132 protein-coding genes, 1 tRNA gene and 2 pseudogenes are annotated in these 192,384 nt (G+C 47.1%); 89 read left to right on the forward strand and 46 right to left on the reverse strand.

The annotated features are described in order from the left end of the window. The first annotated feature begins 37 nt into the window (after positions 1-37). Positions 38-1,219 (forward strand): multidrug efflux MFS transporter EmrD, encoded by a 1,182-nt coding sequence (gene emrD, locus L4D79_RS20555; RefSeq protein WP_428654099.1) that lies wholly within the window; start codon positions 38-40, stop codon positions 1,217-1,219. A 72-nt stretch (positions 1,220-1,291) separates the two neighbouring features. Here emrD and L4D79_RS20560 read toward each other — a convergent pair whose 3' ends face one another. The 3 genes from L4D79_RS20560 to L4D79_RS20570 all read right to left on the reverse strand — a co-directional run bounded on the left by L4D79_RS20560 (position 1,292) and on the right by L4D79_RS20570 (position 3,937). Then, entirely contained in the window at positions 1,292-1,618 is a 327-nt protein-coding gene (locus L4D79_RS20560) for an HI1450 family dsDNA-mimic protein (RefSeq protein ID WP_255042716.1), read from the reverse strand. Between the two features lie 132 nt (positions 1,619-1,750). Further along, positions 1,751-2,320, reverse strand: coding sequence for an elongation factor P-like protein EfpL (gene efpL / locus L4D79_RS20565; RefSeq protein WP_428653834.1), 570 nt, complete (start codon positions 2,318-2,320; stop codon positions 1,751-1,753). Between the two features lie 42 nt (positions 2,321-2,362). Further along, positions 2,363-3,937 (reverse strand): EAL domain-containing protein, encoded by a 1,575-nt coding sequence (locus L4D79_RS20570; protein WP_428653836.1) that lies wholly within the window; start codon positions 3,935-3,937, stop codon positions 2,363-2,365. Positions 3,938-4,178: 241 nt separating this feature from the next. Between L4D79_RS20570 and L4D79_RS20575 the strand changes: the two genes are divergently transcribed. The 3 genes from L4D79_RS20575 to cobT are packed head-to-tail and all read left to right on the forward strand — an operon-like array spanning position 4,179 to position 8,400. Continuing rightward, complete coding sequence (locus L4D79_RS20575) at positions 4,179-4,949, forward strand: nucleotidyltransferase domain-containing protein (protein ID WP_428653837.1); 771 nt, start codon at positions 4,179-4,181, stop codon at positions 4,947-4,949. 21 nt (positions 4,950-4,970) lie between these two features. Further along, complete coding sequence (locus L4D79_RS20580) at positions 4,971-7,349, forward strand: DNA polymerase II (protein WP_428653838.1); 2,379 nt, start codon at positions 4,971-4,973, stop codon at positions 7,347-7,349. Between the two features lie 22 nt (positions 7,350-7,371). Then, positions 7,372-8,400 (forward strand): nicotinate-nucleotide--dimethylbenzimidazole phosphoribosyltransferase, encoded by a 1,029-nt coding sequence (gene cobT / locus L4D79_RS20585; protein ID WP_428653840.1) that lies wholly within the window; start codon positions 7,372-7,374, stop codon positions 8,398-8,400. 67 nt (positions 8,401-8,467) lie between these two features. Here the strand turns inward: cobT and L4D79_RS20590 are convergent, their stop codons facing one another. Then, complete coding sequence (locus L4D79_RS20590; RefSeq protein WP_428653843.1) at positions 8,468-8,779, reverse strand: hypothetical protein; 312 nt, start codon at positions 8,777-8,779, stop codon at positions 8,468-8,470. Between the two features lie 258 nt (positions 8,780-9,037). On the opposite strand from L4D79_RS20590, the gene L4D79_RS20595 reads away from it, so the two are divergent. The 4 genes from L4D79_RS20595 (at position 9,038) to L4D79_RS20610 (ending at position 12,757) form a co-directional block, all read left to right on the forward strand. Then, positions 9,038-9,292 carry a DUF1289 domain-containing protein gene (locus L4D79_RS20595; protein ID WP_428653845.1) on the forward strand — a complete coding sequence of 85 codons (255 nt, stop codon included), beginning with the start codon at positions 9,038-9,040 and terminating at the stop codon, positions 9,290-9,292. Positions 9,293-9,426: 134 nt separating this feature from the next. Then, entirely contained in the window at positions 9,427-10,833 is a 1,407-nt protein-coding gene (locus tag L4D79_RS20600; protein ID WP_428653848.1) for an efflux RND transporter periplasmic adaptor subunit, read from the forward strand. Then, on the forward strand, positions 10,833-11,534 hold the full coding sequence (locus L4D79_RS20605; protein ID WP_428653850.1) for an ABC transporter ATP-binding protein: 702 nt from the start codon (positions 10,833-10,835) through the stop codon (positions 11,532-11,534). The genes L4D79_RS20600 and L4D79_RS20605 overlap by 1 nt, the downstream gene beginning before the upstream one ends. Further along, positions 11,531-12,757 carry an ABC transporter permease gene (locus tag L4D79_RS20610; protein ID WP_428653852.1) on the forward strand — a complete coding sequence of 409 codons (1,227 nt, stop codon included), beginning with the start codon at positions 11,531-11,533 and terminating at the stop codon, positions 12,755-12,757. The genes L4D79_RS20605 and L4D79_RS20610 overlap by 4 nt, the downstream gene beginning before the upstream one ends. 66 nt (positions 12,758-12,823) lie before the next feature. Here L4D79_RS20610 and rplY read toward each other — a convergent pair whose 3' ends face one another. Next, the gene (gene rplY, locus L4D79_RS20615; RefSeq protein WP_428653854.1) at positions 12,824-13,102 is read right to left on the reverse strand and encodes a 50S ribosomal protein L25; all 279 of its coding nucleotides are present in this window, start codon (positions 13,100-13,102) and stop codon (positions 12,824-12,826) included. 362 nt (positions 13,103-13,464) lie between these two features. Between rplY and L4D79_RS20620 the strand changes: the two genes are divergently transcribed. Continuing rightward, a complete protein-coding gene (locus L4D79_RS20620) occupies positions 13,465-15,612 on the forward strand; it encodes a TonB-dependent hemoglobin/transferrin/lactoferrin family receptor (RefSeq protein WP_428653856.1) in 2,148 nt (715 codons plus the stop codon). Positions 15,613-15,693: 81 nt separating this feature from the next. Here the strand turns inward: L4D79_RS20620 and radD are convergent, their stop codons facing one another. Beyond that, positions 15,694-17,439, reverse strand: a complete 1,746-nt coding sequence (gene radD / locus L4D79_RS20625) for a DNA repair helicase RadD (protein WP_428653858.1) — start codon at positions 17,437-17,439, stop codon at positions 15,694-15,696. Positions 17,440-17,553: 114 nt separating this feature from the next. Continuing rightward, positions 17,554-18,048, reverse strand: a complete 495-nt coding sequence (locus L4D79_RS20630; RefSeq protein ID WP_428653860.1) for a GNAT family N-acetyltransferase — start codon at positions 18,046-18,048, stop codon at positions 17,554-17,556. Positions 18,049-18,348: 300 nt separating this feature from the next. Between L4D79_RS20630 and rsuA the strand changes: the two genes are divergently transcribed. The 3 genes from rsuA to L4D79_RS20645 all read left to right on the forward strand — a co-directional run bounded on the left by rsuA (position 18,349) and on the right by L4D79_RS20645 (position 21,090). Then, positions 18,349-19,044 carry a 16S rRNA pseudouridine(516) synthase RsuA gene (gene rsuA / locus L4D79_RS20635; RefSeq protein ID WP_428653862.1) on the forward strand — a complete coding sequence of 232 codons (696 nt, stop codon included), beginning with the start codon at positions 18,349-18,351 and terminating at the stop codon, positions 19,042-19,044. 195 nt (positions 19,045-19,239) lie between these two features. After that, positions 19,240-20,430: a Bcr/CflA family multidrug efflux MFS transporter gene (locus tag L4D79_RS20640; protein WP_428653864.1), complete on the forward strand. Its 1,191-nt coding sequence runs from the start codon at positions 19,240-19,242 to the stop codon at positions 20,428-20,430. 9 nt (positions 20,431-20,439) lie between these two features. Next, on the forward strand, positions 20,440-21,090 hold the full coding sequence (locus tag L4D79_RS20645) for a DUF2913 family protein (protein WP_428653866.1): 651 nt from the start codon (positions 20,440-20,442) through the stop codon (positions 21,088-21,090). 51 nt (positions 21,091-21,141) lie between these two features. On the opposite strand, the gene L4D79_RS20650 is transcribed toward L4D79_RS20645, so the two are convergent. Continuing rightward, positions 21,142-22,605: a DUF2867 domain-containing protein gene (locus tag L4D79_RS20650; protein WP_428653868.1), complete on the reverse strand. Its 1,464-nt coding sequence runs from the start codon at positions 22,603-22,605 to the stop codon at positions 21,142-21,144. A 285-nt stretch (positions 22,606-22,890) separates the two neighbouring features. Here L4D79_RS20650 and L4D79_RS20655 point away from each other — a divergent pair, with 285 nt between their 5' ends. The 13 genes from L4D79_RS20655 (at position 22,891) to L4D79_RS20715 (ending at position 39,738) form a co-directional block, all read left to right on the forward strand. Then, positions 22,891-23,562, forward strand: coding sequence for an ABC transporter ATP-binding protein (locus L4D79_RS20655; protein ID WP_428653870.1), 672 nt, complete (start codon positions 22,891-22,893; stop codon positions 23,560-23,562). After that, on the forward strand, positions 23,543-26,008 hold the full coding sequence (locus tag L4D79_RS20660; protein WP_428653872.1) for an ABC transporter permease: 2,466 nt from the start codon (positions 23,543-23,545) through the stop codon (positions 26,006-26,008). Before L4D79_RS20655 ends, L4D79_RS20660 begins: the two co-directional genes overlap by 20 nt. After that, on the forward strand, positions 26,008-27,111 hold the full coding sequence (locus L4D79_RS20665) for a lipocalin-like domain-containing protein (protein WP_428653874.1): 1,104 nt from the start codon (positions 26,008-26,010) through the stop codon (positions 27,109-27,111). The genes L4D79_RS20660 and L4D79_RS20665 overlap by 1 nt, the downstream gene beginning before the upstream one ends. A gap of 35 nt (positions 27,112-27,146) precedes the next feature. After that, complete coding sequence (locus L4D79_RS20670) at positions 27,147-28,484, forward strand: amidohydrolase (RefSeq protein ID WP_428653876.1); 1,338 nt, start codon at positions 27,147-27,149, stop codon at positions 28,482-28,484. 334 nt (positions 28,485-28,818) lie between these two features. Next, the gene (locus L4D79_RS20675; protein ID WP_428654101.1) at positions 28,819-31,005 is read left to right on the forward strand and encodes an FUSC family protein; all 2,187 of its coding nucleotides are present in this window, start codon (positions 28,819-28,821) and stop codon (positions 31,003-31,005) included. 13 nt (positions 31,006-31,018) lie between these two features. Next, a complete protein-coding gene (locus tag L4D79_RS20680; protein WP_428653878.1) occupies positions 31,019-32,665 on the forward strand; it encodes a TolC family protein in 1,647 nt (548 codons plus the stop codon). A gap of 5 nt (positions 32,666-32,670) precedes the next feature. Then, positions 32,671-32,874 carry a DUF1656 domain-containing protein gene (locus tag L4D79_RS20685; protein WP_428654103.1) on the forward strand — a complete coding sequence of 68 codons (204 nt, stop codon included), beginning with the start codon at positions 32,671-32,673 and terminating at the stop codon, positions 32,872-32,874. Between the two features lie 17 nt (positions 32,875-32,891). Next, a complete protein-coding gene (locus L4D79_RS20690; protein ID WP_428654106.1) occupies positions 32,892-33,791 on the forward strand; it encodes an HlyD family secretion protein in 900 nt (299 codons plus the stop codon). Between the two features lie 17 nt (positions 33,792-33,808). Continuing rightward, entirely contained in the window at positions 33,809-34,480 is a 672-nt protein-coding gene (locus L4D79_RS20695; protein ID WP_428653880.1) for a potassium channel family protein, read from the forward strand. Then, positions 34,473-35,603: an AI-2E family transporter gene (locus L4D79_RS20700; protein WP_428653882.1), complete on the forward strand. Its 1,131-nt coding sequence runs from the start codon at positions 34,473-34,475 to the stop codon at positions 35,601-35,603. The genes L4D79_RS20695 and L4D79_RS20700 overlap by 8 nt, the downstream gene beginning before the upstream one ends. A gap of 250 nt (positions 35,604-35,853) precedes the next feature. Next, the gene (locus tag L4D79_RS20705; RefSeq protein ID WP_428653884.1) at positions 35,854-36,804 is read left to right on the forward strand and encodes an SDR family oxidoreductase; all 951 of its coding nucleotides are present in this window, start codon (positions 35,854-35,856) and stop codon (positions 36,802-36,804) included. 287 nt (positions 36,805-37,091) lie between these two features. Further along, the gene (locus L4D79_RS20710) at positions 37,092-38,225 is read left to right on the forward strand and encodes a YcjF family protein (protein ID WP_428653886.1); all 1,134 of its coding nucleotides are present in this window, start codon (positions 37,092-37,094) and stop codon (positions 38,223-38,225) included. Continuing rightward, entirely contained in the window at positions 38,206-39,738 is a 1,533-nt protein-coding gene (locus L4D79_RS20715) for a GTPase family protein (protein ID WP_428653888.1), read from the forward strand. The genes L4D79_RS20710 and L4D79_RS20715 overlap by 20 nt, the downstream gene beginning before the upstream one ends. A 43-nt stretch (positions 39,739-39,781) precedes the next feature. Here L4D79_RS20715 and L4D79_RS20720 read toward each other — a convergent pair whose 3' ends face one another. The 3 genes from L4D79_RS20720 to cra form a co-directional block, all read right to left on the reverse strand. Beyond that, complete coding sequence (locus tag L4D79_RS20720) at positions 39,782-41,155, reverse strand: MATE family efflux transporter (RefSeq protein WP_428653890.1); 1,374 nt, start codon at positions 41,153-41,155, stop codon at positions 39,782-39,784. A gap of 42 nt (positions 41,156-41,197) precedes the next feature. Continuing rightward, positions 41,198-41,482, reverse strand: coding sequence for a hypothetical protein (locus L4D79_RS20725; RefSeq protein ID WP_428653893.1), 285 nt, complete (start codon positions 41,480-41,482; stop codon positions 41,198-41,200). A gap of 172 nt (positions 41,483-41,654) precedes the next feature. Further along, positions 41,655-42,653, reverse strand: a complete 999-nt coding sequence (cra, locus tag L4D79_RS20730; protein WP_428653895.1) for a catabolite repressor/activator — start codon at positions 42,651-42,653, stop codon at positions 41,655-41,657. A gap of 362 nt (positions 42,654-43,015) precedes the next feature. On the opposite strand from cra, the gene fruB reads away from it, so the two are divergent. The 3 genes from fruB to fruA are packed head-to-tail and all read left to right on the forward strand — an operon-like array spanning position 43,016 to position 46,866. After that, entirely contained in the window at positions 43,016-44,134 is a 1,119-nt protein-coding gene (gene fruB / locus L4D79_RS20735) for a fused PTS fructose transporter subunit IIA/HPr protein (protein ID WP_428653897.1), read from the forward strand. A 2-nt stretch (positions 44,135-44,136) separates the two neighbouring features. Beyond that, on the forward strand, positions 44,137-45,102 hold the full coding sequence (pfkB, locus tag L4D79_RS20740) for a 1-phosphofructokinase (RefSeq protein WP_428653899.1): 966 nt from the start codon (positions 44,137-44,139) through the stop codon (positions 45,100-45,102). A 21-nt stretch (positions 45,103-45,123) separates the two neighbouring features. After that, on the forward strand, positions 45,124-46,866 hold the full coding sequence (gene fruA / locus L4D79_RS20745; protein WP_428653901.1) for a PTS fructose transporter subunit IIBC: 1,743 nt from the start codon (positions 45,124-45,126) through the stop codon (positions 46,864-46,866). A gap of 257 nt (positions 46,867-47,123) precedes the next feature. On the opposite strand, the gene L4D79_RS20750 is transcribed toward fruA, so the two are convergent. Both L4D79_RS20750 and ppsR read right to left on the reverse strand, forming a co-directional pair. After that, positions 47,124-47,804 carry a hypothetical protein gene (locus L4D79_RS20750; protein ID WP_428653903.1) on the reverse strand — a complete coding sequence of 227 codons (681 nt, stop codon included), beginning with the start codon at positions 47,802-47,804 and terminating at the stop codon, positions 47,124-47,126. 244 nt (positions 47,805-48,048) lie between these two features. Next, on the reverse strand, positions 48,049-48,882 hold the full coding sequence (gene ppsR, locus L4D79_RS20755) for a posphoenolpyruvate synthetase regulatory kinase/phosphorylase PpsR (protein WP_428653905.1): 834 nt from the start codon (positions 48,880-48,882) through the stop codon (positions 48,049-48,051). Positions 48,883-49,637: 755 nt separating this feature from the next. On the opposite strand from ppsR, the gene ppsA reads away from it, so the two are divergent. Further along, entirely contained in the window at positions 49,638-52,004 is a 2,367-nt protein-coding gene (gene ppsA / locus L4D79_RS20760; RefSeq protein WP_428653907.1) for a phosphoenolpyruvate synthase, read from the forward strand. Positions 52,005-52,071: 67 nt separating this feature from the next. Here ppsA and L4D79_RS20765 read toward each other — a convergent pair whose 3' ends face one another. Beyond that, a complete protein-coding gene (locus tag L4D79_RS20765) occupies positions 52,072-52,947 on the reverse strand; it encodes a DUF723 domain-containing protein (RefSeq protein WP_428653909.1) in 876 nt (291 codons plus the stop codon). A 554-nt stretch (positions 52,948-53,501) separates the two neighbouring features. On the opposite strand from L4D79_RS20765, the gene L4D79_RS20770 reads away from it, so the two are divergent. The 9 genes from L4D79_RS20770 to L4D79_RS20810 are packed head-to-tail and all read left to right on the forward strand — an operon-like array spanning position 53,502 to position 60,389. Next, positions 53,502-53,900: an ATP synthase subunit I gene (locus L4D79_RS20770; RefSeq protein ID WP_428653911.1), complete on the forward strand. Its 399-nt coding sequence runs from the start codon at positions 53,502-53,504 to the stop codon at positions 53,898-53,900. Between the two features lies 1 nt (position 53,901). Further along, entirely contained in the window at positions 53,902-54,672 is a 771-nt protein-coding gene (gene atpB / locus L4D79_RS20775) for a F0F1 ATP synthase subunit A (RefSeq protein WP_428653913.1), read from the forward strand. A 48-nt stretch (positions 54,673-54,720) separates the two neighbouring features. Continuing rightward, a complete protein-coding gene (gene atpE, locus L4D79_RS20780) occupies positions 54,721-54,957 on the forward strand; it encodes a F0F1 ATP synthase subunit C (protein ID WP_004730405.1) in 237 nt (78 codons plus the stop codon). A 52-nt stretch (positions 54,958-55,009) separates the two neighbouring features. Continuing rightward, positions 55,010-55,480 (forward strand): F0F1 ATP synthase subunit B, encoded by a 471-nt coding sequence (gene atpF / locus L4D79_RS20785; RefSeq protein WP_428653916.1) that lies wholly within the window; start codon positions 55,010-55,012, stop codon positions 55,478-55,480. A 14-nt stretch (positions 55,481-55,494) separates the two neighbouring features. Then, positions 55,495-56,043, forward strand: a complete 549-nt coding sequence (locus L4D79_RS20790; protein WP_428653918.1) for a F0F1 ATP synthase subunit delta — start codon at positions 55,495-55,497, stop codon at positions 56,041-56,043. A 13-nt stretch (positions 56,044-56,056) separates the two neighbouring features. Beyond that, on the forward strand, positions 56,057-57,598 hold the full coding sequence (atpA, locus tag L4D79_RS20795; RefSeq protein ID WP_428653920.1) for a F0F1 ATP synthase subunit alpha: 1,542 nt from the start codon (positions 56,057-56,059) through the stop codon (positions 57,596-57,598). A gap of 53 nt (positions 57,599-57,651) precedes the next feature. After that, positions 57,652-58,527 carry a F0F1 ATP synthase subunit gamma gene (atpG, locus tag L4D79_RS20800; RefSeq protein ID WP_428653922.1) on the forward strand — a complete coding sequence of 292 codons (876 nt, stop codon included), beginning with the start codon at positions 57,652-57,654 and terminating at the stop codon, positions 58,525-58,527. A 21-nt stretch (positions 58,528-58,548) separates the two neighbouring features. Then, positions 58,549-59,934 carry a F0F1 ATP synthase subunit beta gene (gene atpD / locus L4D79_RS20805; protein ID WP_428653924.1) on the forward strand — a complete coding sequence of 462 codons (1,386 nt, stop codon included), beginning with the start codon at positions 58,549-58,551 and terminating at the stop codon, positions 59,932-59,934. An 11-nt stretch (positions 59,935-59,945) separates the two neighbouring features. Then, on the forward strand, positions 59,946-60,389 hold the full coding sequence (locus L4D79_RS20810) for a F0F1 ATP synthase subunit epsilon (RefSeq protein ID WP_428653926.1): 444 nt from the start codon (positions 59,946-59,948) through the stop codon (positions 60,387-60,389). Positions 60,390-60,840: 451 nt separating this feature from the next. Here the strand turns inward: L4D79_RS20810 and L4D79_RS20815 are convergent, their stop codons facing one another. Both L4D79_RS20815 and L4D79_RS20820 read right to left on the reverse strand, forming a co-directional pair. After that, positions 60,841-63,936 (reverse strand): efflux RND transporter permease subunit, encoded by a 3,096-nt coding sequence (locus L4D79_RS20815; protein ID WP_428653928.1) that lies wholly within the window; start codon positions 63,934-63,936, stop codon positions 60,841-60,843. Then, positions 63,933-64,997: an efflux RND transporter periplasmic adaptor subunit gene (locus L4D79_RS20820; protein ID WP_428653930.1), complete on the reverse strand. Its 1,065-nt coding sequence runs from the start codon at positions 64,995-64,997 to the stop codon at positions 63,933-63,935. The genes L4D79_RS20815 and L4D79_RS20820 overlap by 4 nt, the downstream gene beginning before the upstream one ends. A 92-nt stretch (positions 64,998-65,089) precedes the next feature. On the opposite strand from L4D79_RS20820, the gene L4D79_RS20825 reads away from it, so the two are divergent. Then, on the forward strand, positions 65,090-65,278 hold the full coding sequence (locus L4D79_RS20825) for a hypothetical protein (protein WP_428653932.1): 189 nt from the start codon (positions 65,090-65,092) through the stop codon (positions 65,276-65,278). A gap of 261 nt (positions 65,279-65,539) precedes the next feature. Here L4D79_RS20825 and L4D79_RS20830 read toward each other — a convergent pair whose 3' ends face one another. From L4D79_RS20830 to L4D79_RS20840, 3 genes are all read right to left on the reverse strand, one after another. Continuing rightward, on the reverse strand, positions 65,540-66,175 hold the full coding sequence (locus tag L4D79_RS20830; RefSeq protein ID WP_428653934.1) for a response regulator: 636 nt from the start codon (positions 66,173-66,175) through the stop codon (positions 65,540-65,542). A 1-nt stretch (position 66,176) separates the two neighbouring features. Then, a complete protein-coding gene (locus L4D79_RS20835; protein ID WP_428653936.1) occupies positions 66,177-67,574 on the reverse strand; it encodes an ATP-binding protein in 1,398 nt (465 codons plus the stop codon). A gap of 207 nt (positions 67,575-67,781) precedes the next feature. Then, a complete protein-coding gene (locus L4D79_RS20840; RefSeq protein WP_428653938.1) occupies positions 67,782-69,221 on the reverse strand; it encodes a glyceraldehyde-3-phosphate dehydrogenase in 1,440 nt (479 codons plus the stop codon). Positions 69,222-69,630: 409 nt separating this feature from the next. Between L4D79_RS20840 and L4D79_RS20845 the strand changes: the two genes are divergently transcribed. Next, positions 69,631-70,482, forward strand: a complete 852-nt coding sequence (locus L4D79_RS20845) for a sulfurtransferase (RefSeq protein ID WP_428653940.1) — start codon at positions 69,631-69,633, stop codon at positions 70,480-70,482. 1 nt (position 70,483) lies between these two features. Next, positions 70,484-72,391 (forward strand): ATP-binding protein, encoded by a 1,908-nt coding sequence (locus L4D79_RS20850; protein WP_428653943.1) that lies wholly within the window; start codon positions 70,484-70,486, stop codon positions 72,389-72,391. 69 nt (positions 72,392-72,460) lie between these two features. On the opposite strand, the gene malZ is transcribed toward L4D79_RS20850, so the two are convergent. The 3 genes from malZ to L4D79_RS20865 all read right to left on the reverse strand — a co-directional run bounded on the left by malZ (position 72,461) and on the right by L4D79_RS20865 (position 75,997). Beyond that, positions 72,461-74,314 carry a maltodextrin glucosidase gene (malZ, locus tag L4D79_RS20855; protein WP_428654108.1) on the reverse strand — a complete coding sequence of 618 codons (1,854 nt, stop codon included), beginning with the start codon at positions 74,312-74,314 and terminating at the stop codon, positions 72,461-72,463. A 157-nt stretch (positions 74,315-74,471) separates the two neighbouring features. Further along, positions 74,472-74,921: a DUF4174 domain-containing protein gene (locus L4D79_RS20860; protein WP_428653945.1), complete on the reverse strand. Its 450-nt coding sequence runs from the start codon at positions 74,919-74,921 to the stop codon at positions 74,472-74,474. Between the two features lie 152 nt (positions 74,922-75,073). Further along, entirely contained in the window at positions 75,074-75,997 is a 924-nt protein-coding gene (locus L4D79_RS20865; RefSeq protein ID WP_428653948.1) for a LysR family transcriptional regulator, read from the reverse strand. A gap of 215 nt (positions 75,998-76,212) precedes the next feature. On the opposite strand from L4D79_RS20865, the gene L4D79_RS20870 reads away from it, so the two are divergent. Both L4D79_RS20870 and tdh read left to right on the forward strand, forming a co-directional pair. Further along, on the forward strand, positions 76,213-77,406 hold the full coding sequence (locus L4D79_RS20870) for a glycine C-acetyltransferase (RefSeq protein ID WP_428653951.1): 1,194 nt from the start codon (positions 76,213-76,215) through the stop codon (positions 77,404-77,406). An 80-nt stretch (positions 77,407-77,486) separates the two neighbouring features. After that, positions 77,487-78,518 carry an L-threonine 3-dehydrogenase gene (gene tdh / locus L4D79_RS20875; RefSeq protein WP_428653953.1) on the forward strand — a complete coding sequence of 344 codons (1,032 nt, stop codon included), beginning with the start codon at positions 77,487-77,489 and terminating at the stop codon, positions 78,516-78,518. A gap of 133 nt (positions 78,519-78,651) precedes the next feature. Here the strand turns inward: tdh and L4D79_RS20880 are convergent, their stop codons facing one another. The 3 genes from L4D79_RS20880 to dcuC form a co-directional block, all read right to left on the reverse strand. Continuing rightward, complete coding sequence (locus L4D79_RS20880; RefSeq protein ID WP_428653955.1) at positions 78,652-79,077, reverse strand: universal stress protein; 426 nt, start codon at positions 79,075-79,077, stop codon at positions 78,652-78,654. 127 nt (positions 79,078-79,204) lie between these two features. Next, a complete protein-coding gene (locus L4D79_RS20885; RefSeq protein ID WP_428653957.1) occupies positions 79,205-79,357 on the reverse strand; it encodes a hypothetical protein in 153 nt (50 codons plus the stop codon). Positions 79,358-79,538: 181 nt separating this feature from the next. After that, on the reverse strand, positions 79,539-80,903 hold the full coding sequence (gene dcuC / locus L4D79_RS20890) for a C4-dicarboxylate transporter DcuC (protein WP_428653959.1): 1,365 nt from the start codon (positions 80,901-80,903) through the stop codon (positions 79,539-79,541). Between the two features lie 785 nt (positions 80,904-81,688). On the opposite strand from dcuC, the gene L4D79_RS20895 reads away from it, so the two are divergent. Both L4D79_RS20895 and L4D79_RS20900 read left to right on the forward strand, forming a co-directional pair. Continuing rightward, entirely contained in the window at positions 81,689-83,284 is a 1,596-nt protein-coding gene (locus L4D79_RS20895) for an ABC-F family ATPase (protein ID WP_428654110.1), read from the forward strand. A gap of 130 nt (positions 83,285-83,414) precedes the next feature. Beyond that, on the forward strand, positions 83,415-83,867 hold the full coding sequence (locus tag L4D79_RS20900; RefSeq protein WP_428653961.1) for a YaiI/YqxD family protein: 453 nt from the start codon (positions 83,415-83,417) through the stop codon (positions 83,865-83,867). 52 nt (positions 83,868-83,919) lie between these two features. Here L4D79_RS20900 and L4D79_RS20905 read toward each other — a convergent pair whose 3' ends face one another. From L4D79_RS20905 to L4D79_RS20915, 3 genes are all read right to left on the reverse strand, one after another. After that, positions 83,920-85,056 (reverse strand): ParB/Srx family N-terminal domain-containing protein, encoded by a 1,137-nt coding sequence (locus L4D79_RS20905; protein ID WP_428653963.1) that lies wholly within the window; start codon positions 85,054-85,056, stop codon positions 83,920-83,922. 133 nt (positions 85,057-85,189) lie between these two features. Further along, a complete protein-coding gene (locus tag L4D79_RS20910) occupies positions 85,190-85,870 on the reverse strand; it encodes a DUF3334 family protein (protein ID WP_428653965.1) in 681 nt (226 codons plus the stop codon). 143 nt (positions 85,871-86,013) lie between these two features. Further along, positions 86,014-86,373: a glutathione S-transferase N-terminal domain-containing protein gene (locus tag L4D79_RS20915; RefSeq protein WP_428653967.1), complete on the reverse strand. Its 360-nt coding sequence runs from the start codon at positions 86,371-86,373 to the stop codon at positions 86,014-86,016. A 253-nt stretch (positions 86,374-86,626) separates the two neighbouring features. On the opposite strand from L4D79_RS20915, the gene L4D79_RS20920 reads away from it, so the two are divergent. The 8 genes from L4D79_RS20920 to L4D79_RS20955 all read left to right on the forward strand — a co-directional run bounded on the left by L4D79_RS20920 (position 86,627) and on the right by L4D79_RS20955 (position 96,285). Next, complete coding sequence (locus L4D79_RS20920) at positions 86,627-87,625, forward strand: response regulator (RefSeq protein WP_428653969.1); 999 nt, start codon at positions 86,627-86,629, stop codon at positions 87,623-87,625. Next, on the forward strand, positions 87,625-88,617 hold the full coding sequence (locus L4D79_RS20925) for a GGDEF domain-containing protein (RefSeq protein ID WP_428653971.1): 993 nt from the start codon (positions 87,625-87,627) through the stop codon (positions 88,615-88,617). Before L4D79_RS20920 ends, L4D79_RS20925 begins: the two co-directional genes overlap by 1 nt. A gap of 161 nt (positions 88,618-88,778) precedes the next feature. Further along, positions 88,779-89,117: a DUF3802 family protein gene (locus L4D79_RS20930; RefSeq protein ID WP_428653973.1), complete on the forward strand. Its 339-nt coding sequence runs from the start codon at positions 88,779-88,781 to the stop codon at positions 89,115-89,117. A 279-nt stretch (positions 89,118-89,396) separates the two neighbouring features. Beyond that, a complete protein-coding gene (locus tag L4D79_RS20935) occupies positions 89,397-91,436 on the forward strand; it encodes a methyl-accepting chemotaxis protein (RefSeq protein ID WP_428653975.1) in 2,040 nt (679 codons plus the stop codon). A gap of 76 nt (positions 91,437-91,512) precedes the next feature. Beyond that, positions 91,513-92,235, forward strand: coding sequence for a tRNA-uridine aminocarboxypropyltransferase (locus tag L4D79_RS20940; protein WP_428653977.1), 723 nt, complete (start codon positions 91,513-91,515; stop codon positions 92,233-92,235). A 188-nt stretch (positions 92,236-92,423) separates the two neighbouring features. Beyond that, positions 92,424-93,332, forward strand: coding sequence for an N-acetylglucosamine kinase (gene nagK / locus L4D79_RS20945; protein WP_428653979.1), 909 nt, complete (start codon positions 92,424-92,426; stop codon positions 93,330-93,332). Between the two features lie 145 nt (positions 93,333-93,477). Beyond that, positions 93,478-94,725, forward strand: a complete 1,248-nt coding sequence (locus L4D79_RS20950; RefSeq protein ID WP_428653981.1) for a DEAD/DEAH box helicase — start codon at positions 93,478-93,480, stop codon at positions 94,723-94,725. Positions 94,726-95,112: 387 nt separating this feature from the next. Beyond that, a complete protein-coding gene (locus L4D79_RS20955) occupies positions 95,113-96,285 on the forward strand; it encodes a GGDEF domain-containing protein (protein ID WP_428653983.1) in 1,173 nt (390 codons plus the stop codon). A gap of 325 nt (positions 96,286-96,610) precedes the next feature. Here L4D79_RS20955 and L4D79_RS20960 read toward each other — a convergent pair whose 3' ends face one another. Then, positions 96,611-97,681 carry a ketoacyl-ACP synthase III gene (locus L4D79_RS20960; protein WP_428653985.1) on the reverse strand — a complete coding sequence of 357 codons (1,071 nt, stop codon included), beginning with the start codon at positions 97,679-97,681 and terminating at the stop codon, positions 96,611-96,613. 156 nt (positions 97,682-97,837) lie between these two features. On the opposite strand from L4D79_RS20960, the gene L4D79_RS20965 reads away from it, so the two are divergent. Next, positions 97,838-98,818, forward strand: a complete 981-nt coding sequence (locus L4D79_RS20965; RefSeq protein WP_428653987.1) for a Gfo/Idh/MocA family protein — start codon at positions 97,838-97,840, stop codon at positions 98,816-98,818. Positions 98,819-98,873: 55 nt separating this feature from the next. Here the strand turns inward: L4D79_RS20965 and L4D79_RS20970 are convergent, their stop codons facing one another. The 3 genes from L4D79_RS20970 to L4D79_RS20980 all read right to left on the reverse strand — a co-directional run bounded on the left by L4D79_RS20970 (position 98,874) and on the right by L4D79_RS20980 (position 101,932). Next, the gene (locus L4D79_RS20970) at positions 98,874-100,244 is read right to left on the reverse strand and encodes an SLC13 family permease (protein ID WP_428653989.1); all 1,371 of its coding nucleotides are present in this window, start codon (positions 100,242-100,244) and stop codon (positions 98,874-98,876) included. A 598-nt stretch (positions 100,245-100,842) separates the two neighbouring features. Continuing rightward, complete coding sequence (locus L4D79_RS20975; RefSeq protein ID WP_428653991.1) at positions 100,843-101,520, reverse strand: SanA/YdcF family protein; 678 nt, start codon at positions 101,518-101,520, stop codon at positions 100,843-100,845. A 335-nt stretch (positions 101,521-101,855) separates the two neighbouring features. Next, positions 101,856-101,932, reverse strand: a tRNA-Pro gene (locus L4D79_RS20980). Positions 101,933-102,481: 549 nt separating this feature from the next. Here L4D79_RS20980 and L4D79_RS20985 point away from each other — a divergent pair. From L4D79_RS20985 to L4D79_RS20995, 3 genes are all read left to right on the forward strand, one after another. After that, entirely contained in the window at positions 102,482-102,811 is a 330-nt protein-coding gene (locus tag L4D79_RS20985; protein ID WP_428653993.1) for a hypothetical protein, read from the forward strand. A gap of 328 nt (positions 102,812-103,139) precedes the next feature. Continuing rightward, positions 103,140-103,994 carry an ABC transporter ATP-binding protein gene (locus tag L4D79_RS20990; RefSeq protein WP_428653995.1) on the forward strand — a complete coding sequence of 285 codons (855 nt, stop codon included), beginning with the start codon at positions 103,140-103,142 and terminating at the stop codon, positions 103,992-103,994. Next, positions 103,991-104,836 carry an ABC transporter gene (locus L4D79_RS20995; protein WP_428653997.1) on the forward strand — a complete coding sequence of 282 codons (846 nt, stop codon included), beginning with the start codon at positions 103,991-103,993 and terminating at the stop codon, positions 104,834-104,836. The genes L4D79_RS20990 and L4D79_RS20995 overlap by 4 nt, the downstream gene beginning before the upstream one ends. Before the next feature lie 85 nt (positions 104,837-104,921). On the opposite strand, the gene L4D79_RS21000 is transcribed toward L4D79_RS20995, so the two are convergent. The 4 genes from L4D79_RS21000 to L4D79_RS21015 all read right to left on the reverse strand — a co-directional run bounded on the left by L4D79_RS21000 (position 104,922) and on the right by L4D79_RS21015 (position 110,745). Continuing rightward, positions 104,922-105,125: a helix-turn-helix domain-containing protein gene (locus L4D79_RS21000; RefSeq protein ID WP_428654000.1), complete on the reverse strand. Its 204-nt coding sequence runs from the start codon at positions 105,123-105,125 to the stop codon at positions 104,922-104,924. Between the two features lie 109 nt (positions 105,126-105,234). Beyond that, entirely contained in the window at positions 105,235-108,069 is a 2,835-nt protein-coding gene (locus L4D79_RS21005) for an Hsp70 family protein (protein ID WP_428654002.1), read from the reverse strand. A 184-nt stretch (positions 108,070-108,253) separates the two neighbouring features. Continuing rightward, on the reverse strand, positions 108,254-110,086 hold the full coding sequence (locus tag L4D79_RS21010) for an Hsp70 family protein (protein WP_428654005.1): 1,833 nt from the start codon (positions 110,084-110,086) through the stop codon (positions 108,254-108,256). Beyond that, positions 110,086-110,745: a DUF2760 domain-containing protein gene (locus L4D79_RS21015; RefSeq protein ID WP_428654006.1), complete on the reverse strand. Its 660-nt coding sequence runs from the start codon at positions 110,743-110,745 to the stop codon at positions 110,086-110,088. Before L4D79_RS21015 ends, L4D79_RS21010 begins: the two co-directional genes overlap by 1 nt. Positions 110,746-111,093: 348 nt before the next feature. Between L4D79_RS21015 and L4D79_RS21020 the strand changes: the two genes are divergently transcribed. Next, on the forward strand, positions 111,094-111,447 hold the full coding sequence (locus tag L4D79_RS21020; protein ID WP_428654008.1) for a YajD family HNH nuclease: 354 nt from the start codon (positions 111,094-111,096) through the stop codon (positions 111,445-111,447). A gap of 20 nt (positions 111,448-111,467) precedes the next feature. Here L4D79_RS21020 and L4D79_RS21025 read toward each other — a convergent pair whose 3' ends face one another. Next, positions 111,468-111,761: a winged helix-turn-helix domain-containing protein gene (locus L4D79_RS21025; protein WP_428654010.1), complete on the reverse strand. Its 294-nt coding sequence runs from the start codon at positions 111,759-111,761 to the stop codon at positions 111,468-111,470. Between the two features lie 185 nt (positions 111,762-111,946). Here L4D79_RS21025 and L4D79_RS21030 point away from each other — a divergent pair, with 185 nt between their 5' ends. The 5 genes from L4D79_RS21030 (at position 111,947) to lpxL (L4D79_RS21050) (ending at position 116,972) form a co-directional block, all read left to right on the forward strand. Continuing rightward, positions 111,947-112,084 carry a periplasmic nitrate reductase, NapE protein gene (locus L4D79_RS21030; protein ID WP_428654013.1) on the forward strand — a complete coding sequence of 46 codons (138 nt, stop codon included), beginning with the start codon at positions 111,947-111,949 and terminating at the stop codon, positions 112,082-112,084. 68 nt (positions 112,085-112,152) lie between these two features. After that, positions 112,153-114,645, forward strand: coding sequence for a nitrate reductase catalytic subunit NapA (napA, locus tag L4D79_RS21035; RefSeq protein WP_428654015.1), 2,493 nt, complete (start codon positions 112,153-112,155; stop codon positions 114,643-114,645). 10 nt (positions 114,646-114,655) lie between these two features. After that, on the forward strand, positions 114,656-115,111 hold the full coding sequence (locus L4D79_RS21040) for a nitrate reductase cytochrome c-type subunit (protein ID WP_428654017.1): 456 nt from the start codon (positions 114,656-114,658) through the stop codon (positions 115,109-115,111). A gap of 12 nt (positions 115,112-115,123) precedes the next feature. Next, complete coding sequence (locus L4D79_RS21045; RefSeq protein ID WP_428654019.1) at positions 115,124-115,705, forward strand: NapC/NirT family cytochrome c; 582 nt, start codon at positions 115,124-115,126, stop codon at positions 115,703-115,705. A gap of 304 nt (positions 115,706-116,009) precedes the next feature. After that, entirely contained in the window at positions 116,010-116,972 is a 963-nt protein-coding gene (gene lpxL / locus L4D79_RS21050; RefSeq protein WP_428654021.1) for an LpxL/LpxP family Kdo(2)-lipid IV(A) lauroyl/palmitoleoyl acyltransferase, read from the forward strand. Positions 116,973-117,057: 85 nt separating this feature from the next. Here the strand turns inward: lpxL (L4D79_RS21050) and L4D79_RS21055 are convergent, their stop codons facing one another. Further along, a complete protein-coding gene (locus L4D79_RS21055) occupies positions 117,058-117,186 on the reverse strand; it encodes a hypothetical protein (RefSeq protein WP_428654023.1) in 129 nt (42 codons plus the stop codon). A gap of 126 nt (positions 117,187-117,312) precedes the next feature. Between L4D79_RS21055 and lpxL (L4D79_RS21060) the strand changes: the two genes are divergently transcribed. Together lpxL (L4D79_RS21060) and L4D79_RS21065 are read left to right on the forward strand one after the other, a co-directional pair. Continuing rightward, entirely contained in the window at positions 117,313-118,242 is a 930-nt protein-coding gene (gene lpxL, locus L4D79_RS21060; protein WP_428654025.1) for an LpxL/LpxP family Kdo(2)-lipid IV(A) lauroyl/palmitoleoyl acyltransferase, read from the forward strand. A gap of 205 nt (positions 118,243-118,447) precedes the next feature. Next, complete coding sequence (locus tag L4D79_RS21065; protein ID WP_428654027.1) at positions 118,448-119,830, forward strand: alanine/glycine:cation symporter family protein; 1,383 nt, start codon at positions 118,448-118,450, stop codon at positions 119,828-119,830. Between the two features lie 89 nt (positions 119,831-119,919). Here the strand turns inward: L4D79_RS21065 and L4D79_RS21070 are convergent. Together L4D79_RS21070 and L4D79_RS21075 are read right to left on the reverse strand one after the other, a co-directional pair. Then, positions 119,920-120,003 (reverse strand): annotated as a pseudogene (locus L4D79_RS21070) (pirin-like C-terminal cupin domain-containing protein); the annotation flags it as partial. A gap of 30 nt (positions 120,004-120,033) precedes the next feature. Next, a pseudogene (locus L4D79_RS21075) lies at positions 120,034-120,502 on the reverse strand (IS3 family transposase); the annotation flags it as partial. Positions 120,503-121,231: 729 nt separating this feature from the next. Here L4D79_RS21075 and L4D79_RS21080 point away from each other — a divergent pair. From L4D79_RS21080 to L4D79_RS21135, 12 genes are all read left to right on the forward strand, one after another. After that, positions 121,232-121,948, forward strand: coding sequence for an ABC transporter ATP-binding protein (locus L4D79_RS21080; protein WP_428654029.1), 717 nt, complete (start codon positions 121,232-121,234; stop codon positions 121,946-121,948). Between the two features lie 18 nt (positions 121,949-121,966). Further along, positions 121,967-123,223 carry an ABC transporter permease gene (locus tag L4D79_RS21085; protein WP_428654031.1) on the forward strand — a complete coding sequence of 419 codons (1,257 nt, stop codon included), beginning with the start codon at positions 121,967-121,969 and terminating at the stop codon, positions 123,221-123,223. Beyond that, positions 123,216-124,031 carry an outer membrane lipoprotein-sorting protein gene (locus L4D79_RS21090; protein ID WP_428654033.1) on the forward strand — a complete coding sequence of 272 codons (816 nt, stop codon included), beginning with the start codon at positions 123,216-123,218 and terminating at the stop codon, positions 124,029-124,031. The genes L4D79_RS21085 and L4D79_RS21090 overlap by 8 nt, the downstream gene beginning before the upstream one ends. A 7-nt stretch (positions 124,032-124,038) precedes the next feature. After that, on the forward strand, positions 124,039-125,295 hold the full coding sequence (locus tag L4D79_RS21095; RefSeq protein WP_428654035.1) for a hypothetical protein: 1,257 nt from the start codon (positions 124,039-124,041) through the stop codon (positions 125,293-125,295). A 112-nt stretch (positions 125,296-125,407) separates the two neighbouring features. Next, positions 125,408-135,298 (forward strand): amino acid adenylation domain-containing protein, encoded by a 9,891-nt coding sequence (locus L4D79_RS21100; RefSeq protein ID WP_428654037.1) that lies wholly within the window; start codon positions 125,408-125,410, stop codon positions 135,296-135,298. Then, positions 135,291-139,463 carry an amino acid adenylation domain-containing protein gene (locus L4D79_RS21105; protein WP_428654039.1) on the forward strand — a complete coding sequence of 1,391 codons (4,173 nt, stop codon included), beginning with the start codon at positions 135,291-135,293 and terminating at the stop codon, positions 139,461-139,463. Before L4D79_RS21100 ends, L4D79_RS21105 begins: the two co-directional genes overlap by 8 nt. Beyond that, positions 139,460-146,131, forward strand: coding sequence for a type I polyketide synthase (locus L4D79_RS21110; protein ID WP_428654042.1), 6,672 nt, complete (start codon positions 139,460-139,462; stop codon positions 146,129-146,131). The genes L4D79_RS21105 and L4D79_RS21110 overlap by 4 nt, the downstream gene beginning before the upstream one ends. Then, positions 146,128-158,490, forward strand: coding sequence for an amino acid adenylation domain-containing protein (locus L4D79_RS21115; protein ID WP_428654045.1), 12,363 nt, complete (start codon positions 146,128-146,130; stop codon positions 158,488-158,490). Before L4D79_RS21110 ends, L4D79_RS21115 begins: the two co-directional genes overlap by 4 nt. Beyond that, positions 158,480-162,355 (forward strand): type I polyketide synthase, encoded by a 3,876-nt coding sequence (locus L4D79_RS21120; RefSeq protein ID WP_428654047.1) that lies wholly within the window; start codon positions 158,480-158,482, stop codon positions 162,353-162,355. Before L4D79_RS21115 ends, L4D79_RS21120 begins: the two co-directional genes overlap by 11 nt. A 12-nt stretch (positions 162,356-162,367) precedes the next feature. After that, positions 162,368-163,408 (forward strand): linear amide C-N hydrolase, encoded by a 1,041-nt coding sequence (locus tag L4D79_RS21125; RefSeq protein ID WP_428654050.1) that lies wholly within the window; start codon positions 162,368-162,370, stop codon positions 163,406-163,408. A gap of 28 nt (positions 163,409-163,436) precedes the next feature. Further along, positions 163,437-164,231 (forward strand): thioesterase II family protein, encoded by a 795-nt coding sequence (locus L4D79_RS21130; protein WP_428654053.1) that lies wholly within the window; start codon positions 163,437-163,439, stop codon positions 164,229-164,231. After that, entirely contained in the window at positions 164,224-164,928 is a 705-nt protein-coding gene (locus L4D79_RS21135; RefSeq protein WP_428654055.1) for a 4'-phosphopantetheinyl transferase family protein, read from the forward strand. Before L4D79_RS21130 ends, L4D79_RS21135 begins: the two co-directional genes overlap by 8 nt. Positions 164,929-165,777: 849 nt before the next feature. Here L4D79_RS21135 and L4D79_RS21140 read toward each other — a convergent pair. Both L4D79_RS21140 and L4D79_RS21145 read right to left on the reverse strand, forming a co-directional pair. Continuing rightward, positions 165,778-166,620, reverse strand: a complete 843-nt coding sequence (locus L4D79_RS21140) for a pirin family protein (protein WP_428654112.1) — start codon at positions 166,618-166,620, stop codon at positions 165,778-165,780. Between the two features lie 162 nt (positions 166,621-166,782). Continuing rightward, on the reverse strand, positions 166,783-168,075 hold the full coding sequence (locus L4D79_RS21145) for a serine/threonine transporter (RefSeq protein WP_428654057.1): 1,293 nt from the start codon (positions 168,073-168,075) through the stop codon (positions 166,783-166,785). A gap of 798 nt (positions 168,076-168,873) precedes the next feature. Here L4D79_RS21145 and L4D79_RS21150 point away from each other — a divergent pair. Beyond that, positions 168,874-169,389, forward strand: coding sequence for a type II secretion system protein (locus L4D79_RS21150; protein ID WP_428654059.1), 516 nt, complete (start codon positions 168,874-168,876; stop codon positions 169,387-169,389). A 43-nt stretch (positions 169,390-169,432) separates the two neighbouring features. On the opposite strand, the gene L4D79_RS21155 is transcribed toward L4D79_RS21150, so the two are convergent. Both L4D79_RS21155 and L4D79_RS21160 read right to left on the reverse strand, forming a co-directional pair. Next, complete coding sequence (locus L4D79_RS21155; RefSeq protein ID WP_428654061.1) at positions 169,433-169,915, reverse strand: YajQ family cyclic di-GMP-binding protein; 483 nt, start codon at positions 169,913-169,915, stop codon at positions 169,433-169,435. Between the two features lie 79 nt (positions 169,916-169,994). Then, positions 169,995-171,050, reverse strand: coding sequence for a 3-deoxy-7-phosphoheptulonate synthase (locus L4D79_RS21160; protein WP_428654064.1), 1,056 nt, complete (start codon positions 171,048-171,050; stop codon positions 169,995-169,997). 439 nt (positions 171,051-171,489) lie between these two features. Here L4D79_RS21160 and L4D79_RS21165 point away from each other — a divergent pair, with 439 nt between their 5' ends. Beyond that, entirely contained in the window at positions 171,490-172,371 is an 882-nt protein-coding gene (locus L4D79_RS21165; RefSeq protein WP_428654066.1) for a putative PEP-binding protein, read from the forward strand. A gap of 129 nt (positions 172,372-172,500) precedes the next feature. On the opposite strand, the gene L4D79_RS21170 is transcribed toward L4D79_RS21165, so the two are convergent. After that, the gene (locus L4D79_RS21170) at positions 172,501-173,523 is read right to left on the reverse strand and encodes an acyltransferase (protein WP_428654068.1); all 1,023 of its coding nucleotides are present in this window, start codon (positions 173,521-173,523) and stop codon (positions 172,501-172,503) included. Positions 173,524-173,864: 341 nt separating this feature from the next. Between L4D79_RS21170 and L4D79_RS21175 the strand changes: the two genes are divergently transcribed. The 9 genes from L4D79_RS21175 to L4D79_RS21215 all read left to right on the forward strand — a co-directional run bounded on the left by L4D79_RS21175 (position 173,865) and on the right by L4D79_RS21215 (position 189,934). Beyond that, entirely contained in the window at positions 173,865-177,920 is a 4,056-nt protein-coding gene (locus tag L4D79_RS21175) for a TOMM system kinase/cyclase fusion protein (protein WP_428654070.1), read from the forward strand. 20 nt (positions 177,921-177,940) lie between these two features. After that, on the forward strand, positions 177,941-179,266 hold the full coding sequence (locus L4D79_RS21180) for a hypothetical protein (protein ID WP_428654072.1): 1,326 nt from the start codon (positions 177,941-177,943) through the stop codon (positions 179,264-179,266). A gap of 131 nt (positions 179,267-179,397) precedes the next feature. Then, complete coding sequence (locus L4D79_RS21185; RefSeq protein ID WP_428654074.1) at positions 179,398-181,632, forward strand: TOMM precursor leader peptide-binding protein; 2,235 nt, start codon at positions 179,398-179,400, stop codon at positions 181,630-181,632. A 17-nt stretch (positions 181,633-181,649) separates the two neighbouring features. Then, a complete protein-coding gene (asnB, locus tag L4D79_RS21190; RefSeq protein WP_428654077.1) occupies positions 181,650-183,473 on the forward strand; it encodes an asparagine synthase (glutamine-hydrolyzing) in 1,824 nt (607 codons plus the stop codon). A 29-nt stretch (positions 183,474-183,502) separates the two neighbouring features. Beyond that, positions 183,503-185,713 (forward strand): YcaO-like family protein, encoded by a 2,211-nt coding sequence (locus L4D79_RS21195; protein WP_428654080.1) that lies wholly within the window; start codon positions 183,503-183,505, stop codon positions 185,711-185,713. Between the two features lie 142 nt (positions 185,714-185,855). After that, positions 185,856-186,845 (forward strand): FHA domain-containing protein, encoded by a 990-nt coding sequence (locus L4D79_RS21200; protein ID WP_428654082.1) that lies wholly within the window; start codon positions 185,856-185,858, stop codon positions 186,843-186,845. A gap of 186 nt (positions 186,846-187,031) precedes the next feature. Continuing rightward, positions 187,032-187,655, forward strand: coding sequence for an aspartyl/asparaginyl beta-hydroxylase domain-containing protein (locus tag L4D79_RS21205; protein ID WP_428654084.1), 624 nt, complete (start codon positions 187,032-187,034; stop codon positions 187,653-187,655). Between the two features lie 58 nt (positions 187,656-187,713). Continuing rightward, positions 187,714-188,976 carry an SAM-dependent methyltransferase gene (locus tag L4D79_RS21210; protein WP_428654086.1) on the forward strand — a complete coding sequence of 421 codons (1,263 nt, stop codon included), beginning with the start codon at positions 187,714-187,716 and terminating at the stop codon, positions 188,974-188,976. Positions 188,977-188,998: 22 nt separating this feature from the next. Further along, positions 188,999-189,934 carry a methionyl-tRNA formyltransferase gene (locus L4D79_RS21215; RefSeq protein ID WP_428654088.1) on the forward strand — a complete coding sequence of 312 codons (936 nt, stop codon included), beginning with the start codon at positions 188,999-189,001 and terminating at the stop codon, positions 189,932-189,934. Positions 189,935-190,014: 80 nt separating this feature from the next. Here L4D79_RS21215 and L4D79_RS21220 read toward each other — a convergent pair whose 3' ends face one another. Then, positions 190,015-190,683: a phage tail protein gene (locus L4D79_RS21220; protein WP_428654090.1), complete on the reverse strand. Its 669-nt coding sequence runs from the start codon at positions 190,681-190,683 to the stop codon at positions 190,015-190,017. Between the two features lie 472 nt (positions 190,684-191,155). Between L4D79_RS21220 and L4D79_RS21225 the strand changes: the two genes are divergently transcribed. After that, positions 191,156-192,384 (forward strand): putative Ig domain-containing protein (locus tag L4D79_RS21225; RefSeq protein ID WP_428654092.1); only part of this gene is annotated, 1,229 nt, incomplete at its 3' end.

Consider the following 192,384-nt stretch of genomic DNA (forward strand, 5'->3'; position numbering starts at 1 on the left):
GATACCGGCTGTGAAACAGCAATCACCTTCTTCAAGCATGGCACGATTGTTATTTCTAATAATCATTCTTGCTGCTGTAGGGCAAATGACCCAAACCATGTATGTGCCTTCTATTCCTGCAATGTCGGATTTTTTCTCAGTTAAATCGGCATACCTGCAGGCGGTTATGGCAGCGTATTTGATCCCTTACGGCTTGTCACAATTTATCTATGGACCGTTATCTGACAGGATAGGGCGTCGCCCAGTTATCATTGTTGGTATGGTGATCTTCTTAGCGGGTTCTATTGCAGCACTGCTTTCACCTAGCTTTGAATGGTTCCTCGTTGCGACTTTCGTACAGGGGATGGGTACTGGCTGTAGTGGCGCAATGTGCCGTACTGTCACTCGCGATTGTTTTGACGGTGAGCAACTTCACCGTGCAAATAGCTTGGTCAGTATGGGGGTGATCTTCTCACCGCTTATCGCACCAGTGCTGGGAGGTTTCCTTTCATCTGTATTTGAGTGGCAAGCAAGTTACTGGTTCTTGTTGATTTTCGGTACCATTGTCACTATCGCGATGATGTTCATGTTTACTGAAACATTACCGAAAGAGAACCGCCGAAATGAACGAGTCTTGGTAAGTTATCGCTATGTTCTTGGCAACCGCCGTTTTCAGGGGTATGTACTTTGCCTGATTGCCACATTTGCTGGTATCGCCGTGTTTGAAGCGGCTGCAGGGGTATTGCTGGGCAGCGTGCTTAAGCTGGATCCAAAGACGGTAAGCTTGCTGTTTATTCTGCCTCTACCGGGTTACCTTGCGGGGTCTTGGCTATCAGCAGTACTGGCTAAACAAATTGGTAATACTCGGGTGATGTATTTGGGTATGCTAGCGATCATTGCAGGTGCATTGGCTATTTTCATTCCTGGTATGGCGGGATTGGTCACTGTAAGCTCTTTGATCGGCGGTGCTTTTGTTTACTTTATCGGGGCTGGTGTGCTATTCCCTGCAGCGACCACTGCAGCTATCCAACCTTTTCCACATCATGCTGGAACAGCAGGAGCTGTATTAGGGGGGTTACAAAACCTTGGTGCAGGCCTGGCGACATTAGCTGCATCCATGATGCGAGCAGAAGATCAGTATAGCTTGGGTGCTGTAATGGTGGTGATGGCGATACTGGTTGTGCTGAGCTTATTGTGGGTACGCCGCAGTGACCATCATGACACCCCTGTTTTGGTATAGCCCAAAAGACAAATAAAAAGGCGGAGCCATGAAGATGGCTCCGCCTTTTTCACTATTGTGACTTAATTTTGCTTAGTCACGCTTCCATAAAACGTGGCAAAATTTGTTGTCAGGATCACGGCTCACAAGAAGGCGAGCGAAAACATCGTCTAACTCGTCATTTTCTTCATTTACCAGACCAACACGCACTTCGGCATATACTTCTTTGTCAACGTCAAAGCCGACGTGCTCTGCCCAGTCATCTTTCGTTTCAACTAGCTCAGCAGCACCGCGCTCGTCGAATTGCATAGTGAAAAGCAATACGTCGGCAGGCTCAAGGTTATCAGAAGCCATCTCTAGGAAGATGTCATAAGCGGCATCGATAACGTCGTCATAAGAAATTAGGTTTGGTGTATCCATGAACTCTATCTGTCATTGGTTGATTGAAAGGGCAGTATACCCAAGCAATATGAAGGTGCAAGTTTCAGCTTTTTGCCTTGAAATAAAAAAGGGAAGCGCTTGGCTTCCCTTTGATAACTACGTTGATATTAGTTAGTCAGCACGGCCCATGAACTTACGTTCTTGGACATTGACCTTAACCTTTTCACCTGTAGAAATGTATTCAGGTACTTGTACTGACAGGCCAGTTGCAAAGCGTGCTGGCTTAGTACGAGCTGATGCTGACGCACCTTTAATTGAAGGGTCAGTCTCTTCGATAACCAACTCAACTGATGAAGGCAGCTCTAGGCCTGCTGCTTTTTCATTAACCAGAATGACATGAATACCTTGGGTATCTTCATTGATGAATAGCATTTCATCAGCAATATCTTCAGCGTTGAAGGTGTACTGCTCGAAGCTTTCTGTATCCATAAAGATGATGTTTTCACCTTCAGCGTATGAATAAGCGACTGCGTGCTTAGTCATTTCAACAGTATCTACCACATCATCAGCTTTTAGGCGTTCGTCAACACGGTGGCCTGTCGCTAGGTCGGTACAACGCATTTTGTAGATTTTTGTACCGCCACGGCCGCCAGGTGTTGTAACTTCAATATCTTTGACTAACAGCGTTTTACCGCCGGTTACAATGACAAAACCTTTCTTTATTTCACTAGCTCTTGGCATGGGATATATCTTTCTGTTGATAAAAACCGAAAATTACCACGGTTAAGGCTGAACACCAACAATTTCCTGAACCGAAGGGCTAACTTCTTCGGGAAGTGTCGAGTGCACTTTGAATTTAGCTAAAAAACGTTCAAAAGGCATAGGTTTAGCGTAGAAAAAACCTTGGCAGCTTTGGATGTCCAACGCTTTAACGTGCTCAGCTTGCTCCATGGTTTCTACGCCCTCTGCAATTAAAAGGCAATTAAGGTTATGGCCTATTTGGGCTATGTTACCAAGAATTGACTTGGTGACTGAGTCTGTGGCTGAGGCCGCGACAAACGCACGGTCAATCTTGATTATGTCAAAACTGAGTGCCTGTAGGGTAGAAAGCCCAGCATATCCTGTCCCGAAGTCATCCAACGCCCACTTTATGCCTTGATCACGCAGCGCCTGCATACCATTTTGTAGCAGTGATACATCGGTGTTGGAGAAGTTTTCACGCTCTGAAAATTCCATAACAATCCCGCTTTGCAGTCGTGGGTTATGCGAAATTATAGCTGTGACAGCCTGCACGAAATGTGGAGAAGCGATCATCGAGGCGGTTACATTGATAGATAAGTAAAACGGCCTATCAATTGATATCATCGAAGCTTTATCTTGTGCTGCTTGCTCAAGCAATTGTAAAGTGATGGCATTGATTTGTCCGGACTGCTCTGCTGCAGGAATAAACTCAGCAGGCATGACCTTCTTCTTTTTTGGGTGCAACCACCTGACAAGGAGCTCGGCACCAATCCATTGTCCTGAATTAGCCGAGACAATCGGTTGGTACTCAGCATAAAACTCTTTGTTATAGATCCCTTTTTGAATTTCCGCATGTAAAGGCACGCGCTTAAAAATATAATAACGAGTAATTAAAGATATACCCGTGGCATTAATTATTATCAGAAGAATGCCAGTTGGTAGAAACTTTAATATAAGGCTTAGCAATAATGGTTGCGTATAGCCAACAGCGATTCCTGTTGGGAAAATTTCAGACTCCATAAAAGTCTTATAGTATATTGAATCAGAAGTATTAATATTATGAAGATTCGAAATATATTTACGGCTTTTATCATAAATATACGCATATACATTATGGTGACTGGAAATTTCCTTCATCCATAACTCAAGATACTTCTTATCAAAGTGGAGTTGATACCAGCCAGAGTTAATATGCATCATAAAGAAAATAGCGGTGTTCCCGCTTTTCTTATCATACATTTGATAGATTCCGTATTTCTGATCAGGCATTAGCTTATCGATCTCGAAATCGGCCACCTCTTCTACCGTTAGGGTCGTACTTCGGTCACTACAGATAGTGGTGTTATTCCTGATGAAAATAACTTCTTTGAGAAGACTATTATTTAATGTCATCGTCTCAAGTGAGATCCGACTTTCTTCGCTGCAGTCTGGATATAAAGTGCTGATTGATGTTAATTGCTTTTCAAGCGCAGATATTTCACTATTTATTGATGACATCAATGCTTTGGCCGTGTCTTCTGACTTAGCTAACGCGTAGGCATTAACGTAGGCAAAGAATGTTACTAAGCCAATGAAAATCATACTAATAAATATATAAAATTGATTCTTTATATTCATTATGTTTAGTCGAAGCCAATAAGTACGCGCATACTATAATAGTTTCATTAGTAATTACATTGAAATGTGTAATATTATAAATATTTTACAGCTTGGTCAGTATCTTGTCGCTTTACTTTTAAATAATGACAATTATCTGTCATGAGGTGCCTGTTTATTGTTCAATCGGTGATAGGAATAGCTCATGATGGGGTGCTATTTGATATAATTACGTAGCCAGCAGTAATTTAGAGGAATATCAGTGACACGAGCTTTAACTGCTTTAGATTGTCCATCCACATTTCAGCCGATGTTCGAGCAGATTGTTGACGATCTTGTTCATCAACTAAAACGTTGTGTACCCGATCTCCATAGCGTCTATATCGCGGGTAGTATTGCCAGACTGGAAGCGGTACCTGGCCGTTCAGATCTCAATGTCACCTTAGTCACGGCCCATGCGCTGACGCCGTCGGAGCACGCAATACTTGATAGTATTGTCAGTCGGGTAGAGCATCAATGGCCGCAAATTGTCGCCGTTCAAGTAACGTTTTTGATGAAGCACGAGGTGCTTGATATCGCTGCGATCTTTAAGTGGGGCTTCTGGTTGAAGCATTGCTGCGTGTGTGTGTATGGTGATGATCTCTCCAGCCGATTCGGCTGCTTTGAGCCGAGCTGGGAAATTGGTAAGTCGATGAATGATGATTTACCGATGCAGCTTAATGACTACCGCCGGAATATCATGGCAACACGGGTTGTATCCCATTACTTATCTTTGTGCCGTGATGTTGCAAAAAAAATGATTTGGTCGTGTTATTCCTTGGTCTTTCACCGCTCTGGCATATTAGCGTTGTCGATAGACCAAGCCGCTGAGCAATTTCTGACTTTTTACCCTCAGCATAAAGTGGCGATAGAGCGTCTTTTCATGTTGGTGTCGGGTCAACAGGTCCCTAAAAAAGCGGTATTGTTTATGATGAATGACTTCGGCCAGTGGATAGTCACTGAATTTGATAAGATTGAACGTAAAATTGGTTAATGCCAAACAAACGAGGTGTTTTTGCAAACTCAGTCAAAAGGCTTTGTATTAACAAGGCAAAGCCGCGATGTTCGCGGTCAAACAGAGATTGTGCTTTGGGTTAGCACCGACAATGGGCCAGCCAGGCTGGTGATCAATAACGATAAGCCGGTGTGCTTTATTCGTCAGCAAGATCAAGCAACGGCCCAAGCTGAACTCCATAAAGTGGGTATACGTGTTGAGTGGAAGCCATTGGCTTTAAAAAACTTCCAGCATGAAGCCATGTCGGCTTGTTACTGCCATTCGATAAAAGATAGCCTTCAGCTACCTCAGATCTTAACGGTGGCTGGCATAGAGGCATTTGAGTCAGATATCCGTTTAGCCGACCGTTTTTTGATGGAGCGGTTTATTTGTGGTGGTATTGCTTTTTCCGGGAAGCAGACGACCAAGGCAGGCTTCGATGAGTTTCATCAGGTTAAAGCAAAATCAGCAACGTATAAGCCCCAATTATCGGTTGTGTCGCTAGATATTGAGTGTTCTGAGAAAGGGGTTCTGTATTCGGTTGGCTTACATAGCGATAAAGACAGCCGGGTTATTATGGTGGGAGAGGCGTCCTGTGATAAGGAAGAACACGACTGGATCCAGTGGGTAGATTCAGAAAAAGCGTTATTACTCGCCTTGGAAGCATGGTTTCTAGCATTCGATCCTGATATTGTTATCGGCTGGAATGTGATTGACTTCGATTTTCGCTTGCTGCTTAAACGCGCGGAATGGAACGCAATTACTTTGCGCATGGGCAGAGGGAAGCAGCCACCTCATTGGCGACAGTCTAACCAGAATCCTAATCAAGGTTTTATTTCTATCCCTGGACGTGTGGTATTAGACGGTATCGATACCCTGAAAACCGCCACCTACAATTTCCGCTCTTGGTCTCTGGAGTCGGTCTCCCGTGAACTGCTGGGAGAAGGCAAAGAGATAAATAACGTCCATGACCGAATGGCGGAAATCAACCAGATGTTCCGTGAAGACAAAGTCTCGTTGGCCAAATATAACCTGCAAGATTGCAAGTTGGTAACGCGCATTTTCGACCATACCCACTTGCTTGACTTTGCTATCGAGAGAAGCCGTTTGACCGGTGTGGAGCTTGATCGAGTTGGTGGTTCAGTCGCGGCTTTTACCAACCTTTACTTGCCTCAGCTTCATCGTGCAGGTTATGTGGCTCCGAGTTTGGATAGTGAAAACTGGATTGCTAGCCCTGGCGGTTATGTCATGGACTCGAAACCCGGGTTGTATGAATCGGTATTGGTGCTGGATTTCAAGTCGCTGTATCCCTCTATTATTCGCACCTTCCGAATCGATCCGCTCGGTTTGATTGAAGGCTTGTTACTCGAAGAAGGTAAAGGGGACGATCAAGCCATTGCCGGTTTCAGGGGAGGGCGCTTTCATCGAACCCAGCACTTCTTACCGAAAATGATCGAATCGTTGTGGGCGGCGCGGGATCAAGCCAAGCGCGATGGGGAAAAAGCGTTTTCTCAAGCGATTAAAATCATCATGAATTCCTTCTACGGTGTGCTGGGCTCGTCAGGTTGCCGTTTCTTCGATCACCGCTTGGCCTCGTCGATTACCATGCGCGGGCATGAGATCATGAAAACCACCCGTGAACTGATTGAAGGCAAGGGCTATGAGGTGATCTATGGTGATACCGACTCGACTTTTGTGTCACTCAAACATGCCCATTCAGCAGATAAAGCCGATGAAATAGGCCGTGAGCTGGTGGCTTATATCAATCAGTGGTGGACTGAACACTTACAAGACGAGTATGCCGTTGAATCCGCGCTGGAGTTGGAGTACGAAACCCACTATCACAAATTTTTGATGCCGACGATCCGTGGCCAGGAAACGGGCAGTAAAAAACGTTATGCCGGCTTGGTGATCAGCAATGGCCAAGAGGAAATGGTTTATAAAGGACTCGAGACAGTACGAACGGACTGGACTCGGTTGGCACAGACTTTTCAGCAAACCTTGTACCACCATGTGTTTCATGACGAGGAAGTGGAAGAGTATGTCAGGCAATACGTGGAAGATACCCGAGCCGGGAAATATGACGATGTATTGGTGTACCGTAAGCGGTTACGGCGTAACTTATCGGAATACCAAAAAAATGTCCCGCCTCATGTCAGGGCTGCGAGAATGGCTGATGAAATGAATCAGCGTCAAGGTCGATCACTGCAATATCAAAACGGCGGTTGGATTGAGTATGTGATCACCATTAATGGTCCAGAACCGGTTGAAGCCCAACAAAGCCTGATAGATTACGAGCATTACATCGACAAGCAGTTAAGGCCGGTAGCCGATGGTATTTTACCTTTCATTGGTAAACATTTTGATGATATTACCGCTCCGCAGTTAGGATTATTTTAAATTTAAATCAAGGATAGAGTAGATGTTTGACACCCGTTTTAGCACTGAGATCCAGGGGCGTATAGATCAAAAAACCAAACCGCTTGGGGCGTTGGGACAGTTGGAAAAAGTGGCGCATCAATTGGCACTCATCCAGAGTCAAGGCAAAGCGCTAGCCGTTGATAAAATAACGCTTGAGAAGCCTACCGTATTGGTGTTCGCCGGTGATCACGGTATTGCTGAAGAGGGGGTGAGTATCGCCCCGAGCGCGGTTACCCAACAGATGGTACTTAACTTCCTGGCTGGCGGTGCTGCGGTCAATTGCTTCTGCCGTGCCAATGATGTGGCGATAAAGATCATTGATTGCGGCATTTTGGTACCCGTTGAGTCCGAATCTCCCTTGTTGATTAAGCAGCGCCTTGGTGAGCGTACGGGGAATTTAGCGACTGAGCCGGCCATGACAGCACAACAAGTGGAGCAAGGTTTGGAATGGGGGCAAGCTGTCGTTCAAGATGTGATCAACCAAGGTTGCAACTTGATCATGTTTGGTGAAATGGGGATTGGTAATACCAGCAGTGCATCAGCATTGCTAGCGGCAGTAACGAATGAATCCGCTGAACGTTGTGTTGGCCTTGGCACTGGTGTGTCCTCAGAGCAACTGGAAAAGAAAAAGCGCTTGGTAAGCCAAGGCGTTGAACGTTGTGGCTCTTGTGATCCGCAACAGCTGCTGGTCGAACTGGGCGGTTATGAAATTGTTCAAATGGTTGGGGGCTTCCTTGCGGCTGCAAAGCATCGTACTCCGGTTCTGGTTGATGGTTTCATCGTGACGGTGGCGGCATTGCTGGCAACAAAATTAGACCCAGCCTGCCGTGATTATTTGATTTTCGCCCACCAATCCCATGAATCGGGCCATCAAATTGCGCTTGAGTGCTTGGATGCTGAGCCCCTACTGGATCTTTCCCTAAGGCTAGGTGAAGGGACGGGCGCGGTATTAGCGGTTCCACTGCTTCGAGCCGCTGCTGAGTTTTATAATAATATGGCGAGTTTTGCCGAAGCCGGCGTGACGGTGTAGGGCGAAAACAAAAAACCGCATACACATGCGGTTTTTTTCTATTGTTTTAGCGAGAAGATCGTCGGGATCAGCCGAAGTACTCGATATTGGATACAGAAGACTTCATGGCGTGGATAGGATCAAACTTGATCGCGCCACGGTTAGGGGTGCAGATCTTATACACCTCATCACACTCGAAAATAGCCAGTACAGTTTCTTCAGTTCTGAATATTTCAGGAAGCGGCTTGCCGATTTCACAAGCACATTCAGCACCTTCATGCTGCCATACAAGCTTGTAAATACGTTGGTTTTGCTCGGGGGCAGAAACGTGATTAGCGATTGAGTTGAATACTGCTTCTGCTTGCTGCGGGCTAGATGCCGATGGTACAAAGAAATCCATGGTTCCCTCCTGGTTGAACTGCAGTCATTGGAAAAGAATATTTGACTGCGATTGAGACGGTGCTATCGATCCTGATAACGCTAAAAGACTAGCAAAATTATTAACAAAAGTACAAGGCCATGAATGGTCATTCACTTTTGGTGATAAATTTCCCTGTTTATCGCGAATTATATTGATATCTATTGGCTAATTTGGGATATACGACAGAAGGGATTATTATCATTGGTAGGTAACTCGTTATTTGTTAGGGGGAGAGGAATGGAACAACTCGATTTTTTTACTATTCCCAGCCCATGTGTCGGGGTGTGCCAGGCGAATAACCGTGGTTATTGCAAAGGCTGTTTTCGTAGTCGGGACGAGCGATTTCATTGGCAGCAATTGACCAATGAACAGAAGCGAAATGTGGTTAGGCTTTGCAAGCAGCGCTACCAAAGAGTGATGAGGGCGAAAGCGCAGCAAGACCGTCAAAATGAATCAGATAGCGACGTTTCTCCGCAACAGGAGTTGTTCTAATAGCTGCTGTTTATATATATCAGCAAATTGTTTCTGATTTTTATAGGTGAGTAAAACACTGTAAATCCAATTCTACTATGCACTTACTGTTGTTAAGGTTTTCAATACAATAATAAATATTGGGGCCTTTCTTGATGAAAACCAAGCGATCCAAAATTGCCTTATCTATTCTCGCATTGGCGACTGTTGGTGCGATATCTTTTTATACCCTTTCTCCTGACAGTTTCAGATCGGACAATACTTCTGGACAAACTTTTCGCACCGAACAAGTCACTATCGGTAATGTGAGTAACCGTGTGAGTGCGACAGGCTCCTTGACCGCGGTTAATGATGTGGTTGTTGGTGCCCAGCTATCTGGGCAAGTTATTAATATCTTCGTTGATTTCAATGATCCTGTCGAAGAAGGGCAGCTACTGGCTGAAATTGACCCTGAATCTTTTGCTGCAAAGGTGGCGCAGTCACAGGCGCTGCGGGATAAAAGTATCGCTGATATTGCCGCACAGCAGTTAGTCATTGAACGTGCCAAATTGAATTACCAGCGTTCAGTGAGGGAGCTGGCAAGATCTCGAACGTTATACAAGAACAAAAGTATCTCTGAAGATGCGCTTGATGTCATAGAAACCAATTCACAAATTAGCAAACTGGATTGGAAGCAAAGTATTTCCCAGCTAGCCATTCTTAAAGCGACTCATGCCGCTAATGAAGCGAGCTTGCAGCAAGCACAAATCGATCTTGATAGAACGAGAATTGTCGCACCCATCTCTGGTTTTGTGATTAACCGGACCGTGGAAGCTGGTCAGACTGTAGCATCAAGCTATAACACGCCGGAACTATTTACTCTGGCAAAAGATCTCTCAGAAATGGAGATTGAAGCATATATTGACGAGTCCGATATTGGCCTAGTTGAGCTTGAGCAAGATGTTCGATTCTCTGTCGATGCTTACCCTGAGCGCCAATTCAACGGCCAAGTCAGCCAGATTCGAAAAGCACCGCAAACGAATAACGGTGTGATCAGTTATATCGTTATTGTGTCGGCCCGCAATGCGGATAACAGCTTGCTACCGGGAATGACCGCGAATTTGGATATATCTATTGATAGTATCCGCAATGCGCAAAGGGTGAGTAATGCAGCGGTACGAGCAGCCAACCGGTTTGCTTCCAGTGAGCAACAAAAAGGTGTAAGAGGCGACATTGTGTCTCGTTTTGAGCACCTCAACCTGACTGAAGAGCAAAAGCAGTCTTTAAGACAGGCTTTGCCGTCCTCACCGTCAGGTCAAGTGAACCCTTCGAATACGGCAATGAGGCAGCAACGCCAGCAGCTGCAGAAAGTATTGTCTTCGGTACTGACGAATGAACAACGTGAGTTGCAAAGAAGAATCCGCAGTGGTGAGGTTAAGGTTGCCCCTCTTTTGGTTCTCAACAATGGTGAGCTGGAGGTGATCCAAGCCCAGTTCGGGGTGAGTGATGATAGTTACTCTTCAGTGTTGAGCCCGGATATTTCTGATATGAAGATCGTGACTCAGGTAAGGGATAATCGCTAATGGATACCGCTATTGTGTGCCGAGATCTGAGCCATAGCTTTCCTATAGGGGAAGAGCGGTTTCAGGTGCTTGATCGAATTAGTTTCCAAATCGATAAAGGTGAGATGGTCGCTATTATCGGACCTTCTGGCTCGGGTAAGTCAACGCTGATGAATGTGATTGGTTGCTTGATGACACCAGAGCAAGGTGAAATCGAAATACTGGGCCAACCAACACCCACGATGGACAAGGATCAGCTAGCAGAGATAAGGCAGAATCATATTGGTTTTGTCTTCCAACAGTTTAACTTGTTATCTAGAACCAGCGCCTTAGATAACGTCAAAATGCCGTTAATGTATCGAGATGACAAGATGAGTGATGCTGATGAGAGAGCCAAGCATTGCCTAACCTTGGTGGGGCTAGGGGATAAGCTTGATTCGCGCCCCAATCAGTTATCGGGTGGTCAGCAGCAGCGAGTCGCGATTGCCAGGGCAATGGTAAACCAGCCGGATATTTTACTGGCCGATGAACCAACAGGAGCGCTTGATAGTAAAACCAGTGAAGATATTGTTGAGCTATTCAAAGCGCTTAATCGCAAAGGGCAGACGATTGTTATCATCACCCACGATCATGAAGTCGCTGCTCAGGCTAATCGGATACTGCATATCAAAGACGGTAAGTTGGTGAAGGATCAGCAAAACTGCTTGGAGGCGATAGCATGACGACCTTGATTACTGCGCTGACTTCACTGAGAACGCATTTGCTGCGCTCTATCCTGACGACATTGGGAATTATTATTGGTATTAGCGCTGTCGTCATCATGTTTGCCCTTGGAGAAGGCGCACAGCGTGAGGTTGAAAAGCAAATTGAAAGTCATGGTACCAACTTGTTGATGGTGAGAGCGGGCGCAATACGTACCGGTGGCGCATCGTCTGCTGCAGGGGCTACCAATCGGCTTTCTATGTCTGATGTTACTCAAATTAAGGCTGAAATTCCTGAAATACTGGCGGCGGGAGCCAATGTACAAGGTCAGGCGCAGGTGGTGTATGGCAACCAGAACTGGAATACCTCAATTCAAGGTACCAATGCCGACTACTTGATTGCCAGCAATTGGAATGTCGCGCAGGGTAGATCTTTTACCGATGAAGATCTTCGTCGAAATGCTAAAGTGGCCCTAATAGGGCGAACTGTTGCCAAAGAGTTATTTGATCATGCTGATTATGCATTGGATGAAGTCATTCGTATCAACAAGGTACCACTGAGAATAATTGGTATATTGGAAGAGAAAGGGCAGGACATCCGAGGTCAGGATCAAGATGATATCGTCATTTTACCATTGACCACGGCCAATCGACGAGTCATAGGCCGTAGTGACAACAGCGCCGATCGGGTCAGCCGGATTACGTTATCGGTCGAGAACGAAAAAGACATGGATATGGTGGAAGAAGAAGTTGAGCGCCTGTTACTGCAAAAACACCGTGTCGCATCTCATTTACCGAGTCCGTTTACCATCATGAACTTAACGGCCATGCTGCAGACACGTGCTGAAGCCAACAAGGTGTTCTCCTTACTACTCTCTGGCGTGGCGGCGGTCTCTCTGTTGGTGGGCGGTATAGGTGTGATGAATATTATGTTGGTGAGTGTAACGGAACGTACTCGCGAAATTGGCCTACGCATGGCGGTTGGCGCTAAGCCCAGGCATATTTTGACCCAGTTTTTAATTGAGAGTGTTGTGCTGTGTTTGTTAGGTGCCTTTATTGGTATTGCTTTGTCGTTGTTGGCTGTTGTCGCGCTTCAGTTTGGCTTAGGGTGGAAAATGGTGGTATCGCCAATGATCATTTTGGTGAGTATTACCGCAACAGCCATGATTGGGGTAGGGTTCGGATTCTATCCGGCTTTTAAAGCGTCCCAGCTTGATCCTATTGAGGCATTAAGGCACGAGTAAATATGGCAGGTATAAAAAAAAGCGCCATAAAGGCGCTTTTTAATATTGAGTATGAATCAACGGCAATTAAGCGCGTTTGAAGTCCATGTGCTCAACTTTTGGCTTGTACGCGTGACGTTGGATGTCTTGAGGCTTAACAGCAACTTCTTGACCGTCGATCACTAGAACTAGACCTTCGTAGAACTCAGGCTTGTCCATCTGGTTGATCACATCGTCGTGGTTCAACTCGATAGATACAGGAGCTGCTTCGCCACCGTATACGATTGCTGGGAATTTACCTGCGTGACGTAGGCGGCGGCTCGCACCTTTACCAAGGTCAGTACGTACTACTGCTTCAAATTTCATCTTAAATACTCTTTAAATTAAATTCACTGAGTAATGCGACCTTACTCAATGTCGTAAAAACGAGCGCGAAGAATAGCAGCGATACTGCGATACCTCAAGGAAAAAAGCGTTCCTTTTATTCAATGACTTAAAAATTAGGCGATTAGCTCGAGAAGGCATTTGCTCGGCGATAAGTCACGCACTGATTATACCTAATCGCCTGAAGCAAGATACTTTCTCGTGGTCGAATGAAATTTGAGAGCAAAGCCACGCAAAAAGAAAGAAAACACAAAACACGCATGATAATGATAGTAATTCTCGTTTGTATTTGTAATAATCCTTGCCAGTTTCATTACCAACTAAAATATCAATAAGCAGGGAATATGAGTTACAAGCTTACTTTTTTGGCAAGTTCAGTGGTTCTTGCACTTTCACCGGCTCTACATGCACAAGAAGAGTATTCAGTTTTTGATGAAGTTGTTGTTTCGGGTACCCGCTCAGAGCAAAGCATCAAAAACATTCCATCGTCAGTCTCTAAGGTGTCTTCGGAGGATATCGAGCAGAACCTAGCAACGGATGTTAAGCAGGCGCTGAAATATGAGCCGGGTGTACAGGTAAATGGCCAAGGTCGCTTTGGCATGGAAGATTTTACCGTTCGTGGTATGAGTGGTAGCCGAGTGAAAGTGCTGGTGGATGGGGTTGAACAGCCTGCATCTTATAACCCAGGCGCAGACGCAATGCGTAAAAACGCTAATACCTTTGAAGTTGATACGCTAACGGCGATTGAAGTGAACAAAGGCCCGACTTCAACACTATATGGTAGCGATGCCCTTGGTGGTACTGTGCTGATGCGCACCAAGAACCCAGAAGATTTGTTAGATGCGGGTGATGATACCCATGTCGGGTTAAAAACGGGTTATGCCAGCGCGAGTGATGAATATAAAGCAACGGTAGAAGTTGCCAACCGCACTGGCGACCTTGAAACCATGGTGATTTACACTTATCGCGATGGTAATGAAACTGAAACCCACGGTGACGGGGCAAACATCAATGGTCCAGAACGTGGCGCCGCAGACCCGCTGAGCTACGAGTCGCATAATGTACTGGGTAAGATTTTTTACCAAATTAATGAAGAGCACCGTGTTGGTTTAACCGGTGAGTTTTACACGCGCGATCAGAAGGTTACCACATTGAGCCGTGAAGGTTACGACGGTGGTGGCGGCTTCATGCCGGGCTTTGTCTACACCAATGTTAAAGGTGACGATAAGGACGATCGTTTACGCCTTGGCTTTGAACATGAATGGTTGGCTGGAATTGCCGCTTTTGACTCGTTGGAGTGGAAGCTTAACTGGTCTAAGAGTGAAACCGAACATAATAACTTCGATCATACTGATACTTACGGAAACCGTAACCGCTCCCGATCTGGTACTGATGAAAGCTTACAGCTTGATGTCCAAATGCAAAAAGAGCTGCAATTGGCAACAAGTCGCCATGAGTTGACTTACGGTCTTGCAGCCTCAGATGCGTCGTTTGAGTTGGATTATACCGATTACTTCTTGGATACAGGCACCAGCAAGCCTGGTGCGACAGAAGTTCCAAAATCAGACGAGGAGAAGTGGGCTGTATTCGTGCAAGACCAGATGTTCCTTATGGATGAGAAGTTGGTTGTGACGGCAGGTCTTCGTTATGACGATTACAAGGCGAAACCGGATTCATCGTCTGGCCTTGAAGAACACAGCAGCGATGCCCTAACGACACGACTAGGTGCTGTTTATCACTGGAATAATAATTTCAGTACGTATGCCCAGTACAGTGAAGGCTTCCGCTCCCCAACAATTTATGAGCTTTACTACGACAAAGACAATGCCGCTCATGGTTACAAAATTGTATCTAACCCAAATCTGAAACCGGAAGAAAGTCAGTCCTATGAAATTGGCCTGCGTGCAAACAATCGTCTTGGTGCACTTGAGCTGGCGGCATTCTACAACGACTACGATAACTTCATTAAGTCAAAGACTGAGGAAGTTAACGGTATCGATGTCACCACCAATGAGAATATCGATAAAGCACGTATCTATGGTGCAGAGTTCAAAGGTAGCCTATGGCTAGATGAAGCCTTTGGCGCGCCAATGGGGACATATGCTCGTTTGTCGATGGCTTACTTGGATGGTGAAGATAAAGAAACAGGCGAAACACTTGATACCATTGCACCGTTCACGACTGTTGCCGGTGTTGGCTACGATGCACCTTCTGAAAACTGGGGTACGGCGCTAACAGTAACAGCGGTTGCAGCGAAAGATGAGTGGGAAGAGGCTGATAACCTTGAAGCACCAAGCTACACCGTTGTTGACTTGACTGGCTACTACCGCCCAACGCAGGATCTAACGCTTCGCGCTGGTCTGTTCAATGCGTTTGACGAGAAGTACTGGCAGTACCAGGATTTGGAAGGAACTACAGCATCTACAGACGGTATCGATCGCCGTACACAGCCTGGCCGTAACTGGGGCGTGACGCTGGATTACGCGTTCTAATTAATCGATATAGACAAATCAAAGCCGCACCCAGCTTTTAGCTGTGGTGCGGCTTTTTTTATGAAAGCAATGGATAGTCGATTACTGTTTCTGGTATTGGTCGAGGTCAAACAGCTTGTCGCGAATCGCCCAGAAACGTCCGCTCTTGCGGGCAATAACAATTTCAGGCGGGCGGAAGCGGTGCTCGTTATTGGCGACTTTTGTCGGGGCCGTATCGGTAAAGGGACGGTGGCGATCGGCAAGGTGCGGATTAACGAATTTTTTGGTGAACGTCTCTTTTTGTACCTTAGTGGACAGTGGCCATACTTCGCTAATTTCTGCCCCTTCGTCACTGATATAAATGACTTTAAGCTGAGGCTTGCCGTATTTGTTTTTGCCCGGTTCAAGACGGAGGTCGTGGCAGTTCATGATCATCGCATCTTTGAGCTTTAAGGCATCGCGCAGTTTTTTGTCTGGGTCAACCATCACGGCATCGCAGACATTACAGCGTCTTGCAGCGATGTCATTATCAGCGCCGCATTCTTCGCAGTATTTAGCACGGAAACGATAACCGCACTCTTCTCGTTCGCCGGTATCGTCGTCTTCGAAGTAGCCCTGGCAGCGGCGGCCATAGTGTTCAATCAGAAACCCTGCAGGATCGAGCTTGCCCCAGAAACTGTTTTTGAAACCACAAGCAGGGCAGGGCACCATAATCACTTCACTGTCACTATTCGGCTTAGGATCGCCAACTTCCGGCTGGTATAAGTCATAGCAGTTACCTGCATACTCAAGTACCAAGCAATCTTTTTTGCCTTCGAACAGGCGCAGTCCGCGGCCAACGATTTGCTGGTATAAGCTAATTGATTCTGTCGGGCGCAGTATCGCGATAAGGTCAACATGCGGGGCATCAAAGCCGGTTGTTAAAACCGAAACATTGACCAAGTATTTGATTTCCCGATTCTTGAATTGCTCAATGATCCTATCCCGTTCATCAAGCGGAGTATCACCAATGACCAAAGCTGCGTTTTCACCCTCGAGATAGCCCATGATTTCTTTGGCATGGTTGACGGTAGAAGCAAATATCATGACCCCGCGGCGGTCCTTAGCGTAGTCGATGACCTGATCGATGATCATCGGTGTCGCTCGCCCTGACTGTTCAATGACACTGTCGAGATCGGCTTCTTTGTAGCGACCGTTATTGCCCGGCTTTAGTTGCGAGAAGTCATAGCCCATAACGGCCATATCCATCATTTTGGGTTCGGTCAGGAAACCTTCGTCAAGCAAATAGCGGATCGGTAGCTCGAAAATACAGTCCCTGAAGAAGCGATCTCCCTCAGTACGGACCTGTCCACGCGTGTGGTATTTGTAAATCCACCCCATGCCTAAGCGGTAAGGGGTCGCGGTTAGACCTAGGATTTTAATGCCGGGGTTGATTTTCTGTACGTGTGAAATAACCCGGCGGTAGGCACTGTTCTCGTCATCGGGCACGCGGTGGCATTCATCGATAACCAACAATGAGAATTCATTGGCAAATTGGTCAAGGCTGTTGGCCATTGATTGAACAGAGGCGAAGACGACTTGGCGATCGGTCTCTTTTCTTCCTAGTCCTGCTGAAAAGATAGAGGCTTTGAGGTCATAACTTTCATATTTGCTATGGTTTTGTTCGACCAGCTCTTTGACATGAGTAAGTACCAGTACACGTCCACGGGCAATGCGTGCAAGTTCAGCCACGACCAAGCTTTTACCTGCCCCTGTGGGTAAGGCAAGTACGGCTGGTGAGGTATTCTTTCTAAAGTAATGAATGGTCGCATTGACACTGTCTTGCTGGTATGGGCGGAGCGTATACATAAATGGTGAAAAGCCCGGAAGTGGAAAATACTGTGTAAGTGTACAGGTAGGGCGCAAGAATGAAAACACCCGCGGGTAAACTGCCCACGGGTGATGATATATTCGGGTGTAAGATTAAGAGGCGATGTTTAGTGGCATTTCTTCTGCGGTGATGATTTTGGTCATCATGCAGAATTGGCGGCGCGGAACAAATTCATGTTTTTCATAGAATTTACGTGCCCCTTTGTTGCCGATATTCACTTCAAGCGAAAGGGCGTGAACCCCAGCAGAAGCCGCATGCGCTTCGATTTGCGGAAGTAGAACCGTACCGATCCCTTGCTGTCGCCATTCCGGCTTGAGGTAAAACTGGTCGATAAGGCCTACTCGTCCACCATGCTCCAAGCTGAAGCTATAACTAATAATAATATGGCCCGCAATGAGTTTTTCACCATCATTGTCCACTTCAATAAACCAAGCTTGGCCGAGCTCGGGATTAGTGATCAGGTGTTGGATAGCCTGCTGAGTTTGTTCTTTCTTTTTCGGCAGTACCTCATATTCAAAGAGCTCCTCAACCAGAGTAAGCAGCATGTCCATAGATGAAATACTTGGCGCAACAAGTGAAATATTCATATCGTAACCTTCACAGTTAGTCGGTATAACCAATGCGTAGATGATACTTGTTATACGTAACTATTGCCTGAATACGTTTATTGATTCTTACAGATACATCGAAAAAAGTTCGAGACTTTGAGGTTAGTTACGTTCTGAGATTTTGCACTGAACTTTTGGGAAAATATTGCTTCACTAAGCAGGGTGCTTTGTGGTTTCGTTGTTCAGTTGCTTCTATTTTAGTCCATTACACGCTGAGGATAATGCCTAACACCGTTAGAATTGCTATGATACGCGCTTTTGTACCATCTGGAGCCAACAATGAGGCTTGATAAGTTCCTTAGTACCACTCTTGGAATTACCCGTAAAGAAGCTGGTAAGCTATTAAAAAACAAACAAATTGAAGTGAACGGTGAAATTGTTAAAAACGGTTCCCTAAAGGTGACCGATGATTGCGACGTTCAATTTGATGGCCGCTCTTTGCGTTTTGATGGTCCACGATATTTCATGCTCAATAAACCATCGGGCTTTGTTTGTTCTCACGTGGATGACCATAACCCGACGGTTTTTGTCTTGCTCGATGTAGTGAGCCCGGAAAAACTGCACGTTGCTGGTCGCCTCGATGGCGATACAACAGGCTTGGTGTTATTAACAGATGATGGTCAGTGGTCACACCGTATCACGTCTCCTCGCCATGTATGCGAAAAGGTATACTACGTAGAAACGGCAGATCCTATTCCAGAAGAGACAATCAAGCAGTTTGCCGAGGGCGTGCAATTGCGCAGCGAGAAAGATCTTACCCGCCCTGCGAAGCTTGAAATATTAGATGAAAAAGCAGCGTTGATTACGATATCTGAAGGCAAGTACCATCAGGTGAAGCGTATGTTCGCTGCTGTTGGCAATAAGGTTGAAGCCTTGCACCGTGAGCAGATCGGCAGCGTGGAACTGGATGAAGATCTTGAGCCGGGTGAATACCGCGCTTTGACGGCTGAAGAAGTGGCGTCTTTCACCAAGTAACTGTACATATTAATAGAATAATATGAGAGGGATTATGCTAATGATCCCTCTCACTTTTATATTTCTCTCCATACTTTCCCTCTTTGGCAATATGACATGATAGAAAACGCACTATTTCCCAGAAGGAAAGAGTGTCTACGGCCAATTCATCGTACAATATCAGTCTTTGACTTTATCCAGCACAACTGAGAACACATGACTGCGACAGACAGCCAAAAACTAAGTATTCAACTCATTTTAATTTTAGGGGCAATTGGTGCGCTGACACCGCTGGCCATTGATATGTATCTTCCGGCGATGCCAACCATTGCCAAAGATTTGATGGTTAATCCCGGGTTGGTGCAAGCGACGCTAACTGCCTATACCGCAGGTTTTGCCGTCGGTCAGCTGGTACATGGCCCACTGGCAGATAGCTATGGTCGAAAACCCATTCTAATCATCGGTGTGATTCTATTTGCTATCGCTGCTGTTTTCTGTGCCGTGTCTGGGGATATCATTGAACTGACGTGGATCCGAGCGGCGCAAGGCTTTGCCGGTGCGGCTGCAGCAGTGATTATACAAGCCTTGGTGCGGGATATGTTCGAGCGTGAAGACTTTGCCCGAATGATGTCGTTCATTACCTTGGTCATGACCGTCGCACCGTTGATTGCGCCAATGCTGGGGGGATATTTGGCGGTATGGTTTGGTTGGCGCTCGATTTTTTGGGTGTTGGCACTCTTTGCCATTCTTATCTGTTTGGCAGTAACAACCAAGATCCCAGAGACGTTGCCAAAGGAAAAACGCTTGCCGTTTCATCTTGGTTCGACTCTGCGTAACTATGCAAAAATGCTCACCACGCCAGTGGCTGTAGGCCTAGTGTTCTGTAGCGGCTTCTCGTTTGCTGGTATGTTTACCTTCTTGACTGTTGGTTCATTTATCTACATTGATATTTACCACGTTAGTACGCAGTACTTTGGCCTGTTATTTGGTCTGAATGTGGTGTGTTTGATCTTGATGACCAGTATCAATGGCCGATTGGTGAAAAAGTTAGGCTCGCATTGGATGCTACGTTTTGGCCTGACTGTGCAGTTAATCGCCGGTCTTGGCTTGGTTTGTGGCCAGCTGCTTGGCTTGGGCTTGTGGGGGGTAGTGATCCCTGTCATGCTATTTGTCGGAACCATCTCAATTATCGGCAGTAACACCATGGCATGCCTGCTTGCTCGCTATCCTCATATGGCGGGTACGGCGTCGTCACTGGCAGGCACATTGCGTTTTGGTACCGGTACCGTTGTTGGCGGACTGGTTGCTTTAATGCATAACAACACGCCGTGGCCGATGGCGCTAACTATGGCGGCCTGTGCTGTGCTTTCAGCTTTGTTTTATTGGTTCCTTTCACGAGAGGCATAAAGGTTATCAATGGCTACGTTTTATCAAGAAATTTATAAGGTTGTTTCGCAGGGGCTGCAAGAGCTAGTTGACTCCCAGCAAGCTGGGAAGACACCGAAAAACCCTGTGAGTGAGACTCTGTATCTCAATGCTTGGGTGACCAAGGTCATCAAGCAGCAGCGTTATGATCATGTTGTTGCCAAGACGTTGGTTGCTTGGCAGAAGCAGGCGCGCAGTATGGGTAAAAATGCTCAACTGAAAAGCCAGTTCGAACAGATCAAAGCTTGCTACGAGGGGATCCCTCATGAAGGTGAGATTGCCAACACGCTGAGTGATGCTCAATTGACAGCATTGTATGAGCAGCTGGAGGAGCAAGACTGGCTGGTAACGACGGAACATGAAGTAAACCGTAAAGTCACTCACCATACAGATGGCCAGGCTTCACTTGTTGTGTGCTCGGCACAGCATGCAGCTGCTTTTGATGAAGCGGGCGAGATGGTGAAACCGTTGTCTTTGTTTGTACGTGGTGATGTCCGTGTATTGATTGATGTTGCTTATGCACAAGGTTTGTTGCTTTACAAAGTGACGGATTATAAATCGATTGTGAAGTACCACGGTGAGTATAAGCTATTCCCGCGAAATGCCGGCACGCACCTGCCAGAGCTACCCACTCAAAAGTAAGCGACTGCTATTATTGAAAAACGGGAACCCTAGTGGTTCCCGTTTTTGTATCTATATAGTTTCGGTCTTGCCCTCTTGGGCATGTGCGTGGCAGCGTTCAACTAGCGCATGCGTCATACCGCGGAAAATAAAAAGATGGGCAGGCATCATGGCAAACCAGTAAAGCAAGCCGGAAAACCCTGCAGGGTGCCACCAAGCTCGGATGTCGATTTCGCGGTGATCACCTTTGTCTTCTATGGTGAATTCCAACCGCCCAAGGCCCGGTGCCTTCATGCCAAATAGCAGTGACAAAAATTTATTCGGTACTATATTGATGACTTTCCATGAGTCGATTTTGTCGCCTAACTCCAGGTGTTCAGGATCCCTGCGGTAGCGTTTGAGGGCATCGCCGCCTATAGCGAAATCCATCCACTCCCGTATCCGCCATAAGTAGTTGGCATAGAAGTATCCTTCTTTTCCACCGACTAGCTGAACTTGCCGCCATAATTGCTCTGCGGTGGCATCGGTTTTCAAGCGGTATCCAGCTTGTTTTGGGTAATAGCCAAAGCCGGCTTGCCAGCGGGCGAGGGCATCCGGATCAAACCCCCATATATCGCTTCTGACCACTTCATTTTCATGCCCTAAGGTTTCTTCGACGGCTTCATCGTAACTAAGCAGATGTTGGGGGATCAGGGAATGTAGGGCCGTGCCGTTTGCCTGCAGATCATGTCCGAGCCCCCCAATGAGTGCCTTAGCAATATTGGTCGGTACCGATGTCACTATACGTAGCCACCTTGCAGCGAACTTGGGCGTAAGGAAGGGAACAGACAATATTCGTGCTTTTTTCCCTATATGCCGGCCGATCGTTTTTAGTTGTTCGGCGTAAGTGATGTTTTCTGGCCCGGCCACATCCATAATTTGATGGCGTGTTGGCATAAAATGCAGTAACTGCAGCAGATAGTACAGTAGGTTACGCAGTGCTATTGGTGAGCTTTTCGAATACACCCATTTAGGGGTGATGAGGAGCGGAAAGTGGAAAACAAAATCTCGCATCACCTCGAAGGCGGCAGAACCCGGGCCAACAATGATGCCTGCCCGTAGTTCTGTAATTGTTTTACCACTTTCCCTAAGGATATCGCCCGTGGCTTTTCGGGCTTGCAGGTGAGCGGAGGGTTCGCCGTCAGCAGGTTGCAGGGCGCCGAGATAGATCACTCGCTCAACTGAAGAATGCTTTAAGGCGTTACTGAAGTTTTGCGCCGCCTGTAATTCAATATCAATAAAATCATGGCCATGGTTCATGCCATGAACAAGGAAAAATACACTATCTACGCCTTCAAGCAGCTCGGGTAAATTTTCGGCTTCATTGAGATCTAATTGGTGCAGACTGACGTTCTCTATTTCTTGCCACCCGCGCTTTTCTAATAATTTTAGGTTGCGGCCAGTGGCTTTGATTTTGTAGCCAGCACTAGCCAATTCGGGCACAAGGTGACTTCCGATATAACCTGATGCGCCGACCACTAAAATTGTTTGCTCCATAAACTACAGCTCCGTGTCGCAGGGTTGTTGATTCGAGTTGATATTTACTGTGGGCTGAACAGTGATTCCCTGCAACTTATTGTAAGTAGGGTTTACACTAAAATATAACAGTAATTGGTATTAAGTTGAGTCTTTTTGTGAGAGCCGCGTAGGGAGGCTGTTGGAAATGTTGATTTGATGTGGCGTGTTAGTTGTATTTTATCTCCATGTTCCTCAAAGGGCTTTATAGAACAATCAGTTTACTGTAAATTTCAGTTCAAAGACTTCCTATCTCTGGGGATTATAATGTTACGACTGGTCGACCTTTGCAAAGGGTACATGGATGGTGATGAATATCATTCGGTTTTGCAAGGTGCTGAGCTGGATTTAAAGCAGGGTGAGCAACTGGCACTGATGGGTGAAAGTGGTTCGGGTAAGAGTACGCTTTTGAACCTTATTGCCGGCTTAGATTCCGTTGACTCAGGTGAAGTATGGTTAGGAGATAAGCCGATACATGATATCTCTGAACGAGAGAGAACCGCTTTTCGTCGTAACAATATTGGGTTGGTCTTCCAGCAATTCAATTTACTCCCCACCTTGACTACTGCTGATAATATTCGCTTTTGTCGCCAACTGAAGGGTTTACCGGAGAAGCCTGCACTTTGGCGGCAAATTATAGCCGCACTGGATTTAATGCCGTTGTTAGGGCGCTACCCTGAAGAAATGTCGGGAGGGCAACAACAACGTGCAGCCATTGCCCGGGCCCTTTACATGGAGCCGCAAATCTTATTGGCGGATGAACCGACCGGAAGCTTGGACGAACGAAATGCAGCAGCCGTGATTAACTTACTCGTCAACCTGACCAAGCAACTGCATTGTACTTTGCTGTTAGTGACGCACAGTAAACAGGTTGCCACGCACATGAATGGCTGCATTCGCCTGCAAGGAGGACTGTTGCATGTCAAGCCCCGTAGCTAAAGCGCTTTGGGGGCATTATAAGCGTCACCCTTTACAAATTGTCCTTGTATGGTTGGGGTTGACCCTAGGTATTGCCTTGTTAGTTGGGGTGATGGGGGTCAATCAGCAAGCCCGTGAAAGTTATCGTGATGGCGAGCTCCTTTTTTCTAATCCTTTTCCATATCGTATTCGTCACAGTCAACCGGCACTGAAAGTTCCGCAGGGATTTTATATCCAGCTTCGTCGCGAAGGATTCAATCAGTGCGTTCCGCTCGATGAACAGCGTATCTCGCTGGAAAATGGCCGCAGCGTCGAACTTGTCGGTATTGACCCTGTTGCGCTGTTCTCTAGCTTCCGTCGAACCACGATGGCGGGTACGGACAACCAAGAGCAAATACTGTCATTGATGCAACCGCCGTATCCTGTGTTGGTGGGCGATCAACTTGCCAACTATATGGGGTTTAAAGATGGCCAAACATTATTGCTGGAGTCAGGTAAGACTATCGGGCCGCTGCATGTATTGAATGAAGAACGGATAAAGGGGCCTCGGCTTATTGCCGATATGTCCTTGCTTAGGCAGTTGCAGCCAAGTTCAGGGTTGAGCTCTATTCTATGTGGTGAGTTGGATGCCCAAACCCTCAGTCGGCTTGAAGAACAGTTGCCCGCCGCACTGAAGCTTGAAAAACAAGAAACTGCGGGTCTAGAGCCATTGACCGATGCGTTCCACTTGAACTTATTTGCAATGGGAATGCTGGCTTTTGTTGTCGGGCTATTTATCTTCTATCAAGCAATGTCACTGTCATTTTCTCAGCGCCAGCCATTGGTGGGGCTACTGAGGCAGGCCGGTGTTTCGTCTGGGCAACTGGTGCGGGCACTGAGTGTCGAACTGATTGTCTGGATTATTGTAGGGCTGGTCGGCGGTAATCTGTTTGGTTTATTACTGGCTGAGAAGCTGTTGCCGTCGGTGGCTCAAAGCCTCAACGACCTTTACGGGGCAAATGTCAGCCTCGTGGTTCGCTGGCAATGGGAGTGGGGCCTTGCTTCGGTATTGATTGCTGTCGGTGGTTGTTTACTGGCTTGCGGCTGGCCATTGGTACGCTTGATCAAGTCTCAGCCTGCGCGCCTGTCGACCCGGATGTCTTTGGTCAGGTTCAGTGGCCGTGAATTTGCGCTACAAGCCGTATTCTCATGTCTGTTTATCGGTGCTGCTATTGCAGTGTATCAGTTGCCGCATGGCCAAAAGGCCGGTTTTGTTTTGATTGCTTGCATCCTGATCGCGTCGGCTTTGGCAATGCCATTCCTGTTGTGGCAACTGTTCCGGGTATTGGGGATTGCGGCTCGCTCTGCGCGCCTGCGCTGGTTTTTCACTGATGCAGCGGCCAGTTTAAGCTATCGCGGTGTCGCCGCAATGGCGTTTATGCTGGCGCTGGCATCAAATATCGGGATGGAAACCATGGTGGGGAGTTTTAGGAATACCACCCAAACATGGTTGGAGCAGCGATTGGCTGCTGATATCTATATCCGCCCTTCGGTCAATATGGCGCCGAGAATGACGCAATGGTTGGAAAACCAAGATGAGGTGAAACAGGTTTGGTGGCAGTGGCGTAAGATGTTGCCAACCGAAGCGGGCACCCTGCAAGTGGTCAGTGTTGGTGGTACTACCGATGAGAAACAGGCTTTGGCCGTGAAGGTTGCGGTCCCCAATTACTGGCAGAAGCTCCACCATGAACGTGCCATTTTGGTGAGTGAATCGATGGCGCTGAAGCAGAATATCAAGCCGGGACAAGTGTTAGATCTTCCCCCGCCACTGAATAAGCGATGGCTAGTTGCTGGGGTTTTCTATGATTATGGTAATCCACATGGCCAAATCATTTTGTCCCAAAAACGCTGGAAAGCCGTATGGCCGCATAAAGGTCAGGTTAGCTTGGCGGTACATCTTGATGAGCACTCTAAAGCCGAGACCATGATCCGCTCACTGGGTGAGACCTTCCGGTTGCCACCTGAGCGGATCCGGAACAATAACGAGTTGATGCTACAAGCGATGAACGTCTTTGATCGCACCTTTATCGTGACGGCAACCCTAGGCAAACTGACCTTGTTTGTGGCTGTATGCGGTTTGTTCTTTGCCACTGTGGCGGGAGAAACCTCGCGCCTTCGCCAGTTTGCCTTGCTGCGCTGTATGGGAATGACTGGGCGCGAGCTTGCTTTGCTCGGTGGTGGCCAGTTGCTCGTTATTGGGTTGTTGACGGCTTTGATTGCTCTGCCACTGGGACTGGTATTGGCCCAGCTGTTGATTGATGTGGTGCTTAAGTATTCGTTTGGTTGGACGATGCCTATCGAGTACTTCCCAACAAACTATCTGTTTTCTTTGGGCTCGGCATTGTTGGTGTTGTTGCTGGCTGGAGCTTGGCCTGTATGGCGCTTGGTGAAGCAGTCAGCCATTATGTCACTAAGGGAGTCGTTCTGATGAAGGGAAACAAGTTTCCTCGTTGGTATTTAGTTGTTTCGATACTGACGTTGATCGTCGTACTGTTCATGTTGAGCTACGACAGATCCGAGAAAAAGAGCAACCCTTCAGTCGCGATGATGTCAGGGCAGGACAGTGAACAATTTGCCCAAGTTGAGCCAGGTTATCAATTTCAGTTTCCTCGTGATCATTTACCGCATCCAGAATTCAGAACGGAGTGGTGGTACCTGACGGCAAACCTCAAGTCAGATGACGGAGAGGAGTTTGGTCTGCAGTGGACCCTGTTCCGTTCCCGTTCGTCCACAGAAGAAGGGCGGGGTTGGAAAAGTCCGCAGCGATACATGGCGCATACGGTGGTGACCAGTAAAAATAAAACATGGTCAGCAGAGCGTTTTGCTCGTGGCGGTATTGGACAGGCTGGTGTACTGGGCCAGCCTTACCGCGCCTGGCTGGATAATTGGGAGTGGCGTTCTGTTTCAGACTCACCTTTCCCCGGTATTTTATCCTTCGCTGACAATAGCGGTATGGCGGGTAAATTAGCTATCCAGCAAACCGGTGGCATCGTACTGCAGGGGAAGCAAGGCTATAGTAGAAAGCATGCAACAGAAGACATTGCATCTTACTATTTCAGCGCACCTTTCTTGCAGATAGATGGGCGGTTGGAACTGGATGGCAAGCGTTACCAGGTTTCCGGCGATGCTTGGTATGACCGTGAGTGGAGTAGTCGTGGCCTTTCAGACAATCAGGTAGGCTGGGATTGGTTCTCTATCCATCTCGATGATGGAAGTGCGTTAATGCTGTACCAGATCAGGGAAAAAGATACTCGACCGTATTATTTTGGCTCGCTAAGTTGGCCTGATGGCAATACTGAGGTATTGGCAGCGGAAGATATTCAACTATCTCCAGTGACATTTACAAGCTATGGGGATAAGACATATCCCGTGGTGTGGCAGGTTAAAGTGCCATCAAAGGCGATAGAACTTAAAGTGGATGTGGTCCGAAAGGAGCAGTGGCTTCCCTTCATCTTCTCGTATTGGGAAGGACCGATAACGGTCACAGGAAGTCACACAGGACAAGGATTTATGGAGCTGACTGGCTATTGAAGCCGCGCCCTGTAAAAGATTATTAGGAACAATAGGTGTTAAGTAACTTGCATTTCGATGAACAGACGCTGTCGCAGCGCTTAATGAATCATCGCCGGGAGTTTCATCGCTACCCGGAAGCTGCGTGGCGTGAATTTTTTACGACAAGTCGTATCGCTAGCCACCTTGAACATTTTGGCTACTCGCTACATTTCAGTGATGAAATCATTAAGCGCTCTTCAATCATGGGGCGTAATGACGTGCTCGTCGCTGAAGCGCAAGAGCGGGCAATTAGCTGGGGGGCAGATATTACTTATCTGGCTCATATGGATGGGATCACCGGTATCGGGGCAGAACTGGATACGGGTAAGCCTGGTCCTGTGATTGCACTACGTTTTGATATTGATGCTGTTGAAGTGATGGAAAGCGAAGAAGATGCCCACCGCCCGCGCTTTCTGGGTTTTGCTTCTCTTGCGCCGGGTGTTGCCCACGCATGTGGGCATGATGCCCATGCTTCTATTGGTTTAGGTGTGGCTGAGGTACTGGCTGAAAATAAGCACCTGCTAACAGGCAAAATTAAGCTACTGTTCCAGCCGGCCGAAGAAGGGTGCCGTGCGGGTAAAGCCATCGCAGAGAGTGGCTGGCTTGATGATGTCGATTATTTCTTTGCTGCCCATATTGGTATGAATGTGCCAAGTGGGACGCTGGTCTGTGATCCCCAACACTTTTTATGCAGCTCAAAGTTTGACCTTCACTTTACGGGGAAACCGGCCCACGCGGGTATCGAGCCGAACGCAGGGCAAAACGCCCTTGCTGCCGCTTGTACCGCGGTCAGTCAAATGCTGGCAATTCCACGCCATCGCGACGGCATGACGCGTATAAACGTCGGCCAAATGCATGCGGGTGATGGGCGTAATGTCATTCCGGCCAGTGCGGTGTTATTGGGGGAAACTCGCGGTGAGAACCGTGCGCTTAATTCCTATATGTTCCAGCAGGTAGAGAATATTGCCCAAGCCGCAGCCATGATGCACGGAGTCAAAGTGAAGCTCTGTGCCCAAGGCGAGGCAATTGGCCTTGAGAATGATCCTGAGCTGGTTGAATTGCTGGAGAGGGTTGGTCCTGATAGTGGGTTTTCAGAAGTGGTGCTAGAAAAAGACTTTGGCGCCAGTGAAGATGCGGGATATTTGGTTGATCGTGTTCAGTCACGTGGCGGCAAGGCGATATATTGCTTGGTCGGCTCGGACTTAACAGCAGGCCATCATAATGGGGACTTTGATATCGATGAGAGCCGCATGCTGCCCGCAGTGAAGCTATTGCTCAATGCGGTCAATGCGCTTCAGCAGCCGCCTTTGGTAGAAGAACCAATAGATGAGCCTTCGATTACGAGTAACTAGCCCCTAGCTATATGCCCCAGTAATTAACTGGGGCTTTTTGTATCTGGTCTTGCATCCGTTGGTAATCACATCTTTTAGAGAGAGAGGATGAACTAACGCAGTTATAAGGCTTTTCTCAATAGTGTGATAACTGTTTTAGCCGTCTAACAATTCGATAGATAAGACGATTTTTTTCTGCGTGTTAGCCAAAATACCCTAGCATTAGTAAATATGTCCATAAGGGCATAATGACTAATGCTAGGGGCGTGGGGTGAGTAAAGCCAACACTCAAGTACTTCGTATCAGAGATAAGCTGTCGGTTTTCCAGTTGGGAAACTGGTTAATCCCTTTTTGCTTGAGTGATAAGTTCAAGTTTGCCTTCCGTGTCGCCATCAGTCTCACATTAGCCTATATGATCCCAATGGCTTTGGGGTGGGCACAACCGTCAACTGCCGCAACGACCGTGATGTTGATAGCATCGACAGGTAGCCGTCGTGAATCCATGGCTAAGGGGACGCTGCGCGTACTCGGTACCATTGCTGGTGGCATTATTGGTTTGCTGTTAGTTGGGTTCTTTGCCCAGGATCGTTTGCTGTATATGCTGGCGGTTTCTCTCGTTGTTGTGATCGTTTTCTATATTCGATCTGCTTATCTTAATGACCCGACATTGTTTATGCTCACCGGCGTCATGATCCTCATGATGTACAACGGGGGAGATGCTGAAGGGGCCTTTCTATACGGTATCGATCGTACTTTTATGACGGTATTTGGGGTTGTTGTTTATACCTTAGTCGGTGTCTTTCTTTTTCCGCCAAAGGTTGAACAAAACCTCCGTCAGTTAGGCGATGATCTCACAGCAGCGCAAAAGGCGCTGTTCGAAGCAATGAGCTTGCCGCCTCAAACAGAGCAGCCAGCCGATCCGCCAGAACTACTTGAAGAGGAAGCAGAGCCGCCTGAGCCTGAAGTAGAGAAAGAAGCAACCACTTTAGTCGAACTCAGCAAATCGTTGTTCGCGGCTCAACAAGCATTTGAAGCAAGGTACCAGGCCCTCAACAGTGAGTGCAGTGAAGTGTCTGCTTATAAAAAAGAGTGGGATGGTACGGTGGCTTTATATAGTCAAATCACTGACTTGCTCCTTTTTGCCGCCAAGGATCACACCCGATCGGGTGGGCATCCGGTTGAGTACCTGCGTGATTTTGATGTACGGCGAACCGAGGTACTCAAATTATTCGACAGGCTGCCTGATGCTTGGGAAAAACAAACCGCGCATTCGCCCCAGACAATGGATCCTATTGAGTATGATGCAGAAAGGCTGAAACAGGCGGGACACCTATACCGAGGAGAGGCCATTTCTTCCGGTTACTTGTTTAATCAGTTGCGAGAGCGACTGTCCAAGCTTGAAAGCTGTATCAGCAGTATTGATTCATTGACGGGTACCGTAGACTTCGAATTACCGCCGTTAAAAGCCAAGCCCAACTTTAATTGGTGGGATGCTGAAAATGCCAAGTCGGCGATTAAAGTGTTTGTGACTTACTGGGTAGCAGGCGCATTTTGGATTCAGTTCAATCCGCCGGGTGGCTATAACTTTGTCATTTTCAGCACACTTTTTGTTTCTATACTCTCCTTTCTTCCCTTCCATCCCGTGATGCTATTTATTTTGTTTACCTTAGGGTTTGTTTTCTCCGTTCCGGCCTATGTTTTTCTATTGCCGCAATTAACCCTAGGCGCAGAGCTGGCTTTATTTATTTTTATTTATACCTTTGTCGGTTTCTATGTGCTCAAAGGTCCGGTGACGATCTTCTTCTTGCTCGGCATGTTCACCCTCGGCATTGATAACAATATGGTATACCACTTCGGTATCACCCTAACGATTGTTACCTTGTTTTACATGACGGTGCTGTCTGTGGTGGTTTCTTACTATTTACCGTTCTCAAGTCGGCCTGAACACCTGCTACTCGTTTTCAGGGAACGCTTTTTCCGTCATGCAACAGGCGTGATCCGGTTGCTGCAGGTCGATAAGTTGTCATTGTGGCAAAAGGTTCAGTTGGTTTGGCGGATCACCACCATGGTGGTAGCGCTGAAAAAAATGCAAGTGTGGGGGGGGAAATTTAAGGCGGATCACTATCCATCGTTCACGGCTGAACAGCTCAATGGCTATATTGCGCAGTGTGATTTATTCCACCATCACCTGATGACGTTCATCAAGGCGCGTAAAAAACTGGATGAAAACCCGTTACTGGTTCAGGCCAAAAAAGGCAATAGAGATACGGTGATCCCCGCACTGGCACAGGCTTTATGGCAAGTGGAATTAGCTAAAGGTGACGGGCTCAATGCAGAGCATTTAAAGCAAGACTACCAAGACTTAGAAGCTAGACTCGATAAGTATTTTTCTCATCTCGAATTGGAGAAGTATTCTAATTCAGACATTGCCGGCTTTTATATCTTTCTAAACTTGAAGAAAAATATTTTTGAATCGTTGCTCAGTTGCAAGCAGGTCAGCGATGAAGTTGTTTGGGAAGAATTGTCTATGAAGCGGTTTTAGGGGGCAGGGCGTGGTGAGTAGGATCAGCGTTTGCATAACAGTGTTATCTTTGCTTGTTACGTCAGGCTGTACGGTATTGGGGCCGAAGTTTGAAGGCGTGGCACCGGCTACGTTGCCAACATCGTGGTCGACATGGGATCTTGAGCAAAGTAAAAACAAGACTGCTCGCTGGTGGCAGCAATTTAATGACCCTGTTCTCAATGAACTGGTGGAAAAAGCCAGTCAACAGAATCTCGATTTAGAAGCGGCGGGTCTGAGGATTTTGCAGGCAAGGACAGCGGTAGGCGTCGCAGAGTCGTTTCAATACCCACAGCGGCAAAATGTATCGGGTAGTGTGGCGAAAATCTACCAGAACGAGAATACCTTTGATAACGCTTCGTTAAGTTTTGATGCTGCTTGGGAGCTGGATGTTTGGGGACGTTATGTGCTTGGTGTCGAGTCAGCTGAAGCGAGCTTGTATGCGTCTATCGCTTCCTATCACGATATTTTGGTCACCATTACTTCAGAAGTTGCGAGAAATTACATCAACTATCGGACATTTCAAGAGCGGGTTCTGCTCTCGGAGCGGAATATCGAGATCCAGCGTCGCGTGGAGCGTATCACCGAAATTCAATATGAATCGGGTGATGTGACCGAATTGGATGTCCAGCAGGCACGAACTCAGCTATATAACACGGAGTCGGCACTCCCGAGTTTGAAAATCGGCATGATGCAATCGCGTAACGCGATTGCTGTATTGCTTGGTATTTTGCCCGAACAAGCAATAGTGCTGTTAGATAGTCCTTGGGTGAATGCCAAAGTGAACGCCTTCGACAATAAATATGAAGGCACCCGCAGTAGCCGGTTAACCAGCGACTACGATCAATATTCATTGATTCCCGCAACGCTACCTCTCAGCACTCAAGTTGATGCCGGTTTGGTGTTGCGCCGACCTGATCTACAGCTGGCTGAGTTGCAGGCCCATGCACAAAGCAGTCAAATTGGTATTGCCGAAGCTGATTTATATCCGCAGTTTTCTTTGTTCGGTGTCATTGGCCTTAACAGTACGGTGCCAGCGGGTAATGATTTTAGTTTTAGCGATTCTCTCAACCTTTCCCTTGGCCCCGCGTTTTCGTGGAATATTTTTCAGTACGGCCGGGTGAAAAATACGGTTCGTGCTCAAGACGCTCGCTTCCAAGAGACGTTGACTAATTACAACAAGCAGGTGCTGCTGGCGGTACAGGAAGTCACTAATGCTTTGGAGTCTTACCAACTTAACCAATATCAGCAGAAACTTGCCTTTCGCTCTGTGGATGCATCGGTACGGGCTTACAACATCTCGTTGACTCAGTATGAAAATGGCCAAATTAGCTTTGAGCGTTTGCTCAATTCACTCGAGAAAATGACCCGAAGTGAAGATGCCTATGCCGTTGTGAAAGGGAATGTCGCCAATCAAGTGATCGCGCTTTATAAGTCACTCGGCGGCGGATGGGAAGCTGAAACCGGTCGGCCATATCTCAATGATGCCTTACGGTCTCAAATGGAAAGTCGGACTGACTGGGGGGAGGTGCTGGATGAAACGCAGCTTCCTGTCTTGTCGCCCAATGAAGTGCCGAAAGCCGTATCCCCCTTTGGTGAGCCGATTGATCCGACCAAGCAACGTTATCCTGGAGGCCCATAATGGAAGTGCCGCATGAAATGTCATGGGGAGACGTGTATTACTCCCCCTTTTTACTTGTCATCATTTTGTCTGTGATTGCGACTTGGATAACGGTAGTGATTTTAAATAAAACGCGGCTATCTCGACTGATTGCCTACCCATCGATGACATTTTTGGCAATAACGGTGCTCTATAGCGTGGCTATTGACGCTTACTTTATTCAATTTTAGGTGTGCATATGAAGAGTATAAAAAAGCTATTCGTTATTGCGCTAAACCTCATCATTATTGGTGGTGCCATTTATTATGGCTATCAGAAATATCAAGAATATTTCGACAATCCATGGACCCGTAACGGCCAAGTCCGCGCCAATATTGTTAAGGTGGCGCCGCGAGTTTCAGGGCCTGTTGTTTATGTGCCGGTTGTCGACAACCAATTTGTGCGCAAGGGAGAACTGTTATTTCAAATAGACCCTACGACGTATGAGGTGGCGCTGTCACAAGCAGAAGCCTCTCTTGAGAGATCGAAAATAAGCTCGAAAGGCAAGAAAATCGAATTAGACCGCTTACTCGATATTCAACGCAAAGATAAAGGGGCTGTATCACTGAAGGACATTACCCGTAGGCAAATCTCTTATGAAGAGTCGCTCATTCAAATCAAAGTGTCAGAGCAAAAATTGCGTGCAGCCAAATTGAATATGGAATTTACCCAGGTGTTCGCCTCGGTTGATGGCTATGTGTCTAACTTGGATATTCGAGAAGGCACGCAAGCTGTCGCCAATCAGCCTTTACTTGCCTTGGTTGATGTAAACAGTTTTTGGGTGTTTGGGTATTTTCGTGAAAACCAGCTTTCAAATATCACTATAGGCGATCAGGCAAAGGTGACCTTGATGGCTTATCCGGAAGAGCCGATTGACGCGGTAGTAGACTCTGTGGGGTGGGGGATAGCCCCACAAAATGGCGCAGTGGGCTATAACTTATTACCAAGCGTGAATCCGGTTTTTCAATGGATCCGTCTGGCGCAACGCATTCCGGTAAAAATTACCCTATCGACATTGCCAGAGGGCGTGAACCTACGTTTCGGCATGACCGCATCGATTATGGTGATGGAAGAGCATCGGGATTCAGAAGTAGAGCACACACAATAATCGGATTAGGAGGGGAGATGGGTAAGAAAATCACCGAGAAAAATAATTTTTACTACCTCACGATCGCTTTGATTATTTTGCTAGTCAGCTCATCACTCGATCAGGTACTGCATATTACTTGGCTCGATAAAATTATGCAGGGTATCACCTTGTTGACGTTTGCTGTCTGCTTGCTGAGTTTGCGCTTCGATTCCGCTTGGTATCGCTTTTTGCTCAGCCTTGCGGTGGCCTGGATTGGGCTGGTGATTGTCAAAGAGCTGTTTGATTTCAAGCAAATTGATATCGCCATGCTGGTACTGATGCTGAGTTTCTTTTTCGGTACGTTCAAATCCATCATGCGGCAGATCCTGTTTACCGGCTCGATTGATAATAACAAAGTCGTGGGTTCGCTGGCTCTGTTTTTACTTCTCGGCTTAATGTGGGCCATTGCCTATCTGCTTATTCTTGAGTTTTCCCCGGAATCCTTCACTGGCTTAGAAGCCAAAAATTGGGGGGATAACTTTTCCAATGCCGCTTATTTTAGTTTTGTCACTCTAACAACATTGGGTTATGGCGACATGAGCCCAATCTCACCCGTTGCTCAGGTCATAGTGTATTTAGAGGCGATTGCTGGTGTGTTCTATATGGCAATTGTTGTAGCCAGCCTGGTCGGCGCCAGCCAAAACAGTCAGGAAAACAACGATGGATAAACAACTTGAAAAATACAAAAGCAAGATATTTATCAATAATATGCTGGAGTCCTCAATAAGAATTGGACTGCTGTTAATCCTGCTTGTATGGACTTATGACATCATCAAGCCCTTTGTCATCCCTGTACTTTGGGGGGCCATCATTGCGGTGGCCTTGATGCCGCTGACCCTTAAGCTTGAAGGCGTAATGAAAGGACGGCGAGGGCTGTCTGCCACTATTCTGGCCTTAGTGGGTATCACTATCTTGGTCGTGCCGCTGGTGGTCGTCATGGGGTCTATTTTTGATGGGGTGGTTGCCATGACCGATTTCTTGCAAAGCGAGACGGTCAAGTTGCCTGGCCCGCCAGCTAGAGTGGCTGAAATCCCAATGGTGGGAGAAAAGCTACACAGTACTTGGGCGTTGTTTGCGACCAATATGGAACAGGCCCTGGTGCGGTATGCTGAAGAGATAAAAGCGGCAGTGGCTGCTTTTGCTGGAGCTCTGGGAAGTGGCTTAGCGACGGTCGTGATGTTCATTATCTCTTTGCTGATCGCGGCCGGCTTCATGGCACATTCTGAGTCGATGTCGAAAGCGGTAGGACTGGTATCGGTTCGAGTTGTTGGCAAGCACGGTGAAGAGTGGGCAAGTCTGATTGCCGCGACTATTCGCAGCGTACTGTTGGGTGTAGTGGGTGTTGCCTTCATCCAATCAGTATTGATTGGTGCCGCTATGTTTGTATTTAGAATTCCTGCAGCAGGCTTAATCACTTTTGTCGTTTTCATTTTAGCCATTGCCCAGTTACCCGCCTTGTTGATTGTGCTGCCAGTGATTGTTTATGTGTTCTCGTATATGGATACCACACCGGCAACCATCTTTACGATCTGGGTGCTATTGGCCGGGCTATCTGACAACTTGCTCAAACCGATGTTGATGGGGCGAGGAGTAGAGATACCAATGCCGGTTATTCTGATAGGTGCGATAGGTGGGATGATCTCGGCCGGTATCATAGGGTTGTTCATTGGTGCCGTTATCCTTGCCATCTGGTATGAGCTATTTACGACATGGATGAAGTTACCTCAAGAGGAGGATGACAGTGTCAACGAGGCAGATGAAGCGCCTGTGGTTCAGCCAGATACCGAGTGATTCGTGTTGTGGTATACCTTGATGTAGTGCGTCCTTGAAGACGTATGCTCCTGAAATAGTATGGATAGAACGGCTGGAATAATGATTGTTTTGCCACTTTCATATTCCAGCTTTTCTTTGCTTGTAATTCGAATAATTACTCTATACTTGATTTGGGGATATGCCTCTACAAAAGGACGTTATTGGTATTTTGCTGTTCCAATAACAATAGAATTTAGTTTTCTGGCTATAACGACAGGATGTTGCGGTAATGAGTAACTTTTTTGATAAAGCAAGACGAGCGATAAACCAGCTAGAAGTGATGGTGAATACCATTTCTATGCCGAAAGTAAAACAAGGTGAGAAGAACCTCAGCAAGCCGCTTACCGACCAATCGAGTTCTCTAGTGAATAAAACGGTGTTTATCAGCGGAGGTTCTCGCGGCATTGGCTTTGCGATTGCCAAGCGATGCGCGCAAGAAGGGGCGACAGTAGTCATAGCGGCGAAAACGGCCGAACCACACCCAACATTACCGGGCACCATATATACCGCAGCAGATGAAATTAACCAGGCGGGTAAGGGTAAAGCTATTCCTGTTGTTTTAGATATCCGAGATGAAGCCGCGATAGCCAGTGCGGTAGAGCAAGTCGTGGCGCAAACCGGTGGCATTGATGTTGTGATCAATAACGCCAGCAGCATTCATTTACAGAACATGGAAAACACCCCAAGTAAGCGTTTTGACTTGATGTTTTCGATTAATGTACGAGGAACATATTTGTTGACGCAAGCTTGCTTGCCGTATTTACGCAAGGCGTCCAATCCGCACATTTTGACTCTATCGCCGCCAATTGATTTAAGCCCACAATGGTTCAAGAATTACGGTGCGTATACCAGTTCGAAATATGGCATGTCGATGATGACCATGACTTTTTCCAATGAACTTAAAGAGTATGGTATAGCGGCAAACTCCTTATGGCCAAAAACCACCATTGCAACTTCTGCAATATCCCATATGAAGAACGGCAAGAAAATTATGGATCATTCCCGCCATCCGGAAATCATGGCAGATGCGTGTTACGAAATTATCACCCGCGAAGCGACCCAGTGTAGCGGACAGTTTTTTATCGACGAAGAAGTGTTGCAGCATCAAGGGGTGACTGATTTTTCTGAATATGCTTTTAAGCCCGGTGCGAGTTTGCAGCGCGATCTTTTTTTAAGCTAAGGTCAATGATCAGCTGTTATTTACCTTGCAAAGGGCTGCAATGTAAATAACGGCTGGCCACACATTCCTTTTCATTGCGTGCCAATCAATTCTCTCCTTAATACCCAGAACAAGATACTCAAATGGAAGATATACCCAAGTAATCTCAAGTTGTAGGATTCATTATAGGCTAATGAAATTGCTCATCATTTACTGCAGTGTCCGCTTCGGGCTGATGTTGGGGCGGTAATTGTGTTTATCACAAATGCGGGTATCATCGGGTGTGTGATGTGTAACTAGAGGTATTAATGCAGCAGTTTTTCAAAAATATTTACCAGTATATCAACCCAGAGAAGGATCCTGCTTTGCAAGCAGCGACCCAGCAGTGGGAGTCAACGTTGCCAACATTATGGCTACTGGGTAAAACTGGTGCAGGAAAATCGACCCTGATAGCAACGGTTACGGGTAATGAATTGATTGAGGTTGGTAACGGTTTTCAACCTTGCACCCAGACAGCGGTTGAATATGCTTTTCCCTCAGAAAGCCCTGTACTGCGTTTTCTCGATACCCGAGGGTTATCTGAAGCTGACTATGATCCTTCTGATGATATATCGGCCTGCCAGGCACAAAGCCATGCGCTATTAGTCGTTATGAAGGCTGAAGAACCGGAGCAGAGTGATGTGCTATCGGCATTGAAGAAAATCCGTAAAGATGGGCGGATTGATAGTTTATTGGTGGTTCATACCGCTTGCCTGTCTATTTTGGAGCCAGAGCAGCGCCTCCAAGCGATTCGATATAACCAAGATCAGGTTGAAAAAGTGTGGGGGACGACGCTTATGTCGGTCAATGTTGATTTCCACGCGGCGGCACCAGACGCTATAGCCACACAGACTAATGAACTGTTTGGGCTATCGGTGCTTAATGAGCGGTTAGCAGAAATGTTGCCGATTATTCAGTTGATGCAGCAGGCACAGCAACATGGTGACGCAGAGGATAGTAACTTCCAAAGGCTACAACAAGAAGTTATGTGGTATGCCGGTAGTGCGGCGGCTTCCGATGCACTTCCTGGCGTTGGCTTGGTGTCTGTACCTGCAATCCAAGGCAAAATGCTGCACAGCTTGGCGAGGCAATATGGTGTTGAGTGGAACCGGAAGCGTTTTACCGAATTTGCCGGTTTACTGGGTAGCAGTTTTGCGCTGAAGTATGCCACTAAGCTCGGGGTTAGACAGCTCGCGAAATTTATCCCTATCTATGGGCAAACAGTAGGCAGTGCAGTGGCTGTCGCGATTAGCTTTGGGATGACCTATGCCATTGGCCGCGCTGGCTGTAAATACTTGTATCACATCAGCCGCGGGGAAGCGGTTAATGAGAGTGATATTCGCCATGTATTCGAGCAAGCATTAAAGCAGGCAAAGGAAAGCCATGAAAAAGACCATCAATAGCCTCAGCCTGCTAAGTCGCTATTCGGCGGGCTTTGCTCCTTTAGCTTTTGCTTCGATGATCATCCCGGTATGTGTATTGGCGGGATGGGGGCTTTTTCGGATCATCCAAGATGATCAATGGTTGTTCTTATCGCTGTTAATCGCCTCCTCATCGTTTGTTGTGATCTTGGGCGCTATTTGGTTACGCCGAATGCGCCGCTTGTCTGGCAATCGTATTGATATTGAGGGGGATTATGATGTTGCCCCATCCGGAGAGTGGGGGGAGTTTGACCGCAATGTGTGGACTTCTCTTAATCCAGAAATAACACGCCATTTAGAGCAGGACGAAAGTTGGGTCGGGTTAAGGGAGCATGCCTTATCTCTGTCGATGGCTGTTGCCAGCCAGTATTACCCGGATCGTGACGCCCAGGCACTGTCATTTACCGCGCCCGAATTTCTCTTGATGCTTGAGAAGGTGAGCCATCGTTACCGGCACTTTTTACTGAATCATATCCCCTTCGCCGAAGCATTGAAGTTGTCGCATTTCCAGCAAGGATATCAACATAAAGATAAGCTTGGGGCAGCAAAGAAAGTTTACGATGTCTACCGGGTATTCAGGGCAATGACACCGGCCGGCTTAGTAGCAGAGGCGAGGGGACAACTGCTGGGCCATTTGTTTGATGAAGTCAGTGAAGAAGTTCAGCACACCCTGAAAAAAGTCCTGTTGCAGGAAGTGCTATCTGTTGCGATAGATTTATACAGCGGCCGATACAAAGCCGATGAAGGAGAGTTAAATAGCACTGACTCTGACAATGGTCATTTTGCTGAAGAGTTAGAGCCTCTGCGGGTTGCCGTTATTGGTCAGGTAAGTGCGGGTAAGTCTTCTTTGGTTAATACTTTTGTTGGCAATATGGTGGCTGAAGTGAGCGCGATTCCTTCAACGGAGAATATCGTCGTCCACCGCTGCTATGTTGATGGCATTGATATTATTCACCTTGTTGATTTACCCGGTATCGACGGGCAGGACAAGACGAACCAGCTGTTGGTCAAGCAGATGGCACAAAGTGATATTGTTGTTTGGGTGTTGAAAGCTAACCAGCCTGCGAGAAAGAGTGATCTGATACTCCGTCAGCAATTTGATGAATACTATCAGCAGGCGGAAAATCGCAGTCGTAAAAAGCCACAAGTGATCATGGTGCTTAATCAGGTGGACCGCTTATCTCCGGCCTCAGAGTGGCAGCCGCCGTACGACTTATCTACGCCGCAATCAGCTAAAGCCAACACGATAAAGGCTGCGCTTGATTTTAATAAGGCGCAGATCATGCCTGACGATGAAGTCGTCATCGCGATGCCACCGAATGATCAACCTTATAATATGGATAGCTTGGCAGAAGCGCTGTTGAGTGCATTTCAAGATGGGGTAAATACCCAGCTCAACCGGCGTCGAATCGAGCATAAGAGTGACGCATTGACGACACAGGCAAAGCGGTTTTACCGGTTAGGCAAGGTGGCGGTCAAACAGTGGGATAAATGATATTCACCCACACGGTTGCTTCTGTGTGGGTGAACGTCAAAAGCTATACCAGCGTGTTAATCCATTTCCGGCTGATGAAACGACGGGTAGAAGCGACCCATTTGAAGAGTGTTTCAAGGAAGAAAGCCGCAAAAACCCATTCGGGGCTTAGCCCTAGCCAAAAGGTCGAAAGTGCCGCTAAAGGTATACCGAAAGCCCACTGGGTCAGCATATCTTGATAAAGGCAGAATTTCACATCCCCCCCAGCTCTTAGGACGCCAACGACTAAAGTTGTTGGTACTGAACGGAGTACGATTCCGACGGATAGAATAGTCAGGAACTTTTCAGATAATAATCGAGTTTCACCACTTATTGCTGAAAACTGGTCCAGAATAAGCCCTTGGTTAGATAAAATGAACAAAGATACCGCTATCGTCACAGCGACAGCAATGCACAGCATCGATATCGCTTGGTAGTAGGCGGCATCGTAATTTTTGGCACCAAGTTGGTTTCCAATAAGTACTGCTGAAGCATTGGCAATACCGACAAGAAAGCTTAATGAAACGGATTCAATAGGGGTCATGACGGCTAATGCCGCAAGCCCTTGGGTGCCTGTATTCCCCATAATGGCATGGTAGGTAAAAATCCCTCCCGCCCAGATAAGAAAGTTAAACGTGGTTGGAACTGATAGGGTTAGGAATTGTTTAATATTTGCTGGTGTAATTGCACATCTAATATCGCTTTTACTCAAAGTGAGCAGGTGGCTGCGAGTACGCAAAAATATAAATAAGCAGATGACTTCGAGCGAGCTACTGACCAGCGTAGCGATAGCCGCGCCTTTTATCCCTAGTGCAGGGAAGCCGAGATGACCAAAAATTAACAGCCAATTAAGCAAGATATTAACGGTTATTCCAATGCCGCTAATCAGGGTACAGATACCCGGTTGTTGCATTGACTTTAAACTTGCCGAATAACTACTGATGATGGCACTACCAAACAAGCTAAAAGAAGTGATAATGAGGTATTGGTTGCCAAGCGCGATCACTTCGGAGGAATGAGTTGCCACCCCCATGAGATATGGAGCAAAGAGGCATATTCCGAGGACGATGAACATTGTGATTGTTAACGTACAAAATAGGCTCAGGCTAGTGCTTTCCCTCACCCCTTTCCTGTTTTGCGCTCCCCAGTGCTGGGCAGCTAATAGACCGCCTCCGGTCGATACTCCCAACAGAATGATGGTGGCAACAAAAAACGCTTTGCTGGCAATACCAATTGCAGCAAGATCCGGTTCGCTCAATTGACCCAGCATAAGAACATCGACGAGGCCCTTACTGGCAAACATAATATTTTGCAGCGTTATAGGTAGCGCGATAGTGAGGACTTTTTTCATAAAGTCACCACGTGCGTGGGCATGAACCTGTTCAAGCACTGCAAACATTGTGTTTGTCTCTATGGTAGTGAAAGGTTGGAGAGAGTGAGGCTACTTGGCTCGCATTATTCTGTGCTCAAGCCCACTAATACTGAGGATTGCTATTTCAGAACGCTTCATATTGTTCACCGTTTCTAGCATGTCCTGGCAATAGCCTTGGCTAACCATCCATTGCATAGGCGTCGCGAAACTGTCTTCATTCACGATTACCGTTTCATCCTTCAACTTGCCATCAGTAACTTGAATAACCCAAATTCGTGATTGATATTCCAGCATGTTTTTAAACGTTCTGCTGATTTGAAAGAAAATACGCTTTGCTGGAGATACCTGATTCATCACTTAATTTTCTTAGTAAATAAAGATATCTGCATGATACATGAACTATTTGCGGCTTGGTGTTGAAAAAATAGGCGATAGGTAAGTAATGGCAAGGAAATGTTTCAAAGCGGGTAGGGCAAGACAGCATGGGAGACAAATCTCCCAAACTGTTTGTATCGTTGGTTCGCTTTTATCGACGCTTAATTTTCCGCGGAATCACTTCCACTCCAGTGCGGTATCGGCCGGCAATGGCATTTAGCGCCAGTTCCAATGCATTATCAGCAATGAGTTCAAACTGCTGCGGTAAAGACTGGATCTTTATCGGTAAGAAATCGAGTAGGCGGTTGTCACCAAAAGTGGCAAGGTGGGTTTTTTGCATTAACTCCGGATTTGCCAGTAAGCAATCGAGTACACCTTCAAACAGGGTATAGGAGGTTGCCAGAATAGCGTCTGGCATACAGCCACTATCGATCCAGCTTTGTACCTGCTGCTGACCTTGTCGTTGGCTGAAGTGATCGCCATTTGCTATCAGCGATTTGATTTCAGGCTGCTGTGTTTGGGTACTGTACGAACGGATAGCGGATAAGAAACCTTGCTCTCGCTCTTTGGAAACCCCCAACTCAGGTACGGCTCCAACTAAGCCGATCGTTTTGATCTTTTTGTCTAATAGGCTAAAAGTGAGATCAAATGCACCATCGAGATCTTCGCTGATCACACTGGCAAATACTTCATCATTCATTGCACGGTCGATCGCAATAATGGGTACGCCGCCTTTTTGAATTCTTTGGTAGAAGTCGTTATCGGTCGGTAAGGCGCTTGCGACAATCAAGGCGTCGATACGGCGACTGAGCAGGGTTTCAGCCACTTTCATTTCGGTTTCCGGGTCATCATCAGAGCAGGAGATGATCAGCTGGTAACCTGCTTTTCGGACATTACTTTCGAGAAGCTTGGCTATCTTTGCATAACTGCTGTTTTCGAGATCAGGAATGATCAAGCCGAATGAGCGACTGCTTCCCGCGCGGAGAGACGTCGCAGCATGATCGGGCCGGAAATTGTATTCATTAACGACGGCCATTACCTTTTGCTGGGTTTTCTCACTGATCCGATACTTCTGTGCTTTGCCGTTTATCACGTAACTGGCAGTGGTACGGGACACGCCGGCAAGTTTTGCTATTTCATCTAGCTTCATTCTGATTCTTGTTGGTTACAGTTAGCGGACATCCTCATTCTACTGGTTCATACCCAGAACAGAAAGAGGCAGGCTCGTTGAATAATATGCGCGTATGCTCATGGTTTTGTGCGGCGGATCATAAATTCAATCAAGATCTCCCAGGCACATTTGCAATATTAGCTGAAACCATTCAGCATGTCAGCTGAATGGTTTCAGCATCGATATAATTTTGAACTAGATTGTGCTGAAATTTTATTTTGACCAAAAGCTGAATCGATTCAGTCAGCAGGTATCAAGTTGGTCATTTAGGTTTATATTTGTGTAGACGGGGAGAGAAGACCACCGGTCTTCACCAGGTTTAACGAAACTGGAGTAAACACATGCTGTCACTCTCAACAAAAGATATTCAGCTCAAACAATCAGCAGCTGATAAGCAAGAAGCGATTAAGGCGATTGCGGCTGGTTTGGAACAACAAGGCTTGGTTGAAGCCGGCTATGTTAACGGCATGCTGGATCGCGAGGCGCAAAATTCAACATTTCTTGGTAACGGCATTGCGATTCCTCACGGGACAACCGATACCCGCGGCCTAGTGAAAGAGACAGGGGTACGTGTTCATCATTTCCCGCAAGGTGTTAGCTGGGGCGACGGCAAAATTGTTTATCTTGCAATTGGTATCGCGGCGAAATCTGACGAGCACCTTGGCATCCTTAAGCAATTGACCAAAGTGCTGTCTGCTGATGGTGTCGAAGACAAGCTGAAAATGAGTGACAGCGCAGAAGGCTTGATTGCCATTTTAAATGGTGAAGCGCAGCTAGAAGCTGATTTTGATGAAAGCTATGTTCAACTTACCTTCCCGGCAACTGATCTCGTTCAGTTAACGGCTGTGGCAGCAGGCTTAGTGAAAAATCATCAAGCTGCAAGTAACGAAACAGTCGCTGATGCGATTGCCTCTGGCGCAACTCATTTAGGTCAAGGTCTATGGATTGCCAAAAGTAGTAAAGGTGTCAGCCGTACATCCCTAGCCTTTGTTACTCCAGCAATCCCATTCGAAGAAGCTGGCTTCCCAGTAAAAGGCCTGTTGTTTGTTGCTGCTTGCAATGGCGCGCACGTCAATAACATGAATTACTTGGCCCAGCTGCTTTTCAATAATCAAACTGGAAAGTTATTCGCAGCGACTGCCGAACAGGCTGTGAAACTTCTGACCGAAGAAGCACTAGAGGGTAATACCGAAGTCTTCAAGATCCGCAATCCGCATGGTTTGCATGCCCGTCCGGGTGCCATGCTGGTGAGTGTCGCCAAAAAATTCAACAGCAACATCTTGGTTGCTAATCTGAACGGTGAAGGTAAAGCGGTGAACGCTAAGAGCCTGATGAAAGTGATTGCCCTTGGGGTAAAACAAGGTCACGAATTACAGTTCACAGCCCAAGGTGAAGATGCCGATGTAGCACTCGCGGCGATTGGGCAAGCCATTGCTGACGGTCTTGGCGAGGGCAAATAGTGATGACTCTATCTCAAAGCATGAATAACAAGCCGAAGGTCGTTACGGTTACCCTCAATCCTGCCTTGGATCTTACCGGTAGCCTCGATGTCCTGAATCCAGGTGCGGTGAACCTTGTCAATACCGGTACATTACACCCAGCAGGCAAGGGCGTGAATGTCGCGAAAGTTTTGGCTGAACTGGGTGCAGAAGTGACAGTGACTGGTCTTTTAGGGGCAGATAATCAAGAGCCGTTTTGCCAGCTGTTCGAAGAGCTCGGTGCCAATGACGCTTTTGTGCGTGTAAAAGGGGCCAGCCGCATCAATGTCAAATTGGTGGAGCAAAATGGCCAAGTCAGTGATATCAACTTCCCGGGTGTTGAAGTCGGTGAAGATGATCTGAAGGCTTTCGAAAGCACACTGCACACCTTGGCCGAAAGCCATGATGTCTTTGTGATAGCAGGTAGCCTTCCTCGTGGTATTACACCAGAGCAATGTGCCGCGTGGATCCAATGGCTACACGATAACGGCAAGCAGGTGTTGTTTGACAGTAGCAAGGCCGCCCTTGCTGCAGGTTTGGATGCGTCACCATGGCTGGTTAAACCTAATGACGAAGAGCTTGCCGATTGGGCTGGACGTGAACTCGATTCTGAGCCTGCCTTGCTCGAAGCTGCTGAGCAGCTTTCAGAAAAAGGTATTACTAACGTGGTTGTATCACTGGGCGCGGAAGGTGTTATGTGGTTGAACGGCGAAGGTTGGCTCCGCTCCCAGCCACCGAAAATGAATGTAGTGAGCACTGTGGGTGCTGGAGACACATTAGTTGCTGGTTTGTGCTGGGGGCAGCTCAAGCAGTGGAATAAAAAAGAGACATTGGGTTTTGCCACAGCATTGTCTGCATTGGCTGTTAGCCAAGTAGGCGTTGGCGTTGAAGATATCAACCAGGTGCTGAAAGTAAAAGAAAGTGTCCAACTCAATAACGTGAATAGCTGATTCGGATCAGAGGGTGTTGAAATGAAAATTGCAGTAATAACAGCGTGCCCGAGTGGTATTGCAAATAGCATTATTGCCGCTGGCTTAATTGAAAAAGCAGCAGTAGACCTTAAATGGACAGCAGCAGTAGAATGCCAGTCTTCAGTCGTACCGGTAAAGGCACTGAGCCAAACCGTGATTGATGAAGCTGATTGTATTGTTGTAGCCGCAAATACTGCGGTAGATACAACGCGATTCAAAGGGAAGAAGCTGTCCCAAATCGCTATCGAAGATGTATTGGCTGATCCGAAAGCGGCGCTTTCCCAAGCGGTGAGCCAGGCTGAAGTACTCACGGAAGTAGTTTCTGTTAGCGCAGAACAAGGCAATGAGTCGGCGAGCAAAAAAATTGTGGCGATCACCGCTTGTCCAACCGGTGTTGCCCATACCTTTATGGCTGCAGAAGCGTTGGAAGAAGAGGGCAAACGCCAAGGTCACCAAATTAAAGTTGAGACCCGAGGCTCTGTCGGCGCGAAGAACCAACTCACTGCTGAAGAAATCGCTGCTGCCGATTTGGTCATCATTGCCGCTGATATTGAAGTGGATCTTGCTCGCTTTGCCGGTAAGAAACTGTATAAAACCAGCACCGGTGCAGCACTGAAGAAAACGACAGAAGAGTTTGAGAAAGCCTTTTCGACAGCGGCACCTTATCAGCATCAAGCTGGCTCTGCGTCTGACGGTGAAGCAAAGCAAGAGAAGACCGGAGCCTATAAGCACTTGATGACCGGTGTTTCCCACATGTTGCCATTGGTTGTTGCCGGTGGTCTTTCAATTGCGTTGTCATTTGTATTTGGTATTACCGCATTTGAACAAGAGGGTACATTGGCGGCGGCCCTGATGACGATTGGTGGTGGTTCGGCCTTTGCCCTGATGGTACCGGTACTGGCAGGTTTCATTGCCTTCTCGATTGCTGACCGTCCGGGTCTGGCTCCAGGTTTGATTGGTGGTATGTTGGCAAGCTCAACAGGTGCCGGTTTCCTTGGTGGTATTGTTGCCGGTTTCCTTGCGGGTTACAGTGCTAAATTTATCGCTGAACACGTTAAGCTGCCACAATCGATGGAAGCGCTGAAGCCAATCTTGATCATTCCGTTGCTATCAAGCTTGGTAACCGGTCTTATCATGATTTACGTGGTGGGTGGGCCAGTTTCAACGGCGATGACTAGCCTGACTGACTTCCTCAACAACATGGGCTCTGCCAATGCGGTGCTGTTGGGTATTATCCTGGGCTGTATGATGTGTTTCGACTTGGGTGGTCCGGTAAACAAAGCCGCATATACCTTTGGTGTTGGTTTGTTGGCGTCGCAAACTTATGCGCCGATGGCTGCGGTAATGGCTGCCGGTATGGTTCCTGCGTTGGGTATGGGTCTGGCAACGTTCTTGGCTAAACGTAAGTTTAACGCGGGTGAAGCAGAAGCGGGTAAAGCCTCTTTCGTATTGGGTTTATGCTTTATCTCGGAAGGTGCGATTCCATTTGCAGCGCGTGATCCAATGCGTGTTATTCCAAGCTGTATGGCGGGCGGTGCACTCACGGGGGCGCTATCTATGTTGTTCGGTGCCAAGCTGATGGCTCCACACGGCGGCTTGTTTGTACTGTTTATTCCGAACGCCATTACACCTGTGCTGATGTACTTGGTTGCGATTGCGGCAGGTACGATTGTTACTGGTGTGGCATACGCGTTCTTGAAGAAATCTGATGAAGAGTTAGTGGCAGTTGCTGAAGCAAAATAAGTACTTAAACATATTCGTTAGATAAAGATAGCCCCGGCAAAAATTGCCGGGGCTTATGCCACCGCTGCCTACGGTATTCTTTGCGTTGCCCTAAACTTCTTAGAAGTTACCAGAGTTATCTTTCCGTGACATAAGATTTTTTTAGTATCTCTGTTAAGACAGACGTATATATTATGTAGGCATTCCCTGCGTGTAATACAAAGCGCAATATTATAGTTTTTATATACCCTAAATTATTATTATATATTTTATCGTTGTTATTTTTCTTCTGCTGCTAATAGCACGTTTTCCCCGTCAACAATTAATAAATAAGATTTCCCTATATCTAAATCGCAAATGTCGCGTTGGTTTGCTCCTAAGTAAAGCTCACCACTACAATTGCTTAAAATCATTTGAGAAGAGAAGTTACCTTTCTTAACTTCTGTACTGGACACTGATGTTGAGATAACTTGTACCCATGCATCTTCAATTGCAAAGACACGAACTCGGTACTTATCATCAATTGGTGCAGGGTTCTGTACGTCCGTTGATAAGGTAAGTTCACCGTTATCATTCCATGCGATGGCCCAAAGTTTTTCACTATTATTCAATAGGATATTGTCTTGCTTCGACTCTTTATCTTGCGTGTTAGCATCTTGTGTACCAACATCAATTGTCATCGGCGTTGCTGATGTCCAACTGATTGAGTGATAATATGAATCAGAGTCAGGCACTGAATATATTTTATTATTACTATCAAATAGCGTACTGCCGCCGTTAGACTCTTTAATATAGAAGTCTACTGTTTCTCCAGATATATTAACTTGGTCAATACCAATTGTTCTAACACTAACTTCATCCATAGTGACTACTGTAGGATCTGGTGAATCACTTGATGAACCACCACCGCAGGCAAATAGGAATACTGTTGATAATGCTGTAAGCGCAACCCTAATCATCTTGGAACCTCGTTATTATTTTTCTGAAGCTCAAATAAAGCATATTTCAAGAATTGATAATTTTTTGATGAATAATAGGGATAAAAATAAGAAATTAATAAGTGATTGAATCCTTGTATTTTTTTAGCTCTCAATATTGAGATTTTGCGGTGAGATAGTGATAATCATCCTTAATAACGACGGCGAGTAGTAAAAAACAGAATACTCGCCGATAAACAGACTTTGAGACATCCCCTAGGCTGAGTTAGCACATCTTGCGTTTAAGGCCGCTTATATCGAGCAGGCGAGTCGCAATTTCTTCTACTGAAAGACGACTGGTATTGAGATATGGGATGGCTTCGCGGCGGAACATTGCCTCAACTTTCCCCAACTCGCTTTCGCACTGTTCAACACTGGCATAGTGGCTATTGGCATAGCGCTCGTGGCGGATTTCGACTAAACGCTCTGTATCGATAGTAAGCCCATACGTTTTGTAACGGTAGGGTTCAATGGCTTTCGGTAGGCGAAGTTTATTCATGTCTTCTGCTATGAAGGGATAGTTAACAGCCCTGATCCCAAATTGCATCGCAAGATAGAGGCAAGTCGGTGTTTTGCCACAGCGAGAGACACCCAGAAGGATAACGTCGGCTTGGTCCAGGTTGTTTAGTGATACACCGTCGTCGTGGGAAAGGGTATATTCGATAGCCGCAATTCTGTCCTGGTAGCTGTCAGCATCTTTGGCAATGCTGTGAGATCGCTGCAGCTGTGGTTGCGGGGCCAGTTGCAAATCTTCACTCAATGGCGCTACTAGCGCATTGAGCACATCGTAAAAGTGGGCGTTACTCTGCTCAATGATCGCTTTCACTTCAGGAAGTACGATGGAATAGAACACCAGCGGCTGAATACCTGTTTTCTCATAGGCCTGGTTGATTTGCTGTTTCACACTGTTGGCACGTTCAATGCTTTCAACAAAAGGCAGCGTCATTTGACGTGTAGTGATGTCAAATTGACCCAGAACAGCGTGGCCGAGGGTTTCCGAGGTAATCGCTGTACCGTCAGAAACGTAGAATACGTCACGAAAATTGGAATTGGATTGCATTAAAAGTTTAATCCTTGAATTTATTTTTTAGCCATAAGTGCAGCAGCACTCAATATAATCACCTGACAGACAAGTTTCTATCTTTTTCATCACAGTTTGATGCAATCTTGTGAGCGAACATTTCACATCGATTTTCAGAGGATTTTACAAACATAGCTGTAATGGAATTGGAGGCTTCTTAAAAGCGTTAGTTTTGTTGGATAGGGCTATATGCGTATTGGTTTGCATGAAATGAAAGGAAAATTAATAAAAATAGAGCTTAATGCTTTGATTGGTAGTGAAAAAGTTAAATTGTTTCTAAGGCTGTTTTAACGGCCTACCGATGTTGAGCTAGATCAAAAACCTGATGTGGTTCAAAATTTTTTGATAATTTGCTAGATAATTTTTAGAAGAGATGGAAAACTAAATACAGAAGTTAAGTGCTACAAAGCATAAAAGGTGTGCTATTCAACATCACACCGAATACGAAAGTGTTTATATATGTGTGTCTACCCAGCTGTATCGCATATACATATACATTTTCAAGAAATTGAAAATGAAAAAGATTTGACAGAATTTTAGCATTTACACTTATAACAATAACCTCAGGGTAACTGTACTTTACTGACCTGTGCATCAGTGAAGTGCGTTTAAGGAGACATGATTGACGTTTTGCTCGAAAAAATGACATTTTTTGCTTTTTTTTGCAGCAAAAGGCAATCGTTTACTAAAGGGTTACCTGCTTTAAACTGTTGAATCCAATAAGGAGAATTACCGTGCAACAGAACGTTGTCTGGTACGATGCTTTGTCAATGAACGATGTTGACAAGGTCGGTGGTAAGAATGCATCTCTCGGCGAGATGGTGGCGAATTTGGCTAATGCGGGGGTAAAAGTACCGAATGGCTATGCGACAACGTCATATGCCTTTAATCAGTTCTTAGAAGCGGGCTCGCTCAACGAGCGAATTTATCAGCTACTCGACAGACTCGATGTTGACGACGTAAATGCTTTACAGAAAGCTGGCGAAACAATCCGCAATTGGGTTCTTGAAGCACCGCTTCCAGCGGAGCTTGAGCAGGATATCCGTGAATGTTACCTAGAGCTGGCTCAAGGTGACGAGATGTTGTCAGTAGCAGTACGCTCTTCAGCAACAGCGGAAGACTTACCTGATGCATCTTTTGCTGGTCAGCAGGAGACCTTCCTTAATGTACGCGGTATCGATGCAGTAATCGAAGCGGTGAAACACGTTTTTGCATCGCTATTTAATGACCGTGCAATTTCTTATCGTGTCCACCAAGGTTTTGATCACAAAGGGGTAGCTCTGTCAGCGGGTATCCAGCGTATGGTTCGCTCGGACAAAGCCTCATCGGGTGTAATGTTTACTCTCGATACTGAATCAGGCTTTGATCAAGTCGTGTTCATCACGTCATCTTGGGGTCTTGGTGAAATGGTCGTCCAGGGCGCCGTAAACCCTGACGAATTCTATGTCCATAAACCAACCCTAGAGGCCGGTAATCCAGCGGTTGTTCGTCGTACTATCGGCTCAAAATTACTGAAGATGGTGTATACCGATGACACATCTTTAGGAAAACAGGTTGAAATACTGGATACCTCGAAACAAGAACAGTCGCAATTCTCATTAACCGATCAAGAAATTGAATCCTTGGCCAAGCAAGCGCTGATCATTGAGAAGCACTATGGTCGACCAATGGATATCGAGTGGGCCAAAGACGGCATTACTGGTGAGTTATTGATTGTTCAGGCTCGACCTGAGACGGTACGCTCACGGGAAGATGCCAATGTGATGGAGCGTTTCCACCTCAATGGAACAGGCCATGCATTGATTGAAGGCCGTGCTATTGGTCAACGAATTGGTCGCGGTGAAGTTCGCGTGGTATCCGACCTGTCCCAGATGGATCAAGTTCAAGCTGGTGATGTATTGGTTGCAGATATGACTGACCCAGACTGGGAACCTGTCATGAAAAAAGCGGCGGCGATTGTCACTAACCGTGGTGGACGAACGTGTCACGCCGCGATTATTGCCCGCGAGTTGGGTATCCCAGCCGTTGTAGGTTGTGGTAATGCGACTGAGTTATTACAAACCGGTCAGAAAGTGACTGTCTCTTGCGCTCAAGGTGAGACGGGTTACATCTATGAAGGTGAGCTGGACTTTGAAGTACGCCGCTCTGCGGTAGATGAGCTACCGGATTTACCGCTTAAAGTAATGATGAATGTTGGTAATCCAGATAGGGCGTTTGACTTTGCCTGTATTCCTAATGAAGGGGTCGGTCTAGCAAGGTTGGAATTTATCATTAACAAAATGATCGGTATCCACCCGAAAGCATTGCTTAACTACGATCAGCAATCGGATGAGTTGAAAGCTGAAATCGACCAGCGAATCAGTGGTTATTCTGATCCGGTTGAGTTCTATATTCAGAAGCTAACCGAGGGGATTTCGACGTTGGCGGCTGCTTTCTGGCCAAAACGCGTGATCGTCCGTATGTCTGACTTTAAGTCGAACGAATACCGTAACTTGGTTGGTGGTGTGAATTTCGAGCCTACGGAAGAAAACCCGATGATCGGTTTCCGTGGGGCATCGCGTTACATTTCAGAGCAATTTCAAGATTGCTTTGCCCTAGAGTGTGAGGCGATTAAACGAGTTCGTGAAACTATGGGGCTGAAAAACGTCGAAATCATGATCCCGTTTGTTCGCACTGTGAGTGAAGCGGCCTCGGTGATTGATTTGCTTGCCAAGTTCGACCTGCGCCGTGGTGAGAACGGTCTAAAGGTGATCATGATGTGCGAGTTGCCTTCCAATGCTATTTTGGCAGAGGATTTCCTCAAGTACTTTGATGGTTTCTCGATTGGCTCCAATGACATGACTCAATTGACCTTGGGACTCGACCGAGACTCTGGTGAAATTGCGCATATGTTTGACGAGCGAAATGAAGCCGTCAAGGCATTGTTGGCAATGGCGATTAAAGCGGCCAATAAAGCCGGGAAATACGTTGGTATTTGTGGACAAGGACCATCTGATCACGAAGATTTAGCCGATTGGTTGATGGAGCAGGGGATCGATTCTGTCTCTTTGAATCCAGATACTGTCATTGAGACATGGTTACATCTCGGTAAGTCTTCGTAAGCTGCCGTTAAGTTGAAAAAAGCTCGCTGTAAAGGCGAGCTTTTTTTGTTGGTGGCGCCAGAGCAGATCATGCCCTAGCTATACTGACGGGCAGTGACTTCCGAAATATGTCGACTAATGGGTAATTTGCCAGTGGTTTAAACCTCCAAAAAGCAAACGACTTCATCGCTTGGTATTGACGACTCTGAGACGCGCAGTGTGGGCAGCCATTCCCTGCTAAATGGTTAAAGGGATGCTGCTCATAAATACCGTGCATTGCACAAGTGATCTTACCTTTTGTTCTGGCGTTTACATATTCGAAATGCTCGTAACTATATCGTTGCCGGTGTAATCGCTGTGCTTGGCGAATAAATTCCGCAGTGGTTTTCTTCCGACTGTCTTTTGCACAAATAGGGCAACCAGCTCCACGAAGGTGTGTATCAGGACGTTGCTCAAAATTCCCATGCAAAGGGCAGGTTATTACCGCTTTGGATAATGCGCCAGTATAAACAAAGTCGTTATATTCATATTTGTTATGATGAATGCTATTAGCTCTGCAAATAAATTGCTCTTGAGTCACTGGACTCGATCGCGAGCACTGAGGACAGCCTTTACCTGCTAAGTGTGAATTTGGGCGTTGCTCGAAATCACCATGTACGGGACAAACGATTGTACCTTTCTCTAATGAGCCTCGATATATAAACTTTCCGTAACTGTATTTATTTTGATGAACATCTTGAGCCTTTGCTACAAACTCTTTTAGTGTCCGTTTCTTTTTGCCTGAACACTCCGGGCACCCTCTCCCAGCTAGGTGTGCATCAGGTCGTTGTTCAAAGTCACCGTGAACAGGGCATGTCACTTGGCCTTTGGTTTTAGCGTTGATGTACACGAAATTTTCATAACTGTATTTTCCTTTATGAAAAGCCCGTGATTCTTCAACGAACATCGCTTTGGTCTTTCTCATATCTACATCTTCGTAACTTTGGTCCTGCCGATTAGCGTCAATTGCTGGGCAGGAATATCTATTATTTCCAATCGGAAAGGTTTGATTTTATTGTAGTTATCATAAATTTTTGTTGGATATTTCTTGAATAGATATTCACGAGTCAGGTGTATCCTCCCCCTAAGTGACCGAACAATCAAGCACCAAAAATGAAAATCAATGATTGCAAAAATTGAAGAGCTACTATTTTTGTAGTGAATTATAAGTTCAGAGAAAGTTATATTTCTCATGATCTAACCCTAAAGCGGTATGAGGGTGGTGATAGGTGTTGGTAGTTGGTGAATAGGCTTTTGTTCATTATTTGTTTTGTAAGCTGCTATATGTGTGTGGAAGTTTTTAATTGGAATGTGTTTCAACTTTGGAATAGTTGTAATAATAAAAAAAATTTAATTTTTGAGTGACATTTAAAAAAAATATGATAATTTAAAAACCACTTCAGCACTGAAGGTTAATTTTCTTTTTATATTATCAGGAGGCATTACTACTAATATTAATTAACGTAAGAGGATATATCTATGGAAGGTCACTCTCCATGCTCTGATATTATTTCTGCACTGAAATCATTACTATCAGCACAGTCTGTTATTGGTGCGATCGTGGTTTTGTATGAATTTGTATCGAGTGATTCACAGAGTGTTGAGTCAGCATTTATCGGTGTTGCTATTGCCGTTGTTCCATCTTTATTAGGTTTACTATCTGTTGCAATAAAAGTTAAGCGTAATAAGAGAAGCCACATCGGCGAACTGGCATGGTTTAATGAAATAATCAAATGGACATACACAGCCGTGTTTATGTTAATGGTTTCTAGATTTAATGAAATCAATGAGATAACTATGATTGTGGCTTATTCTCTGACTTATATGGGATCTTGTTTTACCCCTATATTTAACAAACCTCAATTTAGGATGACGTAAGGTGGAAAATGTTACTACTGCTCATGAATATATTGAGCACCATCTGACATTCCTCACTGCAGGCGAAGGATTTTGGAGTTTAAATCTAGACTCCATGTTCATGGTTTGGGTGTTAGGTTTAACTTTTATTGGTGTGTTTAGATATGTTGCAACGAAAGGAACAAGTGGTGTTCCTGGTAGAATGCAGTGTTTAATTGAAGTCACATTTGAATTTGTTAATAACCTAGTAAAGGAAATATTTAAAACAGAAGATAAATTGATAGGCCCTTTGTCATTAACAATATTTGTATGGGTATTCTTAATGAATGCCATTGATTTGTTCCCAGTAGACTTTGTGCCAATGCTTGCACGTACTATTGGCTTGGGACACTTTCGGGATCTACCATCAGCTGATGTGAATGTTCCTATGTCAATGGCGCTTGGTGTATTCATCTTAATTATTGGATATACGCTAAAAAATAAAGGGTTAGTTGGATTCTTTAAAGAATTAACGACGCAGCCTTTTACTCATCCACTGTTATACCCAGTGAACTTTATATTGGAATTAGTAACGCTTATTTCCAAGCCTATTTCACTCGGTCTACGACTGTTCGGAAATATGTATGCAGGTGAGATGATTTTTATTCTTATCGCATTGATGCCGTGGTGGATGCAGTGGGCGCTGAGTGTGCCGTGGGCATTGTTCCACATCTTGATTGTGTTCTTGCAAGCTTTCATTTTCATGGTACTGACCATTGTGTACCTAGGAATGGCCGTAGAAGAACATCATTAATTTTATTTTCTTAAGTTACGTTTTTAATAATCTGATTCGGAGTTTTTCATGGATATTGTTAGTGCGGTTCTTTACGTTGCGGGTGCACTGCTAATTGGTCTAGGCGCTGCTGGTGCGGCAAGTGGTATCGGTAACTTGGCCGGTAAATATCTTGAAGGTGTCGCTCGTCAACCTGATTTGACCCCAATGCTACGTACCCAGTTCTTCATCATGATGGGTCTGGTTGATGCGGTACCAATGATTGGTGTAGGTATCGGTCTGTACATCATCTTCGCGGTGGCATAAGCCATTTCACCACTCTTTAAACAACATAGAGTTACTAAAAAGTGAGGATGGAATGAACTTAAATGCCACCATGCTTGGACAGGCAATATCATTCGTGATTTTTGTTTGGCTTTGTATGAAATATGTATGGCCTCCTGTGACTGCGTTGCTTGATGAGCGCCAGCGAGTCATCGCGGAAGGTCTGTCTCATAGCGAGTATGCGGCGAAAGAACTGGAGTTGGCGAAAGCCAATGGTGCCAATTTGCTTGACGATGCTAAACAACAGGCCAGTGGCTTGGTTGAGCAGGGGAACAAACGCCGAGCGCAGATCATTGAAGATGCCAAGCTCGAAGCTGAGCAGGAAAAAGCTCGTATCATTGCTGCTGGGCAAACCGAGCTGGAAAGTGAGCGTAATCGAATTCGAGAGGAACTACGCCACGAAATGACCGAATTGGTGATTGAGAGTGCAGAAAAACTCATCAACCGCCAGTTAGACACCGACGCCAACCGGGCTCTGGTCAATAAGATCATTACAGATCTTTAACAAGGGGGTTAAGTATGTCCGAACCACAAACCATTGCTTACCCCTACGCAAAAGCAGCATTTGATTATGCTCGTGATGCGGCCCAACTAGAAGCTTGGGAAAACATGCTGGTGGTGATGAAAGAAGTCGCAGAATCACCCGTCATTGCGAGTCAAATAGAAACTCTCGATATGCTCGGCCCGGATGTCCATGAGGCATTTACTCAGTCATTCTTGGCAATTTGTAATGGCCTAATAGACGAGCCCGGACAAAACCTGGTCAAGCTGATGGCAGAAAACGGCAGGCTCGGGGTATTGCCTCAGGTGACCGACCTTTACCAGACGTTTAAAGCAGATTTTGAGCGCACAGTAGAGACTTGTGTCACCACTGCTGAACCGTTGGACGAGCAGCAGAAAAGCAGCTTGTGTCAAGCGTTGGAGCGGAAATTGGACCGCACCGTTGCCCTGACTTGTCAGGTTGATAAGTCGCTGGTCGGGGGAATCAAAATCACGGCCGGAGAGCTGGTGATTGACGGCTCGCTGAAAAGCGCCATTAACCGACTTGCCAGCCGCCTAGAGGCGTAATTAGGTACTAGACATGCAATTAAATTCAAACGAAATCAGCGATCTAATCAGACAGCGGATCGCCAACTTCAACGTGGCCAGCCAGGCACGTAATGAAGGCACAATTCTTTCTGTTAGTGACGGTATTATCACCATCAATGGCCTTGCTGATGTCATGCAAGGGGAGATGATCGAACTGCCGGGTAACCGTTATGCACTGGCACTGAACCTTGAGCGTCACTCAGTAGGTGCCGTCGTGATGGGCCCTTATGCCGACCTTGCTGAAGGCATGACAGTAAAAGGCACGGGTCGTATTCTTGAAGTACCTGTGGGAAAAGGCTTGCTAGGTCGAGTAGTGAATACTTTGGGCCAGCCGATTGATGGCAAAGGGGCGATTGACAGTGATGGCTTTGCCCCGGTAGAAATTATTGCCCCAGGGGTTATCGATCGTAAGTCCGTTGATCAGCCAATCCAAACGGGTTACAAAGCCGTTGACTCCATGGTGCCAATTGGTCGAGGTCAGCGTGAGTTGATTATCGGTGACCGTCAAACGGGTAAAACGGCGATGGCGATTGATGCCGTTATTAACCAGAAAGACTCCGGTATCTATTCAGTCTATGTAGCGATTGGACAGAAGGCGTCGACCATTTCCAATGTAGTGCGCAAGCTTGAAGAAAACGGTGCATTGCAAAATACCATCGTTGTGGTGGCGTCGGCCTCAGAAGCGGCAGCGTTGCAATATTTGGCTCCGTATGCCGGTTGTACCATGGGCGAATACTTTCGCGACCGTGGTGAAGATGCCCTGATTGTTTACGATGATTTGTCCAAGCAGGCTGTTGCCTACCGTCAGATTTCACTGCTGCTAAAACGTCCGCCGGGCCGTGAAGCTTTCCCGGGTGACGTGTTCTACCTTCACTCACGCTTGCTCGAGCGTGCAGCTCGAGTAAACGAAGATTATGTAGCCCGTTTCACTGATGGCAAAGTAACAGGGCGTACTGGTTCGCTAACGGCGCTGCCAGTCATCGAAACTCAAGCGGGTGATGTATCTGCTTTCGTTCCGACCAACGTAATCTCCATCACCGATGGCCAGATCTTCTTGCAGACGCACTTGTTCAATGCGGGTTTACGCCCGGCCGTTGATCCGGGGATCTCGGTATCACGTGTTGGTGGTGCAGCTCAAACCAAGATCATCAAAAAGCTCTCCGGCGGGATCCGAACAGCATTGGCGCAATATCGTGAATTGGCTGCGTTTGCCCAGTTCTCATCTGATTTGGATGATGCCACGCGTAAACAGCTGGATCACGGTGAGAAAGTTACTGAGCTCATGAAGCAGAAGCAGTATTCGCCAATGTCAGTTGCTGAGCAAGCTATTGCTATCTTTGCCGCTGAAAAAGGTTACCTCAACAGTATTCCATTGGCGAGCATTGGTGAGTTCGAAGCAGAGCTGATGGCCTTTGCTAAGAGTACCCAAGCCGAATTGTTGGCCTCAATCAACTCTTCGGGTGATTACAACGATGGGATTGAAACAAGCCTGCATAACCTGTTGAAGTCCTTTATGGATACCCAGTCGTTTTGATCGTCAGGGTAAGCCGCGCGGCGGCATAGCAACGAGGTAGACAGGAGCTAAAAATGGCAAACGCAAAAGAAATTCGTACCAAGATCAGCAGTGTCCAGAACACCCAGAAGATCACCAGTGCGATGGAAATGGTTGCCGCGAGCAAGATGCGTAAAGTGCAGGACAACATGGCGTCGACCCGTCCTTACGCAGACAACATGCGTAAGGTGATCAGTCACGTTGTTTCAGGATCGCTGGAATACCAACATCCATATCTCGAAGAGCGGGACGCTAAGCGGGTTGCGTACATCATTATCTCCTCTGATCGGGGACTGTGTGGTGGCTTAAATAACAACCTGTTTAAGAAAGTTCTGGGTGAGATGCAGCAATGGCGTGATAAAGGGGTCGAGGTTGATACCACCCTGATTGGTTCGAAAGCCATTTCTTTCTTCCATCGTTTAGGCAATGTTGTCGCTCAGGCCTCTGGCCTGGGTGACAAACCCAAACTGGAAGAAGTACTTGGCCCAGTACAAGCCATGCTGGAGCGTTACGATGAAGGACTGATAGACCGCTTGTATTTGGTTTACAACGAATTTGTGAACACCATGGTACAAGAAGCGAAAGTGGTTCAATTGCTGCCACGACCAGAATTGGCTCAGGCAGACAGTGCCGACAGCGAAAAGCGGGAAGGCCGTTGGGATTATATCTATGAACAAGATCCCAAGACGGTGCTGGATGAGTTAATGCTGCGATATATCGAATCGCAGGTCTATCAAGGAACGGTAGAAAGCAGTGCGTGTGAGCAAGCTGCCCGAATGGTGGCAATGAAAGCGGCAACAGACAATGCCGGCACGCTAATAAATGATCTCCAGCTGGTATACAACAAAGCCCGACAGGCCGCGATCACTCAGGAGCTGAGTGAGATTGTGGCAGGTGCCCAGGCCGTGTAAATGAATTTCCGAGGATAACAAATGAGTACGGGAAAAATTGTCAAAGTCATCGGCGCGGTCGTTGACGTGGAGTTTGACCAGAATAGCGTGCCACGTGTGTATGATGCGCTGAATATTATAGATGGCGATCATGCTTCGCTAGTGCTGGAAGTCCAGCAACAAGTGGGTAGCGGTATTGTTCGTTGTATCGCAATGGGTTCATCAGACGGTTTGCGTCGCGGCCTGACTGCTGAAAATACGGGCTCACCAATATCGGTCCCAGTCGGTGAAGCGACATTGGGACGGATCATGAATGTGCTGGGTACACCGATTGACGAATGCGGTGAAATTGGTGAGGACGTCAAGTACGCCATTCACCGTGAAGCACCTTCGTACGAAGAGCAGGCTAACAGCTCCGAGCTGTTGGAAACCGGGGTGAAGGTTATCGACCTGATCTGTCCGTTTGCCAAGGGCGGTAAAATCGGCCTATTTGGTGGTGCGGGTGTAGGTAAGACCGTGAACATGATGGAGCTTATCAATAACATCGCTAAAGCGCACTCGGGCTTGTCAGTGTTTACCGGGGTAGGGGAACGTACCCGTGAAGGTAACGATTTCTACTACGAGATGAAAGAAGCCGGTGTACTTGACAAGGTAGCCATGGTTTACGGCCAGATGAACGAGCCACCGGGTAACCGTCTACGTGTTGCTTTGACGGGTTTGACAATCGCTGAGCGTTTCCGTGATGAAGGCCGTGACGTGTTGTTGTTTATCGATAACATCTACCGTTACACCTTGGCTGGTACCGAAGTATCCGCTTTGCTAGGTCGTATGCCTTCAGCGGTAGGTTATCAGCCTACCTTGGCTGAAGAGATGGGGGTATTGCAAGAGCGTATTACCTCAACCAAGAAAGGCTCGATCACTTCGATCCAAGCCGTATACGTCCCTGCGGATGACTTGACGGATCCATCACCAGCAACAACGTTCGCGCACTTGGATGCCACCGTTGTTCTGTCTCGTAACATTGCAGCGCTTGGCCTCTATCCAGCGATTGACCCACTAGATTCTACGTCACGTCAGCTTGATCCGCTGATTGTCGGTCAGGAGCACTATCAAGTTGCCCGTGGTGTACAAACGGTATTACAACGCTATAAAGAGCTTAAGGATATCATTGCGATTCTGGGTATGGATGAACTCTCTGAAGAGGATAAACAAACCGTTGCCCGTGCGCGTAAGATTGAGCGTTTCTTGACACAGCCTTACCACGTTGCCGAAGTCTTTACCGGCCAGCCTGGGGTGTTCGTTTCTTTGAAAGAGACCATCGAAGGCTTCAAGGGGCTGCTAAGTGGCGAATATGACGATATTCCGGAACAGGCATTCCTGTACTGCGGCAGTATCGATGAAGTAATTGAAAAAGCGAAGCAGATGTAAAGGGGAAAGTTATGGCAATTGGCGTTACTCAAAATACGTTCCAGCTCAACATTGTGAGTGCCGAAGGCCCACTGTTTTCTGGTCCGGCCCATGCGCTGGCGATTGCAGGGTTCGATGGTGAATTGGGTATTCGCCCGGGCCACTCTCCTTTGCTGAGCCGGATCAAACCAGGTGTGGCGAGCTTCGTTACCGATCTAAAGGATCCTGAAGAAATCCTTTATATCTCGGGTGGGCTTGTTGAAGTACAACCTTCTGTAGTAACCGTACTGGCTGATACAGCCATGCACGGGAAGGATATCGACAAAGCCCGCGCGGATGAAGCACGCCGTGCAGCTGAAGAGAACATTGTTAGGCATGCTGACGATGCGAACTTCGCTCAGGCGCAGATGGATTTGGCAAAGGCAATGGCGCAGCTCCGTGCCATTGAACTGACCCAGAAACAGATGCGTCGATAGACTGAAACAGCAGCCTGGGCTCGGATTACCGACCGGCAGCCCAGCTTGCAACACGGTTTCAGAAAAGCTTATTAAAATTTTCATTAGTTATAGTTGTTTTGCCCTGATCTACTCCAAGGTCAGGGCTTTTTTTATTTTTGCGTCACTGCTTATTTGGATTAAATAGGCTACGTAATACTGAATGTTTGCGAATAACAATAATACAAACCCCATTATCTGATAGTGAATATTATCTAGTTTAAGTATTCACATCTGCAATAATAGACAGGCTTTGATTAAGCTTTAAGGCAATTTATTATTATCATTGGTTTGCTTCTCTTGTCGATTGCTGCAAGAGAAGCTTTTTTTTGCATGAAATATAGCGATGGGTAATATTTGAGCGAATTAAAAACGCCAACTGACGTTGGCGTTTTTAATTCGTTATGGGATATGGCTATGATTTACAAGAATATTACGGTGCTTTAACCCTGAAGAGTACCGCATAGAGAACAGGCACGATACCCAAGGTTAGAATCGTTGCGCCTAGCAGGCCGAAGATAATGGCAATCGCCATGGGCTCCCACATGATGCCTCCCCCTAGCCATAGCGGGATCATACCAACCACGGTTGTTGCCGTGGTCAGCAGGATAGGACGCATACGTCGTTTAGCGGCTTCTATAATGGCATCGTAATGTCCAAGTCCACTCTGCCTTTCGATATCGATACGGTCGATCAATACAATGGCATTGTTTATTACAATACCGGCCAGCGAGATGATTCCCAGTAAAGTCATAAACCCAATGTATGACTGGGCGACATGCAAGCCTATCGCTACGCCAATTAGCCCCAATGGGATCGTCATTAGAATAATGGTGGTTTTACGGATGCAATTGAATTGTGCCATCAGCAATAGCAAGATAATGACGGCGGCTATTGGCAGTTTTTCAAAAATCGATTTGTTTGCTTGGCCTGATGACTCGGCGACACCGCCAAGCTCCCAGCGGTAACCTGTCGGCCAGTTGTACTGCTGCTCATTTAGCCACGGTTTAAGCTGGTTATTGACCTCTGCCGCAGTGAGGCTAGGTGCCAAACTGGCTGATACCGTAATCGCTTTCATTCGGTCCCGGCGGGGGATCAAGGCTGGCTGCCACTCGAGATTGGCTTGGGCGACATGACCAAGGGGTATCGAATCGAGGGTATGCGTCAGTACATTCATACTTGTGGGTAGATCCTTGCCATTATATTGCTGGGAATTCGCCTTAAGCATAATGGGAATAATGTCCTCGTGTTCCCTGTATTCTGAGATCTGAATGCCTGTCGTGCTGGCTTGGATCACCTGTGCGATATCGGCATTGCTGATACCTAGGCGCTGTGCTTGGGCTTCATCAATATTGACGAAAAGGTTTTTGGTCTTGTTTCCCCAATCATCATTGATGGCACGGACACCATTAATCGCACTGAGTTGTTGTTTGACGGTATCAGCCAGTGCAAATAACTGGTCTGTATCATTGCCCATGATCCTGACTTCTATCGGGTTTTTGATTGCTGCACCGTTTTCTACTTTCCGTGTGCTGTGAACGACATCAGGGAAGTGACTGAAAATATGTTGATCGATGCTGGCCATCAAATCATCCACTACCTCACCGCTGGTGGTATTCAGTAAATAAACGGCATAGTTAGGGCTGGCAGGCTTTGAGGTGTGGGAAAGCACATAGCGGGGTCCGCCGTTACCGATAAATGCAGCCCAATTCGTTAGTCCTTCGTTATCATTTTCTGGTGACGCTTTAAGTGTTTCTAGATAAGTATCAATACTTTCTGTTACTTCCACGGTTTTGCTGAGGGGAGAGCCTACAGGTAGCTCGATTTCCAGTTTGAACGTCGGATCTTCTGAAGGCGGAAAAAATATGACTGGAATGAAACGGAAGCTATAGAGCGCAAGACCAAAGGCCAATACCACCACAGAAAGTGTTCGGTAACGATACCTCAAGAGGGTAGATAGCGCTTGGCTATACAGTTTTTCGGACTGATTTGGATGGATTGTATCTGGCTTCGCTTCTGAGCAGCCAAGGGTTGCTTCACTAGAGTCGGGCTGCTTTATTTTCAAAAAAAGCAGGCACAGCATTGGGATCATCGTCAGTGAGAAGAACCATGATGCTAATAAGGTAATTGATACCACTTTGAACAGCGGTGCGGTGTATTCACCAGTTGTTGATTCGGCAAGAAAAATGGGTAGGAATGCCGCCGATGTGGTGAGGGATGAAGTGAGTAGAGATAGCTTTAATTCACCGGCGGCATTGAGCGCGGCATCAAATGCTTTTTGTCCGCGTTGCATCCTTGTCATGATACTTTCGGCCATCACAATAGAGTTATCAACCAGCATCCCAAGTGCAATCATCAGTGCAGCAAGGGAGACTTGATCGAGACCGATCTGGAGCCAGTACATGATGCCAATAGTGGCAGCTATAGTGACAGGGATCAGGCTCGCGACAATCAAGCCAGTTCGCAAGCCAAGCGTCACCAGCATGACTCCTGATACCACGGCTATCGCCTGGAATAGATTGCTGACAAAGCTATCGACGGTATTTTTCACCAGCTCGGGCTGATAGGCGATGGTTTCAAAGTCTACGCCCCAAGGATAAGTTTGGTGAAGAGAGTCGAGCAGTTGATCTACTTGCTCACCCAGAGTGACGATGTTACCACCGTCAATCATGGCAACAGCAAGTGCAAGGCTGTTGTCGCCATTGGTGGTCACCATGGAACGGGCTGGGTATTCATAACCACGGTAGATGTTCGCAATATTCCCCAGAGGTAACACCTCGTTGGAGTTAGGAAGTGGAACAAAAGTACGTTTGAGCGCATCAACTGATTCAAGGTTTCCGCTTGGCTCAATGCTCATGACTTCGTGATCGGTATGCCATTCGCCGCCGCTTAACAGCGTGTTCTTTCCGGCTAAGAACTGCAATAGATAATTGGGTGAAAGCCCGAGTTCTTGCAGGTGACTGTTTTCGTATTCAACGAAAATACGTTCTTCCTGAGCGCCATAGATATCGACTTTGCCGACCAGCGGTAGGCGCAGGAATTCATCTCGCACCTGATCGGCGATGTCTTTTAGCTCGCTGTAATGGTAGTCGTTGGCAACAACCGAGACCACAATGCCATAGACATCGCCGTATTCGTCATTGACCGATGAGCGGCCAGCTCCGGCTGGTAACTCATTTTGTACTCCGTCAACCTTGCGTCGGAGCGAGTCCCAAACTGGCCGGAGATTTTTATAGCTGTCCTTGATATCGACAGTGATGATCGATACACCGTACTTTGAGAGGCTATTGATACTATCAAGCTCCGGCATTTCCTGGATTGCTTTTTCCAGTTTGTCGGTGACCAGCTCTTCGACATGTTCTGGCGATGCGCCTGGAAAAGTTGTTATTACCTGAGCTGTACGGATCGGGAAGCCTGGATCTTGTGCTTGTGGTATTGACAGAAAAGACGTGATACCGAGCAAAATAGCAGCGAGTACGATCAACCCCATCAACTGCTTTCTCTGCAATGCAAGCTGCGTGATGTTCATGAGCGATCACCCTCGACCAGCATCATGACTTCTTGGCCGTCATAGATTTGATTCAGCCCAGCAGTAATGACTCGCTGCCCTTCAATTAGCCCCTGGGTTATTTCAATGGAACCCGCGATAAACTTACCGGTTTCTATCTCGACTTTTCTGACAAGGCCCCGCTTGCCTTCGGTGGGTTCAAAGGTCATGACATACCGATGGCCATTGGTTTCATTGACTGTGTTCATCGGGACCCACAGGCTTTCATTGTTGACGAGAAAGTCACGGTTAATCAGTAATTCTGCCGCCATACCCGGTCGTAATTTTGCGTTACGGTTTTTTAGCTGGGCGGTAACAAAGTAGGTGCCGTTACTGCCAGTGTTCAAGCCTATTTCGCTGATATGGGCTGGTAGCGGTTCCGACTGGGCGGCATTGATTATCGCCTCGACGGGCTGGCCAATTCTCAGGTTGGATATTGTGCTCTCAGAAACATTGGCTGTTATTTCCATTATGCTTCCACAGCTCATTACAGCAATTAACTGACCGGCGCTGACATTCTCATTTTCGGTGACATAGGTTTGGGTGACAGAGCAATGATCCTCAGTCGCATGTAGCATCGCGTACTGAATCTGCTGGCGGCTTAAGTCGACAGCTTGCTGCGCCTGATCGATTTGTGCCAGGCTGACCTGATACTCGGCTTTGGCAACGTCGTAGTCCATCTCCGAAATCAATTTCTTGCTATGGAGTTCGCTCATGCGTTGATAGCGAGAAGTACTGGCTTGCGCATTCGTGGTGGCTTGTTGGAGTAAGGCCTCATTTTTTTTCAATGCCAGTTGTAGGTCGTCGTCATTGAGTGACGCAATCACCTCACCGGTACGTAGGCGTGCCCCTGCTTTTGCCGGAAAGTGGTCAATGGTGCCGGAGACTTGGAAGCTTAGGTTGGTTGTTGAGGCTGAAATTGTGGTGCCGGCAAATCGATGTTGGAAGTCCGAAGGGCTGCTGGAGGCGGCGGCTGTCCTGACGGGGCGCAACGGCGCTTGGTCTTCCAGCGTAGTGTGCTCTTGGCATCCAGTGAGGGTCATTATGCCTATCGTTAAAGATAGGGCAATAATTTGAGGTCGATATTTCATAGCAAGTCGGTTCACTCTGTGGGCATTGGGAGTCAGATGATGTAATGGATCTAAAAAAGATATATCGCCAACGGCTTTCACCTGTTTTTGAAAGAATAAAGAAAACAATAATAGTCAAAAAAGAAACAGCGGAATCAGAGAGAAAAACCATCAAGGCCGATTCTGAATACACCAATAATCACCAGTCAAAGTGGAAATATATGAAAGCTGCCTGTGGTTCACAACACGCATAGTGAATATTGCCGCAGAGCTCATAAAACAAAAATATGATAAGTTTTAATTGAAATATGAAATCCAAATTTAAAATAATGAGTTAGATTTTAGTTTGATAAACATCGCTATCAAATTGATTAGTTTTGATAGCAATGTTTATATTGATTTATTTAATTGGGGCTTGGGGCTTGGGGCTTGGGTATATATACCCAAGCTACTTCAAGATTGAGGTAACTTGGGTATATCCAGTAAATAACGAGAGGAGAGGGGAGATAGGCATTCTACCGGTTGATTTGATGGCGAAAGATTTGTGAACCTGCTTTGGAGAGGCGATAAACCCGGTTGTCATCTTGGATAATCAGGCCTGTTCGTTTGAGCTGTTGGATATGAAAATTGAGCTTGGTATGGTCTTCGATATCAAGCAGGTGGAAGATCGCCATAAACTTCAATTCTTTGTTATCCGTAAGGTGCTTGATGATGTTTCGGCGTATTGGATTAGACAGTGCTGAGTAGACTTTATCGAGGTTCAATTCACTGTCTTCAGGGAAAAAGGCTTTCTCAGCGATGCAGCGCTTTACCGTCATCAGTAGTTTAGTGCTATTAAAGGGTTTAGCGATAAAGTCATTGGCCCCTTTTTGCATCGCATCAACCGCGATATCGACCGTTGCAAATGCGGTGATAAGTACAACAGAGAGATTGGGGTTGAGTTGGCGTAAGTTGGATATCGCTTCGGTACCGGTCAAACCTGGCAGTAGGTAATCCAGAACAGCAAGATCAAAGATATGCTCCTGACATAACCTCAGAGCGGGTTCTGCACTGTCGGCTTGAAACACCTGATAACCGGCGTCTTCAAGAATATCGCTAATGTTCTCCCTCAGGAGTTGATCGTCTTCGACCACAAGAATTTTACTGGTCATGTTAGATCTCCTTGGCAAGTGTAGCCGTGACAGTGGTGCCAACCCCTTTGGTACTGTTGATGGTCAGTTTTCCTTTGTGGTCAGCTGTAATTTGTGCACAGATGGCAAGCCCTAGGCCGGTACCTTGGCCGATAGGCTTGGTGGTAAAGAAAGGTTCAACCGCTTTATTTTGTGTTTGTTTATCCATTCCACATCCGTTGTCGGTTACTGATAAGAGGATGAATTCATACCCATCAATCACTTTATTATCGATTTTTATAAGTATGTCTTTATTTGTCTCAGAAGCATCAATCGCATTACTGACTAAATTGATGACGAGCTCTTCAAGTTTAATTGGGTTGCAGAATAGTGAAATTGAGTCGTTACCGCAAACCGAAATATTAAACCCTCTTGCTTTATGGGCAAGTAATTGCAGGGCAGAGCCGATGGCTTTATTGACTGATGTATACTGTGTTACTTCTTCTGCCGAGCGCGAATAATTGAGTAAAGATGTACAAATGGTTGCTGCTCTATCTATGCCCAGCCGGGTTCTATTAACGAGTTCAAGCTGCTTTTGTTCTGTTAATCGACTTTCCAGCATATCGAGGGAAAGTGTCGATGAGCCCAGTGGGTTATTTATTTCATGGGCCACGCCGGAAGCCAATTGGCCGATGGCTTTATATTTATCGGATAAGTAGGCTTGGTGGAGCTGTGACTCAACCAATCGTTCTTTTTCCCTGTCAAAAACGCTAAGCGCCAGATAGAGAAACAGCAGCAGGCAATAGGCAACGCCGACCCGCAAGTAGAAGTAATGGCCATCGACATCCATCGGAAAGGCACCGGCCAGAATACCCATTAAAAGAAAGGTGTAGCCGGTGTACTGGAAATAGCGGCCATAAGATTTTTGGTCATCGGTAAGCTGACGGCCGTAGCTGATAAGGCAAAGGCCGCAAATGACGGTGGCCGGAAAGGCCAAAATAAATCGAGAGTAGTTTTCTAGGTTATCGATGGCTTCCTTTCCAAAGGAATGTGTGGATACGGCATGTAATAGAATGGCCAAATAGCTAAGGCAGGCAAGGGCCAGAACGCTCCTCATCAGCCGTCGTAACCAGCGGGCTTGTACGATGGTTATCATCCAGGCAAATAGAAGCAAGAAGAAAAACGATACTGAGAGCTTGCCGAGCCGTAACCACTCGATAAACGTAGATTTAGGTTCTTGGATTCGGTCGCCAAATAGATTGATGTATAGCTCAGACCATTCATAGAACGCATAAGCAAAACTAAATGCGGCCAGAGCCCAGAGGCTATGGGAAATAGTGAGTTTACTGTAGCGGAAATTACGAAATAGAATGGCACAGCCGACAGAAAAGAAGGCAAGGCCGTAAAATAGATAGACGAGGAATGTCGAAAAATAGCCCATTGCAAACGAGTCCGGAGTGAAGTGCTGCCCATTGAGGGTATTACGCTTTGCAGGTGTTGATCAACTAAAAGAGTAAGGCGCAAAAAGAAAGCCGCCAAGAAACGAGGCGGCAAAATTTGCTAGGAATATTATTATTGTGATGGAAGGGAAATATACCCAAGCGACTTACCTAACTTAGGCCCGTCGCTTGAGGTGATTAGGATAAATCTATTTCACTTCGGGGTAAGTCTTGTAACGTACACCCATCATCTGCTCCATGCAGTGGACAACTTGGCAACTGTAGCCAAATTCGTTGTCGTACCAGATGTACAGTACACAGCGCTTATCTTGGGCAATAGTTGCCGCACCGTCAACGACACCAGCATGGCGTGAGCCTACGATGTCACATGAGACAATTTCAGTCGACTCGGTATAGTCAATTTGGCCTGATAGTGGCGAGTTCAGGGCCATATCTCGTAGGTAGGCATTGAGCTCGTCTTTTTCAGCGATGCTATGCAGGTTCAGGTTGGCAACGGCCATAGAGACATTGGGTGTTGGTACGCGGATAGCATTCCCCGTTAATTTACCTGATAGCTCTGGTAAGGCTTTGGCTACTGCCTTAGCTGCACCGGTAGAGGTCAGTACCATGTTCAATGATGCTGAACGGCCACGGCGTTCACCGCTGTGGAAGTTATCAATCAGGTTCTGATCATTGGTGAACGAGTGCACGGTTTCGATATGGCCCGAGTCAATGCCATATTTATCATTGATCGCTTTCAGGATAGGGGTGATGGCATTGGTAGTACAGCTCGCCGCAGAGATGATCGCATCATCTTCTTGGATCACTGTTTCATTGACGCCGAATACCACATTTTTCAAATCACCTTTACCCGGTGCAGTAAGCAGGACTTTCTCCGCACCGTTGCAACCAAGGTGCTGGCTTAGCCCTTCGCGGTCACGCCACATACCTGTGTTGTCTACGACAAGTGCATTGTGAATGCCGAATGCCGTGTAATCGACTTCTGCAGGGCTATTGGCATAAATCACCTGGATGTAGTTGCCATTGACGATAATAGCCTTGCGGTTTTCATCGACGGTAATACTACCATTGAATGGACCGTGTACTGAGTCACGACGTAGTAGGCTGGCACGCTTCTCCAAATCACCACCTTTGCCGCCACGGACCACAATAGCTTTAAGGCGAAGTGGGTAACCTTGACCACTTTTTTCGACCAGTAGACGAGCAAGCAGGCGACCGATACGGCCAAAGCCATAAAGAACAACATCGCGGGTTTCGACGGACTGGCTGCTATTCAGTGATTCAAGTAATGCAGTTTGTAGGAAATCACTGATGTTGCTTTCGTCTTCGTTGTTAGACCAGTAGCTGTGGGCTAGCTGACCAATGTCAATCCGACAAGGAGAGAGGTCAAGTGAGCTCAACGCCTGGATCAATGGTAATGACTGTGCCGGAGATAGTTCTGAGCCGGTATAACGGCGGGAAAGACGGTGGGATTTAACGATATCGATAACTGACGTATTAACGATTTGCTTGCCGAACATCAGGACTTCAACACCCTTCTGCCGGTATAGCTGACCAAGTAGCGGTGAAATAGATTCGGCATTGGTTTGGCTTGTTTGCCAGTCTAGAAGGTATTTTTCTGGACTCATCGTTAGTTTGGACCTTTCACGTTAGGGAAGAGACCGCAGAGCGGTTTGTAATGTTTTTGTTATAGATTTTATGACGGGGAGTGTAACGTTTGCGTGGTTTTTATCCTAGTAAAATTAACGGCTTGGAAATGTGATCTCCCGCAAGTTGAAACAGTGATGTAACGCAAGCTTTTTGTTGCTGTTAGCTTGTAGCCCGTAAAAAATGACATCACTTAATTTAGGTCGTTAACAAATTCGATTAGCAATTTGACTCCCAAATTGAGCCTATCTGCTGAAAAGTGCTGACCATATTAATTAATTCTTTATAAACAATAGATTACTTCATCGCTAACTTGGTGCGGTTCTTGCTGGTTATGACTTAATACCCATTAGGCACGGCCACTGGCCCAGATTGCAAATAGGTTAAGTCATGAGAATTAACTTTATACTGTCGATTGTTGCTTTGTTATTGGTGCCTTCAATTGCATTTGCTTTGACTGTTGAGCAACTTGCAAACCAGCTCCAGAGTAATGAGATCATCATCTATGATGGCCGGAGTAAAAAGGAATATGATGCCGGACATATTCCAGGTGCGATTAGCTTTCCGTTCAACCAGGCTTATTTCAGCAAAGACAGGGCGCTATACGTAAAAGGGCGGACGCAAATTACCTTGCTGCTTCGAGAGAAGGGACTTGATAAAAAGAAGCAGGTTATCGTGTATGACAATGGTGATCTTGAAAGTGCGGCTCGCTTGTTCTGGATTTTGACGCTTTATGGCCATGAAAACGTAGCGGTATTCGAACCCGGTTATTCGGCGTGGAAGAAAAGCCATCCAACTGAACGTCACGCTCAGGATATAAAGATGAGCCTGTTCGAACCTAATTTTAATGCATCGGTTTATGCCAGTACTACCGTTGTCAAGCTAGCGACTTACTCACAAAAATACACCATTTTAGATGTGAGAACCTTAGACGAATATCAAGGGCGTAAGTCTATGAGTAGCACTTATGGCAGAATTCCATCGTCTTTGCATTATCCTATTTCATCTCTGTATAAGGAGGAGTCAGGATTAAGGGTTGTTAAGAACAATATTGAGCTCGCTTCCTCTTTCAGCCATTTTAGGCGTGATAAAAAGTACATTACCTATTGTAATTTAGGGAAAAATTCCACGTTGAGTTTTTACGTTCTCAAAAGAGCGGGCTTCGACGTGGCTTTATATGACGGCTCTTGGATTGACTGGTCGGCAAGAAAGCTACCGGTAGAATTGGAGAGGGAGCAATAAGATGACGGACAGTCGAATAAAATCAACCGTGGCAATGTGCACAAAGGGAGTGTTGGCATGTCGGCTTTTTACCGTTATCGGATTGATTATGTTGGCTTCAATATTTTTATCCCTGCTTTTTACATATCAAGAAAATTTAAAACGTGTGACAAGGGATGTTGAGGTGTTAATGAATACCTCATCGCCACTGGTTATAGATACTTTTATAAGCTCCGATGTTGAAAGCTCAATTGAGTTAAATCGTTTTTTCTCAAACTACGATGAAATTTCGGCAGTGAATATTTTTGATCTTGATGGCCAACTTACTCATCGATACCAAAGTAACCGTAAAGCTAACTTCCCGGCTAATGAATCGAAACTAGTGGGAGTATTAAACTCTGGATTTCATTTCAGTATTGTTAATGAAATGTTTTTTGATGGCAAAGTTATTGCTCACTATGCTGTGTATTACAGAAGCGCTTATATAGTGAAAGGGTTGTTGTTTTCTTTAGTACAGCTCTCGCTACCATTCATTCTTATGCTGTGTTTTGTTTTTTATTATGTTTATACCCGCGTGACTAAACCTATTTCTATGATTACAGAACAGCTTTCTTTAATGGGTAAAGGAGAGGTCAGTTTACTTGAGCTCACAGAATCGGACAGTGAGGTGGGTTGCTTAGCGAGAAAAATACAGGCATCGGATGCTAAGTTGTTTTTTAGAAACAAAAAGCTATTAGAGCTTAATCAGGAGTTAGAATCTCAGACAGAACAGCTGGATCGCGCCGTTAAAGTAAAAAGCGAATTTATGGCAAATATGAGCCATGAAATCAGAACGCCAATGAACGGTATTATCGGTTTTATTCAGTGCTTGCAGAAAAAAAATTTAGATCATGAGTCTAGTCAGCAAGTTGAATATATTAGAGAGTCCGCTTGCTCCTTATTAGTCCTTATTAACGAGATCCTAAGTTACTCCAAGCTTGAAAGCGGTAAGGTTGAAGTGTCAGAAACTGTTTTTAATATGAATCAGCTTATTCACTCATGCGTTAAAACCGTTCATTTAGAAGCGATAGAGAAAAAGCTTGATGTGAACCTTAGCCTGCCGCCAGAAAAGGACTGTTACTTTAATGGTGATGAACAGCATTTACGCCAAGTCATCACAAATTTGTTAGGGAATGCGGTTAAGTTTACCGACAGCGGTTTTGTCAATGTATCGGTAGAAATCTTACAAGATAAACCCCATGAAGCGGAGTTATGCCTTCGAGTGTCTGATAGCGGCATTGGGATATCTGCCGATAAGATTGACAGTATTTTTGAGTCATATACCCAAGCCGACGGTTCTATTTCAAGGCGGTATGGTGGCACTGGGCTTGGTCTGACGATTTCAAATCGGCTATGCGAGCTCATGGGGGCAAAACTCGGTGTGATCAGCCAAGAAGGAGAGGGGACAGAGTTTTCTTTTCGGCTGTCTATTAAAAAAGCGTTAGCTGTGAATGATCACAAGCCATTGGGTTTGCAAGAGAATACAGAGTGCGACTTATCCCAGTTTGCGCATACTCGAATTCTTGTTGCTGAAGATAGCCATGTGAATCAGCAGTTAGTTATAGCGTTTCTTAGGTCGATGGGATTAACCAAAATTGATGTGGTCGATAATGGTGTTCAAGCGGTTAATTACATAAAAAGTAGTAAGCCGGGTTTGATCCTAATGGATTGCCAAATGCCGGAGATGGGGGGCTTGGAAGCGACGGCGATGATACGGCGGAGCACCAATGGCAGCCAGGTGCCTATTATTGCGCTAACCGCGAATGTTATGGAAAGTGAAAAGCAGCATTGTTTTGACGCGGGGATGGATGCTTATCTCGCAAAACCCATTATTAAAATTAATTTATTCAGCACCCTGCTAGGTGTACTCAGTACGGATTCTGTGAGTTAAAAAGCCCTTACTGGATTGCACCAGTAAGGGCTTCTATTCTGCACCTTGAGGTAACTTGTCTATATAACGCTATAGCGTCAGGAGTAGGCCTTCTTTTCCTGCAAGCGTGATGTTGAGCACCCCATCTTTACACTCCCATTCATCACCGGTGATCAACTCGGTTAACACGGCATTATCAGCGATACCTAGCTGCCAAACCGGCAGGGTAAGCACTTTTGATGAGTCGCTGTTGTTGATCAAAGTAAGCAGTGTCTCATCACCTAGAGTACGGGCGTAGGCGAGCTGTTGTTGCTCTGCATGCAACCAGTGAAGGTTTCCTTCCTGCAATGCTCGATGGGCTTTACGGGTACTGATGAGTGTGCTGACAAAATCGTAGGTAGAATTCGACGTTTCAGTGCGTTCCCAAGGGAAGCAACGACGGTTATCCGGATCGTGGCCTCCTTCTAAAGCGACTTCTGTTCCGTAGTAAATGCACGGTGTGCCAACATAGGTAAACAGCATTAGCAGTGCCAGCTTCATGGTGTCTTGGTCGCCTTCCAATGTCGTCAAAAAGCGCATGGTATCGTGGCTGTCTAGCTGGTTAAGTTGTGCCAATTGGTTCTGCCATGGAATTTTTCCGCGAACTTCTTCCAGCCAGTCTGCAAACTCGGCAGCATCAATTTTGCAGTTATGGTAGGCGATGTCTTTATTGGCAAAGAAAGCTCTTACCGGGTGGGCGAAACCATAATAGTTCATGGCCCCGTCTTCCTGATCACCTTCCAGCCAGCTGGTGGCTTCAAAGAAGTGTTCGCCCAAGACATAACAGTCCGGATTCACTGACTTAGCTGCGTTACGGAAAGCTTTGACATAATGTGCGTTGTTGGTTGCCCCCACTCCTTCCCCCAGCATATGGATAACATCAAAACGCCAACCATCAACGTTGTACGGCGGACGAAGCCACTGTTTGATCACGGCATCGTCACCGGCATAGATATAATCTTGGACTTCAGGGTTCGAAAAATTGAGTTTTGGTAGGCTATCTATGCCTTTCCAACCAACGTAGTGCTCGCTGTCACTGTCGAATTGATAGTGATCGCGGAAAGGGGAGTTAGGGTTGCCGAATGCACCGGGTGTTTCTTGCGTTTTCTGATAGCGGTTAAACCATGGGTGGTTAACCGACGTATGGTTATAAACCGCATCCAGCACTATTTTCATATCGCGCTGATGGAGGTTTTCAACCATATCGGCAAACTGTTCATTGTTACCCAAGTGCGGATCGATACGCGTGTAATCAGTCGTATCATATTTATGATTACTTGGCGCCTCGAAAATAGGGTTCAGGTACAGTGCTGTAATACCAAGCTTCTCTAGGTAATCAAGCTTATCTTCTATCCCTTTCAGGTCACCGCCGTAGAATTCATTGGGGCCATTGTTTTCATGTGAGTCCGATACCGGCGCGCCCCATTCTTTGGCGATTGTTGGCCGCTCATTGCCTTTAAGGCAGTACTCGTTATCCACTACGCTGATAGCTGGGTCGCCGTTGTTAAAGCGGTCTGGGAAGATCTGGTAGAACACCTGGCTTTTGACCCACTGTGGTGGTTGGTGTTGGGCGTTGTATTTGAAATGTGATTCCCTGCCGGGCATTCGAGGGCTGATCCCCTTACTGTCGAGCCACCACTGGCGACTGTTCTGCATCACCTTGAAACAGTAGTGAGTTAAGGCTTTATCTTGATTGAGTGGGATTTGGCCATGCCAGTATTGAAGTCTACCTTCGGTTTTCCCTTTTTCCATGTCGATGAGCATTTCTTCGTTGTCTGGCTCGCAACGAATGAAAATAGTGGAAATTAGCGTGTCAGCTTCACTGGCAAGCGTTAGGGTTAGGGAGTGCTCTGAAACCGTTACCCAGTGGGTGTCCTGTCCGTGGTAAAAAAAAGGCTTAGTCATCATTGTTATTCCGCCCTCAGAAGTCGATGTGCCCATTACCTTACTGCTTTTGCATGAAAATAGAATCCTCCCGATTCAAAAATTTCAGGCGTAGGTGGGGGCGTAGAGAAGAACTGCGAGTGATTCGTGTTTATGTGGGATGAGAAGCAAGCCGCTGCTAGATGGAGCAGCGGCTGTTAGAGGAATAAGCAATTTCTTTTTTACGTAATGGCATGCTGTCGACCAGCTGGGAAATGTGCTGCCAGTTGGTTCGTTCATTCCAGCGGTGCTTTTCCAGTCCATCTTTACCAATCAAAATCGCGGTGTGGGTACCTCGGGGGATGTTGTAGAGTTTTTCTAACCGAACGATATCTTCCGGGCTAAAGATGTCCGTTGGTTTGTTATAGCCGTCTTTGGTCATGACCACCACAACAATATCTCGCTCTTGTAACATGCAGTCATGCATCAGCGATTCCTTTATAAAGGCATTAACATGCTGATCTTTTTCAGGGGCAAAATACAAAATACTACGGTGGTTCCAATGCATGGAATCTGTAGGGTAGGACAGGGCGTTAACACTACAACCAACAAGAATTATCGCCAATAGGTTTGTTAACAGCTTACTCATTGTCGTCTTCCTTCCTGATGCTAGGGGAAAGCCGGTGATGGCGCTGTATAAATCAGCGCTGCTGCCAATAACTAACGACATTCTTGTCGGATTGGATCAAAGGTGCGAATGTTGTTTCATTGTTGTGTTTATTAGTATATACCCAAGTGACTTCAAGACACTGTGTATTTCGCCATGTGCTCAGCGACATAATCGATAAAGACCCGAAGACGAGCAGGCATGAATTTGGTTTGGGCAAATTGCAGTGCAATGTCACCTTGGTAGTTGCCCTTGATGGTCCAGTCTGCCAACACCTGCTTTACTTCACCTTCGGCCAATGCTTTTTTAATGACAAAGTCCGGGAAGATACCGATCCCCAGGCCGTCCATGACACCACGCAGGCGCATCTGTGAGTGATTCACCGCATATCGACCTGAGACTGGGATCGTGTGCATTTCCCCCTCTTTGACAAAATCCCAAATATGATCGGTCGTTGTTTCACCGAGGTATAGGCAGTCGTGTTGCAACAGATCGGTTGGATGCGTAGGGATGCCTCGTAGGTCAAGGTACTCTGGGCTTGCGCAAAGACTCAGGCTGACTTTACCCATTTGTTTTAGCACTAACCCCTCAGTCGGTTTTTCCGTCAGACGGAAAACCACGTCAATCCCTTCAGAGATCAGATCGATATCGCCATCACGTGCCTTAAGTTTCAGCTCGATATCAGGGTATTGAGTGAGAAACGGCAGTACCATAGGCTGCAAAACGATACTCAAAAATGCTTTGGGTGCCGCCACAGTTAACGATCCAGAAGGCGTTTCGTGTTCAGAAATCGTGAATTCGACCGCTTGTTTGGTTGCTTCCAGTAAGGTGCAGCATTGGTTGTAGATACCTTTACCCGACTCGGTAATCACCAGTTTACGGGTGGTACGCTCGATCAACTTGGCTGATAGGGTTTGCTCCAGCCGGGAAAGTTGCTTGCTCAGGGCTGAAGGGGTCACTCCCAGCTTTCTTGCTGCTGCAGTAAAACTGCCTTCATCAACCACAATTTTAAATACTGCCAGTTCAGGCATTAAGGCAATGAGTTTATTTGTGTCCATAATTCACGAGACCTTTTCCACGAGAGGGGATAATAGTCTTATTGCTCTTTGATTAGAATGGCTAAAGTTCAAAGATCCTGTGAAATTACAATAATTGCAGGTAAATCACCTAATCTATAAATGGAAATATTGCTCAAATAGACGGTTTCACCGTGTGTTTGTGCCGGATGTCAATTGGTGACAGCCGGTTAAACGATATTATTGTGAGGAACATCATGTCTGCCGCATTTTATGATCAAATCAATCAGCAAATCGAAGAAGTAAAAGCTGAAGGTCTGTACAAGTCTGAGCGCATTATCACTTCTCAGCAGAAAGCTGCTGTTTCTATCAGTACTGGCGAAGAAGTACTGAACTTCTGTGCGAACAACTATCTTGGTCTTGCTAACCATCCTGAGCTTATCGAAGCAGGTAAAGCCGGTATGGATCAGCACGGTTTCGGCATGGCGTCTGTACGCTTTATCTGTGGTACTCAGGACATTCACAAAGAGCTTGAGCAGAAATTGTCAACATTCTTGGGTAAAGAAGACACTATTCTTTACACCTCTTGTTTCGATGCCAACGCGGGTTTGTTTGAAACTATTCTTGGCAAAGAAGACGCAATTATTTCTGATTCCCTAAACCATGCATCAATCATTGATGGTGTTCGTCTATGTAAAGCGATGCGCTTCCGTTACTCGAACAACAACATGGAAGAGCTTGAGCAGCAATTGATTGCGGCGAAAGAAGCGGGTGCTCGTCACATTCTTATCGTGACTGATGGCGTTTTCTCAATGGACGGCGTAGTGGCTAACCTTCCAGCTATCTGTGACTTAGCAGACAAGTATGGCGCATTGACCATGGTTGATGACTCTCACGCTGTTGGCTTCATGGGTAAAACAGGTGCCGGTACGCATGAGTTCCACAATGTTGTTGATCGTATCGACATCATCACGGGTACGCTAGGTAAGGCGATGGGTGGCGCTTCAGGTGGCTACACATCGGGTAAGAAAGAAGTGATCGACTGGCTGCGTCAGCGTTCTCGTCCATACCTGTTCTCAAACTCTGTCGCTCCTGCGATTGTCAACGCGTCTATCCGTGTTATCGACCTACTTAAAGAAAGTGGCGATCTGCGTGACCGTCTATGGTCAAACGCTGAGCAATTCCGTAGCCGTATGGAAGCCGCTGGCTTCACTATGGGTGGTGCTGATCACGCGATCATCCCAATTATGCTAGGAGATGCAAAAGTTGCCGCTGAGTTCGCTGAACGTTCTCTAGCGAAGGGTATTTATGTTGTTGGTTTCTCTTTCCCGGTTGTACCAAAGGGCCAAGCACGTATCCGTACACAGATGTCAGCAGCACACTCACCAGAGCAACTAGACAAAGCGATCAATGCCTTCATTGAAGTGGGCAAGGACATGGGCATTATCTAATCCATTCCCCCAGTAGTTCAAGGGCCAAGGGCTGGCAATGTATCAGCCCTTGCATATCTACCCTGCAGTAGGAACAAATAATGAAAATCAAAGCACTTTCCAAACTTAAGCCAGAACAAGGCATTTGGATGACTGAAGTGGACAAGCCTGAGCTTGGCCACAATGATCTACTCATCCGCATCAAGAAAACCGCTATCTGTGGTACTGACGTTCATATCTACAACTGGGACGAGTGGTCACAAAAGACGATTCCTGTGCCTATGGTTGTTGGCCACGAATATGTGGGTGAAGTGGTTGGCATTGGCCAGGAAGTCCGTGGCTTTGAAATTGGCGATCGTGTATCAGGTGAAGGTCATATCACTTGTGGTCACTGCCGTAACTGTCGTGGCGGCCGTACCCACCTTTGTCGTAACACAACCGGTGTTGGTGTAAACCGTGAAGGTGCATTTGCAGAATACCTTGTGATCCCTGCGTTTAATGCATTTAAGATCCCTGAAGGTATTTCTGACGATCTAGCGTCTATCTTTGACCCGTTCGGCAACGCGGTTCACACTGCATTGTCTTTTGATCTAGTGGGTGAAGATGTCCTGATCACCGGTGCTGGGCCAATTGGTATCATGGCAGCGGCAGTTGCTAAGCACGTTGGTGCGCGTCATGTTGTGATTACCGACGTGAACGAATACCGCTTGGATCTTGCCCGCCAAATGGGTGTAACCCGTGCCGTAAACGTGGCAGAAGAGAAACTGGAAGATGTTATGGCTGAATTAGGCATGACAGAAGGTTTCGATGTGGGTCTTGAAATGTCAGGTGTACCATCTGCATTCAACAGCATGCTAACTAGCATGAACCACGGTGGTAAGGTTGCCCTACTGGGTATCCCACCATCAGACATGGGCATCGATTGGACTCAGGTGATTTTCAAAGGTTTGATCATCAAAGGCATCTACGGTCGTGAAATGTTTGAAACGTGGTACAAGATGGCAAGCTTGATTCAGTCTGGTCTTGATCTAACACCAATCATCACTCACCACTACAAGATTGATGACTTCCAGGAAGGCTTCGACATTATGCGTTCAGGCATGTCAGGCAAGGTTATCTTGGATTGGGAATAATCCCTTTCAGGTAATGAAAAACGGGCTTATTAGCCCGTTTTTTTATAGATCGAATAGTCAGAAAATTGTTTATACCCAAGTCATTCTCGCTAGACTAAGTAGCTTGAAGTCACTTGGATATAGGTATTACGTTTCAAATCTTTAACAGCAAAACATCGCACGGCATATTACGCATGAGTGCCCCAGATTCAGAGAAGAACTGAGTGAGAGCATTGGTTTTATGGTGGCCCATAATTAATAGGTCGATGCCATACTCTTTTACACTGTGTCGGATTTCGTTTTCTACAACACCGCAACAAACAAGATATTTGTGCACTTGTACGTTCATGTTTTGAATTTGTTCTCTCATCGCAAGAACCGAAGCATGGTATTCTTTATTTTCGTATTCGGTTAAATCGATATCCATGATGCCAAAGTCATAATCTTCGAAATCCATATTGACATGAATAATGTTAAGTTTGGCATTAGGGTAAGCGGCTGCAACCTGTTCGGATTTATCCAATACAGCTTGAGTGTTATCGCCAAGGTCCAATGCCAGCATGATATTTTTATAACTCATAATGAACTCCCTATCTTTATCAGAGATGTTAAAACCAAAGTGCTAATGCGATTACTCCTAAAATAAAGTAGAAGCAAAATAATTTATTTATATCTTGTTCAATATTTTGATCTTCCAACTCACGACCTCACAAAAAGAAAATCAGCAATAAAGTAACGGTAAGGAGGGGGGGGAGATAATGTTTGGAAGATCTTGAGCGTTCAACTAAGCCCAGAGCTTGAGCGTCAGCTTCGCTCAGCGTGAAGTCAATTTTGTCGCAATACTCGTCTAATTCATGCATAACCACCTCCAAATCAATAAAATCAGTTTACTGCTGGTAGTGATTAAATAAAAATAAATTAAAATTAACAGGGGTTCAGTTAGTATTAACTCTGGAACGAAGTAATAAAAAACGGGCTGGAAGGCCCGTTTTTAAGTCTTACAATAGTTTGGCTATTGTGAGTGGGTCAGTAGAGTCTGTATTAACCCAGCATGGCACTCATCGCAACAAGAGCAACCAAGCCGCCCATCATTGGAATAGCGGTACGCTTAACAAGTTCAATTGGTGAGATCCCCGCCACACCCGCACACGCAATAACAACGCCTGCAACTGGCGAGAATGAACGGAAGATACCGGAAGACAACTGCATAGGTAGAGCAAAGGCCGCTGTTGTTACCCCTAAGGTTGATGCAATTTGCGGAGCCAGATCGGCGAAGCTAAAGAATGGTGCATTACCCGAGCCGGATAGAAGCGCTGTCGCACCAATAATAGTAACCATCACGATGATCATCGGAAGGTAACCAAGACCTGCGGTTGAAGTTGCGCCAAGTAGCATGCTGATAAAACCAATGGTACTCAAACCAACAACGAAAGTTTGTGCGGCAATAATCAGCGAGACAACGCTTGCAAAAGCTTTACCCATACCGTCTAGGAACACTTTTAGCGAAGCCGCTACTTTCTTGCCGTCACGGTTAACAATGAAGTCACACACCATGGCAATGAATAAGCTGGTGAACATTGCTGTGACGACGTCAACTTTGATCCATGAAATCGCAAAGCTACTGAATGTCAGGAGCATAAGAAGAGGAAGGATAGGCAAGATAGCAAACCATTTAGGTGCGGCTACGGTATCTTGCTCGACCTCTTTCAATTCATTGGTAATACCTTTTTCGGCATCTTTTTTGTCAAACCAACGCTGGCAGAAGAAGTGCAGTACAGCAATAACACCCATGACAACCGGGGCAACGACTATCTGGTGGTTAACAAAGTAGGTTGCCGCGTCAATGCCGATAACTTCAGCCGCTTTTAATGAGTTACCTGATGCTGGGCCCAAGTCAAGACATGCTGTGGTGGCCAAAACAGCGGCGGTAGACGCTGGTGTACAACCGATACGGACTAGAACGGGGTACATCGCAACAAGCAGAAGCATTGCCAAGCCGACAGCTGATGGAATGAAGATGTTGATGATCTGGCCGAGTACGTAAGTCAGGGCAAGAACCACGTATGGGCTTTTTATCAGAGAGAGTGGCTTGGTTGAGACTTGAACCATGGCATTAGCGGCACCAATATGATTCATGTAGCTAGAGAAGCCAGCCACACTCATGATTACCAAACCTAGGTTGGCTAGGGTTGAAGACGAAAGTGCTTTAATAACAAGGAAAAAGTCAAAAACAACCGTACCGGAAGAATTGGTTCCTGATGGTAGGAAGTCGGTATTACCTGAAGCAACGCCGATTAAAATCATTACTAGACCAGCAGCAAATAGTGCTGCTTGGGTGTTATATTTTTTAACAATCAAAAAACCCGCGCCAAATATGATGGGTAGCGATAGCAATGGGATGAACATATTTATTCTCACATAATATTTATAGGTACAGCATGTTGATGACTAATTATGGAATGTGTATATAAAGCTTAATTAAGTAAAAGCATCAACAACCTTGGTTAAATTTAACATCCCTGTATCAAGTGTTGCTTCTGCAACATGTCGATCCATAACTTCCTAACGGGCACCTAACATCTGGCTTAACTGCAAAAGTATGATGTGAAAGCGCCAACGTATTGGAAATAGACAAGCCTAAATCAATAACTTTAACTATGAGTAACGAATGCCTGGTTCAATCTTACTGAAAAGAGGTATTGAAGGGGTGTGCGCTTCATGTTTGTTGAGACCTAGGTCATATTGAGGTCTGTAACAAATCTTGTCTGAAAATGAATTAAGAAATAACAGTGAATAGAATTAAGGGGTTTCAGGCAATATAAAAACAAAATAATAATAAAAGAGGATGTTTGTATATTATTTATGTTGGTGTTGTTATTGGTATTTGCGGGTGTGAACAATTAAATTACAAGTAATTATATCTTACTTATACCCAAGTTACTTCAAGACACCTTTCCGAAGTAACTTGGGTATATTGGCTTAGTTTATATTCCACTTGTTTATATGCAAGTGGAGTAGTGTGTTTTTATGCTGCAGATCTCAGTGACAAGGTAACAAGTTGGCGTTAGGAAGAGTGAAATCTACTCGTGATGAAGCTCACAAAACCTGTTATACTTCGGGCACATGGTGAGGAAGTCGTCTTTATGGCGACTTTTTTATTGCTTGATATACATCATTATTGGAACAGTACATTGATTTCTACAGCTAATATCACGATGCAGTTTGGCGACAAGCCACTGTTTGAGAATATCTCAGTTAAATTCGGTGGCGGTAACCGCTATGGCCTTATCGGAGCGAACGGCTGTGGTAAGTCAACGTTCATGAAAATTCTTGGCGGCGAATTAGAGCAGTCAGGCGGTACTGTTTCACTCGATCCAAACGAGCGTATGGCTAAGTTAGGCCAGGATCAGTTTGCTTTCGAAGAATACTCTGTAGTTGATACCGTTATCATGGGTCACAAAGAGCTTTGGAAAGTAAAAGAAGAGCGTGACCGCATTTATGCATTGCCAGAAATGTCTGACGAAGACGGCATGCGTGTTGGTGACCTTGAGACTGAATTCGCTGAAATGGACGGTTACTCAGCGGAAGCACGTGCTGGCGAGCTTCTACTTGGTCTAGGTATTCCTGAAGAGCAACATTTCGGCCTAATGAGTGCTGTTGCACCAGGCCTGAAAGTTCGTGTTCTTCTTGCTCAGGTTCTGTTTGCTGATCCTGAGATCATGCTACTTGATGAGCCAACGAACAACTTGGATATTCATACAATTAGCTGGTTGGAAGAGATTCTTTTGGCGCGTAACTGCACCATGATCATCATCTCGCACGACCGTCACTTCCTAAACAGTGTTTGTACCCACATGGCTGACCTAGATTACGGTGAACTTCGCCTATTCTCTGGTAACTATGATGAGTACATGATCGCAGCTGAACAAGCTCGTGATCGTCTACATGCTGATAATGCTAAGAAGAAAGCACAGATGGCTGAACTGCAAACGTTCGTAAGCCGTTTCTCTGCTAACGCATCTAAAGCAAAACAGGCAACGTCTCGTCAAAAGCAGCTTGATAAAATTCAGTTGGATGAAGTGAAGGCATCTAGCCGCCAATCACCGTTTATCCGCTTCGATCAGGAAAAAGAGCTGTTCCGTAACGCATTGGAAGTTGAAGGCCTGAAGCAAGGCTACGATGATAACATCCTTATCAACGGCGTTAAGATGCTGGTTGAAGTGGGTGAGCGTATTGCAATCATCGGTGAAAATGGTATCGGTAAATCGACGCTACTAAATACCCTTGCGGGTGCGATGGAGCCGATGGACGGTATGGTTAAGTGGTCAGAAAACAATAACATTGGTTTCTACGCTCAGGATCACAGTGCTGACTTTGAAGAAGATATTACGCTACTTGAGTGGATGGGCCAGTGGAAAAAAGAAGGCGATGACGAGCAAACCGTTCGTGGTATTCTTGGCCGTATGCTGTTCTCACAAAATGATATCAAGAAATCTGTTAAAGTGATTTCTGGTGGTGAGCAGGGTCGTATGCTGTTTGGTAAGCTGATTATGCAAAAACCAAACATTCTTCTGATGGATGAACCAACCAACCACATGGATATGGAATCTATCGAAGCATTGAACTTGGCACTTGAAAACTTCAAGGGCACACTGTTGTTCGTTTCTCACGACCGTCAGTTTGTTTCTTCGATTGCAACGCGTATTCTTGAAATTACCAAAGATGGCGTAGAAGACTTCCACGGTACCTATGAAGAGTACCTAGCGAAGAAAGGCCTTGTTGGCTAATCAACGATTAGTTGAATTTTCTTTAAAAAGCCGCCTTATAATGGCGGCTTTTTGTTAGGTATAGCGATGAGGCACTATACCCATATACATAGGTATTATTGTGCTTTGTTTTTATAAATAAGGAAAAAGTATGAAGATTTGGGTCGATGCCGACGCTTGTCCGAATGTTGTTAAGGAAATTTTGTTCCGTGCTGCTAATCGGGTAGGGGTTGCCGTGACGTTAGTCGCAAACCAGTATATCCGTGTCCCACCCTCACCACACATCAAAGCGATTCAGGTTGAGTCTGGATTTGATGTTGCTGATAACTATATTGTTCAGCAGTCAGAACCGGGTGATCTTGTGATTACTGCAGATATCCCTCTGGCCGATGAAGTGATCACCAAAGGTGCTCATGCATTAAATCCACGTGGTGAAATGTATACCAAAGACACCATCAAGCAACGCCTTCAGATGCGTGACTTCATGGAAACCATGCGAAGCTCTGGTGTGCAAACCGGTGGCCCTGCGCCACTGAATCAGGCAGACAGACAGAATTTCGGTAATAAACTTGATGCTTTTTTAGCGAAAAACCATCGTAAATAGTTTCTGCTGGATATTGTTTGGCGTCTGGTATTCAAAATCTGAAATGGTGAGGTTACTCCTTAGCCTCACTGTTATTGTCTGATGCTTCCTCATCACCTTTCTTCTTTTTATCCTCTGTAGCTGCTCCTTCAGCGTTGGCTTTTTCTTCATTTTCCTTTTTCTCTTTCTCTTGTTCTTCCTTTTCTTTCTGGGCTTCTTGCTCTTCCAAAACGGCTTTAGGCGTCGATTTTTCTTTCTTTGCTAAGCGGTAGGCCGTGGCGAGTCCAAAAGGGGACATATTATCAGTCAGTAGTTCTTCAAGGGCTTTGCTGTCTACTTGATCGAATTGCCCCATATCACTGGCAGTACGTTTGGATTTTCCGATCACTTCATCATCAGGAAGATCAACCATGATAGTGGCAGCTTCCGTAAGGGCTGTGGCATATTCTTCAGGATCGTTGAGATCATAATCGGAAATTTTCATATGCTGGCGGATTTCAAGTGCCCAATTCAATGCAAGGAAAGGAACGGCAGCTGTTTTATTGTCCTTGCCATCGGGTTTTGGTGGCGTGTAGCTAATTCCATTGAGGAAATGAACCAATGAAAGGTATTTGTCGTGCTTAAGTTGTTTCATCCCGATGTATTCGGGGAGGTCTTTGGTTTTTATTTTTTTCCCTTTCTCATTGACTAACCACACTTCGTTATCATTGTTCATTTCTGCCCAGAAGTCATCGCCAGATCCTAGTAGGTTATGGTTCACTTTGACCGTAATAGGGACGCTTGTACCGCCATTTGGCATCCCCCAGAATGTTGAGAGTATGGTTAACCCTTCTGTTAGGTAGAGAACACCTTCTTCCGGGCCTACGACAACGGAACTTAGCGCATCCTTATTCTGCGCTGTCTTGCCTGAGCACTGGTAGGTTTCGGGGTCTGTCGGCATGGAATCTTCATCCCACTTTTTAACGCCTTTAGCACCATTTAACCGACACAGATCGTTGTACATGTTTTTCAGATCGGATTTATAGCGCTGAAGGTTGGCATAGATTTGATCATAGTTTAGAACCGCTTGGGTTGGCAGCAATTGATCAAGAGTGACAGTAATCGTGTCACCGTTTTCAAGCTCGCTGTAATTGACCTTTTCGGCATGCGTCGGAAAAGGTGTACAAATGATCGCACCAAGAATAAGTGAGCAAAAACGCTGACGATACATAAACACAGCCTCTAACCATTTTTTACAACAGTTTAGCAAAGCTGAGCCAATCTATTTGTTTCATCAGTGAGTGGAGTCGGCACAGCTGGCGAAATTGACTGCTGTGCCTCATGTGGTAGATGAAAGAGAGCCGTTAGATACCAAGTTCGTCGAGTAGGTCTAGGTCTACATTAGCAGCTGTCGCCGCTGGTTTGGAAGACGTACGAGAGTTACTTTGTGCCGCCTCGATGATGAGGTCGGGGTCGCACACTTCATGTTGGTCAAACTCTTCCAGTTGGATGAATTCTGTTTTGTCCATGGCCAATTCCAAGTAGAAAATATTGTTCTTCTCGGTTGTGAAACTGACCCGCCGAGCCTGCGGGCGATCAAGGTTGGTATCGACCGATAACAGTACCTGTTTGTTCAGGGCTAACATTTTAGGTTGATTCTGAGTAATCGAAACCTGTAACTCACGGCGAATTTTTCCGGTGAAATCACCGACAACCTGGTTCATTAGCTCACCCAGTATATCTGCAACTTCGTCTGATGAGTGGTGAATTGCCAGCTCATCAGCTGACATGCCCATTTTGAGCATATAGTCTTGGTAGAGTTCTAAAGCAGCCTGGTGCGAAAAGTTGGCTACAACAAGCCCAGTAAAGCCACCATCGAACAGAACAAAGCACCCGATATCAGGTTTCAGGCTCGTTTTATTGATCTTTTGTACCATTGCCGAGTAACTGACTGGGCTATCTGTTGCAGCGGTCAGTACTGAGGAAAAGGATTGGCAAAGCTTTAGGAGGATATCGTCGGTAGTGATGACTTTGGTTTTTTTCATTGAGCTTTAGTGTTCTTAGGCAAAGAACGAAAGTGTGGCATTAAAAGCGGAGAATTGCACAGCTAAAGGCTTAGGGGATTGACGTAGTTCACTTTTTTACCCATAAGCCGTTAACTTTTGTGTCGCTGAACAATGCGAATGAGTTATGCGAAGCGCTGCTCTAGGTATTGGATGATATCATTTGATTCATACATCCATGTTATTTCACCTGACTCGTTCTCAATACGCAGGCAAGGCACTTTGCGCTTACCGCCACCGCTGAGCAGCGTTTGTTCGTTGCCAGGCTGCTTGGCATCCACTGTTTCTAGCGGAAGGTTCATTTTCTTTGCTGCGCGGCGAACTTTGACACAAAACGGACAGGACTCGAATTGGTAAAGTGCCATAGATTCTAGTTCTTTATTTATTCGTTGCTGCTCTTCTTGAGCGCGCTGTTGGGGTTTCGGAGAGAAAACAGCGTTGAGCAATAGGATGAGCTTGCCAAGGATCAGGCGAATAATTTTCATTGTAATAATGTCCTTTGGAATATTCTTATTTACATCATACCTGTTAATCAATATGCAAAAAACCACACGAATATAATGGCTAATATACAATACACCATGTTATCTCTAACTTATTGAATTTATATGAGTCAAGCAATCTTCATAAAAAGCGATCCATGTCACTAAGTGGAAAATTTAATCAAGCCAAAAAATATAAAATTCAGATAAAGGCGTTATCATTATCGCTGTTGGTAAGCAATCTAGGTCATATTTTGTGTCGCATAACAAAACAGTATTAATCTGTGATGACTCACGGCTCGTGCACAGAGCAATGCAAAAGTTTTTCGATGATTTCATCGGCGTTACTTTGTATTTTGCTGATAACGGGAAACAGGCATTGGATTGTCTGGCTGTGAACGATATTGATCTGATGTTTCTTGATTTGACGATGCCAGTACTGGATGGTTTTGGCGTGTTACAACAATTGCCCGTCAATAATTATCCGACAAAAGTAATTGTGCTTTCTGCAGATGTACAACAACAGGCGATAGAGCGCTGTGTTGATGCAGGGGCAAATTACTTTCTTGCCAAACCATTTGCGAGACCACAAGTATCCGCTACTTTAAAGAAGTTGGGGATTGTTTTTAATGAGAAAGAGCAGCCTCTATCGCTAACTGACCACCACGCCCCAAATATACCCGACGGTGAAATTGATTACCTCCATCAGTTTAAAGAAGTCGCTAATATTGCCTTAGGTAAAGGAGCTGCCATTATTTCCGATCATTGTGGGGAGTTCATCACTATGCCACTGCCCAATGTGGCAATGTTGGGGGGCGGGGATCTGGAAATGATGATCAGCAATCAGATCCAACGAACAGACTCTACCGCAATTGCCCAGCGGTTTGTTGGCGGTGGTATTCATGGCGAAGCGTTGGTGTGTCTATATGGTCAAGATATTACGTTGTTTGGTAAACGGCTGGGGTTTAGTACATTTAATGACAAGCACAGTGAAGTCATTACGGATATTAGCAATTTAATGGTGTCTTCCTTTTTGGTGTCCTTGTCTGAACAGATGAATATCCCTTTTTCGATTCGGCAACCGATTTGTCTTGAAGAGTATATGGTCAGAGGGTGGAGTGAAACGGCAAACAATGATCTTTTTACCATAGAGTACAGCTATCAATCTGAAAATCTGGACATGGCCTGCGATGTATTGCTGATGATGGAGAATGACTCGACGCGAGTTATCAAGCGTTTTATGGAGACCCTATAGTGAATTACCCCGAGAGTTTATCTGATTTCCATCTTACTGCGCAGTTGATTGATAATATCGATGCGGGAGTCGTGATGCTCGATAGGGAGTACCGAGTAATGACTTGGAATACTTTCATGCAGGCTTATAGTGGGATCAGTGCCGATCAAATTATGGGAAAAAGCCTTTTTGAGGCAATGCCGGATTTACCGCAAGAATGGTTAAAAAATAAAATCCAGTCCACATTTAAGCTCGGTACGCGTTCATTTAGCTGCTGGGAAGATAGACCTTATATTTTTAACTTCATCAATTTCAGCCCTGTGACGGGAGGGATGGCCGCTATGTATCAAAACATGACGCTGACTCCGCTAAAGGCGCTAAACGGTGAATACCGACATATTTGTTTAACTATTACCGATGTATCGGATATTGCGAAAAGTAAGACGCATCTAAGAGAAAGCAATGCACAGCTGACTCATTTGAGTATCACGGACAAGCTGACTCAGTTGCACAACCGCGGGCATTGGGAATCATGTTTGGCCAATGAATTTGATCATTGCCGCCATAGTCAGAGCGCGGCGAGTTTGGTGATGTTCGACATTGATCACTTTAAAAAGGTAAATGATACTTTTGGCCATGTCGCCGGTGATGCAGTGATTAAATCGATATCCAGTTTGTTGAAAAAAGCAAAACGTCAGTCTGATATTGCAGGTCGGTACGGAGGCGAGGAGTTTGGTGTGATCCTTCCAGGTACGGCGGCGGAATTAGCCCAGTACTTTACCGACCGATTGCGAAAACGGATAGAAGAGTCACTCGTGAAGGTAGATGTACGGGATATCCAAGTAACGATCAGCCTAGGTGTCTGTGAGTGGGCACCTTGGATGGGTTCTTATGAACAATGGCTGGAATGTGCTGATAGTGCTCTGTATCAATCAAAGCGGCAAGGACGAAACCGCTGTACACTCTACCAATCAACAGCGGAACAATGTGCTGTTATGCACGGAACCTCATAGACGCTTAAGGTGAATATGATAATTTTGCCTATATTATCAGGCTGTTTTGTCATAAGATAATCTACTAATTTGCGTTTAAGCTATTACTGATGACAAGCATATGTTGCCTAAACGATAGCTGTTAATGCGAGTCAATAATCAACGGAAGAGTAGATAGGATTATGGTTGTAGAGTCTGAAGGTTATCACGCGCTTATTGAGTACTTTACAGAGCACCTTTCTCTGTTTGAAAATGCTGAGACAGAAGGCTGTGAAGAGACGGTTGAAGACGTAGTAACAGATATGATCGCATCCAATTTAATGACTGTTTTTTCGCAAAACCCCGATCTAGAGGCGGATTTTCGCTTCAAGTTAATGCAAGAAGCTGATGCGGTAATGGAAGATTTAAGCGAGGTGCTTGCCGGTGCTTGGAACCGCTGTCCAACCAATGAGCAAGTGCGCTTTCTCGAAGACTATGTCGGGCTTGTCAAAAACCTCTTTGACAGTGCGATAAGCCGATAATCAAAATGAAGAAAGCAGCATTTAGCTGCTTTTTTGTATAGTGTTGCTGCTGTTATTATATCCTGCCTGAGTATCATTTAATCTATATCACGATAGTTTGTATTTTATTCATTGATATTATTGATGAAATAAACAATTGAAATCTAACTGTCATATTTATTGAGTAAGTTTGCCTCCAACGTGTGTGTCATATAGTGACATGAAATCATTACGTTACTGTTTTGTGGTTGACATATAACACCACGATACTGGCTGAACTTAATCAGGGATATGATCAGCATGAAAAACCAGCAGCGGGGCAAATCGCGCCTCTCTATTGTTGCCTCAATTCAGATTGTTTTTGCGTTACTGGTAGCAACCGGTGGTTTACTTTCCTATTTCGGAAATAATGGCCTAAAAAATGTTGCACAAGAATTTGAGGTTCTTAGCCATCAAGCGCTACCTGTAACAATGAACAGCAGTGTCATTGTTAGGGCGTCCTTGCAATCTGCCCAGCGTCTGGGTGATATGATCAATAGTTCCTCAATTGAAGAACTTGATGTTGCCCATCAGGCATTCAATGAAGAGCAAAACACGATGAGCGTTGCTCTGAATGAGCTGGACCGATTGGCTGATCAAAACCAGCTTGGCTGGCTAATGAATGATATCCGAACTCTTTCCGCTCAAGCCGAGCAGGTTGGCTCTACAGCTGCCACTCTCTATCAATCTCAGCAAGAGATATTAGTTAATCAAAGTAAGATTGAGTCAGATAAAGGCATGATGAATTATGCGGTATCGTCTGTCAGGGCTGAGATGAGTCGTATTGGTACGGAAGTTTTCGCCAATAACCTGGATGGGGCTAATCACGTAACCAATTTCGTAAACCATTCATTGGAAATGGCCAGCCATTTGATGGCGTTGATGCTGGAGCGAGATCTATCAAAGGCGGAAGGATTTGCTCGCAGCCTGCAAAGGACAAATTTGTCGGGAATGAACTACGCGTGGCGTGAAATGAACCGACTTGATTCCAGTATGTCTGACTATACCAGTGTTATTGTTCCATTCACGATGGTAAAAGAGCTGTATGACGATAACGGTATTGTCGCTTTACAGCTTCTTACCTTGGCACTACAGGAAGAACAGGCACTCAAGGTACAAGATGCCCAACAACAAATCGCATCGATGACCAATCAAATTAATACCCTGACTGACGGTGCGAACCGATTGGTAACCCAGGGAGAAACAGGGGTAATGCAGGCCAGTGAAAATGCCATGGCCTTATTTATTACCTTTAGTATTGCGGGCCTAGTTGTTGCTATTCTTTCCAGTGTTTGGATTAGCCAATCGGTAAAGCGTTCACTACAACAGATTGACCGCGTCGTTGAAGCGACGAGTAAGGGCGACCTAACCGTTAAGGCTACGCAGGATGCGCCGAAAGAGTTTGCTATATTAGGGAGCTTGCTTAATCAATCTAACCTTAATAATAGTCAAACGCTTGGTCAGTTAGTCGATAATAGCCATCAGTTAAGTGCGGCAGTAGAAACCAGCCAGAAAGCGGCGTCTCAATCCCGTATTGCAATTAAAGATCAAAGTGATGAGCTAACAGCTATCGCGACCGCGATCACTCAGCTTGAGGTGTCAATCAAAGAGATTGTTGCCAGTACACATGAGTCAGAGCAAGAAGCCAAGCAAGCGAATGATATGGCCCAACAAGGGGTGGATATCATCGATGAAAGTACGTCTCGTCTACGTATGCTGGACGAGCGGTTTGCCGTTAATGAAACACGCATGAAAGAGTTGGATAGCCACGTCGATAAAATTACCGAAGTCGTGGCGCTGATCAGTGCTATTGCCGACAATACCAACTTGCTGGCGCTGAATGCTGCGATAGAAGCAGCCCGTGCGGGTGAGCAGGGCAGGGGATTTGCTGTTGTTGCCGATGAAGTGCGCAAATTAGCCAGTGAAACCAATATGCAAACCGCTTCGATTCGAACCACTATTAGCGAGCTTCACCAAGCAGCAAAAGAGGTGAATGATGCCATGGTGGTAAGCCGAGAAGAGATGACATCATCTATTGATTTGAGCAGTGAAGTTCAGGCCTCCATCCACCAAATTAAATCAATTGTTGTGAGTATCAGCGACAAGGTGATCGCGATTGCTGCTGCAACCCAGCAGCAGGAAAATGCATCCATTGAAGTGGGGCACAGTGTTGAGCAGGTGTCGTTGAAAGCCCAAACCAATAGCCGAGAACTTAAGACGTTGGTGGAGCAGGCTGGTAGAGTATCGGATGTAGCGCACAAGCAGCAGGGCTTGCTGTCAAAGTACCGATTACACGCCTGAAAGTGAATTTTGATCTAGCTTGGGTATACAAACGCCAGTAGAATGCTGGCGTTTTTTGTTTTTAGGTAAAGCTGTTATGCGTATCCATGCTGTCCATAAGTTATATGATGAGCGCCTTGCTCGTTCTACTCGTCCGTTCCTTGCCCGTGGCGGTAAAGTAGAGCGCTGCTTATTCTGTATGTTACGCAAACATTTGTGTATTTGTTCCAGCAAGCCTGAAATTTCATCCAATGCTGCTTTTCTGTTGGTGATGTATGACGACGAGGTCCTTAAGCCGAGTAACACCGGTCGTTTGATCGCCGATTTGTTTGAAGACACCTATGCCTTCATTTGGTCACGGACAGAGCCAAACCCTGAGATGCTCGCTTTGGTGGAAGACCCGCAGTGGCAGCCTTACGTGGTATTCCCTGCTGAATATGCGGCACCTGAGCGTGTTGCTGAACGGGTGGATATTGGATCGGGCAAGCGACCGTTGTTTATTATGCTTGATGGTAGCTGGGCTGAAGCCAAGAAAATGTTCCGTAAGAGCCCTTATTTGAATCAGTTCCCGGTGTTGTCGATTAGCCCGGAAAAGCCGTCTCGTTACAAAGTACGTGAAGCCTCTAAGGCAAATCAGCTAGGGACTGCTGAAGTCGCTGCGCGTATCGTTGACCTCTTTGGTGAGCAAAAAAATGCCGATGTGTTGGATTTGTGGTTCGATGTATTCCGTGAGAATTACATGACCGGCAAGATGAACCGTGTATTACCAGACGATAATGCAATCAGTCAGTTACATGAATACATGGGAAGTTATGCTTAGTGACAATCCGAGTGTGGGTGAGCGTTAAATTACATTGACACTTTGCGGGATTTTGATGTTTCTTTCAGCAAACGCGATAGATAGCACCATGCAGCCCTGCTAAATCTGCACCTCGTCACAGTCTGTAGGTGTAGATATGTGGATAATTTTTTCAGTTTTGTTTTTTTACTATTTTTTTGGAGTGCAGGATGTACTACGGCTTTGATGTAGGTGGAACCAAAATTGAGTTTGGTGCGTTTAACGAAAAACTTGAACGTGTAGCCACTGAGCGTGTGCCAACCCCGACAGGCGACTATGAGCTGCTGGTTGAGACAATCGCAAATCTGGTCAATAAATACGATGCAGAGTTTGGTTGCGAGGGCACTATCGGTTTAGGCCTGCCGGGAATGGAAGATGCCGATGATGGTACTGTACTCACGGTTAACGTACCTGCGGCAAAAGGTAAGCCACTACGTAAAGATCTTGAAGCGAAAATTGGCCGTACGGTTAAAATTGAAAACGATGCAAACTGTTTTGCGCTATCTGAAGCGTGGGATGAAGAGCTTCAAGATGAGCCATCAGTGCTGGGACTTATTTTAGGCACAGGTTTTGGCGGCGGCTTTATTTATGAAGGTAAAGTCTTCTCAGGCCGTAACCACGTTGCAGGTGAAGTGGGCCACACTCGTCTTCCGCTCGATGCATGGTTCCATTTAGGTGATAATGCGCCACTGCTTGGCTGTGGTTGTGACAAGAAAGGTTGTTTGGATAGTTACTTGTCTGGCCGTGGCTTCGAGTTGCTTTATACGCACTACTACGGTGAAGAGAAGAAAGCAGTCGAAATCATTAAAGCACATGCAGAAGGTGAAGCAAAAGCCGTTGAGCACGTTGAGCGCTTTATGGAGTTACTTGCGATTTGTTTTGCAAACCTATTTACAGCAGCCGATCCGCATGTTGTGGCACTTGGTGGCGGCCTTTCAAATTTCGAGTTGATTTACGAAGAGATGCCAAAGCGTATTCCTAAGTACCTGCTGTCTGTAGCGAAATGTCCTAAGATCATCAAAGCAAAACACGGTGATTCTGGCGGTGTACGCGGTGCTGCATTCCTAAATATCAAGTAAGATAGATACCAATTTATTTGGTTATAAACTGCCGTTACTATTCGTTAATACTAAAGCACCGTACTGTCGGTGCTTTTTATCGTTTCACACTTCCCTCGCTTTTTTGCTAAAATCCTGCCTCTTTTGAAAATTGTCGGTATTTTGCATGTCTTTCCAATCGCTGGGGTTGAATAACCAACTCGTCGAAAATGTTTCTTCTCTCGGTTTTGAACAACCAACACCAGTACAGCTTCAGGCTATCCCCGAAATTTTAGCTGGCCATGATGTGTTGGCGGGTGCTCAAACGGGAACCGGAAAGACCGCTGCGTTTGGCCTTCCTTTGATCCACCGTCTGATAGAAAGTAATACAATAGCTGAAGCAAAGCAGGTCAAAGCTTTGATCCTGACGCCCACCCGTGAGTTAGCACAGCAGGTTTTCGATAGCTTGAGCTTGTATGCAAAAAACACACAGCTGAAGGTTGCCGTTGCTTACGGCGGAACCAGCATGAAAGTGCAGGTAAAAGCATTGGAGTCTGGCGTCGATATTCTTGTTGCGACGCCAGGGCGATTGCTTGACCATGCACATGTACGTACGGTTGATCTCAGCAAGATCAGCTACCTCGTCCTGGATGAAGCCGATCGCATGTTGGATATGGGATTCATTGATGATATCAAGCGTATTCTTAAGCGCATGCATGTCGAACGTCAAACTTCATTCTTTTCAGCGACATTTGGCAAACAAGTTAAAAAGCTTGCATTTGATATCTTGGATGACCCGAAGCTGATCGAAGTGACCCCAAGTAATAGTACGGCGGTCACTGTAGAGCAAATGGTATATCCGGTCGACAAACACCGTAAGAGTGAATTGCTGGCTTACTTAATTGGTTCACGCAACTGGCAGCAAGTGCTGGTGTTTACCAAAACCAAACAGGGATCGGATGAACTGGCCAAAGAGCTGGGAAAAGACGGTATTAAGGCCGTGTCTATCAACGGTGATAAGAGCCAAGGGGCGCGCCAACGTGCGCTGGATGACTTTAAGTCGGGTAAAGCGAGGGTTTTGGTTGCAACTGATGTCGCTGCTCGTGGTATTGATATTGAGCAGTTGGAGTATGTCATCAACTACGAGATGCCGTTCAAAGCCGAAGATTATGTACACCGCATTGGACGTACTGGTCGAGCGGGGCAAACAGGGCACGCGATTTCTCTGATGAGTCTTGATGAAGAGTGGGCGCTGCGTGCCATTGAAGAGCTACTGGATACGAGATTGCCGCAGCAATGGTTGGAAGGCTATGAACCAGACCCTTCCATCGAACCACCTGAGAATCGTCGCCGAGGCCGCTCTGGTGATAAGCGCCGGGCTAAAGCGAAATCCCAAATTCACAAGGATCGGGGTCGCAATAGAACTCGGAAATAGCAAAAAACAATATGTTCGCAACGAAAAATAAGCATCACTTATAGTGGTGCTTTTTTGTGTCATCAAGGGTGCTTTATTCAATTTGTAAGCATAATATCGTGACTGGGAACTTGGTTTTCAGTTATTATTTCGCGCTAATAATTTTGGGTCTTGGTGAAGGCTATCTTATCTGTTACTTTGCCTGTTTGTTGTTCATCGCAAGTATGTTGCTGCCCGTGATAGGTATGCTTGAACATTCGTATTCGTAGGTATTCCGTGGACAAATTAAGACGACGTATACGAGTAGCGGCTTATTTTCTGCTCACGTTTTCATTGTTAACTTTTCTTCTTCATTATTTCGGTGGATTTGATCAGGAACTTAGTATCAATGCAAGGAATGCGACGTACTTGAATATTGACGATAGCGCGCAGGATGGTAACAGCCAATCAAGTATTGATTATAATGGGAAGTCCATTTCACTTAATTGCGAAATCGGTGACAAGGGCAAGTGGCCGTTTTGTGAAATATCGATGTCATTGGATGACAATCTTAATGGGTTGGACTTATCTTCATACCATTCAATCGGTATTGATGTGGATTACTACAGCTTGATCGATGATGAGCGTCTTCGTATTTATCTACGTAACTTTGACTCAGACTACTCTACAGCAGATGACCCAGTGTCTTATAAATTTAATGCCATTGAATATGCGCCAGGCGTGGGTAATGGACTGAAAGTCATTCCACTTAAGTCGTTTCAGGTATTATCTTGGTGGATTGCTGATTACGAAGTGCCGATTGAAAACTCTGGGCCTCAATTTGACAACATAGTTCAAATTGAAATTGCGACAGGCAGTTATATCAAACCCGCACATTATTCTATTCGGCTCAACCGACTAGTATTTTATGGTCATTGGTTATCGGAAGCGGCTTTGTTACGGCTTAACATTCTGATGTGGGGCTTGGCTGCTATTTACTTCTTGATTGCCGAGCGGCGCCGTCTTGCCGAGCAGGTGAGTGAAATGGGGGCAAAATCAGAGTACCTCAAACAAGCCAACCAGCACCTTTATCAAGAGTCTTTGGCATTTAAGGAGTTGGCTTTTACCGATAACCTAACAGGCACACAAAATCGTCATGCGGTGGATCGTTGGTTAAGAGATATTGTTAATTTTTCGCAACGAAATTGCCACGCTTTGTCGATGGTCTACATCGATATCGATTTTTTCAAGAAGATCAATGATTCCTTGGGGCACCATGGTGGTGATGAGGTATTAAAGGAGTTCGGCAGAGTATTGAACTTGCGCTCTCGAAAAACCGATGTTGTTGTACGTTGGGGCGGAGAAGAATTTATTATCTTTTGCCCAGCAACCAACCTCCGGGGAGCGAAAGAGTTTGCTGAAATGGTCAGGATGATTGTTGAAAGTTATCAATGGGCAAACGGACTCCACATTACCTGTAGTGTCGGTGTAACCGAATACATTTACGGTGAGGAGATAGATAGCTTTATCCAGCGAGCCGACAGTGCGTTGTATAAGGCGAAAAAGCAGGGAAGGAACCGGGTAGAGGAAGCGACGGTATAAATATACCCAAGTTACCTCAAGGTGCTGGATTCAGAGGGTTGCCAGATCATTCAATGCAAGGCGAAGGTTTGCAGGAATGGCATTCCCTTTTAAAAAGCTTCAACGAAGGAGTGGATGTTCTGGCCCCCTCCCTAAGGGCGAGTTTTATAAGCTTGTATACTACGTTTTTGTTTTTTAATTTAGAGCCACTAGACCTTCAAAACAATGCCTTGTCTACAAGCTTATAAATTCTCGCTGAACCTGCATCTTGAAGTAGCTTGGGTATATACTGTTTGATAAAACCAGCCACAACGGTGCTGGTTTTATCCATATCCAGCAAATAGCGTTATTTTTTACATTGCTTGATTGCATTTTCCAGCAATTCAGTCGCCGTTTGGTGGCATTCAGGTAGCTCTACATCAGTCTTGTTAACGGGAGTGACACGCTGTCCCCATTTAATGATTGCCGCTCCCCAAGTCAGGCCTGCACCGAATGCGGCAGATAATATGGTATCGCCAGGTTTTATTCGCCCTTGCTCAACGGCTTCGCATAGGGCGATAGGCACAGTTGCCGCCGATGTATTGCCGTACTTGTGAATATTGAGGAAGGCTTTGTCTTGTGGGATACCAGCATGGTCGCACAGCGCCTCAATTATACGTTGGTTTGCCTGGTGAGGAATGACCACATCAATGTCGTCTTGGGTTAAGTTAGCGCGCTGTAATACGGTATTCGCGGCAGTACCCATACCACGCACCGCGCGGCGAAAAATTTCCCGGCCAACAAAGTTAAAGGCAAAATGCCCTGCGTCAGGGTTGAAACGATCCATGGCTGTACCAAATTCCGGGATGGCAAGAACATCCCTTCCTTCTGGATCACATCCCAGTTGCGCATCAAGCAGTCCTGAATGCTGTGTTGAACGGCTTAAAACCGCAGCACCTGCTCCGTCACCAAAGAGTACAGCAGTATCGCGCTGGCTCCAGTCGAGATACCATGAAAGGCGTTCAGCGCCAACAACCAGAACATGTTGATAGTTACCAGCCTGAATCATTTTGGTTGCTGTTTCCAGGCCATACAGAAACCCAGTGCAGGCCGCATTCATATCAAAGGCGGCTGCTTTGGTTGCCCCTAAATCGAGTTGCACTTTAGAGGCGATATTGGGCACTAGGGTATCTGGAGAGCAGGTGGCAATAATGATTAAATCTAGTTCAGACGCATCGACTCCAGCAGCAGCAAGCGCTCGAGCTCCGGCAATACGAGCCAGATCAGAAGTGTTTACATGACTGATTCGTCTAGACTCGATACCCGTACGAGTTCGAATCCATTCATCTGAAGTTTCAACAAATTGGCTGAGTTCATGATTACTGAGCTCAGTAGGAGGGAGGCACTTGCCCCATCCGGTAATTTCCGCGTAGTACATAGCGTCACTCGTAATTATTATTCGACCTAACCAAAGTAAACCATAACTGACTGTAAACACAAGGAATATGGTTATTCTCTATGCAGATATTGAGCTTATGCAATATATGAATATTTGTTACACTGAACATAGCAAATAACCATAAGGAAATAACCAATGATTCGTTTGGGTGTAATCGGAACAAACTGGATTACGGATCGCTTTATCAGCGCCGCATTATCAACCGGTCAGTACCAGTTGACGGCGGTTTATTCCCGAACACTGGACAAAGCGTCGGAGTTCGCCAGCAAGTATGGGCAAGTAGAATGTTATGACTCATTAGACGATCTTGCAAACAGTGATGTGATTGATGCGGTTTACATTGCCAGCCCTAATTCACTGCATGGCCCGCAAGCCAAAGTCTTTATCAAAGCAGGCAAGCATGTTATCGGTGAAAAGCCCTTGGCATCAAATATTACTGAAGTTCAGGAGCTGGTGGAGCTTGCAACAGAGAAACAAGTATTGTTATTCGAAGCGATGAAGGCAACCTATGTACCTAACTTCGAGGTGATAAAAAAAGCGTTAACTAAGCTTGGGCGCTTACGAAAAGTGTATTTATCTTATTGCCAATATTCTTCTCGTTATCAGAAATATTTAAATGGCGAAAACCCAAATACATTTAATCCTGCTTTTTCAAACGGCTCTTTGATGGATATTGGCGTGTATCCGCTAAGCAGTGCCATTGCTCTGTTTGGCGAGCCAGCTAGCATGACGGCGCAAGGCTCGTTGTTAGATTCTGGCGTGGATGCCCACGGGACATTGGTACTTCACTACCCGGACTTTGATGTCACTATTGCTCACTCAAAAGTCAGTGATGGCTTTATTGCGAGCGAGATCCAAGGTGAGCAGGGGACATTGTTGATTGATTTTATCTCTGAATGCCATGGCGTAAAGTTATGTCGCCGTGGTGAGCCTGCGGTTGATTTGACCGTAGAGCAAGATGAAAATACGATGCGCTATGAAGCTGAAGAGTTTGCCCGTTTATTAAACGCTGGCGCCGTTACCCATGAAGGCCTGATCCGTAGCCAGATAGTCAGTGCTATTACAACGCAGGCTCGTGCCATTATAGGTGTGCGTTTTCCGGCAGATGAGGTATAAACGAGTCACAATGAAAAAGGGTGGTCATATGACCACCCTTTTTATTTGAGTTTGATTACCAGAACAGATAGGCAAGCGCGGAAAGTACAGCGATACAAAGAACGTTCAAATATATACCCACCTTCATCATGTCAGACTGTTTGATGTGTCCAGAGCCGAACACAATGGCATTCGGAGGCGTCGCAACTGGCAGCATGAATGCACAAGAAGCAGCGACGGCAATTAAGGCAGACAGAATAACCGGTGAGACACCTAGGGCCTCAGCGACTGTTGCAAATACAGGTACCAGCAGTGCAGCACTTGCGGTGTTGCTGGCAAATTCTGTGAGGAAGACCACGAAGCCAGCAATGACCAAAATAGTGAAGAATAGTCCCGCTTGCTCTAGGAAGCCACTTAGGCTGTGTGCTAGGAAGACACTGGTGCCAGTGGCTTTTAGAACATTACTCAGACAGATACCACCACCAAACAGAAGCAACACGCCCCAGTCGGTTGATTTCTCGATATCTTTCCACTGAACCACGCGTGAAGCACCAAGCATGACGATGGCTGACAGGGCTACCAGCGTATCGAAGCTCTTTATTCCACCGAGCATACCATTGATTGGTTTGCTGAGAATCCAAAGCATGACCGTGATGCCAAAAATGACTAACGTTGCCAGTTTGCTGTTATTCCACTCAACAGGTTTGTGGTCAAGTTCAAAAGTGTGGTTAAGGTTTGGCTTTAGCATAAAGTAAAGCAGGGCAACCGTTACAGGTAACAATACAATAGATACGGGTAGGCCAAATGCCATCCACTCTGTAAAGCTCAGGCCAACTTCTGCCGCTGCGATAGCATTAGGAGGGCTGCCTACTACGGTCGCTATACCACCGATACTTGCACAGTAGGCAATACCTAGCAGTACGAAGACGTAAGTGCTGCGTTCACTCTTAGCGTTCACTTTATTCAATACGCCAAGGACAAGCGGAAGCATCATGGCTGTCGTTGCTGTGTTACTGATCCACATTGACAGTACAGCTGAAACGCCAAATAACATAAATACAGCAACAGACATACGCCCTTGGGCAATAACCAGGACTTTATCCGCAATTGCTTTATCTAATTCTTGCTTATGTAGCGCAGCTGCAAGTGCAAAGCCACCCAAGAATAGGAAGATAATCGGGTTGGCAAAATTGCTTAAAGCCGCTGGAGTCGGGAATATATCAAAGCCGACGGCCAGAATAGGGACCAAAATTGCCGTAATACTAACGTGCAGTGCTTCTGTTAGCCAAAGTACTGCAACGAAAGCAAGAATACTGAGGCCAACGACCACGTCTTTTTCAAAAGGTAGGGTATTCAAAAGTAGGGTAAAGAGGGCTATGTCTGCCAGAAGAATAATACTGTTCCGGTCAAACAGCCACTTGCGTAGTGTCATCGTCAAGGCTGTCATAGTTGTTTCCTTTCATCTGATTATAGTTATCTAGTGCAATCTTTTGCATTAAGTTGACTCGAGGTGAATGTTAACAACTGGTTCTGATTTGTTAATAGTGAGATGTCTATTTGTTGGTCACTTGGCGTTTTGATTGATTGAAGTGTGAGGCTGTAAAGTGTGAATGAGTATAAAGTCACCCATTTATTTATGGAGTAACATCCACTAAATCGCCATAGTGATGCGGAACTGGCCGAAATTTGTAGCAGTCTGTGATATCGCTCTAAATGACAAATAGTGGGGGTCTATGCCTGTTTTCCTGCCTTTATGCTAGATGTATCATATTTCAATGTAATGTGAAGAATAATTGATCTCATTTTGGCAGGTAATATGAAACGGCAAGGAATTCAAAAGCGCGTTAGGCAGGATGCCCAGTTGCATGTGCGCAATGTAAGAGAAAAATTTATTAAGTCGTTTGATAGCATGCCAAAGGGCAATCAGACTCAGCCTGTCCCTAAGCTATTTATTATACCCAAGTAAACTTGCTCTTCGGAATCTCAATCCTGTAACTTGAAGTCACTTGGGTATACAAGTAATCGAATTGATATCGGGTTACTGTTTATTTCGGAAGGTTGGGGCCTTCAAATTCAAGGGGCTCTTTCTCTATCGGCTCTTTGGGGCCGGAAAACTTCGGTTGCATATCAAGAACGTATACATCGATAACCGCCTTGATCCTGGCAAGCACCTCCCGAGTGCGAATTTTTAATCCGGCCATGCCTTTGGGTTCTGGAACGGCTAGGCAAATTGCATCAATTTCATTTCGGTCGGCAATAAACAACGCTCGCTCGCAGTGAAAGCGCTGGGTAATAATGACAAAATGGTTAGCGTCGAAAACACTTTTTGCCCTTACCACAGAATCCAAAGTACGGAACCCGGCATAGTCGAGCACGATGTCTTGATCGGGTATACCGGCTTTAAGCAAATCACGCTTCATGGTCCACGGCTCGTTGTATGAGCGATGGGCGTTATCACCACTGAGCAACAATACATTGATCTTCCCTTCTTTATATAATTGTCGAGCAGCATCTATTCGATATTGGTAATAGGGGTTAAGTGATTTTGCTATATATTTGCTGGTACCTAGCACTAGGCCAACAGAGCGGGCAGGGGTGGCTTGAATGTTATCAAAGATACGAGGCGAGGCTTGATCGGAGAACCAGCGGTCGATCAACAAAATAGATGACACGAGCAGAATGCAGCTAATGGCAGCTAAGCGTATGATATTAAATAACTTCATAGCATTTCGGTTATTCGGGTGACGGAGAAGGAGGCCAGACATACAGTATGCTTTTGGCTAACGAAAAAAAACATGTGCTTGTTAAATCCCTTGTGTTGCTAAGAGCGCTTAAAACAATGTAGCGATGCGCCTAATCTTTGAAGATACCTCGGCTTGATATAAAAAATCAACGTAAGAGGTTTTCACTCATCAGAAGGACGTCAATAGCTTAGCGAGTACGCTTGAGTAGTTTAACCTAATTCATTGAATGTGTTGTGTTAAATAAGCGTCAATACAGTCTTTATTATGGCACGGTACCGACGGTGCTGCGGGCTAATGGCAAGGGTAAAACGTTTTGGTCGGACATACTGGATTCGAACCAGCGACCCCTACTCCCCCAGAGTAGTGCGCTACCAAGCTGCGCTAATGTCCGCCAAAAAGCTTTATATTCATTATGTTAGCTATTGATGTGACAAAGTTTACAATACAAAGGCCCTAATGCAATAGGGTTAAGGTCTCAAAATAATACCCACCTCTCATTATTGCTCTTAATGTAACTTATTCCTAAGTTACCTCAAGGTGCTAGGTTCAGTGGGCGTTGTTTTGAGGGGGAAGGGATAAATATAAAGACTGCTTGTGGATTAATTTGCTAAAGTCTGCCCCCTAGTCCACAATGTCTATATGCAGAAAAACCCTGCTGTTTGCTGAATATTTGATAATTTCCTTAAATTTATGTTCACAAGGATCCTAACAAGAGGTATTATCAGCGCATCTACCCTTTGTAGTTCCTAACGATTGCCACTCATTGCTTCTGACAACCTATGTGCTGCATTGATTGTGGTCCAATATGAAAAGAATTTCTTGCTCTTGATGCAAGGTAAAATCATTTGAATGTTATTTGCATATCATCATTACATTGCTGAATAGCCCAGTTATTAACTGGTGCCTTAATGCATGATATTCAATTTAAGAGGTAATATTGATGGATAACTTTGCAGCTGCTGAAAAAGCGTTATCAGCAATGCTTAATAGTGTTGAAGCGAAAACTGTAAAAGTTGATACAAAAACCGGTGTTGTAACAAAAGAAGAACGTGTTGACTACCGTCAAGTGCTTATCGATTTTGCAGATGAGGTGCCTGGACGCCAAAAGGCCGTGATTAAACGTATGCCTTTGCACAAAATTAACAATCTTATTGCTGTTCTCCATGAGTTTAAAGATGAAGCCCGTCAGGTTCGAATGATGGAAATTCTGGCTCTGATGGAAAAAGACGGTGTTGAACCGGAAGAACTTGTTGGAAAAATCGAAGAATAAAACCGCTTTTTGAACTCTTATTTGTCGACATTAACTTGCGTTCATTTTGAATGTGCAGGGTTAATATAACGACGTCCTGAACATAGCGATGTTTAGGACATGTTCACTCTGATGTAACGAGAGTGAAACCGCAGAATACCTCTTTAATGTGTCGATTATTTAATTGGCACATTTTCTTTATGCCACATTCCCGCGGCTGTCCTCTGTATTAATGCCAGCAAATACATACACTCGTATCTGACCTTACAGGTAACAAAGTGTATTAGGGCTATTGCGAACCTGATAGTATGCTTATGTAGAAATAGACAATAAGCGAAAAGGTTAAATAGTGGATACGTTGGTAAATGCACACCAGCTTGGAAAAAGCTACGGTAAGTTCCGTGCTCTGATGGGTGTTAATTTTACAATTACACCTGGACAGGTGTTAGGCATCTTAGGGCATAACGGCGCAGGAAAGTCATCGCTTATTAAATGCCTACTCGGCGCGCATGAATATGAGGGCACATTGAGTGTTTTCGGTCTTGAACCAATGAAAGAACGGGTAGCGATTGTTCGTGACCTAGCTTACCTTTCTGATGTCGCCGTGCTTCCCGAATGGATGACAGTAAAACAAATTGTGAAATACAGTGCGGGAGTCCATCCCAATTTTAATCTTGAATTAGCCAAAAAGTATTTATCACAGACCGATATCCAGTTATCAACTAAAATTGGCCGCCTGTCAAAAGGTATGAAGGTACAGCTGCATTTGGCATTGGTAATGTCTGCCGATGTCCGCTTACTCATTTTGGATGAACCGACCCTTGGTTTGGACTTAATGTTTAGAGAACGTTTTTATAATCAGTTGGTCGAATGGCTCAAGCAGGGTGAGCGCTCGATGATTATTGCCAGTCATGAAGTTGATGAAGTCGCCCACCTTTTAACTGATATACTGATCTTGAAGAAAGGTAAAGCGGTGATGAGCGGTGCAGCTGATGCACTCCAAGGCCGTTTTCAAAAAGTTGTCGTTAGCGAAGAAAATAAGCGTCAAGCTGAAGCGGCAAGGCCCCTTTATATACAACAAGGGGTAAAAGAGTCGGTGTATATTTATGAAAATGTAAAAGTTGAAAAGCTGTCGGTGCTAGGGGAGGTCAGTGAGCCTTCTCTTTCTGAGGTGTTCATTGCCTTACAGCAGGAGGAAGCATGAAAGCGTGGTTAACGTTGCTCGAGAAAGAGCTGATTGAGTATCGTATTGTGATTCGCCTACCGCTTCTTTTGTTGGCCTTTGCCATTGTCAATTTTATCTTTGTAATGAAAGGGGACAATGTTTCTTTTTCAATGCAGTCTACTGGTCAGGGTGTTATTGATTGGGGGATTGCACAAGGAACATTTGCCGGTTTAGTCGGTAAGCTCAATGAGGTGGTTGCCGGAATTGTATACCTCGTATTGTTTTTTATCTATGTGCCTAAAACGTTACGTAAAGAGAAACAAGAGGGGAGCTTGTTATTCTGGCGCTCAATGCCAGTCTCGGATTATCAAGCCATCGCCGTTAAATTAATTTTTGCACTCGTTGTCATTCCGTTGATTGCTGCAGCCTTAATGATGGCGGCTGATTTTATGGTTTGGATAATGGCGACCTTATGGCTGCCCCAAGATATGATGTTGAGCTGGGGGATCTCTGTGGCGAACCTAGTCGGTCATTGGTTTGAATTTCTTGGCCGTTTAACTTTGATGAGTATTGCTCTTTTCCCTATTGGTGCGGGGCTTATGGCTTTATCGCAGTTGACAAGATACCCATTGCTTGCCGCGATTCTGACGGTGATCTTGTTTAAAATTGCAATGTTTCAGGCGACAGGATCGAGCGAAGCTGGCGCGGTATTGTCAGAAATCTATGGTCTGCCATTTTCTATTTTGACGGGTTCGTCAGCATATGCGGTATTTTCTGAGTTCGGTTTTGTTTCTCATCTCGTCATGCTCGGTGTGGGTGTTGGTTTGTACTTGATGAGTAGCTGGCTCAGGGGGCGTGATGATAAGTTGCGTATGATGTAGCCTCAGGAAGTAACATATCAAAAACCACGCATAAAAAAACGGAGAATGTCATCATTCTCCGTTTTTTAGATTTAAAGCGGGCTAACTAAGCCGCTACAACCGTGTTTAGGTATTCAACCTCACGCTTGTATTTACGCACGTTGCGTGAAAGTGTACCTTTTGGTACGTCGAAGCGCTTTTCAGCTTCATAGCTAGAAAGACCTTCGAAGATTACAGCCTCAACGGCAATGCGCTGATTGTCAGATTTAAAAATCCGCTGTGCGATAATTTTATATTGTGAACGGTTCATGTGTTGTGTACTCGCTAGGCAAAAAACATTCCCCGAGGAAATCTCTAAGGAATAAAAGTTAGTTCTCATTTATGATTGATGAGATTACCAGCTGAACCCTAACAGAACCTTAATCGATTAAGCGTAATCCTGTTGGTAGTGCATCACCGAATACGCGCTTAGTTTCACTCTCTGTCAAGACCTTGACGGTCGATACCATTTCTATCCAACTTTCTGGCGCTTTGCTGGATTTTAGCTTCAAAATGACGTCATTTCGGTTATTTTCGTCAATATCCAAAGTTCGGTCTCCGGTCATTCTAGACATCATTACAGCGGCAAAAGCGATGTTTGGATCCTTGCGCCAGTCGAAGTCCATCAGCTCTGGTAAGCAGTATGCGACGTGTTGCGGTGTGAGCAAATTATGTGCACTTCCATAGAAAGGACTGCGCGTTGCAATACGACCGATTGCCCACCAGTGCGCCTGAGAATATTGTGTTTTTTGCAGTCGACCAAAGATCCACTCAATAAGTTGAAGTTTTTTGTCAAAAGGTAAGTTTTCTAAACTAGCGGCTAATCGCACCATATCTTCGTAGCTGCGTTCTTGCAGCTCCTTAGCGAGCTTGCTGTTGCGGCTTGCCGATGGATTGATGTATTTCGCAATGTCCTTGTAAATAACCAATTGTTGCTCTTGGCTCAGGCCTCCAGCAATACGGCGCCAGAACGTCCACCAGTCGCTCCAAGTTTGCGTGCTAGTGCTAGATTGAATACCGTGTTGGTAAAGCTGCCAGACTTGCTCCATACGCCATTCATCAGAAGGATAGCCAAAACCTGGGCGCATGGTGAACCCCGTCAGTTTTAGCCAGTTCCTTTCATGTAAATCAGAACGGCGACGGCGTTTCTTGCTATCGAGAAGCGCATTAGCCAGCTCCCTTAGACAAGGCGTTTCCCAGTTGTCGCGCTTACCAAGTGTTTTCTCAAGCTGGCTACGCAATGTTTTGATGGTTTTAGGATCATTGTTCTTAGTACTCCCACCGTAAGCCTGTTTTACAAGGGCGATGGCATCATCCATGCGAGCAGGCAGTGCTGATTCGGCAAGGGTTGAATTGCCACCCTCGCGGCTGAGTTTGGCCAAATCCTTACGGATAGCGAATTCGACTTTCCAGCGCTTATTGTCATCGTGGATGCTGACACACTCGAGCTGTAAGGTACCCACTTCCGTCAACTGGCAGGCGAGAGTGACTTCTTCACGGTCTTTCTGGTTGGCTGCAAGTTCAGCACGATCACGGTCACTGTCTAACGTGGCGATGAAAGGCGGTAGCGAAACAAAGCTCTCTTCATCAATGGTAAAGATCTCACCGGCTTGGGTGTGGCTATCATCAGTTGATGAAACCAGGTTAAAGCGCACTGGTTCACCGAGCGTAAGCGCGAACTTGCGATCTTTAAGGCGAATTTCGGTACTTTCATCAATCCCTTTTGGCAGCAGGCATAACCCTTGTTTTTCGCGCTTCTTATTCTCAAGTACTAAGAAGAACGAACGGGCGGAGCCTCCACCAATTTTAAGCTGCGCACCGTGACGGGCTTTAGCATAGGCGACCGCACCATAAGCGACAGCAAGATCGGGGTGAGGGTTATCTAGCTGGGTGACGTTGTCACCTTTCCAGTGAGAGAAGGTATCCAGCACTCGGTTAGATAACAGCGGGCTATTGAATACACCACCATTGAGCAATACAGCAACCGGAATCGCTGGTTGTTCAGCGGCAGGGGCTTGGGCTGTACCTTTAAGGGACTCTCGGCAGACAGAATCATGCAAGGCAATGAACTGGGCAAGGTGTTTGCTGATGGCCGGATCTGCAGCATAGGGTAAACCGAACTCGATAACTGCGGCTTGGCGATGGCTTGGCTGATCGCTAAAGTCGGTTTGAGGGAAGAAGCCGTCCAGTGCGATCTGGTGGACTTCATCACGCGTCATATCAATACTCTTAGCACCGCCAATCAAGCGAGAGCCACTGCCCAGCATGGTAACCTTAGCGGTATCAGGGGCGTTGCCCGATAACAGTTGCTCTTTGACTTTACGTGTTTGTTGGATGAGCTTAGACAGGCCAGAAGCACTTAATTTCTTACTGGCGCCATGCAGACGCTGTTCGGCAAGGTGGGCGAGGGCAAGGTCAATGTTGTCACCACCGAGCATAAGGTGATCACCCACACCAATCCGGTCTAGGGTGAGTTTGTCATCCTTGGTACCGACTTTAATTAAGCTCAAATCAGTGGTACCACCGCCCACATCGCAGACCATTAATAATGGAATATCTTTAAGTAGCTCTTCGGCTTGGTTTTTGTTTTTAGCATACCAGTCGTAGCAGACAGCCTGAGGTTCTTCGAGTAGGAGGATATCGCCAAAGCCAGCCAGTTTTGCAGCTTCCAACGTTAATGCTCGTGCCCCTTCATCGAAAGAGGCCGGTACGGTGATCACGACTTCCTGATTTTTCAGCTTGTCACTTGGATGGTGGTAGTCCCATGCTTGGCGTACATGGTTGAGGTAACTGGCACTGGCGATGACCGGTGAGACTTTCTCGACACTGCTGTTGGAAGACCAAGGGAGAATCGCTTCGGTTCTGTCGACACCGGTATGTGATAGCCAGCTTTTAGCACTGACAACTTGGCGGCCTTCAACCTTTGCTCCCATTTCTCTGGCAAGCTCACCGACAATAGCATGTTTTATATCGCCGTCGACGGGGTCGAGATCCCATGGCAATACCATTAACGATGGGTCAATCTCACCTGTGGCAGGGTGATAACGAAATGAAGGCAGAAGAGGTTTACGTGCGACCTCGCCAGGGGCGATAAGTTGGTCTATTTCAAAAATCTCGATTGGGCTCGATTCTAGGTTATCTGAAATCGGCGTGTAAGCGACAACCGTATGAGTTGTTCCGAGATCAATACCGACAAGGTAGCGAGGAGAAGTCATGCAATACTCCAGACGTGTTGTTTTAATACTTTTTAAGGTTTCTGATAGTATCCCAAAAGGACATTGAGTGCATTAATGAAGGCTTTATCTTTATGATCAAATCTTTGATTTCAATAATATATTGCTTTCTTATAGCCAAAAAAAACGGCGCCCCAAGGCACCGTTATTAGATAACAATATGTTATTAATCGCGAACGTCGAATTCGACTTGCCACTTTTGACCACCATCGGTCGGTGTGGCTTCAAGGCAGAGGGTACCTAGTTCGGTAACACGAGATGAAAGGCGAACTGGGACAATCTCGCCTGCTGTGCGGCCTTCAGAAACTGGTAGCGTAACTTGAATCGCTGGTAGTTCTTCCAGTTCTTCTGGCTGCCACCAATCAAGATGGGTACCCGCTGGGTCATCACGGCGTACCGTTGAGCCGAAGAACTTGAATTGTACCGGCTGGCCAATAACCAAGCCGAATTCGCGGCTTGGTACGTCAGCGTGAGTACCTTCTTCCATACCGAAAGGTGCAACACAAAGTGCTTCTAGTGGCGGTTCCATACCTGGGATAGCAGGCATGGCACTTTCGATGCCCACATAGTAGCTGCTAGCGATACCACCACGGATACGAACACCTTTACCCTTACGAACAGAGCCGTAGTAAGACGCACCGCTTGCAACCGCAAGATCAAGGTCAAGGCCTTCCAGCAGTTTTGCTTCCGGGCTATCAGCCGCTGTTAGCCAGCTGTTGATGATGGAAAGCAAACGTTCAGAAAGTAAATCTGACTTCAGTACACCACCGTTGAACAGGATAGCTGTAGGGCGGATAAAGCCTTCATGTAGCTGGTCATACTTTTCAAACAGTTCATCAACCGCAGAAGATTGACGGCTAAGGAAGCCTGCAACATGGCGTGAAACTGCGGCATCTTGGGCATACGGAAGACCCATTTGCGTCAGTGCGCCGCGCTGCATTTCTACTGGGTGCTGCTCGATAGTGTTGCGTGGGAAGAAACCTTCAACCAGCGTCTGCTGTACTTCTTCTTGGGTAAGCTCAGTTTGCAGCGTACCACCAAGCAGTTTTGAACCACGGCTAGGCACGACAATGGGTACGGCTTGAAGCTCTGCATCACTTAGTAAGGCTTCTTTGGCGTCACGACAAGCATGTGTGATCGCTTGGATTTGCCATGGCTGAAGTTGCTTGCCTTCTTGCGCCAGCTTCATCTTCAAGCGGTAGGCAAGGGCAAGATCCATATTATCGCCGCCAAGAAGGATATGATCCCCAACAGCAACGCGGTTTAGCGTTAGGTTACCTTCTTCTTCAGTCACTGCGACCAAAGATAAGTCAGTCGTACCACCGCCGATATCGACAACCAGAATAACGTCGCCGACAGAAACTTGATCGCGCCAAGTGTCGTCGTTGTTCTTTAGCCAGCTGTAAACAGCAGCCTGAGGCTCTTCAAGCAACGTCATGTGCTTGAAGCCGACTTCACGGGCTGCTTCTGCTGTTAAATCGCGCGCTGCTGGATCAAATGATGCAGGAACGGTAATAGTAACGTCCTGATCAAACAACGGTGTCTCTGGGTGTTGATGGTTCCATGCCTCGGCAAGGTGGGCAAGGTATTGGCGTGTCGCTTCAACCGGTGATACCTTCGCAACTTCTTCCGGGCTATTTAAAGGCAGGAAGGCATCACGACGGTTTACACCACCGTGGCATAGCCAACTTTTTGCACTGGCGATCAAGCGAATAGGGGTTTTGCTACCAAGACCACGGGCCATTGCACCGACAATCGCATTGGGTTGTGCTGACCACGGTAGTGCCGTATCACCTTCAGCTAGCTCTGATTCGTGAGCTTGGTACATGAAGGAGGGTAGCTGGCTTTTTTCTTCAACATTACCTGGTGTTGTTAACTGGGCAATTGGCATGACATTGACGCTAGCGTCTTCGTCTTGCAGGTCAACATAAGATAATACGCAGTGAGTGGTACCAAGGTCGATACCAACACTGTAACGGTGTTCTTGAATTTCTTGCATCACAGTTCTACCTCAGCGGCGGCAACAATATTCGCATCGTGACCTTCAGCCAGTTTTGGCAGTTTAATGTCAGTCACTTTCCAGCCGCGGTGGATTAGGGTTCCGGTAAATGGCGCTTCGCCAACAACATTACCTGTTAGGCGAACTTCAGAAGCATTGAAGCCTTTTGGTAATGTAATACGTGTTTCTTCTTCTTCGGCACGTACAGGGGCAAAGCTGAAGTATTCGGATAGTACTTTCTGGCCGCCTTCATGAATAACACGGGCAGCAGCACCGATTTCAGCATCGCTGAAACCTTTGAGATCTTCTTGCATGAAGTCGATAAATCGTGCCTCTTGCTGAAGCAGGGAAAGAAGCTGTAGCGCCGCATCTGGTGTCGATGTTTTAAGCTTAGGCTCAACTTCAACAATCTTTTCTACGATCTTTTCAACTTCAACAACTTTCTCGACCTCGACGATTTTCTCGACAGGTTTTTCAACCTCAACGATTTTCTCGACTTCTTTCTCAACAACTTTCTCGACTTCGACCGGTTTACCTTTTTTAGAGATATAAAGTACCAGCATGATGAGCACTAAACCGCCCAGCCAAGCATGTCCCATATCAATCGTTGTCGGCATCGCCGATAAGTCCACAGTTAATTCAGAAAAATCAAAAGCCATATGTCGTCTTCTCTATATGAGTGAGAGTTTAATCCACAAATTAAGGCGAATATTATCATAATCAAGGTGCATTACATCCAAGGGGGGGATTTTTTTGCCCTCTATTAAGCATTTAGCTGTCTTGTCGCTTAATTTAGCACCAATTAACATTGACATTACTCTGTCATTTAGCCTTTTAGAAAATGATACACTGTTTTAACCTGTTATTTTTAACAATCATAGCTTTCATTTTTAGCGCAAAATGTTTCATTCAGTGAGACTATTCATGAATTTCCTATTGTTTAGCAGCACGACAATGTGAAATCCTTTAGACTAGCGTCGAAACCAAAATCAATCCTAGGTGAGAAAATGTCTTCTGATTTTTATGGAACCAGTGCGGCGTATGCTCGACAAGAGCAGGGCTACCGAGAAAAAGCGCTGAAACTATACCCTTGGGTGTGTGGCCGCTGTACCCGTGAGTTTGTCTATTCAAACCTGCGTGAACTGACAGTACACCATGTCGATCATGATCATACCAACAACCCAGAAGATGGGAGTAATTGGGAGTTGCTCTGCTTGTTCTGCCATGACCATGAACATGAGAAATATACTGAACACGACAACCAAATGGGCAGCGTGGTGAAAGCGGGTGAGGATGATCACCAAGCCGCGACGTTTAATCCATTTGCTGATCTCAAAGCAATGATGAACAAGAAAAAGTAACCTGCTACAACTTGCTGTGATTATGGGTAATTCAGAACCGATTTTATTTCAGCAATATTTTCGGCGATCCACGCTTTGTTGATCGCCCCCCAGCTTTCTATTACATATTTCCCACTGCGATTGCGCTCACCTTTTGTTTGCATGAAGGTACACACAATATCAAGATCGGCCAGACTTTTGATAGTATCTTGAGCCGTTCGCCGTGGCATGCCTGTGTACTCAATAATACCTGGTACGGTTGCTACCCCTGAATCAATCAGGTGTGCGATATACATCCGTCGGTAAAAGCTTGATTTTGTTTTGCTGATAGTCATTCCATGACTCCTTTTCAAACAATTAGTTACCTATCACCCTAGCATTATACTTACCAAGGATATACCTGAGATTGCCTGTGCAGGTTATACGACGGGGTCTCATCAAGGGTTTTTAATCTCATCAAGTTATCAATTTCTCGGAAGCTAGCTAGAGTTATTAGTATCCATACTGATTGGAGTGACTGATGAGTGATGCTAACCGGCACCGTTCTGAGCTAAAGGCTTTTCTGTTTATTACCATTGTACTGTTTCCCATTCTTGCTGTTGCCGTTGTAGGCGGCTATGGGTTTTTTGTGTGGTTTTTACAGGTGGTAGCAGGCTAGTAAATAAGAATAAATCAATGGCCTGTGTGATTGTCTTTACCGTGAAGCAATAGTTGAGTGAGAAAACAATGAAATGTTCTCGGCGTAAGTTTATAAAAGCGCAGGCAGCGGCCAGCGCAGCGGCGGCGGCGGGTATATCGATACCCGTTGTGGCGAGTAATGTCGTTACCGATGCTTCGAAAACCCAGATCGCATGGGAGAAAGCACCCTGTCGATTTTGTGGGGTGGGTTGCTCGGTTAATGTTGGGGTGAAAGATAACAAGGTGGTGGCGACCCACGGTGATATTAAATCGCCGGTAAACCGTGGCCTTAACTGTGTGAAAGGGTATTTTCTTTCGAAGATTATGTACGGTGATGATCGCCTGACCCAGCCGTTGTTGAGAATGAAAGACGGTAAGTTTGATAAAGAGGGGGATTTCACCCCGATTAGCTGGGATCAAGCGTTCGATATCATGACGGAAAAGTGGAAAGCCGTACTCAAAGAGAAAGGGCCGGAAGCCATTGGTATGTTTGGATCAGGCCAGTGGACTATCTATGAAGGTTATGCCGCCGCCAAGTTGATGAAAGCCGGTTTCCGCTCAAACAATATTGATCCTAATGCCCGACATTGTATGGCATCTGCGGTAGTGGGTTTCATGCGTACCTTCGGTATCGATGAGCCGATGGGTTGCTATGATGATATTGAAGCTGCCGACGCTTTTGTTCTTTGGGGCTCTAATATGGCAGAAATGCACCCGATACTCTGGACAAGGGTAACGGACCGCAGGCTATCAAACCCTCATGTGAAAGTGTCAGTTCTCTCAACCTTTGAACATCGTAGTTTTGAGCTGGCTGATGTGCCTATCGTATTTGAACCTCAATCTGATCTCGCTATTCTCAACTTCATTGCCAACTACATCATTACCAACGAGAAAGTGAATCATAGCTTTATTGGTAAGCATGTGAACTTCCGTCGGGGCGCAACAGATATTGGTTACGGGCTACGGCCGGATAACCCGCTTCAGCAGCAGGCCAAAAACCCTGATAGCGGTGATTCTGAACCAATGACATTTGATGAGTTTAAAGAGTTTGTCTCAGAATATACGGTCGAAAAAGCCAGTGAGATGTCAGGTGTACCTGAACATAAACTCATCGAACTGGCTGAGCTGTATGCCGACCCTGATACCAAAGTAATGTCGTTCTGGACCATGGGCTTTAACCAGCATACCCGTGGGGTGTGGTGTAATAACTTGGTTTATAACATCCACTTGTTGACTGGGAAAATTTCAACACCGGGGAACAGTCCATTTTCATTGACCGGTCAACCTTCTGCGTGTGGTACAGCCCGAGAAGTCGGCACTTTCTCCCACCGCCTTCCAGCCGATATGGTTGTTAACAACCCTGAGCACCGGAAAATTGCAGAGAAAATATGGAAATTACCCGATGGCACCATTCCCGGAAAAGTGGGGGCACATGCCGTGCTGCAAAGTAGAATGCTCAAGGACGGCAAAATCAATGCCTACTGGATTCAGGTAAACAATAACCTGCAAGCGGCTGCCAATATCAACGAGGAAACGCTGCCTGGCTATCGAAATCCAGAAAACTTTATTGTTGTCTCTGATGCATACCCAACAGCGACGGCTCAGGCTGCTGATTTGATTTTACCTGCTGCAATGTGGGTAGAAAAAGAAGGGGGCTATGGTAATGCCGAGCGTCGAACTCAGTTGTGGCACAAAATGGTAGATGCTCCGGGAGAGGCGAAATCGGATCTATGGCAGCTTGTTGAGTTCTCAAAACGCTTCAAGACAGACGAAGTGTGGCCAAAAGAGCTGCTTGATGCCAATCCCGGCTATAAAGACAAAACCTTGTTTGACGTGTTATTTGCTAACGGTCAGGTTAACGAGTTCCCGTTGGAAGACATCACCGAAGGCCACAGTAACGACGAATCAACGGAGTATGGCTTCTACATCCAAAAAGGGTTGTTTGAAGAGTATGCCCAATTTGGACGCGGTCATGGACATGACTTAGCGCCGTTTGATGTATATCACGAGGTTCGCGGATTACGTTGGCCGGTTGTTGATGGCAAGGAAACCTTGTGGCGATTTAAGGAAGGTTCTGATCCTTACGCGAAGCCGGGAAGTGACTTTGATTTTTATGGCAAGCCCGATGGTCGTGCAGTGATTTTTGCTCTGCCTTACGAGCCACCGGCAGAAAGTCCTGATGAAGAGTATGACTTGTGGCTTTCAACGGGTCGAGTCTTGGAGCATTGGCATTCTGGCTCAATGACCCGCCGAGTACCTGAACTGCACAAGTCATACCCTAATGCGCAGGTGTTTATGCACCCTGAAGATGCGAAAGCACGCGGTATGCGGCGAGGTGATGCGGTGAAAGTGGTATCACGGCGCGGTGAAATTATTACCCGGGTGGAAACGCGAGGCAGGAACAAACCGCCAAAAGGGTTGGTGTATGTGCCGTGGTTCGATGCCAGCCAGCTGATCAACAAGGTTACCTTGGATGCCACCGACCCACTTTCTAAGCAAACAGACTTCAAGAAATGTGCTGTTAAAGTGGTAAAGGCATAGGAGTACAACCATGAATAAACTATTTGCTGTACTTTTATTGTTTTTTACCGGGTTGGTGATTGCGGCAACCGACGTCATCAAGGGGGATGAACTGGCCACCGCACGCCAGTTTGCCCTTAACAGCGAGCCAGAGCCGCCTCGCATGAATAAAACGATTAATGACGATCGGATCCCGAAGCGCAACTACCCAATGCAACCGCCGGTTATCCCGCATAAGATTGATAACTACCAAGTTGATTTGAATGCGAACAAATGTATGGCCTGCCACGCGCGTAGCCGGGTCGAAGAGACTCAGGCGAGAATGATCAGTGTCACGCACTATATGGATAGAGACGGTAACTTCCTTGCAGAATTGTCGCCACGGCGTTACTTCTGTGAGCAGTGTCATGTGGTACAAACCGATGCGAAGCCATTGGTTGGTACGTCATTTACCGATCTCGATACGCTGCTCGATCAAGAGAAGTAAGGGAGGAAGCGTATGTGGCAATGGTTAAAAAAATGGTGGACACTCATTCGTTCACCCGCACAGTATTTCAGCATAGGTTTTTTGACATTAGGTGGCTTTATCGCAGGGGTTATTTTCTGGGGGGCGTTTAATACCGGGATGGAGTTTACTAACTCAGAACCGTTCTGCGTTAGCTGCCATGAAGATAACGTCTATCAGGAGATCCAGGGTACGATCCACTTTAACAACCGTACCGGTGTGAGGGCTATTTGTTCAGACTGTCATGTTCCGCATAACTGGACTGACAAAATGGCCCGCAAGATGCAAGCTTCGAAGGAAGTATGGGCATGGGTAACTGGGGCGATATCTACCCCTGAAAAATTCGAAGCTCGACGCCTACATATGGCAGAGCGAGAGTGGACTCGCATGAAGAAAAGTGATTCGCTTGAGTGTCGAAACTGCCATGAGTTCAGTTATATGGACTTTACGCAGCAATCCCAGCGTGCATCAGTGCAGCACTCCAGTTCTCTAGCTGACGGTTCAAAAACCTGCATCGACTGTCACAAAGGGATTGCCCACCGGCTTCCTGATATGAAGGGGGTCGAGGGTTTTTAGAGTAAAAGTGATGCAAAATAGAGCTTAAGTTACATTAATCATACTAAGCGGCTTAAATTGACACATTTTGTTAAATGTTGATATTTAAGTCGTTTTTTTTGCTGATTAATCAATGAAAAAACATCGTTCATTTTCATTGGCTTATCACTACATTGTCATTTTCAATCGGTTGCAATCAATAAATTGTTAATGTAACACAATTTGGCTATGTTTTTGGGTAAGGTCAGCGTATGATTCAAGGACAATTTACGTTTTTTATTAGCCCGTAGATTTACTTAGAATTTACCTATTGCGATAATTATTTATGAGCAAATTTGCTGCACCTCGCTTCTCTTGGAAGCTACTAAGCCCACGTTATTGGCCAACCTTACTACTGATCTTGGTCATGTATTTATTGAGTTGTCTTCCTTACGTTATTCAGCGCCGTTTAGGGCAGGGTATTGGCCGTTTGGCTCTGGGTATAATGAAGAAACGCCGATTTACCATTGAGAGAAACCTTGACCTTTGCTTCCCTGAGATGACCGAAGACGATAAAAAACAAATCGTTAAGGAGAATATTGATAACTCAGGCTTGGCGTTGTTCGAAACGGGAATGGCATGGTTCTGGTCCGATGCTCGTGTGAAGCGCCATGTACGTATTGAGGGCATGGAGCATATTGAACAGCTTGAACAAGAAGGCAAAGGTGCCTTGTTTGTCGCAGTACACTCGCTGAACTTAGAATTGGGGGCGAGGGCGTTTGGGATCCATAAGTCCGGTATAGGGGTTTATCGACCAAACAATAATCCTTGCTTTGATTTTGTTCAGTACCGAGGACGCGCACGATCCAACCGAACATTAATCGACCGCAAAGACGTCAAAGGCATGTTGAAGGCGCTGAAGACTGGTGGTCGCGTATGGTATGCACCCGATCATGACTATGGTAAGCGACGCTCGACGTTTGCGCCTTTGTTTGCTGTTGAGCAGGCGTGTACCACGACGGGTACAAGCCTATTGGTTGATGGCAGCGGCTGTGAGGTGATGACATTTAGAATGGTTCGTGAATCGAATTCAGGCGATTATGTAATTACGATTGCACCTCTTCAGGAAGAGTTTCCACGTAAAGATCCTGAACGAGCCGCTGTGGTGATCAATAGAGCCGTAGAAAATGCCATCCTTGCTGCGCCTAGTCAGTATATGTGGCTGCACCGTCGTTTTAAAACCCGACCAGAAGGTGAGCCTTCGCTATATGCTAAAGAGGGATTTGAATTAAAGCCCCGTTCCGCTTAATGTCGAACGGTATTTAATCTCGCAGAGTATTGCTCATCTTACAAAACTACGGTGGTTTGATATAAACAAACCACCGTCCTGTCTTCTAATTAATACCATGCCTTCTTCCCCAATCCATTTTTTCGTTTAAATTTACAACGAGAATTGCTTCATCTACATCCATTTGCTTAATGCAAACTGAAAAATAATGGTACAAAACTTCAGCCTCTTGCATAGCTGATCTCCTCGCAATAGAATGCACTGTTCGATATATCTCCGTAAATAGTTCTCCCGTCAAGGGATGGCTCTCTCAGCTAATATCTGAATACGGAATAAAAATAATAAAGGGGTACCATAGGTTATGAGTAAATTTACTGCGCCTACGTTTACTAAATCGCTTTTGCATCCGCGATATTGGTTAACCCTACTGATGGTCGGTGTGATGTACCTTATCAGTTGGCTGCCATATTTTATCCAGTTTCGACTAGGGCAGGGGCTTGGTCGATTTGCTATGCGCATCATTAAAAAGCGCAGGCAAACCATAGCTCGAAATTTAGAGCTTTGCTTCCCTGATATGTCGCAGGAAGAACGCGATGAATTGATGAAAAAGAATATTGATAATACCGGTTTGGCGATGTTCGAAACCGGCATGGCTTGGTTCTGGCCTGATATTCGAGTTGAACGTCATGTTACTTACGAAGGCATGGAACATATTCATCAGCTTGAGGCCGAAGGCAAAGGGGTATTGCTTGTTGCTGTTCATTCGTTGAACCTTGAGCTTGGCGCTCGTGCATTTGGTATGAAAACGCCTGGTGTGGGTGTATATCGACCGAATAACAACCCCTGCTTTGATTATTTTCAGTTTACAGGTCGTATACGCTCTAATAAATATATGATTGACCGTAAAGACGTGAAAGGCATGCTACGCGCATTACGTAAGGGTGAGCGTGTATGGTATGCCCCTGATCATGATTATGGTAAGCGGCGTTCGACTTTCGCACCTTTGTTTGCGGTTGAAAAAGCGTGTACGACAACAGGCACCAGCTTGTTGGTTGATGCTTCAGATTGTGCGGTAGTGCCTTTTGCGATGGTTCGCAATACTGATTCAGGACGATATACACTTAAGGTCTTCCCACCGCTGAATGCGTTTCCTCATAACGATCCTGATGCTGCGGCTGCCTATGTCAATAAGGCCGTTGAACGCTCAATCATGGAAGCTCCGGATCAATATATGTGGTTGCATCGCCGTTTTAAAACTCGGCCGGAAGGTGAATCATCATTGTATGATTAAAAACCTCTCTCTAATTGATGATTAAAAAAGCTTCCCTGTGAAGCTTTTTTAATGCCTCTGGCAATATTCCACTTACGCTGCGGTAACCTCATTGTATTCTTTCTTTTGACTAACTTTGTACTTACGTTGTTCATCTCAATGTTGAACTTATAGTCAAGGACGCCTATGTTTTTGGGATATGTAAATATAAAAAGAGAGGGCAAGGATGGATTCAATCGCTAATTTTATCTCAGCCATAAACGGTTTTGTGTGGGGAGTACCAATGCTGGTACTTATCCTTGGGGTAGGTATCTACCTTACACTTGGCCTAAAGTTAATGCCGATTGTGAAAATTGGAGCAGGCTTCAAGTTACTCTGGACAGGAAGGATCCCAGAGAAAGAAGAGGAAGCAAAAGGGGAGATCAGCCCGTTTAACGCTTTGATGACCTCTCTGTCCGCAACGATCGGGACCGGTAATATTGCCGGTGTAGCGACCGCTATATTTTTAGGTGGGCCGGGTGCTTTGTTTTGGATGTGGTGTACTGCATTGGTTGGAATGGCAACCAAGTTTGCTGAAGCGGTATGCGCCGTAAAATATCGTGAAACAGATGCGAATGGTAACCATGTTGGTGGCCCGATGTACTATATCAAAAATGGCCTGAGCAGTAAGTGGGCGTGGCTCGGCACGGCATTTGCTATTTTTGGTTCATTAGCCGGGTTTGGCATTGGTAATACTGTACAGTCTAATTCTGTTGCTGCAGCGGTTGAGTCGAGTTTCGGGGTATCTCCTGTTATTTCCGGTTTAATAATGATGATATTAGTCGGATTAGTTCTCATGGGAGGGATCAAGCGTATTGCGGATGTTGCCGGTAAGTTAGTTCCATTAATGGCTGTTTTTTACATTGCTTCGGGATTGATTGTTCTCTTTATGAACATTTCCGATATCCCGGCTGCTTTTGGTTTAATTATTAGTAGTGCTTTTACGCCAGTGGCCGCACAAGGTGGCTTTGCCGGCGCCGCGGTGTGGGCTGCAATCCGCTTTGGTGTCGCCCGGGGTATTTTCTCGAATGAGGCAGGTCTGGGGAGTGCTCCAATCGCGCATGCTGCGGCTCAAACTAAAAACCCGGTAGCTCAAGGCTTAGTGGCTATGCTTGGTACGTTTATTGATACCATCGTCGTTTGTAGTATTACTGGGTTAGCAATTATCGTGTCAGGCAGTTGGCTTAGTGGTGAAACGGGAGCAGCGTTAACATCGGCTGCATTTGCCTCTGCATTACCAGGTATTGGTAATTATGTGGTTGCGATCGCATTGTCTATCTTTGCCTTTACAACAATATTAGGCTGGAGTTTTTACAGTGAAAAATGTGTCCAATATTTATTTGGTGTAAAGGCAATCATCCCTTTTCGAGTGTTGTGGATTATTGCGGTGCCGATTGGAGCAACCAGCTCTTTAGAGTTTATCTGGCTACTCGCAGATACACTCAATGCCATGATGGCGATCCCCAATTTGATTGCGCTCTTACTTTTAAGCCCTGTGGTTTTTAAATTGACGAAAGAATATTTTGCACTGCTCGCGAACGAAAAACTAAAAGGACCCGACTCAGAATAGGTATCGCCAAGCGGCGGCTAACATGGCCTTGATCATGTTAGCCGGCTTTTGGTAAACGGATATGGCAGTATGCTCCCGTCGACTTAGCCTTACACGAATTTACCTTGTTGGTAATCCTGAATGGCTTGCTCAATTTCCCCCATGCTGTTCATCACAAAGGGAGCATAGTGAACTGATCTGCTCCAGCCAGACTGGACACTGCATTAAGCGACATTTTGCTGTTCAAAGTAAACTGGGCTTAGATACCCAAGGCACTGTGCTTTCTCTGCCGATTATAATCAACCTCAATGTACTCGAAGATCGTTTGGCGCATCTCGCCTCTGGCCGTGATCGGCTCGTATTGGATCGCTTCAACTTTCATTGAACGGAAAAAGCTTTCAACACAAGCATTATCCCTGCAGTTTCCTTTTCTGCTCATACTTTGCTTTAGGTTATAAGCAGTTATGAGGTCTTGATGGTTTTTCGAACAATACTGGCTACCTCGATCACTATGAACGATAACCGGCTCAGGGAATCCACGGTGGAACAGAGCCATCGACAATGCATCGCAGACCAGAGTCGCCGTCATCTTCGTATCCATAGACCAACCAATTACTTGTCGTGAGTAAAGTCAATGATGACAGCTAAGTACAGCCAGCCTTCGCTTGTGGCAACATACGTGATATTACCCACCATTTTTGATTCGTAGTAATTTACTTTAGATTTTTCGAGAAGTAGGTGGCGGCTTTTTTCGATACTTAGCTGCCGCTTTGACAATCCACTAATCAGGAATATGCTAAGAAAAGGTTGTGAGTTGGGCTACATCAACAGGACTCTCCTCAACAAAGTCGGCAAAATAGTCTTGATTAGACATAAAAATCGGAAACCTATAAACAGGTTTCCAATTGTCTCTTATCAGGTGATCCTAATCTGATCTACATTGCATGAAAGTGCTGGCATTTTGTAAATAGTATTTATTGATAATGAGTCGATCTTAACGAACTTATTGCAATTAATAGAACCAGTTTAATTATTGTATAGAGCTGTCAATAGTCATGTGGTCGGGTATGGTTCTGACTTTTTGGCTGAAACTGATATTTTATATCGATTGTTTTCATAAGGTCGGTTGTATAGTTGGTTATATTTTTACTTAAGTTACCAATGTCTAATTTAGATTATTAACTCTAATTATTTCTCCCTTGGTAACATTTCATTTTCATTGCATTAACGCCTCTATTTTTATTTCTTTGTTTTTCTTATTTTCACAGTAAATACTGATTTGTTTGTTTATAGAGGTTCTTGTTAATAATTTAATGCGTTATGTGAAGTGTGCTGATAAATATAAAAAGTATGTATTGGTATCATTGTTAACTATTTTTGGTGGTGATACGTTATGACCAATATTTTTATGGGATGAATGTGATGATTACCTTGCACAATCTGGTCAAGACGTATAATGCGGGTGGAATACCTGTAACGGCTATAGATGGTTTGAACCTAAAGGTTAATGAGGGAGAACTTGTTTGTATCTGGGGGAAGTCAGGGAGTGGAAAATCAACGTTACTTAATCTGCTCGGTTTAATTGACTCTCCAACATCAGGGACGATTACAATTGATGGTGTGAGTACCAATGAACTGACAAGTAATGAATGCAGTGAGTTTAGAAGCCGTAAGCTAGGGTATATATTTCAGAACTTCAATCTCATCCCTGTATTGAACTCCGTAGAAAATGTCATGCTTCCACTGTTGATCAAGGGCGAACCTGAAAGAAGTGCAAGAAAAAAAGCACGTGACATTCTTGAAGAAGTGGGGTTGGTAAATGAGTTACATCGACTGCCTGACAATATCAGTGGCGGCCAAAGGCAAAGAGTGGCAATTGCTCGTGCCTTAGTGAGTGAACCCAGTATTATATTAGCCGATGAGCCAACGGCTAACCTTGATTCGACAACATCGCTGGCTATTGTCGAGCTAATGAAGTCACTAAATCGTGAGCATGGCGTAACATTTATATTATCTACGCATGATCAGGACTTAGTGCAACATGCATCTAGAAATATTTATTTAAGAGATGGAAAAGTGTATCCATCTCCTATTGAGCAAGTCAGAAAAAAGCCAGAACATTCTCTCATCAGTGCATAGAAAATAGGTAGCGTAAATATGGCATTTAGTTTTATCACTAAAGTCAAAATGGCTTCACGCAATATTCTAAAGAACAAGCGTAGAAGTGTCGTGACTTTACTGAGTATTAGTATTGGATTTATAGCTTTAAGTTTATTTGAAGGATATTTTACCTACATTTATCGATCCTTAGAGCAAGAGGCAATAATAGGTGAACGACTAGGTCACCTGACTATTGTAAAAAAGGACTTTTACGAGAAAGGCTCGGTTGAACCCAAGAAGTACGTATTTGATAGTCAAGAGCTAGAAACGATGACTGAGCGCCTGAGCCTGGTTGATGGAATAAAGATGATCAGTCCCCGATTACATATTAATGGTCTTATCAGTAATGGTGATGTTTCCCATATATTTTTAAGTGAAGGGATCTTGGCTGAAGACCTATTACAGTTGAGAAAGGGAGATATTTATGAGGACGCGCCGGGTTACTTGGATCCAAAGGATGATCGGGGGGCTGTTCTGAGTAGCGGTTTAGCCAAAATGCTGGATGTCGAGCCTGACAATTATGCCTCACAAGATCTTGTCATTGTCGCCGCCACCATCGATGGCATGATGAGCGCCAGTGATGTCAATATCGCAGATCTGACCGATACTGGCAGTGTTGCGACCAACGACAAGTTCGTACTTATTCCATTGGATCTAGCAAGAGAGCTCTATGATGTTGAGGGGGCGGACCGGGTCATTATTTTGATGGAGACGCCTGAGCAGGCGGAAGCCGCAATGCCGAGTATTCTTGCACTGTTAGAGCAGTCGGGGTTGGACGTTGAGATCAAGGATTGGAAAGAGCTGTCAATGTACTACTCTCAAGTCAAAGGCTTGTTCGACATGATGCATTTGTTTATTAGCTTGGTTGTCGTGCTCGTTGTACTTTTCAGCGTGCTCAATACCATGGGGCAGGCGATTGTCGAGCGTACCCGTGAAATTGGCACCTTACGAGCGATTGGCATGAAAGAAAGAACCCTGACGGGATTATTCGTCTACGAAGGGATGCTACTGGTCGCGATAGGTAGTGTGGTCGGCTTTATCGCTACCTATATTATCGGCGGTGCCATCAATTATGCTGATATCCGTTATCTAGCACCCGATTCTTCGTCCGAAGTGAACTTAATTATTGATCTATTGATCGAGAATCTGATCTCTACGTCCATTGTGTTTATTGCCCTGGCGGCCTTTGCTTCCTATCTGCCTGCGAAAAAGGCAGCCAAGAAGCCGATAACGGAGGCTCTTGGCCATGTATAAATACTTACTATCCATGGTGCTATCAACAGTTGCAGTGATGCCTGCACAGGCAGAGCCACTAAGCCGTTTGACTAGCTATCAGGATGAATCGATTGTGACTGATCTCACGCCGCTGGAGTCAATCTCTCTGGATGCCGATGAATTACTGAAGAGAAGTGACATGGCCAGAGGGGGAAACATTGATGGTATTCGATTCAATGCGGAACTTACTTCTTACAAGGAAGGTGAAGAGGTCAATAGCTTTAGTATGCTTATCGAAGCAGCTGGCGATGATAATCTCGTTTCGTTTACCGCGCCAGCCCGATCCCGGGGGATCAGCATACTTGTCCGGTCAAGAAATATGTGGTTTCTGTCACCGACCACCAAGCGCCCCGTGCCGATTTCACCTAGGCAAAGGTTGCTGGGGGAGGCGAATAACGGTGATATCGCTACGACTAACTACAGCCGGGACTATGATGCTGTTGTGATTGGCGAGGCAAAGGTCAAAGGCATCGATAGTTATGTCTTGTGGCTGAACGCAAAAGAAAAAAATGTGACCTATCAACAGGTTAGGTATTATATTGCCAAGGATAGCCACCTTGCACTCAAGTCTGATTTCTTTACCGCCTCTGATAAGATGATCAAATATGCATTAATGAGTTATGGTAATACGATCACTTTGCCGGATTCGCAATTAAAGTTTATCGATGAAATGAAGGTATACGATGCGATCCGTCAAGACAGTATGACCATCATGAAGTATTTCGATATTGAGGCAAGGACAATACCGGCTTCACGCTTTGATCGACGGACATTGATGCAAGGGTAGCCAAAATATGAATCGATACCTTATGGCTCTAGGCTTGTTGTTGAGTACCCAGGCTGGGGCCATTGATTGGAAAAATGCTGTTTCCTATCGGGCCAATGTTGAAGCGTACACAACGAGATATGATCTAAATAATCATTCTTACTTCAATCCTGAAAATACAATCGGTGAATTACCCGACTATGAAAATACCATCTTGTTCAGAGGGTATATATTGGGAGAATTTGAGAGATTTACCGTTTCATTATCACCAAATATAAAGTACACCAAAAGTAAAGTTAACTCTTATTCTATTTCTGAGGACGAGATTTACTTACAGGAATATAATGTTAGCTATCTCCATGATAATTGGAAGTTCTCAATTTATCGTGAATTGGATTTTTGGGGACCGTCACTGTTCACCTCACCATCTAACCCTTTCTACGCAACGACGGATCAATCAAATCCATTTGTTGAGGAGCCGGCGTTAGACTTTATTAGGTTGGATGGTTATCATGGTGACAGTTTCTCCTCATCTTTGATTTACTCATATAATGAAGGGCGCACAGAAAACCTTATCCACCCATTTGAGAAGACGCTTAGTTTCAAAGTTGACTATATATCATACAGCTACTATGCCGGTGCGATAATTTCAAGGCAGGATAATACAAATCTATTTGGCATGTTCGGGCAATGGACCGTCTCTGATTCTGTTATGCTTTATACGGATATCGGAGTGAAGGATAGAAGTACAGCTTATATACCGGTAAGGAGTAGCAATGCGCTGGGCTATGACTTTGAGGTATCTAATTCGAATAAGCGCTTTTATACCGATGGCGTTATAGGTATATCTTATTCGACGATGGGAGGCTCGACTTATAATCTGGAGTACCGTTATAATCAAGAGGGTTATAATAAAAGTCAACTTGATACTTATTATGATTTGGCAAAATCCGCTGGAGGAAGTCTAGGATCAAGTAACCTGGGGGGGATGTCACAATATTTACTCTATATAGCATCTGATCCGGGAATGCGAACAATCGGCAGGAACTATATTTATGCGCAATACTTTAAACGAGATGTGATCCCTGATTTGAGCGTGAATTTTATTCTGGCTCACGACATCGATACACAAAGTAGTGAGTTAACTTCGGTCGTTAATTATTACTTAAATGATAATATTGGTGTTTCTGGGAATCTTATATTGACTCATGGTGATGATAACCGTAGTGAGTTTACTCGTTATATAGAAAATGTATTGTATCTTGGCGTTAAGTACTACTTCTAACTAATTGAATAACTATATTGAAGATTTCCTTTTTCGGGGGAGGTCTATTTAACTGCATCTAAAAACTGAATGACAGTTTTGAACACGGTATATAATTTAACAGGACGTTTAAATGACCATGCAAAGTGATGTTTTAGGTAATGAATACGATGATTTGGTAAAAATATTATCCAGAAGAGCTGAAACTGATCCTGACTTTACAGTATACAGTTTTCTCAAGGGGGGAGAGACCGTATCTGAAAGCCTGACGTTTTCAGAGCTCGACAGCATATCAAAATCTTATGCCACTCAGCTGAAAGAGCACCTCTCTTTTGACGAATGCGCCGTATTGCTCTACCCAGCCGGACTTGATTTTCTCACATCATTATTTGCCTGCTTCTATGGGGGAATTATTGGGATTCCGGTACAAATGCATGGTTTTTCAAGGCTTCCTGAAATGTTGCCAAAGATTATGAGGATAGCAGAGTCAGCCGGTACCACGACGATCCTTACCACATCAACGATGCTAAATAAGCTCGCAAATTTAAAGCAAAAAATTCCAGAGCTTGATAATTACAACTGGATTGCGACCAATACGTTGGAACCACACTGTGAGCAAGTCTGGCAACCGGTGCCAATTACCCCGGAAAAGGTTGCTTATCTGCAGTTTACGTCGGGCTCAACATCCGAGCCCAAAGGTGTCGTACTGACCCACCACAATCTGATTGAAAACATGTTCAGCTTTGATTACCGGTGGGGCCATGACCGAAACTCGAAGATGGTGACATGGATGCCCCATTTTCACGATCTCGGTTTGATATACGGTATGTTACAGGCCGTCTATAACGGATTTTCAACCTATATCATGTCTCCGGTGACTTTCATTCAGAAGCCATACCGGTGGCTTAAAGCAATGAGCGATTACCAGGCCACCCATACCATGGCTCCAAACTTTGCCTATGACTTATGCTTCCGCAAAGTGAGCGACGAGCAACTGTCAGGGTTGGATCTCAGTAGCTGGCGAGTTGCCCAGAATGCAGCCGAGACAGTGAGAACGGAAACCCTCAGTCAGTTTAGTGACAAATTTGCCCCCGCGGGCTTTCACCCCGAAACCTTTTGTGTTGCCTATGGGCTTGCCGAGGCAACCTGCAAGGTGACGTCCACGCCAGCAGCAGGGTTCCCCGGTACAGTATATGCCGATAGTCACGCGCTGGAGCAGGGCTGGATCCGTGATGCTGCTGACGAGCATATGGCAAGGGCGATAGTCTCGTGCGGTGTTCCTGCACCGAACACAGAGATCAAGATAGTCAACCCATCGGACTTCGCCTTATGTGAGGACAATAAGATCGGTGAAATTTGGGTTGAGGGCGAAATCCTATCTCAAGGCTACTGGAAGGATAGCCGAAAAACGGCCGATGCATTTCACTTCAAGATCAGTACCGAGGTAGACGATGGCAAGCGCTACCTTCGGACTGGGGATCTGGGCTTTGTGCGTGATGGTGAGCTGTATATGACCGGCCGGCTTAAAGATTTGCTAGTTATCGATGGGGAAAACCATTATCCGCAGGACATTGAATGGACAGTGGATAAATGCCATCCGCTGGTGAGAGCCGGTGGCTGCGCTGCTTTCCCAATTACGATCGACGGTAAGGATCACCTCGGGGTCGTGCAAGAAGTTGAGCGCAATTTTAAAGCTGAGTCTGGGGAGGAAATCTTCCAGGTGATCCGCGATCAGATAGCGAAGCATCATGCCCTGGAGGTTGCCGGTATTGTGCTCCTTCGCCCTGGTGCCTTGCTGAAGACGACGTCAGGCAAAGTGCAGCGTGCTGCGAATAAACAGGGGTTCCTCGGACAGTCTTTGAAGCAGGTGGCGAGCTGGTACAGCGCTTCGCTATTGCCAGTTGTCGAAGCACAGGAAGAAGGCACGCCAGAGGTCGCTTCCGCGATGCGCTCAGGTACAGTGTTCACTGCTCAGCAGTTGGAGGCATGGCTGATCGCTAAATTGGGCGAGTTAACGGCCAAGCCGGTGGATGACATCGACAGCCTGTCGCCCTTTTCTTCTTTCGGGCTGGGATCGCGTGCCTTGGTCGGGCTTTCTGGTGAGCTGGAAGAGTTCTACGGCCAGGCTGTCTCGCCGACAGTGTTTTACGATTATCCGACGACTCGAGACTTGGCGCGGGCGCTGGCTGGTGAGACGGTTTCTGAGGGCGAGGGCAGCAAGGCGGGCGGCTCTCAGGAGCATGGTATTGCGGTTGTTGGCATGGCCTGTAGGTTTGCTGGAGCGGCTAACCTAGAGCAATATTGGGCAATGCTGGCCGAAGGACAGAGCAGTATCCGCCGTGCCGGTGAGTTGCCGGACGCAGGTTACCTCGACGATGCCGAAGGGTTCGATGCGGAGTTTTTTGGGATCAGCCCCCTCGAGGCTGAGCAGATGGATCCCCAGCAACGCTGGTTGCTTGAACAGTCTTGGCATGCACTCGAAGATGCTGGGATCCCACCACGCTCGCTCGCGGGCAGCCGGACAGGCGTCTTTGTCGGCATTTCAGCATCAGACTATGCCATCGAGCTTGCCAAGCAAGGTACGGCGATAGATGCCCATGCCTGCACCGGCGCCTCTCACAGTTTGTCGGCAAGCCGCATTTCCTATTTCCTTGATTTGAAAGGGCCCTGCCTGGCTGTTGATACCGCTTGCTCTTCATCCCTGGTCGCTGTTCACCTTGCCATTCAAAGTTTGCAGCGGGGGGAGTGTGAGCTAGCCATTGTCGGGGGAGCAAACATGATCCGCAATCCTGAGTGGAATCAAGCGCTGACCAAAGCCGGAATGCTGTCTGCAGACGCGACTTGCCATACCTTTGATGCGAAGGCCAATGGCTATGTAAGGGGCGAAGGATGTGGAGTGGTGATCCTGGCGCGAGCGGACAGCCCTTCCCTGGCGCACTGCCACCCTCAGGCATGGTTGATCGGCTCGGCAACCAACCAAGACGGCCGGAGTAATGGTATTACTGCCCCGAATGGCCTGGCCCAGCAGGATGTGATCCGCCAGGCATTGGCAGATGCCCAAGTCTGCCCAAGTGAGCTGAGTTACGTGGAAACACACGGTACCGGTACCCCGCTGGGTGATCCTATCGAAATCAATGCGCTGAAGGCGGTATTTGGCAAAACGCCCGTGGCATTGGGGGCGGCGAAAACTAACATTGGCCATCTGGAGGCCGCTGCCGGTATCGCCGGCCTGATCAAAACCGTGCTGTCTATGCAGAATCAATGGCTGCCCAAGCTAGCCAACTTTGAGCAGGTAAACCCCCATATCCAGCTAGAGCATTCAGGGATTGAGCTGTTGCAGGCTAGCCGGAAGTGGGAGGCCGAGTTGCCACGCGTCGCGGGAGTCAGTGGTTTTAGCTTTGGTGGTGCGAACGCGCACGTAGTCGTTCGCGAAGCCAAGGCTGTCAGTAGTCAACCGGCAATGAACTTCAGTCCCGAGGTAACGTTATTGTCAGCCCAGTCTTCCTCAAGTCTGCAGGCGCTGGTTGAACAGTTGGCAGGGAGGTTGGTGCAACATGCCCCTTCGGCAATGACTGACGTAAACTATGCGCTGGCTACAGGTCGCAGCCACCATACCCATCGCTTGGCCGTTGTTGCTGGTTCGGTGCAGCAGGCCATCGAGGCTCTGCCGCAGCAGAGCGGCGTGATAGGCCAGGCTCGTCCCGACCGTCAACCCCGTGTCGGTTTTGTTTTTACCGGTCAAGGCTCCCAGTTCTTCGGGATGGGCAAAGCCCTCTATCAACAACTACCAGAGGCTAAGGCGCTGTTTGATAAGGCCGATGCTGTGATCACGACTCATGGCCACCGCGGCTTATTGGACTTGCTAACAGGGAATGCCGGAGCTGAGCAGCTGCTGGCGATCCCACCTTTTGCCCAAACTGCGCTGTATGTACTTGAAGTTGCCATAGCCCGCTGGTGGCTAGCCATCGGAGTGGAACCCGCGGTAATTGTAGGCCATAGCCTAGGTGAATATGCCGGTGCGGTGATTGCGGGCTGTATGAGTTTCGAAGACGGCCTTGAGCTGGTGATCCGCAGGGCCGAGTTGATCGATGCACTTTCTCCTGCTGGATCGATGTTGGCTGTTTCGGCAACGGCCGAGCAGCTGCTCCCCTTGCTGGGCAGGGGCGTCAGCATTGCGGCCAGCAATGCCCCTCGAGCCGTTACGTTGTCAGGCTCAGAAGCCGATATCTCGAGTTGTTGCGATCGGCTAGAAGGGGAAGGTATTGCCTATCGTCGGCTAGAGGTCAACAAGCCTTACCATTCGCCGCTGATGGCTGATGTAGCTGGCGAGCTGGATAAGTTTGCGGCAGCCATGCGCTTCTCGGCACCAGATTATCCTTTGATTTCGAATGTTACCGGCCGACAGCATGACGGCGATAGAGCGATCGCTAGCCGCTATTGGTCTGAGCACCTGCTATCCCCGGTCCAGTTTGCCGAAGGGGTCAAGAGCGCAGTCGATACCGGTTGTGACTTCTTTATTGAGATCGGTCCTAAACCGGTTCTTTCTCAACTTGTCAGGCAGCTTGCGGGTGTCGGTAAAGAGGGCATTGCAGCCTGTATGGACACCAAACAGCCGCTTGAGCAAAGCTTTGGGCGGGTACTGGCAGGGCTATATACCCGCGGGGCGAATGTCGATTGGTCTGCAGCTCTGGGGGGCAAGCGTCGTTGTCAGGTGTCGTTGCCAAATTATCCGTTTACCCACAAACCCTTTTGGGTGGCCAGCCAGTCGTCATCGCCTCTGGATGTTGACACTCAGCTCGCTGCGGAGAAAAAGGATGGGGTGGAGATATTGTCCGAACCGGTTGTCGAGTTGATTGCCAGCGTGCTTAAGATCGACCATTCATCGCTCGATCCTAATAGCACATTCTTCGAGTTGGGGGCCGATTCGATCATTTTGGTGCGGATGATAGGCCAGATTGAAGACGTCTTTGGGGTGCAGCTTTCGATTCGACAAATTTTTGAGCAGCTGACGGATGTCCAATCATTGGCTGATTTTGTCGCCGAACATGCGGCAGAAAGCCAAGTCGCCACGCCGCCGGTCGCTGCCTGCTCTACTGCCGCGTGCTGTGCGGAAGCCAGCGAGCCAGCGAGCCTGCCGGTATCGCATTCTTTGCCGGAACAAGCAACCAACCCTGAATATCATGGATTGTTCGAGCAGCAGATCAAGCTGGTTTCGGAGCTGGTTCAGTCTCAACTGGCACTGCTGAGTACCGGTCACGCCGTTAGTGCCAGCGGTGATAAAGTGGCCAATGCGAGCGGTAAACCAGAGGCAAGGACCAGCGCAAAGAAAGCCGTGCTCCCCCCGTGGCGTCCGCGTACCGATGACGAAAATAGTTACAGCGAGCAGCAGAAGCAGCTGCTTGAACAGTGGATCCGCACTTTTAACCGCCGTACCCCATCCTCGAAGCACTATGCCCAGCAATACCGCACATCACTGGCGGACAATCGCACGGTGGCCGGGTTTCGGGTCAGCACCAAGGAAATGCTCTATCCCTTGGTGGTTAAGCAATCTTCTGGCGCGCGTTTAAACGATGCTGATGGCAATGAATACATCGATCTGACCATGGGGTTCGGCGCCAGTTTGTTTGGTCACAACCCAGACTTTATCAATCAAGCAATTGTCGACCAGCTCCAGGAGGGGATGCCGCTGGGGCCGCAGTCTCCGCTGGTGGGCGAGGTTGCCGATTTAATGTGCCAATTGACAGGGATGGAGCGGGTGACATTTTGCAACACCGGATCAGACTCGGTGATGGCGGCTTGCCGTATTGCCAGAGCTGCGACCGAGCGCAGCAAGATCGTCATTTTCAGTGGCTCCTACCACGGGACCTTCGACGGTATTCTCGGACGGGAAAACCACCAGCAAGACAGTACCGAGTCGGTACCGGTCGCGCCGGGTGTCATGCAGGGGATGATTGATGACTTAGTGGTACTGCCTTATGGCGAGCAGGCGGCGATTGACTATATTCGCGAGAACGGTGGCGACATTGCAGCGGTTCTGGTCGAAGGTGTTCAGAGCCGCCGCCCGACACTTCAGCCGAAGGCGTTCTTGCTAACCCTGCGCGAGCTCACTTCTCAGCAGGGCAATGTGCTGATTTTTGACGAAGTCCTGACCGGCTTCCGTATTCATCAGCAGGGTGCCCAAGGGTGGTATGGAATCCAAGCTGATATGGCTACTTACGGCAAGATCGCTGGCGGGGGCTTGCCTTGTGGCATTGTCGCCGGTAAAGCCGAGGTCATGGATGTTGTTGACGGTGGCTTTTGGCAGTACGGGGACCATTCTGCACCTGAAAGCAGCAATACCACGTTTATTGCGGGGACGTTCTGCAAGCACCCGTTGATGCTGGCAGCTGCAAGGGCGGCCTTGCAACGCCTGATAGACGAAGGTCCAGAGCTTCAGGAACGGCTCAATGCGAAAACCGATCGATTGGCCGACGAGTTGAATCACTTTTTCGGCGAAATTGGGACCCCGATGAAGGTACTAAACTGTGGCTCCTTGTTCCGGTTCCAGTATACCGGGGATCTTGAGATCTTGTATTACCACCTGCAATACCGTGGTTTGTTTATTTGGGAGGGGCGAAACTGTTTCCTATCTCTGGCCCATACCGATGACGACATTGCTTATATCGTCTCGTCAATCAAAGACTGTGTCCGTGGTCTGGTCGAAACGGGCTTCCTGATCGGCAAGGACGTTCAGCCGTTGGGGATCTCGTCAATGGGCTTTGGCTTATCAGCAGGGCCGGTGGCGCATCTTGGTGATGCGGGCAACAATGTATCGAGCCTTCCCCTGACGTCGGCCCAACGACATGTGCTAGTTGCTTCAGAGGCGGCGAGAGACATCGCGAGTGCATACAACGAACCCGTCGTGCTGGAATTGCTCGGGCAATTGGATCTCCCCGCCCTCGAGCAAGCCCTTGAGCAGGTTGTCAGACGCCACCCTGCATTACGGACGCGGGTCAATACGGCTGAAAGTGAGCAGGTTTTCGTACCGGATGCCACGGTAGAGATGGCAAGGTGGCTGCTTGATGAAGAAGGGGATACGACCCACCAGCGCCTCATTCGGTTGCTGGAAGAGGAAATCGCGAAGCCGTTTGAACTGGAGCCGAACAACAGTTTGGTTCGCTTTGGCTTGGTGCGTCTTGGTCATGATCACCATTTTCTTGTCGTGGTGGCCCATCATGCCATTATCGACGGGCTGTCGTATCACGTCTTGATCAATGAGATCGGCCAGCTTTATCGCCATTACAGTGCAGGTAGCGACACCGCTGAACTTGCCCCGGCCATGGGATTCCACACTTACTGTGAATGGATTCGGCAGAAGGCAGATCTCGCGGGGGAACAAGCGTATTGGCAGTCTCGCTTGGGGTCGCTGCCCCCGGCGCTCGACTTGCCGACAGACTTCCCGCGTCCGGCGGTATTGGCCTGCAATGGAGGCCGGTGTGTGCATACGCTAGAGCCCGCCTTTACTGAGCAGATCAAAGCGTTCGCCAAGCAAAGGGGTTGTACCCCGTTTATGTTTATGTTCTCGGCGTTCACTTTGCTGCTACATCGCCTCTCAGGCCAGGATGATATTGTGGTCGGTACACCGGTATCCATTCGTCCGAGCGACCCGGAGGCGGAGCACCTTATTGGCTATTGCCTCAACGTGCTGCCCGTCCGCAGCCATGTGGGTAGCGATGACACCTTGGGCAATTACTTGACCCAGATGCGCAGTGAGTTGCTCGATGCTTATGAACACCAGCACTTGCTGTTTGCCGACTTGGTGAAGATGCTGGATATGCCGCGAGATACCAGCCGGGCTCCTTTAATTCAAGCGCTGTTCAATATGGAAACCGTGGAACAGCCTGATTTTGGAACGTTATCGGCTCTGTTCACCATTCCGCCGATCCAGTTCACTAAGTACGATATCACCATGAATGCCATGGAGCTGAATGGGGCGATTGAGCTGGTGCTGGATTATAACAGCAAGCTGTTTAGCCATGAGACCGCAGTAAGGTTGCTCCAGCGGATGGAGGCTCTCTTGCACCGCTTCTTCAGCGCCCCCGACGTCTCGGCGAAGGAGGTGTCGGTACTGGCCAGTCAAGAACAGGCGCTGATGGAACAATGGAACCAAACCGACACCGAATATCAGGTTGGTCAGCGAGGGATGGTTACTGATTTTGAGGCGCTAGCGGAGGAGTCACCCCAGCTGCCAGCAGTGTATTGCCGCGAGCAGCTCCTTACCTATCAAGAGCTTAATGATAAGGCAAACCAACTGGCTCGGTACCTGATGGACAAGGGGGTAAAGGTTGGGGATCGCGTTGGTGTGTGTCTTGACCGTTCGTCGGCACTTGTCGTGTCGTTGTTTGCCGTACTGAAAACCGGGGCCTGCTACATTCCGTTGGATCCCAGCTACCCTCAGGATCGGTTAGCGATGATGCTTGATGACGCCGGTGCTGGTGTGGTGGTAGGCCGGGCGCAGACTGTGCCCCAGGGGCTACCGGACGATACAGTGCTGGTCGATATCGAGTCGGTCGCCGATCAGCTGGATCATTACAGTGCTGAAAATCTCGAGCTAGCTATTGGCGAGGAAAGTACGGCCTATATGATCTATACCTCGGGCTCAACTGGCAGGCCAAAGGGCGTCAGGCTGACCCACCGCAATGCTGCCGCAATGCTGGCATGGGGCCGACACACATTTCGTCGAGATGAATTGCGGCAGGTCCTCGCCTCGACATCAATTTGTTTTGATTTGTCGGTGTTCGAAATCTTCTTGCCGTTGAGTACAGGCGGTGCGCTGACACTGGTCGAAAATGCCCTCGAAGTGATTGATGCAGAGCATGGCGGGAATTACTCGTTACTCAATACCGTGCCGTCGGTCATGGTGGAGATGCTTGAGCGGGATTTGCTGCCAGAGTCGGTCGCGGTTGTCAATTTGGCTGGCGAGCCGCTGAAACCAAGCTTGGTCGAGCGGATACATGCCCAGTGCAAAGGCATCAAGCTGTGTAATCTTTATGGGCCGTCGGAATGTACCACCTATGTAAGTTACGCGGAACTGTTGCCTCACCGTGCACGCGACGTCCATATCGGTAAGCCTATCGATAATACTCGCTTCTATATTCTTGATGAACGGTTAAATGAAGTGCCGATCGGTGTCTCTGGTGAATTATATATCGCAGGGGATAGTGTTTCGCCTGGTTATTTGAATAGGGATGAGCTGAATACCACATCCTTTATCAAACTACCCAATAAAGAAAAGGGCGCGGTTTACCGTACCGGCGATATTGTTCGTTATCGTCAAGACGGAAATATTGAATATATTGGTCGCAAAGATCACCAGGTCAAAATAAATGGTTTCAGAATAGAGTTGGGTGAAATTGAGTCTGTTATTGCCCAGTCACCAGATGTGGATGATGTGGTTGTGAAGGCGATTGCCAATGACCAAGGTGCTTATCGCTTAATTGGTTTTGTTGGCAGCCAAAGTCGCACACACAGCGGTGACATGTTGAATGACGAGCTCAATAGGCAACTTCGTGCTCTGCTGCCGGGCTATATGCTACCTGAACACATTGAGGTGCTTGCAAGGCTGCCTTTGACCGTCAATGGAAAAGTTGATAGGTCAAAATTGACTTGGGACGAGTGTGCACCTGAAGCGGCGGTTATTGGAAGCTCGGAAAATAGAAGAGAGAGCCCTACTGAAATATCGCTGAAGAAGATTTGGCTACAAGTATTGAACTTGGATGAAATTACATTTGATGATGATTTCTTTGCATTAGGAGGAGATTCTTTCCTGGCTATGCGTTTGGTTCAGAAAATTAAACAAGAGTTCGATATCAGAATTTATCTCAGCGATGTCATTAACTCTCCAAGGTTATTTGAACTAGCGACCCATGTTGATTCGCTAGCAACAGGCGACTCGTTTGAGCTTGAAGAATTTATGGATGAAATCGGCCACTTAGATGCCGAACAGTTTGAAGGATTGTTAAAGGAAGTATTGAACGATGAGTGATATATCCCCAGAAAGCTCAGCGCCTGACGCCACGCTTCGCGACAAGCTGAGTAAGTTATCAGCAGAAGGCAGGGCTGCATTGCTGAAAAAAATTCGCCTGGCACAACCTCGTCAAGATAAGGCAGAGTTACCGCTCACACCGAAGGCACGGTTCGAGCCCTTTTCATTAACGGAAGTACAGGAGGCTTATTGGGTAGGCCGCCGGGAGGGGTTCGATTTGGGCGAGATTGCAGCCCACGGTTATATGGAGGTTGATTGCCAAGGTTTGGACTTGCCACGTCTCAATCGGGCGTGGAATCAACTGGTAGAGCGTCACGATATGCTTCGTGCTGTCGTGAATGAAGACGGTATGCAGCGGGTATTGCCAGAGGTCCCCGAATACCAAATGACCGTAGCAGATTTGCGCGAGTGCGCAGCTGAAGATCGTGATGCCGCTTTGATGGCAACTCGGGACATCATGTCCCACCAGGTCTTTGATACTGAGAGCTGGCCACTGTTTGACATGCGGATCAGCCATTTGTCATCAAATCGCTCACGGCTGCATATTAGTCTTGATGTGCTTATTCTCGATGCTTGGAGTTTAGATATCCTGAGCAGTGAATGGGAGCAACTGTACCACACTCCCGGGCTGGAGCTTGAGCCGTTGGCAGCCAGTTTTCGCGACTATGTAAACCACAAGCACAGCAAGCAACAGGGGCAAGACTACCGAGAAGCTCAAGCCTATTGGCAAGCACGGCTTGATACGCTTCCCGCTGCGCCGGAGCTTCCCATTGTAGCCCAAAACACGCAGGGCAAAACGTCGCCGTTTAGCCGCCGAAGCTTTCGCCTTGATAGCGAGGAGTGGACCTGCTTTGGCCAGCAGTGCCGCAGTGCCGGGGTGACGCCGTCGGTGGCGCTACTGGCAGCCTATGCTACCGTGTTGGCAACATGGAGTAAGGACCCGCACTTTACCTTGAACCTAACGCTGTTCGACCGCCATCCGGTTCATCCGCAGGTCGATAAGCTGGTGGGGGATTTTACCTCAGTGGTGTTGCTGGAAGCCGATATGGCCGCTTTTCAGAGCTTTAAAGAGCGGGCAAATAAGCTGCAAACTCAACTCTGGCAAGATATTGACCACAGCCTGTATTCGGGTGTTGACGTGATTCGAGATATCGCTCGCCGCAATGACAGCCCAGCCGCTGCTGCGATGCCGATGGTCTTTACCAGCGCCATTAGCCAAAGCGACAGTGTGGCTCCTTTCTCATGGTTGGGTGAAGAAAACTATGTCATTACACAGACTCCGCAGGTATGGCTTGATTGCCAGATAGCCCTTGATCGGGGAAGCCTGGTGGTTGACTGGGATGCGGTTGAAGATGTGTTTCCAGCCGGCATGCTTGATAGCATGTTCTCGGTATACCAGCAGTTTGTTCGCAGGCTCGCTGCCGATGCGCAGGCGTGGCAAGAGCAGCAAGTTTCCCAGACTCCAAGGGAGCACCAGCAGTTAGTAGAGAAAGCTAACGAGACCACCACGCCTGTCAGCCAGTTGCTCATGCACCAGCTGTTCGAGCGACAAGCCCAATGCCGAGCTGATAGCACAGCTGTGGTGCACAGTGATCGGAGCTTGACATACCGCGAACTCGATAGCATGAGTGATCAGATTGCTTACTATCTCATTGAGCAAGGGGTAGGGGCCAACCAATTGGTCGCTGTAGTGATGGAAAAGTCTTGGCAGCAGGTGGTCGCTGTCTTGGCTATTCTGAAAGCCGGTGCGGCCTATGTGCCGATTGACCCTGCCTTGCCTGAGTCACGATGCCTGCAGCTGCTGGAACAGTCAGAAGCCAAGCTGGCCCTATGTCAGCAGCAGTGGATGGCGGCTTTTGATTGGCCTAGCTGGGTCAATGCAGCGGTCATGGAAGACACACCTTACTGGGGCAAGACAGTCACCAAGCCTAATGTCGAATGCCACCCTACGGATTTGGCCTATGTGATCTTTACCTCCGGGTCAACCGGAATGCCCAAGGGGGTGATGATCGATCACCGGGGGGCAGTCAATACTCTGCTTGATATCAATAAGCGCTTGGGGGTTACGGAGCGTGACAGCATCCTTTCGGTATCGTCACTCAGCTTCGACCTGTCGGTGTACGATATTTTCGGTTTGTTGGCAGCCGGCGGCAAGGTGATCGTTCCTGACGCTTCGCGTCGGGTTGAAGCCAAGCATTGGCAGCAGCTGATCGCCGAGAATCACATCACGCTGTGGAATACCGTACCGACCCTCTATGACCTGCTGATCACCGACCTTCAGGCCGATAGCACTGAGCATGTGCAGTCATTGCGGCATGTCATGATGAGTGGTGATTGGATACCGGTCGATCTGCCGCAGCGCAGCAAGGCGTTGCTGCCTGATGCTCAGTTGCTCAGCCTCGGCGGTGCCACGGAGGCTTCTATCTGGTCAATCGCCTATCCCATCGTCGAGGTGGCACCGGATTGGACCAGTATTCCTTATGGTAAGGCGTTGAAAAACCAAACCATGCAGGTGTTGTCCAGCGAAGGTGTACCGTGCCCTGTATGGGTACCCGGTGAAATCTGTATCGGCGGGATTGGCCTCAGCCTCGGCTACTGGAAGGATAAAGAAAAAACGGCGGCTGCGTTTGTCACCAACCCTCACTCGGGGGAGAGGATCTACCGCACCGGCGATCTAGGCCGACTGCTGCCCGACGGTAACATTGAGTTTTTGGGACGCAAGGACTTCCAGGTGAAGCTGCAGGGGCACCGTATCGAGCTGGGTGAGGTCGAAGCGGTTATTAACCAAATGGAAGAGGTCAGTAGCTCAGTGGTCACCGTATACGGTGACAGTGCTCGCAATAAGCGGTTGGTGGCGTATGTCGTTCCTGCTACACAGGCCGCGTTTGAAGCTTCAGGGGTTAGCGATGATGGGGTGATCCTCGATGCGGGCAAGCGGCTTGCTTTTCGCTTAGCCAGACACGGGCTTCGGCAGTGCGAGGCCTTGGATGACGAGGTGTCCCTTGGGGACTATTTGACCGATGACCACAGTGTCTTTCATCGCCGCCGGACCCACCGCCAGTTTGCCCCCACGGAGGTGACGTTGGCTGAATTTGCAGCCTTGATCGAAAGTCTGGCGGCAATTGATAACAACGGACAGTTGAAGTATCGCTTTGGCTCTGCTGGCGGGCTCTATCCGGTGCAGGCCTATGTCTATGTCAAGCCCAATCGCATCGAGGGCATCGCGGGCGGGATATATTACTTCCACCCTGAGCGGCATAGCTTGGTCCCGCTCAACCTTGATGCGAGGATCCAGAGTAGCGTTCACGACGAATTCAATCGCCAGGCCGTTGAGCAGTCAGCTTTTTCTATCTTCTTGATTGCTCAGGAGCAGGCGATAACCCCTCTTTATGGCCATCATGCCGAGGATTTCTGCTTGCTTGAAGCCGGTCTGATCAGTCAGCTGCTGGAAACCGAGGCTGAAACGCACAACCTCGGACTATGCCAGGTTGGTGCGTTTGACTTCAGCCGTATTGCTGAGCTGTTCGACCTCGATAGCAGTCACCGCTACCTGCACATGCTGGTTGGCGGGCCGATTCAACAGCAACCCGCAGCAAGCAACGAAAAGCCGGTAGCAAACCAGACGGCGACGTCCCTGCCTGAGAAAGTCCAGAATACACTGGCTCAACAATTACCACGTTACATGGTACCCGGGAGCATAATAATGATTGATGCCTTACCTTTATCCGCCAACGGCAAAGTTGATCGTAAATCGTTGCCAGAGCCGGATAGTGACCGTACAGAGCAGTCTCCAGATGCCGCCAAAACGGCCCCTTCATCCGACATTGAAAAAGTAATTGCCCAAGCCTGGGCCGAGGTGCTCGGTCTTGACAGTGTCGGTATCGATGACAATTTCTTCGATATCGGCGGGAACTCCGTCCAGATGGTGCAAGTGCATAACAGGCTAAAGCGTGAGCTGTTAACCGATATGACCTTGGTCGAGATGTTTTTCAACCTGCCGAGTATTCGCCTGCTGGCCCAGAAACTGAGCGGCGAGAAAGCGGCCTCAACGGCACCGACTAGTCAGGGCCGAACGGTGGGAGAAAAGCGCCGCTTAGCACAGGGACAGCGTAGGAAAGCTGCGTTGGAGAGGAAAAAAAATAATCAAATGGATTTGAAAAAATGAACGAAGTGACTGAATTCGATGATCGTATTGCGGTAATTGGTATGAGCGGGCGCTTTCCCGGTGCCGAAAACCACCATCAGTTTTGGCAGAATCTCCAAGGAGGGGTCGAGTCAGTTACGACACTGTCTAAAGAGGACTTGCGTGGATGCCTGCAAGGGCTGGATCCTATCAGCGCTCAATATGTCTCCCGCCAGATGAAGAATCCTAATTATGTCAATGCCGGTTTTTTTCTCGAACAAACGGAAGGGTTTGATGCTGGCTTTTTCGGCTTTAATCCTAGCGAGTTAGAACTGATCGACCCGCAGCACCGGATCTTCATGGAAACTTCATGGGAGGCCTTGGAAGACGGTGGTTATGATCCTTACCGCTACCCCGGCCGAGTCGGGGTATATGCGGGTACTCTGATGAGCCGTTACTTGCTCTATAACGTATTTCACCTAATGCATTCGGAGCGTGATTTTCTGGTGGGGATCGGTAACGAAGTCGATTACCTGCCAACACGGGTCAGTTACCGACTCAACCTCAAAGGGCCAAGCGTCAGTGTACAGACAGCGTGTTCAACCTCGCTGGTTGCGATTCACTTGGCCTGTCAGGCGTTGCTTAACGGCGAATGTGATATGGCTCTGGCAGGCGGCTCTGTGCTACAGGTCCCCCATAAGCAGGGATACCTCTATCAAGAGGGGTCGATGACGGCACCGGACGGACATTGCCGCGCATTTGATGCCAAGGCGAAGGGAACGGTTTTCTCTGCCGGCGGCTCTGGCACGGTGTTGCTCAAGCGGCTGGATGAAGCGTTGGCTGACGGCGATCAAATTTACTCGGTGATCCGAGGTACAGCGGTCAACAATGATGGCTTGGACAAGGTCGGTTATACCGCGCCGGGCGTCGACGGCCAGGTTGCCGTGATCACCGAGGCCTTGGAAGTTGCGGGGGTATCGCCTGATACGCTGAGCTATGTTGAAGCCCACGGTACGGGCACGCCTCTGGGGGACCCGATTGAAATCGATGCCTTGACCAAAGCGTATCGCGAGTACACCGATCAGAACCAGTTCTGTGCCATCGGTTCGCTGAAGACCAATATCGGCCATCTGGCCGCTGCCGCAGGGGTGGCGAGCTTGATGAAGGTCAGCTTGGCGATGAAGCACGGAGAAATTCCCCCAAGCCTGAATTACAGCAAGCCAAATCCAAGAATCGATTTTGCCAATAGCCCGTTTTACGTCAACGACAAGCTGGTGCCGTGGCATGGGGTTGACGGGGTCAAGCGGGCAGGGATAAGCTCGTTCGGCGTGGGGGGCACCAATGCCCATGCCATTGTTGAGGAAGCGCCGGTGGTCCTGCCGTCGGATGATGGTCGCCACTATCAGCTGATCTCTCTGTCGGCGAAGTCGGCCAAAGCGCTCGACGCGCAGCGATGTAATCTGGCGGACTATCTGGAGCAAAACACATCGCTTAATTTCGCCGATCTTGCTTATACCCTGCATATAGGCCGTCATCCTTTTGAACACCGGTTCCAGTGCGTTGCCAGTAACACCGAGGAGGCAATATCACAGCTAAGAAAGGGCCTAAACTCGCCGCAGTCTCCCGCAATGGCTGACACCAGACCGTTGGTGTTTATGTTCCCCGGCCAAGGTGCTCAATATGTTGGTATGGCACAAGGGCTGTATGACAGTGAGCCCGTCTTCAGGGAAACATTTGATGACTGTGCCAGTGTGCTGGCTGCTCATACTGGCATTGAGCTGGCGTCCATCCTCTTTGCGGGCAACCAAGTTGAGGAGGCGGCACTACGCTTACAGCAGACAGAAGTCACCCAGCCAGCATTGTTCGTGGTCGAGTACGCGCTGGCCAAGCTGTTAGCTAGCTGGGGGATCTCCCCCGGAGCAATGATTGGTCATTCTATCGGCGAATGGGTGGCGGCCTGCCTTGCCGGTGTGTTCTCGGTCGATGATGCTATCCGGCTTGTCGCCAGGCGCGCCAGCCTGATGGGGCAACAAGAGCCGGGTACCATGGCGGCGGTAAGAGTGTCGGCCTCGGAGGCTGAGGATATGCTCTGCGACGGGTTGGATCTGGCTGCTGTCAATGGACCTGAGCTGTGTGTGCTGTCGGGCAGTCACGAGGCGATAGGCAGGTTGGCGGCGAAGGGGGTAACGGTGCAGCCCTTGCATACCTCCCACGCTTTCCATTCCGCCATGATGGAGCCGGTACTGGAGCCTCTGCGCCGAGAATTTGCTGATGTTCAGCTAAATCCACCGACGATCCCGTTTGTGAGCAATGTGTCCGGTACATGGATCACCGCCGAGCAGGCGATGGATCCAGAATACTGGCTGGCCCACCTGCGTGGGACAGTGCAATTTGCCAAAGGCATCCACTCCTTGCTCGAGCAGGGAGACTGTATCTTCCTAGAGGTCGGGCCGGGAACCTCATTGTCCGGACTGACGCGCTTGAGCCTGGCGGGGCAGGGGGCGTCGGTAACGGCCAACTGTCTGGCACACCCAAAAATGAAAACAGATGCGCTTGAGAGCCTTTTGCAGGCGGTGGGGAATCTCTGGTGTGCTGGCCACGAGCCTGACTGGCATGCCTTCTACAGCCTCCAACGTCGATTGCGGGTGTCCGCGCCAACATATGCGTTCCAGCGTACTCGCTACTGGGTTGAGACGCAAAGTGAGAGAAAAGCAGAGTTGGCCCTGGACGCGGGTGAAAGGAAACCGCTTGAGGAGTGGTTCTACACCCCGTCTTGGACGCGTGGCATGCCGGCCAGAGATGTGGTTAGCGGACAGCGGTTGTTGTTACTTCACGGTGGTTCCGGCCCGGAGCGGGCACTGGCAGAGCAACTCAAGCGACAGGACGTAGCACTTATCGACGCCCAATGTACTGAGGGGGAGGCTTTCGCCAAGAATGCCGACCATTCGTATACGCTCGATATGACCCGATCTGAACATTTTGCTGAGCTGATCTCGCAACTGGCCGCAGAAGATCGGCTGCCAGAAGGCGTGGTGCATACCCTGACGTTGCAACCCGACACCGACGCAACGAGGGAATTGGCCCAGCAGCAGGAGAAAGGCTTCTTCAGTCTGCTTTGGCTTAGCCAGGCTCTGGGTAGCTTGGCTGAGCAACCCGCGATGTCAGTCCAGATCGTGACATCGGGCCTCTACGACGTGCTCGGCAGTGAATCATTGCGTCCAGCGGTCGCGACCGTGCTGGGCCCACGCAAGGTCTTGCCGCTGGAATTCCCGAGCCTGTCCTGTCGGATCATTGATATTGCCGTTGACCAACAGGTCCTGCAACTCGATACCGCCTTATTGGGTCGGGAATTGCTGTCAGGAGACGGCGAAGATGCGGCGCTGCGCAACCGCCATCGTTGGACACTTGATTACCAGCCTTTGAGCGTGCCGCCGAGTGAAGATGGCGTTGACAGTTTGCGTGAACACGGGGTGTACCTCATCACCGGAGGGCTGGGTGGCCTTGGCTTGGTGCATGCGCATAAACTCGCCACCCTCAAGCCATCAACCCTTGTGTTGCTAGGCCGCTCGGCCCTACCGCCGCGCGAGCAGTGGGAGGCATTGCTCGGTGCTAGCGATACTTCCCCGGAGCTTGTCGAGAAACTGTCGAAGATTAGGGCCATCGAAGCGCTGGGTAGTCGGGTTGAGGTCGCAGCCGCTGATCTAGCCGATGAGACCGAGATGGAAGCTCTCATCGCAGGGATCAAACATCGTCATGGTGGACTCCATGGCATCGTGCACTGTGCCGGGGTTGCCGGTGGCGGGCTGATCCAGCTTAAACAGCGTGAAGAGGCCGAAAAAGTCTTTAATGCCAAATTATACGGTACCTCGGTGCTGGCCAAGGTCACGCAGCGCGAGGCGCTTGATTTTGTCATTTTGGCCTCATCACTATTTGCTGTCAGTGGAGGTGTTGGCCAGGTCGACTACTGTGCCGCCAACAATTTCCTTGATGTGATGGCGAAGTCCGGCCAGTTTGCCCATGCCCGCAAGGTGGTATCTGTTAATTGGGATGCATGGCAAGAAGTAGGTATGGCAAAGAACATGCTGAGCGAGTTGAGCCAAACTGAGCAGGCTGCCCTGCCGGCCAGCAATATCTCCCACCGTTTGCTACATAGTGGGGATACAGCAACCGGTGAATATACCATGGTGCTCAATCCTGCCAGCGAGTGGTTGCTCAGTGAGCATCAAATCAACAATATGCCGACTGTACCGGGAACCCTTTATCTTGAGCTGGCTCGCGCGGCCTTTGTTCATCACCAGCAATTGGCACCGGAGGCGATGGTCGAGCTCAGAGATTGTTTCTTCACAACCCCGCTGCAGCTGAGCCCAGGGGCTAAGCAGCATATGGTCCTCGCATTGGGCGAACAGTCCGGCGAGTGGGTGTTTGATGTCAAGGACGAAGCCGGTCATCCCCACGTCTTCGGTAAGCTGGCGGCGGTTGAACAGGCTGAGGTGAAACAGCGTGATTTGGCGAGTATCAGGCAGCGTTTAGCCCACCACATCAGCGAGGGGCTGTCGATTGGTGGCGATCAGAACGGCGAGTCGGGCGCCATCATGTTTGGTAAGCACTGGCAGAGCGTCGAAGCGGTTTCCTACGGCGGTGGTGAGGCCTTGATCCGCCTTGCCCTCAAGCCGGACTGCCGCGACGATGTCGAGGCCTTTATCCTCCACCCTGCGCTGCTGGATGTCGCGACCGGACCGACGGCTGGCTACTGCGTGCCAGATCACCTTGCTGCGGAAGGCGCACTATTCCTACCTGCTTCATACGGGCGGATGCGGGTTTACCGGCCATTGACTGAATCACTCTATAGCCATATGCGCTACCAGCCTGCGCAGAGCGACAACGATAGTGTGACGCTAGCTATCGAATTACTCGACAGTGACGGGATCTTGCTTGCGGAAATCGAGCAGTTTGTGCTTCGTCGCGTGTCCGCCGAACCACTCGCGAACGATCAGAGCAGCTTGTTTGCAGGGGGCGATGAGGAGTCGGCTGCTATCATGCCGGCCGAGGGGGCTGAAGTGTTTGCAAGGCTACTAGCGGGCGAGCATACCGAGCAGCTGGTGGTATCCACCACCGATTTGCCACTGCTCTTTGAGCAGATTGCTTCCCAGCAGTTCGGTGCAGAAAGTACAAACGAGAGCAGTCAGTCAACCAATCGTACTATGCACGACAGGCCTGAGCTAGATACCGCCTATGTCGAGCCGGAAGGCGAGGTTGAGCAGGCCCTGACGGCGATTTGGCAGCAAGTTCTGGGGCTCAACAAGATCGGCCGGCACGACAACTTCTTTGATCTCGGGGCCGATTCGGTGTTGGGGGTACAGATTGTGTCTGTTGCCCGTGAAAACGGGGTCATCATTAATCCCGGGCAATTGTTTGAGCATCAAACCATCGCCGAACTGGCACAGGTCGCTGAGGCGGTGTTTGAAGTGCAGGGCGGTGTTCAAGAGGCGACGGCATTGCCGTTATCTCTAGCTCAGGTTCACAGCGTCGACAGCGGTATTGAGCTATCCCTCGAGCCGGGCCTTGCCCTGTCAAACCTTGTCGAGGCACTTGAGAGCATGGTGGTGGAGGCCAGCTGTTTCCGCTATCAGCTCGGCGAACAGCAATTGATCCCTGCCAACCCTGAGTCATTGGATATTCGCCTTGAGATGCTTGATGCCGGCGAAGAGGTGTGGCCGCTCTTGGCTGAACAGTTGGCCGCGCATCCCGAGCTGCCGTTTGCTGCCGGCTACCGCGGTGATAATCGTGGAGCAAGGCTGGCTGTTTTGTTCCGCGGGGCATTGGTTGATGCGTCAACGGTGTCTGTCTTGCACCAATACCTGAGTGCACGACTGGCCGGTCAGTCGGCTTCTTTACCGGAAGGACCGGGCTATGCCCTTTGGCATGAGCAGCACTCGTCCCAAAGCCCGACCGCGCTGGCGATGGCTGACAGCTGGCCTATCACCGCGGCATCGCAGGCGCCAAAGCGCGAGTTTTTGCAACAGGCCCTACCGGCCGACTTTGAGCTTACAGAGGCCCTGCTTGCCCAGCACCACATTGCGGCAGGGGAGCTGATCTTGGCCGCTCTGGCAAGTTCTGTATCTGAGGTGCTCGGGCAGCCGTCACCAGCGCTGGCGGTGAAAAATAGCTACCGCCGCCTGGATGCATCAGGCCAGTGGGACGATACCCTCGGCAATTTGGCTGTTGTCACACCGACCTCATACCAACTTGATCCCACAGAGGATCTGCTCGCGTTGCTGACGCAGGTGAAGGAAGCATACCGGCAGCAGGCGGCTGATAGCCTTGAAAATGCGTCCGAAGCGCTGTCGCTGACTGGCTCGCCGATTCTGTTTGACTTTGAATTAGCCCAGAGGGGGGCCGACGGCGATGTGCTGACGGTGGTACCAGCCCTGCAAGAGACTCGCTTGCTGGCGGATTTCCCTATCCAGCTGCGCATGTTCAAGCCTGGCCGGTCCTGGGAGGTGCTCTGGCTATACGATGGAGAACGGATCGCGTCCAGTGTTATTAAGGGCTTGCATGACAGCCTGATGAGTGAGCTCAACCGCAGTCTAGATCAGTTACAGACAGCGCAGTCGACGATCTACACTCCGACCGACTTTCCTGATGCTGGGTTGGATAAAGATGCACTCAATAGCTTTATGAGCGACTTGTTTCAAGGGACTGAAAAATGAATAAAACATCAGTAGAAAACATCTTCCCGCTCTCACCGATGCAGGAGGGGATGCTGTTCCATACTCTATATGCCCCCCACTCCGGGATGTATTGCGAGCAGTTCACATGGCCTGCGGAAATTACAAGTGTGCCGGCCTTTGAGCAGGCCTGGCAACAGGTGATCAACCACCACCCGGTGCTGCGCACGGCATTTTTCTGGGAACAGGCCGAAAAAAATATGCAGGTGACCTTCCGCGATGTCACGATGCCGTTTACCACGCTCGATTGGTCACACTTGCCTGAAACGGAACAGGAGGCGGCGCTTAAGCAGCACCTTAAGGCCGATCGCGAGGCTGGCTTTGATCTCAACAGGCCGCCGCTGATGCGTGCGGCGTTGATCAAGCGCGAAGACGACCGTTACTGGTTTTGCTGGTCTTATCATCATCTGCTGCTTGATGGCTGGTCGTCGTATTTAGTGCTCAAGGATGTCTTCAGTGCTTACCAAGCGCAGCTTGATCGACAGCAGCCCGAGTTTGCGGTATTGCCACCTTATAGCCACTTTGTTAGCTGGCTATCGAAGCAGGATTTAAACCAGGCCGAAACGTTCTGGCGCGATTACCTGCGCGGATTCAATGCCCCCAATGTGGTGGGCAATAGCAGCCAAGCGGTCAAGCAGGATAACCCGGTATACCACACGCTGGTAAACCAGTTATCGACAGAAGAGACGGCGAGCCTGCAGGCGATCGCTAAAAAGCAGCGGTTGACACTCAATACACTGTTGCAGGCGGCATGGGCACTACTGGTGCATCACCATAGCCGGGACAGCGATATCGTCTTTGGGATGTCCGTCTCCGGCCGTCCAGCCGAACTGAAAGATGTTGATAAGATGGTTGGCCTCTTTATCAACACACTGCCTGTTCGAACGACGATATTGCCCGAGCAAAAAGTCACGGACTGGCTCAAGGCAGTGCAGAAACAGCAACTGAAGACCCAGCCTTACGAATATACCCCGTTGCAAGATATTCAGTCTTGGAGTGAGGTGCCGCAAGGTACAGCGCTGTTTGACAGTATGCTGGCGGTTGAAACCTATCCGATCGGCTCCCATGCAGGGCGGATGGCTGAGCTTGAGGTACACCAGTCGACCAATTACCCGTTGACAGTTGTGATTGAGCCAGGTGTGCAGTTAGCGCTGCGCATTAGCTACGATACCTCGCGTTTCGCTGAAGCTGAAGCGACGAGACTACTGGAGCAATACCGCCATATCCTGTGCCATCTTCCAGGCGCGATGGACAAGCCGGTAGGCGAGGTACCGTGGGTCCCTGAGCATCAGCTGGCTGAGGTCATGGCGTTGACGGGCAATGATGAACGGTGCTTTCCTGTTGAACAATGTCTTCATCAGCTGTTTTCCGAGCAGGCTCGCCTGAGTCCGGAGGCGGTGGCCGTCAGTGACGAGGCCGGTTCATTGACTTATGGCGAGCTCGATGCGCTGTCCAATCGTTGGGCGAACAAGCTGATTGCTGACGGGATCGAACCGGAAGACAAAGTGGGGATCTGCCTTCCCCGATCGACAGATCTGATCGTGGCCATTTTGGCCGTGCTCAAGGCGGGAGCGTGTTATGTCCCGCTCGATGGAGATGCCCCATCCCAGCGTTTGAAATATATCATCGAGGATGCCCGCCTCAAGCGTGTGCTGATCGCGACTGAGGAGCAGGCGGATATCGCCCCGGGGATCTGTCAGGTCATGAGTGAGTCGTCACTCAGCCCGGTGCACAGTCACGCTGAGTTGGCCGTGGATGTCAATCCGCAGAATGCGGCCTATATCATTTATACATCAGGTTCGACAGGCAACCCGAAAGGGGTGGTTGTCGAACATCGCCAGGTTGTGCGCTTGTTTTCGGCGACCGACCACTGGTTTGGTTTTACCGACAACGACGTATGGACCCTATTCCACTCTGCGGCTTTTGATTTCTCGGTATGGGAGATCTGGGGGGCGCTGATTTATGGCGGCGAGCTAGTGGTGGTCCCGTTCTGGGTTTCTCGCTCGCCGGATGCATTTTTCGCCTTGTTGGCTGATAAGCAGGTGACCGTACTAAACCAGACGCCGTCGGCTTTCCGCCAGCTGACAGCGGTCGCCAAGTCCTTGCCACGGCAGGAAGCCAAGCAGCTTGCCCTGCGGTATGTTGTTTTTGGTGGTGAGGCGCTGGATTACCAGGCGCTGGCACCATGGTTTGAGATCTATGGTGATGATCAGCCCACCCTGATCAACATGTACGGTATCACTGAAACCACTGTCCATGTTACTTACCGGGAGGTCAGAGAGGCAGATCTTGGACAGTCTGCTGCCGCCAGCGCGATTGGGCAGGCGATTCCTGATCTGCGGGTCATGGTGTTGGATGATCACCTAGAGCCTGTTCCTGTCGGGGTACCTGGGGAGCTGTGTGTGGCCGGTGCGGGGGTTACCCGGGGTTACCTCGGGCGTCCCGAGCTCAACCAGACCCGTTTTATTTCACATCCGCAACTAAAGGATGGGGAAAGGCTGTACCGATCCGGGGATCTGGTCAGTTGTCTGGAGGATGGTAGCCTAGACTATCTCGGGCGGATTGATCAGCAGGTCAAAATCCGGGGATTTCGGATCGAGCTGGGTGAGATCGAAAGTGCGCTAGGCGCCTTGCCCGGGGTGAGTGAAGCGGTGGTTACCGCCTCTCAGCTAAACGGGCAAAAGCTGCTTGTGGCGTACTACGTTGCCGAAGCGGGTGGGGCGCTGGATCATCATGCGCTTCGCCAGCAGCTGGACAATGTCCTGCCTTCCTACATGTTGCCGGCGGCTTACGTTCCGCTGGAGACGGTGCCGCTGACAATTAACAACAAGGTTGACCGCAAAGCGCTTCCTGCCCCTGAGTTGGGGCAACAAGCTTCGGGTGAATACCGCCCGCCTGTGACCGCCACCGAAAAAGTACTGGTCGAGCTCTGGGGCCAGCTGCTGTCGGTTACCCAGATTGGCATCGATGATAACTTTTTCGAGCTGGGCGGGGATTCCATCCTGAGTATTCAGATGGTGGCCAGGGCCAAGAAGCACAGCTTGAGAATTGCGCCTAAAGAGGTGTTCGAGTATCCGACGATTGCGGGGCTTGCCGAACACCTTGATGCAACCGTGCGCGAGGTTGAGGTTGTCGATCAAGGGGTGGTCTCCGGGGAAATGCCGCTGATGCCAGTGGCTTGCTGGTGGCTGGCATTGGAGCCTGAGAACCCTAACCATTATAACCAGGCCTTTGTCATGCGTACGCCGCAGGACTTTTGTGTTGAATCGATGACGGCAGCGTTGAATGCCGTCATCAGGCATCATGATGCGTTGAGATTACGGCTCGTCGAAGGTGATGGTCGCTACCGAGCCGACATCATGGCTAAGGCCGAGTCTGTCAGTGTCGAGGTTGCCCGCAGTGGTACGACGGGTGAGGAAAGGCGTGAATATATCCGCCAAGTTGGCCAGCGTATCCAGGCCAGCCTCCGTCCGGCTGACGGGCGAAACCTTCGGGCAGCATGGATCCCTCCACAGCATGATCATTCAGGGAAGTTGGTACTAGCTATCCATCACTTAGTCGTGGACGGCGTGTCATGGCGTATTCTTCTCGATGATCTGATGTCTGCTTACCACCAGATCTGCCAAGGCGAAAATGTGGCGCTGCCGGACAAAACCCATGCCTATTCACTCTGGGCCGAGAAGCTGGTGGCTTTCGCGCAGTCGGAGAGCATCACAGAACAGCTTCCGTATTGGCAGGCGGCCACCCGCGCTGATCTTGCACCTCTTCCGACCGATTTCGAGGGTGAGCAGGCCAATGTATACGCTTCGCAGAAGATCCATACCGTGACGTTGGATAAGACGACGACACGACAAATTCTCGGGGATGCGAACAAGGCGTACAAGACATCGGTGAACGATATTCTGGTTGCCGGTCTGGCCAAGTCGCTGGCTGTCTGGTCTGGCAATACCGCGATCAGACTCGATCTAGAAGGACACGGGAGGGAGGATATCTTCCCGGAGCTCGATATTTCTCGAACCGTAGGGTGGTTTACCAGTATTTATCCGGTATGCCTAGAGGTCAGCCAGACCGGAGGCGTTGAGCTGCTGAAGTCGGTCAAGGAGCAGCTGCGTCGTGTCCCGATGCAAGGGTTGGGCTTTGGCCTTCTCAACTTCCTAGCCGGTGAGAGCCAGCTATCCTACTTACCGCAGGTTGCATTTAACTATCTTGGCCGTTTCTCTCCAACAAGTGCAGACGAAGGGTTCAGCTTGGCTGATGATGAGGTGGGACTGACCGCGGACGAAAATAATCGCCGCTCACACCATATCATCATTGACGCCTGGGAAACGGATCAGCAGCTGACATTCCGCTGGAGTTACAGCAGTGCCATCCATCGTGACGAGACAGTTGCCCGCCTAGCTGAAGGGTATCTCGCTCAATTGGCTGAAATTACGGCAGCTTGTTGTGCTCCGGATACCAAGGGTTATACGCCGTCCGATTTTCCCTTGCTGGACCTCAGCCAGTGTCAGGTCGATAGGTTGGTCGCCGAATACCCTGATATGGTCGATGCGTACCCACTGAGTGCGACTCAAAAGGGGATGTTGTTCCATAGTCTCTATGACAACGACGATGATGCATATGTGAATCAGTTCTGCTGTGAATTCGGTGACAATTTAGAGGAGTCAGTTTTCCAGCAGGCATGGGAAGGCGTGCTGGCAAGGCATCCGGCCTTGCGTTCATGTTTCTTATGGCAGGACCGTGATGAGCCCACCCAGATCGTTGTGGACCGCTCGGCGGGATATTTTGCACCGCAGCCTCAGGCTGTTTTGAAAATGGATGCGTTGGACGAGTGGCTGGCGGCTGATCGTGAGAAGGGGCTCGACCTGAATGCAGTACCGATGCGCATGCACCTGTTGCCGACCGACCGTGAGAGCTGGTTGTTCGTCTGGACCCACCATCACATTCTGTTTGATGGCTGGAGCCTGGCTCAAATCCTAGGTGAGGTGTTCCACTGTTATGAATCGTTGTTAAATGGCGCGGCTCCCGATCTCGCCCCTGTCAAATCGTACCAAGAGTATATCGCATGGCGATCTCAGGAAGGTGACAAGGACAGTGAGGCATTCTGGCGCGGCCAGCTTGAGGGCATGGAGTCGGCGACGCCCATCATGGTCGATACCGTCCCGGCATCAACGAGCGGCCGAAAGGCCGACGGTCTGAATCTGTATGTCCAGCACTGTGATCGCGCCCTGAGCTCGGCACTTAACGCTTTGGCCAAGGACAAGCAGTGTACGCTGAACACCCTGATCCAGGCTGCTTGGGGAATGTTGCTCTACAAGTACAGCGGTGAGTCAGATGTTGTCTTCGGGATGACGGTAGCCGGCCGTCCGCCTGAGGTGGACGAGATCGAGTCTATCGTCGGGCTGTTCATCAATACCGTACCGATGCGAATGGATATCCAGGCCGTAAGCTCTGTCGCCTCGGTTTTGGCGGCTATCCAGCAGCAGCAGGTGAAGATCATGGAGCATGAACAGACGCCATTGGCGGATATTCAGGCTTGGTCGCCACTGGCAAACAGCGAGGCGTTGTTCGACTCTATCGTGGTGGTTGAGAACTACCCAATGGGTGATGTGCTGATGAAGCAGGAAGGGCCTCTGGCGATCCGGTCGGTGCGCTTCGATGAGATCACAAACTACCCCATCACCTTGATTGCGATGCCTGGCGAGCAGCTGTCCTTCAAGCTTGTGTTCGATCCGGATAAAGTGGCAGCGAATGCCGCGGAGACGATGCTGAGTCACTTCGTTTGCTTGCTTGAGAGCATTGCTGCCCAGCCGGATCGTGCTGTTTCACAGCTTGCTTACTTGCCACAGGACGAAGTAGCGGCGTTACTGGCGATGAGCCGGGGTGTAGAAGCTGAGTATCCATCACTGCCGTTACCGGCGTTAGTGGCGCAGCAGGCGAGCTTATTGCCCAGTGCCGTGGCGCTAAAGTGCGCGGATCAGTCGCTGACCTATCTGCAGTTGCAGCAAAAGAGTGATCAGCTGGCCCACTGGCTTGTGGAGCAAGGGCTCGGTAAGGGAGATCTGGTTGGCCTGTGCATGGAGCGGTCAGTAGACATGGTCATCTCGATGCTGGCGATTATGAAAGCCGGTTGTGCCTACGTACCCTTGGATCCGGACTACCCGGCCGAGCGGCTAGGTTTCATACTGGAGGACTGCGAGGCACGACTGGTACTGACTCAGCAACAGCTGCTTGCGCGGCTACAGGGGCTGGCGCTGCGGGAAGTGACATGGTGCGCAGTTGACGAAGCGTGGGACCGTATCGGCCAGTACTCTTACCTGCCAGTTGATGTCTCCGTCGCGATGGACGATGCAGCCTACCTGATTTATACCTCAGGCTCGACTGGGCGGCCTAAAGGGGTGATTAACCACCACCGAGGGCTGTGTAACCGCCTGCATTGGATGCAAGAGCAGTTCCAGCTGGGGGTGAATGACAAACTGTTGCAAAAGACCACGTTCTGTTTTGATGTGTCGGTATGGGAGCTCTTTAGCCCGCTGATCGCCGGTGCAACCTTGGTCATGGCCAAGCCCGGCGGACACCTTGACCCTGACTATTTGGTCGAATTGATCCGGCACGAACAGATCACGCTGATGCACTTCGTCCCGTCAATGCTCGAGGTTTTCTTGCAAGCTGAAGGGGTGGAAACATGTACCTCACTGCAGCGGGTGGTATGCAGTGGTGAGGCATTGAGTTATTCCTTGAAGCAACGTTTCCATGCCCGCCTTGGTGCCTCATTGTTCAACTTCTACGGCCCGACCGAAGCGGCAATAGAAGTTTCACGCTGGCACTGTGGCGACGATGCCGGCCGGGAGATCGTGCCGATTGGTTATCCTGTGCCGAATACTCAGTTGTACGTGCTCAACAAGGATCGGGAGTTGCTGCCGGCCGGCATGACCGGCGAGTTGTACATTGCCGGTGATCAGGTGGCAACGGGCTACCACAAGTTGCCAGAACTCAGCCAGAAGGTGTTTGTTGCCGATCCTTATGCCTCCAAGGCTGGCGCGGTGATGTACAAAACCGGCGATTTGGTTCGGTATCTGCCTAACCGGGCGATCGAGTATCTCGGGCGGGCCGACTTTCAGGTCAAATTACGTGGTCAGCGTATTGAGCTTGGCGAAATCGAGACGGCGATCACCCGAGCCTGCGGCGCGACATCCCTGGTGACGGTTATCCAGAGCGAAAGAGGGGATCAAAAATTACTGGCTTACCTTGTCAAGGACAACGGGCCGGTTGATGAAGCCGAACTCAAACAGAAACTTACCGAGTCCCTCCCTGGCTATATGGTTCCTTCGTTGTGGGTCCAGCTGGAGTGTTGGCCACTGAACGCGAACGGCAAGGTAGACAGAAAGGCATTGCCAATCCCGGACTTGGCTCTGGCGGGGAACGACAATTACGTTGCCCCACGCGATGAGCGGGAGGACGTGCTGGCACAGTTGTGGCGGGAGTTGTTGCAAACGCGTCGAGTGGGGATTCACGACAACTTCTTCGAACTCGGCGGTGACTCTATTTTGTCAATCCAGTTTGTTTCCCGGGCGAAGCAGGCAGGGTACCTCTTTACGGCAAAACAGCTGTTTGAACAGCCGACGATAGCCCAGTTGGCACAGATTGCCAGTACGGACGAAAGTGGTGGCGTCGCCAAAGCGGAGCAGGCTGCGGTGGTGGGAAGGGTACCGATGTTACCGATGGCCCATTGGTGGCTGTCGGCACAGCCCGCTCAAATCACCCACTTCAACCAGGCGATGCTGCTCTCGGCTCCGGCAGGGATGGACGTGGGGGCACTGAAGGTGGCGATCAATGCCCTAGTGGTACATCACGACGCACTGCGCACCGCGCTGGAGCATGAAGGGGGGAGGTGGCAGACCCATATCCTCCAGCCCGAAATGGAGGTGCCCGTCCACTGCTACGATCTTGCCGGCGACGAAGCCGGTTGGGCTGAGCAGATAGAGCACGTTGCAGGACGGCATCAGGCGCAGACCGATCCGTCGGCAGGGCAAAATATCCAGTTGCTGTGGTTCGACGCTGGAGTCGGCGGTGCTTGCCGGTTGGCCCTGATCGTCCATCACTTGGTTGTGGACGGGATTTCTTGGCGTGTACTGATCGAGGATCTCAACACTGCCTATCAGCAGGCTGTCAGCGGGAAGCCGATCGCGTTACCGGAGAAGACACACTCGGTGGCCGACTGGGCTGAAGAGCTGGCAGAACGAGCACAGAGCCAAGGTGTCGAAAACCAGCGTGATTACTGGTTGGCTGCCGCTCAGGCCCAAGGGGAGGTTGTGGCGCATGATGTTACCTTTGCGCCCGAGGACAATGTCGAAGCCTCGGCGGATGCTTGGGTTGACGCGATATCGCCCGAGGTCTCGGCGGCGATCGTCGGCCCGGCCAACAAGGCTTACCGAACCCAGGTCAATGATTTGTTGCTCACGGCGTTGTCGCTGGCCGTTGCTGGCGCTAGCGGCAGGGTGCGCGTTGATCTCGAGGGGCACGGCCGAGAGGGGAGCTGCTTGGATGTATCCCGTACCGTTGGATGGTTCACCAGTCTTTATCCGGTCGCATTGGAGCTGCCTCAGACTGGGCTCAAAGCACAGATCCAAGCGGTTAAGGAGCAACTTCGCGCAATACCAGACGGTGGACTGGGTTACGGTTTGCTACGGTATCTGCAGCAAGATGACGCGCTGGACAGTCAGTCGCAGATCGCCTTTAACTACCTCGGTAGGCTTGATGGCTCGGAAGACGCGGACACCCCTTTCCAGCTGGAATACGGCAGTGCCGGGCCGAACCGGGCAGCTGCTCACCATCGGCGACATGAGATTGTCATAGATGCATGGCTGGTCGAGGGGCAGTTGCATGTTCGTTGGAGCTATAGCCGCTGTTTGCATGCTCAAGCAACGATTGCCGAGTTGGCCAACCGCTTCCGTACGGCATTGACTGATATTGCCCGTCATTGTGGCAATAGCCTTAAGCTTGGCTATACGCCATCAGACTTCCCGACGGTTGAGCTCAACCAGCAGCAACTGGACAAGCTTGCTGGCAGTGATGGCCATATCGATGATATCTACGCGCTCACACCGACCCAGCAGGGGATGCTGTTCCATAGCCTTTACCAGCAGGGGAGCGGTGTCTATGTGAACCAATTCCGCTGCCGCTTTGGTGACGGTTTTGAGCTGGACGCCTTCCAGGAGGCATGGGGAAGACTGATTGGTCGCCATGAGGTGCTACGAACCGGGTATGTTTGGCAAGAGCTTGCCGCGCCGGTTGCGGTGGTACAGAGCCGGCCGGACATCCGCTGGACTGAATTGGACTGGCGTCATATGCCTACCGCAGAGCAGGAACAGGCACTCGAGGCCTGGTTGAATGCGGACAGAGAGCAAGGGTTCGATTTGACGCAAGCCCCCTTGATGCGCTTGAGCCTGATCCGGATGGCCGACGATGTTGTCCAGTTTGTTTGGAGTCATCACCATATCTTGATGGACGGTTGGAGTATGGCGCAGTTGTTTAAGGAGCTGTTTACCGATTACGCCTATGCCAGTGAATTTCTGCAGGTGCCGACGTTCCGCTACCACGCCTACCGAGGCCACATTGAGTGGCTATCGGATCAGGATCCGCAAGCGGCAAACGCTTATTGGCGTGAGCAGCTGGGAACGTTCGCCGAGCCGACGCCATTGCCCCGGGATACGGCGAGGGGAGCCGCTACCGCGCCAAACAATGAGCGCCATCAATGTTTGTCTGCCAGCCAGACACGCCAGCTTGAGCAATTTGCCCGACAGCACCATATCACGCTGAACTCATTGGTACAGGGAGCATGGGCGCTACTGTTACACCGCTACTCTGGCTGTCGCGATATCGTGTTCGGTTCAACGGTGTCGGGGCGCACGGCTGAGCTGACCGGGGTCGAGGAAATGGTCGGCCTGTTTATCAATACCCTGCCGGTCCGCTTTGACATTGATCCTGACCAGCCTTTGCTCGAATGGCTGCAGGAAATCCAGTTGGCCCAGGCCGGGATGCGCCAGTTCGAATATTCTTCGCTGGCTGAGATCAAAGGGCTAACAAACGTGCCGCTCGATCTGCCTTTGTTCGAAAGTATTGTGGTGTTCGAAAACTACCCTGTTGACGAAATCCTCAAGCAGCATGATGACGGCTTCGATATTTCGCAGATCAGCTTCCATGAAGTGACGAACTATGCACTGACTCTGATAGTCAATCCTGGCGAGGGGCTGCACTTCAAGCTGCTGTACAACGACAGCCGGTTTGAGCATGGCACGATTTCATCTTTGCTGGAGTATCTCGTCGAGCTGCTGAGCAAAATGGTCGATAACCCCCACCAGCCACTGTCACGGCAGCAGGTCTTGCCGGCGGCACAGCAGCAACTGGTGGTCGTTGAGCCGAACCAGACCGATAGCGAGTATGCCGCCGGTAATGTTGTTGATGCTCTGCGCTATTGGGCTGAGCACTGGCCCAGTGCCGAGGCCGTAACGTTTGACGGCCGAATGCTCAGTTATGCCGAGCTCGATAGGCAAACCAATAAGCTTGCGCATTGGCTGCGAGAGCAGGGCGTTGGCAAGGAAACCTTTGTTGGGATTTGTGCCGAGCGGTCGTTGGAGATGGTTATTGCTATCTGGGCCACGATTAAGGCGGGAGGCGCATATGTGCCGTTCGACCCGGATTACCCTGCCGAGCGTTTGGCCTATATGTTGGAGGATGCAGCTGTTTCGGTGCTGCTGACCCAAAGCGCGCTGGTCAGTCGCCTAGCCGACGATCTGGCCATGCAGCTATGCTGCCTTGACCAAATGGACAGCCAGCTGGCGGCCTATACCGATAGCGCATTGGAGGCCGAGTTCGATGCGGATCAAGCAGCCTATATGATTTACACCTCGGGCTCGACCGGACGGCCCAAAGGCGTGGTCAATACTCACGGCGCATTATGGAACCGACTCCAGTGGCAGACCCAATTGCTGGGGCTGGATCGTAGCGATGTGTTTGTCCAAAAAACGACGTTCTGTTTCGATGTGTCGGTGTGGGAGTTCTTTAATCCGCTGATCATCGGTGCCAGCTTGGAGGTTGCTCGTCCCGGGGGACACCTTGACAACAACTACCTGCGCCAGCTCATCCAGTCAAAAGGGGTGTCGGTTATTCATTTTGTGCCTTCCATGCTGCAGCTGTTCATCGACTCAACGAGCGTCGAACAGTGCCGTTCGTTGGCCAATGTGATTTGCAGTGGCGAGGCGCTGCCGCGTGATTTAGCTGAGCGAGTGGCGGCCAAGCTGCCAATGGCGGAACTGGTAAACCTGTATGGCCCGACTGAAGCCGCGATTGATGTCTCCATCTGGAAATGCAGCGAGCCATCGCCAGGCAAGGGGGTTCCGATTGGTCGCGCTGTGCCGAACACCAAGCTTTATATCCTTGATGAACATCTGGTACCGGTGCCATTTGGCGCCAAGGGAGAGTTGTATATCGGGGGTTGTCAGCTGGCGAGGGGCTATTGGAATCGTCCTGAATTGAATGAAGAGCGCTTTGTTCCCGATCCGTTTAGCGATAAGGACGGCCAGAGGCTCTACCGGACAGGGGATCAGGTGTGCTATTCCGCGTCAGGGGTGATCGAGTACATCGGTCGGTTGGACTTTCAGGTTAAGTTACGAGGCCAGCGGATTGAGCTGGGCGAGATCGAGGCCGCAATCAGCCAGCATTGCTCAGGTCAGGCCGCCGTTGTTTTGCATGAGGATGCCGGCGGGCAGCGTTTGGTAGCTTTTGTCGCCGGGACTGACCGCAGCGGGCTCGATGAGCCGGCATTGCGCAGCGCTTTGGCGGCCTCATTACCGGCTTATATGGTGCCGGGCCAGTTCGTGACGCTGGCCGACATGCCGCTGACCCCGAATGGGAAGCTGGATCGCAAGGCCCTGCGGGTTCCAGCCTTTAGTCCGCAGGTGACGGATGCGGTACTGCCTAAGACCCAGGAGGAGGCGTGCATTGCCAGCATCTGGCAAGAGGTACTGGGGGGGGATGTAATAGGGAGAAGCACCAACTTTTTCGAAGCTGGGGGCCACTCGTTGTCACTGATCAAAGTGCAGTCACTGATTGCCGAGCGACTTGGCAGAGATATTGCGCTGGTGACGTTGTTTGAGTATCCGACCATTTCCGCCCTGGTGGGGTATATGTTTGATGAACAGCAGACCGCGCAAGCCGAGCAGGACAAAGTGCGCGAAACACAGCATAACGAACGCCGCAAAATCGGCACAAACAGATTGATGCGCCGCCGTTCACTGTCGGCGGGTACAAGTAATGACAAGGAGTTCTCGAAGAATGTCAAATAAGGAATTTTTGCCGGAAAATGGCTTAGAAGTCGCAATTGTAGGGATGGCCGGAAAGTTCCCGGGGGCTGAGGATATCGAGCAGTACTGGCAATTGCTGGCTGAGGGTAAGGAGGCGATTACCTTTTTCAAAGATGAAGAGCTCGATAGCTTGAGTGTTGACCCTTCCATGGTCAAAGATCCAAATTACATCAAAGCCCGTGGGGTGATTGACAAGCCGGAGTACTTCGATGCGGCTTTCTTCGGTATTGCGCCGAGAGAAGCCGAAATCATGGATCCGCAGCACCGCCTATTCTTAGAGCTGTCTTGGACCGCCTTGGAGAATGCCGGTTACAACCCGGACGCGGTTCCTGGGCCAGTCGGGGTCTTTGCGGGGGCCGGTTTTAACTCCTATATGGTCATGAAACTGACCCTCGACCCGTCGTTCATTACGCAGGAGAATGCCTTGCAGCATTTGTTCAATAACGACAAGGACTATGTGGCGACCCGGACCTCCTACAAACTGAACTTGCGCGGGCCGAGTGTCAATGTCCAGTCGGCATGCTCGACCTCCCTGGTTGCTACCCACCTCGCATGCCAGAGCCTGCTAAGCGGAGAGTCGGATATGGTGCTGGCGGGGGGAATTGCTGTCAGGGTGCCCCAGAATGCGGGCTACTGGTACCAGCAGGGATCGATTTTCTCCAAGGATGGCCATTGCCGGGCCTATGATGCGGACGCCAACGGCACGGTTAGCGGTAATGGCGGCGGCGTGGTGGTGCTCAAGCGGTTAGAAGATGCACAGCGCGACGGTGACCGGGTGTATGCGGTCATCAAAGGCACGGCCATTAACAACGATGGTGCTGGCAAGGTCGGATTCACGGCCCCGAGTGTCCAGGGGGAAGCGTCTGCTATCCGCTCTGCGCAGGCGATTGCGGAAGTTAGTCCGGACACCGTTCGCTATATTGAAGGCCATGGTAGCGGGACAGCCCTCGGCGATCCGATTGAGCTTGAGGCCCTGACCAAGGTGTTCCGCCAGCAGACGGACAAAACACAGTACTGTGCAATCAGTTCGGCTAAATCTAACATCGGCCATTTGGATACTGCTGCGGGAATGGCGGGCTTGATCCGTGCGGCCATGTCAGTTGACAGGGCGGAGATATTGCCCAACGCCAATTTTAGTCGACCCAATCCCCGGGTCGATTTTGCCTCGAGCCCGTTTTATGTTCCCAGCGAACGCAAACCGTGGCCAGAGGATAACCATTCGCGCCGGGCGGGTGTCAGCTCGTTCGGTATCGGCGGTACCAATGGCCATATTGTGCTGGAGCAAGCTCCGCCCGAGCCTGCCTCGGAACCATCCAGGCAAACGCAGTTGCTACTCTGCTCGGCGAGAACCGCCTCGGCACTGAAGGCGCGTTGTGAGGATCTTGCTGATTATTTCAGGGCAAATAAAGCGCTGAATTTGGACGATGTCGCCTATACCCTGCAGGTCGGGCGTAAGCCATTTGAATACCGTGCCGCCTTTGCGGTCAGCGAAAAAGACGATATAGCTTCCATCATGAGTGATCAGTGGCATAAAGATATGGTGGCTGGAGGGCTATCCGATCATAAACCTGATATCGTTTTCATGTTTTCCGGTCAGGGGAGCCAGTATCCCGGTATGGCCAAGGAGCTGTACCAGGCTTACTCCGCCTTCCGCGAAGTGATCGACGAAGCTGAGGAGCTGTTGGTTGAGCAAGCTGGGCAGGGGATTCGTGACGTGCTATTTAGCACGGCGTCAGGCTCTGCCGCCGAACTCAACCAGACACGGTTAACCCAGCCAGCCTTGTTTGTTGTCGAATATGCCTTAGCCAAGTTGTTGATGAGCCTCGGGATCAAGCCGAAGGCGATGATCGGGCACAGTATTGGTGAATATGTCGCCGCTGCCTTGTCAGGGGTGATGACATTCCGCGATGCCCTGCGGCTTGTTGCCTACCGCGGCGAGCTGATGCAAGGAATGGTGGAGGGGACAATGCTGTCAATCCGCATGCCTGAAGAGCGAGTGGAGCCATGGTTGACGGAGGATATCTCCCTCGCCGCGGTCAATGCGCCGAATGCCTGTGTGGTCGCAGGGCGGAGTGATTCTATTTCACAGCTGGCGAAAGCACTGGCCGCTGAAGGGGAGCTATGCCGAGAGCTGCGTACATCGCATGCTTTCCATTCTTTCATGATGCAGCCGGCGGTTGAGCCCTTCGTCGAAGCGGTCAGGAATATTCAATTGCAGGCCCCGACCATACCGTTTATTTCCAATGTCAGCGGGACTTGGATCGAAGCAAAACAGGCGACCAACCCTGAATACTGGGGGCAGCACTTGAGGCAGGCTGTCAGGTTTGCGGAGGGGATTGATAGTCTATTGGATTTGGAACACCCGCTGTTTGTTGAAGTTGGCCCGGGAAACACTCTCTCGACACTGGCAAAACAGAGCATGAAACGGCACTCGGATCAAGACTGGCCGGTTATCACAGCATTACCGCGAGCCGATCAGGTGATCAGGGCTGATGACCATTTTCTGGGTGCGCTGGGTGAGTTGTGGACCTGCGGTGCGACTCCCGACTGGGAGCCACTGCACCAAGGCCGGTCACGGCGACGTATCCCGCTGCCAACCTATCCATTTGAGCGTAAGCGCTATTGGCTGACGGATGATGGGAGTGATGCTGGCGAGGAGCCTGAAACACTCTTTCCGCAAGCGGATGATAACAAGGTGGTGATGCCGACGAATGATATCGAATGGTCCGTGGCGGCAATCTGGCAGAATTTGTATGGGTTAGACAAGATCGGCATCCATGAGAATTTCTTCCATCTTGGCGGGGATTCGATGTTGGCCATTCAGTTGGTGGCGGAATTGCAATCTTTCTTCGAGATCGAGTTGCCGCTGGCTGAAGTGTTGCAGTACCCAACGATCGCCGAGCAGGCGGAAAGGATCGCTGAAGCGCGCCGGAGCGGCGGCAAGGTCGTCAACCATTCGCCGGTAGTGAGGATCCAACCGAAAGGGAGCAAGCCGCCGTTTTTCTGCGTCCACCCAGCCGGAGGTATTGTTCACTGCTACATCGAGCTGGCAAGGATGCTGGGTAAAGAGCAGCCGTTCTATGCCTTGCAACACCCAGGGATTGATGGGAAGTGCGAGCCATACACACGCTTTGACGTGATGGCGGAGTACTACATCAAAGCAATTCGGGAAGTCCAGCCTCAGGGCCCTTATTACATAGGCGGTTGGTCTTTTGGCGGTACCGTTGCCTATGAGATGGCGCAGCAGCTGGTTGCGATGGGTGAAGAGGTGGCTGTGTTGGTCATGATGGATACGCCCGTGCCGTCAGCCGTTTACGGTGCAGATTTGCTTCGAGATGAGTTCGATGCTGCCGGGATCTTTACGTTCCTCGGACGGGGGATCGGTCAGATCTTTGGCAATAGCTTGGATATTGATCCGAATGAACTCAATGGACTAGAGCCGGAGGCCCAGTTCGAAAGAGTACTAGAAAAAGCCGGCAGTATCAATGATATGTCTGAGAGCGGGGCGGCCCGTGAGCAACTGGAGCAAATTATTGATATGTTCAGGGTCGCCGACAGTGCCGAGCGTCAATACCAGCCCCAGCCTTACCATGGAAAAGTGAAGCTTATTCGGGTGCAGGATTTGGATGATTACGAGTTTACCGGCTACAAAGAGCATCCGGATATTAAGACCCCGACCTTTGGTTGGGATCATGTTGCGACGGATCTCGAATGCCGTATGGTGCCAGGGACCCATATGACAATGGTTGTTGCGCCCTATGTTAGAGAGGTGGCGCGGACATTGTCGGCAGTGCTGGCAGAAGCCCACAGCCAGAATGAGCAACCTCAGGCGTTGACTATAGTATAGAGGAGAAAAGATATGTGCTCGGCGTTAGGCTTGATGGCCACTGAAAATTCTGTACTGGGTGTCAATTACGATTTTCAGTTTGATCATGGCATGATGGTGATCAATCCCCGCAAACTGCACAAATGGAGTGAACTGCCCCTCGGGGGGCAGTTTCGCTGGCACAGCCGCTATGGCTCCGCCACATTGGTCCAGTTTGGCTGCGAGCTTCCCTGTGGTGGGATCAACGAAATGGGACTGAGTATCCACTTGCTTGAGCAACGCGATGCATCCTACCCGCCTTTGTGCCCTATGGAGCCGGCCTTGAGCGAGCTACAATGGATCCAGTATCAATTGGATACCTGCGCTAGTATTGATGAAGTGCTGGCAAATCTAACGACCATCAAGGTGTACAGCCAATTTATCCCGCTTCACTATGTGATTGCCGATAGCTCCGGGCAAGGTGCTGTGATTGAATTTGTGCACGGTGAGATAGTCGTTAGCCGCTTTCAGGCCGGCAAGCCGTTGGTGTTGACCAATCATAGTTTGGCCAGCAGTCGCCAGCATTATCAACAGTCCAGCCTGGCGAAGCCGGCAGCTTGCTCCAGTAGCTCAATTGCCCGTTATTGCCGGCTGTTAGACTACAGCCAGACTTTTCAGGACAGTAGGAAGGCACCTGAACATTTTGTCCGCGAGGGGCTGGAAAAGGTGGCGATTGCGGGTAAGTGTTGGGATCCCCTGCTGCAGGTGTTGTTTGGCGCAGGCAGCTTCAGGACGTGTTGGCAGATACTCTTCACGCCAGGTAATAGGACTATGGGATTTAATCGGTATGGCAACGGCTGCGGGTTTAGAATCTGTCTCGATGACTGGGCATTTGACACACTTCAGGAGCGTTTATGTTGCGATCTCCATCCCTCGTCTGATCGTGGCGCTAAACCGAAAATGATCCCTTACTCGTACCATGAGAATCGTCAGATGATCACCAAGACGTATCGCCCCTATAAGCGGCATTTTCCTGCAAGGGCTATAGAAGAAATAGCCCGCTATCCCGATCAATTTTTGGTATCTGAACAGTGATATTAAACATAGGATGTTGAAAGTAAAAATGAAGTCTGTTTATGCAAATCCTGAGCAAGCCATTGAAACTTGGTTTGCCAACTTCTCAAATCACGACAATGGTGATTACCGGTTGATTTGTTTCCCTTTTTCGGGAGGCGGATCCAACATATACCGCCAATGGCCAGCGCATCTGCCACAGGCGGAAGTGTGGGCGTTGAAGCTACCGGGCCGGGAGGCTAGGTTCTCAGAGCCGGTGATGACCGACCTTGAACTGTTGGTTGAAACGCTGGCACCGATTGTCAGAGTTCTGATGGATAAGCCCTGCGTGTTCTTCGGCCATAGTATGGGGGCATTGATTGCCTTGGAGCTGACCCGTTATGTGGAAAAACATTACGGCTGCTCACCAGAACTCTTGGTCGTATCAGGTTTCCGTTCACCCGAAAGGAAGAGCAAGAAGCGGCAGCTCCATGCCCTACCTGAGTCCGAGTTTGTTAGTGAATTGCGTGAATACGGAGGGACGGTACCGCAGATTCTTGAGCACCGAGAAACGATGTTACTGCTGTTACCTATGCTTCGTGGCGACTTCAAGATGCACGAAACGCACAACTTTGACCCGTCGCAGTCGGTCAGCTGCCCAATTCATGCGCTTTATGGACGCGCCGATGAAGTTGCCAATAGAGACGATATTGAAGGCTGGGAAAAATATACTCAAGAGACGATAGCGATCACAGAGTTCGATGGTGAGCATTTCTTCCTCAACACCAAGTATCCCCAGATCTGTGATTTGATAGAAACGCAGATGGGGAGTGCGACTTCAGGACGGGGAAGGCTTCGTGCTTAAGGGGGATAGTTACGCCGACGATATATCGGTTCACGATGTCATCTATATCATTGCCAACAATATGGATAGTTGGCCTCGGCTCATTCGCGATCTTGCACAGTATGAGCAGGATCAAGTCGATCAGTTCGTCTTCGAGAAAGATAAAGCCAGATATACGGTCAGCCACTGGTATATGCGCCGGATCCTTGCCGACCACCTTGGCTGCACCATGAGCGAGCTGTTTTTTTTTCAAGGCCGCTTCGGCAAGCCATATCTTAGTGTAGAGACAGGTTTGTTTTTCAACTTGAGCCATTGTGAAGAGTACAGTGTCCTAGTGGTCAGCCGCTATGGCGAAGTCGGGGTCGATGTCGAATCGCCGCAGCGGATGTCAGTCAGTGAGATCGATGGACTTACGCAGTCTGTATTGACCAGTGCTGAGCACGAAAGGCTTGATCGGTTACCTGTAGAGCAACAGTGTGAAAGTTTCATTCGGCTTTGGACACTGAAAGAAGCCTATTTGAAGCAGAAGGGCTGGGGGTTGCATTACGAGCTGAACAAGTTGAGCTTCTCAATCGATGGACCGATAGAGGTGGAGGTGGCCGGTATGCCGGATTGTGATATCAAACTTGGCAGTATTATGACACAAGGGCACATCGTGTCTTGGGCTACACTCAATCGTGCAGAACCACAGATTAGGCACCTTAACTTGCCAGCTTGATTTGAACTTTGCGCATAATACTGAGTTAGTTCAAAAATAATTCATTCACTAAGTTATATTTGTATTGTTTTATCGTCAGCCTTTATCTGATAACCAGTGATCATTAAAGGTATCCTATATTCTTCGACTAGAAGATCATGCCAATAGCCATGAAAATAACTATGGGCATCAGAATAATGATGAACGGAATTTTTTGAGTTTAAGACTTCGATAACCCTTTTTACTGACACAATCAGTCAAAATAGTCGATGTCGATATAATAGCGATAAATGACTTCTTTATTAACAATTACTTCCCTGTTGAATTAGGATTCCGTTTAGCTATGCTTATATAAGCATATGATAGAGTTAAGCTATGGCTCTTGTTTAATAATATGTATGTTGTGATGTTGCACTACAGCAGAAACTATTCTAAACCTGATATTTAAAACTGAAGGTTGCAGAACAGTTAAAATAATTATGAATTTAACGGATGAACAGCGTCCTATTGTAGAGAAAGTTCACTTAGCTCTGGTTGCCAAGTGCTGACGTAACGTCTTGGGCCGCAGGCATTCAGGGTAATCGGTGTGCCAGAAAATCGGCCCGGCGAAAGTCTTGCAGTATCACGCCAATGGGGATTAGACCGTCTTCCTGTAGAAACTCTAGCCAGGAACACACAACCTTTCGTCCTGAACGACATAGCGTTTCCATGCTGGCTTTAGTGCCCGGACGACTGATGTACCAAAGGCCAAACTGTAGCACCAGACGTTGCCAGCTCTAAAATGTATCAGGCAGGCGGCTAACATGGCCTTGATCATGTTAGCCGGCTTTTGGTAAACGGATATGGCAGTATGCACCCGTCGACTTAGCCTTACACGAATTTACCTTGTTGGTAATCCTGAATGGCTTGCTCAATCTCCCCCATGCTGTTCATCACAAAGGGACCATAGTGAACGACAGGTTCGTTAATAGGATGGCCAGATAACAATAACACCCCGGCTTCGTTTTCAGTTGAAATAGCTAAACCTTCCCCATTGCCGAGCAAAGCCAGTGTGCCTTGCTTGACCGTAGTATCACCCACTTGAATCTCGCCGTGGTATACGTAGAGCATGGCTTGAAAGTCCGGATTGAGGCAGCTGTTAAATGTCGCGGCCTTGTGTGCCTGCCAATCAGCAATTGTTACCGGGACACCTGTTTGCTGCAATGGGCCGGCAAGTGTTGTTCCTCGGGTTGTTAAGTCACCGGCAATAACGCGGATAAGGCTGCCATCCTCTTGTTGGTATTGCGTGATAACGTCAGACTGAAAATCATGATAATCCGCAGGCTGCATTTTTTTTGCTGCAGGTAGGTTTATCCAGATCTGGAAACCGTGAAGCTTCCCGTCAGTCATGATTGGCATTTCACTGTGGATCACGCCTTTTCCTGCAGACATCCACTGGGCTCCACCATCGCTGAGTTCACCGACATTCCCCATGTGATCCTTATGCTGGAAATGGCCTTTTAACATGTAGGTCAGTGTTTCTATGCCCCGGTGTGGATGGGGAGGGAAACCACCGATGTAGTCAGCCGAGCTTTCGGACTTCAATTCATCGATCATTAAAAAAGGAGAGAACTGTGTGTTGTTAAAACCATGTACTCGTTGAATACGGACACCATCACCATCAGAGGATGGGTGGGCGGGGATGAGGGACTGGATTTGTCGAATAGCCATAATTGCCTCCTAAACTGAGTATGTTTTCAGTGTATGCAGAGTTTACAATCACAAACAGTAGCCATTGACGAACAAGATGTTTTAAAAAGTTGAATGAGGGTGGGGCTGCTCGGGAATATAAAAAGGCCATCGAATGATGGCCTTGAATCATGGTTACTTTATGGCTTACTGGGCCAAAGAGTAGAAAATCGCTGAAATAGAAATCAGGCCGATAATAACGATGAATACGTTACTGATAGCACCAGAATATTTACGCATCGCAGGTACTTTATTAATCGCGTACATCGGCATGATGAATAGCAACATAGCGATAATAGGACCGCCCAAGCTTTCAATCATACCCAAGATGCTTGGGTTGATTGTTGCTACCGCCCAAGTCGTAACAAGCATGAAGGTCGCGGTGAATGCGTTTAGGGCTTTCGGGCTAATTTCTTTGCCACGACCACGGCCAACTTTAACTACCAAGCCGTTTAGGCCTTCGCTAGCACCAATGTAGTGTCCAAGGAAAGACTTAGTAATTGCAATAATCGCAACAATAGGGGCTGCGTAAGCAATCATTGGTGTATTGAAATGGTTAGACAGGTAAGTCAGAATTGAAACGTTCTGTGCTTTAGCTTCTGCTAGGTTTGCTGGAGACAAGGAAAGCACGCAGCTGAACACGAAGAACATTACTGTTGCAACCATCATGATGTGTGCACGTTGAAGTACGCGGCGCGCTTGAGGCTCAGCATTATCACCGTGCTCTTTTTGCATCGCTACAGCAAAAGATGAAATCACCGGCGAATGGTTAAATGAGAAAACCATCACAGGAAGAATTAGCCATACCGCCATAAGGACTGATGTCATTCCGCCTTCTGCAGGCATAACATGGTTGAAGATTTCGCCATTCCATTCTGGAACCAAGTATAGAGCTAACGCTAGTAGAACCGCTACGAACGGGAATACCAATACGCTCATTGCTTTAACGATGAGTTCTTCACCCAGTCGTACAACCGCCATTAGACCGATAATCAAAGCCAACGCAAGGATCCAGCGTGCTGGTGGAACCATGCTCAACTGGTTGATCATGAAGCTTTCAACTGTGTTAGTCAGCGCCACGCTGTATACAAGCAGGATCGGGTAGATAGCAAAGAAGTAAAGTAGGGTGATTACTTTACCCATGCCCGCCCCGAAGTGTTCTTCTACTACCTCTGTGATATCAGCGCCAGGGTTGGAGCTTGAAAGCACAAAACGTGTCATGCCGCGGTGAGCGAAGTAGGTCATCGGTAGCGCAAGTACTGTCATCACTAACAGTGGGATCAGGCCGCCGACACCAGCATTGATTGGTAGGAACAGCGTACCTGCACCTACAGCTGTACCAAACAGACCAAGCACCCACAGGGTATCGACTTTTTTCCACCCCAGCTTTGCTGAAGTCGTTGATTGAGATTGAACGGTATTGTTTTTCACAGTGTCCATTATGGACATCTCCTTTATAGGTATAATTTATATATCCTTCAAAGGGTTCTCTTCGGTGTATCTTCCCTGCTTTACTGATGGAAAATCAGTAAAAGAGCAAGAGCAGCTTGCAAATAACTATTTGCAGGTTCTACGAACAATAGTAAGAAGCAAATTGTGGGGGAATCACTTTAAACGGAAAAGTGATTATATCGACGTCCTGGGTCTAAAAGCGCTAATTCCATGCATGCACAATGCTACTTGGTCATGACTGCTCTAAATCTCTAACTTATTAAAACCTTTAAAATTAACAACTGGAACCCTAGATAGGACGGGGCAAGTATAGGGGATTATCCGTATCACAACTATGGTTTTTCGCTTTTACGAGTCTGTTTGCACAATATTCAGGCACTTGTTTATAACCATAAAATATCCAGTTATAGATTTTTGTGTCTAGTGGTGAAAGTGTATTAACTTTTGTTAATAATCTTTAATTGATTTTAGCGCCGATATCAATTGGTGGAGATAATTGCGTGAATGGTTTAGATGAAGTGAGAAAATTCATGTGTGGTAGGTTTGTAAGTGGACTTCGTATAGATAAAAAGGAGTAGTTTGAAGTATTCGAAAATTTATACCATAAATTAAGTGATGAAAAATCCAGCGATCTAATTGCGCAAATGACTGGTTTAGGGGAACGGAGCAGCCTCTAATTTAGCCAAGTACGTTAAAAAATATGCTGTGTAACCATGGTGGTGTCAATATTTTGACAAATCCATTGAGTGGGTGGTGTATTTCAGTATAATCACCATATGTTTACCTATGCATTTGGTGGTATATAGTTTGGTTGTTGGTCATAGTAATGCCTATCCTTTTCAAAAGGGGTTTACTCTAATAGAAATGGTTGTAGTCATCGTGCTTTTGGGCATTTTAGCTGTTACAGCAGCACCTAAATTTATGAATAGCCAAAGCGATGCAAGAATTGCTGTCTTAAAAGGATTTGAAGGAGCGTTTCATGCTGCGAATGATATTGTGATGGCCAAGGCTGAGATAGCGGGGGTGTTAGATGGGACCGCCAGCCTTAAAAACATTCCGGGCACAGAGCTTTACGTGCATGATAACTTTATGAGCGTCAAGCCTGAACATTTGCATCAAGCAATGAGTATCGATGGCTTAACCGTGAGCGACTATGATAGCTGGACATATGTGTATTTTGGTGCAGAGCGATTCGGTGAGGAGATCACAGCACATAGGTGTTATGTAAAGCTAGAGCACTATAAAGATGGCGCAACACTAATAGACAAGTTAAAAGTTACCCAAGTAACCTATGAATGCTAATAAAAAACCGCCAACTCTGGCGGTTTTTTTTTGCGAAACGGTATTAGTCGCGGAAGTTGTCAAACTGGAATGACTGTCCCAACTCAGCACCACGTACAAGCGACATAGCTGCCTGTAGGTCATCGCGTTTCTTACCGGTCACGCGTACTTTATCGCCTTGGATTGAAGCTTGTACCTTCAGCTTCTCATCTTTAATCATTTTAACGATTTTTTTCGCAACAGTAGTGTCGACACCTTGCTTGAATTCAACGTTACAAGCAAAAGACTTACCAGTGCGAGTCGTGTCTTTTTGATCCATTGATTGTGCGTCAACATGGCGTTTAGCAAGGTTGCCACGAAGAATAGCAATTAGCTGGCTTAGTTGATAATCAGATTCTGTCGTAATTTTAACGACTTCTTTTTCTAGTTTGAAGCTAGCTTCTACACCTCGGAAATCAAAACGAGTTTCAAGCTCGCGAGACGCGTTTTCTACTGCATTTCGGATTTCAACGAAGTCGACTTCAGAAACAATATCAAAAGATGGCATGTGCGTAATCCTAATTGTTTAGTGATTTAATTATATGTTGTATTGAGGTATGGCATAGAACGGGCCATACCTCAGTCAGTTACTGTTGGCTACTTACTGCATCGGAAAGCATGTCTAGCAGGGTGACTGTATCATCCCAGTTAATGCACGGATCGGTAATCGACTGGCCATAAGTTAATGCGTCTAAATTGTCGATATCGACAGGCTGGTTACCTTCTACGATAAAACTTTCGGCCATTATGCCGGCAATAAACTGGCTGCCTGATTTAATCTGCTGACAAATGTCGGCAGCGACATCAAGTTGGCGCTTATGCTGCTTCTGGCAGTTACCATGGCTGAAATCGACGACCAAACGGGTTGGTAAATCGAATGAAGCCAATGTGTCACAAGACGCTTGAATATCTTCTGCATGGTAGTTTGGCATCTTGCCACCACGAAGAATCACGTGGCCATGAGGGTTACCTGATGTACGGTAAATGGTCATTTCACCGTTTTTGGCTGGAGAGCAGAACACATGTGACTCGCGTGTGGCGCGAATCGCATCGATTGCAATCTTGATGTTGCCATCGGTGCCATTTTTGAATCCAACTGGGCAGGATAGGGCAGAAGCCATTTCGCGGTGGATTTGAGATTCGGTTGTACGAGCACCGATAGCCCCCCAACTGATCAGGTCTGCCAAATATTGACCAGTGATCATATCAAGGAATTCAGTTGCTGTAGGCATGCCAAGCGTATTGATATCAACAAGCAACTTACGGGCAGTGTGTAGACCCTTGGCTAAATCCAAGCTGCCGTCAAGGTTAGGGTCGGAGACCAAGCCTTTCCAGCCCACGACAGTACGCGGTTTTTCAAAATAGGTACGCATAACAATAAAAAGCGTATCTTGGTATTTTTCCTGAACCGCTTGAAGTCGTTTTGCGTAGTCGATGGCTGCATCAGGATCATGGACAGAGCAAGGACCAACGATAACAAGAAGACGGGAGTCCTGGCCCGTGAGAATAGCTTCAACTTGACGACGAGAGTGGGCGATATGCTCCGCAATTTCATCTGTGATTGGGTAAGCAGCTTCTACCGCAGCCGGCGTTGGCATTAGCCCAAGGCTTACGGTGCGGAGTTCATCTGTTTTCATTGGCATAGTGTTGCCTATCTCGGTATTACAAAAATTATTGACGCGTAAAGATAGCCCAAAAGTTGGCAGGAATAAACCAAACTTGTGATATCACTTAGATTTTTATTCTAGTGCTTTCTTTTTTACTTCGCCTTTTATGAAAATAGATCAATGCAAGCTGCCTTTTTGTGCAACTGAAATATATCATCCCCACCTAGCATTAAATACATTGGCCCTGTGAATACTCAGGATCTTGTACTTACCGAAGCCATAGATAATTAAAACTTTCGACATAGCTACTTGCGTCAGGTGGCATGAGTCAGTATGTTGGGTCTATGTGAATATCTATCCATGTTGTATGGGTAAAAATGGAAGTCGATATACGAAAGGAATCACTGGCCTAGGCGCTATGATCTGTCCATATATGTTCTTCCAAGAAACCAAGATAAAGTAGTTATGGTGGCTTATGACAAACAGCGCTCAGTCAGGTTTACAATTTTCTGAAATCCTCAAATCCTCGTCGCAATTATCAAGTATGCAAGCCGATATTGGCCTGCTTTCGGTTGATGATATTTTGCTAGAAATTGGGCTCCATCCTCTGGCAGCGGCTTACCCTGCTGACTTATCCTCAGACGTTCAGCAGCAGTTGCTGGTACAAACAGAAGGTAACCCAGCGGAATATTTTGTCTCTGCTCTGGCAGAGAAGCTCATTGCGGCAGCGCAAAAAGCTGGGGACAAACCGCTCAAGGTACGCCTTGCTGGGGCTGATTCATACCAGAGGCAATCACTTCTAGGTTCAGAACTTGAAACCAAAGAGGTGAATCCGCTTATTGGCCAGCGAGGCGTTTCACGCTGGGCAAACAAGGCAATTCGTAAAGCTTTTGAACTTGAGTGCGAAGCTATCAAGCGTGCCCGAATGGCAGAAGGTATGGTGAATATTGAACTTGTCATTCCATTTGTCAGAACTTTCAGTGAAGCGGCGACGGCCATTGATTTATTGGCAGAGCAAGGTCTATGCCGCGGAGCACAAGGGCTCAGGGTTCATCTGATGGCTGAACTACCGGCTAATGCATTAACGGCAGAAAAGTTTTTGCAATATTTTGATGGGTTGGTCATTGATATCGATCAGCTAGCCCAGTTTGCTCTTGGGTTAGATCAAACCCATCCGTCATTGGAGTATTTGCATGATGATCAAAATGAAGCGGTGTTAGCACTCATCGACCATGCATTGAAGGCTGCAACGGTAGCGAAAAAACCATGTGATATGCTGAGCCATTACATCAGCAAAGCGCCTAATCTCCAGCTGTGGTTGATGGAGCATGGAGTCTCTAGAGTGATTACACAATAGTCGTTCCAACTGACGTCAATGTTTGATCAATAACTTAGCTTTATTGGTATAAAAAGCCTTGAAATGAAGAACCCGGTGGAATTCTTATCCTGCCGGGTTCTTTTTTGCTTCTTATCTCTAATTTGTTTTTTATCTCAAAAGTACGCTTCGTAGCGGTGTCTTATCTATCAGTGTAACGAGGCCATAGCTAATGATACATGTAAGAACAAAACGTAAAATGTCATTGGCGTAGCCAGTGAAACCAAGCAGGGGAAGAAGGTGCATTAAGTAAATAATGATCAGAAGGTGAACCAGATAGATCCCTAGTACATGCTTGCTAATGTTTAATTTTACCACTGACTTTCCAAATTGAGGGTGCCCCATCAACATGAAAAATAACCCAGTTGCCCAAAAGGGAGTTCCGATGAGGAAATCATGCATGTTGAATGGTACGTCATAGCGTAATAAAAATACCGCTTCAGCCAAATGTAACCCCATGCCGACTAAGGCGAGAGCAGTCGCTTTGCCAAAACTTAATTGCCATCCGTTCTGTTTGCTCATGAAGCCAATCGTGAGCATCAGCATACTCATAAACGGCCCGTTACGGCTGAATAAAGGAAATTCAATCCCCGTAATAGGCAGGTAGCTACCAGCAGCTAGACCAAAGAGATACAGCGCGATAGCAATAGGAAAGATTAAGTTTTGCTTTTTTGCATGACAACAAAGGGCAATGGCAAGTAGCCCGCAAACCAAGCCCGGGATATACCAAAGGTGAACTAAGCCGCCCTCAAACAATGTGTTCAACGGCTGGGAGAGTAAATACTGCCAATAACCACTGCGCTCAGCGATATAGCCTGATTCCCATGCCATTTGAATGTTGAAGGGCGCAAATATAAAGATTGCGCTCCAAACAAACCAGAGTTTTAAGAGTGGAGAGCTGTAATGCTTTAGGGTTGTTGAGGGTTGGGCTGAAAGCTTTGGTGCAATGAAATACCCCGCCAAGATGAAAAATAGAGGAACGGCAAAACGACTAATTTGGTTAATGAGTAGGCCGAGCCATGGTTCGTCGTTAACCAATGGAGCTTTCATGAAGAGCTGGCTATGAATAGCGATTACGCCAAGCAGAGCGACGAGCCTGCCGACTTCGAAACTGGCAATGCGGTTTTGGGTCATGGGGAGTCGAGAATGGTGAATTTAGACCTCAATATTATCAGGCATAGTCAACTTTAGTTACTCATCGATCAATAGATTTGTAAAAGTTTTTATCAAACTAGAGGGCAAGTTGCCGCTAGAAGGCGCTGTAGTGGTTTACATATATAGAGAGAGGTGGATGAACCGATGCGCGCCAACTCACAATATGCAATCAAGTCAACTGCGTGCTGTTTGATAAATAAGTAAAGAGCATCTATCTTTAGTTTCAGTTTGATATTGATAATATGCGGTTCCATTTAGGGTTGTTATTATTGGTGATTGATTTAAAGGTTTGATTATTAACATAATAATGAGAGAGTGCAATGGGAATGGATTTCCAGAGTCAAAACTCTGTAGAGGCAACGTTTAGCTCACCGGACTATGAGTTAATTGAAAAAATTGGCGAAGGTGGTTTTGGGCATGTTTATAAAGCCCTTCAGCATAGTACGCAAAAGCTCGTTGCTATAAAGTTTTTAATACTCAGTCCAGACTTCGACCAAGAAAAAAAACGGCGCTACATTGAACGATTCCATCGAGAGTCCGATTTAATCCGTCGCCTCAATCATCCAAATATTGTCCATCTTATTGATAAAGGTCAGCAGAGTGATTTACTGATCTATGCGGTTTATGAGTATATTGATGGATATACATTAAAAGAGCACTTAGATACTCATGGTGCATTGAATGCTGTTGATACTGCTGAAATTATGGCATGTGTGTTAGACGCATTATCGCATGCACATGAAAAAGGCGTGATACATAGAGATATAAAGCCTGCCAATATTATGCTCTATCAAGTCGGGGCTAAAACTCATGTTAAAGTGTTGGACTTTGGCATAGGTACATTAAAGAATGAAGTCAGGCAGTTAGACTACAAAAGCATCACGCTAACACAAGAAACCTTAGGAACGCCGACATATAGTTCGCCTGAGCAGCTACGTGGTGAGCCTCCTGTTGCTCAAACGGATATATATGTCTGGGGCTTGGTCTTTTTAGAGTGCCTAACGGGTGTGCCAACAATCACAGGTCGTAGTCTCGCCGCTATCTTTCATCAGCAATTAAGCCCGACGAATGTTCCGCTAGGCATTTTGGCTGGTCATAATTCGGCGCCTTTCTTTCGACGGGTATTGAACAAAAAGTCATATGAAAGGCCTGCTAATACAGCTGAGTTATATCATGAATTTGAAAAAATAAATTTTGTAAATTTAACGGGCACTCCTTCTCCTAAAGCTGTACATCATCCCGCTGTTGGCGTCAGTGATATCACTCAGGTTAACCAGCATGATGAGACACTGGTGAATGACGGGAACTTTTCTTATTCTCGGCTGACTGAGCGTAAACAAATATCGGTGTTAAGCGTAATCTTAACAACGGCCTGTTTGCAATCTGAAGAGCAGACGGTTCAGCTTGTCGAGCAGGATGTGATTGATACTTTCCATAGTGATCAAATGCAGCAATGTATTGATCTTGCAGTTCGTTACGGTGCTACTCATGTGGGTTCTTTAGGCGATACGTTATTATTCTACTTCGGCTACCCAAAAGTAAGTGATAATGATAGTCGGCTATGTAGTCGTGCCGCGTTAGAAATCGTGAGTAACTTTAATCGAAAAAATGCGTTGTTAAAAAAAAGCCATGGGATTGTAAGTCATATTCAGATGGGTATGCAGGCTGGATTAATGCAAAGCCTCGCAGGTAATATACCTGAAGGTAAGGCCGCTCATGATGCGATGAGTTTATGCCGGCAAGCTAAGCCTGGGCAAATAGTTTGCTCAGAAAGCGTTAAACTGATCCTTGAAAGCTACCTGAATTTTGAGCGATTAATCAATCCAGAACCGGTTAATGCGTCGGCAAGCTATGTTGAAGAAAGGCCCTACTTATTACGCTCAGAACGGTTATCAGAAGCGTTTGGCTTTTTACGCAGTACGCAAAAAAACAGGGCTTTTGTTGGTCGAGAGCTAGAAATAAAAGCGTTAGTCGAGCTGTTGGCTGGCAAAAGTAGCGATGATACGGCGCTACAGCGTACCAATAGAATCGCCCATATCCAGGGCGAAGCTGGAATTGGTAAGTCACGCTTAGTCTTTGAGTTAAGAGAGCGTATCGGTGATTGGCGACATTTTGTTGCCCAGTGTCTACCTGAACACCAAAACAATGCCCTTTATCCTATCCTCACTTTATTGAAAGTGAAATATGCACTTTCTCCTTTGTCTGATGAGCAAAAGATCATACGGCTAGCGCAAGCGATTGAGCTAAGCGATTTGCCTCAGCTGCATCAAGAGCAAGGGCTGTCAGTCTTGTCTTCATGGCTCAATATAACGACTGATGAACAAACCGCAGAGAGTAACGCGATCGGTAACTTGTCACCCGCATTACAAAAACAGCGTTTGTTTGACGTTTTAAGCCATTTGCTGTGCCAGATACACCTAAGTGATGGGGAGAAGGCAAACGATAAAAAACAACACCTATTTATTTTTGAGGATCTACATTGGGCTGATCCAACGAGCAAAGAATTTATCCATTATTTTGTTCAGACTGAAGCATTTAAAGAGGGAAATCACTGTTGGTTAAATACTTCGCGCGAGGATATACCAACCATAATGGAAGATCTCCCTTTCTTGGTAGTAAAAGTTGATAAGCTCAGTGATGCTAACGTTAATGACTATGTTGCTTATCTGTTTAATCAGCAGCCATTATCGAAACGCTTATCGGCGCTTTTAATTGAGCGAACCGATGGTATTCCATTGTTCATTGAAGAATTGGCGTCAACTTTACAAAAGCAAAAGCTAGTACATAAGGTCAATGGTACCGTTGACTTTGTCGATAGCGAAAAGCAGAGCCAAGTGCCGGTCAGTTTAAGAGAGTCGTTACAACAAAGACTTGATTGGCTTGAGTTCGCCAAAGATACTGCACAGCTTGCCGCAACAATAGGACGGACTTTTGATTACGATTTACTTGTAGCGGCATCAAGTAAAGATGAAGCGCAAGTGCAAATAGATCTGGATGAATTGATTAAGGCTGAGTTGATTTATCAGCAGCGACAAGTAGAAGGTGATAGTTATATCTTCAAGCATGCTCTGGTTAGAGATGCTGCCTATGAGGGGATAAATAGCGCCACATTGAAGCACTCCCATTTACAGGTTGCAAATTCATTAGAGGTACATTTTCCAGACGTCGCTAGAAAGGAGCCAATGGCCGTAGCGCAACATTTTGCATCGGCAGAGGTATTTAATAAAGCGGTCTGTTTCGGGATTGAAGGTGCAAAACTTAACTTGAATGCAGCATCTTCTAAAGAGACAGCACTTCAAACAGAAAAAATCAAAATTTGGCTAAGGTACCTTCACGAAGATGAGCAACGTAAGTTCAACCTAGCGCTTAACGAAATTTTAATAACATTAAATATGCTAACCGGAGGTTGGGCGTCTGAAAAGGTCAAAGAGTATAGTGAAAGCTCAATAGAGTTGTTGAACTCGGAGGAGGGGACTGAAAAGAAAGAACTCATTAAACACTTATGGTGGAAGCTGATGCAAGGCCTTTCTGCGGGGGAGCGTCAGGACCTACCACAAGTTGTACGAGAGCTGGAGCAGTTGATAACTGTAGCCAGTGATTCGGATAAGTCCGCTATCTTAAGTTTGATTGGTTATTATTTTTATACTGGTGGAGACTGCCAATCTGGCAGGAAATATATTGAATCAGCCGTTAAATATGATGCTGAAGTTGATGTAGACCCCGACCACCTTCAAATATATGGCTGGCACAGCCCTACGTTTTCGCTAGCAACTTTAGGAAGAATTTGCTGGGAGATGGACGACACTGAGTTAGCGTTAACGTATATAGATAAAGCGTTGATTAAGTCTCGTGAGCTAAATCACGTGGGTACATTGGGAATCACATTGATGTACGCAAGTATCGTACACCAATATAACAACGATAAAGATGCATGTTTTAACACGTCAAATGAGTTATTACGTTTATCGCAACAGCATGAACTACCTATTTTTGCTGCTTACGGCCGTTTAATTTTTTCTTGGGCAAGTAACGATGATCGTCACGCTGATCAGGCTCTTGTTGAGCTGAAGGAGTGTGGCTCCCGGCATGCTGTTGCCTACTTTTCTTCACTTATTGCAGATATTTACTTATTGAAGGGTGAGGCCTCAAAAGCCGTTGAAAGGTTTAATGACTGTATATCGCTATGCCAGTCGATTAACGAACATTATTACGAAGCGCAGCTATACCACCGAAGGGCAATGAGCCTTTGGCAGAATTTCCCTGAACAAGCTAAGGCTGCGGAAGATGATGCCAAACAAGCTATGTACCTAGCAAAACAAGTTGGTGCCACATATGTATATGCCAAAGTACAGCAGGATGTTAAGCACTTTTTTTAATTTAAAACTAAGGGATTAAAATGTCAGATGAAAACGCAGAATTACCAAAACGCGTTGATGAATTATCAAAACGCATTGATGAATTATCAAAACCCGTTGCTGGAAAAATGATAAATTTAAGGTTGCTTCACTTACGTGAATGTGCCCAAATTTGGTCTGAAAGTGCCAACATCGAAAGCTTTATCGAAATGTGCAACACGCATACGCTTAATAGCGCGGGTAAACTAATAAAGCTAACTGATACCGATGATAAGTCTGAATGTATTGATTTTCGTTATCAGAACCCCCTTGATACTGAGATTTTTGGTTCGAAGTTTGAAGGCCAGTATTGGGTTGATTATATGATTGCCGCTGGACCTAAGGATCCAACTAAAGTGGTATCAAAAAAGAATCACTATATGTTTTGGCAAGAGGGGATTGCCCCTTATTATAATCCGGCTAGTAGTTCGGCTATGGTGCAACCTTATATTAATAATAGGCTTATTATAAAAGTCCCTAAAAAGCAGACGCTAAATACGATTAGCGGTCAAAGAATTAATAAAGGCAAAGAGAGTCTGTCTGGTTTTGAGCAAACAATAGCGCTTTCAGTTGCTGCTGGAAATTACCCATCATTTTTTACGACCTGCTCCGAAGGTGATAAAAGCGTAACTTATGAGTCTGGAGCCCAAAGCATGGGGGATCTGGCACTTAGCGAGAATAAGTTTAATATTGAAACCGATTTATTTATTGCCCATACGGGTTTATACAGCCTGTATTTCTCTAAAGCTTATGCTAAATTTCGCCACAATGTAGGACTACCACCATTAGATCGCCATGAACCAACACAGCTAATACCTGAGTTACTTGCGCCGGGCCAACCACAAAGATCCTATAACCTTAATAATGATGCTGATGGTCTCTACTTTGGCCTTAGTGCCGGTGTCCGGAATCTAGTTACGATGATGTGGGCTGAAAATAACTTATGGGATCTATTGATTACTAAGCCAGAACAACTGGACCAGCATAAGCCAGGGCAAACGGTCAAGTTGGTGAATGAGCTGCTTGATACGACGTACCCACTTCATTTTGATTTAATTCTAATGGAGGATGAACATGCAGTTTATGCTTTTGATGAAGATGATAGAACAGAAGGTCGTTGGTATTGGGTATATGAACAAGAACTTACATCTAGCTTTGATGGTGAAAGCCAAAAAGATGTGGAACCTAACGTACCTTATCTAAGACCCAAACTACCACTACAAATAGTGCAGTATTCTATACCGCATCCGCCGGAAAATGAGGGTATGGCACCTATTGCGTTAATGAATTACGATGTTGATGATGAAGGATTTCCCTTCACTTGCTAACAATATCACTTAATGCGATCTCTCTACCTATTATCAATATAGTTATATGTTGTTATGTATTTGGGTAGGGAGTAACTTTAGAAGCAGGAAGCTCCCGCGTATAGCCTGACTCTTATGGAAGAGAGAATCTATTGAATATTTTTAGTCAATACTATGAATGGCATCCAAAGTATGTGATTCAACCGATTGATAATAAATACATTTCGTTACTAGCAGATTTTGATCATAACATTATCAGTGTTGACTCACTTGAAAAGCTAAATGATGTACTTCAACACAAGCGAACACTGGATGAGTTAAGTGCTGAACTATCGACACCTCAAGTGTTGCGCTTGTATAAAGAACTAGAATACCTATTGAAGGCGGAATATATAAGGCAGTATAAACCTAGCGATAGTGATATTCGTTACCATACGCCTAGGTTTGATAAACCGTTATCAAAGATTTTACTGGATCAGCAATCAGATAAAATAATCATATTGTCGGAATATGAGTTTTTATCTCCATTACTTAAAGTTATTGAACGTATAAAGCCAACGTATAGTGGCAGCTTCGTTATAGTTGACGATTTTTTTGACCCTCGATTGCATGAAATCAACGCTTTATTTCTGGATAAAAACGAGGATTGGATCCTAATAAAAGTGACGGGTGAGCAAGCATTTGTAGGGCCGCTCTTTAAAGCTGGTGATAATACGGCTTGTTGGCAATGTTTGCATCACCGGATGCGTATTAACACGGCTATCCGTTGGGTTACTTCAAGTGACAATATGATGGTGAAATTAGCCCACACCGGTCCAGGTAAATATCTCTTAGGCAAAGATCACTCAGGGAATAGGCTAAGCGGTGCTATAACTGCCGTACCGATACAGTATACCCGCCAGGTTGTTGATAAGCATATTGAACTGGTTGAACCGTCCCTACAGAAACTGGTTGACGATGAGCCTGCAAATTGTTTTTTTGAAGTAAATGCTGGTGGACCTGAACCAAGAGTTCACCCAGTGATTCCGTGGCCTCAATGTCCATGTTGCGGTGATCCTTATTTATCGCAAAGACAACAGCCGATAAAGCTTCAACAAGCATTAAAGTTGCCAACGCTCGATGGCGGTGTGCGCTGTAATACACCTGAGGAAACCTGCCGGAGCCTAAGTTCATTGATTAGCCCAATCAGTGGCCTTTTGAGCCATATTAAAACGGCCTCTCATTCAGGAAAGTATGTGAATAAAATTTTTCGAAGTGGTTTTTTTCAAATTCCACAGCCGCTAAATTGGCGCACGCTATCTAATGATAGTTTTCATTACACTACGATGGGTAAGGGGATCAGTACTCAACAGTCGAAAGCGAGTGCGTTGAGCGAAGGTATAGAGCGTCTTGCTTCTCAGTATCAAGGAAATGAGTTTAGTTTCTATACAACACCTCGAAAAGGAGATGAAGATTATATCTTACCTCAGGATTTAATCCCCTTTAGCCAGCGTCAATACGAAAGATTTGAAGATGATAAAAATATTGAAAATCAACTCTATGCGGCAGCAAGATACAAGGGTGATTCGCCCCTTCACTGGACTGAAGTCTGGTCTCTAACACAAAAGAGAAAGCGTTTTGTACCGCTAAGTTACTGCTATGCCAATACACCTTATGATGATCAAATATTTTGCCGTTTCTATCATAATGGTGGTGCAGCAGGTAACCGTGTAGAAGAAGCAATATTGCAAGGTTTTTTGGAAATTGTTGAGAGAGATGCTGTTGCTATCTGGTGGTATAACAAAATTCAGCGAACTCAAGTTGATATTACCAATGTTAGTGCTGATTTATTGCGACAGCTCTCAAATACGCTTGGTAGTGAGTGGGAATATTGGGCAATTAATATTACCAATGATTTCAACATTCCTGTTATAGCAGCTATCAGTCAACATCGAATAACTGGAAAGTTTTGTTTTGGCTTTGGATGCCATGTTAATGCAACAATTGCCTGTCAGAGAGCATTGACTGAACTGTGCCAAATTACAGAGATAAGAGACAGCAATACAGCACCTTTTAACTTTGACGCAATGAAGTCCGATCAATATCTTCTACCAAACGCCAGTTCACCTTGCCAGCTTGAAGACTTTTCCACGCCAAGTAATCAAGATATTTCTGATGATATCCAATATTGCTTAGCGCAAGCAGAGCGATTGAACCTCGATGTTTTAGCATTAGACTATAGCCGTCCAGAAATGATTTTGAATACGGTAAAAATTATCATTCCAGGGACCTGCCACATATTTCCATATCTAGCGGCAAAGCGTTTATATCAAGTGCCAGTTTCTATGGGATTTTTATCCGAACCGAAAACCGAGGAGCAGCTTAATGCTCAAGCCCTGCTGATATAACCGTTGAAGGTCAGGCTATGTGTGGATTACTTTTTTATCATTCATTATCAAATCAGTTAAGCACTGAGAAATTCATTGCTGCACTCCAAAAATTACATCACCGTGGTCCTGATGAAACTGGTACATGGGTTTCTCATGACCAGACTGCGGCCTTAGGGCATAAACGGTTGTCGATTAATGGAGGGGAGGCTGGGCGGCAGCCATTATTATCTGAAGATAAGCGATGGATAGCTGTTGTCAATGGTGAGTTTTATAACTCTAGGCAATCATTGATCGACGAAGGAATACAATTTAAGACTGGTAGCGATAGTGAATATTTACTGAACAGCTTTATTTCCAAAGGGGAAGCGTGTATGAGTGAACTCGACGGTGAGTTTGCTTTCGCTTTGTGGGATCAAAAAACCAAAACTGCGTATTTAGCGAGAGATCGTCATGGTATTAAACCGTTGTACTTTGCTCAAGTTGGCGATCAATTCATTGCTGCTTCTGAAATCAAAGCATTATTAGCATATGGTGTGCCAGCTCGTTGGAATCAACAATATTTAGCTACGGCAGGGGCTTTCGTTACTGGTGCCAATGAGACCTGCGTAGAAGGCGTGTATGCTGTTCAACCCGGTGAGTTATTGAGCCTTACCACAAGTGGCCTAGAGGTAAGGGGTTATTTAAAACAATCTCCTCTTGACCCTACATTGTACCCAACGAGTCAATTATCATTCACAGAAGCGTGTGTCCAATTTGAACATTTACTGATTAATGCTGTAGGAAAGCGCTTACAGAAGGGGATGGGTAATGCGTGCTACCTGAGCAGCGGTATAGACTCTTCAATGATTGCTGCGATGGCTGCTGAGAGCTCAAGTAGCATTGATGCTTTTAGCATTGGTTTTGACGATCCCAGACTTGATGAAAGTAAAACGGCTCGATACATCGCAAAACAGCTGGGTGTTAGCCATCATACCATCGTTGCAACAGATGATTTACTTGCAGATTCATTTGAAGAATCTGTTTATCATTGCGAGAGCTCAGTACCTAATCTGAACGTCACAGCCAAGTATTTATTAAGCAAAACGCTGGCTACTAATGGCCATAAGGTTGCTTTGACGGGGGAGGGCGCTGACGAATCATTAATGGGTTACCATTTTTTTAAAAAAGACCTGTTGTCGCCTTATAAAAACGTTCAGGAGATGCCGATAAAGCTGAGCTCTCATTTATTAGATGTTTTCCAGAAAATGGGATACATTCCAGCTCAAATCATGCATTCCTCATATCAAGCGGAAGTCCTGAAACAATTACAAAGTGATAAAGATATAGATATAAATCCGTATACTAGTTTGTTGAGTAAAGCAGTAGCTACCGGTGAAATGTATAAAAACTCTCAAAGGTTGCACTATAAAAGCGCATTTCAAAACTATAACCTTAGCGCTTTAGCGGATAGAACAGAAATGGCAAATGGCATTGAAGGGAGGACACCTTTTTTAGATAATGAATTGGTCGACTTTATTCACTCACTACCTATTGCATTCAAAGTAAATGAAAATATCGATAAACGAATATTACGACAGGTTGCAAGAAAATATCTTCCAGATGAGATCTCGATGATTGATAAAAAACCGCTTATCGCACCTGTTAGCTGTTTTCGTGAAAGTGAGCCTTTATCTAGTCTGTTCGACCATTATTTCTATGATGATAGTAATCTACCAGAATTTTACTCAATCAATAAGGTGAGAGAGCTTTATGCAAAACTTCGTAATGCCACTTATCCGCAACAGGTTAAGTTTGACCCTGTTTTTATGCATTTAGCCAGCCTGATGGTTTTGCAGAAGCATTTTTCTTTGGCATTTTAAAAAACAGTAATAGGGAGCGGTTAAAGATAATGACTAGTAATTTGAGGTGGCACCCTAGATTTTCAGCATACTGTTTAAAGAAAACAGGTGTTATGTTGATCAGTGAAAAAGAGTTTTACTGGTTGCCAGAATCGTCGTTTCCAGCATTTTGGTTAGTTGACGGAACATGCAGTTATGACAGTGTCATTGGACAATATGCTAGTTTTTATCATCATGAGCCAGAGCAAATGGTACGGTTTGTTAGTCAAGTCAATCAGTTAAAGTCACAAGGCTATTTAACTGGTGCGAGTATGGCATTAGATGAGCAATATCAAGTGTCTGGACAGACTTCACTCGAATCAGTCTATAGTGGGAATGCGATTGAAATATTGAATCTATCTTCTTCAGATAAAGGTTTCCTCGAGCTATGGTGTAATGCTCTTAAAATAATATCAGAGACTGAAGAAAATCAAGTCGGGGAGACTGTCACACGCTTCTCAAAGAAAATGACATTTTTGTTGGTTGATGATTTACTTGACAGCCGAATTGCAGATCTTGCTCGTGACCTTGAGTATTATTGCGTTATCAAAATCACTGGCAATCAACTAGCGGTTAGCCCTGTATTTAAACAATTACCAACATTACCAGAGAACGACTGCTGCTGGCTGAAATTTCAAACTTGTATATACAATAACAAGCCGGTAAGACAGTTTTTAACGCGTCTATATCCTGAAGCTCGGCATGTTATCCCTTTTGACGTAACAGACAGGCCGAAAATTGAACAGTGGCCAATGATACGTGGGTTAATTCAACGTCAATTGGAAACGAAGCAGCCTTGTTTGCTTCAACTTGATATAAGAGAAAGCACGATCTCAGAGCATGCTCTTCACTTTGCAGAAGATACTGAGCTGAAGGCTCAATTTGAGCAACCTGTAGTATTACAACATGTTGAATCTATTTATAACATGGATGGTGGTTCACGATCGATTTCACCAACAGAAACGGTTCGCAAGCTAATGCCTTTTGTTGACGCCATAACAGGTAATATTACCCACATTAAAGAATTAGCCTCTGATGATGATGCGCCGATTAAAATATATAAAACTGCTTTTTACAAAACCCCTTTAGTTAGAAACTTAGACACACTTAATAATAATGCTTTTGTGCAAACATGTTTGGGTAAAGGCGTTAGCCATGAACAGTCACGAGCAAGTGCGTTATGTGAAGCTATCGAGCGGTCAAATGCGCAGTTTAAGGGCGATGAACCCTTGTACAGAGCAAGCCCAAGTGAGTTAAGTAAACGTCATATAAGTTTTCAGACCTTGACGCCTTATAGCGCTACTCAGTATCAGCGATTTGCAGACAGTACAGACAGTGAGTCGAAGCGAGCGCAAGCCTCAATACCGTATAAAAACGAACCTATACATTGGTTAGCGACTTGGTCATTGACTAATGATGAACACGTATACGTGCCACTAACTTGCTGCTTTTCAAATATTGAAATACCACAAAAACAGACAGCGCCTCAGCGTTTTGAAGATGACAAATTTGGTCGTTGGCATTCAAATGGTGCGGCTGCCGGTAATACGCTAGAAGAAGCAATACTACAAGGGCTGTATGAGTTAATAGAGCGTGATGCTGCTGCAATTTGGTGGTACAACCAAATTGAGCGTCCAGCTTTTAACTTGCAACTACTTGAGCGTGATTTTTATGAGCCGATTGAGCTAACGTTGAGCAAGGATTATCACTTCTGGGTTCTTGATATTACCCATGATATCGGTATTCCTGTCATGGTAGCTGTGGGTCGACATAAAGAGAACGATGGCTATATCTTTGGTTTTGGTTGTCACCTGCAGCCACAATTAGCAGCTCAACGTGCACTTACTGAATTATGTCAATTGCTCCCTATTCGAAATCAGCAAGGGGCTGCATTTAATTTCGATGAAGTTGAGGAAGGGGCATATTTACATCCAAACAAAGAAATTGCACCTGAAATACCCTTTATAATCAATTCAGGTGATATGAAAGTAGATATCTTGGGTCTTGTTGGGCAACTTAAGTCTTGTAACCTTGAAACGTTAGTTGTTGACTATACTCGACAGCCAATCCCTCTGCACACTGTTAAAGTTTTTGTTCCAGGTCTGTGTCATATTTGGCCGCAACTTGCCAATGAGCGCTTATACCAGGTACCCGTTAAGCTAAAATGGTTGAATAAAGCGAAAAGTGAAAACAGTATTACGTCATTAGGGCTATATATTTAGCAGGCTTAGGAAGTTTAGTCTCACGAAAGACGTGTAATATTGTCGTAATAGACGTTGAACCAGGGCCAAACTAGGATGTAATCAGAAGGTGATTAATAGGCCTGAGGTTGAGTTACTCAATAGCTAACAGCAAGGATGAACTATGGCATACCTGACTTCAATTAATTCAAGCTATCCACTGTTTTTAAAGGCATTTCATCAATTTGGCCGTCTCGCGACAGCAGTAGATACTTTAGTTGATAACCCTGAAATTTCGAGGATACATGCAGTCATTGAGTGGATTGATAGCAAGTGGTATATAAGAGATCTCAGTAAAAATGGTGTTTTGGTTAACAATAAAGCCATTCAGCCGAACAAACTCTATCAACTTGCGGTTGACGATAGGATCTGCTTTGCCAACAAAAAGAGTATAACATTTGTTGTTGCTAACCTAGATGAACCAAAAGACGTGTTAGTTCCGTTCGTTAGCGAGAAAAACTTCAAGGTAGAGCCCCGGAATCCCCAACCAATCCTATTGGAGCATTATCATTTTTTGCCATCAGAAAACTCACCGGAAGTCATTATCTTTTATGATGTGGTCGAAAAAAGTTGGTACTGTGAAACGATTAATGATTCTACACCAAGCAAACTATATGATGGAGAATTACTGGAATTCTCCGATTCAATGTGGAAATTAATCAAAGGGGCTGATGCTGCTGAAAAAGAAACAGTAGTTACAAGTGATACGGTTAGCAATGAGTTATGTTATATCTTCAACATCAGTCAAGATGAAGAACTCACCGAGCTTACGTTAAAGAACAATCGGTCTGATATTGATTGTGAAACACGTAGCCACCATTACTTAACAGCCTTGCTAGCAAGATATAAAGGCCAGGATAAACAAGAACAGTTACCTGAGCATTTACAAGGTTGGCGCACAATTGAGCAATTGACCAAGGATATTGGTTTGTCTGAGAATCACGTCAATATTCAAATTCATCGCGCAAGAAAACAGCTTGCTGATAAATTACAGTCGGAAGGTATTTGTGAACCCTTGCTTATTGAACGGAAAAGAGGCCGTGTCCGTTTTGCTGCAAATGACTTTAAAGTGTTTAAAGGCCAGGAATTGGAAGTTGATTCGATGATGGTGTGATGGTGATACTAGGCAGTGTGGATTTCGGTTTGAACGACCTTTTTCCGCACTGACTATCATGAATTGTTAGCGTGCGAGTTCACAAAACCAATAATATATGCAACAGGTGGCGCTTGTTGGTCTAAGCTTAAATTTGATAATTTGCACAGTTGCTTTGCTGATGACTATAGGCAGTAGTGAACTGAATTGGCTCTGAAATATGCTGTAATAGACAATCATATGGATGTGATTTTTTCTCAATTAAATGTACCGGATGGGTTGGCTTGGCCTAAATCGAAGGGCTATGACACGACACAATTAGATGAAAGTAGATGGTTGACACATGTCAACAAAGCTTGTTTCGATGGAAAATGGGACGTTATGCCTTTAAGGGGATTAGCGAGGCATATGGTATGTTCACCCATCTTACAGGCTTTTAATTTTGGGGAATCAGCCAACCCTAACGATTATCAAAACTACCCCATCTTAGATGGATTACCCCATATTGCTCGTTTTTTGCGGTTATTTCCTTGTTCTGTTCTATCTGCCCGTTTAATGAGATTGAGCCCCGGCTCTGAAATCAAGCCTCATCGTGATAGTGGCTTAGATCTTTCTAATGGTCAGGCCCGCCTTCATTACTGCTTGCAGTCCGATCCTGATGTTGAGTTTATGGTTAGTGGACAATCGTTAAAAATTGCTGAGGGGGAGTTGTGGTACATCAATGCGGCAGCAGAGCATGCTGTTTATCACCGAGGTTATCAGCCTCGTATTCACTTAGTTTTTGATTGTACTGTCAACCAGTGGCTTAAAGAGCAACTATATGAATGCTGAGAAATTTACTCTTCATTAGATACAAACGGGATAGTTGATAAACAGATATAGGATGGTCATGAAAAGTTTGAAAAGTGACGAGTTAGAAATTAATGATGTCAGTCCTACATTGTCAGCTGGTTTGATGAATGATTCAATACGTCAACAGTTAAGAGGAGGTGATACCTATCAGCCATTAATTGAAACCTCTCGTGCCGAGAGTATTGATAATTGCTTATCAGAAAACTTATATCAGTTAGTTGGTAATGTACTAAGTAATCAGCCGATAGATAAAAAGGGGTTAGATTTACAGTTAAAAGTAATTTTTGATCAATTAAAAATGATATATACGCATGCTGATATATCATCTATGTATCGTTCGCGTCAGTTTATTTCTCGTCATGGTCTAATCATTTCACCTGATCATTGTATAACATCTGTGAAAGATACGCTTCGAGTACGAGCATATCTTAGATCAGTACACCAAGCCATTTCTCAATTAAAGTTAGATAATAATTCTACGGTTCATATTGTTTATCCGGCTTGTGGGCCTTTTGCACCCTTGCTATTACCCCTATTAAGTTATTATAAAACTAATGGGCTATATACTGGGGATGATATACAGGTAACGTTTATCGACCTCCAACCTGGTGCGATTTTGAGCTTAAAGGCTGTAACCGATGAGCTTGGTTTACATGACTTTATTCGTGATTTCTATTGTCAAGATGCCTGTGAGTATGAGTCCAGTACCTCAATAAATATAGTTGTATTAGAATCATTGCAGCATGGCCTGAGTAGAGAAGGGCATGTGGCTCTAGCACGTCACTTTGCTAGGATTATGGATCCAAATGGTATCTTTCTTCCACAGGAACTTGTGTTACGAGCTGTCTTAACCGTTGGGCAGAAAGAGTATATTGAACAGTGGAAAGAGGAAAATAGTCGTGCGTATGATGTTAGTCAGGAAATTATTGGTTGTAATCAAAGAGTAGAACTCGGTGAAATCTTACGCTTAAACACGCAGACACTGATTGACCTTAAAGACTATGTTGTAGATCAATCAACAAGTCTTATTGAGTGTGAAGAAATAGTTATTCCACCTGAAACCGTAATACCAGAACAGCCTTTGATTATTATTTGCACTCAAATAAAGGTCTTCGACGAAGAGATATTGAATGAATATGACTCCGGCATCACACATCCATTACCAGATATGCAAGTTTGTATAAATTATACGCCTATAGATGCTAAGCCAGGGGACCTAATGGTAAAAAGTGGTGATGAATTGAAATTTTATTATCGACTGAATGGGTTACCAGGTTTCATGGCAACGATAGCAATGTAAGCTAATTTTAAGGGAAGTGATAATGCCTGAACAAAATCAAAAAGTTGTCATTTTTGCCGCAAGTAGCGCTGTGATTCCAGTGATTAATACACTTTTAGCGAAAGCTTCATTGGTCGGCGTTGTATTAAATGATCGAGTTGATACTGATTCCTATCAATTAGAGCTGCAATTGCAGCAAGCAAAGATCCCCTACATTCGATATCGGCCAGATACTCCTGAAGACGTTATTTTCCAAGTAGAAACATGGGGGGCTAATATTGGGTTGGTTTATACTTTCTCACATCGGCTACCTTCGATTATTCTCAATAGCTTTACCATAGGAATCTATAACCTACATGCATCTTACCTTCCTAAATACCGGGGTGCGATGCCACTGTATTGGCAGATTAGAAACAATGAATCAGAGACAGCGATCACTATTACAAAAGTTGAGCCAGAGCTTGATGTTGGCGATATTATGATTCAGCAATCATTGCCATTGAACCCTAATGATACTTTTAATAGTCTCGGTCATACCATTGCCCAGCAGTCGCCAAATTTGGTGATGAAATTTTTAGAATCATTAAGTGCAGGGGCACTTGAAGGGGTACCTCAACAGGGTGAAATTAGTGTTGCTCCTATACCAAGTCAGCAAGATTTAATGGTTAATTGGCAAACGATGACAGCCGCCGATATTACGGCAATGGCCAGAGCTGGAAATCCGTTATTCAATGGTGCACTTGTTGTTTGGAAACAATCATATATTGGATTGTTACAAGCAACTTTAGTCGACCATGCTGATTATGGCGTTCCTTTTGGGACTGTTTTGCATATTGGCGAACCCGAGGGGGTAGTCGTATCAGCTAGGGGCGGGGCATTGCGCTTTGATATACTCTCGGTCAATGAGGGGCTTTTTTCGGGGGGGGCATTCGCTGAACGCTTCCAGTTAACAGCTGGAGAGCAATTTAGCTCTCCATAATACAGTTTTTATCTTAACTATATCGTTAGCAAACGGCTGACTCATGTGGAAGGTTACTGACGTATAATATTATTTTTACTTTAGTTCCGAGATGGGAAAGTCCCCTGTATTGCAATAATATAGTTTATTCCTAATGTCGGCTGGATGGTGCTAAATTTCTCCCCTCCGCCTGTGACTCCGACTGTAACCGTGCCACCAGTAATACCTGTTCCAGTAATAGTTGTTGTTGTATTAACCTCAACATCTATTGCCTGTTCAGCAAGAAACGATGTTCCCTTACTATCGTTATAGATATTGTCGCCGTCATTTCGACCATCTTTGGTCGTAGCTAAATAATTGCCAGCAGGTTGATTGGTTGTGCCGTCTGAATCAGAAACAAACATTTTTGCTGTTGCTTCTGATTGAGAAGTCGCTGTAAGCGAAGGACTTCCTCCTGACGGTGAAAATTGCGCAGTATGTGAGTGGTTAGGCATATGTTTAATGGATAATTGGGTCAAGTCATTACCAAACATACGACCCTCTATCGTTTCGACGGTTATACCAGGAGCTTTCCCTGGACCTGATGGAACGCGACTTCGTAAATCAGGTAGAGCGAAATTAGTACGCCCATCGCCTCCCCATGTAGTACCTAATATTGCAAAAAGAGCCTGATTTTGACTGATTGGCATAAGTTGCCCACTACAAAAAGCCCAATCTTTTGGAGCAAAATTACCACCAAATAAGATTGTTCCACCCATTATAAATTCCATGAAAATTCCTTTCTTCGTGAGTTGGTCAATAACAAGTATCGTCAAATGTTCGATGCAAGCAACCTGCTGTAAGGAAGCGGTAATATTAAAGGTAGCAGTAAAAACCCATTATATATGTAATTAGGTGCTTCGTTGTGCGCGATGATATTTCTTGAAATAAGGTAGGATTACAATGGATTGTCGACAGTACTTTGGACAAGTAGGATCTGCTTTATCGAACCTGCTGTTTATTCTCATTTTGATTCTATCGGGTACTGTTGCGACAGTAAATGCTATGACTTTAGGCACTAGCGATGGTACTTATGATTTTGGGAATTTAGGAGGTACCGATTCAGGGGGAGCTAGTTTTAAGACGCAGGGCGATAAGTTTATTGTCAGTAATAGTTTCGCGGGTGTGGCTAATATCCTTTACGTATCAAATGCTACGCAGGCAACAAACACTGTTATTTTTCAAGCTGAAGGTGGCGATATCATGAAGTCGTTTTCGCTTATTGATATAGGTGTGGGTGATTTTGGTGGTGGTCAAGATATTCCTCGTTTCGATATAACCCTTTATAATTCAAGTGATGAAATAATTGCGACTCATGTTCTATCTAGCGACTACGCAAATGTCCCATCTTCAGGCGTTTCAATTAGTGACTTTACATTTACTCCAGCTTGGCCAAGTACGGGGTATGATGTTGTCACAAAAATTGAAGTAACTTACGAAGCTCAAAATAGTGCAGAAGTAGCTAATTTCGAATTTCGAAGTATAACGTTGGCAAACATTTCTGCTGAAATTATTTCCACAAATACTCCACCTGTAATTAGCGGTTCACCTGCGACCTCTGTTAACCAAGATGCCAGTTACAGCTTCACGCCAGTAGCGAGTGATATCGACAACGATGATCTGACCTTCAGTATCGAAAACCAGCCTTCGTGGACGAATTTCAACCCCGCGACCGGAGTATTATCGGGCCTGCCGACGAATGCTGATGTCGGTACCAGTTCAAACATTGTCATTAGTGTTTCGGATGGTATTGAGACAGCCAGCTTACCAGCGTTCAATTTGGCAGTGGTGGATGTGAATGATGCACCAACTATATCGGGCTCTCCACCTACAACCGTTAACCAAGACGCGGTGTATAGCTTCACCCCGATTGGCAGTGATGCCGACAGTGATGACTTGGCCTTTAGCATCGAAAACCAGCCTTCGTGGACGAATTTCAACCCCGCGACCGGAGTATTATCGGGCCTGCCGACGAATGCTGATGTCGGTACCAGTTCAAACATTGTCATTAGTGTTTCGGATGGTATTGAGACAGCCAGCTTACCAGCGTTCAATTTGGCAGTGGTGAATGTGAATGATGCACCAACTATATCGGGCTCTCCACCTACAACCGTTAACCAAGACGCGGTGTATAGCTTCACCCCGATTGGCAGTGATGCCGACAGTGATGACTTGGCCTTTAGCATCGAGAACCAGCCGAGCTGGACGAATTTCAACCCTGCGACTGGAGTGTTATCAGGCCTGCCGACCAATGGTGATGTCGGTACCAGCTCAAACATTGTCATCAGTGTTTCGGATGGTATTGAGACAGCCAGCTTACCAGCGTTCAATCTGGAAGTGGTGAATGTGAATGATGCGCCGACTATTTCAGGTTCACCAGCCACCTCAGTGAATCAAGATGCAGTGTATAGCTTCAGTCCAAGTTATAGCGA

The sequence above is a fragment of the Photobacterium satsumensis genome, assembly GCF_050336935.1.
In the GTDB taxonomy this organism is placed as follows: domain Bacteria; phylum Pseudomonadota; class Gammaproteobacteria; order Enterobacterales; family Vibrionaceae; genus Photobacterium; species Photobacterium satsumensis.

What these genes read in the sequence shown, in the direction of transcription:
- L4D79_RS20650 (WP_428653868.1), bottom strand. Translation starts at nt 22,605, where the DNA reads ATGGAGCAAACAATTTTAGTGGTCGGCGCATCAGGTTATATCGGAAGT.
- L4D79_RS21030 (WP_428654013.1), top strand. Translation starts at nt 111,947, where the DNA reads ATGAGTGATGCTAACCGGCACCGTTCTGAGCTAAAGGCTTTTCTGTTT.
- L4D79_RS21100 (WP_428654037.1), top strand. Translation starts at nt 125,408, where the DNA reads ATGACCATGCAAAGTGATGTTTTAGGTAATGAATACGATGATTTGGTA.
- L4D79_RS21080 (WP_428654029.1), top strand. Translation starts at nt 121,232, where the DNA reads ATGATTACCTTGCACAATCTGGTCAAGACGTATAATGCGGGTGGAATA.
- lpxL (WP_428654025.1), top strand. Translation starts at nt 117,313, where the DNA reads ATGAGTAAATTTACTGCGCCTACGTTTACTAAATCGCTTTTGCATCCG.
- L4D79_RS21010 (WP_428654005.1), bottom strand. Translation starts at nt 110,086, where the DNA reads ATGCAAGAAATTCAAGAACACCGTTACAGTGTTGGTATCGACCTTGGT.
- L4D79_RS21160 (WP_428654064.1), bottom strand. Translation starts at nt 171,050, where the DNA reads ATGCCAATGAAAACAGATGAACTCCGCACCGTAAGCCTTGGGCTAATG.
- atpA (WP_428653920.1), top strand. Translation starts at nt 56,057, where the DNA reads ATGCAATTAAATTCAAACGAAATCAGCGATCTAATCAGACAGCGGATC.
- L4D79_RS20885 (WP_428653957.1), bottom strand. Translation starts at nt 79,357, where the DNA reads ATGCATGAATTAGACGAGTATTGCGACAAAATTGACTTCACGCTGAGC.
- L4D79_RS20985 (WP_428653993.1), top strand. Translation starts at nt 102,482, where the DNA reads ATGGATAACTTTGCAGCTGCTGAAAAAGCGTTATCAGCAATGCTTAAT.
- L4D79_RS20850 (WP_428653943.1), top strand. Translation starts at nt 70,484, where the DNA reads ATGACGGACAGTCGAATAAAATCAACCGTGGCAATGTGCACAAAGGGA.
- L4D79_RS21090 (WP_428654033.1), top strand. Translation starts at nt 123,216, where the DNA reads ATGTATAAATACTTACTATCCATGGTGCTATCAACAGTTGCAGTGATG.
- L4D79_RS20750 (WP_428653903.1), bottom strand. Translation starts at nt 47,804, where the DNA reads ATGATTAGGGTTGCGCTTACAGCATTATCAACAGTATTCCTATTTGCC.
- ppsR (WP_428653905.1), bottom strand. Translation starts at nt 48,882, where the DNA reads ATGCAATCCAATTCCAATTTTCGTGACGTATTCTACGTTTCTGACGGT.
- L4D79_RS20835 (WP_428653936.1), bottom strand. Translation starts at nt 67,574, where the DNA reads ATGGGCTATTTTTCGACATTCCTCGTCTATCTATTTTACGGCCTTGCC.
- L4D79_RS21175 (WP_428654070.1), top strand. Translation starts at nt 173,865, where the DNA reads ATGGGAATGGATTTCCAGAGTCAAAACTCTGTAGAGGCAACGTTTAGC.
- L4D79_RS21025 (WP_428654010.1), bottom strand. Translation starts at nt 111,761, where the DNA reads ATGACTATCAGCAAAACAAAATCAAGCTTTTACCGACGGATGTATATC.
- L4D79_RS20845 (WP_428653940.1), top strand. Translation starts at nt 69,631, where the DNA reads ATGAGAATTAACTTTATACTGTCGATTGTTGCTTTGTTATTGGTGCCT.
- L4D79_RS21000 (WP_428654000.1), bottom strand. Translation starts at nt 105,125, where the DNA reads ATGAACCGTTCACAATATAAAATTATCGCACAGCGGATTTTTAAATCT.
- L4D79_RS21200 (WP_428654082.1), top strand. Translation starts at nt 185,856, where the DNA reads ATGGCATACCTGACTTCAATTAATTCAAGCTATCCACTGTTTTTAAAG.
- rsuA (WP_428653862.1), top strand. Translation starts at nt 18,349, where the DNA reads ATGAGGCTTGATAAGTTCCTTAGTACCACTCTTGGAATTACCCGTAAA.
- L4D79_RS20930 (WP_428653973.1), top strand. Translation starts at nt 88,779, where the DNA reads ATGGTTGTAGAGTCTGAAGGTTATCACGCGCTTATTGAGTACTTTACA.
- L4D79_RS20910 (WP_428653965.1), bottom strand. Translation starts at nt 85,870, where the DNA reads ATGAAAAAAACCAAAGTCATCACTACCGACGATATCCTCCTAAAGCTT.
- L4D79_RS20765 (WP_428653909.1), bottom strand. Translation starts at nt 52,947, where the DNA reads ATGAGAAAGACCAAAGCGATGTTCGTTGAAGAATCACGGGCTTTTCAT.
- L4D79_RS21005 (WP_428654002.1), bottom strand. Translation starts at nt 108,069, where the DNA reads ATGACTTCTCCTCGCTACCTTGTCGGTATTGATCTCGGAACAACTCAT.
- napA (WP_428654015.1), top strand. Translation starts at nt 112,153, where the DNA reads ATGAAATGTTCTCGGCGTAAGTTTATAAAAGCGCAGGCAGCGGCCAGC.
- L4D79_RS20570 (WP_428653836.1), bottom strand. Translation starts at nt 3,937, where the DNA reads ATGAATATAAAGAATCAATTTTATATATTTATTAGTATGATTTTCATT.
- cra (WP_428653895.1), bottom strand. Translation starts at nt 42,653, where the DNA reads ATGAAGCTAGATGAAATAGCAAAACTTGCCGGCGTGTCCCGTACCACT.
- L4D79_RS21165 (WP_428654066.1), top strand. Translation starts at nt 171,490, where the DNA reads ATGACAAACAGCGCTCAGTCAGGTTTACAATTTTCTGAAATCCTCAAA.
- L4D79_RS21210 (WP_428654086.1), top strand. Translation starts at nt 187,714, where the DNA reads ATGAAAAGTTTGAAAAGTGACGAGTTAGAAATTAATGATGTCAGTCCT.
- L4D79_RS20950 (WP_428653981.1), top strand. Translation starts at nt 93,478, where the DNA reads ATGTCTTTCCAATCGCTGGGGTTGAATAACCAACTCGTCGAAAATGTT.
- L4D79_RS21120 (WP_428654047.1), top strand. Translation starts at nt 158,480, where the DNA reads ATGTCAAATAAGGAATTTTTGCCGGAAAATGGCTTAGAAGTCGCAATT.
- emrD (WP_428654099.1), top strand. Translation starts at nt 38, where the DNA reads ATGGCACGATTGTTATTTCTAATAATCATTCTTGCTGCTGTAGGGCAA.
- L4D79_RS20640 (WP_428653864.1), top strand. Translation starts at nt 19,240, where the DNA reads ATGACTGCGACAGACAGCCAAAAACTAAGTATTCAACTCATTTTAATT.
- L4D79_RS21220 (WP_428654090.1), bottom strand. Translation starts at nt 190,683, where the DNA reads ATGGAATTTATAATGGGTGGAACAATCTTATTTGGTGGTAATTTTGCT.
- L4D79_RS20620 (WP_428653856.1), top strand. Translation starts at nt 13,465, where the DNA reads ATGAGTTACAAGCTTACTTTTTTGGCAAGTTCAGTGGTTCTTGCACTT.
- L4D79_RS21085 (WP_428654031.1), top strand. Translation starts at nt 121,967, where the DNA reads ATGGCATTTAGTTTTATCACTAAAGTCAAAATGGCTTCACGCAATATT.
- L4D79_RS20900 (WP_428653961.1), top strand. Translation starts at nt 83,415, where the DNA reads ATGAAGATTTGGGTCGATGCCGACGCTTGTCCGAATGTTGTTAAGGAA.
- L4D79_RS21045 (WP_428654019.1), top strand. Translation starts at nt 115,124, where the DNA reads ATGTGGCAATGGTTAAAAAAATGGTGGACACTCATTCGTTCACCCGCA.
- pfkB (WP_428653899.1), top strand. Translation starts at nt 44,137, where the DNA reads ATGACTCTATCTCAAAGCATGAATAACAAGCCGAAGGTCGTTACGGTT.
- L4D79_RS20960 (WP_428653985.1), bottom strand. Translation starts at nt 97,681, where the DNA reads ATGTACTACGCGGAAATTACCGGATGGGGCAAGTGCCTCCCTCCTACT.
- lpxL (WP_428654021.1), top strand. Translation starts at nt 116,010, where the DNA reads ATGAGCAAATTTGCTGCACCTCGCTTCTCTTGGAAGCTACTAAGCCCA.
- dcuC (WP_428653959.1), bottom strand. Translation starts at nt 80,903, where the DNA reads ATGTTCATCCCATTGCTATCGCTACCCATCATATTTGGCGCGGGTTTT.
- L4D79_RS20655 (WP_428653870.1), top strand. Translation starts at nt 22,891, where the DNA reads ATGTTACGACTGGTCGACCTTTGCAAAGGGTACATGGATGGTGATGAA.
- efpL (WP_428653834.1), bottom strand. Translation starts at nt 2,320, where the DNA reads ATGCCAAGAGCTAGTGAAATAAAGAAAGGTTTTGTCATTGTAACCGGC.
- L4D79_RS20790 (WP_428653918.1), top strand. Translation starts at nt 55,495, where the DNA reads ATGTCCGAACCACAAACCATTGCTTACCCCTACGCAAAAGCAGCATTT.
- asnB (WP_428654077.1), top strand. Translation starts at nt 181,650, where the DNA reads ATGTGTGGATTACTTTTTTATCATTCATTATCAAATCAGTTAAGCACT.
- L4D79_RS20710 (WP_428653886.1), top strand. Translation starts at nt 37,092, where the DNA reads ATGCAGCAGTTTTTCAAAAATATTTACCAGTATATCAACCCAGAGAAG.
- atpD (WP_428653924.1), top strand. Translation starts at nt 58,549, where the DNA reads ATGAGTACGGGAAAAATTGTCAAAGTCATCGGCGCGGTCGTTGACGTG.
- L4D79_RS21095 (WP_428654035.1), top strand. Translation starts at nt 124,039, where the DNA reads ATGAATCGATACCTTATGGCTCTAGGCTTGTTGTTGAGTACCCAGGCT.
- L4D79_RS20830 (WP_428653934.1), bottom strand. Translation starts at nt 66,175, where the DNA reads ATGACCAGTAAAATTCTTGTGGTCGAAGACGATCAACTCCTGAGGGAG.
- L4D79_RS20715 (WP_428653888.1), top strand. Translation starts at nt 38,206, where the DNA reads ATGAAAAAGACCATCAATAGCCTCAGCCTGCTAAGTCGCTATTCGGCG.
- L4D79_RS21020 (WP_428654008.1), top strand. Translation starts at nt 111,094, where the DNA reads ATGTCTTCTGATTTTTATGGAACCAGTGCGGCGTATGCTCGACAAGAG.
- atpG (WP_428653922.1), top strand. Translation starts at nt 57,652, where the DNA reads ATGGCAAACGCAAAAGAAATTCGTACCAAGATCAGCAGTGTCCAGAAC.
- L4D79_RS20970 (WP_428653989.1), bottom strand. Translation starts at nt 100,244, where the DNA reads ATGACAGCCTTGACGATGACACTACGCAAGTGGCTGTTTGACCGGAAC.
- L4D79_RS20880 (WP_428653955.1), bottom strand. Translation starts at nt 79,077, where the DNA reads ATGAGTTATAAAAATATCATGCTGGCATTGGACCTTGGCGATAACACT.
- L4D79_RS20720 (WP_428653890.1), bottom strand. Translation starts at nt 41,155, where the DNA reads ATGTTTGCAGTGCTTGAACAGGTTCATGCCCACGCACGTGGTGACTTT.
- L4D79_RS20940 (WP_428653977.1), top strand. Translation starts at nt 91,513, where the DNA reads ATGCGTATCCATGCTGTCCATAAGTTATATGATGAGCGCCTTGCTCGT.
- fruA (WP_428653901.1), top strand. Translation starts at nt 45,124, where the DNA reads ATGAAAATTGCAGTAATAACAGCGTGCCCGAGTGGTATTGCAAATAGC.
- malZ (WP_428654108.1), bottom strand. Translation starts at nt 74,314, where the DNA reads ATGACTAAGCCTTTTTTTTACCACGGACAGGACACCCACTGGGTAACG.
- L4D79_RS21130 (WP_428654053.1), top strand. Translation starts at nt 163,437, where the DNA reads ATGAAGTCTGTTTATGCAAATCCTGAGCAAGCCATTGAAACTTGGTTT.
- L4D79_RS20605 (WP_428653850.1), top strand. Translation starts at nt 10,833, where the DNA reads ATGGATACCGCTATTGTGTGCCGAGATCTGAGCCATAGCTTTCCTATA.
- L4D79_RS20725 (WP_428653893.1), bottom strand. Translation starts at nt 41,482, where the DNA reads ATGAATCAGGTATCTCCAGCAAAGCGTATTTTCTTTCAAATCAGCAGA.
- nagK (WP_428653979.1), top strand. Translation starts at nt 92,424, where the DNA reads ATGTACTACGGCTTTGATGTAGGTGGAACCAAAATTGAGTTTGGTGCG.
- L4D79_RS21105 (WP_428654039.1), top strand. Translation starts at nt 135,291, where the DNA reads ATGAGTGATATATCCCCAGAAAGCTCAGCGCCTGACGCCACGCTTCGC.
- L4D79_RS21150 (WP_428654059.1), top strand. Translation starts at nt 168,874, where the DNA reads ATGCATTTGGTGGTATATAGTTTGGTTGTTGGTCATAGTAATGCCTAT.
- fruB (WP_428653897.1), top strand. Translation starts at nt 43,016, where the DNA reads ATGCTGTCACTCTCAACAAAAGATATTCAGCTCAAACAATCAGCAGCT.
- L4D79_RS20595 (WP_428653845.1), top strand. Translation starts at nt 9,038, where the DNA reads ATGGAACAACTCGATTTTTTTACTATTCCCAGCCCATGTGTCGGGGTG.
- L4D79_RS21125 (WP_428654050.1), top strand. Translation starts at nt 162,368, where the DNA reads ATGTGCTCGGCGTTAGGCTTGATGGCCACTGAAAATTCTGTACTGGGT.
- L4D79_RS20825 (WP_428653932.1), top strand. Translation starts at nt 65,090, where the DNA reads ATGGATCTAAAAAAGATATATCGCCAACGGCTTTCACCTGTTTTTGAA.
- L4D79_RS21145 (WP_428654057.1), bottom strand. Translation starts at nt 168,075, where the DNA reads ATGGACACTGTGAAAAACAATACCGTTCAATCTCAATCAACGACTTCA.
- L4D79_RS20820 (WP_428653930.1), bottom strand. Translation starts at nt 64,997, where the DNA reads ATGACCCTCACTGGATGCCAAGAGCACACTACGCTGGAAGACCAAGCG.
- L4D79_RS20915 (WP_428653967.1), bottom strand. Translation starts at nt 86,373, where the DNA reads ATGAAAATTATTCGCCTGATCCTTGGCAAGCTCATCCTATTGCTCAAC.
- L4D79_RS21180 (WP_428654072.1), top strand. Translation starts at nt 177,941, where the DNA reads ATGTCAGATGAAAACGCAGAATTACCAAAACGCGTTGATGAATTATCA.
- L4D79_RS20770 (WP_428653911.1), top strand. Translation starts at nt 53,502, where the DNA reads ATGGAAGGTCACTCTCCATGCTCTGATATTATTTCTGCACTGAAATCA.
- atpE (WP_004730405.1), top strand. Translation starts at nt 54,721, where the DNA reads ATGGATATTGTTAGTGCGGTTCTTTACGTTGCGGGTGCACTGCTAATT.
- L4D79_RS20600 (WP_428653848.1), top strand. Translation starts at nt 9,427, where the DNA reads ATGAAAACCAAGCGATCCAAAATTGCCTTATCTATTCTCGCATTGGCG.
- L4D79_RS20560 (WP_255042716.1), bottom strand. Translation starts at nt 1,618, where the DNA reads ATGGATACACCAAACCTAATTTCTTATGACGACGTTATCGATGCCGCT.
- L4D79_RS20810 (WP_428653926.1), top strand. Translation starts at nt 59,946, where the DNA reads ATGGCAATTGGCGTTACTCAAAATACGTTCCAGCTCAACATTGTGAGT.
- L4D79_RS20665 (WP_428653874.1), top strand. Translation starts at nt 26,008, where the DNA reads ATGAAGGGAAACAAGTTTCCTCGTTGGTATTTAGTTGTTTCGATACTG.
- L4D79_RS20705 (WP_428653884.1), top strand. Translation starts at nt 35,854, where the DNA reads ATGAGTAACTTTTTTGATAAAGCAAGACGAGCGATAAACCAGCTAGAA.
- L4D79_RS21170 (WP_428654068.1), bottom strand. Translation starts at nt 173,523, where the DNA reads ATGACCCAAAACCGCATTGCCAGTTTCGAAGTCGGCAGGCTCGTCGCT.
- L4D79_RS20965 (WP_428653987.1), top strand. Translation starts at nt 97,838, where the DNA reads ATGATTCGTTTGGGTGTAATCGGAACAAACTGGATTACGGATCGCTTT.
- L4D79_RS20860 (WP_428653945.1), bottom strand. Translation starts at nt 74,921, where the DNA reads ATGAGTAAGCTGTTAACAAACCTATTGGCGATAATTCTTGTTGGTTGT.
- L4D79_RS20695 (WP_428653880.1), top strand. Translation starts at nt 33,809, where the DNA reads ATGGGTAAGAAAATCACCGAGAAAAATAATTTTTACTACCTCACGATC.
- rplY (WP_428653854.1), bottom strand. Translation starts at nt 13,102, where the DNA reads ATGAAATTTGAAGCAGTAGTACGTACTGACCTTGGTAAAGGTGCGAGC.
- L4D79_RS21155 (WP_428654061.1), bottom strand. Translation starts at nt 169,915, where the DNA reads ATGCCATCTTTTGATATTGTTTCTGAAGTCGACTTCGTTGAAATCCGA.
- L4D79_RS20840 (WP_428653938.1), bottom strand. Translation starts at nt 69,221, where the DNA reads ATGAGTCCAGAAAAATACCTTCTAGACTGGCAAACAAGCCAAACCAAT.
- L4D79_RS20590 (WP_428653843.1), bottom strand. Translation starts at nt 8,779, where the DNA reads ATGGATTTCTTTGTACCATCGGCATCTAGCCCGCAGCAAGCAGAAGCA.
- L4D79_RS21195 (WP_428654080.1), top strand. Translation starts at nt 183,503, where the DNA reads ATGACTAGTAATTTGAGGTGGCACCCTAGATTTTCAGCATACTGTTTA.
- L4D79_RS20815 (WP_428653928.1), bottom strand. Translation starts at nt 63,936, where the DNA reads ATGAACATCACGCAGCTTGCATTGCAGAGAAAGCAGTTGATGGGGTTG.
- L4D79_RS21015 (WP_428654006.1), bottom strand. Translation starts at nt 110,745, where the DNA reads ATGGCTTTTGATTTTTCTGAATTAACTGTGGACTTATCGGCGATGCCG.
- radD (WP_428653858.1), bottom strand. Translation starts at nt 17,439, where the DNA reads ATGTATACGCTCCGCCCATACCAGCAAGACAGTGTCAATGCGACCATT.
- L4D79_RS20935 (WP_428653975.1), top strand. Translation starts at nt 89,397, where the DNA reads ATGAAAAACCAGCAGCGGGGCAAATCGCGCCTCTCTATTGTTGCCTCA.
- L4D79_RS20870 (WP_428653951.1), top strand. Translation starts at nt 76,213, where the DNA reads ATGTCTGCCGCATTTTATGATCAAATCAATCAGCAAATCGAAGAAGTA.
- L4D79_RS21110 (WP_428654042.1), top strand. Translation starts at nt 139,460, where the DNA reads ATGAACGAAGTGACTGAATTCGATGATCGTATTGCGGTAATTGGTATG.
- L4D79_RS21040 (WP_428654017.1), top strand. Translation starts at nt 114,656, where the DNA reads ATGAATAAACTATTTGCTGTACTTTTATTGTTTTTTACCGGGTTGGTG.
- L4D79_RS20645 (WP_428653866.1), top strand. Translation starts at nt 20,440, where the DNA reads ATGGCTACGTTTTATCAAGAAATTTATAAGGTTGTTTCGCAGGGGCTG.
- L4D79_RS20975 (WP_428653991.1), bottom strand. Translation starts at nt 101,520, where the DNA reads ATGAAGTTATTTAATATCATACGCTTAGCTGCCATTAGCTGCATTCTG.
- L4D79_RS20700 (WP_428653882.1), top strand. Translation starts at nt 34,473, where the DNA reads ATGGATAAACAACTTGAAAAATACAAAAGCAAGATATTTATCAATAAT.
- atpF (WP_428653916.1), top strand. Translation starts at nt 55,010, where the DNA reads ATGAACTTAAATGCCACCATGCTTGGACAGGCAATATCATTCGTGATT.
- cobT (WP_428653840.1), top strand. Translation starts at nt 7,372, where the DNA reads ATGTTTGACACCCGTTTTAGCACTGAGATCCAGGGGCGTATAGATCAA.
- L4D79_RS20610 (WP_428653852.1), top strand. Translation starts at nt 11,531, where the DNA reads ATGACGACCTTGATTACTGCGCTGACTTCACTGAGAACGCATTTGCTG.
- L4D79_RS21215 (WP_428654088.1), top strand. Translation starts at nt 188,999, where the DNA reads ATGCCTGAACAAAATCAAAAAGTTGTCATTTTTGCCGCAAGTAGCGCT.
- L4D79_RS20995 (WP_428653997.1), top strand. Translation starts at nt 103,991, where the DNA reads ATGAAAGCGTGGTTAACGTTGCTCGAGAAAGAGCTGATTGAGTATCGT.
- L4D79_RS20865 (WP_428653948.1), bottom strand. Translation starts at nt 75,997, where the DNA reads ATGGACACAAATAAACTCATTGCCTTAATGCCTGAACTGGCAGTATTT.
- L4D79_RS20630 (WP_428653860.1), bottom strand. Translation starts at nt 18,048, where the DNA reads ATGAATATTTCACTTGTTGCGCCAAGTATTTCATCTATGGACATGCTG.
- L4D79_RS20660 (WP_428653872.1), top strand. Translation starts at nt 23,543, where the DNA reads ATGTCAAGCCCCGTAGCTAAAGCGCTTTGGGGGCATTATAAGCGTCAC.
- L4D79_RS21055 (WP_428654023.1), bottom strand. Translation starts at nt 117,186, where the DNA reads ATGCAAGAGGCTGAAGTTTTGTACCATTATTTTTCAGTTTGCATTAAG.
- L4D79_RS20905 (WP_428653963.1), bottom strand. Translation starts at nt 85,056, where the DNA reads ATGTATCGTCAGCGTTTTTGCTCACTTATTCTTGGTGCGATCATTTGT.
- L4D79_RS21065 (WP_428654027.1), top strand. Translation starts at nt 118,448, where the DNA reads ATGGATTCAATCGCTAATTTTATCTCAGCCATAAACGGTTTTGTGTGG.
- L4D79_RS21115 (WP_428654045.1), top strand. Translation starts at nt 146,128, where the DNA reads ATGAATAAAACATCAGTAGAAAACATCTTCCCGCTCTCACCGATGCAG.
- tdh (WP_428653953.1), top strand. Translation starts at nt 77,487, where the DNA reads ATGAAAATCAAAGCACTTTCCAAACTTAAGCCAGAACAAGGCATTTGG.